The organism is Actinacidiphila sp. bgisy145 (genome assembly GCF_057708125.1).
Genome location: NZ_JBYIRL010000005.1, coordinates 1 through 230,686 on the forward strand (window position 1 = coordinate 1; position 230,686 = coordinate 230,686).

Here is a 230,686-nt window from a genome sequence, read left to right on the forward strand (position 1 = left end):
TCCCCCGGGCCTTTGGGCGCCCGCAAGGGGCGCGTGGGGGCACCGCCCAGGCGCAGCTCTGGGGGAGAACGGAGCGACCAGCCACCCACCGGCGGGTGGTCCGGCAACGACAGCAACTGCCCCACCGGGCCGGTGACGACCTGCGGTCCGCAGACGGCTGAGCGCGCAGTTCCCCGCGCCCCTTGCGGGCGCTCGGCACCGGTAGGGTGCGGGGGACGTACCGCCCTAGGAACATGGAGCGTGAAGCCATGAGCGTTGTGCACCCCGCCGGAGGCGTACCCGGGGCCGCGCGCTCGTGGCCGGACATCCTGGGCGCCCTGATCCGCCGCGACGACCTCAGCTCCGCGGAGACCGCGTGGGCGATGGACTCGATCATGAGCGGCGAGGCCACCGACGCGCAGATCGCCGGCTTCGCGGTGGCGCTGCGCAGCAAGGGCGAGACGGTCGCGGAGATCGCCGGGCTGGTCGAGGCGATGTACGCGCACGCGACGACGATCGAGGTGCCCGGCCCGACCGTGGACGTGGTCGGCACCGGCGGCGACCGGTCGAACTCCGTGAACATCTCCACGATGTCGGCGATCGTGGTGGCCGGTACCGGCGCGCGGGTGGTGAAGCACGGCAGCAGGTCCGCGTCCTCCAAGAGCGGCGCGTCCGACGTGCTGGCCGCGCTCGGCGTGAACCTCGACCTGCCCGCGCGGCGCGTCGCGGAGGTCGCCGTGGAGGTGGGCATCACCTTCTGCTTCGCGGTCCGGTTCCACCCGGCGCTGCGCCATGTGGCCGCCGCGCGCAGCGAGTTGGGGGTGGCGACGCCCTTCAACTTCCTCGGCCCGCTGACCAACCCGGCGCGGGTGCGGGCGCAGGCGACCGGCGTCGCGGACCTGCGGATGGCGCCGATCCTCGCCGGGGTGCTCGCCGAACGCGGTTCGTCGGCGCTGGTGTTCCGCGGTGACGACGGGTTGGACGAGCTGACCACTACCGCGACCTCGCAGGTGTGGGTGGTCAAGGACGGCAAGGTGGAGCACACCGGGTTCGACCCGCGGGACGTCGGCCTGGAGCTGGTGCCGGTGGAGGCGCTGCGCGGCGGCGAGGCCGGGTACAACGCGGAGGTGGCCCGGCGGCTGCTCGCCGGTGAGCGCGGGCCGGTGCGGGACGCGGTGCTGCTCAACTCCGCGGCGACGCTGACCGCGTTGGGGGCCACCGGCGGCGGCACCCTGGAGGAGCGGATCAGCGCCGGCCTGGTCCGGGCGGCGGAGTCGATCGACTCGGGCGCGGCGGAGGGCGTACTGGAGCGCTGGGTGGCGGCGACCCGGGCGTAGCGAAGAGGCGCGGGCGCACGGCGCCGTCCACTTTCCGGACGGGGTCTTGCGCCCGCGCCGCCGTATGGCACAATCTTGTCCCAGGTCACGAGTGACAGCGCAAAGGCCCCGGCTCGCTGTCCGGCAACCCTCCGTCCGAGGCGGGGTGCCCCGGGTGATGACCAGGCTGTGATGCAGCGAGGCTCACAGCAAGCCGGACTGGGGAGTTCTTTCATGAGCAAGCGAATGCGTTAGGGCCTGTCGGCCCCGGTTCTGCCACCAGCAATTCCGCCCGATCACCTCTGCACCGCGCCGTCCGCGCGGCCGTTCCCGGCCGCCGCTTCGTGGTGCTTTCGCCTGCCTTCCGCCGGGAGTTCGCCTTGACCACCGCCGCCACCTCCGCCGCCCGCACCAGCACCACCAGCACCGCCAAGAGCACGGTCGGGGCCACCGCCACCGCCACCGCCATCAGCGAAGGCGCCGACGCCGACTGCCCCACCTGTACGTCCGCCCCGCTGCCCGTACTCGGCCGGGACGTGCGGGTGCCGCTCGTCACCGGTGGGGAAGTGGGGTACGCCGCGCTCGACTACGCCGCGAGCGCCCCCGCGCTCCAGCGGGTGTGGGACGACGTCGCCGCCTACGCGCCGTACTACGGCAGCGTGCACCGCGGTGCCGGCTACCTCTCGCAACTGTCGACCGACCTGTTCGAGCAGAGCCGCGAGACCGTCGCGGAGTTCCTGGGCTGCCGCCCGGACGACGAGCTGGTCTTCACCCGCTCCACCACCGACTCGCTCAACCTGCTGGCCGCCGCCCTCCCGGCCGGGACCCGCGTCTACGTCTTCGACACCGAGCACCACGCGGCCCTGCTGCCCTGGCAGCGCGTCGAGGGCGGGCAGGTCGTGTATCTGCCCGCGCCGCGCACCCCGGAGCAGGCCGTCGCGTCCCTGGACGTGGCGCTGCACGGCGCCCCCAAGGGCCCGAAGCTGGTCTGTGTGACCGGCGCGTCCAACGTCACCGGCGAGATCTGGCCGGTGCGCGAACTGGCGGCCGCCGCACACCGGCACGGCGCCCGGATCGTGCTGGACGCCGCCCAGCTCGCCCCGCACCACCCGGTGGACATCACCGCGCTCGACGTCGACTGGGTGGCCTTCTCCGGGCACAAGCTGTACGCGCCGTTCGGCGCCGGGGTGCTCGCCGGGCGGGCCGACTGGCTGCGGGACGCCGAGCCGTACCTCGCCGGGGGCGGCGCCACCCGCAAGGTCGCCCGCTCCGGTGACGAGCTGTCCGTGGAGTGGCACTCCGGCACCGCCCGGCACGAGGCAGGCTCGCCGAACGTGATCGGCGCCTACGCCATCGCGTCGGCGTGCAAGGCGCTTACCGAGGCGGGCTTCGACACCCTTGTCACCCGTGAGCGTGAACTGCTCGCCCGGCTGCGGGACGGCCTCGCCGCCTTCCCCGAGGTGCGGGTGCTCTCGCTGTTCGGGTCCGGCTCGGCCCGGGTCGGCGTGCTCTCCTTCGTCGTGCGCGGCTGGAACTCCTCGCACTTCGCGGCGGCGCTCTCGGCGGAGTACGGGATCGGTGTACGGGACGGGCTGTTCTGCGCGCACCCGCTGGTGCGGACCCTCCTGGACACGGAGCCGGACGAGCCGGGGGAGTGCGGCGCCCCCGACGCCGAGCCCGGTGAGCGCTCCCTGAACGCCGTCCGGGTCAGCTTCGGCGCGGGCACCCCCCAGGAGCACATCGACCGCTTCCTCGGGGCCGTCGGCACCCTCGTCCGCGAGGGCGCCGCATGGAGCTACCGCACCGAGGCGGGCCGCTGCGTCCCCGTCCGCTGACGGACGGCGCGCTCCACGAAGGCGCGGGCGGCCAGGAGTACGGGCAGCCAGGAGTACGGGCGGCTAGGAGTCCAGCCCGATGGAGAACGCGGCCTCCAGGTCGTGCTGGGAGTACGTCCGGAACGCCACGTGCGTGTCGGTCACCTCGACACCCGGGATCTTGGAGATGCGCCCGGGGATGATGTCGGCGAGGTCGTCGTGGCGGGCGACCCGCACCAGGGCGACCAGGTCGTAGGTCCCGGTCACCGAGTACACCTCGCTGACGTGCTCCAGTGCGGCGATCGACTCGGCGATCTCGGGGATCTGGTCCACTGAGGTCTTGATGAGCACGATCGCGGTGATCACGGCTGGACGTCTCCTCGGGTGGGTGCGATGACGACGCTCACCTTACGCCGTGGCCGGTAGCAGACCCATGCGCACAGGAAGCCGAAGGCGAAACCGACCACGTGCGCGAGGTAGGCGACGCCGGGCCCGCCCTGCGCGGTCTGCGCGGCCAGCCACTGGAGCACGAACCAGAAGCCGAGCACCACCCACGCCGGGAAGCGCAGCGGCACGAAGAACAGGAACGGGAACAGGCTGGTCACCCGGGCCCTGGGATAGAGGTAGAGGTAGGCGCCCAGGGCCCCGGAGATCGCCCCCGACGCGCCGACCAGGCTCTGGGTGTCCCCGCTGTTGGCGAAGGCGAACCCGTAGGCGGCGAGGTAGCCCGCCGCGAGGTAGAACAGCGCGAAGCGCACCCGGCCCATGCGGCTTTCCACGTTGTCCCCGAAGACGTAGAGGAAGAGCATGTTGCCGATCAGGTGCAGCCAGCCGCCGTGCACGAACATCGAGGTCAGCACCGACAGGAACGGCACCTTCGGGAAGGCGCCCGGGGTGCGGCAGCCCGCGGGCAGGTCGAGTTGCGCGACCGGGGTGCGGCCGTGGAACAGCTCGCTGGGGATCACCCCCCAGCGGTCGAAGTACACCGCCTGCGCGCACTGGAGCGCGTGACCGCTGCCGTAGAGGCGGACGAAGCCGGAGACCGGGCCGGCCAGGAAGACCGCGGTGCACAGGGCGATGAGCGCGTAGGTCACGACCGGACGGCGGCGGACCGGGTTCTTGTCGTACACCGGGATGACCATGCACCGATCATGACGGAAGCGGACCAACCGGCAGGGAACGCCTCGCCGCAGCGCGCCGTGCCTCCAAGGCCGTAGGGTGACCGGGGCACACACGCCCGTCCTGATGGGTAGGGGTGAGCCGAGGTCCGCCCCCCGTGGACGCACCGAGACGAGAGAGGTGCCCGAGCCGATGACGGTTCCCCTGCCGACCGCGACCACCAGGTGGCGCTGCACCCTGTGCGGCAACCTGACGAGGTTCGACGTCACCCGTTCGACCCGGGTGGTCGAGTACGTCCACCTCGACCTGGGCGGCGAGCCGCGCACCGAGGAGACCGAGGTGCTCAGCGAGACCGTGGAGTCCGTGCGCTGCCGGTGGTGCAACGCGGTCGACCAGATCGAACTGGTGGACCGGCCTGGCAAGGACGTGACGGACGGTCCCGCACAGGGTTGAGTCCTGTTGCGGGGACAATGGAAGCAGCAGGCGACGGCCGGAGGGATCGAAGGAGGCCGGGAGGGCGCCGAGGAACCCGACAGGGAGTGACTGGTGGATGGTAACGGCGGCCGACCGCTGCCCGACGAGGAGCTCGCGCCGGGTCCCGGCGAGCCGACGCTCGACCGGCCGCTGCCCGAGGGCGTGCGCCACCGGGTGGTCGCCATCGCCGCCGACGCTTTCGGCGGGTTCACCTTCCCCGAACTGCCGGTGTCCCTGCGCCCGTACGCCCGTTTCACCCCCACCCGCCGCGTGAAGTACGCCGGGACCGCGCTGGCCGCCGCCCTGGAGTCCGACGCCGCGTTCCGGCAGAAGGTCGCCGGGCGGCTGCGCGAGGCGCAGCCGGAGCTGACCGGCGCGCTCGACGCCGGCACCGCGCCGCCGGCCGCCGATCCGCTGGACGTGGCCGCGGCGGCGTACCTGCTGCGCCCGGAGGGCTGGGCCAAGCTCGTGGCGACCGCGGGCGAGGAGGTCCAACGGGCCGACGCCGAGCGGGCCGACGAGGAGGCGGTGCGCGAACTCGCCCGGCTGCGCGAGGAGGTGGCCGCGCTCCAGGCGCAGGTCCGCGCGGACGCGGCCCGCGCCCGCGGCGAGCTGGACGCCGTACGCAAGGAGGGCGACGCGCTGCACCGCAAGCTGCGCGCCGCGCACAGCGACGTGAAGCGGGCGGAGTCCGCGCAGCGCAAGCTCCAGGCCGAACTGGACGAGGTCCGGGCGGCCGCCGCGCGCGAGCGCGCCGCGGCCGAGAGCGAGGCCCGCCGGCTGCGGACGAAGCTCACCGAGGCCGAGGCGGCCGTGGAGGCCGGGCGGCGCGCGGTGCGCGAGGGCCGCAGTGTGGAGGAGGTCCGGCTGCGGCTGCTGCTGGACACGGTGCTGGACGCGGCGGCCGGGCTGCGCCGCGAGTTGGCGCTGCCGCCGCGCGACACCCTCGGGGTGCGGCCGGCCGACACCGTGGACGCGGTGGCGCCCGGGGCGTTCAGCGCGCGCGACATCGCCACCAGGGCGCTGTCGGACACCGACCCGGCGCTGCTGGACCAGCTCCTCGCGCTGCCGCAGGCGCACCTGGTCGTCGACGGCTACAACGTCACCAAGACCGGTTATCCGGCGCTGCCGTTGGAGAAGCAGCGGCTGCGGCTGCTGGGGGGCCTGGCGGCGCTGGCCGCGCAGAGCGGCGCGGAGGTCACCTGCGTCTTCGACGGCGCCGACCTGGACATGCCGGTGCTGCTCGCGCCGCCGCGCGGGGTGCGGGTGCTGTTCTCCAAGGCCGGTGAGACCGCTGATGAGTTGATCCGGCGGCTGGTGCGGGCCGAGCCGCCCGGGCGGCAGATCGTGGTGGTCTCCGCGGACCGCGAGGTGGCCGACGGGGTGGCGAAAGCCGGGGCCCGCCCGGTGGCGTCGGTGCTGCTGCTCAAGCGGCTCGCCCGGGTCTGACGGCGCCAACTCACCGTCGTTTTCCGGCCGTTCGGCGGTGGCGCGGTGCGCGGGCCGGGCCGGCGGGCGGTGGCCGGTGTTCACTTGCGCACGACCGTCAACGCTGCGTTCGGTGACCCTCACCCCATGTGCAAGGTGCGTAAAGAATATGCGATGCGGTCGAGATTTTGCCTACAAGGATTTGAACCGATCACAGTCCGGTCACTAGGGTCGGGGCTCGTACCTCCGCGCAGTCGATCATCCAACCCGGGTGACGCTCGGAGGCCGCCCGCCAGTGAACCGGTAGGCGGCTGAAGGAAGAAGGAGACCGCCTTCGTGGCGTCCCACCGTCGTCCCAAGCCGGCAAGCCGCATGCGCGTCACCGTACTGACCGCCACCGCGGCGGCAGCGGTCGCGCTGTCCTCGCAGGCCGCCAACGCAGCGCCCGCCAAGGAGTCCGTCAAGGACGCCAAGTCCAAGGTCGACGCGCTGTACGACCAGGCCGAGCAGGCCACGCAGAAGTACGACGCGGCCAACGAGAAGCTGACGTCGCTGCAGAAGGACGCGTCCAACCTCCAGGACCAGGTCGCCCGCCAGCAGGAGAAGCTGAACAAGCTGCGGGACAACATCGGCGCGATCGCGGCCTCGCAGTACCGCAGCGGGGGCATCGACCCCTCGCTCCAGCTGTTCCTGTCCTCCAACCCGGACGACTACCTGGACCAGGCGAGCTCGCTCGATCAGATCACCTCGCTCCAGGCCGGCGCGCTCCAGCAGTTGGAGAGCGCGAAGCAGACACTGGACCAGGAGCGGGCCCAGGCCGCCGCGAAGCTCGCGGAGGTGCAGAGCACCCGCGCGGACCTGGCGAAGAACAAGAAGGACGCGCAGACCAAGCTCGCCAAGGCGCAGACGGTCCTCAACAGCCTGACCGCCGCCCAGCGCGCGCAGATCGCGGCCCAGGACGCGGCCGCCGCCAGCCGGGCCAGCTCCCGGGTGGACCTCGGCAACGCCAAGGCCGCCAGCGCCCTCGCGCAGGCCGCGTTCGACGCCGCCAAGACCAGGATCGGCGACCCGTACTACTACGGCGCCACCGGGCCCAGCCAGTTCGACTGCTCGGGCCTGACCTCCTGGGCCTACGCCCAGGCCGGGGCCTCCATACCCCGCACCTCCGAGGAGCAGGCGAACGCCGGCACCCGGATCTACAGCGCCTCGCAGCTCGAAGTCGGCGACCTGGTCATCTTCTACGGCGACTTCCACCACGTCGGGCTCTACGCGGGCAACGGCATGGTGCTGCACGCTCCGAAGCCGGGCGCGGTCGTGCGCTACGAGGCGATGAGCGACATGCCCTTCGAGTTCGGCGTGCGGATCTGACGCACCGCACCACCTCGCAGCAACCGAGCGGCCGCTCCGTACCCCGGAGTCGGCCGCTCGCTTCTTCGGCCCGGGAGCTCCGCGAGCCCCGCGACGCGCCCGACTCCCGTACGGCGGACGGGTGATGAACACCTTGCCGAGCGGGCGGGCGGCGGGCGCGTGACCTGCGGTTCACGCGCGCGACGCACCGGACGGCCGCCGGCGATCTTTGAACGGTGCGCCACGACGCGATTACTGTCAGCGTTCGTGGCTTCTCATCGACGCACCCCGAAACCGGGGCTTCGCACCTCCAGGGTCACCGTGCTGTCGGCGGCGGCCGCGGCAGCGCTGTCGGGCGGCGCCGCCCAGTTCGCGTCGGCCGACCCCGCCGGCGGGGCGGCCCCGGACGCCGCGACCCAACTCGACCGCCTCTACCAGCAGGCCGAGCAGGACACCCAGAAGTACGACGCCGCCCAGGAGACCGCCCAGCGGCTGCGCGGCGAGGTGGCCGACCTCCAGGACCGGGCCGCGCGCGGCCAGCAGCGGGTCAACGCGCTGCGCGACGACCTCGGCGCGGTCGCCGCCGCGCAGTACCGCGACGGCGCGGTGGACCCGACGCTGGCGCTGCTGCTGTCCGACCGGCCCGGCCAGTACCTCGACCAGGCAGCCGCGATCGACCGGCTCGGCGCCCGGCAGGCCGCTCAGCTGGCCGAACTCCAGGAGGCGCAGCGGGTGCTGCGGCAGGAGCGGGACCAGGCGGCCGGCAAGCTCGCGGAGCTGCGGAGCACCACCGAGCAGCTCCAGCGCCGCAAGGCCGGCGTCCAGCAGGCGCTGGCCACCGCCCGGACCGTGCTCCACTCGATGCCCGCGTCCGCGCAGGCCGCCTACCGCGACGGCGACGGCTCGGTGCGCGCCTCCCGGGACCAGGCGCTGCCGCCGCTGCTGGACCTGCCGGCGTCCTCCGGGCGGGCCGCGCTCGCGGTCGCCGCGGCCCGCCGGATGCTCGGCGCGCCGTACGTGTGGGGCGCCACCGGGCCCGGCTCGTTCGACTGCTCCGGGCTGATGCAGTACGCGTACGCGCAGGCGGGGGTGGCGCTGCCGCGGACCTCGCAGGAGCAGATGAACGCGGGGCAGCACGTCCCGCTCAGCCAGGCCCGGCCCGGGGACCTGGTGATCTACCGCTCCGACGCCAGCCATGTCGCGATGTACGTCGGCGGCGGGCGGGTCATCCACGCGCCGTACCCGGGTGCGCGGGTGCGCTACGACCCGGTGGGGATGATGCCGATCACCGCGGTCACCCGGCCCTGAGGGCGCGCCGGACCGGCCGGGGCGCCGGGGGACCGGCGGTCGGCGGGTAATACGATCGCGGAATGGCTGGCGGGGTGCGCGGATCGCGGGTGGTGCGGGGGATCGCGGCCGGGGTCTGCGGGGCGGTGCTGGTTGCGGGGTGCACGTCGGGTGCGGCGAAGCCGAGCGCGGGGGAGTCGGTGGCGGCGGCCGCGCGGACGCTGCTGGCGCAGCGGTCGCACGCGGTGGTCCAGCGGGACCGTGCGGAGTTCCTGGCGGGGATCGACCCGAAGGCCACCCGGTTCCGGGCACGCCAGGTGAAGGTGTTCGCCGACCTCGCCGACGTGCCGCTGGCGGCGTGGTCGTACGAGGTGGTGCGGACCGGGGCGTTCGCCCTGCCGCCGAGCGCGGACGGCAGCGCGCGGACGGCGGTGGAGGTGCGGCTGGAGTACCGGCTGCGGGGATACGACAGCCGGCCGGTGGTCTCGACGGCGTACCTGACGGTGGCGCGGCGCGCGGGGCACTGGTACCTGGCCGGGGACGACGACGGGGCGGCGAGCGGGCACCGTACGGCGGTGCAGATCTGGGACCAGGGGCCGGTGCGGGTGGTGCGCGGGGCACACAGCCTGGTGCTCGGGCTCGGCGACGTGCGGCGGCTGCGCGGGTACGCCGAGGACGCGGACCAGGCGGTGCCGGAGGTGCGGCACGCCTTCGGGTCGGGCTGGCCCGGAGACGTGGTGGTGGAGGCGCCCTCGACGCTGGACCAGATGGCGGCGCTGTTGTCGGCCGACCCGGCGGACTACCGGGACATCGCGGCGGTCACGACCGGCGAGGGCGGCGGGAACACGGCGGCGCCCGCGGACCGGGTGGTCCTCAACCCGGCGGCGTTCGGCGAACTGTCCGCGTTCGGGCGGCAGGTGGTGCTCACCCATGAGACGACGCACGTCGCCACCCGGCTGTCCACGACCGCGTCCACCCCGCTGTGGCTGTCGGAGGGCGTCGCGGACTGGGTGGCCTACCGCGACTCGGGCCGCACCGCGCGGGAGATCGCGCCGGAGCTGGCCGCCGACGTCGGGGCCGGCCGTACGCCCGCCGCGCTCCCCACCGCCGCGGACTTCCGCTCCGACGCGAAGGACCTCGCGCAGGCGTACGAGGGCGGCTGGCTGGCCTGCCGGCTGATCGCCGACCAGTGGTCGCCGCAGACGCTGACGGCGTTCTACCGCGCGGTGGCGCAAGGTGGCACGCTCGACGCGCACCTGCGGGCCGCGCTCGGCATCGGGTCGGCGCAGTTCACCGCGCGGTGGCGGTCCTACGTGGAACAGGAGCTGGGGTGACCGGGGTGAGCGGACAGGACACGGGCGGCGCGCACGGCGAACCCGCCGACGCGGGGCCCGACTTCACCGCCGAGCAGGTCGCCCGGGGGCGGGAGCTGCGGCGGCAGGTGCTGCCCTTGTCGCTGGCCTCGTCCGCGGTCGCGCTCGCGCTGATGCTGGTGCTCGGCCTGACCTCGGGCGGGGCCCGGCTGGTCGCGGCGTTCGGGGAGAGCTGGGCGGTGCGGGTGGCGGGCGCCGCGGTGACGCTGGTGGTGCTCGGGGAGGCGGCCGGGCTGCCCTTCGCCGCCCGCGGCCGGGTGGTCCGGCGCCGCTACGGCCTGGTCACGCAGGGCTGGGGCGGCTGGGCGGTGGACCGGGCCCGCGGGCTGGCGGTGTCGCTGCCGCTCGCGCTCGGCGTGCTCTTCGCGGTCTACGCGCTCGCCGGTGCGACCCGCTGGTGGTGGGCGTGGGCGGCGCTCGGCGCGGCCGCGCTGACGGTGCTGCTGTCCTTCCTCGCCCCGCTGGTCTTCGAGCCGCTCTTCAACCGCTTCACGCCCATGGCGCCCGGCGCTCTGCGCACCGACCTGCTGGCGCTGGCCGCCCGGGACGGCGTCGCCGTGAAGGACGTGCTCGTCGCCGACGCCTCCCGCCGGACGACCGCGCTCAACGCGTACGTCTCCGGGCTCGGCGGCACCCGCCGCATCGTCGTCTACGACACCCTGCTGGAGACCGCCGACCCGCGCGAGGTGGAACTCGTCGTCGCCCACGAACTCGGCCATGTCGTCCACCGCGACGTGGCCCGCGGCACCGCGCTGGGCGCGCTCGGCGCCGCGGCCGGGGTGTGCGTGCTGGCCGCCGTCGTCAGCTGGGCGCCGCTGCTGCACGCCGCCGGGGTACGGCACTTCGCCGACCCGCGCTCGGGCTGGCTGCTGGCGGCCGCGGCCGCGGTCGGCGGCACCCTCGGCGGTCCGCTCACCGCCGCCCTCAGCCGCCGGGTCGAGCGCCGCGCCGACCGGCACGCCCTGGACACCACCGCAGACCCGGCGACCTTCGTCGCCATGCAGCGCCGGCTGACCGTGGCCAACGTGGCCGACCCGGCGCCGCCCCGGCTCGCGCACGCGCTCCTCGGCAGCCACCCGACGGCCGCCGAACGCATCGCGGCCGCCCGCGCCTGGGCCGCCGCGCACCCGCCGGCACAGTGAGGCGGTACTGTCGGCAGCGATGGAAAAGACCCTCGTCGTCACCAACGACTTCCCGCCGCGGCCCGGCGGCATCCAGGCGTTCGTGCACAGCATGGCGCTGCGGATGGACCCCGAGCAGGTCGTGGTGTACGCCTCCACCTGGCGGGACGGGCGCGAGGTCGCCCGCTTCGACGCCGAGCAGCCCTTCACGGTCGTGCGGGACCGGACGAAGATGATGGTCCCGACCCCCCGGGTCACCCGGCGCGCGGTCCAGCTCCTGCGCGAACACGGCTGCTCGTCGGTGTGGTTCGGGGCGGCCGCCCCGCTCGGCCTCATGGCGCCCGCCCTGCGCAGGGCCGGCGCCCGCCGGCTCGTCGGCACCACCCACGGCCACGAAGCCGCCTGGGCGCAGCTGCCCGCCAGCCGCCGACTGCTGCGCCGGATCGGCGAGGGCACCGACACGCTGACCTACCTCGGGGAGTACTCGCGGTCCCGGATCGCGGCCGCGCTCACCCCCGAGGCGGCCGCGCGGATGGTCCAACTGCCGCCCGGCGTCGACGAGAAGGTCTTCCACCCCAGTCCCGACGGCCCGGTGCTGCGGGCCCGGCTCGGGCTCGCGGACCGGCCGGTCGTCGTCTGCGTGTCCCGGCTGGTGCCCCGCAAGGGGCAGGACACGCTGATCCTGGCGATGCCCCGCATCCTGCGGGAGGTGCCCGACGCGGTCCTCCTCCTCGTCGGCGGCGGGCCCTACCGCGGCGACCTGGAGAAGCTCGCGGCCCGGACCGGGGTCGCCGCGGCCGTCCGCTTCACCGGCAGCGTGCCCTGGGCCGAACTCCCCGCGCACTTCGGGGCCGGCGACGTCTTCGCGATGCCGTGCCGGACCCGGCGGGGCGGGCTCGACGTCGAAGGGCTCGGCATCGTCTACCTGGAGGCGTCCGCGATGGGCCTGCCGGTCGTCGCCGGCGACTCCGGGGGCGCGCCCGACGCCGTCCTCGACGGCGAGACCGGGTACGTCGTGCCCGGGGGTTCCCCCGAGCAGGCCGCCTCCCGCATCCTCGCGCTCCTGCGCGACCCCGAACTGCGCGGCGCCATGGGTGCCCGGGGCCGCGCCTGGGTCCACGACACCTGGACCTGGGACCTCCTGGCGTCCCGCCTCCAGTCCCTCCTCTAGCTCGACCGCGCATGCCGTGGCCGTGGGCGAACTCGTCCACGGTGCCCTCGCCGTCGCGCCCGCCGGGGAAAGCACCTTCCGCCGGGGCGGCGCCCGACGGCGCCGCCCCGGCGCATTCCCACCCGGCGCCCCCGGTGCGGTGGCGCCGGCGGTCACAGGGCGGTGAGGGCGCTGACGATCGCGGTGGTCAGGTGGGGGAGGTAGTCCTCGTCGATGCGGTCGGCGGTCGCGAACAGGCGTGTGAGCAAGGGTGAGATGAGCAGGTCGAGGCCGAGTTCGCGGTCGAGGTCCGCGGAGAGTTCGCCCCGGTCGACCGCGCGGGTGAGGACTTCGGCGACGGCGGTGCGGCGCGGCTGGGTGACGACGGCGTGCAGGGCGGTGGCGAGCTCGGTGGCGCGGGTGGTCTCGACCAGGAGGTCAAGGACGATCCGGCGGACGCGGGGGTCGGCGGTCTGCGCGACGATCACGTCGAGGAACGCGTGGACGTCGCCGGCCAGCGACCCGGTGTCCGGCACCCGCGGCAGGTTGTCCCGCATGACCGCCCCCACCACGTCGACCAGCATGGCCTGCTTGGACGGCCAGCGGCGGTAGACCGCCGCCTTGCCCACGCCGGCCCGGCGCGCCACGGCGTCCATCGACATCCGCGCGTAGCCCGTCTCGGCCAGCTGGTCGAACATCGCGCCGGTGATAGCGGTGGTCACCGCCTCCTGGAACACCGCCGCTCCCGCAGGTCTGCGGTCTTTCGGCCCGCCCCCGGCCGGCGGGTCCCCGGGTACGTCGCGCGTACGCGGACCGCGCTCGGGAGTCGGGGGCGAGGTGGTGCGAGGCGGGGGTGTGCGTCTGGTGGTCATGCCCCCACGGTATCGCGACGGAACGGTTGCGTTCCATCCGTCGGCGGTGTTACTTTCGTTGCGACGGAACGGACTCGTTCCAACGAAGAGCGGAAGGCATGCCATGAAGATCCACCCCCTGCGCATCGGCCGCACCAAAGTCCCGTTCGGGCAGTTCCACGGCGGCCTGGCCGGCGCCGACCTCGACGAATTCGTCACCGACAAGGACCACTTCATCTGGGTACCGATCCACGCCTACCTGCTGGAACACCCCGGCATCGGCCCGATACTCGTCGACACCGGCATCAGCCCCGAGCAGACCGAACACATCGAGTACTACCGCGGCTCGATCATGGAACACGTCATGGACGACGACGAGTACGACCTCCCCGCCGACCAGACCCTCACCGCGCAACTCGCCCGCCTCGGCCACACACCGCGGGACATCAGCGCCGTGATCATCACCCACTTCCACGAAGACCACGTCGGCGGCCTCAACCTCCTCGCCCACGCACCCGTATACCTGGGCGCGAACGAGTACGCCGCACGCGAGGAGAAGGCACTCGGCCTGATACCCCTGGCCTTTCCCCCTTCCATCAAGGCGATCACCGACTGGCGGCCCATCCAGTTCACCGGCCCCGCCCTCGGCGGCTTCGACACCTCGGCCGACCTGTTCGACGACGGCAGCGTCATCGCCCTGCCCACCCCCGGACACAGCCCCGGCAGCACCAGCGTCCTCGTCGACCACCGCTACCTGCTCACCGGCGACGCCATGTACACGATCCGCCACCTCGCCGTCGAGGACCTGCGCGCCATCCAACTCGGCAGCGAAGACCACTACGTCGACTCGATCCGCCGCATCCAGTGGCTGCGCCGCGCCATCCCGGACCTCCTCATCCTCCCCGCGCACGACGACACCCCGTACGGCCTGCGCCTGACCGCCGGCCTGGCCACCGGCGAACTGTCCGACCGCGACGCACGCTGGGCCAAGGACTGGGAGCGCGACACCTTCGACGAAGCGGTCCGGCTCAACCCCGCCCGCCGCCCCCGCTTCATCCCCGACCCCGACGGCGGCCCCGTCGGCACCGTCTCCTGACCACCCGCCCCCACGTCGCGAGACGCCCACCCCACCCACCACAGGGCACACACCACGTGCCCTCCCGGACCACGCACAGCAGTTACGAAAACAGAGAAGAGCAAACCGACATGACCACCGACACGAACACCGACGCCCCCGCGACCGACGCGCCCAAGCCGAACGCCTAGCAGGCCGAGCGGGCGGTGCAGGCGATGCTGAACGTCCCGCAGGCCCGTGAGAACCTCGTCGCCCACATCACCGTCCCCGACTACACCGCCTGGCGGGCCCGCTTCGACGCCGCCCCGCAGGACGGTGCCCCGGCGGGAATCTCCGGTACCACCCTGTTCCGCAACATCGACGACGACAGCCTGCTGGTCCTGGTCGACGCCGCCGGCGCGGAGGAGGCCCGGCAGTGGGCCCACGGCGGTTGGAAGACGACCGTCCCGGAGCAGGGACAGGTCGGCGCCCCCGCCTTCTACCTCGGCGTCGACGCCGACATCGCCCTCGCCACCGAGGGCCCGATGAACGTCCTGGTCCGCTTCCAGCTCTCCGACTACGGCACCTGGCACGGACTCTTCCAGTACATGGAGACCAGCCGCGTCTCCGGCGGCGTGACCAACTCGAGGGTCTTCCGCAACATCCACGACGGGAACGACGTGCTGGTGCTCGCCGACATCGCCGGCGCCCAGCGAGCCCGCGACTGGCTCATCGTGGACCAGCTCACCGGATACCCCGCCGCTACCGGCGTCGACAAGGGAACCTGGCGCTACATCACGGAACTGCCCGCCGGCGACGGTTCCCAGCGGTGAAAACCCCGTACCACCACGCCACCCGGCGGCCCGGCCTCCCGGCCCGGCCGCCGGGTGGCGTGGTGGCGCGTGCTGCCTAGCCGGCGTGGCCCGCAGCGTCCTCGACCCGGGTGAACTGGAGGACATGGGTGCGGGCCCACTCGGCGAAGGTGGTCAGGGGGATGCCCAGCGCCCGCGCGAACTCCGGGCGGGCCGGCTGGCCCACCTCGTCGGTCCAGATGTGTCCGGCGCCCCAGGACGGCATGCCCGCCGCGAGGGCCTCCGCCACGGTCATCGTCGGCGCGGTGACCGGCACCCCCGACACGGCGGACAGCGTGCGCGCGATCTGCGTCATGGTGAGCCGGTCGCCGGCGAGTTCCAACTCGACCTGGTGGAACCGGTCGGGGTCGGCGATGGCGTGGGCGACGGCCGCCGCGATGTCCGCGCCCGCCACGAGCGGCACCTCGGTCTCGGGCCGCAGCACCGTCAACAGGCCGCCGGCCAGGCCGCGGGGCGCCAGCTTGGGCAGGTTCTCCATGAAGAACGCCGGCTTGACCACCGTCCACCGCGCGAAGCCGGCGCCCCGCACCCGCTCCAGGATCTCCTGCTTGGTCTCGAAGTAGCCCGCCATCGCGGCCCAGCGGCCCTCCGCCCAGCCGGGCGCGCGGGTGTGCTCGCCGACCCCGCTGGTCGAGGACTGCACGAACTGCCCTACGCCCGCGGCGCGTGCCGCGTCGATGAGGTGGCCGGCCTGCGCCAGCTCCGCGGCGAAGTCGACGCTGGTCTCGGTCATCGGCGGCATCTGCACGGAGAAGACCGCCCGGACCCCGTCGACGGCGGCGTCCAGCGAGGACCGGACGGACAGGTCGGCCGTCACCAGCTCCGCCCCCAGCGCGCGGACGGCCCGGGCGGCGTCGGTGCCCGGGTCGCGGACGAGCGCGCGGACCGGCGTGCCGGCGGCCAGCAGGGCGCGGGCGGTGTGGCCGCCTTGGTGGCCGGTGGCACCGGTGACCAGTACGGGCAGGTCGTCTGCGGTCATGGTTCTTGCTCCTCACAGGGCCGGACAGCAAAACGGCGGGGCCCGCCGTTTCCGTGTCGGCTAAGATATGGCGGGCCCCGCCGTTTATCAAGTGAGGACGTCATGACCGGTCAGCGCGCGGACGCGCGGCGCAACTACCAGCGCATCCTCGCCGTCGCCGAGGCCGAGGTCGCCGCTCGGGGGGCGGACGCCTCGCTGGAGCAGATCGCACGCACCGCGGGCGTCGGCTCCGCCACCGTGCGCCGCCACTTCCCGACCCGCCAGGCGCTGCTGGCGGCCGTGTTCCGGGAACGCGTCGGCCACCTGTGCGAGCGCGCCGGCCGGCTGGCCGGAGCCGGCGACAGCCGTGCCGCGCTCCTGGAGTGGGTCCGCGCGCTGGTGGACTACGCCGTCTCCGCCCGCGGACTCGCCGACGCGCTCACCTACGAGCCGCCCACGGATGTGCCCGCCGACGCGCCCGACGGGCACTCCTGCGGCGGCGACCTCGAAGCGGCGGCCGCGCTGCTGCTAGGGCCTGCGGCCCGCGACGCGGTGGTCCGGCCGGATGTCACCCCGCACGACGTGGTCACCCTCGCGGTCGGCATCGCGCTGGCCACCGAACACCACCGCGACCCGGCCGCGCAGGCCGCGCGCCTGCTGCGCCTCGCGATCGAGGGGCTGAGCCCCGGGTCGGCGGCCGGCACCTCCTGAGGACGGCCCGGCGCGCGCCGAGGGCGATCCTCCGCAGCCCGGCAAGGGCGCCCCGGAAAGGGTCAGTGGGGCCAGACCGCGGGGTCGGGGGTGAAGCGGACGTGGAGGGCGCCGTCGCGGAGGGCGGCGCCCTGGACGGTGCAGCGGCGCAGCGCGGAGGGGAGCGGGAGAATCCGGCGGAACCCGCCGGCGTCCACGACGAGTTCGTCCCCGCGCCGGACGAGGTCGAGCCCGTCGCGCTGCGCCCCCGGCAGGGGCAGCACCCACAGGAAGTGCCCCTCGCTGCCGAGGAGGTCCCGCACCTCCCAGGGCTCGGCGGGCCGTGCGGGCCCGCCGGACAGGGGCACCGCGGAGAGCTCCGCGAGGTCGGCGGGGGAGCCCGGCACCCGCCCGAGGTGCGGCAGTTCGACCAGCGGCACCCCGTCGGCGGCACACGCCTCGCCCAGCGCCTTGAGTTCGGCCTGCTGCTGCCCGGACAGCCCCGCCAGGAACGCGTCGGCCGAGCCGGTCGGCAGCAGCCGGTTGGCGACGACCGCGGCGAGCCGGTGCCCGAACAGCGCCAGCCCGGTACGCGCGGTGCGCAGCACCTCCTGCGCGCGGGCGCCGGGTTCGACGACGACGGCGACCGCGGTGGCCGGGTCCTCGATCACCCTCTGCACGGCCGCGAGTTGGCGGTCGGCGCGGGCGGCGGCGTCGTACGCCCACTCCGCGGGCATCGGGACACCCGCGAGCTGGGCGAGCACCGGGCGCAGCGCCCGGGCGGCCTGGCGGTCGGCGGGCAGCAACCGCCACAGGTAGCGGCGCAGTTGCTCCGGCAGCGCGAGCATCCGCAGCGCGTCGCGCACCGCGGGCAGGTCCACGACGACCAGGTCCCAGGGTGCCGGTTCGACGCCATCCAAGTCCGGCTCGCCCGTGTCCGGCCCACCCGCGCCCGCGTCGTCCTCACCGGGCAGCACCCGGGCGTACCGCAGCGCCCGCAGCAGCGCGAGCGGGTCGGCGCCCGGCAGTTCGGTCAGCTCCTCCGGGTCCAGCGGCGCCGCCCCCAGCAGCGTCAGCAGCGCGCCCACCCGGCTCTGCGTGTCGAGCGCGCCCTCCCGGAAGGCGGCGGCCGGGTCGACACGGCCGACGGTCAGCCCCGGCACCGCCGCCACCGCGGCCAGCCGGTCGGCGGTGAGCAGCAGGGTGCGGCGGCCCGCGGCGGCCGCCGCGCTCGCGACGGCGGTGGCCACGGTGGTGCGGCCGGCCCCGGCGGCGCCGGTGACCAGCAGCGTGCGGACCTCGGTCACGCGCCGACCGGCTTGCCGGGCTCGGCGGCCGCGTCGCCGGACTCCACCCGCTGCTTCAGCCCGGCCAGCGCGCGGTCGATGATGACCTTCTCGGCCTTCCGCTTGATCATCCCGAGCATCGGGATCTTCACGTCGACCGTCAGCTGGTAGGTGACCTCGGTCCGGCTGCCGCCGTCCAGCGGCGCCAGCGCGTAGGAGCCGTCGAGGGTGCGCAGCATCTGGGACTTCACCAGCGACCAGCGCACCTCGTCCGCGCCGATCCACTCGTACGCCAGGGTGTGGTCGTCCTTGATCGCGCCCGCGTCGAGCACCAGCCGCACCTGGGCGGCGCGCCCGGCGTCGTCGGTGGCGAGCACCTCCGCCTGCTTGACCTCGCCGGTCCACTCCGGATAGCGGTCGAAGTCGGCGATGACTCCCATGACCGCGGCCGGCGCCGCCTCGATGGTGATGCTCGACCTCGTGTGTTCCGCCATCGCCGTGGCCCTCCGGACTACTGGTGCATCTGGTGAGAGTGCTGCTGAGCGTGCCGCTCGCGTGCGTACTGCCCGACGGGTGGAAGGCTATCGCGCCCTCCCGGGCCCCAGCTCACCACTGGAGCACCCACGGGGCGCGGGTGTGGTTGAAGTGGCCGACGTTGACGCACTCGGTGCGGCCGATCCGGGTGCGGCGCACCAGCGGCTGGTGCACGTGGCCGAACAGCGCGTACTTCGGCTGGAGCGTCCGCACCGCGTCGAGCAGCGCCTGGCTGCCGCGCTCGAACCGCCGGGCGGCGGTGTCGTAGCACAGCTCGGGGACGGCCGGCGGGATGTGCGAGCACAGCACGTCCACCGGGCCGAGCGCGGCGACCTTCGCGGCGTACGCGTCCTCGTCGACCTCGTAGGGGGTGCGCATCGGGGTGGGCAGGCCGCCGCCGACGAAGCCGAAGACGCGGCCGCCGATCTCGGTGGTGGCGCCGTCCAGCACGGTGGTGCCGGGCCGGGCGTACTGCGCCCACAGGCCGGGCACGTCCACGTTGCCGTAGGTGGCGTAGGTGGGGGTGGGGAAGGCGGCGAACAGCTCGGCGTACTGCTTGCGGACGGCCTGCTCGATCAGCGCGGGCCGGTCCAGGTCCGCCCACAGCTCGCGGTCGAGGTCGCGGGCCTCGGCGAAGCGGCGGGCGGTGCGCAGCTCCACCATGCGGTCGGCGTTGGCCGTAGCGAACAGGTCGGGGAAGATGCCGCGGGAGTGGTCGGCGTAGTCGAGGAAGAGCACCAGGTCGCCGAGGCAGACCAGCGCGTCGGCGCCGTCCCCGGCCCGCGCCAGCGCCTCGCTCGCGCCGTGTACGTCACTGACCACGTGAACCCGCATGCCGCAACCCTATGCTCGGTGTGTGACGCTGGGAACATCCGGCCGGCGTCCCCCGCGTCCCCCTACCCCGACGCTTTACCGATGGGTAACGTGTCGGCAGTCCAGACCTTCCCTCCGGGTGCGACGCGGCACCGATGAGGAGCAGCAGCCTTGCGTGAGTTCAGCCTTCCGGCCCTGTACGAATTCCCCGCGGACGGCAACCTGACCGACCTGGTCCGGCGCAACGCGACGCAGCATCCGGACACGCCCGTGATCGGCCGCAAGGACGCCGAGGGGCGCTGGCAGGACATCACCGCGGCCCGCTTCCTCACCGAGGTGCGCGAGGCGGCCAAGGGCCTGATCGCCTCGGGGGTGGAGCCCGGCGACCGCGTCGCGGTGATGTCCAGGACCCGCTACGAGTGGACGCTGCTGGACTTCGCGATCTGGACCGCGGGCGCGGTGACCGTACCGGTGTACGAGACGTCGTCCGCGTCGCAGGTGGAGTGGATTCTCGCCGACTCCGGCGCGGTCGCGGTGGTGGTGGAGACCGCGGCGCACGAGGCGGCGGTGGAGTCCGTACGGGAGGGGCTGCCGCAGCTCAAGCACGTGTGGCGGATCGACGGCGGCGGGGTGCGCACGCTGGTCGAGGCCGGCAGCGACGTCGCCGAGGCGGTGGTCGACGAGCGCTCCACGGCCGCGGGCGCCGACGCCCCGGCCACCATCGTCTACACCTCCGGCACCACCGGCCGCCCCAAGGGCTGCGTGCTCAGCCACCGCAGCTTCTTCGCGGAGTGCGGCAACGTGGTGGAACGGCTGGGCCCGCTCTTCCGCACCGGGCACTCCTCGGTGCTGCTCTTCCTGCCGCTGGCGCACGTGCTGGGCCGGCTGGTGGAGGTGTGCAGCGTGATGGCGCCGATCCGGCTCGGGCACGTCTCCGACGTCAAGCACCTCACCGACGACCTCCAGGGGTTCCGGCCGACCCTCGTCCTCGGGGTGCCGCGGGTCTTCGAGAAGGTCTACAACACCGCCCGGGCCACCGCGCAGGCGAGCGGCAAGGGCCGGATCTTCGACCGCGCGGCCGATGTCGCGGTCGCCTACAGCAAGGCGCTGGACACCCCCGGCGGGCCCTCGTTCAAGCTGCGGCTGACCCACCGCGTCTTCGACCGGCTCGTCTACGGCAAGCTGCGCGCGGTGCTCGGCGGCCGCGCGACTCACGCGATCTCCGGCGGCGCCCCGCTGGGCGAGCGGCTCGGCCACTTCTACCGCGGCCTCGGCTTCACCGTCCTGGAGGGCTACGGGCTCACCGAGTCGTGCGCGGCCACCGCGTTCAACCCGTGGGACCGTACGAAGATCGGTACGGTCGGGCAGCCGCTGCCCGGCTCCACGGTGCGGATCGCCGACGACGGCGAGGTGCTGCTCTACGGCGAGCACCTCTTCACCGGCTACTGGAACAACGACGCGGCCACCGCGGAGGCGGTCTCCGACGGCTGGTTCCACACCGGGGACCTCGGCGCCCTCGACAACGACGGGTACCTCACGATCACCGGGCGCAAGAAGGAGATCATCGTGACCGCCGGCGGCAAGAACGTCGCGCCCGCGGTCATCGAGGACCGCATCCGCGCGGACGCGCTCGTCGCCGAGTGCATGGTCGTCGGCGACCAGCGGCCCTTCGTCGCCGCGCTCATCACCCTCGACGAGGAATTCCTCCCGCGCTGGGCCGAGCAGCACGGCAAGACCGGCCGCACCCCCGCGGAACTGCTCGACGACCCCGACCTGCTCGCCGCCCTCCAGCACGCCGTCGACAGCGGCAACACCGCGGTCTCCCGCGCCGAGTCCGTCCGCAAGTTCCGCGTCCTGCCGGTCCAGTTCACCGAGCAGTCCGGCCACCTCACCCCCTCCCTCAAACTCAAGCGCAACGTGGTCGCCGCCGACTTCGCCGCGGACATCGAGTCCCTCTACGCCGCGTAGCGCGGCGCCCTCCCCCCGGCGGGTGGTCCCGGAACCGGCGGACCGGGGCACCCCGGAGGGTCCCGCACCCGGGGCAACCCGACCTCCTTCGGGTACCGTCGAAGCATGAGCGAAGCGGATGCGTGGGCGACGGCAAGCGCGGAAGACATCGCGGCGGAGAAGGCGCGCCGCAAGGCGCAGGCGGGCGAGGTGCCGGGGTCCGCCGCCGACGAGTTGCGGCGGCTGGCGGAGGCCGTGGGCGAGGTCGTCACGGAGAAACTGGCGACCCTGCGCAGCCCCGCGGTGCAGATCGCGGCCCAGGGCGTCCTGTCCCAAGTGCGTTCTGTTGTCGAACCCATCAAGGAACGCAACCCGGACGTGTTCGATCACCTGAGCACCGCCGGAGCCGAACTCCTGGCGGCCTACCGGTCCGCGGTGGCCGGCGCGGAGGCCCGCTGGACCTCAGGTGGGCCCTCCTCGCGTTCAACGGCTGAACACATCGACCTCGACTGACCCCCTCTCCGGTACGGTTCTCTTAGCGGGGATCGACCGAAAACTGAGGGACACATGGGACTCACCATCGGCGTCGACATCGGCGGCACCAAGATCGCGGCCGGAGTGGTCGACGAGGAAGGCGCGATTCTCGAGACCGTCAAGGTGCCGACTCCGTCGTCTCCCGAAGGCGTCATCGACGCGATCGTGGCGGCGGTACGCCAGGTCAGCACCGGTCACCAGATCGAGGCCGTCGGCATCGGCGCCGCCGGCTACGTCGACGACAAGCGCGCCACCGTACTGTTCGCGCCCAACATCAACTGGCGGCACGAAGCGCTCAAGGACAAGGTCGAGCAGCGCGTCGGCCTGCCCGTCGTGGTGGAGAACGACGCCAACGCGGCGGCGTGGGGCGAGTACCGCTTCGGCGCCGGACAGGGCCACTCCGATGTGATCTGCATCACGCTCGGCACCGGTCTCGGCGGCGGCATCATCATCGGCAACAAGCTGCGCCGCGGCCGCTTCGGCGTCGCCGCGGAGTTCGGCCACGTCCGGGTGGTGCCCGACGGCCTGCTCTGCGGCTGCGGCAGCCAGGGCTGCTGGGAGCAGTACGCCTCCGGCCGCGCCCTGGTCCGCTACGCCAAGCAGCGCGCCAACGCCACCCCGGAGAACGCCCAGGTGCTGCTGGCACTCGGCGACGGCACCCCGGAGGGCATCGAGGGCCGGCACATCAGCGCCGCCGCCCGGCAGGGCGACCCGGTCGCGATCGACTCCTTCCGGGAGCTGGCCCGCTGGGCCGGCGCGGGCCTGGCCGACCTCGCCTCGCTCTTCGACCCCTCGGCGTTCATCGTCGGCGGCGGCGTCTCGGACGAGGGCGAACTCGTCCTCGACCCGATCCGCAAGTCGTTCCGGCGCTGGCTGATCGGCGGCGAGTGGCGGCCGCACGCCCAGGTGCTCGCCGCCCAACTCGGCGGCAAGGCCGGCCTGGTGGGCGCCGCGGACCTGGCCCGCCAGGGCTGATCCGCCCCGCCGGAGGCAGCCCCCGCCACCGGTACGATCCCGCACGACCCGCACACCACGACGAAGGCGCAGCGCGAGTGGAAGATCTGCCGAGTTCCGCGACGGAGCCTGGGGGCTCGGCGGTCATCCGCGTCCTGAGCTACAACGTCCGCTCGCTGCGGGACGACACGGAGGCGCTGGCCCGGGTGATCCGCGCCTGCGCCCCCGACCTCCTCCTCGTCCAGGAGGCCCCGCGGTTCTTCCGGTGGCGCAAGGCCGCGGCCCGCCTCGCCGAGTCGACCGGCCTGTTCTACGTGACCGGCGGCGCCCCGGCGGCCGGGCCGATGATCCTCGCGTCCCTGCGGGCGCGGGTGATCCGCACCGAGGACATCCTGCTGCCGCGCACCCCGGGGCTGCACCAGCGCGGCTTCGCCACCGCGGTCCTGGGGTTCGGCGGGGCCCGGCTGTCCGTGCTCAGCGCGCACCTCAGCCTGCGCGCCGAGGAGCGGCTGGAGCAGGCCGCCCTGCTGCTGCGCCACCTCGACGCCCTCGGCGAGGAGCACCAGGTGGCCGGCGGCGACCTCAACGACGGCCCGGGCGGGCGCGCCTTCGACCGGGTCGCCGGGAAGCTCCAGGACGCCTGGGCCGCCGAGCCGTGGGGCGGCGAGGCCACCTCCCCGTCGAGCGGCGCGCGCCGCCGGATCGACGGGATCTTCGCCTCGACCGGCATCGAAGTCCTGGGCGCGGGCGTCCCGTTGAACGTGCCGGGCGTCAAGCGCACCGACCTCGCCTCGGCCACCGACCACCTCCCGGTGCTCGCGGCCCTGCGCGTCCCGGCGTAGGGCCGTACGGCCGCGGCGCCCGTACGGCCGGGCGGTCAGACGACCGCGCCGCCGTCCGGGCGGTCGTCGTCCTCGTCGCCGGTGCGCATCCGCGCCACGAGCGTCGCGAACCCGCCGACGAACCCGCCGACCCCGACCAGGACCACCCACCAGGCCAGGTCGAGCTGGAGCAGCACGAAGGCGAACAGCAGCAGCGGGCCGCCCACCACCGCGATCCACGCGAACTTGGTGGTCACGTCGGCCTCGGGCAGCGGCGGCGGCTCCGGCGGGACGTAGTGCGCGTCCTCGTCATCGTCGTCGTCCGCCACGTAGTCCCGCGGGCCGGAGATCACCGGATGGATCACGACGCTGCGGGTCGGCGGCGGGGGGACGGCGGGCCCGGGGTCCGCGGGCGGGGCCGGCTTCGGCTGCTCCGGCGGCACGTTCTCGGCCTCGGGCCAGGACCGGGCGCCGGGTGCGGGCTCCTCGTCGTAACCGGCCACCAGGGCCGCCCACACGGCCTCCTCGTCGAGCGGCGCCGCGCCCTCGTCCTCGCGATCGGCGTCAGCCACCTGCGGTGACCTCCTCGGCCGCGGCCGGAGCGGACAGCCGGCGGATGAACGCGTACGACTCCTCGAAGATCTGCTCGGCGTCGTGGTCGAGGGTGGCGACGTGGTAACTGCGCTCCAGGACCCGCTCGGTGACGTCGGTGGAGGAGATCTTCGCCAGCACCAGCTCGGTGTTGGACGGGTGCACCACGTGGTCCTGCCGGCTGTGCAGCAGCAGCACCGGCTGGGTGACCTGGGGCAGCGCCGAACGCACCACCGGCCAGAACTCGTTCAGGGAGCGCAGCGCGCGCAACGGCACCCGGGGGTAGCCCAGTTCGGTGGCGCCCTCGCGGGCGATGTCGCTGACGATGCCCGGCGCGGACGGCACGAGGTGCCGCAGCGCCGAGCCGATCCTGATCTGGAGCCCGTCGGCCTTCACCGACGGGTTGACCAGCACCAGGCCGCTGATCGCGGTGCCGTGCTTCTCGGCCAGCCGCAGGCTCAGGGTGCTGCCCATGGACAGGCCGCACACGAAGACCCGGGAGCACGAGGCGAGCAGCGAGCGCAGCTCGCGGTCCACCTCGGCGTACCAGTCCGGCCAGCCGGTGACCTGCATGTCCTGCCAGCGGGTGCCGTGCCCGGGCAGCAGCGGCAGCGACACGGTCAGCCCGCGCGCGGCCAGGTACTCGGCCCACGGCCGCATGGACTGCGGGGTGCCGGTGAAGCCGTGACAGATCAGGACGCCGGTCTCGCCGCCTTCGTGGCGGTACGGTTCGGCTCCGGGCATGAGCGGCATCGTGCATCTCCTGTTCAACGACGCGTACCCGGGTACACGGGAGTCGGACGTTCAGCGTACGCGGACCCGATCCCCACCGGTAAGCCCTACCGGGCCGTGCGCGGGTTAAGGTCGTCGCGACGGCTACAGGAGGCCCTGTTGTTCTACGGTGCGATGAAGATCGTTCTCGGCAAGCCGATCAAGGCGGTCTTCCGACCCTGGGTGGAAGGGCTGGAGAACATCCCGGCGGAGGGTCCGGCGATCCTCGCCAGCAACCACCTGTCCTTCTCGGACTCCTTCTTCCTGCCCTCGATGCTCGACCGGCAGGTCACGTTCATCGCGAAGGCGGAGTACTTCACCACCCCCGGCGTGAAGGGCAAGCTGACGGCCGCGTTCTTCAAGGGCGTCGGGCAGCTCCCGGTGGACCGCTCGGGCGCGCGCGGCGCCGGCGAGGCGGCGATCAACAGCGGCCTGGCGGTACTGGCGCGCGGCGAGCTGTTCGGGATCTACCCCGAGGGCACCCGCTCGCCCGACGGCCGCCTGTACCGCGGCAAGCCCGGCGGCCTGGCCCGGGTCGCCCTCGCCAGCGGCGCACCCGTCATCCCGGTGGCCATGATCGACACCGAGAAGGTCCAGCCGGTGGGGCAGGTCGTGCCGAAGCTGTCCATCCGGCCCGGCATCAGGATCGGCCGCCCGCTCGACTTCTCCCGCTACCAGGGCATGGAGCAGGACCGGTTCATCCTCCGCTCGGTCACCGACGAGGTGATGTACGAGATCATGAAGCTGTCCGGCCAGGAGTACGTCGACATCTACGCGACCGCCGCCAAGCGGCAGATCGCCGAGGCGGCGAAGGCGGCCGCCGCGAAGAGCGACGCGGCACCCACCGACGCGGAGCACACCGACACGGCACCCACCGACAGGGAGCACACCGACCCGCCCACCGCGTAGCCGCCCGGGCACCCCGCGAGACCGTGCAGACTTGGCGGACCGGGGGAAGGGAATCCGTGGCCGTGAAGATGTCGGTGGAACTGCCGCTGTGGCGTGCGCTGGCCGCCTACCGCGTACTGACCTGCGGATACGCCGTGGCGCTGTACGTCCACGCGTACCCGTCGCTGCGCCACCCGCTGCCGGGCGGCGTGTACATGGGCGCCCTGGTGGTGTGGACGTTCGCGACGCTGGGCCGGCTGCGGAACGCGGAGCGGTGCACCCCGCCGTTCCTGGTCGCCGATCTGGTCGTCGCCGTCAGCGGGGTGCTGCTCACCTCCGTGGTCGACGTCCCCGAGCGGATAGCGTCCGGCTCCTTCACGCTGCCGTCGATCTGGACGGCCGGCTCGGTGCTGGCCTGGGCGGTGAAGGGCGGCTGGCGGTGGGCCGCGCCGGCCGCTTCCGTGGTCGCGGTCGCCGACCTCGTCGAGCGCGGCACGGCCAGCCCCGAGACCTTGCACAACCTGGTCCTGGTGTGGATCGCGGCGATCGCCATCGGCTACGTCGTGGAGGTCGCCCGGGCGAGCGAGCGCACCCTCGCCCGCGCGCTCCAGATCGAGGCGGCCACCCGCGAACGCGAGCGGCTGGCCCGCGACATCCACGACAACGTCCTCCAGGTGCTGGCGATGGTGCAGCGCCGCGGCGACCAGGCGGGCGGCGAGGCCGCGGAACTCGGCCGGCTGGCCGGCGAGCAGGAGGTGGCGCTGCGCTCGCTGATCTCGGGCGCCCCGGCCCCCGAGCCGGCCCCGCCAGCCGGCGGTACGCCCGCGCCGGACGGCCCCGCCGACCTGCGCCCGCTGCTGTCCCGGTACGCCTCCGGCCGGGTCACCGTCTCCGCGCCGGGCACCCCGGTGCCGCTGGACCCGGGCGCCGCGGCCGAGTTGGCGGCGGCGGTCGGCGCGGCCCTGGACAACGTGCGCCGCCACGCGGGCGAGCAGGCGCACGCCTGGATACTGCTGGAGGACGAGCCGGACGCGGTGCTGGTGACCGTGCGGGACGACGGCCCCGGCATCCCGGAGGGGCGGCTCGCCGCGGCGGCGCGCGAGGGCCGGCTGGGCGTGGCCCAGTCCATCCGCGGCCGGCTGCGCGACCTGGGCGGCGGCGCCGAACTCGTCTCCGTACCCGGCCAGGGCACGGAGGTGGAGCTGCGCCTGCCGAAGGCACCGCGGCGGACGGCAGCCGCGCCCGGCGGCCCGGTAGCCTCGGGCGTACGCAACGAACCGGCCGGCGCCGCAGACACCGGCCGGACCGGAGGGGGAGGAAGCACACCATGACCCTCGGCACCGCCGAGCACACCGGACCGGACCGGCCCGTGACGGTGATGGTCGTCGACGACCACCCGATGTGGCGGGACGCGGTCGCCCGCGACCTCGCCGAGGCGGGCTTCGAGGTGGTCGCCACCGCGGGCGACGGGCCCGAGGCGATCCGCCGGGCCCGCGCGGCCCGCCCGCAGGTGCTGGTGCTCGACCTCAACCTGCCCGGCGCGTCCGGGGTGCAGGTGTGCAAGGAGGCCATCGCGCACGACGGAGCGCTGCGGGTGCTGGTGCTGTCGGCCAGCGGCGAGCACACCGACGTGCTGGAGGCGGTCAAGTCCGGTGCGACCGGATACCTGCTGAAGTCCGCCGGGCGGGACGAACTGGTGGACGCGGTGCGCCGCACCTCGGCCGGCGACCCGGTCTTCACCCCGGGGCTGGCCGGGCTGGTGCTGGGGGAGTACCGCCGGCTCGCCACCGAGCCGCCCCCGGCGCAGCCCGACGAGCCGGCCGCGCCGCGGCTGACCGAGCGGGAGACGGAGGTGCTGCGGCTGGTCGCCAAGGGCCTGAGCTACAAGCAGATCGCCCAGCGGCTGGTCATCTCGCACCGCACCGTGCAGAACCACGTGCAGAACACCCTCGGCAAGCTCCAACTGCACAACCGGGTCGAGCTGGTGCGCTACGCGATCGCCCGCGGTCTCGACGACGAGGACGGCGACGGCGACGGCAGCGGGGACACCGGCGGGAACCGCTGAGCCGGGGGCCGTGCGGACGCCCGGCGGACCGGCCGGAACCGGCCCGGCGCCGACGCGTGCCGCGGCGCGCCAAGAGCGCTTGCCGTAGGCCGCCCACCGGCCCTACGATCCCTCCACCCGGCATGTCCGGCCGCTTCGAACACCCCCTTTCTGGTCTTCTGTCCCCACCTTTCTGAGCATCTTGAGGAGCGCCCGGTATGACGGGTGTTGTGGGAGGGCACGCGGTGCCCGTACTCGCGGTCGCAGGCGGCACCGCTTCCGGCAAGTCCACCCTTGCCGAGGCGCTGGCGCGGCATCATCCCGAGACCGTCGGTCTCGTCCACCTCGACGACTTCTACGTGCCCGCGCACGACCCGCAGCGCGGGGTGCGGACGCTGAGCGCGACCGGCGCGGAGACGCTGGACTGGAACCATCCCGGCTCCATCGACGAGGACGCCGTCGCCGAGGCGGTCGACGCGGCGGCCGGCTGCGGCCGGTACCGGCTCGTGGTCGTGGAGGGCCTGTTCGCGCTCACCCTGCGGGCGGTCGCCGAGCGGGCCACCTGGCGGGTGTACGTGGACACCCCCGACGACATCCGGCTGGCCCGCAAGATCCTGCGCAAGATCGAGGTGTTCGGCCAGGACCCGGGCCTGTCGCTGCGCAACTACCTGCTCAGCGGGCGGGAACGGCACGCGGAGTACGTCGCCCCCGCCCGGGACCGGGCCGACCTGGTGCTCGACGGCACCACGTCCGAGGAGGGCCTGCTCGACGCCGTCGCCCACCTCGTCGGCGACCTCCTCGGCCGCGCCCCGCAGCAGGCCGGGCACCCCGAGCCGCTGGCCGTCTGACCGCGCGGGGCCGTCTGGCCGCGCGGGCCCGCCCGGCCGGATGCGGCCGGACGGCCCCGCGGCCCGGTGCCGCTACACCGGCGGGCGGACCGCCCGCGAGGTCGCGCCCACGTGGTCGAGCAGCCCGGCCACCAGCGCGGCGCCGTCCAGCGAGAGCACCGACTCCGGGTGGAACTGGACCCCGGCGAAGCCCGGCCCGCGCAGCGCGTGGATGTCGCCGCTCGCCGGGTCCCGGCTCACCTCGATGCCGTGCATGGCCAGTTCCTCGGCGGCGTCGGCGTCGCAGCGGGCCGTGAAGGTGTTGTAGAAGCCCACCGTGGTCCGGGTGCCGAAGAAGTCGACCACCTCCTGCGCGCCCTGCGCCGGGCGGTCCTTGCGGACCAGGTCCAGGCCGAGTTCGGCCGCGACCAGCTCATGGCCCAGGCACACCCCGAGCAGCCCGTGCGCGTGGTCGCGCACCAGGTCCGCGGTGAGCGCCCGCAGGAAGCCCATCTTCGGGTCGGCGGTCTCCGCCGGGTCGCCCGGGCCCGGGCCCAGCACCACCGGCCCGGCGTGCGACAGCGCCGCCTCCTGCAGCCCGGGCTCGTCGTAGCGCCGTACGGCCACCGTGCGGCCGGCGGCGCGCAGCACATGCGCGAGCATCGCGGTGAAGGTGTCCTCGGCGTCCACCACCAGCACCGGACCGGCCGCGCCGTCCCGCGCCGGGGCCGGCGTCCGCATCCGCAGCCAGAACGGGGCGAGCCGGGAGCGGCGGGCGTCCAGCGCGGCCCGCACCCGGATGTCGTCGGCCAGCCGCGGCGCGGCCGTACCCGGGTCGGAGCCCGGCGCGGGGGCGGCCGGCGGCCGCGGCGGGAGCACCCCCAGCGCGGTGAGCACCCCGGCGGCCTTCGCGTGCGTCTCGGCCACCTCCGCGTACGGGTCGGAGTGCCGCACCAGGGTCGCGCCGACCGGCACCTTCAGCTCACCGGCGGGCGAGATGTCGGCGGTGCGGATCAGGATCGGCGAGTCCAGCGTCTGGGCGCCGCCCGCGTCCCGCCCGAGCAGCGCCAGCGCGCCCGCGTAGTAGCCGCGCCCGGCGCCGTCGCGGCCGCGGGGCTCGTACCGCTCGATCACCCGGCAGGCGTTCTGCACCGGCGAGCCGGTGACGGTCGCGGCGAACATCGTCTCCCGCAGCACCTCCCGCACGTCCATGCTGGAGCGGCCGCGCAGTTCGTACTCGGTGTGCGCGAGGTGCGCCATCTCCTTCAGCCGCGGCCCGACCACGACGCCGCCCCGGTCGCCGACCGTGCACATCATCTTCAGCTCCTCGTCCACGACCATGGTCAGCTCCTCCACCTCCTTCGGGTCGTGCAGGAACTCCAGCAGCCCGTCCGCCGACGGCCCCTGCGCCGGGTAGCGGTAGGTGCCGCTGATCGGGTTCATCACCACGGTCCGGCCGGACATCCGCACATGGACCTCCGGGCTGGCGCCCACCAGCGTCCGCTCGGGGGTGTGCACGGTGTACGTCCAGTACGCGCCCCGCTCGCCGCGCAGCAGCCGGCCGAACAGCTCCAGCGCCGCCGCCGGCCCGAAGTCCGGCACGACACCGCGGAAGGTGCGCCGGATCACGAAGTTGGCGCCCTCGCCGCGGCCGATCTCCTCCTCGAGCACCTGCCGCACGATCCGCGCGTACGCCTCGTCGTCCACGTCGAACGCGCCGCCCTCGACCCGCACTTCGGACCCGCCCGGCAGCTCCCGCAGCGCGTCCCGCACCTCGGCGAGCGGGAGTTCGTACACCTCCTGCGGGCGCAGGACGGCCAGCGGGGTGCCGTCGTCATGGACGTCGAAGCCCCGCTCGCGGATCTGCCGGAAGGGCACCAGAGCCAGCGCGTCGGTGACCGGGGCGCCGGGGGAGCCGGAGGGCAGCGGGATGCCGGCGAGCGTGTCGACCTGCTCGACGGGGCCGAGCAGCACCTCGACCACGTCCTGCGGGCGGCCGGGGGTGCGGCGGTGCAGCAGGGCGAAGGGCGGGCAGGCGGGGTCGAGCAGGCGCTGGACGAGCCGGGCGGCGCTGGGGGGCGGGGCGGAGTGGGGCACGGCGGGCGTTCCTTCCTGGACGTTCCTGGATGTTCCTGGACGTTCTCGGCGGGCGACGGACGGGAAGGGCGGCCGGACCCGGAAACACCGAAGGCCGCCCTCGGGCGGCCTTCGCGACGTGTTCTGCGCGCGATGTCTAACGGGCCGCCGTGGAAGCGGTCCGCCAGCAGGAGTGCTGGGTGGTGCGGGTGATCATCGCGGTCATGGTCCCGAGCCTACCGCAACCGGGCGGCGACGATCCGCACACGGGGCGGAACGTCTCATCCACTGAGCGCAGCGGTCCGGGCCCGACCCGACCACGTAGGGTGGGGCCCGTGACCGTGAATGCCGAAACCCATGCCGGGGCCCGTACCTGGCAGTCTCTTCCCGCGGCGCAGCAGCCTGAATGGCCCGACCCCGAGGCGCTGCGCGACGTGATCGCCGAGCTCGCCTCGTATCCGCCGCTGGTCTTCGCCGGCGAGTGCGACCAGCTGCGCGCCCGCATGGCCGAAGTGGCCGAGGGCAAGGCGTTCCTCCTCCAGGGCGGCGACTGCGCCGAGGCGTTCGACGCCGTGGGCGCGGACCAGATCCGCAACAAGCTCAAGACGCTGCTCCAGATGGGAGCGGTGCTCACCTACGCCGCGTCGGTGCCGGTGGTGAAGGTCGGCCGGATCGCCGGCCAGTACAGCAAGCCGCGCTCCAAGCCGACCGAGACCCGCGACGGCGTGACGCTGCCGACCTACCGCGGCGACTCGGTGAACGGCTTCGAGTTCACCGCCGAGGCCCGCGTGCCCGACCCGCAGCGGCTGAAGCGGATGTACCACACCTCCGCCGCCACGCTGAACCTGGTGCGCGCCTTCACCACCGGCGGCTACGCCGACCTGCGCCAGGTGCACGCCTGGAACCAGGACTTCGTGAAGTCCTCGCCGTCCGGGCAGCGGTACGAAGCCCTCGCCCGCGAGATCGACCGCGCGCTGACCTTCATGGCCGCCTGCGGCACCGACCCGGCCGAGTTCCGCACCGTCGAGTTCTACGCCTCCCACGAGGCGCTGCTGCTCGACTACGAGACGGCACTGACCCGGACCGACTCGCGGACCGGCAAGCTCTACGACGTCTCCGGCCACATGCTGTGGATCGGCGAGCGCACCCGGCAACTCGACGGCGCGCACATCGAGTTCGCCGCGCAGATCGGCAACCCGATCGGGGTGAAGCTCGGCCCGTCGACCACCCCGGAGGAGGCGCTCGCCTACATCGACCGCCTCGACCCGGACCGGGTGCCCGGCCGGCTCACCTTCGTGGTGCGGATGGGCGCGGACAAGGTCCGCGACAAGCTGCCGACGCTGGTGGAGAAGGTCACCGCGTCCGGGGCGAAGGTGGTGTGGGTCAGCGACCCCATGCACGGCAACACCTTCGAGGCCGCCTCCGGCCACAAGACCCGCCGCTTCGACGACGTCGTGGACGAGGTGAAGGGCTTCTTCGAGGTCCACCACGGCCTGGGCACCCACCCCGGCGGCATCCACGTGGAGCTGACCGGCGACGACGTCACCGAGTGCGTCGGCGGCGGCGACGAGATCTTCGTCGACGACCTGCACCAGCGGTACGAGACGGCGTGCGACCCGCGGCTCAACCGCAGCCAGTCGCTCGACCTGGCGTTCCTGGTCGCCGAGATGTACCGGGGCCAGTAGCAGCGGGCGCCGGCACCCGCCCCGTCGGTGCCGGCTTCGAGAAGTATCCGCGGAGGGGCGCGTATCACACCGGTACGCGCCCCTCCCGGCTTTTCTTCCGCGCGACCGTCTGGGTAAGGTAAGGGTTACCTCAGCTTCTGGCCCTGGATCGGTGGTGACCGCGTGTACGTCTGCTCGTGCTTCGGCATCACCGAGCAGCAGGTGAAGCAGCACGCCGAAGAGGGCCGCTGTACCCCGCGCCAGATAGCCTCCGCCTGCAAGGCAGGCACGGACTGCGGGTCCTGCGTCAAGCGCATCCAGGCGGTGCTGGGCCGCGGCGACGGCTGCGTCACCCGCCACGGGCTGGCCGCCCCGGCCGCTGCGGCCGGGCCGGCCCCGGCCGATCTCGCGCAGCCGGAGATCCCGCGGCCGGACCCCGCGCCGCCCGCCCTCCGACCGCTGCGGCGCGTCGCCTGACCCGCGGCCGCGCACCTCAGGGGCGGATCAGCTCTCCGGCTGCTCGATCTGCTGCGCGATGTACAGCGGCTCGCCCAGCTTCTCGATCAGGCCGAGCTGCGTGTCCAGGTAGTCGATGTGGTGCTCCTCGTCCTTGAGGATGTCCTCGAACAGCCGGGCCGAGGTCACGTCGGACTTCGACCGCATCAGGTCGATGCCGCGCCGCAGCCGGTCGATCGCCTCGACCTCCACCAGCCGGTCGGCCTGGAACATCTCGGTGACGGTCTGCCCCACCCGCACATGGAACAGCCGCTGGTAGTTCGGCAGCCCCTCCAGCAGCAGGATGCGGTCGGTGATGATCTCCGCGTGCCGCATCTCGTCGAACGACTCGGCCCTGGTGTTCTTCGCGAGCTTCGTCCACCCGAAGTTGTCCTGCATTTTCGCGTGCAGGAAGTACTGGTTGATCGCGGTCAGCTCGGCGGTCAACTGCTCGTTGAGGAACTCGATGACCTCGGGGTCGCCCTGCATGGCAACGCCGTCCTTCCCGTTCGGGCCCGATATGTCCGCGCATCCTTGCACCGCGTGACCGTTCGATCCAGTAAGTGCACGCTTACGGTGTCGGCGCCGCCCGGCCCGCGGCCCGAGCACGGTGTCCGGTCTGTCACCATGGACGTATGAGTCGGCAAGCGCATCCGGAGGGGCGGCTCCCCCCGGGGCAGCGGCTCCAGCGGGGCTGGCCGGTCACGCACTACGGGCCCGTGCCCCGCTTCCGCCCCGAGCGCTGGGACTTCCGCGTCTTCGGCGCCACCGCGCACGGCGCGCGCCCGGTGTGGAACCACGACGAGTTCTCCGCGCTGCCGTACACCACCGTGGTCGCCGACTTCCACTGCGTCACCAAGTTCTCGATGACCGGCATGGAGTGGGGCGGGGTCTCCGCCGCCACCGTCGCCGAACTCGCGCCCCCGGCGGCCGACGTCACCCACGTCATGGTCTGGGCCGAGTACGGCTTCAGCTCCAACCTGCGGATCGAGGAGTTCCTCGACGACCTCACGATCTTCGCCACCCACCAGGGCGGCCAGCCCCTCACCGCCGAACACGGCTTCCCCGTCCGCCTCGTCGTGCCCCGCCTCTACGCCTGGAAGGGCCCCAAGTGGGTGCGCGGCATCGAGTACATGACGGCCGACCGCCGCGGTTTCTGGGAGGAACGGGGCTACCACAACCTCGCCGACCCCTGGCACGAACAGCGCTACTCCTTCCAGGAATCCCCGGGCGACGGCCCCGAACTCTGATCCCGGCTCACCCCGCCGGGCGCCCTAAAGGGGCGCGGGGAACGGCGCGACCAGCCAGAACGTACGAGTGGATCGCCACTGCCTGAAGGGGCAGACGCGGCCGTAAGGGGTCACTCCCCCCGAAGGGACTGGAGCAACTTCACGTCAGAAGCGTGCCCTTCAACTCCCCCCGGGGTCTCGATGACCAAGGGCACCCCGTCCGTCGCCGGATGGGCCAGAACCTCACGGAAGGCCTCCACCCCGATCCGCCCGGCACCAATATTCTCGTGGCGGTCGAGGTGCGCCCCGCACCCCGCCTTCGAGTCGTTCGCATGGATCAGCCGCAGCCGCCCCGCCCCCGCGGCCCCCTCGATCTCCGCGAACATCCGGTCCACCCCGCCGGGCGCCGCGATGTCGTGCCCGGCGGCGAACACATGGCAGGTGTCCAGGCACAGCCCGACCCGCGGATGCCGGTCCAGCGCGTCCAGATACGGCCCCAGGTCCTCCGCCAGCGAACACAGCGAGGACCCCTGCCCGGCGGTCGACTCCAGCAGCAGCCACGGGTCGTCGTCGTGCGTCAGCTCCTCCAGCAGCGGCCGCACCCGCTCCCGTACCTGCGCCAGCGCGGCCTCCCGGGGGCGGCCGCCGGTCGCGGAACCGGTGTGCACCACCACCCCGAGCGCCCCGATCCGCCGCCCCCGGCGCAGCGAGTGCCGCAGCGACGCCACCGAGCGGTCGACGGTCTCCGGCGTGTGCGAGCCGAAGTTGATCAGATACGGCGCGTGCACGTACGCGGGGATGTCCGCGTCGGCGCAGCGGGCGCGGAACTCCTCGTCCTGCGCCGGATCACCCGGGCCGGTCGCCCAGCCCCGGGGGTTGGCCACGAAGACCTGCACCGCCTCCGCGCCCAACTGCTCGGCGTAGCCCAGGCCCTTGGTGGCCAGGCCGCCCGCCACCGGCACGTGCGCGCCGACCGGATTGCGGCGGCGCCCGGGCGCGGTCTGCTCGTTCACTCGTCCGTCACCGGTCTTCACAGCTCGTCGTTCGGGTCGGTCAGGGCACCCAGGGTCGGTCAGCGCATCCAGAGTCGGTCAGCGCGCCCAGAGGGTGATCGTCGCGCCCTTGGGGGCCTGGCTGCCGCCGTCGGGGGACTGGCTGAACACGGTACCGCTGAAGAAGAGGTTGATCACCCGCACCTCGAAGCCGGCGGCGGTGAGGATCTTCTTCGCGTCGCCCGTCTTCTTCCCGGTCACGTCCGGCACCGGGAACTGCTGCTGGCCCTTGGAGACCGTGATCGTCACCGAGTCGCCCGCGGCGGCCTGGCCCCCGGCGCCCGGGGACTCCAGCGCGACCTTGTCCTTGTCGGCCACGTCGGAGAAGACCTTGCCCGGCGCGAGCACCACCTTCAGCCCGGCCGCCTCCAGGTCCTGCTGCGCGTCGGTGACCGACTCGCCGACCACGTCGGGGATGTCGACGGGGGCGCCGCGCGAGACGGTGATGGAGACGCGCTTGCCCGGGTCGGTCTGGGTGGTGCCCAGCGGGTCGGTGGACACGACGCGGCCGCGCGGCACGTCGTTGCTGTACGCCTGGGTGACCGTGCCCGGCACCAGGCCCGCGGCCTTGATCTCCTTGCGGGCGGTGGCCAGGTCGCGCCCGGCGACGTCGGGCACCCGGACGTGCTGGGGGCCCTTGGAGACCGTCAGGGTCACCGTGCCGTTGCCGCGGATGCGCCGGCCGGGGGAGGGGTCGGTGGCGATCACGCTGCCGCGCGGCACCGTCAGCGAGAAGCCCTGCTTCACCTTGCTGTCCAGCCCGGCCTGCTCGATCTTCTGCTCGGCCTTCGCCTGCGGCAGCGACAGCACACCGGGGACCGTCGTGAACTGGCCGTCGTTGATGTACCAGACGCCCGCGCCGACCCCGAGGACGACCAGCAGGGCGACGAGCACGGCGAGCGGGCCGCGGCGCGAGCGCGCCCACCCGGGTGCCGGGGCGGGGGGAGGGTCGTCCGGCGGCGGGGTGGGCAGCAGCAGGCGGGTGGTGCGGTCCGGGACCGCGCCGTCGGGCCGCGCCACCACGCTGGTGGGCTCCTCGGAACCGGGCGGCAGTACGGGCGGCACCTCGTCGGTGGGCACCTCGTCGGCGTGCACCTGGTCGGCGGGCTCGGGTGCCGCCGGTCCGGCCGGGCGCGCGTCCAGCTCCTCCGCGGTCAGCGCCGCCCGCGCCGTACGGGTCTCGGCGAGCAGTTCCACCGCGTCCGCCGGGCGCTGCTGCTGCGGGCGGGCGCAGGCCCGCGCCACCAGCGCGTCCAGCAGCGGCGGTACGGTCGGCACGACCGCGGAAGGCGGCGGCACGTCCTCGTTGACGTGCTGGTACATCACCTTCATCGGGGTGTCGCCGTCGTACGGCTTGCGGCCGGTCAGCATCTCGTAGAGCACCACGCCGCACGCGTACACGTCGGCCCGCTGGTCCACGGTGCCGTGGCCGATCTGCTCCGGCGCCAGGTACGACACGGTGCCCAGCACCACGCCCGTCGACGCGCTCGTCTTCGTGTCGATCGCCCGCACCAGGCCGAAGTCGGCGACCTTCACCCGGCCGTCGTCGCCGATCAGCACGTTCTCCGGCTTCATGTCCCGGTGCACCAGACCCGCGCGGTGCGCCGCGCCCAGCGCCGCGAGCACCGGTTCCATGATGTCCAGCGCCGCGTGGACCTGGAGCGCCCCGCGCTCCCTCAGCACGTCCCGCAGCGTGCAGCCCGCGACGTACTCCATCGCCAGGTACACGTACGTGCCGTCCGTGCCCTGGTCGAAGACGCCCACCACGTTCGGGTGCGCGAGCTTCGCGACCGCCTTCGCCTCGCGGATGAAGCGCTCCACGAACACCGCGTCGTCCGCGAGGCGCGGGTGCATCACCTTCAGGGCGAGTTCCCGGTCCAACCGGGTGTCCACGGCGCGGTAGACCGTCGCCATCCCGCCGACGGCGATGCGCTCCTCGACCAGATAGCGCCCGTCGAGCGTCTGCCCGACGAGCGGGTCCTCCACGCTGGTGTCCACGGCCACCGATTCTACGAGGCGGTTCGCACCCAACCGCGGGATCACGGCGCAATGTGTCCCACCCGTGCGGATTCGCTACGCGGTTGTAACCGTCTCCGTCCCCCTCCTCCCGCCCTGCGGGCCCCACGGCCCCCGCCGCGACGGTCCCGTCTCGCCCCCGGCTGCCGCCGTGTGGTGCGCTGGCCGCGCCGTTCCCCGCGCCCCTGTGGGGCGCTGGCTTCTTCCGTGGAGGGGCCGTGCGCTTCCCGCCGCGGGGGTTCTGTCTCGCCCCCGGCTGCCGCCGTGTGGTGCGCTGGCCGCGCCGTTCCCCGCGCCCCTGTGGGGCGCTGGCTTCTTTCGCGGGAGGGCCCGAGCAAAACCAGGGGCGCGGGGAACTGCGCGACCAGCCGGAGCGGGCCGTGAGGTGGACGGGGACGGGAGGGGGCAGTACGCAGGGGCGCGGGGGGAGGGCGGCGCCCTATGCGCGGGGGGCTGGGGGCGGCGCCCCCAGGGAGAGGGCGCCGTTCGAGGGGGTCGAAGCGAGGGCACCGTACCTGCGGGGGATACGCCCGGCCCGGTGGGCGAGCCGGCCGGCGGAAACGGCCTCCCGCATGGCCGCGGCCATGAGCACGGGCCGCTGCGCCCGGGTGACGGCGGACGCGAGCATGACGGCATCGCACCCGAGTTCCATGGCGAGCGCGGCGTCGGACGCGGTGCCGGCCCCGGCGTCGAGGATGACGGGCACGGACGCCCGCTCGACGATGAGCTGGAAGTTGTGCGGGTTGCGAATCCCGAGCCCGGAGCCGATCGGCGAGCCGAGCGGCATGACCGCCGCGCACCCGACATCCTCCAACTTGCGGGCGAGCACGGGGTCGTCGCTGGTGTACGGCAGCACCGTGAACCCGTCGTCCACCAACGTCTCAGCGGCGTCGAGGAGTTCGACCGGATCAGGCAGCAACGTCCGCTCGTCGGCGATCACTTCGAGCTTGACCCAGTCGGTGCCGAGCGCCTCCCGGGCGAGCCGCGCGGTGAGGACGGCCTCGCCCGCGGTGAAGCAGCCGGCCGTGTTCGGCAGGACACGAACCCCCAACCGGCTCAGCACGGACAGCACGGAACCCTTCGCGGTGGGGTCCAGCCGCCGCATCGCGACGGTCGTCAGCTCCGTACCGGAGGCGACGAGCGCCCGCTCCAGCACGTCGAGGCTCGGCGCCCCGCCGGTGCCCATGATCAGCCGGGACCCGAACACGGCGTCGCCGATCCGCAGCGGATCAGCCCCGTCAGGCGACGCGGACGGCGCGGCCTGCGCCGACGGTGTCGTGTGCAACGCTCAGCCCCCCTGGACCGCGGTGAGGATCTCCACCCGGTCGCCGTCGGCGAGCCGGGTCGCCGACCAGCGCGAGCGCGGCACCACCGCCTCGTTGAGCGCGGCGGCCACCCCGGTGGTCGCCGCGCCGTACCGGGCGACGAGCACACCGAGCGCGATCGGCTCCTCCAGAGCGCGCGGCTCCCCGTTGACGAGCACGCTGATCGTCATACCGTCTGCTCCTCACGTACGGCCGCGAACCGCCCGGCGGCGAACGGCTCGGCGTACCGCGGCAGCCGTCCGGTGTCCAGGACATGGCCGAGGACGTCCCCGGTGACGGGCGTGAGCAGCACCCCGTTGCGGTGGTGCCCGGTGGCCAGCAGCAGGCCGTCCAGGTGGGAGGGCCCGAGCAGGGGCGCGTTGTCCGGCGAGCCGGGCCGCAGCCCCGCGAGGGTCTCGGTGAGGGGGAGTTCGGTGATGCCGGGCACCAGGTCGTGCGCGTCCCGCAGCAGTTGGTAGACGCCGCCCGCGGTCACCGCGGTGTCCCAGCCGAACTCCTCGCTGGTCGCGCCGAGCACCAGTTCCCCGTTCTCCCGCGGCACCAGGTAGACATGGCTGCCGCGGACCACCGCACGGACCGTGCGGGACAGGAACGGCGCCCGCCCGGCCGGCATCCGCAGCCGCAGGATCTGCCCCTTCACCGGCCGCACCGGCGGCAGCGCGTCCGGCGGCAGCCCCGCCAGCCGGCCGCTCTCGCAGCCCGCGGCCAGCACGGTGCGCCCCGCCACCGCCCGGGTGCCGTCGGCGAGTTCGGCGCCGGTGACCCGGTCGCCCGCGCACAGCACCCGCGCCGCCTTCGCCCGTACGAACTCCACGCCCGCCGAGCACGCCGCCCGCAGCAGCGCCGCCGCCAGCCGCCGCGGATCGACCTGGTGGTCGCCGTCCACCCGCAGCCCGCCGCGCACCCCGGGGGCGAGCAGCGGCTCCAGCCGGCGGCAGTCCCGCCCGGTCAGCCACTGCGCGGCCAGCCCCAGCGAGGTCTGGAAGGCGTGCAGGTCGCGCAGGTCCGCCCGGTCGTCCGCGTCCAGCGCCACCGCGAGGGTGCCGCACGGCCGGTAGCCGGTGTCCAGACCGGTGGCGTCGGCCAACTCCGCGACCAGGTCCGGATAGCGCGCCGCCGACGCCAGGTTCAGGTCGAGCAGCGTCTGCTCGCCGTACTGCAACTCCGTGACCGCGGCGAGCATCCCCGCCGCGACATGGGCGGCGCCGCCGCCGGGGGACGGGTCGGCCACCACCGTCGACAGCCCGCGCTGGGCGGCGCGCCACGCCGTCACCAGGCCGATGATGCCGCCCCCCACGACGAGGACGTCCGCTGTTCGGGTACGCATGAGTCTCGGCTGCTCCCTTCGCCGGCATGACCCGGATCAGGTTCGTACGGTCGGCGGCCGGCCAGCCGCCCTCTCAGCCCGGTGCGTCCGGGCTCCCGCGAATTCGCTTCCGGTCAGCTTAACCGAGGGCCCGCCGGCGGGCGCCGCCGCGTCCACCGCGGTGACCGGGCCGCCCCGACCCCCGCCCCGGCGCGGCCCCGACGCGCTAACGTGTCCCGGTGAGCGAGCGTCACGCAGTGATCGTGGGGGCCGGCATGGCCGGCGTGCAGACGGCCGTCGAGCTGCGGCAGCAGGGCTGGCGCGGCCGGATCACCCTGCTGGGGGACGAGCCCCACCCGCCGTACGACCGCCCCCCGTTGTCGAAGGCGGTGCTGCTGGGCGCGGAGGGCGGCGCCCTGGCCGACGTGCGGTTCGACGTCGACTTCGCCGCCTTGGAGGTGGACCTGCGGCTGGGCGTGCACGCGCAGGCGCTGCGCGCCGCGGCACGCCAACTCGTCACCGACGCGGGCCTGGTGGCCTATGACGCGCTCGTCCTGGCCACCGGCGCCTACCCGGTGGCGCTGCCCGGCACCGCCGGCCGCCCCGGCGTCCACCCGCTGCGCACCCTGGACGACGCCGCCGCGCTGCGCCCGGTCCTGGAGCGGCGCGAGCACGTCGTGGTGGTCGGCGCCGGCTGGATCGGCGCGGAGTTCGCGACCGCGGCCCGCAAGGCCGGCTGCGAGGTGACGGTGGTCGAAGCCGCCGACCGCCCGCTGTCCGGTGTGCTGCCCGCGTCCGTCACCGCGCACATGACCGGCTGGTACGACGAGGCCGGCGTGACCCTGCTGACCGGCACCACCGTGGCCGAGGCCGCGGCGGGCGGGGTGGTGCTCGCCGACGGCAGCCGCCTGGCGGCCGGCGCCGTGGTGGTCGGGATCGGCGCCCGCCCCGCCACCGGCTGGCTGGCCGGCTCCGGGGTCACCCTGGACCCCCAGGGCGCGGTGCGCGCCGACGAGCGGCTGCGGGCCACCGCACCCGACGTGTACGCGGTCGGCGACTGCGCGTCCTTCCCCTCCGCCCGCTACCACCGGCGGCTGCTCGTCCACCACTGGGACAACGCGGTCCAGGGCCCGCGCACCGCCGCCGCGAACCTGCTCGGCGGCGAGGAGGCGTACGACCCGGTGCCGTACTTCTGGTCCGAGCAGTTCGGGCGGTTCGTGCAGTACGCCGGGTTCCACCGGGACGAGGACACGATGGTCAGCCGCGGCGACCCGTCCGGCGACTCCTGGTCGGTGCTGTGGCTGCGCCGCGGCGTGCTGGTGGCGGTGCTCGCGGTGGGGCGGCCCCGGGACATGGCGCAGGGCCGCAAGCTGATCACCCAGGGTGCCGAGCCGGACCCGGCGCTCGCCGCGGACCCGGCGGTGCCGCTCAAGGCCGCGGTGCCGCATTGACGCCTGCCGCGGGGGCGCGGGGGCGCGGGGGACACCGTGACGGCTCAGCGGTGGGGGCGATTGTCAGCCGCAGGTGGCAGGCTTGTCCCGTGACTGCTTACTCGTCGGTTGACGCGCACATTGACGCTCTCGTCCCCTCCTGGCTCACCCTGCCCGAGGTCGCGGAGCGGCTCGGCCTCGAAGTGACCCGTATCCGGCCGCTGATCAAGGAAGGGCAGCTCATCGCGGTCCGGCGCGGGGAGAACAAGGTGCTGATGGTGCCGAGCGACTTCATCGGAGACGGCAAGATCGTGAAGGGCCTGCCCGGCACCCTGACCCTCCTGAAGGACGACGGGTTCACGGACGACGAGGCCCTGGAGTGGCTCTTCACGCCCGACCCGACCCTGCCCGGCACCCCCGCCAACGCGCTGCGCGAGAATCGCGGGACCGAGGTGAAGCGCCGCGCGCAGGCGCTCGCCGTGTAGCCCGCGCCCTGCCGGGGCCGCCGGCCGCCGCCCGTACCGCACCCGCGGACGTGCGCGGCGGCGGCCCGCACCGGGGCGCACCGACCCCGGGAGCCCGCGATGCCCACCCCGACCGCGTCCGACCGCCTCGCCGCCGCCCGGCTCTACCTGTGCACCGACGCGCGCACCGGCCGCGGCGACCTCGCCGCGTTCGCGGACGCCGCACTGCGCGGCGGGGTGGACATCATCCAGCTCCGCGACAAGGGCATCGAGGCCCGCCAGGAACTGGCCGCGCTGGAGATCCTCCGCGACGCCTGCCGCCGCCACGGCAAGCTCCTCGCCGTCAACGACCGCGCCGACGTCGCCCACGCCGCCCGCGCCGACATCCTCCACCTCGGCCAGGACGACCTGCCGGTCCCCGCCGCCCGCGCGATCCTCGGCCCCGACGTCCTCATCGGCCGCTCCTGCCACACCGCCGCGGAGGTCGACGCCGCCGCCGTCCAGCCCGGCGTCGACTACTTCTGCACCGGGCCGGTCTGGCCGACCCCCACGAAGCCCGGGCGCCCCGCACCCGGGCTCGACCTCGTCCGCCACGCCGCCGCGCTCCGCCCGGCCCGGCCCTGGTTCGCGATCGGCGGGATCGACGCCACCACCCTCCCCGACGTCCTCGCCGCCGGCGCCCCCCGCATCGTCGTCGTCCGCGCGATCACCGGTTCCCCCGCCCCCCACGAAGCCGCGGCCGCCCTGAGCCGCACGATCCGCTGCACGGTGCCCGACAGGGGCGCGGGGAACTGCGCGAGCAACCAGCTTCCGGCCGGTGGTCCGGACACGACAGCAACAGCCCCTTCGGGCCGGTGACGACCTGCACCACGGAACAGGGCTGGTCGCGCAGTTCCCCGCGCCCCTGTCCGGCACCGTTCTCCGCGGCAGCGGCCCCCCGGGAGTGGCTGGACGCACTAACGTGTGGTGGCCGCCACACGTTAGCCTGCTGACATGGCCTTGGGGACTTCATCCACACGTACGGACCGCGCGACCACGATCCGTGAGCTGCTCGCGTCCGGCCACCGCTCCTACTCCTTCGAGTTCGCCGCGCCGCGTACGGAGAAGGGCGAGCGCACGCTGTGGAACGCGATCCGGCGGATCGAAGCCGTCCGTCCGACGTTCGTGTCGGTCACCTACGGCGCCGGCGGCTCCTCGCGGGAGGGCACCGTACGGGCCACCGACCGCATCGTGTCGGACACCACGCTGACCCCGTGCGCCCACCTGACCGCGGTGAACCACTCGGTCGCCGAACTGCGCAACATCATCGGCCAGTACGCCGACGCCGGCATCCGCAACATCCTCGCGGTGCGCGGCGACCCGCCCGGCGACCCGATGGGCGAGTGGGTGGCGCACCCGCAGGGCCTGACGTACGCGGCCGAGCTGGTGCAGCTGGTCAAGGAGTCCGGGGACTTCTGCGTCGGCGTCGCGGCGTTCACCGAGATGCACCCGCGCTCGACGGACCCGGTGGAGGACACCCGGCACTTCCTCGACAAGTGCCGGGCGGGCGCGGACTTCGCGATCACCCAGATGTTCTTCGACCCCGAGGCGTACCTGCGGCTGCGCGACCGGGTGGACAGCGCGGGCTGCACGGTGCCGGTGATCCCCGAGGTGATGCCCGTCACGAACGTCCGGCAGATCGAGCGCTTCTCGCAGCTCGGCAACGCGCCCTTCCCTCCTGAGCTGGCCGAACGCATCCTCGCGGTGCAGGACGACCCGGCGGAGGTGCGGAAGATCGGCATCGAGTTCACCACGCGGATGTGCCGGCGCCTCATGGACGAGGACATCCCGGGGCTCCACTTCATTACTCTTAACCACTCCACCGCATCGCTGGAGATCTACGAGAACCTCGGGCTGCACCAGCGGGCGGCGTGACCGCGGGCGACCGCCCCTAGGTGAGGAAGTGGGCACATGGGCTACTCGGTGCTCTACATCGCGTTCGGCATCGTCGCGCTGTGGCTGCTGGGCGAGGTGCTGCTCCAGTACAAGGCCCGGCTGCGGTGGCGGGTGCTGGCCTTCGCCGGCTTCCTCGGCCTGGTGGTGGGGGTCGCCGACCGCAGCATCGTGCTCATCCTGCTGGGCGCGGTCGCCTTCGGCGCCGGGCAGAGCATGGTCACGCTCTCCTACAAGCGCGGCTTCTCCGCCGGCTGGGCGATAGGCGGCCGCCCCAGCTCCAGCCGGCGCCGCAGGTCGGCGGGGGCCCGCCCGGCCGAACCGGTGCTGGCGGTCGGCCCGATCGAGCCGGACACCCCCGACGGGGCCCAACCGGACGTCTCCGCCGAGCAGTTGGCGGGGATGGGCGCCACCGCGGTGCACGACTTCCCGCCGGTGCCCGGCGACGGCCAGGACGGCTACGGCGCCGAGCAGGCCGTCTACCAGCCGGTTCCGCTGCCCGACGACAGCGGCGAGTACCCGCTCTTCGACGGCCAGTCGACGTACACCCCCGACCCGTACACCAGCGGCGGTTACGAGGGGTACGGCGCGCAGGGCTACCAGAGCTGGACCGGCTACGAGCAGCAGCCGTCCTGGGAGCAGGGCTCCCCACACGGCCCCCAGCAGGACGCGCAGCAGGGTGCCGGCCAGGACGGCGGCGGCTACCAGGAGCAGCCCGCGGCGGCCGCCGCCTCGTACGGCTACGACCCGGACGAGCAGGACGTGTTCGGCAACTCCCGCGCCACCGACGGCGACAGCTACGGCGCCGGGTACGGCAGCGGCGGGGACTGGCAGTTCGCGCAGTCCTCCCCGCAGCAGCCCGCGGCGGAGCCGTACGGCGACTACGGCTACGGCGGCCAGCAGCAGTACGGGCCGCAGGGCTACGGCCAGCAGCCCTACGACCCGCAGCCTTACGAGGCCCCGCAGCCCTACGATCCCCCCCAGCCTTACGACCAGCAGCAGGCGTACATCCCGCAGCAGCCGCAGCAGCCGCCGTACGAGCAGCCGCAGCCGCAGCAGCAGGAGTACGCCGACCCCTACGACCCGTACCGCTACTGACCGGCCGTGCGGGCGGCGGTCAGTGCCCGCCCAGCAGGGACGTCAGCCGGGCCGCGGACAGGCCCGGGCCCGAGGGGATCGTCCACGCGCTCCACGGGTGCCGCACGGCCGCCGCGGCCGGGGCGTGCGGATGGTGGCGCACCAGGGCCTCATCGGTGTAGCGGGCGCACCCTTCGTGCCAGGTGAGGATGCCGGCCATCCAGTCCCGCAGCTCCCGCACATAGCGGAGCAGCATCTCGCGCCCCGGCTCGTCGAGGTCGAACTCGGTGAAGAGCGAAGGGAGTTGGTGCTCGGTGATGTGCTGGAACTCCGCCATGCGGGCGGCCATCAGGTCCCCGACGACGTCCATCGCCTGCTGCGGGCCGCAGTCCAGGAAGTTCTGCACCACCAGTACCGCGTTGTGCAGGTCGCCCTCGAACTCGATCTCCTTGCGGTAGGAGAACACGTCGTTGAGCAGGCAGGCGAAGTCCTGGGCGGCGACCTCCATGCCGTGCACCGGCCGGGAGCGGTAGACCTCGTCCGGCAGCGTGTCGCCGTGGCCGATCCGGGTCAGGCTCATCGTCAGGTCCGAGCCGAAGGTCTTGCGGCGCATCTCGATGTAGTCCACCGGGTCCGGCACCCGGTTCAGCCGCTGGTTGGCCAGCTCCCACAGCCAGCTCGCGCACATGTCCTCGATCGAGGCGCGGAAGCGCCGCCGCTCGGCCGGGGCCATCGGGCCCGCGGTGCGCCGCCACAGGTCGGCGAGCGAGCGCTCCAGCGCGGTCAGCGGCGGCGGCACCGCGCCCGCGTCCAGCGGCATGAACAGCTTGAAGCGCTCGGTGGTGATCCGGGCCGCCGCCAGGTCGCCGGAGCGGCCGAAGACCACCGGGTAGTAGTCGTCGCCGTAGGTGCCCCAGGTCAGCCAGTCCGTGACCAGGTCCAACTGCTCGGGCGACGCGGCAGGATGGATGCCCGCCGCGCACAGCGCGAAGTCGTAGTCGGCCAGTTGCCCCGCGTTCCACAGGCCCTCCGGCAGCGGGCCGCCCGGCTCGGGATCCAGCAGGCCCATCCGGCGGCTCCAGGCCGCGTTGTGCGCCCGGGCGGCGTCCAGGTGCGGGCTGAGCGTCGTGGCGAACGGCATCGGCACCGCGGGCAGCCGCAGGCGGCCGACCGGCCGGAAGGGCGCGTGGCCGTAGGCGCGGGCGCGCTGCGGCAGCGTCCCGGCGAGCGAGGCGGCGATCTGTGCGGCCGAGGTGCCCAGGCCGGTCGGCCCGCCGAGCGCGCCCACCGCCCGCGACGCGCTGTCCGCGCCGTTCATGTAGCGGCTGGAGCGCAGATGCCACTCATGGCCGCCGGACTGCCAGTCCTGCAACCCCTTCACATAGCCGAACACCGCCAGCCGCTGCGCCGGGTCGAGCCCGAACTCCTCGAAGAGCGGCTCCACTTCGGTCAGCGCGGTGTGCTCGAACTGGTGCAGCCGCGAGGTCAGCAGGTCGTTCACCGCGTCGGCGGCCTCCTGCGGGGCGAGATCGAGGAAGCGCTCCAGCACCAGCACGGCGTTGGACAGCTCGCCCTCGTCCTCGATCTCCCGCTGGTAGGAGAACAGGTCGTTGCGCAGGTGCACCGCGTCCGCGAAGCAGTCGCGCAGCACCCGCATCGGGCGGCTGGCCGCGATCACGTCGGGCACCTCGGCGCCCGCCGCGTGCTCGATCAGGTTCGCCGACCACGGCGCCCCGCCGACCTTGCGGCGCATCTCGATGTACTCGATCGGGTTCGCCACCCGTCCGGCGCTGATGTTCGACAGCTCCCACAGCGACTCCTCCAGCAGGTGCCGGGTGCTCTCGTGGAACCGCCGCCGGTAGCCCTCCGACATCTGCGGCACCGTCCGCCGCCACAGGTCGGCCAGGCCCGCCTCCACCTGGTTCGTCGGCTCCGGGACCTCCTGCGCGAGGTCCACCGGCATGAAGGCGGGCAGCCGGTCCAGGTACGCCTTCGCACCCGCCATGTCCGGGGTGCGCTTGAAGATGTCCAGGAAGTGGTCGTCGAAGAAGAACACCCACACGTACCAGTCCGTGACGAGGTCCAACTCCGGCCCCGGCGCGTCCGGGTGGGTGTACGCGCACAGCAGGGCGTAGTCGTGCGCGTCGAAGTCCGACTCCGCCCAGACGCCCGAGCCCTCGATCATCGCCATCCGCCGGGCCCACTCCTTCGAGTGCTCCCGGGCGCTTTCGAGGTGCGGGTTCAACCGCGCCGGGTACGGCACGTAGAACGCGGGCAGTACGAAGGGCTGCGGCATCCTGGGTAAGACCTTCCGCTCAACCGATGACCGGTACAGCGCTCACGCTAGGTCGGCCCCGGTCGGCCCGGTGAGCCGCCAACGCCCTTTTCCGCCCGATGGGTTGAATTCCGCGGCCGGGCGATTAACGATCTTGCGCCCGGTTCCGCGGACGTCAGCGGCTGCCGCCCGGGCCCCCGGCGACCAGGTCGGCCACGATCGCGGCGGACATGCCCGCGTGCGGCAGCCCGCCGCCCGGGTGCGCCCAACCTCCCAGGAAGTACAGCCCCTTCACCGGCGTCCGGTTCGGCGGGCGCAGCAGGGTGCCGCCCGCGCCGGGCAGCGAGGGGACCGGCACGCTGCCGCCCGCCGCGCCCGTCGCCCGCTCCACGTCCAGCGGGGTGCGGACCTCCCGCCACAACTCCCGCTCCCGCAGGCCCGGTACGGCCCGCTCCGCGACCTGGAGCAGCCGATCGGCGAACGCGTCCGCGAACCCGCCTTCCGACCAGTCCACTCCGGCGCCCCCGCCGGAGCTGTGCCGCGGCACCGTCGCCGTCACGGTCACCGCCTCGTGCCCGTCGTCCGGGCGCAGCGCCGGGTCGTCGGGCCGCAGCACCGCGACCGTCAGCGCGTCCACCGGCGGCACCCCGGCCCGGCGCCGCCCGAACACCCACTCCAGCGCCGCTCCCCGGTCCGCGGCGTGCACGACCGTACGGTGCGCCGTACCGGCCGGACGCGAGCCCCGCAGCGCCACGTGCACCGTGCAGCGCCCCGGCTCGCCCCGCGCCCCCGTCAGCGGCGCCGCGGCCTGCGGCAGGCTCTCCTGCGGCAGGTACGGCACCGGCACCGAGGCGGCCACCACGTCCGCGTCGGCCACCTCGCCGTCCGCGAAGCGCAGCCCGCGCACCACGCCGCCGCGCACCTCCACCCCCGCCACCTCGCGGCCGAAGCGGAACTCCACCCTGCGGGCGCGGCACCGCGCGTACAGCGCGTCCGCCAGCGCGCGCAGCCCGCCGCGGACGTACCAGACGCCGAACGACTGCTCCAGGTACGGCAGCACCGCCGCCGCGGCCGGCGCCGTCCGCGGGTCCAGCCCGTACCCCAGGGCGTACCACTCCAGCAGCGCCGCCGCCCGCACATCGCCGCCCAACTCCCGCGCCGCCACGTCCGCCAGGGACGGCGACCGCCGCAACAGGCCCCTCCTGCGCCCCGGGTACGGGTCCTTCGCCAGCGGCCCCGGGTCCGCGACCGGCTCCTCCAGCAGCGGCCGCCGCACGCCCTCCCACACCTCGCGGGCCCGGACCAGCACATCGCTCCAGCGCTCACCGCTGCCCGCGCCGAACGCCGCGTCCAGCGCCTCGATCACGCCCGAGCGGGAGGCGTTCGGCAGCGCCACGTCCGTGCCGTCGGCGAACACGTGCCGCGCCGCGGGGTCGGTCTGCACCAGCTCGACGCACTTCTCCAGCGGCTCCCGGCCTGTCTTCACGAACAGGTCGCGGTACACCGCGGGCAGCACCAGCACGCCCGGGCCCGTGTCGAACGCGAAGCCCTCCCGCCGCAGCGCCCCCACCGCGCCCCCGTACGTCTCCCCGCGCTCGTACACCACGACCTCGTGCCCGCCCGCACCCAGCCGCGCCGCCACCGCCATCGCGGCCATCCCCGCGCCCACCACCGCAATCCGTCCCATCCCGCGAGCGTATCCACTCCGTGGGCCCCCTTCTCCCCCCGGGCGCCCCCGCCCCGTCGTCCCCGGGACCACCCCCCGGTGGACGGCCGCCCGCGCCGTTCCCCGCGCCCCTGGGTACCCCTCGGGCCTCCCGTCCACCTCCCCCGCCCCGCCGCTGCGGTTGCGCCCGTTCCCGGCCCCCCGCCGGTGGCCGGTTGCGCGCGCCGTTCCCCGCGCCCCTGGGTCACTGCGGCTCCTCCGTGCGGAAGCCCCGAGGTGGTCCAGGGGCGCGGGGAACTGCGCGACCAGCCACGACGGCGCTGCACGCAACCCACCCACGCACACTGCAACGGCGAGAGGCGGGAGGAGGACGGAAGGCCAGAAGCAACCCAGGGCGCGGGGAACTGCGCGACCAGCCCCCACCGGCAGGTGGTCCCGGGGCGGACGGGGCGGGGCAGGTACGTGGGGGGTACCTAGGTAGAGGGATGAGTACCTGTACGGATGGCCCGGCCGAGCGCAGCGGGAAGAGTTGGGGTCGCGGGAGGGGCGCGGCCGGGGCCGCCGACACGGGGCGGCGGAAACGGTCCCGCGCCCCCAGACCCGCAACGGGGGTTGGCCCGCGGATCACCGAGTGGTTCGGTGCGCCGCGGCGCCGCCCACCCGCCCCTGGAGCAGCTGCGAGAGCGTCGCGTGGACGTCGTCGAGACTCCGCTCGGGCTGGAACGCCTGCCAGTCCAGGGCGGCGACGAGCACCATGCCGAAGAGCGCGGACGCGGTCAGGGGCACGTCGATCTCGTCGCTGACCTCACCGCGCTGCACCGCCTCGCCGAGCACCTGCTCGACGACGGCGACCGCTTCCTGGCGCACCGTCATCAGGGTGTCCTGCCAGGTCCGGTTGGTCCGCCACAGCTCGGCGACGTAGAGCTGGGTGAAGGACGGGTAGCGGACGATGAAGGCCAGACCGGACCGGATCATCGCGTTGAGCGCGTCGACCCGGGTGCCGCCGCGCGAAGCCGTCTCACCGGCGGCGCGCCGCAGGGACACCGTGAGCAGCCCGACGCCGTGCCGCAGCAACTCCTCGAACAGCACGTTCTTGCTGGCGAAGTTGTAGTAGACGGTCCCCTTCGCGACGCCGGCCCGCTCGGCGATCTCGTCGACCGTGGTGGCGGAGAAACCCTGCTCGGCGATGAGGGTGACGGCGGCCTCGAAGAGCCTCTGCCGGGTTGCCTGGCGTCGTGCGGAGGAGGTCATGGCCCCGATTCTGCCCGCACCGCGACCGCGGTTCTTCCACCCGGCGGGGCCCACCGGACCCGGGATACGCGCGTAGCGCGGCACGTCCGTGCAGGTCAGAGCCGATTGTCAGTGGTGGCGCCGATGATGGGAACCGATCGGGAAGCAGGAGGAAGCAGCAGGCAGCTACGGAGAGAAGGAGGCTCGCCATGGCCGTACCCGCGATGCAGCCCATGCCGTCCGTACCGTCAGGCCCACTGACACCGTCCGGGCCCGCGCGGCGCGAGGGCACCGGCGCCCCCGCCCGCGCCGGAGCGCCCGCCGACATCCACCCCGTGCTGCGCCGCGCCGCCGCGTCGCCCGCCGCACTCGACCTGCTCACCCAGGCCCACCTCGGACTGGAGGAGGCCGCCCGGCTCGACGCCCCCCACGAGCGGTACGCGACGGCGCACCTGGCCGCGCTGCGCACCGCCGCCGCGGTGCTCGCCGTCCGCGGCCGCCCCGAGCTCCATCCCCGCAAGCGCGCCCGCATCCGCAGCGCGTGGGAGGTGCTGCCCGAGGTCGCGCCCGAACTGGCCGAGTGGAGCGCCCTGTTCGCGGCCGGCGCCGAGCGCAGGGCGCGCGCCGAGGCGGGCATAGCCGGCGCGGCCGGCCCGCGGGAGGCGGACGACCTGCTGCGCTCGGCCGGGATGTTCCTGCGCCTGGTGGAGCGCATGCTGCTGCTCCGGCCCGCGGCAGGCGGCACGCTCTAAGGGCAACTCACGTCGCAGGTGCCCCGGCGGGGCTCGCCGTCCGGCGGCCGATGTCGACGTACTCCCCGACCAGTGCGTCACGCCGGGAACTCCTCCAGGCAAGGCAGACCCGGGACGGGGGGATGTCGTCGACGAGGACATGGGCGATGTCGGGGCGAGCGAAGTACAGGGCGGTCGAGAGCGGTACGACGATGACACCGCGTCCCGCGGCGACATGCTCAAGCAACTCCTCGATGCTCCGCGCGGCGGGCACCGGCTGTGCCACGCGTTCGTCCGCGGGCATCGGGATGCCGCCATGCCGTTCGGGCACGTCGTCGAGGAGCAGGCGTTCGGCTGCCACCTCGGTGATGTGCACCGTCTCGCGCTGTGCGAGCCGGTGGTCGGCCGGAAGTTCGACCACCCGCGGCTCGGAGAACAGCGGCTCGACCGACAGGCCGTGAGCGCGGAAAGGGACACGCAGGTAACCGACGTCGACCTGGCCGCTCCTGACGGACTCGGCCCGCTGGAGGAAGTCCATGCGGAGCACCTCCACGGAGACGTCGGCGTGGCGGGCGGAGAACGCGCGGACGGCAGGGGCGATGGACACACCGGGAGTGAACCCGACCGTGAATCTGCGCAGGCCGGTGGCCACGTCGCGAACGCGGCGCCGGGCGGCTTCCGCCGCCGCGAGCAGACCGAGTGCTTCCTCCAGCAGCGCCTCGCCGACCGAGGTGAGCCGCGTCCCCTTGGCGTCCCGGTGGAACAGCGTGGCATCCAAGTCCTTTTCCAGCGAACGGATCTGGCGGGAGAGGACTGGTTGCGCGATGTGCAGGGCCTCCGCGGCGCGGACAAAGGACCCGTGGTCGGCGACGGCGACGAAGTAGCGCACCTTGCGCAGGTCCAGGTCCCTCACACGCACTCCCAGTCCTGCACCGATGCCTTCAGGGTATGGCAAGGGCCGCGGAAGGTCTTGGACGGGACAGGCCGACCGGCGGGACCATCAGGGGCATGAAGATCATCTGTGTCGAAGAACACACGGTCGACCGGGAGATGGCGAAGGCCGTCGCGCCCGCTCTGCTGCGGGAAGCGCCCTACATGGGCGCCCAGTGGGGCGCGGAGGCACCCTGGCCGCGGGGCAGCGGGCGTCCGACGGTCGTCTCGGTGCGGGAAGCCGAAGAGCTGGCCGTGGATCTCGGCGAGGGCCGGATCAGGGCCATGGACGAGCACGGCATCCAGATGCAGGTGATCTCCTGCACCACGCCGGCGCAACTCGCTCCCGCCGAGCAGGCCGTGGTCCTCATACGGGCTGCCAACGACCGGCTCGCCGGCGCGGTCAAGGCATACCCGGACCGGCTGAGCGGATTCGCGGTCCTGCCGTGGCAGGACCCGCGGGCGGCAACCGCCGAACTGGAAAGGTGCGTCGGCGAACTGGGCCTGAAAGGGGTACTCATCGCGGGCCGCCCGGGGGACACGTTCCTGGACGACCTGCGGTACGCGCCGGTGCTCCAGAAACTCAGTGATCTGCGGGTGCCCCTCTATGTCCACCCCTACCACCCGCTGCCGCGGGTGCAGGACGCCTACTACGGCGGTTTCTCCCCCATCGTCAGCTCGTGGCTCTCGCTCGGCGCGTGGGGGTGGCACAACGAGGCCGGCGTGCACGTCCTGCGTCTGATTCTCTCCGGAGCGTTCCAGCGGCACCCGGACCTCCAGGTCATCAGCGGGCACTGGGGGGAGATGGTTCCGTTCTCCCTGCAACGCCTCGACGATACGCTCCCGCCGAAACGGACCGGCTTGCCGGACACCATCACCGAGATCTACCGGAGACATGTCTGGGTCACCCCCAGCGGCATCTGGGGCCTGCCGCACTTCGAGTTCGTGCGCAAGGTGGTGGGCGCCGACCGGATCATCTGGTCCGTCGACTACCCGTATCTGGCGCTGGACGGAACACGCGCCTTCATCGAGAAGCTGCCGGTCGGTGAGGAGGAGAGGGAGAAGATGACCTATCTCAACGCCGAGAGGCTGTTCGGGCTCTGACGCGGTGCCCCTCGCCACCGCGCACCAGGCCGCGGCGGCGAGGGGGCGTCCGACCCGGCGGCCAGTGGGGCGTTGCAGGCGGCGCAGGTATTCCAGGGACATCGAAAGCGCCGCCGGAAGGCCCCGCACGCGACGTCGTACGCCGGTCACGCCCACCGGGGCACCTTGAGCGCCCCCGACCGCAAGCAGCTCCGTTCCGCGGAGGTGACGGTGTTCTTCAGCAGCATGGTCACCGTCATGGGGCCGACGCCACCGGGAACCGGCGTGATGTACGACGCCTTCTGCCGGACCCCGTCGAAATCGACGTCGCCGACGACGCGGCTGCTGCCGGGGACCCGGTTGATGCCGACGTCGATGACGACCGCGCCGGTCTGCACCATCTCCGCCGTGACGAGGCCGGGCACACCCGCGGCGACGACGAGGATCTCCGCCAGGAGGGTGAACTGCGCGAGGTCACGGGTCTTGGCGTGGCAGATCGACACGGTGGCGTCGCCGTGCATCATCATCAGGCCGAGAGGCTTGCCCACGATGTTGCTGGCGCCGACGACGACCACGTTCCGGCCCGCGATCCCGATGCCCTCGTGGGCGAGCAGTTCGAGCACCCCGTACGGCGTGCAGGGTGGGAAGACCGGCTCGCCCACTACAAGGCCGCCGACGTTGTAGAGATGGAAGCCGTCCACGTCCTTGGCGACCTCGATGCTCTCCAGCACCTGCCGCATCCCCACCTGCGGGGGCAGCGGAAGCTGGACGAGGACGCCGTGGACGTCATCGCGGCCGTTGAGCGCGTGGATCGTGTCCACCAGCTCCGCTGTGGTGACGGTGGCCGGCAGGTCGTACCGGAACGAGGCGATGCCCACCTGTGCACATGCCCGCTGCTTGTTGCGGACGTACACGTGCGACGCGGGGTCGTCGCCGGCCAGCAGGACCGCGAGCCCGGGCACCACGCCGGAGCGTTCCCGCAGGCGGCGCACGCGTGCGGCCAGTTCCTCTCGCACCCGACCGGCGATCGCATTGCCGTCGATGACTCGGGCGGCCACGTCATCGCCTCGACGAGCCCGCGCTGCCGGTGGACTGCGGGGAGTAGGCGAAGGGAGCCGGGGCGACGGTCGCCCGCAGCTGCACCTGCCGGTGCCGCTCCACCCGGGGCTTGCGGGAACCGCCGTCGGCCTCACCCCACAGCACGACGACCTCGGTACCCGGCTCGGCGTGCGCGGGGTCGAGCATGGCCAGGGAGAGCATGCGACGCTCGTTGGCCGAGTACCCGCAGAAGGTCGAGAGCCCGACCATCTCCCCGTTGACCAGCACCTGGTCGCGCTGTCCCAGCGTGGCGTAGTCAGCCAGCGGGAACTCGATGAACTTCGCCGGTGTCCCGTCCTCCAGCAGGGAACCCATGGCGGCCAGAACGTCGTCGCGGTTCCAGATGAGCGTGACCCGGCGGCGTGCTTCGCTCCTGGACATGCGCTCAAGCGCCTGCCTGCCGATGAAGTCGTGGTCGAATGAGACGAGCTTGCCGTAGCCGAGTTCGAACGGGGTCGTGTAGTAGTCCTCGATGAGGTCGCTGCGGAAGCTGCCGGCCAACTGCCACCGCCCCTCCCATCCGTCCGCGGGCAGCCATTCGCGGTATCCGCGCAGAGCCTGGCCGGTATAGACGGCCGGCACCGGGCCTGCGATCCACCCCGATTCCTGGATGGCGCTGTAGTACGCTTTCATGCCGCCCTGTACCAGGCCGAACTCCGCGCCGGCCCGCAGCAACGCCTCGTGGACGGCGGATTCGTCGGCATACGCGCCACTGATCTCGTACGCCTTGTGACGCCCGGCCATTCCGTGGCGGAGCACGAGTACTTCGACACCCGCGATGCGGGCCGTGAAGGTACGGAAGAGTCCCGGGTCGGGAATGGGCCCTCCGACGGCCTTCTCGAAGATCGACCTGGCGTGCGGCCCGTCGAGCTGGTACCGGAACCGGACCCGGCCCGCGGACCCGTTCTCCGCGGTGTTGCCGTCCCTGGTCAGGTCGACGTTCCAGTCGCCGGTGCCGGCCTGGTATTCGATCCAGTTCAGCAGGGGCATGCTGCTGACGAGCTCGTAGCTGTCGTCACCGTGCGGATAGAGGACGCAGTCGCCGATCAGGTAGCCCTCGGGGGTGCAGCCGACGAACTGCTTGGCCACCCCCGGGGCGAGGTTTCCGAAGCTGTTCACCCCGATCCAGTTCAACAGGCGGCGCGCGTCAGGGCCGGTCACGTACAACTCGGGCATATGATGGGTCTGGTTGAAAATCACCGCGGACTCACGCCATGCGAGCTGCTCATCACGCCAGTTCGAGAACTCGGCGGGAACGGGGAACCGGCCGGACTGTGAACGGGTGTTGAGCCCGGGGCTCTCGTTGTAGAAATATCCGACGAGGTCGGGGTGGCGGTCGATCAGTTCTTGGAGGGACTGGCCGTCAGTGCGTTCGGTCATGGGCCGGACCTTTCGTATGAGGTACGAAGGAAGGGGAATTGCCGCTCATATCGATGCTTGCACCCCGGACGCCACGTGCGAATGCCGCTTGCGGGTATCGGACGATGCGGTTTCGCATGTTGTCCGGGCGTCCGGACGAAGGACGGAGGACCGGGACCGCGGCAGCCCTCGCCGGGCCGCCCGTGCAAGCGGGGTGGGAGTCACGTCAGGACGACTGTCCTGCGGCCTTGGACCAGCACCCGGTTCTCAAGGTGGTAGCGCACCGCCCGCGCCAGTGCGAGGCATTCGGTGTCGCGGCCGAGCTCAGCGACCGCCGCCGCGCTCATCGCGTGGTCCACCCGCTGCACCTCCTGCGCGATGATCGGGCCCTCGTCGAGGTCCGAGGTGGCGTAGTGGGCGGTCGCGCCCACCAGCTTGACGCCTCGGTCGTATGCCTGCTGGTAGGGCCGGGCGCCCTTGAAGCTGGGGAGCAGCGAGTGGTGGATGTTGATCACCCGGCCCTGGAGCCGGTCGCACAGCGCCGGGGAGAGGATCTGCATGTAGCGGGCGAGAACCACCAGCTCCACCCGCTCCTCCTCGACGAGCCGCAGCAGCTTGTCCTCGGCGCCGGCCTTGGACCCGGCGTCGACCGGAAGATGCACGAAGGGGACGCCCGCCGACTCCGCGAGATCCCGGCAGTCGGGGTGGTTGGACACGACCGCGACCAGTTCGGCGCGCAGTTGGCCGGTGCGCACCCGGTGGAGAAGGTCGTTGAGGCAGTGCCCGACCCTGCTGACCATGATCAGCACTCGGGGCCGGTGCCGGGCGTCGACCAGGCGCCAGTCCATGCCGAGAGCACGAGCGACGGGCTCGAACTCCGCCCGCAGGGCTGCTACGTCGGGCACCCCCTCCACCAGGCCCGTCGCGGCGACGCGCATGGCGAAGCGGCCGGCCTCCCGGTCGCCGAACTGGTGGCTCTCGACGATGTCGAGGCCGTGACCGGTCACGAAGGCCGAGACCGCCTGAACGATCCCCGGACGGTCCGGGCAGCAGAGCGTGAGCACGATCTCGCTCATGCCGCGGCTCCGCCGCACGCGTTGAGCCAGGTCTGGAAGACGGGCACCTGGTTGAAGGTGAAGACGTGCAGTCCTTCAATGTCGCCGCCCCCCTCCGGCTCCGTGGCGAGCACCGCCCGCACCAGGGGAGCGGGGTCGTAGGCCCGCCCCGTGAGAACGTTGCCGACCAGGCCGTGCTGCTTGGCCAGGAAGCGCAGCGACTGGCCGACCCCGATACGCAGCGACAGCTCGGTGAGCTTGGCGAGCTTCAACGGTCCGGCGATACCGACACGCACCGGCAGCGTCACCCCCCGCGCCCGCGCCTGCGCCAGCCATGAGGCGAGCGCTGCGGCGTCGAAGCACATCTGACTGACCAGGTACGTGGCAGCGCCCTGCTTGCGCAGCAGCGCCTCCCACAGCCTGTCGTCGTCGATGCCCGGATGGCCCTCGGGATAGCAGCCGATGCCGATCCGCGTGAACGGGTGCTCCATCGACGTCAGGTCGTCCAGCAGTCCGGCGGCATCGGCGTACCGGCCGACGGGAACCGTGGCGTCGCCGCCGACGACGTAGAGATCGGTCACGCCCAGGTCCGCGACGCGCCGCACGAAGTCCCGCAGCGCCGGGCGGTCTGCCACCATCCGGGCCGCGAGGTGGGGGACGACCCGCCGTCCCGAGTGCGCCGCGACCGCGCAGTGCTCCAGCGTCCGAGCCAGTCCGAACTTCGGGGAGCAGGTGACCGCGACGGTGGCGTCCTGAGCCGTCGCGAGGATCTGCTCCTGGGCGCCCTTCAGCGGAATGACCTCTATCGTGGCCTCTTTCAGCAGTCGGAGAAGCCGCTCATCGGCGCCTGACGGGGTGACAACACGCTGCTCGGCGGTCATCGGCCGGTCCTCTCGCTCGGAAACGGCCCCCGGCCCGTCGAACGCCGGGCCGGGAGCGTGACACGACGGGGAACTCTAGGCACGGGCAAACGCGTCCACGAGCCACCAGGCGAAGGGTCCGGCACCGGTGCGCGAAGCCGCCGCCGGGCGGGCCGGCCGGCGCGGCGGCTTCGCCTACCGGACCCCGCCGCTTCGCTCAGTGGATGGCGCCCCGGCGCGAGCGCTCCTAGACTCGATCGCCGCAAGAGGCACCTCCGACGAGCGCTGCCCGGCCGGACCGGTCCACCGCCGGCCCGGGGAAGGGGCGATATCGGACGGACAACGGCTGACGTCCGCACGGGCTGTGAGACGCGTTCATCGAGGTCAAGCCGCAGGTCGAGCAGCGCTCCACGACCCAGGTCGCAGTGACGGAGCCGGGCGGGAACGGCAGGTCGACGCGGGACGCACGCCCGCCGCTCCGGCCAGGTTCGTGGAGGACCACGCATCGACATTCGGAGAGCCGCATGACCGCCTTCGCCGACGTCACCCACCAGCCGCGCACCGATGACTCCGTGCTGCGCTCGCTTGCCGCCTACAAGCGCTACGAGACACACGACCTCGCGGTCGCGGAGGTGGAGATCCGCCGGTTCATGGCCCCAGGCCGACTGCGTGTCCGCCCCGGCGACCACGAGGATGTCGCCGCCAGCGCCTTCTATGCCGACACCGGCTCCGTCGGGATCGGGCGGATGAGCTACGGCGCCGACGTGGTCGTCGACCGGCCGACCGACTCCCGGCACCTCGGGATCGCGATACCGCTGTCCGGGCGCATGCGCGTCTGGCGAGGAGGCGAGGCCGCCGACGCGCCGGCCGGCGAGTCAGTCGTCGTGATCGCGCCGGACGGGCGCTCCGTCACCGAGTGGAGCGCCGACTGCGACGCCCTCATGCTGCGCGTGACGACCTCCTCGCTCGCCCGCGCGGCACGAGCCCTGACGGGCGACCGGACCACCGGCCGGCCGCCGCGGTTCGTGCACCAGGTGCTGCCGCTGGAGCGGGGATACGTCGTCCACAGCGCCGCCAGACTGCTCGCCGAGACCTTCGGACGGTACGACGACGTGGCCGCCGTTCCCCACGGACTGCTGCAGCAGCTGTCCGAACACGCCCTGAGCGCTGTGCTGCTCGGGTTGGAGCACGACCTCAGCGCTCCCGCCAAGCCGTCCTACCGGGCAGCTCCCAGCAAGGCGGTGCGGTCAGCCGTGCGACTGATCGAGGACGAGGAGAGCGCGGTGTTCAACGTCGGCGAGCTGGCACGCCACCTCGGTCTTACCGTACGGGCCCTCGAACTGGGTTTTCGTCGCGCGTTCGACGAGACCCCGCACCAGTACATGCGGCGGATCAGGCTCGAACGGGCGCACCGCGAACTTCTGGCTGCCGACGCCGCCGACGGGACCACCGTCACTGCGATCGCGACCAGATGGGGTTTCTTCCACACCGGGCGGTTCGCCACCTCGTACAGGGCCGCTTACGGTGTCATGCCCTCGGACAACCTGAAGGCCTCACCGACGCAAGCCCTCCTGTGAGTGCTCCGGCCATCAGCGTCCCGCCCCTGTACGGCGCCGGCGGGCCCTCTCGGCCGGCCGAGGGCCTGCTCAGGCGCGGCGGCGGCCCTTGACCCGGCGGGGATAGGGGAAGAGGCGGGGGCGGCGTTTGGCGGCCGCGTCCTCCACCCAGCCGAAGAGCAGCAGGGCCAGCACGATCAGGGGGATGGCGACCAGCAGGGGGAGCCACTGGCTGGTGAGCAGCCAGCGCAGGTGGGCGTACGCATACGGGTCGTTCCAGAGCTGGTCGATGATCGGTTCGGTCATCACCAGGGCCACGCAGTGCCACAGGTACACCGAGACCGCACGGGAGTTGAGCAGCGTGATCACGCCGTTGAAGCGTTCCAGCGGTCTGGGCCAGTGCTCCCACGACGGGCTGAGGTGCAGCAGCAGCATCACGCAGCCGAACGACCAGACCGCCTGGGCCAGTGGCACCGCCTCCAGGTCGGGGCCGACGCGGGGGTTGTCGACCGGTGCCCGCTGGAGCAGCCAGAAGCCGGCCACCAGCACCAGCGGGGCGATCGACGGCACCACGTACTGCGGGATCTTCCGCAGCAGGCCCTCCTGGTGAGCCATGCCCAGCAGCCAGCAGGCGCCGAATGTGGTGAAGTCGGTGGCGGTCTCCATGATCCGGCCGGACTGGTCCACCAGGCCGGAGTTGAGGAACGCGGAGCCCGCGAGCGGCACCAGCAGTGTCACCCAGGGCAGCCGCCGCACAGCCTTCAGCATCAGTGGCGAGAACAGGACGTACCACAGGTACGCGCGCAGGTACCACAGCGGGACGACGACCTGCTCGGCCCAGCTGTGCGGTAGGTGGCCGGCGAAGCCGTGCACGCTGTCGGCATACGGCGGGGTGCTCAACGGCAGGACCCAGAAGGCGAGTTCGCCCCACCACCAGCGCGGGTGCCCGTCGGTGTGCGGCCCCCATCCGTCCAGGACCATGGCGGTCAGCACGACGGCGCCGAACATCCACATCGGCGGCAGCAGGCGGCGGGTGCGGCTGCGGATGACGCTCCAGGCGGGGCGCTTGAGCGAGCGGGCCATCAACGAGCCCGCCAGGGCGAACATCACGCCCATGGAGGGGAAGACCAGCGGCAGCCAGGTCCAGCCGAAGTTGTGGTACACCACGACCCGGACGAGTGCGAGGGCGCGCAGCAGGTCGAGGTAGCGGTCCCGCCCGCCGCGCGGACGGGGTGCCGGGGCGGTGTCCGCGGCCCCGGGACCGGCGGCCGGACCGGCATCGGGGCCGGCCGGCTCCGGGTCGGTCCGGAGCGGGTCGGTCCGGTGGACGAACGCCTCCGGCACGGTGATGGTCCGCAGTTGGACGGTCTCGGTGTCGTCCGTCACCAGCGTGTCGCGCTCGGCCACGCTCATGAAGCCGCGGTCGGCGGCCGGGCGGGCGTACGGGCCGCCGAAGCCTCCGTCCGCACCGCCCGCGTGCCCGCTCCGGTCCGCCGCGCCCCAGTACCCGGCGCCCTCCGGGACACCGCCGTACCCGGCGCCCTCCGGCGAACTCCCGTACTCCGCGCCCTGGGGAGCGCCCCCGTACCCGTACCCGTACCCGTACCCGGCGCCCTCCGCCGCCGCGCCCGCGTGGCGGCCGCGGCCGGCGGTGCCCCGCTGCCCGGGCTGCTCCGGCATGCCCAGCGCGTTGTCCCGTTCCACGGTGCTCATGTGCGCACCGCCTCCCCCGTGGTGACGTCCAGGCCGACCTCGCCGGTGCGGCGCAGCTTCTGCCAGCGCAGCCGGCCGCCGGTCAGGGCGGTGATCCAGGACTGCAGCAGGACCATGTACATGAGCACCCGGTAGACCACCTGCTGCACCGGCAGCGTGATCAGGTACCAGGCTTTCTCGCGGTCCAGCCGGAAGGACCACCAGGCGCAGAAGCCCTGCAGGAGCAGGACCGCGAACCAGGCACTCAGGCTCTTGTACGGGTCCACGAAGAAGCAGCCGTAGATCATGGAGATGTCGATGGCCGGCGCGAGCAGCGGCGTGACGACCATGAAGAGGGCCACGAATGGCAGCCCGACGCGCCCGAAGCGCCCGCCGGGGCCGCGTTCCAGGACGGCGTGGCGGTGCTTCCACATCGCCTGCATCGTGCCGTAGCTCCAGCGGTAGCGCTGGGACCACAGCTGGCTCATGCTGCCCGGGGCCTCGGTCCAGGCACGGGCGTTCTCGGCGTAGACGATCCTCCAGCCGGCCCGGTGGAGCGCCATCGTGACGTCGGTGTCCTCGGCGAGCGTGTCGTCGCTCATGCCGCCGGCCTGCACCAGCGCCTCGCGGCGGAAGGCGCCGACCGCACCGGGGATGGTGGGCATGCAGTTGAGGACGTCGTACATGCGGCGGTCGAGGTTGAAGCCCATCACGTACTCGATGTGCTGCCAGGCGCCGATCAGGGTGTCGCGGTTGCCGACCTTCGCGTTGCCGGCCACCGCCCCGATCCGCGGGTCGCCGAAGGGCTGCACGAGTTCGCGCACGGTCGCCGGCTCGAAGACGGTGTCGCCGTCCATCATCACGATCAGGTCGTGCGAGGCCGCGGCCACGCCGGTGTTGAGGGCGGCCGGCTTGCCGCTGTTGGGCTGCCGGATCAGCCGGACCATCGGCAGGTCCAACTCCTCCACGATCGCCGCGGTGTCGTCGGACGAGCCGTCGTCGACGACGACCACCTCGATCGGGTGGTCGCTCGCCGCCAACGAGAGCAGGGTGTTGGTGATGCACTCCTGCTCGTTGTAGGCGGGCACGATGACGCTGACCGGCTCGGTGACCGGCGGCCCGTAGCGGAAGCCGGGCTTCCTGGTGCGGCGCACGTGCAGGAGCGACAGTACGAACATCAGCGCGAACCGGGTGAAGACGAGCACGCCGACCACCGCCAACAGCGCCACCAGCCAGGGCATCACCCACACGGAGAAGGAGGTGCACCACACGAAGAACCGTCCGGCCCACAGCGTGGAGCCGTGGACCTTGGTGTTGGCCGAGCCGGTGCCCAGCGCCTCGCCGACGGTCTTGAAGGTGTAGCCCTGCGCCCTGAGCTTGTCGATGATCAGCGGCAGCGCGGCCAGCGTCTGCGAGCGGTTGCCGCCCGCGTCGTGCATGAGGATCATCTCGCCCTGGCCGGGCAGCTTCGGCATCGCGGCCTGCACGATCGCGCCGACGCCGGGGCGCTTCCAGTCGTCGGTGTCCTTGTCGATGAAGGTCACCAGGTAGCCGTCCGCGCCCACCGCCTTGGTGACCGGCCAGGACCAGTCGTCGAGGGCGTCGGCGGTGGAGGAGTACGGCGGCCTGAAGAGGCTGCTGTGGATGCCGGCCACCCCGGCGAGGGCGAGCTGCGTCTCGCCCAGCTCCCAGTGCAGCCGCATGTTGTTGTGCAGGGCGAGGTCGGGGTGCGTGTAGGTGTGCACGCCGATCTCGTGGCCCCCGGCGACGATCCGCCGGATCAGCCCGGGGTTGCGGGTCGTCATGGAGCCGGTGACGAAGAAGTCCGCCTTGACGTGCTTCTCGGCGAGCACGTCGAGGATCTTCGGCGTCCACTGCGGGGAGGGCCCGTCGTCGAAGGTCAGCACCACGGTCTTGTCCGGGACGGTGTAGCTGACGGGGTGGTCCTGCTTGGCGCCGCGGGCGTCCACGACCGGGCCGCCTTCCAGCACGCTCTTGGGCACCGTGGTCTTGTCGACGGAGACGGCCACCTTCTCGTCGTGGAAGACCTCGTTGTTCGCCATGCCGCGCAGGACCAGCAGGGCCAGCAGGGTGACCAGCAGCGTGACCGGCAGGAAGAAGCGCAGAGGTGGCGCCGCGAGTCTGCGCGGGCGCAGCACCGACCTGCTGGGGCGTTGGTGGCGCGACATGTTCGACGAGTCCTCGGGCGGTTACGGGGCGGTGGCGGTCACGGCGAGCCGAAGAGGGACGAGGAGGCGCCGCCCGCGGCGGTGGTGGCGGAGGGGGTGCCGCCGGTGCGGTCGGCCTTGCCCGGCGGGGCGGGTTGGGGGGCGTCGACGTACTGGCCGGGCGGCAGGATGTCCGCCGTCCTCGGCACGTGCAACGGCGGGGCGTCAGCCTGGGTGCCGAGCAGGCCGGAGACCATCGCCAGGGTGAGGCCGACGAAGGCGACGCCGACCCCCCAGCCCAGACCGCGCAGCCGCCGGCCGCGACGGCCCGACCGGTCGACGAACACGGGTGAGGGTTCGACGACTTCGGACAGGCTGCTGGTCACCGAACGCCTCGGACTTTCCTGATCGTGCCACCACTGCTGCGGGAGTCGAAAAGTAGCGTTCGTACCTGGCAAGCACTCGACCGGTTGGCCCCCTTGCCCCGATTTACCCGCCACCTGTGACGAAAGTGTGATGAAAATATGGTGATCGGCTTCTCGGAGCATAAGATCCTGGTCGCGCAGCCAAGCGCTCGCCTGGCCCCGCATCACCCCTGACTCGACCCCTGACGTGCCGTCGCCCCGTCCCCCGCCCGGTCGCCGGCCCTGCCAACGACCCGTCTCCACCTGCCCGATCGGACCTCCATGGCCAGAATCCGCCGCCTCGGCCGCCCGGCCGCCGCCATCCTCACCGTGGCGGTACTGCTGCTGACGGCGGCGTGCGGGGGCGGCGGCAGCGACTCCCCGAAGGCGGCGGCGAGCACCGGGACCGGGGGCCCCTACGACGTCTCCGCGCTGCGGAACGAGCTGGGCGCCCTGGGCACCGCCGCCGGCCGGACGGCCTCGGCGGGCCGACTGCTCGGCGTGGTGGACGACAAGTCGCCCTGGCAGTACGGGATCGTGCAGTCCTTCACCGCGCAGGCCGGCCGCGCCCCGGACGTGCGCGAGTACTACGCCTCCTGGGGTGACGACTTCGACGCCCAGGGCAACGCCTTCCTGTGGCAGCACGGCCGGTTGCCGATGCTCTCCCTGGTGCCGTCGGACACCTCGCTCGCCGACATCGCCGCCGGCCGCGACGACGGGTACGTGCGCCGGCTGGCCGGGCAGATCGCCTCCTACCGCGGGCCGCTGGTGCTCTCCTTCGCCGGCGAGATGAACGGCCCGTGGAACTCCTGGGGCCCCGGCCACGCGACGGCAGCCGACTTCACGGCGGCCTGGCGGCACGTCCACGACGTCTTCCGCCGGCAGAAGGTCGGCAACGTCATCTGGGTGTGGAGCCCGCACGTCGTCGACAGCGGCACGACGGCCAAGCTGGAGCCGTACTACCCGGGTGACGCCTACGTGGACTGGGTGGGGCTGATCGGCTACTACGGCCCGATCGACGGCACCGCGTTCTCCAGCCTCTTCACGCCGACCATCAAGCAGATCGCCGCCTTCGCCGATAAGCCGCTGCTCATCACCGAGACCGGCGTGGCCGAGAGCCCCCGCAAGGAGGCGCAGGTGCGCGACCTGTTCCAGGGCGCGGCCGCGGCCGGCGTGATCGGCCTGGTCTGGTACGACCAGCGCAAGGACTGGCCGGGCAGCACCCAGTTGATGGACTGGCGGATCGACACCTCGGTCGGCTCCCGGGCCGCCTTCCGCCTGGAGTCCGCGCGCTACGACTTCGGCCACCCCTTCGGCGGCGGCTGACCGGGGCGGGAGCGAGCAGCACCATCGCACGGGCTCCGGAGCCCCGGAAACGCCGAGCGCCCGGCGGGGGCCGACCAGGAGCCCGCAAGCCCGTCGAGGGCTCACCGCACGCCAAGGAAAGGGACGCACCAGGGATGACGACGCAGATGGCGCCGGAGGAGGGGAGCCCGGCGCGGCCCGACGGCAGGGCCGCCGCCCGGGCGGCGGACCGGGCCGCGGCGCGCTCCGGCCGGCGTCGCACCCGGCGGCTCGTGCTCGCCCTCGTGCTGCTCGCCGCGGTCGGCGGCGGCACGGCGGTCGCGCTGCACCGGGAGGACGCCGCCCCCACCGCGTCCCGGCACCTGGCCACCGCCTGGCAGCACCCTGCGCCGGATGCCGACGACGCGCTGGTCGGCAGTTGGGTCACTGGCAAGCTCCTGATCCGCGCCAGCACCGACGGCGGCCTGCGGGCCTACCGGCTGGCCGACGGCGCACCGGCCTGGAGCGCGGCGCTGCCGCCGAAGATCGCGCACGGCGGCACGCGGCCCTGCGCGATGTCGCCCACCCTCACCGCCGGCGGCCTGGGCACCATCGCCTTCGGCAAGGACGGCAGCACCTGCACCACGCTGGCCGGCATCGACGCCGGGACCGGCAAGGTGCTGTGGACGGTGCCGCTGACCGACGCCAAGCACCCCACGGCGGCGGCCGCCGACACCTATGTGCAGGGCGGCGTCGCCACCATCGTCAGCGAGAACTTCCTCGGCGGCCTCGACATCCGCACCGGGCGGCGGGTGTGGGGCTTCAGCCCGCGCGGCTACTACTGCAACGCCTACGTGTGGGGCGGCACCGGGGTGGTGCTGGTGGACGACTACTGCGCCGACCGCAAGGCGCCGTTCACCCTGGCCGCCTACGACGGCGCGACCGGCAAGCGGCTGTGGAGCAGGCAGCAGGACGCGCACACCGACGTGGCGCACGTCTTCAGCGCCTCCCCGCTGATAGCCGGGGAGCACACGGCGGGCGAGGACAGCGTCCGGGTGATCGAGCCGACCGGGAGCAGCCGCAAGCTCGCCGTGGGCGACACCGAACTCGACCCCGGCAACGGCACCGACGCCGACCACAGCGCCCGCGTCATCGGCAAGGTGCTGGTCACCCCGGCCCAGACGGCGGCGGGCCCCGAGATCGACGGCTTCGACGTGGCCACCGGCGCGAAGCTGTGGCACCTCCCGGCGATCGCGCTGGCCACCCCGTTGAAGGCGGACGACCCGGTCTACGCCCTCACTGGCACCCCCGCCGCCCCCCAGGTGGTCCGCGTCGCGCCGCGCACCGGCCGGGCCACGCCCGTCGCCGCCCTCCCCGCCGAGAACTCCAGCCGGCACTTCACCGCCGGGGCCCTGTACGTGACGCCCGACGGCGGCGTCCTCGAAGTCGCCGCACAGGCCACCTCTGGCGGCGTCACCTACGCGCGCTGAGCCCGCGCCCGGCCCAGGACACCCCCAGGCCGGCCACACCGTACGCATCAACGACCCGCGAAGTACGGGTCTAGAGTGGGACGTGGCCGCGCCCATGGTGGCCGCCACCCCCCAGCACCACCGCCGGCAGCATCGCCGGCACCACCGCGAGGAGAGCCGCCCGCCATGTCCCGTGCAGGGTCCAGTCCAGGAGGGCCGGAGCCGATCCGCCCCCGTGCCAGCCTTCGTACCGCTGTGGTGTGGGAGGTGCTCCAGGGCGCCCTGGAGGGGCGGGCCAAGGCCGCGGACCGCCCGGTGCTCGACGTCCTGGACATCGGCGGCGGCACCGGCAACTTCGCCGTGCCCGTCGCCCGCCTCGGCCACCGGGTCACGGTCGTCGACCCCAGCCCGGACGCGCTGTTCGCGCTGGAGCGCCGGGCCGCCGAGGCCGGGGTGACCGACCGCGTCACCGCCGTCCAGGGCGATGTGCACGGCCTGCTCGGCGTGGTCCGCCCCGGCGGGTACGACATGGTGCTGTGCCACGGCGTGCTGGAGTACGTCGACGACCCCGCGGAAGGCGTGCGCAACGTGGTGGCAGCCCTCCGCCCGGCCGGCTCGCTCAGCCTGCTCGCCGCCGGCCGCGGCGGCGCCGTCCTCGCCCGCGCGCTGGCCGGCCACTTCGCCGAGGCCCAGCAGGCGCTGCTCGACCCGGACGGACGATACGGCGCCGCGGACTCCCTGCCCCGCCGCTTCACCGCCGACGGCCTGACCCGCCTGGTCGGCGAGGCGGGCCTGCGCACGGCCTCCGTGCACGGTGTGCGGGTCTTCGCCGACCTGGTGCCCGGAGTGCTGGTCGACACCGAGCCGGGCGCCCTGGAGGCCCTGCTGCGGCTGGAGCTGGCCGCCGCCGAGGACCCCGGGTTCCACTCGGTCGCCACCCAGCTCCACGTCCTCGCCGAGCGCGACTGACCCGCCCCGGGCGGTCACCGTGCGCCCGGCGCCCGCCCCGGGCGCACCGCGGGCCCGCGGCGGAGCCCGCCACGGGCCCGGCCGGACCGGCCGCCGAGTCCGTCACAGCCCCGCCCGCGCCGTCATTCCTGACCGTATGCTGGCATGACGTGGCGTCCGACGGGGAAGAAGTGCCCCGTCGGATTGGCGCAGTGGGGTGGGTTTCACGCAGCGGATTCCCGCCTATCCTGAAAGGGTCGGACCCGGTCGCGGCCCCGCGCGACCGACGAGTAGGAGGTCTCCGTGCCGCTCTCGGAGCACGAGCAGCGCATGCTCGAGCAAATGGAGCGCGCGCTGTACGCCGAAGATCCCAAGTTCGCGTCGGCGCTCGAGGGAAACGGAGTGCGCGCGTTCACCCGTCGCAGGGTCTACCTGGCCGTGCTCGGCTTCGTGTGCGGGATCGCGCTGCTCATCGGCGGAATGGTCGCGCAGCAGGCCTGGCTGGGTGTGGTCGGGTTCCTGGTGATGCTGGCGTGCGCCGTCCTCGCGGTCACCGCCTGGCGCCGCGCCAACCGGCCCCCTGAGGCCGGGCCCGCCGCGGTCCCCGGACACTTCGGCCGCCGCTTCGGAGCCCGTCGCCAGCAGCGCCGCGGCAAGGTCATGGACCGCATCGAGGAGCGCTGGCAGCGCCGCCGCGACCAGCAGGGCCAGTAACACCGTTCGTCGTACGAAGGGCGCGCCCCCGACCGGGGCGCGCCCTTCCGCGCGGTCCGGGCCCCGTACCGCGACGGTCCCGGTACCGCAACGGCCCCGCAGCGGCGGCGGGCCCCGTACCGCGGCGGGGCCCGCCACCCGCCGTCACGGCGCCTCGCGCGCCGCCTTCCCGCGCAGCAGCCCGCCCAGGTTCCGCACCGGCGCCGCCAGCCGCTGCCCGGCCGCCCGGGCCCGCCCGGTGGACGCCGTCCAGCGGGCGGCCAGCCCCCATCCGATCCGGGCCGCCGACCGCGGCAGCACCGCCGCCCGCAGCCGCCCGCGGCGGTTCGTGCCCGCCTTGAGGCCCTGGTGGACCCGGTGGACATCGCCGGCGAGCCCGGTGGCCGGGCGGGGGTCGGCGGCGTACAGGGTCTGCTCCACGGCCGTGGCGAGCCGGGCGGCCGACGCGGCCGGCTCACCCGTCAGGCGCCCGTCCCGGACCAGCCGGGCCATCGCCCGCCGGGGTGTCTCCGAGCCGTCCGGCGGGATGCCGTAGTCCCAGCCGGTGTCGACGACTTCCCGCCACGCGGCCAGCGCCAGCCCCTCGGTCCGGTCACCGCCGCCGCCGAGCCGGCGTCTGCGCAGCCGGGAGCGCCACAGCAGCGGCGTGGTGGGCAGCAGCAGCACCAGCAGCGCGGCCAGCACGACCAGGGCCGCCCGGCCGCCGCCGAAGCCGCCCCCGGAGCCGCTGCTCGCCGGCAGCGCCTGCTGCGCGCACGTGCTGCTGTCCGACGCGGTGCCCGGCTCGCAGCTCTGCGTCGGGGTGGGCGTGTCGGTGGTGGCGGGCGCCGAGGTGTGCGGCGCGACGTCCTGGTCGCCGGAGGTCCCCGACGGCGTGGTGGTCTGGGTGTAGTCCGGCGCGCTGCCGCGGTAGGGCGTCGGCTCGAACCGGGTCCAGCCGATCCCCTCGAAGTACAGCTCCGGCCAGGCGTGGGCGTCCTTCAGACCCACCGTCATCAGGCCGTCGGCGTCGGCGGTGGGGGAGCCGGGGGTGAAGCCGATCGCGACCCGGGCCGGGATGTGCAGGGTGCGGGCCATCGCCGCCATGGTGAAGGCGAAGTGGACGCAGAAGCCCTCCTTCGTCTGGAGGAACCGGGCGATCGCGTCGACCCCGGTGCCCGCCTTGGCCTGCGTGTTGTACACGAACTGGCCGGAGGTGAAGTAGTTCTGGAGGTCGACGGCCCGCTGGTAGTCGTTGGTGGCGCCCTTCGTCTCGCGCAGCGCGGTCTGCTTGACGATCGCGGGCAGCGAGTCGGGCACCTGCTCGTACTGCTCGGCGATCCGGCCGGTGGCCTTCGGGGCCTGGGCCAGCTGCTGCGCGGTCGGGTCGACCTCCATGCTGGTGACGGTGTAGTGCTGGCCGGCCGCGGTCTGGCCGTGCGTGCCGACGAGCATCCGGCCCTCGGGCTGGTACTTCCACGCGCCGGTGGTCTGCACGCTCGTGGCGGGGAACGGCAGCGGCAGCATGTCCTGCACATAGCTGTCGTCGACCCGGACCCGGGTGGTGGCGGTGGTGTACTTCACGTCGGCCGCCATGCCCTGCGGGCGCGGCAGTTGGGCCGGCAGGGCCTCGGTCGGCAGGTTCGACGGTACCCACTGCGTGCCGTCGAACTTGTCCAGCGCCGCGATCCGCAGGTACATGCCCGAGGCGGGCTTCGCGGTGGTGGAGTAGGTGAGCACCTCGCTGTTGCTCGGCTGGTTCAGGTTGTCCTGGAGGGCGGCGACCAGGTTGACCGAGCCGCCACCGCGGCCGATGCCGCCGCCGTGGCCCGAGGTGTCCAGCAGTCCGCCGCCGAGCGAGGGCAGCGCGGCCGGCGCGACCAGCGCGATGCCCAGCGCCAGCACGCCGATCCGGCGGGCGCCGCGCACCGGGGTCGACCCGCTCTGGGCGAAGGGGCTGCTGCCGCCGAAGGAGCCGGGGGGCGGCCCGCTGCTGAACACCCGGCCCCAGCGGGACATCCGGTCCCGGCCCTCGGCGAGCAGCAGCAGGAGGTAGCCGGCCGCGGCCAGCAGGAAGTACAGCCAGGCGGCGCTGCCGCTGTCCAGGCCGGCGGCGACGGAGTACAGCGCCAGCAGCGGCAGTCCGGCCGGGGCCGCGCTGGTGTACGTCACCGCCATCGCGTCGACCACCAGCGCCACGACCGTCACCCCGCCGACCAGCAGCAGCCGGATACCGGGGCTGACCGGCGCGGGGATCGAGTAGTTCGAGACGTCGGTGATGCCCTGCTGGACCACCTGGCCGAGCTGTTGCAGCGCCTGCGGGCCCGGCAGCAGCCCGCCCAGGGCCTGCTGCGAGGAGAACATCGCCGTGAGCGCCACCAGCGACACCAGGGCCTGCACCAGCACCGTCAGCGGCCGGGCCAGCGGCACCCGGCGGCACCCGGCGCCCACCGCGGACTGGAGCAGGACCAGCAGCAGCGCCTTGCCGTACCAGGTGCTGTTGTCGGTCAGGGGCAGCAGCGCGGCTGCGGCCAGCATGGAGGCCACCACCGCGCACACCGTGAGCCGTGCGCGTCCGCTCATCCCGCCGCCCCCGCTCCCCGCGGCGCCTGCCCGGCCCGCGCCTGCCGCGTCGTCTCCTCGCGTGACCGGTAACGGTCCGCGTGCTGCCAGAGTTCCGGCAGCGAGGCGCCCGGCTGCACCTCCACCACGCTCCAGCCCGCCTCGCGCAGCATCCGCACCGCGCGCTCGGTGCTGTCCGGCTCGCCGCCGGCGCCCGGCTGCACCGCGGACAGCTCCGGGCCCGGCCGGGTCCCCAGCTCGCGGGCCAGCCAGTCGTCGCTGTCCAGCACGAACGCCACCGCGCCGCCGGCCCGTTGCCGCATCCGCGCGATCGTGGCCGCCTGCTCCTGGTAGAGGTCGCCGAAGAAGCCCACGAGCAGGCCCTCGCTGCCGGCCCGCAGCACGTCGTAGGCCGCGGCCAGCGAGTCGCCGTCGGAGTGGTCGACCACCGCGAGGGTGTCCAGCAGCAGCCCGGCCATGTCGCCGGAGTCGGCGCCGTAGCCGGACGTGCCCTCCGGGCCCGGCACGCTGCTGCCGGTGTCGGTGAGCAGCCGCACCGCGAAGCCGCGCTCCAGCATGTGGGTGGCCACCGACGCGGCGCCGGAGACCGCCCACTCGAAGGCGGAGTCGGGCCCGGCGCCGAAGTAGGCGTCCCGGCGGGTGTCGAGCAGCACCGTGCAGTGCGCCCGGTTCGGCTGCTCCTCGCGGCGCACCATCAGCTCGCCGTACTTCGCGGTCGACCGCCAGTGCACCCGGCGCAGGTCGTCGCCGTGCCGGTAGCCGCGCGGGATCACGTCGTCGTCGCCGGCCAGCGCCAGGGCCCGGGTGCGGCTCTCGCCGTAGCCGGAGGACTCGCCGGCCAGCCGCACCGGCGGCAGCGGCTCCACCCGGGGCACCACGGTCAGGGTGTCGAAGGCGCTGAAGGACCGGGTCAGTTCGACCATGCCGAACGGGTCGGTCAGCCGCAGCTGGAGCGGGCCCAGCGGGTAGCGGCCGCGCAGGTCGGAGCGGACCCGGTAGGACACCTCGCGGTGGCCGCCCGGCTCCACCCGGTCCAGCACGAACCGCGGCCGCGGCCCGAGCACGTAGGGCACCCGGTCCTGGAGCATCAGCAGCCCGGTGGGCACCCGCGAGACGTTGTCCACCCGCAGGTGCACCCGGGCCTCGGACATCGCCGGGACCCGGGACGGCGCCAGCCGGCGGCTGCCCGCGACCCGGTAGCGGGTGCGGTAGAGCACCGCCACGCACACCAGCGGCAGCACGGCCAGCAGCAGCCCGACCCGCAGCAGGTCGGACTGGCCCAGGACGTACGAGCAGGCGGCCGCGGCCACCCCGGCGGCCACGAACGACCGGCCGCGGGTGGTCAGCCCGCCCAGCGCCCGGCGGAAGCCGCCGGTGGGCCGCTCGTCGGCGGAGGTGGGGCCGACCGGCGGAACGCCCGCCGCCCGCGGCGCCGGCTGCCCGGCGTACGGCCCCGCCCCGGGCGGCTGGGCGTAGGGCCCCGGCTGCGGCTGCTGCCGGGCCTGCGGTGCGGGCGGGGCGCCGTACGGGCCCGGGTACGCGCCCGGCGGGCGCGGCGGCGCGGGCGGACGGCCGCCGGGCGGGCGGGCGCCCGGCGGGGGCGGCCCTGCGGGTGTGCCCATCACACGCCCCGCGCGTCCGGCATGCCCTGGGGCCGCCCGGCCGGCCGCTGCGGCCAGCCGGCGCCCCCGCCCGCGCCCGCGGCCGGGTCGGGCACCGGTACGCGCTGCACGATCTCCGCCACCACCTGCTCCGGCGTGCGCCGGTTCAGTTGCGCCTGCGCGGTCGGCAGCAGCCGGTGCGCGAGGACCGCGGCGGCCAGCGACTGCACATCGTCGGGCAGGACGTACTCGCGGCCGTCCAGCGCCGCGGAGGCGCGGGCGGCCCGCACCAGGTGCAGGGTGGCGCGCGGGGAGGCGCCCAGCCGCAGGTCCGGGTGGCTGCGGGTGGCGCCCACCAGGGCCACCGCGTAGCGGCGCACCGGCTCCGAGACGTGCACCTGCCGCACCGCCTCGATCAGCTTCACGATGTCCTGGGCCTCCGCGACCGGCTGGAGGTCGTCCAGCGGGGAGACCCCGCCGTGCACGTCGAGCATCTTCAACTCGGCCTCGGGACTGGGGTAGCCGATCGAGACCCGGGCGGTGAAGCGGTCCCGCTGCGCCTCCGGCAGCGGGTAGGTGCCCTCCATCTCCACCGGGTTCTGGGTGGCGATCACCATGAAGGGGCTGGGCAGTTCGTAGGTGGTGCCGTCGATGGTGACCTGGCGCTCCTCCATCGACTCCAGCAGCGCCGACTGGGTCTTCGGCGAGGCGCGGTTGATCTCGTCGCCGACCACGATCTGCGCGAAGATCGCGCCGGGCTTGAACTCGAAGTCCCGCCGCTGCTGGTCGAAGACGCTCACCCCGGTGATGTCCGAGGGCAGCAGGTCGGGCGTGAACTGGATGCGCCGCACGGAGCAGTCGATGGACCGCGCCAGTGCCTTGGACAGCATGGTCTTGCCGACGCCCGGCACGTCCTCGATGAGCAGGTGGCCCTCGGCCAGCAGGACGGTCAGTGCGATGCGTACGACCTCGGGCTTGCCCTCGATCACGTTCTCCACGCTCCGGCGCACCCGCTCCGCGGTCGTGGTCAGATCGCTCAGTTCCGCTCGAGCGTCAAAGGTCGTCACCCGGTACTCCTCGGCCTGTTCCATTGGGGCCCCAGGGCCTCGGTCGTCCCTGGACCGCGGCCCTCCCCGATTGCGCAACGCCCGCCGCGGGCGGGACGTGCCGCATCCTGCATTCTTCCCTCACGGGGAGGGCCGCGTCACTCGCCTGCCGTTACTTGTTCGTGATTTCCCGCAGCAGGCCGGTGTGGACGTCGAAGACGAAGCCGCGCACGTCGTCGGTGCGGGCGAGGAACGGGGAGGTCCTGACCCGGGCCATGGACTGCCGCACGTCCTGGTCGATGTCGGTGAACGCCTCGACCGCCCAGGTGGGGCGCTGGCCGACCTCGTGCTCCAGCTCGGTGCGGAAGTCCTCGGTGATGGTCTGCATCCCGCAGTTGGTGTGGTGGATCAGGACGACGGAGCGGGTGCCGAGGGCGCGCTGGCTGACGGCGAGGGAGCGGATGGTGTCGTCGGTGACGACCCCGCCCGCGTTGCGGATGGTGTGGCAGTCGCCCAGCTCCAGGCCGAGCGCCTGGTGCAGGTCGAGCCGGGCGTCCATGCAGGCGACGACCGCGACCTTCAGGACCGGGGCGGCACCCATGCCCGGGTCGGTGAACTCGGCGGCGTAGCGCCGGTTGGCGGCGACCAGCCGGTCGGTGACGGAGGAGTCGGCGCCGGGGGCGGTCCCGGGGGCGGGGGGATTCGCGGGGGCGCTGGCATCTGTCGACATGTCTATGACGGTATCCGAGCCGGCCGGAACCGCAGGGGGCGCACCTTCCGCACCGGTCAGGACACGAGGGCGCACGGCGGGCGCGTCCGGCGTACACGGGGGCGCGCCCCCGGCGCGGCCGCCGTTGACCGTGGGGCATGGTGGAGTAAAGTGGCGCGAAGTGGTGCCGTTGGCCGGAGGTGTCGGGAGGTGTGCGGTGTTCCTGGGATTCCTCGGGACCTACACCCCGCGGCTCGACGACAAGAACCGGCTGGTGCTGCCGTCCCGGTTCCGCGAGCAGCTCGCCGACGGCCTGGTGATGACCCGCGGGCAGGAGCGCTGCCTGTACGTGTGGCCGGTCGAGGGCTTCCGGGCCGCCACCGAGCAGTTCTCCGGGGCGCCGCTGACCTCCAAGGCCACCCGGGACTACCTGCGGGTGCTCTTCGCCGGCGCCCATGACGAAGTGCCCGACAAGCAGGGCCGGGTGACGGTGCCGCAGCCGCTGCGGGACTACGCGGGCCTGGTCCGCGAGTGCGCTGTGATCGGCGCGAACACCCGGGTGGAGATCTGGTCGGCGGACGCCTGGGAGCGGTACCTGGCCGCCCAGGAAGACACCTTTTCGGCCCTGTCCGAGGAGGTTCCGCCCGGATTACTGTGAGCGCGGCCCCCGCCCCGGCGCGGCGCGCACCACTTCGTCCCACCCCGGTGCGGACGCGCGGCCCGGCCTCCTCCCGCTCCCGGCTGCCGCTGGCACCACTTCCCCGGTGCCAGGGGACCGCCGCACCGAGCGGGCGGGGACCAGGTTCCGCGTCCACCGAGCCGTTGCCGGCCGTAGCGTGTCCGTCGTGCTTGTCTGGCAGCCGGCGCCCGTATCGTCGGATGCCCGGACCCGACCTGCGGGACCGTTCCACCGCCACGACCGCCCGACGCCGTGCCCGACCCCACCGCGCTACGCCGTCCCTACCGTTCGATAAGGGCCACATGAGCAACCCGTCCCCGCGGCACATCCCGGTGATGCTGCGGCGCTGCCTCGATCTGCTGGCCCCCGCGCTCGCCCGGCCCGGTGCCGTCGTGGTCGACGCCACGCTGGGACTCGGCGGGCACAGCGAGGCGCTGCTGACCACCTTCCCCGAGTGCCGGCTGATCGCGGTGGACCGCGACCCGGTAGCCCTGAAGCTGGCCGGGGAGCGGCTGGAGCCGTTCGGGGAGCGCGCCACCCTGGTGCACGCGGTCTACGACGAACTGCCCGAGGTGCTGCGGCGGCTGGGCGTCCCGCGGGTGCAGGGCGTGCTCTTCGACCTCGGGGTCTCCTCGATGCAGCTCGACGAGGCCGACCGCGGCTTCGCCTACGCCCAGGACGCGCCGCTGGACATGCGGATGGACCAGTCCACCGGGATCAGCGCCGCCGAGGTGCTGAACACCTATCCGCCCGGGGAGCTGGTGCGCATCCTGCGCGCCTACGGCGAGGAGAAGTTCGCCCGCAAGATCGTGGACGCGGTGGTGCGCGAGCGGGAGCGGGAGCCGTTCACCGGCAGCGCGCGGCTGGTCGAGCTGATCCGGCAGGCGCTGCCGCAGGCCGCCAAGCGGACCGGCGGCAATCCGGCCAAGCGCACCTTCCAGGCGCTGCGGATCGAGGTCAACGGCGAGCTGGCGGTGCTGGAGCGGGCGGTGCCCGCGGCGGTGGCCGCGCTCGCGGTGGGCGGCCGGATCGCGGTGCTGTCCTACCAGTCGCTGGAGGACCGGCTGGTCAAGCAGGTCCTCGCGGCCGGCGCCGCGCAGACCGCGCCGCCCGGGCTGCCGGTGGTGCCCGAGCAGTACCAGCCGCGGCTGAAACTGCTCACCCGCGGCGCCGAACTGCCCGGCGAGGACGAGATCGCCGGGAACCGGCGGGCCGCGCCCGCCCGGCTGCGCGGCGCCGAACGCATCCGGGAGGACGTGCGATGAGCGACGGCACCGGACGCGAGGGGCGCGGCGGCCGCGGCACCGTACGCGGCGCGGTGCGCGGCGGCGCGCTGGGCGCGCGGCTGGGTGCCGGGAGGTCCGCAACCGCCCGGCGTACCCCGTTCGTCGTTCTTGTCGTGACACTGCTCGCCGGGGGACTCATCTCGCTGCTGATGCTCAACGCGGCGCTGAACCGGGACTCGTTCAAGCTGGACAAGCTCCAGGACCAGACGACGCACTACACCGACCAGCAGCAGCAGCTCCAGCAGGAGGTCGACGGCTACTCCGCGCCCGAGACGCTGGAGAAGCGCGCCCGCGAGCTGGGCATGGTGCCCGGCGGCGACCCGGCCTTCCTCGACCCGAACGGCAAGGTGCAGGGCACGCCGTCGCCCGCGACCGCCCCGCCCGCGCCCCCGCCGACCACCACCCCGCCGCCGACCACCCCGCCCGCCACCCCGTCCGGCACCGCCACCCCGGCGGGCACCACCGGCATCACCAGTACGGCCGGTACGACCGGTACTTCGGGTACATCGGGTACGAGTACGGCGGGCACCCCCACGACACCGACCCCCGGCAGGTGAGCGCGTGACCCCCCGCGACGACGCAGACCGCCCGCGCGGCGCCCGCCCGCAGCCGCGCCGCACCGCCCGCCCCGCGGCGCCGCGGCCCGACGCCGACCCCGCGGACGGCGGCCGCCCCCGCGCCCCCCGCGTACCCCGGCCGGGCGGCACCGGCGGCACCGGCGGCACCGGCGGCACCGGCGGCACCGGCGGCGCGGGCGGCCCCCGCCCGGCCCGCGCGGGCCGCAACGGCCCCTGGCGGGCCGACCCCGTACGCCCCGTCGGCCGGGCCGCCGCGCTGCGCCGCAACCGGCCCGGCGGCCCCCGGGCGGTGCGCCTGGGCGCGGTCCGCCCCCGGCTGCGGCTGGTCGGCGTGGTCCTCACCCTGGTGATGTCCGTGTTCGTGGTGCGCCTGCTCCAGGTGCAGGCCGTCGACGCGTCCGCCTACGCCGCCAAGGCCGCCGTCAACCGCTGGGTCACCCACGAGGTCACCGCCGACCGCGGCACCATCACCGACCGCTCCGGCGTGGACCTGGCCACCACCGTGGACGCCTTCGACATCACCGCGGACCCGTACCTGTTCACGCCTGCGCAGGCGAAGGTGAAGGACGCGCCGCAGCAGGCCGCGCAGCTGCTCGCGCCGATCGTCGGCGGCGACGCCACGAAGATCGCCCAGCAGCTGGCCACCCCCAAGTCCCGCTACCAGATCATCGCCCAGCAGCAGTCGCCGCAGGCGTGGAACCAGATCCAGGACCTGAAGTCCACCCTCGCCGCCAAGGCCGCCGCCGGACAGGGCGCCGACGTGCTCGCCGGGATCTTCGACGTACCGCACTCCAAGCGGGTCTACCCGGCCGGCGACCTGGCCGCGGGCGTCGTCGGCTTCGTCAACAGCCAGGGGCAGGGCGCCGGCGGCCTGGAGTCGATGCTCGACAAGGAACTCGCCGGGAAGAACGGCAAGATCCGCTACGCCCAGTCCGACGGCCGCCAGGTGCCCACCGCCGGCAGCCAGGAGCAGCCCGCCGTGCCCGGCACCGACGTGCAGCTCACCCTCGACCGCGACATCCAGTGGGCCGCCCAGAGCGCCATCACCCAGCAGGTGCAGAAGTCCAAGGCCGACCGCGGCTACGTCATCGTGCAGGACCCGCAGACCGGCCAGGTGCTCGCGATGGCCGACGCCCCCGGCTTCGACCCCAACGACCTGTCGCACGCGGACTCCGCCGCCCTCGGCAACGCGGCCGTGCAGGACGCCTACGAGCCCGGCAGCGTCAGCAAGCTGATGTCGATGTCCGCGATCATCGACACCGGCACCGCCACCCCCACCACCCGCGTCACCGTGCCCGGCACCCTGCCGCGCGCCGACCGGCTCTTCCACGACGACGTCGACCACGGCACCTGGTACCTCACCCTCAACGGGGTCCTCGCCAAGTCCAGCAACATCGGCACCATCGAGGCCACCGGCCAGCTCGGCAAGACCCAGGCCCAGGCCAACCAGGTGCTCTACTCTTACCTGCGGAAGTTCGGCATCGGGCAGCCCACCGGCACCGGCTTCCCCGGCGAGACCCCCGGCATCCTCGCCAAGCCGCAGGACTGGAACGCCTCCCAGCAGTACACGATCCCCTTCGGCCAGGGCCTGTCGGTCAACGCCCTCCAGGCCACCTCGGTCTACTCCACCATCGCCAACGGCGGGGTCCGGGTCGAGCCCAGCCTGATCCGCGGCACCACCGGACCCGACGGCCGGTTCGTGCCCGCCGCCGCCCCGAAGAAGACCCGCGTGGTGTCGCAGCAGACCGCCAGGACCGTCTCCGAGATGCTGGAGTCGGTGGTCGGCAGCGAACAGGGCACCGGCATCAACGCCCGTATCGACGGCTACCGGGTGGCCGGCAAGACCGGTACGGCCAACCGGGTGGACCCGACGACCGGCCGCTACAAGGGCTACACCTCCTCGTTCTTCGGCTTCGCGCCGGCCGACAAGCCGCGCGTCACGGTCTCCTGCGTGATCCAGAACCCGACGAAGGGCAGCTACTTCGGCGGCGACATCTGCGGCCCGGTCTTCAAGCAGGTCATGCAGTTCGCCCTCAAGTCCCTGGGCGTGGCGCCCTCCGGCGCGCCCGCGCCGAAACTGCCGGTCACCTGGAACCCGTCAGAGCCGGCCACCCACGACAAGAAAGCCGGGTGATCACCATCGGCAGCCGACCCACCCCGCCCGCGCCCTCCGCGCCCGGCGCCGCCACCGGCCGCGACAGCCGCCGTTTTGGCCCGGACCCCGGCCCGCCCGGTAATCTCGCGGCCGTGCCCACAGCTGATCAACCCACCCTCAGACCGCCGGGCGCCCCGCGCCCGGCCCACGTGCGCCCCACGCCGCTGGCCGACCTCGCCCGCCGCCTGCCAGGAGCCGCGGACCCGGCGGCCGGCCCCGCGGCCGACGGCGGCCCGCAGGTCACCGGCATCACGCACGACTCCCGCGCGGTCCGCCCCGGCGACCTGTACGCGGCCCTGCCCGGCGCCCGCGCGCACGGCGCCGACTTCGCCGACCAGGCCGCCCGGGCCGGCGCGGTGGCGGTGCTGACCGACCCCGCCGGCGCCGAACGCGCCGCCGTCACCGGACTGCCCGTCCTCACCGCGCCCGACCCGCGCGCGCAGATGGGCGAGCTCGCCGCCGTCGTCTACGGCCGGCCCGGCGAGGGCATGCTGCGGATCGGCATCACCGGCACCTCCGGCAAGACCACCACCTCCTACCTCGTCGAAGGAGGGCTGCGGGCCGGCCACGCCGCCGGCCGCACCGGGCTGATCGGCACCGTCGAGACCCGGATCGGCGACGAGCGGATCAAGAGCGAGCGCACCACCCCCGAGGCCACCGACCTCCAGGCGCTCTTCGCGGTGATGCGCGAACGCGGCGTGGACGCGGCGGTCATGGAGGTCTCCAGCCACGCCCTGGTCCTCGGCCGGGTCGACGGCACCGTCTTCGACGTCGGGGTCTTCACCAACCTCAGCCCGGAGCACATGGAGTTCCACTCCGGCATGGAGGACTACTTCCAGGCCAAGGCGCGGCTGTTCACCCCGCAGCGCAGCCGGCTGGGCGTGGTCAACCTCGACGACGAGTACGGCCGCCGGCTCGTCGCCGAAGCCTCGGTGCCGCTGGTCACGTTCTCCGCGCAGGGCAGCCTCGACGCCGACTGGCGGGCGGAGGACGTACAGGCCGGCCCGATGGACAGCCGCTTCACCGCGATCGGCCCCAAGGGCGAGCGGGTGCGGGCCGTGGCGCCGCTGCCCGGCCCGTTCAACGTCGCCAACACCCTGGCCGCGCTGGCCGCGCTGGCCACCGCCGGCGTCGACCCGCAGACCGCCGCCGACGGCATCGCCGCCGTCCCCGGCGTCCCGGGCCGGCTGGAGCGGGTCGACGCCGGGCAGCCCTACCTGGCGGTCGTGGACTACGCCCACAAGACCGACGCCGTGGAGTCGGTGCTGCGCGCGCTGCGCACCACCACCGACGGCCGTATCCACGCCGTGCTCGGCTGCGGCGGCGACCGGGACGCCACCAAGCGCGGCCCGATGGGCGCGGCCCTCGCCCGGCTCGCCGACACCGCCGTCCTCACGTCGGACAACCCGCGCTCGGAGGACCCGCTCCAGATCCTCACCGCGATGCTCGCCGGCGCCGCCCAGGTGCCGGCCGCGCAGCGCGGACACGTCATCGTCGAACCCGACCGGGCCGCCGCGGTGGCCGCCGCCGTCGCGCTCGCGCGGCCCGGCGACATCGTGCTGGTGGCCGGCAAGGGCCATGAGCAGGGCCAGGACATCGCCGGAGAGGTACGCCCCTTCGACGACCGAGAGGTGCTGCGCGCCGCGATCGATAAGGACCGACAAGAACAGTGATCCCACTCACCCTCGCCGAGGTCGCACGCGCGGTCGGCGGGAGCACGCACGACATACCGGACAGTGCGGTGCGCGTCACGGGCCCGGTGGTCAAGGACTCCCGCGAGGTGGTCCCCGGCGCCCTGTTCGTCGCGTTCGCCGGGGAGCGCTCCGACGGGCACGACTTCGCCGCCAAGGCCGTCGCCGACGGCGCGGTGGCGGTCCTCGCGGCCCGCCCGGTCGGCGTGCCCGCCGTCGTGGTCGACGACGTCCAGGCCGCGCTGGGCGCCCTCGCCCGCCATGTCATCGAGCGGCTGGGCGCGACCGTGGTGGCGCTGACCGGCTCGGCCGGCAAGACCAGCACCAAGGACCTGCTCGCGCAGCTCCTCCAGCGCCTGGCGCCCACCGTGTGGACACCCGGCTCGTTCAACAACGAGATCGGGCTGCCGCTGACCGCGCTCGGCGCCGACGAGGGCACCCGCCACCTGGTGCTGGAGATGGGCGCCCGCGGCATCGGCCACATCGCCTACCTGACCGGGCTCACCCCGCCCCGGATCGGGCTGGTGCTCAACGTGGGCAGCGCGCACATCGGCGAGTTCGGCGGCCGCGAGCAGATCGCGCAGGCCAAGGGCGAACTCGTCGAGGCGCTGCCGAGCGCGGCCGAGGGCGGCGTCGCCGTGCTCAACGCGGACGACCCGCTGGTGAGTGCCATGCGCACCCGAACCACGGCGAAAGTGGTGACCTTCGGCGAAGCCCCCGAAGCGGACGTACGCGCCGAGAACGTGACGCTCAACGCCAGCGGACAGCCCCACTTCACGCTGCGCACACCCTCCGGGTGCGCCGAAGTGACCTTGCGCCTGTACGGTGAGCATCACGTGTCGAACGCGCTCGCCGCGGCCGCCGTCGCCCGTGAACTCGGCATGCCTGTCGAGGAGATCGCCACCGCGCTCTCCGCGGCCGGCTCGCTCTCGCACTGGCGGATGGAGGTCACCGAGCTTCCCGACGGCGTGACGGTCATCAACGACGCCTACAACGCGAACCCCGAATCCATGAGGGCAGCCCTGCGCACACTCGCGGCGATGGGCAGCTCCGTACGGGCCCGGGGGGGCCGTACCTGGGCGGTGCTGGGGACGATGGCCGAACTCGGCGAGCAGTCGCTCGCTGAGCACGACGCGGTGGGGCGGCTGGCCGTCCGACTCAACGTCAGCAAGCTCGTGGCCGTCGGCGGTACCGAAGCCGGTTGGCTGCAAATGGGCGCTTACAACGAGGGTTCGTGGGGTGAGGAGTCGGTGCACGTGTCCGACGCGGAGGCGGCGGTCGACCTGGTGCGCGCGCAGGTGCGGCCGGGAGATGTCGTGCTGGTGAAGGCATCGAGGTCGGTGGGGCTTGAGTCCGTCGCCCTCGCGCTGATCGAGGGCGCCGGTGGCGCGGCCCGCGAGGGTGCCACCCGATGAAGCAGATCCTCGTCTCCGGTGTTCTGGGACTGTTCCTGTCGCTGTTCGGCACCCCGCTGCTGATCCGCCTGCTGGCCCGCAAGGGCTACGGGCAGATGATCCGGGACGACGGCCCGAAGGCGCACCACAGCAAGCGCGGTACGCCCACCATGGGCGGCATCGCCTTCATCTCCGCCACGGTGCTCGCCTACGTCATCACCAAGCTCGCCACCGGTGACAAGGCCACCATGTCCGGGGTGCTGGTGCTGTTCCTGACCGTCGGCATGGGCCTGGTCGGCTTCCTCGACGACTACATCAAGATCGTCAAGCAGCGCAGCCTGGGCCTGCGGGCCAAGGCGAAGATGGCCGGGCAGCTCATCGTCGGCATCGCCTTCGCGGTGCTGGCGCTGAACTTCCACGACTCGCGCGGCCAGACCCCGGCGTCCACGAAGCTCTCCTTCACCACGGACTTCGGCTGGTCGATCGGCCCGGTGATCTTCGTGATCTGGGCGCTGTTCATGATCCTGGCGATGTCCAACGGCGTGAACCTCACCGATGGCCTCGACGGCCTGGCCACCGGCGCGTCCGTGATGGTCTTCGCCGCCTACACCGTCATCGGCGTCTGGCAGTACGGCCAGTGGTGCGGCGCCCCGGTCAGCGCCAACGGCGCCTGCTACGAGGTGCGCGACCCGCTCGACCTGGCCGTGGTGGCCGCCGCGCTGATGGGCGCCTGCTTCGGCTTCCTGTGGTGGAACACCTCGCCCGCGAAGATCTTCATGGGCGACACCGGCTCGCTCGCGCTGGGCGGCGCGCTGGCCGGCTTCGCGATCTGCTCGCGCACCGAACTGCTGCTGGCGATCCTCGGCGGCCTGTTCGTGCTGATCACCATGTCCGTGGTCATCCAGGTCGGCTCCTTCCGGCTCACCGGCAAGCGGGTCTTCCGGATGGCGCCACTCCAGCACCACTTCGAACTCAAGGGCTGGAGCGAGGTCCTGATCGTGGTCCGCTTCTGGATCATCCAGGGCATGTGCATGGCCGTCGGCCTCGGCCTGTTCTACGCGGCCTGGGTGGCGGCGTCATGACGGGCCCCCAGCCCGGCGCCGACCCGGCCGAGGGGAACGGCCCGGCCCGCTTCGGCGACCCGGCCGACTTCAAGGGCGCCGCGGTCACCGTCGCCGGGCTGGGCGTCTCCGGGGTGCCCGCCGCGAAGGCGCTGCTGCGCCTGGGCGCGCACGTCACCGTGGTCAACGGCCCGGCCGGCGACAAGCAGCGCGCCGAGGCGGCCGAACTGACCGCGCTCGGCGCGGCCGTACGCCTCGGCGACGCCGAGACTCTCCCCGGCGGCACCGAACTGGTCGTCACCACCCCCGGGTGGAAGCCGTCCAGCCCGCTCTTCGCGGCCGCCGAGGCCGCCGGGGTGCAGGTGTGGGGCGACGTCGAACTCGCCTGGCGGCTGCGCGGACCGGACGCGGCGCCCTGGCTGGCGATCACCGGCACCAACGGCAAGACCACCGCCACCCGGATGCTCGCCGCGATCCTCACCGCGGCGGGCCTGCGCACCGCGGCCGTCGGCAACATCGGGGTCTCGCTCTTCGACGTGGTGCTCGGCGAGCCCGCGGACGGGCCCTACGACGTGCTGGCCGTCGAGCTGTCCAGCTACCAGCTGCACTGGGCGCCGAGCCTGCGGCCGCACTCCGCGGCCGTGCTCAACCTCGCACCCGACCACCTGGACTGGCACGGCTCGATGGCCGCGTACGCCGCGGACAAGGGCCGGATCTTCCACGGCAACCAGGTCGCCTGCGTGTACAACACCGCGGACCCCGAGACCGAGCGGCTGGTCCGCGAGGCCGACGTCGAGGAGGGCTGCCGGGCGATCGGCTTCACCCTCGCCGCACCCGGGCTCTCGCAGTTCGGCGTGGTCGACGGCATCCTCGTGGACCGCGCGTTCGTCGAGGACCGGCAGCACCGGGCACAGGAGCTGGCCGAGGTCGCGGACGTCCAGCCGCCGGCCCCGCACAACATCGCCAACGCGCTGGCCGCCGCCGCGCTGGCCCGCGCCTTCGGCGTCCCGCCCGCCGCCGTACGCGAGGGCCTGCGGGCCTTCCGGCCGGACGCCCACCGCATCGCCGAGGTCGCCGTCCTGGACGGTGTCGCCTACGTCGACGACTCCAAGGCCACCAACACGCACGCGGCCGCCGCCTCCCTGGCGGCCTACCCGTCGGTGGTCTGGCTGGCCGGCGGGCTGGCGAAGGGCGCGGAGTTCGACGAACTGGCCGCGGCCGCCGCGGACCGGCTGCGCGCGGTGGTGCTCTTCGGCGCCGACCGGGCGGTGATCCGGGAAGCACTGGCGCGACACGCCCCGCAGGTCCCGGTGGTGGAGCTGGAACGGACCGACACTGGGGCGATGTCCGCCGCCGTCGGCACGGCCCGCGACCTCGCCCGGCCGGGCGACACGGTCCTGCTCGCCCCGGCCTGTGCGTCGATGGACATGTTCACCAACTACAACCAGCGTGGTGACCTGTTCGCCGAGGCGGTACGGGCGCTCGCCGCCGCCGACGGGCAGCAGGAGGCCGGCCCGGCCGGCCACGGCCGCTGACCCGCGGCCCCGGCTCGGGGCGGCGGCCGGCCGTACCCGCGCACTGAGGAGGGGACGCATGCCCCGTGACCGCTTCACCGCCCCGGGCGGCGCCGACGAGCGCCCCCCGGGCGCGGTCCGCCGCCAGGTCGACGGCGCGGACCGGCTGCCGCCGCCCGTCCGCGCGGCCCGGCAGCCGGGCCGGGGCGACGAAACCCCCGAGGGCGGCCGCCGCACCACCCCGGGCCGACCGCCCGCGGCCGGCGGGTCTTCCGCAGGCGGCGGCATGGGTCGGCTGTCGCCGTCCGGGCGTGGCGGGGCCGCGGCGAAGGGCGCTCCCGGTGCCCGGGGTGGCGGTGCCGCTTCCGGTGGTGGGCGTGCGGGTGCGGCCGGGGCGAAAAGCGCGGACCGGCTCCCGCCCGCCGGGGATGCTGCTTCGGGTGGTGGGCGGGCCGCGCGCTCGGCGGGGGCGGCCGCCGCCCGACCCCGGAGCGGCCATGTGCCCGCCGCCCGGGCACCCCGCCTCTCCGCCGGAGGCAGCCGCGGCAGCGCCCGCCGCGCCGCGGCCCGGCTGCCGAAGCAGCTGCGCGAGGCATGGGACCGCCCGCTCACCGCGTACTACGTGATCATGGGCGCCGCGCTGCTGATCACGGTGCTCGGCCTGGTGATGGTGTACTCCGCGTCGATGATCCAGGCGCTGCGCTACGGCCTGCCCTCGACGTACTACTTCCGCAAGCAGCTGATGGCCGTGGCGATCGGCTCGGTGCTGCTGTACGCGGCCGCGCGGATGCCGATCCGGCTGCACCGGGCACTGGCGTACCCGCTGCTGCTCGGCGCGGTCTTCCTGATGTGCCTGGTCCAGGTCCCGGGGATAGGGCAGACGGTCAACGGCAACACCAACTGGCTGTCCATCGGCGGCCCGTTCCAGCTCCAGCCCAGCGAGTTCGGGAAGCTCGCGCTGGTGCTGTGGGGCGCGGACCTGCTCGCCCGCAAGAACGAGAAGAAGCTGCTCACCCAGTGGAAGCACCTGCTGGTCCCGCTGGTGCCGGTGGCCGTCCTGCTGCTCGGCCTGATCATGCTCGGCGGCGACATGGGCACCACCATGGTGCTCACCGCGGTGCTCTTCGGCCTGCTGTGGCTGGCCGGCGCCCCGACCCGGATGTTCACCGGAGTGCTCGCCGCGGCCGGCGCGCTGGCCGCGCTCTTCGTGCTGACCAGCCCGAACCGGATGGGCCGGCTGCACTGCATCGCCGCGACCTCGCCGGGCGCAGGCGACCAGTGCTGGCAGGCCGTGCACGGCATCTACGCCCTCGCGTCCGGCGGCTGGTTCGGCACCGGCCTGGGCGCCAGCGTGGAGAAATGGGGCGAACTGCCCGAGCCGCACACCGACTTCATCTTCGCCGTGACCGGTGAGGAACTCGGTCTGGCCGGGACGCTGTCCGTCCTCGCCCTCTTCGCGGCACTAGGCTACGCGGGTATCCGCGTGGCCGGTCGTACGGAGGACCCCTTCGTCAGGTTCGCAGCGGGTGGCGTGACCACCTGGATCACGGTGCAGTCCGTGATCAACGTCGGTGCGGTGCTCGGCCTGCTGCCGATCGCCGGGGTCCCGCTGCCGCTGTTCTCCTACGGGGGGTCGGCCCTCCTGCCGACCATGTACGCGGTGGGCCTGCTGATCGCCTTCGCCAGGAGCGAGCCGGCGGCGCGGGCCGCCCTGGTCACCCGGGAACGCAGCTCCCTGACCAGGGCGATGAGACGGACGATGCGACGGCGTACCGGAAGGCGGCCGTCGGGAGAGCGGTGAATTTCGGTGCATGTCGTACTCGCCGGCGGCGGGACCGCCGGCCACATCGAGCCGGCACTCGCGCTCGCCGACGCCCTGCGCCGGCAGGACCCGGCCGTGGGCATCACCGCACTGGGCACCGAGCGCGGACTGGAGACCAGGCTCGTGCCCGAACGCGGCTACGAACTCGCCCTCATCCCCGCGGTGCCGCTGCCGCGCCGGCCCACCCCCGAACTCATCACCGTGCCCGGGCGGCTGCGCGGCACCATCAAGGCCGCCGAGCAGGTACTCGAACGCACCAAGGCGGACTGCCTCGTCGGCTTCGGCGGCTACGTCGCCCTGCCCGGCTACCTCGCCGCCAAGCGCCTGGGCGTGCCGATCGTCGTCCACGAGGCCAACGCCCGCCCGGGCCTGGCCAACAAGATCGGCTCCCGCTACGCGCACACCGTGGCCGTCGCCACCCCGGACAGCAAGCTGCGCGACGCCCACTACATCGGCATCCCGCTGCGCCGGTCCATCGCCACGCTCGACCGGGCCGCCGCCCGCCCGGAGGCCCGGCACGCCTTCGGCCTGGACCAGAACCTGCCGACGCTGCTGGTCTCCGGCGGTTCCCAGGGCGCCCGGCGGCTCAACGAGGTGGTGGCCGCCGTCGCCCCGCGGCTCCAGCAGTCCGGAGTGCAGATCCTGCACGCGGTCGGCCCGAAGAACGAACTGCCGCAGTCCGACAACATGCCCGGGATGCCGCCGTACCGGCCGGTGCCGTACCTCGATCGGATGGATCTCGCCTACGCCGCCGCGGACATGATGCTGTGCCGGGCCGGTGCGATGACCGTCGCCGAACTCTCCGCGGTCGGGCTGCCCGCGGCGTACGTGCCGCTGCCGATCGGCAACGGCGAGCAGCGGCTCAACGCGCAGCCGGTGGTCCGGGCCGGCGGCGGACTCCTCGTCGACGACGCGGAACTGACGACGGACTGGGTGCTGGGCCAGGTGCTGCCGGTGCTCACCGACCCGCACCGGCTGTACGACATGTCCCGCGCCGCCGCCGAGTTCGGCCGCCGCGACGCGGACGACCTGCTGGTGCGCATGGTGTACGAAGCGGTGGCCGCCCGGCGCTGACGCCGCTCCCGCCGCCGCGCGTTGCCGCGGCCGCGGGCCGACACGTTGCAGGATAGGGGCATTACCGCCCACATCGGAGGCCGAGATGACCCGACTCGCATCGCCCGGCGCGAGCCGTGTGGAGGGCGGGCCGCGCCCGTCCAGCCGGACGGATTCCGGGAGTTCCCGGGTGCGCCGCCGGCGCCGCGCCCTGCTGCTGGGGCTGGTCGCGCTGACCGTGGTCGGCGGGGGCGGCGGCTATCTGGTCTACGGCTCCCCGCTGCTGCGGGCCGAGCACGTCAAGGTCAGCGGTAATTCCGTATTGACCGATGATCAGATCGTCGGTGCGGCGAAAGTCCCCCTCGGCGGCGCCCTGTTCTCCGTGGACACCGGCGCCGTCAGCAGACGCCTCACCGCCGCGCTGCCGCGGATCGACCATGTGGCGGTGGAGCGCTCCTGGCCGCACACCGTGCGGTTGAGGATCACCGAACGCACCCCGTCGGCCGTCCTGAAGAACGGCACCCGGTACACCGAAGTCGACCGCGGCGGCGTCCGGTTCGCCACCGTGGCGAAGGCCCCCCGCGGCGTTCCGCTGATCCAGTTGGCCGCCCCGCGCGCGGCCAGCGTCCGCCAGTTCGGCACCAAGGGACTGCTGCGCGCGGCCATCGAGGTCTCCGCCGATCTGCCGCGTGCCCTGAACGGCCACGCCACCGCGATCCGGGTGCGCTCCTACGACGGCATCACCGTCGAACTCTCCGGCGGGCGCGAGGTGGTGTGGGGGAGCAGCACGGACGGCGCAGCCAAGGCCCGCGTGCTCACCGCACTGATGAAGGCGCAGCCCGACGCGACGCACTACGACGTCAGTGCGCCCACCGCCCCTGCCGCGTCAGGGAGTTGACGCGGCGCCGGCCAAGCGGGACAAGGCGTGCGGCCCCGGCTACGCAACGGACAGCGTGATCACATAGGGTGAAAAGAAAAACGGGAGGTTCGGCGTGTTCGTTGAACCGCCACCGCTTGTCGACTTAGTGTCTCGTCCCAAGGGAACACATGGGACCCGCTTACGGCTAACCCTAAACCTCAGCGTTAGGGTTCGTCCCGGCATCGGCGAGCGTAACCGACCGTCCCACCGATTCGTAACTCGAGGCGAGAGGCCTTCGACGTGGCAGCACCGCAGAACTATCTCGCAGTCATCAAAGTCGTCGGCATCGGCGGCGGTGGCGTCAACGCCATCAACCGGATGATCGAGGTCGGTCTCAAGGGCGTCGAGTTCATCGCGATCAACACCGATGCACAGGCCCTGCTCATGAGCGACGCCGACGTCAAGCTCGACGTCGGCCGCGAACTGACCCGGGGCCTCGGTGCGGGCGCCAACCCCGACGTCGGCCGCAAGGCGGCGGAGGACCACCGCGAGGAGATCGAAGAGGTGCTCAAGGGCGCCGACATGGTCTTCGTCACCGCGGGCGAGGGCGGCGGCACCGGCACCGGTGGCGCCCCCGTCGTGGCCAACATCGCCCGCTCGCTCGGCGCGCTGACCATCGGTGTGGTGACCCGCCCCTTCACCTTCGAGGGCCGGCGTCGCGCCAACCAGGCCGAGGACGGCATCGCCGGCCTGCGCGAGAACGTCGACACCCTGATCGTGATCCCCAACGACCGGCTGCTGTCGATCTCCGACCGCCAGGTGAGCGTCCTGGACGCCTTCCGCTCCGCGGACCAGGTGCTGCTGTCCGGTGTGCAGGGCATCACCGACCTGATCACCACCCCGGGCCTGATCAACCTCGACTTCGCCGACGTCAAGTCGGTGATGTCCGAGGCGGGTTCGGCGCTCATGGGCATCGGCTCCGCCCGCGGCGACGACCGCGCGGTCGCCGCGGCCGAGATGGCGATCTCCTCGCCGCTGCTGGAAGCCTCCATCGACGGCGCCCGCGGTGTGCTGCTGTCCATCTCCGGCGGCTCCGACCTCGGCCTGTTCGAGATCAACGAAGCGGCCCAACTGGTCAGCGAGGCCGCCCACCCCGAGGCGAACATCATCTTCGGCGCGGTCATCGACGACGCCCTCGGCGACGAGGTGCGGGTCACCGTGATCGCCGCCGGCTTCGACGGCGGCCAGCCGCCCACCAAGGGCGGCCGGGAGAAGCTGGTCGGCGGCTACACCGCCCGCGAGGACTCCGGCAGCGGCACCGGCCCCTCCGGCGCCGGCCGCGCCGCCGGCTCCGACGCCGGCCGGCCCACCTCGTCGTTCACCGGCATCGGCAGCGTGCCGGCCCCGCCGGCCGAGCGCGACCCGGAGCCGGAGAGCGAGCCGGTCGCCGAGACTGCCCCGACCCCGGTCGGCCCGCTGGTCCCGCCGGCCCGGCCGTACCAGGACCCGGCCGTCGAGGAACTCGACGTCCCCGACTTCCTGAAGTGACCGCCCGGCAGTGATAGGACACAGCACGACCGTGGGCGGCGCGCACTTCGCCTTCACCGACCGGTGGGGCGGGGTGAGCGCCGTTCCGTATGACAGCCTCAACCTCGGTGGCGCGGTGGGCGACGAGCCGGCCGCCGTCCTGGCGAACCGGGACCGCGCCGCGCGGGCGCTGGGCCGCGACCCCGCGCGCGTGGTGTGGATGCACCAGGTGCACGGCCGCGACGTCGTCGCCGTCGACCGCCCGTGGGGCGACCGGCCGGCGCCCGCCGCCGACGCCGTCGTCACCACCCGCGCCGACCTCACCCTCGCGGTGCTCACCGCCGACTGCGTGCCGGTGCTGCTCGCCGACCCCGACGCCGGGGTGGTCGCCGCCGCGCACGCCGGGCGCCCCGGCCTGCTGGCCGGCGTGGTGCCGGCGGCCGTGGACGCGATGGTCGAGCACGGCGCACGCCGGGAGCGGATCAGCGCACTGCTCGGCCCCTCGGTGTGCGGTAAGTGCTATGAAGTGCCCGCCGCGCTCCGGAGCGAGGTCGCGGCCGCCGTGCCCGAGTCGTACGCCGAAACGAGCTGGGGTACGCCCGCGCTCGACGTGGGCGCCGGAGTGACCGCCCAACTCGCGCGCTGCGGCGTACGGGTGGTCGAGGGGCCGGCCGTCTGCACGCGGGAGTCCGCGGACCACTTCTCCTACCGCCGCGACCGCACCACCGGTCGGCTGGCCGGCTACGTCTGGTGCGACGGCGGACCTGCCGGCGCTGCCGGCGCGGGCGCCCCGGCGCCGGAACGGACCGGGTGAACGCGCGTGCCCAGCAGAGTCGAACAGATCTCCGTGAACCTCGCGGCGGTGCGCGACCGGATCGCGCGCGCGTGCGACGCGGCCGGCCGCGGCCGCGACGAGGTCACCCTGATCGTGGTGACGAAGACCTATCCGGCCGAGGACGTCCGCACGTTGGCCGGGCTCGGCGTCCGGCACGTGGCCGAGAACCGCGACCAGGACGCCGCGCCCAAGGCGGCCGCCTGCGCCGAACTCCCGCTGACCTGGCACTTCGTGGGGCAGTTGCAGACCAACAAGGTGCGCTCCGTGGTCCGTTACGCTGACCATGTGCACTCGGTCGACCGCCCCCGCCTGGTCGCCGCGCTGTCCGGCGCGGCGGTGGCCGCGGGCAGACCGCTCGGCTGCCTGGTCCAGGTCGCCCTGGACGCCGAGTCCGGCGACCGCGGCGAGCGCGGCGGGGTGGCTCCCGACGCGGTGGGCCCGCTCGCCGACGCCATCGCCGCCGCCGACGGGCTGCGGCTCGACGGCGTGATGACCGTCGCCCCGCTCGCCGGCCGGTACGCCGGCCAACCGCGGGCGGCCTTCGATCGGTTGGTGGAAATCTCATCCCGCCTGCGCGAGACGCATCCGGCTGCGAACATGGTCTCGGCAGGGATGAGTCAGGATCTCGACGAAGCGGTGGCGGCCGGAGCGACACATGTACGCGTCGGTACGGCGGTACTCGGAGTCCGTCCCGGGCTCCGGTAACGTCACCAAACAAGTCGGACCACAGCATAAATATGGTGTGGCGGCCGCCGAGGCGGCGGCCGCGGACCGAACCCCCGCTGAGAGGACGCAGAGCATGGCCGGCGCGATGCGCAAGATGGCGGTCTACCTCGGCCTCGTGGAGGACGACGGGTACGACGGGCCGGGTTTTGACCCTGACGACGAGTTCGAGCCCGAGATGGCCGCGCCGCCCAGCGGTCGCGCCGACCCGGAGCCCGAGCACGTCGCCCCCCGCCGACCGCACAGCCAGCACGTGGCGCCGAGCCCGCAGCCGCAGGACGAACCCCCGCGACTGGTACATGCCCCGGCGCCGCGCGAACCGCGGATCGCCCCAGTGGCATCCATCACACCCGAACGCCAGAACCTGGAGAAGAACGCACCGGTGATCATGCCCAAGGTCGTGTCAGAGCGGGAGCCGTACCGGATCACCACGCTGCACCCCCGGACCTACAACGAAGCCCGTACCATCGGGGAACACTTCCGCGAAGGCACCCCGGTGATCATGAACTTGACGGAGATGGACGACACCGACGCGAAGCGACTTGTCGACTTTGCCGCCGGTCTGGTCTTCGGCCTGCACGGCAGCATCGAGCGGGTGACGCAGAAGGTCTTCCTGCTCTCGCCTGCTAACGTCGATGTCACGGCGGAGGACAAGGCTCGCATCGCCGAGGGTGGGTTCTTCAACCAGAGCTAGCCTGAACCTGGTCTGACCAGGCAGAACGCAACCGCACGACATGTAGGACCCGGTCGGCAGGCCGATGGATGAGCAGGGGAGAGGGAAGCGCGATGAATGTCGCACTCCAGGTGCTGTACATCGCGCTGTACTGCCTCCTGTTCGTGCTCATCTTCCGTTTGGTGATGGATTACGTCTTCCAGTTCGCCCGTTCATGGCACCCTGGGAAGGCGATGGTGGTCATCCTGGAGGCCGCCTACACTGTCACCGATCCGCCACTTAAGCTTCTGCGGCGTTTCATTCCGCCGCTACGTCTCGGGGGCGTGGCGCTCGACCTGTCCTTCTTCGTATTGATGATCATCGTATACATCCTGATCTCCGTCGTCGGGGGTCTGATGTGAACGGTGCGGGCTCCCGATATGTCGACGATCACGTTGAGGTGAAGAGATGCCGCTGACCCCCGAGGACGTTCGGAACAAGCAGTTCACGACCGTCCGCCTCCGAGAGGGCTATGACGAGGACGAGGTCGACGCCTTCCTCGACGAGGTGGAGGCGGAGCTGACCCGACTGCTCCGCGAGAACGAGGACCTGCGGGCCAAGCTGGCCGCCGCGACTCGGGCCGCCGCTGCCAACCAGCAGCAGCAGTCGCAGCAGAACATGCGCAAGCCGGAGCAGCAGGATCGTCCGGTGCCCGCCGCCATATCCGGTCCGCAGCCGGTGCAGCAGCAGATGCCGCAGCAGCAGGTGGGTCCGCCCCAGCTGCCGGGCGGCGCGCCGCAGTTGCCGGCTGGACCGAGCGGCCAGCAGCAGCACGGGCCCGGCCCGATGCAGCAGATGGGCCAGCACCCCATGCAGCAGGGCCCCGGCCCGATGGGGCAGATGGGCGGCCAGCACCCGATGCAGCAGGGGCACCCCATGCAGCAGCAGGGTCCCGGCGGCATGCAGGGCCCCGGCGGCCCGGGCATGCAGGGTCCCGGCGGTCCCGGTGGACCGGGTATGCAGGGCCCCGGCGGCCCCGGCCCGATGGGCCAGCACCCGATGCAGCAGCAGGGCCCCGGTGGCGACAGCGCCGCCCGCGTCCTCTCGCTCGCCCAGCAGACCGCGGACCAGGCCATCGCCGAGGCGCGCTCCGAGGCCAACAAGATCGTCGGTGAGGCGCGCAGCCGCGCCGAGGGCCTGGAGCGGGACGCCCGCGCCAAGGCCGACGCGCTGGAGCGGGACGCCCAGGAGAAGCACCGCGTCGCGATGGGCTCCCTGGAGTCCGCGCGGGCCACGCTCGAGCGCAAGGTCGAGGACCTGCGCGGCTTCGAGCGGGAGTACCGCACCCGGCTGAAGTCCTACCTGGAGTCGCAGCTGCGCCAGTTGGAGAACCAGGCGGACGACTCGCTCGCCCCGCCGCGGACCTCCCCGCCCGCGCCGTCGCTGCCCTCCGCGCCCTCCATGGGCGGCGGGTCGATGGGCGGCAACAGCTCCATGGGCGGAATGGCGCCCGCGGGTGCCGGTGCGTCCATGGGCCACAGCGGCTCCGGCGGACCGTCCTACGGCGGCGGCGCGCAGAACGGCGCCATGAGCAACGCGGCGATGGGCAACGGCGCCATGAGCAACGGCCACACGCCCGGCCCGACGTACGGCGGCCAGCAGCAGATGTCGCCCGCGATGACCCAGCCGATGGCACCGGTGCGGCCCCAGGGCCCGCAGCCGTTGCAGCAGGCGCCCACGCCGATGCGCGGGTTCCTCATCGACGAGGACGACAACTGAACAGTTAGGTCGGCGCGGTAGCGCCACCCGTCCAGCACGACGAAGGTCCGGGCCCCCGGGGAAACATTTCCCCAGTGGGGCCCGGACCTTTTTGCCGTTTCCTGTCCGCCCGCCTGCTTGCCGAGGGCACCGCGAGCCGCCCCTCGAGGGTGGCGGGCACCCTCAAGAGGCGGCGGGGACCTGCGCGGTCAGGCCTTGTGCAGGTGGAAGACCAAGGTGAGCGGCTCGTCGGTGAAGGCGGGGCCGAAGTCGGCGGTGGGCGCGCCCTGGGCGAAGTCCACGGCGAGCACCTCCTCCGCGATCAGCCCGGCGTGCGTGGTCAGGGCGGTGACGACATCGGCGTCCCGCGCCGACCAGCGCACCGCGATGCGGTCGGCGACGTCCAACCCGGACTGTTTGCGGGCCTCCTGGATCAACCGGATCGCGTCCCGGGCGAGCCCGGCGAGCCGCAGCTCCGGCGTGATCGCGAGGTCGAGCGCGACGGTCGCACCGGAGTCCGAGGCGACGGACCAGCCCTCGCGCGGGGTCTCCGTGACGATGACCTCCTCCGGGGACAACTCCACCGTCTCCCCGTCGACCTGCACGCTGGTGGCGCCCCGCTCCCGCAGCTCGGCCGCGAGCACCGCGGCGTCCGCGGCGGCGACCGCGGCCGCGACCGCCTGCACCCCCTTGCCGAACCGCTTGCCCAGCGCCCGGAAGTTCGCCTTGGCGGTGGTGTCCACCAGCGACCCGCCGACCTCGGCGAGCGCCGCCAGCGAGGAGACGTTCAGCTCCTCCGCGATCTGGTCCCGCAACTCGGCCGGCAGCGTGCCGAAGCCGCTCGCCGCCACCAGCGCCCGGGACAGCGGCTGCCGGGTCTTGACCCCGGACTCCGCGCGGGTGGCGCGGCCGAGTTCGACCAGCCGGCGCACCAGCCGCACCTGCTCCGACAGCTCCGGGTCGATCCGGTCGGCGTCGGCCACCGGCCACTGCGCGAGGTGCACCGAGTCCGGGGCGTCGGGCACCACCGGGACCACCAGGTCCTGCCAGACCCGCTCGGTGATGAACGGCACCAGCGGCGCCATCAGCCGGGTAAAGGTCTCCAGCACGTCGTGCAGGGTGCGCAGCGCCGCCGCGTCACCCTGCCAGAACCGCCGCCGGGAGCGCCGTACGTACCAGTTGGACAGGTCGTCGACGAACGCGGAGAGCAGCTTGCCGGCCCGCTGGGTGTCGAAGTCCTCCAGCGCCTCGGTGGTGTCGCGCACCAGCGCGTTCACCTCGCCGACCAGCCAGCGGTCCAGCAGCGGCCGGTCCGCCACCGCCGGGTCGGCCGCGGACGGCGCCCAGTGGGAGGTGCGGGCGTACAGCGCCTGGAAGGCGACGGTGTTCCAGTAGGTGAGCAGCGTCTTGCGCACCACCTCCTGGATGGTGCCGTGCCCGACCCGGCGGGCCGCCCACGGCGAGCCGCCCGCCGCCATGAACCAGCGCACCGCGTCCGCGCCGTGCTGGTCCATCAACGGGATCGGCTGGAGGATGTTCCCCAGGTGCTTGGACATCTTGCGGCCGTCCTCGGCGAGGATGTGGCCCAGGCAGACCACGTTCTCGTAACTGGACCGGTCGAAGACCAGGGTGCCGATCGCCATCAGCGTGTAGAACCAGCCGCGGGTCTGGTCGATCGCCTCGGAGATGAACTGCGCGGGGTAGGTCCGCTCGAACAGCTCCTTGTTGCGGTACGGGTAGCCCCACTGCGCGAACGGCATCGACCCCGAGTCGTACCAGGCGTCGATCACCTCCGGCACCCGGGTCGCGGTCGCCCGGCAGGTCGGGCAGGGGAAGGTGACCGCGTCGATGTACGGGCGGTGCGGGTCGAGCCCGGACTGGTCGGTGCCGGTCAGCTCGGTCAGCTCCGCCCGCGAGCCGACGCAGGTGAGGTGGCCGTCGGCGCAGCGCCAGATGGGCAGCGGAGTGCCCCAGTAGCGGCTGCGGGACAGCGCCCAGTCCACGTTGTTGTCCAGCCAGTCCCCGAAGCGGCCGTGCTTGACGGTCTCCGGGTACCAGTTGGTGCGCTCGTTCTCCCGCAGCAGCGCGTCCTTGACCGCGGTGGTGCGGATGTACCAGGACGGCTGGGCGTAGTAGAGCAGCGCGGTGTGGCAGCGCCAGCAGTGCGGGTAGCTGTGCTCGTACGGCAGGTGCCGGAAGAGGCGGCCGGCCGCGTCGAGTTCGGCGACCAGCGTCTCGTCGGCCTTCTTGAAGAACACCCCGCCGACCTTGGGCACGTCCGGCTCGAAGGTGCCGTCCGGGCGGACCGGGTTGACCACCGGCAGGTCGTACGCGCGGCAGGTCTTCAGGTCGTCCTCGCCGAACGCGGGGGACTGGTGCACCAGACCGGTGCCGTCCTCGGTGGTGACGTACTCGGCGTTGACGACGAAGTGCGCGTCGGGGATCTCGACGTAGTCGAACGGGCGCCGGTAGGTCCAGCGCTCCATCTCGCGCCCGGTGAAGGTCTGCCCGGTGGCCGTCCACCCTTCGCCCAGCGCCTTGCCGAGCAGCGGCTCGGCGACGATCAGCTGCTCGGTCCCGTCGGTGGCCACCACGTAGGTGACCTCGGGGTGGGCGGCGACCGCGGTGTTGGAGACCAGCGTCCAGGGGGTGGTCGTCCACACCAGGAGCGCGGCCTGACCGGCCAGCGGCCCCGAGGTGAGCGGGAAGCGCACGTAGACCGACGGGTCGACGACCGTCTCGTACCCTTGCGCGAGCTCGTGGTCGGACAGCCCGGTCTGGTCGCGGGGGCACCAGGGCGCGACCCGGTAGTCCTGGACGAGCAGGCCCTTGTCGAAGATCTGCTTCAGCGACCACCACACCGACTCGATGTACTGCGGGTCCATGGTGCGGTAGGCGTCGTCGAGGTCCACCCAGTAACCCATGCGCGTGGTCAGCTCGGTGAAGGCGTCGGTGTGGCGGGTCACCGAGGCACGGCACTTCGCGTTGAACTCCGCGATGCCGTACTTCTCGATGTCCTGCTTGCCGGTGAAGCCCAGCTCCTTCTCCACCGCCAGCTCGACCGGCAGGCCGTGGCAGTCCCAGCCGGCCTTGCGGGTCACGTGGTGGCCCTGCATGGTCTTGAAGCGCGGGAAGACGTCCTTGAAGACCCGGGCCTCGATGTGGTGGGCGCCGGGCATGCCGTTGGCGGTGGGCGGGCCCTCGTAGAAGATCCAGTCGGGGCGGCCCTCGGACTGCTGGACCGAACGGGCGAAGGTCTTCCGGTCGCTCCACAGCTCCAGCACCTCGCGTTCGAGGGCGGGCAGGTCGACCTGGGCGGGCACCTGGCGGTACTGCGGCTGGCTCATCAGGGGTTCTTCCTCCGGCGGACGCTTGGCGCTGGTCGCGTTCTTCCGTCGGAGGGACGAGAACCCGTGCCGGCGCTCCCGCGGTACCACCCTCCTTGGCGGTGTCCGGGCCCGTACGGGACCCACCGCCCCCTCATTGGGGTCGCGAGGCCGGTTCTACCAGCAGACGGGCGGTGCGCGCCCGTGGGCCTTCTTCCGGCGGCTCCGGGGTGATCTTCACACCGCGCACGCCCCCGGGCTTCCACCGTCCCCGGGTCGCTCATGGCTGCGTGCGGCGCTACTCGTCCCATCCACGCCTTTCGCTGCGCCCAGTGTACGGGCCCGCGCGGCGCGCCCGCGCACGGTTTTCGCCCGCGCCGAGGGGCGCGCCCGGGGGCGCGGGCACTGACCCTGATGGCGGCGTTTGTTCCAGGATGCGGCATGGTTCGCGGCTCGCGGCGGAATACCTGACCGTGAGCTGGGCACAACGGATGCAGACCGGTTCCCGCCGAAGGGGCCGGTCGGCCCGGCAGCGCGCCCCGTTGCCGCGGGTCGGTGCCCGATTTACCGTTTCCGGCACGATTCGCGAACGAGATCACTGAGGTGAAGGGGCCGCGGCCATGGTCGTCAAGAAGTCCGCCGAGACCGCGGCGGTGAAGCAGCCCGCGGCCGGGAAGACGCCCGCGAAGAAGGCCGCGGCGAAGAAGGCAGCGAAGAAGGTGGCGGCGAAGAAGACGGCGGCCGGCCGGACCGCCGCCGAGAAGGCCGCGGTCAAGAAGGCACCGGCCAAGAAGGCACCGGCCAAGAAGGCGGCCGCCGCCGGGAAGACGGCGGCGAAGAAGACAGGAGCCCGCAAGGTGGCAGCTAAGAAGACCGTGGCGAAGGCGGCCGACTCCGCGGTGCCCGCGGCGCGGATCGCGGCGGAGCCCGGCAGCCTCGCGGTGCTGCCCGGCGAGGACCCGTGGACCCCCGAGGAGATCGAGGAGGCCCGCGCGGAACTGCTCGCCGAGGTGGAGCGGCTCCGCACGGAGATCGCCTCCTCCGAGGCCGCGGTGGCCGGGCTGCTGCGGGACTCCGGCGACGGCGCGGGCGACGAGGCCGACACCGGGTCCAAGAACATCACCCGCGAGTCGGAACTCGCGCTCGCCGCGAACACCCGGGAGATGCTCACCCAGGCGGACCACGCGCTGCGCCGCCTCGACGAGGGCACCTACGGGCTCTGCGAGGTCTGCGGCAAGCCCATCGGCAAGGCCCGCATGCAGGCGTTCCCCCGCGCGACCCTCTGCCTGGACGACAAACAGCGCCAGGAGCGCCGTTAGCTTCTGCGGGCGGCGGGGCCCGACCCCCCGGGTGCCCCTGTGCTGCCGGTTCCGGGACCTCTCGGTCCGCGGTGGCTGGTCGCGCAGTTCCCCGCGCCCCTGCGGGCGCGACCAGCCCACCACCGGGAGGTGGTCCCGGAACCGGCAGCACGGGGCAGCCCGGGGGGTCGGGCCCCCTTGGTACCCTCGCACCGAGGGTCGGGCACACACAGCTAGGGACTGACGTGACGGAAGCGGAGCGCACCATCGCCACACCGGAGACACCGGACGGGGACGCGGGTGCGGAGGAAGCCGCGCCGGCGTCCCCGCGGGGGCGGCGGCGGGTGGCGGTGCTGATAGGTGTCGCCGCGCTCGCGTACCTGCTGGACCTGCTCTCGAAGCTGTGGGTCGTGCACAGCCTGGAGCACCACGCCCCGATCGACGTGTTCGGCCACTACCTGCGGCTGGACGCCATCCGCAACGCGGGCGCCGCATTCGGCATGGGCCAGGGCATGACCGTGGTGTTCACGGTGATCGCGGTGGGCGTGATCGTGGTGATCGCCCGGCTGTCGCGCCGCCTGTACAGCGTGCCGTGGGCGATCGCGCTGGGCCTGCTCCTCGGAGGGGCCTTCGGCAACCTCACCGACCGGGTCTTCCGCGCGCCCGGCGGCTTCCAGGGCCGGGTGGTGGACTTCATCGCGCCCGAGCACTTCGCGATCTTCAACCTCGCCGACTCCGCGATCACCTGCGGGGGCGTCCTGATCGTGCTGCTGTCCTTCCTCGGCATCGAGCCCGACGGCAGGCGCCAGCAGCGCGAGGACGACGGCCCCCAGGACTGACCTGCGGGCACTTCGGCCGCGCCGCGTCCGGCATACTCGACCGGGTGAGTACGCTTCCCGAGGTCCGCTCCCTGCCCGTGCCCGACGGCTTGGAGGGCGAGCGCGTCGACGCCGCCATCTCCCGTATGTTCGGCTTCTCCAGGACGAAGGCGGCCGAGCTCGCCGCGTCCGGGAAGGTGTCGATCGACGGTGCCGCGGCCGGCAAGTCCGAGCGGGTGCACGGCGGGGCGTGGCTGGAAGTGGAGATGCCGGCGCCCCCGGCCCCGGTGCAGATCGTCGCCGAGCCCGTCGAGGGCATGGAGATCGTGCACGACGACGACGACGTGGTGGTCGTCGTCAAGCCGGTCGGCGTGGCCGCGCACCCCAGCCCCGGGTGGACCGGGACCACCGTGATCGGCGGGCTGGCCGCCGCCGGGTACCGGATCTCGACGTCGGGCGCCGCCGAGCGCCAGGGCATCGTGCACCGGCTGGACGTCGGCACCTCCGGGCTGATGGTCGTGGCCAAGTCCGAGCGGGCGTACACCCGGCTGAAGCAGCAGTTCCGGGACCGGGTGGTCGACAAGCGCTACCACGCCCTGGTGCAGGGCCACCCGGACCCGATGAGCGGCACCATCGACGCGCCGATCGGCCGCCACCCCACCCACGACTACAAGTGGGCGGTCGTCGCCGACGGCAAGCCGTCCGTGACGCACTACGACCTGATCGAGGCGTTCCGCTCCGCGAGCCTGCTCGACATCAAGCTGGAGACCGGCCGCACCCACCAGATCCGAGTGCACATGTCCGCGCACCGCCACCCCTGCGCCGGCGACCTCACCTACGGCGCGGACCCGACGCTCGCCAAGCGGCTGGGGCTGACCCGGCAATGGCTGCACGCGGTACGGCTGGGCTTCGAGCACCCCGCCGACGGCGAGTGGGTCGAGTTCGAAAGCACATACCCGGCAGACCTCCAGGCCGCGCTGGACGTGGTGCGGGCCGACAGCCAGTAGCCGCGTGGCAACCTAGCGGCGTGGACCAACTCGCGCTGTTCTTCGCGATCATGCTGGCCGCGATCGTCATGGTGCCCGTCGCGGACCGGGTCGGGCTGCCCTCGCCGGTGCTGATGACCGTGGTGGGTGGCATCCTGGCGCTGATCCCGCAGGTGCCGAACATCCAGATCAACCCCGATCTGATCCTGCCGCTGGTGCTGCCGCCGCTGCTGTACGCGTCGGTGCAGCGCACGTCCTGGCGGCAGTTCGCGGCCAACCGGCGGGCGATCTTCCTGCTGGCGGTCGCGCTGGTGTTCCTCACCACCGCCGCCGTCGCGGCCGTCGCCGACGTGGTCGTGCCTGGGATCACCCTGGCCGCCGCGGCCACGCTGGGCGCCCTGGTGGCGCCGCCGGACCCGGTCGCGGCGACCGCGGTGGCCGGCAGCCTCGGCCTGCCCCGCCGGATGATCTCCATCCTGGAGGGCGAGGGGCTCTTCAACGACGTCACCGCGATCGTGCTCTACCACGTGGCCGTCGCCGCGGTGGTCTCCGGCCACTTCTCGCTGCCGCACGCCATCCTGGAGTTCGTGCTGTCCGCGGTGGTCGCGGTCGCCGTCGGGCTGGCACTCGGCTGGGGCGCCAACAAGCTGATGGGCGTGGTCGGCGACGCCACCTTGCAGATCGGCCTGTCGCTGCTGGTGCCCTTCGCCTCCTACACCATCGCCGAGGGGCTGCACGGCTCCGGGGTGCTGGCGGTGCTCACCGCGGCGCTGTTCCTCACCGAGTACGCCTTCGAGGCCGACGACGTCTCCGCGCGGCTGGCCGGCAACACGTTCTGGGAGATCGTCGACACCCTCGTGACCGGCATCGCCTTCGGGCTGATCGGCCTGGAGATGCACCACGTCTTCAGCGCCGCCGCCGGGAACTGGGGGCCGCTGCTGCGCGACGCCGGGCTGATCGTCGCGGTCGTGGTCGGCATCCGGCTGCTGTACCTGCTGCCCGCCGCGGCCATCGCGAAGCGGCTGCACACGCTGCGGGACATGGACGAGGACATCCCGCTGACCTGGCGGGAGACGGTCACCATGTGGTGGGCCGGGATGCGCGGGGTCGCCTCGGTCGCGCTCGCGCTGGCGATCCCGCTCACCACCGACCACGGCGACCCGTTCCCCGCCCGCGCCCAACTCCTGTTCATCGCCTTCTCCGTGGTGCTGGTCACTCTCGTGCTCCAGGGCCTCACCCTGCCCTGGCTGGTGCGCAGGCTCGGGGTCAGCGCGGACGTCGAGGAGGAGCACGACCAGGAACGGGCGCTGGCGCTGCGCGCGATGAAGGCCGCCCGGCGGCGGCTGAAGGAGATCGAGACCTCCGAGACGCTCGACGAGGAACTCGCGGAGATGCTGTACCACCGGGCGATGGACCTCGGCGCCCGGATCTCGCCGGACGTCATCGACGACGAGCGGCGCGAGAGCCACGCGGGGCGGGCCAAGCGGATCAAGGCGCTGCGCCGTATCCAGGACGACATGCTGTCCGCCGCCCGGCACGAGGTGCTCTCCGCCCGCAGCGAGCCCGGCTCCGACCCCGAGATCGTCGACCGGGTCCTGCGCCACCTCGACCTGCGCTCCATGCGCGGGGCGTAGAGCGCCGGGGGAGGAGCCGTACCTACTCGGCGGTGGGGTCCGGCGCGGGGTCCTGCATCTGGAGGTTGACGCGCGGCAGGGCGTAGGGGTGTTCGGCGCGCAGCCAGTCGAGCAGCTGCTCGCGGATGTGGCAGCGCAGCGCGAAGATGTCGCCGGCGTCCTTGGCGGTGACGACGGCGCGGACCTGGACGGTGCTCGGGGTGGTGTCGAGCACCACCAGGCTCCAGGCGCGGCGGTCCCACTCCGGGGCCTGCTCCAGGATCTCCAGCAGCCGCTTGCGCATGAGGTCCATGGGCGCGGAGTGGTCGAGGTGGAAGATCACCGCGCCGGTCATCCGCGGGTCGCCGCGCGACCAGTTCTCGAACGGCTTGCTGGTGAAGTACGACACCGGCATGGTGATCCGCCGCTCGTCCCAGGTGCGGACGCTGAGGAAGGTGAGCGTGATCTCCTCGACCTCGCCCCACTCGCCGTCGACCACCACGGTGTCGCCGATCCGCACCATGTCGCCGAAGGCGATCTGCAACCCGGCGAAGAGGTTGCTCAGCGTGGACTGGGCCGCGACACCGGCGACGATGCCGATGATGCCGGCCGACGCCAGCACCGAGGCGCCGACGGTCCGCATCTCGGGGAACGTGAACAGCATCGAGGCGACCGCGATCACCCCGACGATCGCGGTCAGCACCCGCTGGATGAGGGTGAGTTGGGTCCGCAGCCGGCGGATCTTCGGCACGCTGTGCGCGGTGGCGGCGTACCGGGCGTAGGAGGAGTCGATGACGGCGGCGGCGACGCGGACCACCAGCCAGGCGGACGCGGCGATCAGCACCAGGGTGAGCGCCTGCCCGATGGAGGCGGCGTGCTGGTCCTCGAAGTGCGCGGCGTGGTAGGCGCCGCGCAGCAGCGCGGTGCACAGCACCACCTGCGAGGGCAGCCGGCAGCGCCGCAGCAGGTCCCACAGCGGGGTCTCCGGGTGCCGCGCGTCGACCGAGCGCAGCGCCCGGTCGCCTATCCAGCCGAGCAGCACCGTCAGCACGACCGCGGCGCCGACCACCACGATCGGCCGCAGCATGCTCTCCATGCCCACCACCTGTTTCAGTTCCTGTCCGTCGGCGGCCCCGTAAGGCACCTGTGTACGGCGTCCGGCCCGCCGCTGGCAACTGGCACCATGGGTGGTGTACCCGACGGACCGTGAACGAAGGCCCCTTGTGACATCTCACACGATCGTGCTGCTGCACTCCACCTACGGGCTGCGGCCCGCCGTCCACACCGCCGCCGAGCGGCTGCGCGCGGCCGGGCACGAGGTGTACGTGCCGGACCTGTTCGACGGGCGGACCGCCGACAGCGTCGAGGAGGGCCGGGAGATCGCCGACGGGATCGGCAACGACGAGCTGCTGCGCCGGGCGATCACCGCCGCCGCGCCGCACTCCGAGCAGGGCCTGGTCTACGCGGGCTTCTCGGTCGGTGCCGCGCTCGCGCAGAACCTCGCGCTCGGCGACGAGAAGGCCCGCGGGCTGCTGCTCCTGCACGGTACCTCGGACATCGCCGACGGTGCGGCGACCGACATCCCCGTGCAGCTCCACGTCGCCGACCCGGACCCGTTCGAGACGGAGGACTGGCTCAACGCGTGGTACCTGCGGATGCGGCGGGCGGGTGCCGACGTCGAGGTCTTCCGCTACCGCGGCGCCGGCCACCTCTACACCGACCCCGACCTGCCGGACTACGACGAGCAGGCCGCCGAGGCCACCTGGTCCGTCGCCCTGGACTTCCTCCGCGACCTCTGACCCGCCCCGGGCCGCCCGGGTGCGCGGCCCCGCAAGCCTGCGGCCTGCGGGGCCCGCGGCCCGCTACTTCAGGTCGGCCTTGATGCCGGCCTGCACCGTGGCCACCTTCACGCCGTTGACGTCCACGTTCTTGCCGTTGACGTGCACGGTCGGGGTGCCGGAGATCGAGTTGTTGTCGAGGTACTTCTCGAACGCGGCGCTGGTGTCCAGCGCCCACTTGTCGTAGGTGCCGTTGTTCACCGCGGTGGTGAACTTGGTGTTGCCCTTCAGGGCGGGCACCTTGGCGGCGACCTTGAGCAGGTAGGCGTTGTCGTTGAACTTGTCGGTGGTCTCGTCCGGGTGGTACGTCTTCGAGTACAGCAGGGTGTGGTACTGCTCGAACGCGTCGGTCGACACGTTGAGGGCCGCGCCCAGCGCGCTCAGGGCCCGCTTGGAGCCGGTGCCGCCGAGGTTGGTGTCCAGGAACGTGCCCATGTGCAGCACGATCTTGTAGTCGCCGTCGGTGGCGCCCTTGAGTACCGCGGCGCCGGACTCCTGTTCGTAGGCGGCGCAGTACGGGCAGCGCATGTCCTCCCACTCCTCGACGGTGTTCTTGTTGTTCGCGTCGCCGAGGGTGATGGTGGTGCCGTTGGTGCCCGAGGTGTTGGCCGGCTTGACCAGGGTCTTCTTCGCCGCCGCGCTCCAGTAGCTGGGCTTGTTGGCGTTGTTGACGGCCACGGCTATGCCGCCCGCGGCGGCCAGCACCACCACGACACCGGCGGCGACCAGGACCTGGCGGCGCACCTTCGCGCGCTTCGCCTCCTTCTCGCGCTGGACGCGCAGCCGCTCGCGGGCGGCGGCCTTGCTCTGCTTGCTGTTCCTGCTGCTCATGGCTGGGTGACTCCGTGGGGATGACGCGTGACGCACGCGTGGCTGTGTGATGGGGACATACGGATCGGTCCGGCCGCCTGTTCAGGCCGTTGCGGCCGTTGCGGCCGTCCGAGCCGTTCAGGCGGCGAGCGCGAGCGGAGGTCCCCGGCGTACGACGGAGTGCAGCAGTGGCCGGGCGGCCAGCCGGCCGGCGGCCGGGGCGGCGGCGCGGACCCGGCCGGCGGTGGCGCCGGTGAGGGCGGCGACGGCGCCGGCGGCGAACAGCAGCGGGCGGAACGCGGCGACGGCCACCGCCCGTAGCACGCGGTGCACCGCGGCTTCGCCGCGCCGCAGCCACCAGGACGCGGCCAGGCCGACGCAGACGTGCACGGCCAGCAGCAGCCACGGCAGGGCCGACGTGCCGGTGTGGACGGCGGCGGCCTGCGCGGGGGAGACCTCGGGCAGCCTGGCGCCGACCTGGCCGTGGCAGACGACCGCCTCGTGCAGCGACCGCCACGAACCGGTGACCGGGCCGCCGTCGGGCCCGTAGCAGGACTGCTGGCCGGAGGTGAAGACGGTGTCCACGGCCAGTTCCAGCGGCACCATCATCCCGCTGATCGCCCAGAACCCGCGCTCGCGCCGGCCCAGCGCGTAGGCCAGCGCGAAGACGGCCGCGAAGGCGGCGAGGACGACGGTCAGCGGCAGCGGCCGGTGGGCCATCAGCACATGGGAGGTGGAGGAGAGCGTGACGCAGAGCGCGGCGAAGAGGGCGGCGCGCGCCGCCCTCAGCCGCGGACGTATCTCGCCCATGGTCTCCATGGGCACAGAGTGTGCCACGCGAACCTGTATGCGTGACTTAAAGGTCGGATAACAACACGAAGACAGTGCGGGCGCGCCGGGGGCCGGGGCTCCCGGCGCGCTCACTGCGGGTGGCGGCTAGGCGACGCCGAGCCAGACCTCGGCGCCGAAGGAGACCTTGATCTCGGAGGCGACCGTGGTGGGGTCGACGAGGAAGCCGAGTTCGTAGACGGTGGTCTTCTGCGGGCCGGCGACGCGGGCGCGGACCGGGCTGTCGCCGGGGTGCGAGGACAGGATGCGGCGCAGTTCGCTGATCGCGTCCTGGCGCAGGATCTTGTGCTCGCGGAAGGACAGCTGCACCGGCGGCTTGCCGCCGCTCTCCGCGGAGGAGACGTCCAGCTCGGCCAGCTCCGAGCCGATGATGTTCATGGTGCCGTCGCGGTCCTGGGCCCGGCCGGTGATCGAGACGACGCTGTCGGGGATGAGCGCGTGGCCGACGAGCTGGTAGGTCGCGGGGAAGAAGCAGACCTCGATACTCGCGTCACGGTCGGCGAAGGTGACCGCGGCCCACGCGTTGCCCTGCTTGGTCATCTTGCGGTCGACGCCGGTGATGAGCCCGGCGACCTTCACCGGCCGCTCCTGGCCGGAGGCCAGCAGCTCGGCGAGCGTGGTGTCGCGGTTGCGGGCGAGGATGTGCTCGGTGCCGTCCAGCGGGTGCGCCGAGACGTACAGGCCCAGCATGTCCCGCTCGATGGCGAGGAGTTGCTTGCGCGGCCACTCCGTCTCGGGGATCGCGAAGTCCAGCCCGAAGGTCTGCACGTTCTCGTCGGGGCCGCCCAGGCTCGCGAAGAGGTCGTCCTGGCCGTACGCCTCGGCCTTCTTGACCGGCACGATCGCGTCGACGGCGTCCTCGAAGACCGCGGACAGCCCCATCCGGGTGTGGCCGAGGGAGTCGAACGCGCCCGCCTTGATCAGCGACTCGATGGCCCGCTTGTTCAGGACCGGGATGCTCACCTTGTCCAGGAAGTCGGCGAACGAGGTGAACTGGCCCTTGGACTTGCGCGCCGAGATCAGCGCCTCGATCACGCCCTCGCCGACGTTCCGGACGGACTTCAGCCCGAACCGGACGTCCTCGCCGACGGCGGTGAACTCCGCGACGGACGCGTTCACGTCGGGCGCCAGCACGTTGACCCCGCTCTTGCGGGCGTCGGCGAGGTAGATCGCCGCCTTGTCCTTGTCGTCCCCGACCGAGGTGAGCAGGGCCGCCATGTACTCGGCCGGGTAGTTGGCCTTGAGGTAGGCGGTCCAGAAGGACACCAGTCCGTAGCCGGCGGTGTGCGACTTGTTGAACGCGTATCCCGAGAACGGGAGCATGACGTCCCACAGCGCCTTGATGGACTCCTCGGAGTACCCGTTGTCCCGCATGCCGCCGTGGAACTTCTCCCACTCCGCGGCCAGCACCTCGGGCTTCTTCTTGCCCATCGCGCGGCGCAGCAGGTCGGCGCCGCCGAGGGTGTAGCCCGCCAGCTGGCGGGCGATGGCCATGATCTGCTCCTGGTAGATCAGCAGGTGGAAGGTGTTGCCGAGGATCGGCTCCAGCGCGTCCTTCAGCTCCGGGTGGATCGGCTCGACCGCCTGCCGGCCGGTCTTGCGGCTGGCGTAGTTCATGTGCGCGTTGGCCGCCATCGGGCCCGGCCGGTACAGCGCCAGGGCCGCCGCGATGTCCTCGAACCGGCTCGGCTCCATCGCCTTGAGCAGGGTCCGCATGCCGCCGCCGTCGAGCTGGAAGACGCCGAAGGTGTCGCCGCGGGCGAGCAGCGCGTAGGTGTTCTTGTCGTCCAGCGGGATGTTCTCGGTGCTCAGGTCGACCCCGCGGTTCTCCCGCACGTTCTGGATCGCCTGGTCGATCACGCCCAGGTTGCGCAGGCCCAGGAAGTCCATCTTGACCAGGCCCATGGACTCGCACGACGGGTAGTCGAACCCGGTGATCTTCGTGCCGTCCTTCCGCATGTGCAGCGGAATGCGGTTGGTCAGCTTGGTCTTCGACAGGATGACCGCGGCGGCGTGCACACCGGTGTTGCGGATCAGGCCCTCGACGCCCTTGGCGCTGTCGACGACCTTCTTGACGTCCGGTTCGTTCTGGTAGAGCGTCCGGATCTCGCCGGCCTCGCCGTACCGCGGGTGCTCGGGGTTGAAGATGCCGTCGATCGGGATGCTCTTGCCCATCACGTCGGCCGGCAGCGCCTTGGTGATCCGCTCGCCGTGCGCGAAGGGGTAGCCGAGAATCCGCGACGTGTCCTTGATCGCGTTCTTCGCCTTCAGCTTGCCGAAGGTGTTGACCAGCGCGGTGTACTCGTCGCCGTACTTCTCCACCACGTAGGCGACCATCTGGTCCCGCTTGCGGTCGTCGAAGTCGAGGTCGACGTCCGGCGGGTTGATGCGCTCGGGGTTGAGGAACCGCTCGAAGAGCAGGCCGTGCTCCAGCGGGCACAGCTCGGTGATCCGGGTCGCGTAGGCGACGATCGAACCGGTCGCCGAGCCGCGGCCCGGGCCGACCGGGATCTTGTTGTCCCGCGCGTACCGGCAGATGTCCGCGACCACGAGGAAGTACGACGAGAAGCCCATCGGACCGATGACCTTCATCTCGGTCTCGAAGCGCTCCAGCACCTCCGCCGGGATCGGGTCGCCGTAGCGCATCGCCAGGCCCTTGAGGACCTCCTTGCGCAGCCAGGACTCCTGCGTCTCGCCCTCGGGGACGTCCGGGTACTGCGGCATCTCGTCCTCGAGGTCGAAGACCTCGTCGTACGACTCGATGCGCTCGGCGATCAGCAGCGTGTTGTCGCACGCCTCCGGCAGCTCCCGGAACAGCTCCCGCATCTGCGCTGCGGTCTTGAGGTAGTAGCCGGTGCCGTTGAACTTGAAGCGGTTCGGGTCGTCCTTGTTCTTGCCGACGCCGATGCACAGCAGGTTGTCGTGCGCGTCGGCGTGCTCCTCCAGGACGTAGTGCGCGTCGTTGGTGGCCAGCAGCGGGATCTCCAGCTCCTTGGCCAGCCGCAGCAGGTCGCCGCGGACGTTCCGCTCCAGGTCCAGCCCGTGGTCCATCAGCTCCAGGAAGTAGTTCTCCTTGCCGAGGATGTCCTGGTAGGAGGCGGCGACCTTCTTCGCCTCGTCGTACTGGTTCAGCCGCAGCCGGGTCTGGATGGCGCCCGAGGGGCAGCCGGTGGTGCCGATGATGCCGCCGGCGTGCTCGGAGATCAGCTCCATGTCCATGCGGGGCTTGCCGGCGGGGAACTGCCCGGTGTAGCTGGCCTCCGTCGACAGGTAGAACAGGTTCCGCAGGCCCTCGACGTTCCGCGCCCACATCGTCATGTGGGTGAAGCGGCCGCCGCCGGAGACGTCCTTGCTCCCCTCGCCGTCGTCCGACATCGCCCGCTGGCCGCCCGGGCCCCAGAACTCCTGCTTCTTGTACCGGCGGTGCGACGGCGCGACGTACGCCTCGATGCCGATGATCGGCTTCACGTCGTCGAAGCCCTTGGCGACCTGCTGGAACTCGTACGCACCGAACATGTTGCCGTGGTCGCTCATCGCGATGGCGGGCATGCCCTGCCGTGCGACCTCGGTGAACATGGGCTTCAGGCGCTGGGCGCCGTCGAGCATCGAGTACTCGGTGTGGTTGTGCAGGTGAACAAAGCTGTCGGCCACCGGGCTGGCACCTCCAGGACGGTCGAGGGGGAGGGCTCCACCCTAGTCCGCCCCGCCCACACGACGCCGAACGCGGGGGCACCCCCTTGCCGGAGGCACCCCCGCGTCCGTGAAGTGCGGGTCAGGCGCGATCAGTTGTGGCCGAACTTCTTCTGCTGCTTGCGCGCCACGCGGGTGGCCGCGGGCATCATGTGCTCCTCGGCCACGGTGCCCTTGTGCTGGGGCTCCTGGGCCTCGCCGGCCGGGTGGGACCGCTCGTCCTGGCGGTCGCGCTGCGGGCGGTTCTGGTTCCGGTTCTTCGCCACGATCGTGCCTTCCTGGTGAGGGGATGGTGGCCGATCGGCCGCAATCAGACTGACACGGTGGGGCGAAGGTCGCATTTCGGGCGTTTGGGACCGGCGTTGGCCGGGAAAAACCGCCGACCGCCACGCCGAAGATCGTGTTCGCGGTCATAACCCCCGGGCATTCGGGCAGACTCGGGGGAAACTCAGGGGGCATCCGTGCCGGGGGTCGACCGGAAGAGGTGCAACATGGACCGCTGCGTCGTCCTGGTGGACGCCGGGTACCTGCTGGGCGCAGCGGCGAGCCTGCTGGCCGGCGAACCGTCGCGTTCGCGGATCACCGTCGATCATGCCGCAGTGGTCGCCGGCCTGCGCGAACGCGCCGAAGCGGAGACCGGTCAGCCGCTACTGCGGATCTACTGGTTCGACGGGGCCCCCGACCGCGTTCCGCAACCCGAGCACCGGCGGCTGCGGGTGATGCCGCGCGTCACCGTACGGCTCGGCGCCCTCACCCGAACGGACGGCAGGTGGGCGCAGAAGGGCGTCGACGCCGCGATGCACGCCGAGCTGTCCGAACTGGCCCGCAACCGGGCCTGCTCCGACGTGGTGCTGGTCACCGGCGACGGCGACCTGCTGCCCGGCATGATGTCGGCCAAGGAGCACGGCGTGGCCGTCCACCTGTGGGCCGTGCAGGCCGCCGACGGCGACTACAACCAGTCGGAGGACCTGGTCGCCGAGGCCGACGAGCGCCGCGTGCTGGACCGGGAGTGGATCACCGCGGCGATCCGGGCGCGGGAGGTCGCGGGGGCCTGCGGGCCCACACCCGGGCCGCGCCCCGGGGTACGGCCGGAGATCGCCGCGATCCTGGCCGCGCCGCTGCCGGAGCACGCCGCCGCGCCCCGCGCGGTCCAGCCGGCCCCCGCCGAGACCCCCGCGAAGAACGGCAGCGCGCCCGCCCCGCACCCCGGCGACACGGCGACCGCCCCGGCGCCCGGCAAGGGCGTGCCCACCCCGAAGGACCTCGCCGACCTCGGCCGCGTGCACGCCCAGCCGGCGCCGCCCCCGACCCACCCCGCGCCCAGCACCCTGCGCTGGTCCTCCGACAAGGGGTGGACCGACCGGCCCGGCGCCGACCAGCCCGACACCTCCGGCCTGCCGACCCTCGCGCAGCTCACGACCGCGGAGCAGCGCTGGGCCGACCGCGAGGCCGACATCACCGCGGTCAGCGGCGACCCCTACGAGGTCGGGCAGGTCTTCGCCCGCCGCTGGATCGCCCGGGTCGGCGACCGGACCCACCTGGAGCACCTCTCCACGCACTACCCGCGCGTCCCGCACCGGATCGACGGGGAACTCCTGCGCTACGCGGCCCGCTTCGGGCTGCTGGCACACAAGGACGACCAGATCGACGAGAACGACCGCTACGCGATCCGCGCGGGCTTCTGGCGCGAGTTCGACACCGCCTCCCCGGCGGACTGAACCGCCCGTCGCGCAGACCGGCCGACGAGGGCCGCACGGGGTCGGGCGCCGCACGCCGGGGCCACGCGCCCTTGACGGGCACCGTTTTCCGCCGGGGCACCCCGTTTCGTGGTGGGGCGCGGGGACCGCGTACTCTCGGTGCTCGTGAGGACGGGCACCGAAGGACGGGCGAGACCGGCGGTAGCCGTACGCGGCCTCGTCCGGACGTACCCGGGCGGCCGGGGGCGCCGCGGCCGGGACATCCCGGCGGTGCGGGCCAACGACGGCATCGACCTGGACGTACGCACCGGCGAACTCTTCGGCATCCTCGGCCCGAACGGCGCGGGCAAGAGCACCCTGGTCCGCCAGCTCACCGGCCTGCTGCGGCCGGACGCGGGCAGCATCGACCTGCTCGGCCACGACCTGGTGCGCCACCCCGAGCGCGCCGCGCGGCTGATCGGCTACCTCGGCCAGGAGTCCACCGCCCTGGACGAGCTGACGGTCGCGCTCGCCGCGGAGACCACCGGCAGGCTGCGCGGGATGCCCGCCGCCGCGGCCCGCACCGCACGGGACGCGGTCCTGGACGAGCTGGGCCTCGGCCCGCTCGCGGCCCGCCCGATCAAGCGGCTCTCCGGCGGGCAGCGCCGCCTCGCCTGCTTCGCCGCGGCCCTCGTCGGCCCGCGGCCGGTCCTCGTCCTGGACGAGCCCACCACCGGCATGGACCCCGTCGCGCGCCGCGCGGTGTGGGCGGCGGTGGACCGGCGCCGCACCGAGCAGGGCACCACCGTCCTGCTGGTCACCCACAACGTCATCGAGGCCGAAACGGTGCTGGACCGGGTCGCGGTCCTCGACCACGGCCGGGTCATCGCCTGCGACTCGCCCGCCGGGCTGCGCGCCCTGGTCGAGGGCGAGGTGCGGCTCGACCTGGTCTGGCGGCACGACCCCCCGGCCGACCTGCCCGCGGTCGCCGCGCTGCGCCCCCTGGCGGAGGTCGCCGGCCGCCGCTGGACGCTGCGGCTGCCGCAGGAACGGGCCAGGGCCGCGGTCGCGGAGGTCACCGGCGGCCCGGCGTTCGCCGCGCTGGACGACTTCACCCTGGCCATGCCCAGCCTGGAGGACGTCTACCTGGCGCTCGGCGGCAGCAGCGAGGGACTGGTGAAGGTATGACCCTGGCGGCACCGGCCGGTCTCGAACCCGGCGAGCTGATCGGCGGCGGCGCCACACCGCTCGCCCCCCGGGCCCGGCTGTGGCCCGCGCTCGGCGCGGTCTACCGGGCCCAGCTCTCCCGCGCCCGGGTGGCGCGCATCCCGCTGCTGTTCGTCGCCACCTTCCAGTCCATCGGGATCATGGTGATGCTGCGCGGCGTGGTGCACGCCGGCGACGGCGAGGCGGCCCGCGCGGTCGTGGCCGGCTCCAGCGTGCTGGTCGTCGCGTTCGTCGCGCTGAACCTGCTCGCCCAGTACTTCGGCCAGCTGCGCGCCTCCGGCGGCCTCGACCACTACGCGACGCTGCCGGTGCCGCCGGCCGCGGTCGTCCTCGGCGCGGCGGGCGCGTACGCCTCGTTCACCGTGCCCGGCACCCTCGTCACCGCGGTCACCGGCTGCGTGCTGTTCCACCTGGGCCTGGCCAACCTGTGGGTGCTGGTGCTCGTGGTGCCGCTGGCCGGCGCCGCGATGTCCGGGCTCGGCGCGGCCTGCGGGCTGCTCGCACCCCGGCAGGAGATCGCCACGCTGCTGGGGCAGCTCGGCATGTCCGCGGCCCTGCTGCTCGGGGTGCTGCCGGCCTCGCACATGCCCGCGCCGGTCGGCTGGGCGCGCGACCTGCTGCCGTCGACGTACGGGGTGGAGGCGTTCGCCCGGACCTTCGGGCACGGCGGCACCGACTGGGCCGCGGTCGCCGGGGACCTCGCGGTGTGCGCGGGCGTCGGGGTCGCCTCGCTGGCCGTGGCGACCTGGGCGTACCGGCGGGCCGCCCGCCGCTGACCGCCGTACGGCCGGGCGCCGGCCGGCCGGTGGAGGCCCGCTTCCCGGCGGCCGTACGGCCGGTGGCGCACCCGCCGGGAACACCTGGCACGATGGCCTGGTGACCGCTCCTCTGACGCCCGAGCCTTCGAACTCCGGGTCCCCGCAGCCCGCGCCGCCCGAGGGCCCGCAGGACCCGACCGTCCCGCAGCTTCCGCCCCTTCCCGCGGGAGGCCCGGCGGGAAGCGGCGACGGCGCGACGCTCGCGCCCTACCAGCCCGGCCGGGACCGCGACAGCGTCGCCACCGCGCTGCGCAACGGGCTCGTCGTCGCGGTGCTCGTCGCGGTCTGCGGGATCATCCTCGGGCTGTTCTGGCTGTGGCTGTCGCCCCGGGTGCCGATGGTCTCCGACGGGCAGGCGGTCTACCTCAAGGACACCGAGGGCGAGGAGGCGATCGGCGGCGACGGCACGTTCGTGGTCATCGCGCTGATCCTGGGCGCGCTCACCGCCGCCGCGGTGTTCTGGCGCCACCGCAGGGGCGGCGTCGGCGTCGTCTTCGGCCTGGCGGTCGGCGGCGCGGTCGCCTCCGTCATCGGCTGGCGGCTGGGCGTGTGGCTCGGCCCGACCACGGACATCATCGCGCACGCCAAGCAGGTCGGGCCGAAGGTGGTCTTCGACGGCCCGCTGAAGCTGCGCGCCAAGGTCGCGATCGTGGTCTGGCCGGCCGCCGCGATGCTGGTGTACTCCGCGCTCACCTACACCTTCGGGGTGCGCGAGGAGCCGCGCCCGGGAACCTGGGCCAAGGAGGCCGGGGGGGCCGAGGGGGCAGAGGGGTCAGCCCCGGGCGGCCGGGCGCAGTAGCGGCGCGGTCGCCGCGCCGGTCAGCCGCACCAGCTCGGCCGGCGCCAGCTCCACCTCCAGCCCGCGCTTGCCCGCGGACACGAACACCGTCGGATGCGACAGCGCGGTGGCGTCCACCACCGTCGGCAGGGCCTTGCGCTGGCCGAGCGGGGAGATGCCGCCGCGGACGTAGCCGCTGCTGCGCTCGGCCGCGGCCGGATCGGCCATCGCCGCGCGCTTGCCGCCCGCCGCGGCTGCCAGCGCCTTCAGGTCCAGCGAGCCGGACACCGGCACCACCGCCACCGTCAGCGCGCCGTCCACCTCCGCGACGAGCGTCTTGAACACCCGGCCGGGCTCCACGCCGAGCGCGGCCGCGGCCTCCTGGCCGTAGGACAGCTCCCCGCCCGGGTCGTGCGGGTACGCGTGCACGGTGTACGGCACCGCGGCCCGGTCCAGCGCGACGGTCGCCGGGGTGCCGCCGCCGGTACGTGACTTCTTCGCCATGACCGGCAAGCCTGCCAGGTCCGGCCGCAGCGGTGCGGCCCGGCCGGTCAGTTCGCGCAGATCGCCTGCTGGGTCAGGTCCACCGCGGGCAGCGACGGCAGCTTCTCGATGACCGCGACCTCCCGGCGCAGCAGCCGCAGCTCCTCGCCGAGCCGGGTGGCGGTGTCCGGCGCCTCCAGCAGCCGCTGCTTCGCCGGCGTCTCGGCGATCATCGTGGCCGCCACCAGGTACGACAGCACCGTCGGGTTGTCGGTGAACTCCTGCCCGGACAGGCTGCGTTCGCGCGAGCCGGCCAGCCGCTTCTGGTAGGTGCGGAACGCCCGGGTCACCTCCGGCGCCAGCCCGCCCGCCCCGCTGCCGGGCTCCTCCGCCAGCTCCTCGACCTCCGCCGTCAGGTAGGCCCCGGACGCGTCCACCGACAGCAGCCGGAACCGTACGATGCCGGTCGCGTGCATCCGGAAGCCGCCGTCGCCGCTGTCCACGATGTCGGCCACGTCGGCGACGCAGCCGTACCCGTACAGCGCCGCCATCGGGTCGTCGCCCAGGCCCGCGGCCGGACCGGTGGCCCGGCCCTCCTGGCCGGTCGGCGCGATCTCCTGGCCGTTCCTGATCGCCACCACCCCGAACCGCCGCGGCGCGTCCTCCGGCAGCGCCCGCAGGTCCCGCACCAGGGCCCGGTAGCGCTCCTCGAAGACGTTCAGCGGCAGCACCAGCCCCGGGAACAGCGGCGAACTGAGCGGGAAGAGCGGAAGGCGATCGGTCACAGCGGTCAGCGTACGGGCAGTACGCCCCCGTTCGGCACCCTTCCCGGCGCCCGTGCTGTCAGCAGGGCCGCCCGCCGTGCCGCGGGCCGTGCCACACGCCGTGCCGCGCGGGCCCCGCGGGGGCCCGGAACGCCCGCGCCGCCGTCTTGCCGCCGCCTCGCCGCCGTATCACGGAGTGGAACCGCGGAACAGGTGCCCTGGGCAGGTCTCTACACTTGGCACCGTGATCTCCCGAATCGATCTGCGCGGTGCCGCCTTCCCCGAGGGCGGGATCGACCGCGACCTGCTGCCCCGGGCCGAGTTCGACGTGGAGGCCGCGCTCGACGCCGTGCGGCCCATCTGCGAGGACGTGCGCCATCGCGGCGGCGCGGCGGTGATCGAGTACGGGGAGCGCTTCGACGGGGTGCGCGTGGAGCGGCTGCGGGTGCCCGCCCAGGCCCTGGCCGACGCCCTCGACCGGCTCGACCCCGAGGTCCGCGCCGCCCTGGAGGAGTCCATCCGCCGGGCCCGGACCGTCCACCGCGACCAGCGCAGGACCGACACCACCACGCAGGTGGTGCCCGGCGGCACCGTCACCGAGCGGTGGGTGCCCGTCCAGCGCGTCGGGCTGTACGTACCGGGCGGCCTGGCCGCCTACGCGTCCTCCGTGGTGATGAACGTGGTGCCCGCCCAGGAGGCCGGCGTCGAGGGCGTCGCGGTCTCCTCCCCGCCGCAGAAGGACAACGGCGGCCTGCCCGCCGCGCCGGTGCTCGCCGCCTGCGCCCTGCTCGGCGTGGACGAGGTCTACGCCGCCGGCGGCGCCCAGGCCGTCGCCATGTTCGCCTACGGCACCGACGAGTGCCGCCCGGTCAACCTGGTCACCGGCCCCGGCAACATCTACGTCGCCGCCGCCAAGCGCCTGCTCAAGGGCCGGATCGGCATCGACGCCGAGGCCGGACCGACTGAGATCGCCATCCTCGCCGACGCCTCCGCCGACCCCGCCTTCGTGGCCGCCGACCTGATCAGCCAGGCCGAGCACGACACTCTGGCCGCCGCCGTCCTGGTCACCACCTCCGCCGAGCTCGCCGACGCCGTCGACAAGGAACTCGACGTGCAGGTCGCCGCCGCCAAGCACCGCGAGCGGATCGCCGCCGCGCTCGCCGGCCGCCAGTCCGCGACCGTCCTGGTCGACACCCTCGCCCAGGGCCTTGAGGTCGTGGACGCCTACGCCGCCGAGCACCTGGAGATCCAGACCCAGGACGCCGCCGCCGTCGCCGCCCGCGTGCGCAACGCCGGCGCGGTCTTCGTCGGCCCGCACGCCCCGGTCTCCCTCGGCGACTACTGCGCCGGCTCCAACCACGTGCTGCCCACCGGCGGCTGCGCCTGCCACTCCTCGGGCCTGTCCGTGCAGTCCTTCCTGCGCGGCATCCACGTCGTGGACTACTCCCGCGACGCGCTCGCCGACGTCGCCCACCACGTGGTGGCGCTGGCCACCGCCGAGGACCTGCCCGCGCACGGCACCGCCGTGACCGTACGGTTCGGAGCCGGATCATGACCTCACTCGACGACCTGCCGCTGCGCGACGAACTGCGCGGCCAGTCCGCGTACGGCGCCCCGCAGCTCGACGTGCCGGTGCGGCTGAACACCAACGAGAACCCGTACCCGCTGCCCGAGCCGCTGGTCGCGCGGATCGCCGAACGCGTCACCGAGGCCGCCCGCAACCTCAACCGCTACCCGGACCGGGACGCGGTCGAGCTGCGCACCGCGCTCGCCGAGTACCTCAGCCGCACCGCGGGCCACCCGGTCGCCGCCGGCCAGGTCTGGGCCGCCAACGGCTCCAACGAAGTGATCCAGCAGCTGCTCCAGGCGTTCGGCGGGCCCGGTCGCACCGCGATCGGCTTCGAGCCGTCGTACTCCATGCACGCGCTGATCTCCCGCGGCACCGGCACCGGCTGGGTGTCCGGGCCGCGGCACGCCGACTTCACCATCGACACCGAGGCGGCCTGCCGCGAGATCGCCGCGCTCCGCCCCGACGTCGTCTTCGTCTGCTCGCCGAACAACCCGACCGGCACCGCGACCGACGCCGCCACCGTGCTGGCGCTCTACGAGGCCGCACAGGCCGCGAAGCCGTCGCTGGTGGTCATCGACGAGGCGTACGGCGAGTTCTCGCACCGGCCCTCGCTGCTGCCGCTGATCGACGGCCGGCCGAACCTGGTGCTGACCCGCACCATGTCCAAGGCGTTCGGCGCGGCCGGGCTGCGGCTGGGCTACCTCGCGGCCGACCCGGCCGTGGTCGAGGCGGTCCAGCTGGTCCGGCTGCCCTACCACCTCTCGTCGGTCAACCAGGCGACCGCGCTGGCCGCGCTGGAGTACACCGACACCCTGCTCGGCTACGTCGAGCAGCTCAAGGCCGAACGCGACCGCGTCGTCGCCGAACTGCGCGCCATCGGCTTCCAGGTCACCGAGTCCGACGCGAACTTCGTGCAGTTCGGCCGCTTCGCCGACAGCCACGCCGCCTGGCAGGCGTTCCTCGACCGCGGGGTCCTGATCCGCGACAACGGCGTCCCCGGCTGGCTGCGGGCGTCCACCGGCACACCCGCCGAGAACAGCGCGTTCCTGGACGCGGCCAAGGCCGTGTACGCGACGTACGGCACCGAGCACACCGAGCACAGCACCGAGCACAGTGGCGGCGACCGCCGCACCGACAAGGAGTCCGCATGACCCGCGCGGGCCGCGTGGAGCGCACCACCAAGGAGACGTCCACCGTCGTCGAGATCGACCTCGACGGCACCGGGCAGGTCTCCGTCTCGACCGGCGTGGGTTTCTACGACCACATGCTCGACCAGCTCGGCCGGCACGGCTTGTTCGACCTCACCGTGAAGACCGAGGGCGACCTGCACATCGACACCCACCACACGATCGAGGACACCGCGCTCGCGCTCGGCGCCGCGTTCCGGCAGGCGCTCGGCGACAAGGTCGGCATCTACCGGTTCGGCAACTGCACGGTGCCGCTGGACGAGTCGCTCGCCCAGGTCACCGTCGACCTGTCCGGCCGCCCCTACCTGGTGCACACCGAGCCCGAGCACATGGCGCCGATGATCGGCTCCTACGACACCACGATGACCCGGCACATCCTGGAGTCCTTCGTCGCCCAGGCCCAGGTCGCGCTGCACGTCCACGTGCCCTACGGGCGCAACGCGCACCACATCGTGGAGTGCCAGTTCAAGGCGCTGGCCCGGGCCCTGCGCTACGCCAGCGAGCGCGATCCGCGCGCCGCGGGCATCCTGCCGTCCACGAAGGGCGCGCTGTGAACAAGAAGGGTGCGCTGTGAACAAGGGGTCGTCCCTCTTCATCCTGCTCGGGCTGTTCCTGGCCGGCGGGGTCTACTCGTTCTGGAAGCAGAAGCAGTCCAAGAGCCTGATCACGCTGCTCGCGATCGGGTCGGCGATGGCGCTCGTCACCGGCCTGCTCCGGCTGTAGAGGGGCGTGCGGACATGACGAACACCACCGGCAAGAGCGTCGTCGTCCTGGACTACGGCTTCGGCAACGTGCGGTCCGCCGAGCGGGCGCTGGCCCGGGCCGGCGCCGAGGTGGAGATCACCGCGGACTACGACCGCGCGATGGCCGCCGACGGGCTGCTCGTGCCCGGCGTCGGCGCCTTCGCCGCCTGCATGGAGGGCATCAGGAAGGTCCGCGGCGACTGGATCGTGGGCCGCCGTCTCGCGGGCGGCCGCCCGGTGCTGGGCATCTGCGTCGGCATGCAGGTGCTCTTCAGCCGCGGCATCGAGCACGGCGTGGAGAGCGACGGCCTGGACGAGTGGCCCGGCACCGTCGCCCCGCTGCGCGCGCCGGTCGTCCCGCACATGGGCTGGAACACCGTCCAGGCGCCGCAGGACTCCCAGCTGTTCGCGGGGCTGGCGGAGGACGCCCGGTTCTACTTCGTGCACTCCTACGCGGTGCGCGCGTGGGAGATGGAGCCGTCCGCCAGCGCGATCCGCGCCCCCAAGGTCACCTGGGCCACGCACGGCGAGCCGTTCGTGGCCGCGGTGGAGAACGGCGCGCTGTGGGCCACGCAGTTCCATCCGGAGAAGTCCGGGGACGCGGGCGCGCGGCTGCTGGAGAACTGGCTCGACACGCTCTGACCCGCCCCGCGGGCGCCCGCGGCCTCCGCGGCGCCCAGGGCACCGGGCCGTACGGCGCTCGCGCCGCCGCACCCGCGGGACCGTACCGCCGCCGCCGTCCCGCCCGACCGCTGCCCCTCCCGCCGTACGGCCGCCGCGCCGTAGGCCACCGTCCCGCATCCGCCCGACCCCGAGGACCGCAATCCGATGAGCACGCTCGAACTCCTCCCCGCCGTCGACGTCCGCGACGGCCAGGCCGTCCGCCTGGTGCACGGCGAGTCCGGCTCCGAGACCTCCTACGGCGACCCGCTCGCCGCGGCGCTGGCCTGGCAGCAGGCGGGCGCGGAGTGGCTGCACCTGGTCGACCTCGACGCGGCGTTCGGCACCGGTGACAACCGCGAGCTGATCGCCGGGGTGGCCCGCACCATGGACATCAAGGTCGAGCTGTCCGGCGGCATCCGCGACGACGACACCCTCGCGGCGGCCCTGGCCACCGGCTGCACCCGGGTCAACCTCGGCACCGCCGCGCTGGAGAGCCCGCAGTGGGTGGCGAAGGTGATCGCCGAGTACGGCGACCGGATCGCGGTCGGGCTGGACGTGCGCGGCACCACGCTGCGCGGCCGCGGCTGGACCCGCGACGGCGGCGACCTGTACGAGACGCTGGCCCGGCTGGACTCCGAGGGCTGCGCGCGGTACGTCGTGACCGACATCGCGAAGGACGGCACCCTCCAGGGCCCCAACCTGGAGCTGCTGGAGAACGTGTGCGCGGCCACCGACAAGCCGGTGGTCGCCTCGGGCGGCGTCTCCAGCCTCGACGACCTGCGGGCGATCGCCACTCTGGTGCCCAAGGGCGTGGAAGGCGCGATCGTCGGGAAGGCGCTGTACGCACAGGCGTTCACGTTGCAGGAAGCCCTGGAGGCTGTGTCCCGATGACCGAATCCCCGGAACCGCCCGAGTCCCCGCGCGCCCCGCGACCCTCCCGTTCCGCCGGGGAACCGGCGCCCGCAGGGAGCGCAGGGAGCGCAGGGAGCGTGGAGAGCTCCGAGAGCCCCGAGAGCGTGGAGAGCGCCGGTCAGGTGCAGCGGCTGCGCTCGGAGGACAGCTCCTGGGAGGAGGCGATCGGCTCCTCCCGCGCGGTCGCGGCGGGGGACCGGGTGCTGGTCTCCGGGGTCACCCCGTCGCCCGCGGCCGGCAGCGCACCGGGCGACGACGAGCCGTACGGCCAGGCGCTGATCGCGTTCCGCGGCGCGCTGTCGGCGCTGGAGCCGTTCGGGCTGGACGCGGCCAGCGTGGTCCGGACCCGGATGTACCTCAGCCACGCCCGGGACGCCGACGAGGTCGGCCGGGCGCACCGCGAGGTGTTCGGCGCGGCGCGGCCGGCGGCCACCATGGTCGTGGTGGCGGGCTTCGCGGACTCCCGGGTGCTGGTCGAGGTGGAGATCGAGGCGTACCGCGGTGACGTGCGGCGCGGGCCTGAAGAACCTGGTGAACGAGAAGAGGGCGCATGAGCCTGGCGGTCCGAGTCATCCCCTGCCTGGACGTGGACGCCGGGCGGGTGGTCAAGGGTGTCAACTTCCGGAACCTGCGCGACGCGGGCGACCCGGTCGAGATGGCGAAGCTGTACGACGCCGAGGGCGCGGACGAGCTGACCTTCCTCGACATCACCGCCTCCTCCGGTGACCGGGAGACCACCTACGACGTGGTGCGGCGCACCGCGGAGCAGGTGTTCATCCCGCTCACCGTCGGCGGCGGGGTGCGCAGCGCGGACGACGTGGACAAGCTGCTGCGGGCCGGCGCGGACAAGGTGGGCGTCAACACCGCGGCCATCGCCCGGCCCGAGCTGATCCGGGAGATCGCCGAGCGGTTCGGCCGCCAGGTGCTGGTGCTGTCGGTGGACGCCCGGCGCGCCCCGGACGGCTCGTTCGAGGTCACCACGCACGGCGGGCGGCGCGGCACCGGTATCGACGCGGTGGAGTGGGCCGAGCGCGCCGCGGACCTCGGGGCGGGCGAGATCCTGCTCAACTCGATGGACGCGGACGGCACCAAGGACGGCTACGACACCGAGATGATCGCGGCCGTCCGCGCCCGGGTGAGCGTGCCGGTGATCGCCTCCGGCGGGGCCGGGCAGGTCGCCGACTTCGCGCCCGCGGTCGAGGCCGGCGCGGACGCGGTGCTGGCCGCGTCCGTCTTCCACTTCGGCGACCTGCGGATCGGCGAGGTCAAGTCCGCGCTGCGGGGGGCGGGCCACCCGGTCCGCTGAGCGGGTCCGCTGTGCGGGTGCGGGTGCGGGTGCCGGTGTCCCCGCGGCCGTCGCCGTTACCGCTCTTGTCTTGCGGGCCGATGCGAAAGAAAAGTTGCGCAAATAATATTGTGCAACTTAATTTTCCTATCTACGGTGAGAGGGTGGCAGACGAACCGGCAGCACCGTCATCCGACCCGCACGGGCCCGACCCGCGCATCACCGACCTGGACGCGCTGAAGGTCTTCACGCACCCCCTGCGCATCCGGATCTACCGCGCCCTCTACACCAGCCGCGAGGCCACCGCCTCTCGGCTGGCCGACCAGGTCGACGAGGCGGTCTCCCTGGTCAGCTACCACCTGCGCAAGCTCGCCGCGCACGGCTTCATCGTCGAAGCGCCGGGCCGCGGCGGCGACGGCCGCGAGCGCTGGTGGCAGCTCTCCTCCGACCGCGGCTTCACCTTCCGCAACGCCGACTTCGACGACCGGCCCGAGGGCGCCGCCGTCGTCAGCCAGGTCACCCGGCAGCTCCTGGCCACCCGCAACGAGCGGTACGAGCAGTACCTCGACGAACAGGCGGCCTGGTCCAGGGAGTGGACCTCGGCGGCGTTCAGCAGCGAGTACATGCCGCGGCTGACCGCCGCGGAACTCCAGGAGATGGCCGACGAGATGAGCGCCCTGATGCGGCGCTGGACCGAGCGCGGCAGAGCCGCCGAGGAAGCCGGCGACATCGAGGGCCGCGAACACGTGGCGGTCCAGATGTACGGCTTCCCGTACCGCGACTAGGAGTCCGCTCCCCGCCCGCCTGACAACCGCCCCGCCCGGCCCCGCTGTTCCCCGACCACCCGGCGCGCCCTTGCCCGACCGCCCGCCGGTAGGGCCCGCATGCCCCGATCCCTGTCATTGCGTGATGTTTCGTCACTTTGCGTGTCTTACATGTAGAAGCGAATCGCCCACCAGGAAGGCCCGCCCGCCATGATCGGCACCGCGCACGCCGCTCCACCACCCGCCACCGTCTCCGCCCACCGCGACCCGAACGTGCTGCGCTGGCTCGCCGCCTACACCGCCTCCCTGCTTGGCGACAGCGTCTACTTCCTCGCCCTCGGCTTCGCCGCCGCCAAGGTCGCACCGCCCGCCGAGGTCGGCGTCGTCATGGCCGTCGGCGCGGTGCCGCGCGCCCTGCTGCTGCTCGGCGGGGGAGTGGTGGCCGACCGCTTCGGGCCGCGCCTGGTGGTGATAGGCAGCGACGCGGTGCGCTGCGTGCTGATCCTCGCCGCCGCCGCGGTGCTCGCGCTGACCGCGCCCGGGCTGTGGCTGCTGATCGCCCTCGCACTGGTCTTCGGCGTCGTGGACGCGCTGTTCCTGCCCGCGGTCGGCGCGCTGCCGCCACGGCTGGTCACCGGCGACCAGCTCGTCCGGCTCCAGGGGATGCGCGCGCTCGCCGTCCGCACGGGGAACATCGCCGGGCCGCCGCTCGGCGGACTCGCCATGGGACTCGGCGGCGCGAGCACCGCGTTCGCCGTGGCCGGCGGGCTGTTCGCGCTGTCCGTACCGCTCCTGCTCGGCACCCGCATCGGCGCGTCCGCGCACCGCGACGACCCGGCCGCTGGACTTGCCGCACGTGCCCGGCCCGATGGGCTCGCCGCACCCGGCGAACTCGCGGAACCCGCCGCACCCGCCGGACCCACCGAACTCGCCGCACCCGATGGACCCGCCGGACCCGATGGACTGGCCGCGCCCGCCGAACTCGCCGACCGTGGCACCGCCTGGGCCGAACTCCGGGACGGGCTGCGCTACGTCCGCCGGCACCGCCTGGTCGGGCCGCTCGTGCTGTCCGGCGCCGTCAGCGAGTTCGGCCTCGCCGGCCCGCTCAACATCGGCATGGTGCTGCTCGCCCGGCAGCGCGGCTGGGGCTCGGCCGGCTACGGCTGGATCATCGCCGCGTTCGGCGCCGGCGCCGCCGCCAGCGCGCTGCTGCTCACCGTGCGCGGCAGGGTGCGCCGGGCCGGTGTCGTCCAGGTCGCCACGCTCTTCGCCGGCTCGGCCGCCATCGGCCTCATCGGCGCCGCCCCGGTGCTCGGTGCCGCCGTCGTGCTCGCGCTGCTCGCCGGACTCATCTGCGGTATCTGCGGGGGGCTCGCCGTCGCCATGATCCAGACCGCCACCGACCCCGCGTACCTCGGCCGCGTCACTTCCGTCATGAGCCTCACCGGTTTCGGTATCGCGCCGCTGGTCTACCCGGCCTTCGGCGCCGCTGTCTCCCTCTGGGGCCCCACCCCCGTCTTCCTCGCCGCCGCGGCCGTCAGCATGCTCGGCGGCGTCATAGCCCTGTCCTCCCCCGCGGTCCGCACCGCGGACTGAGGGGGAGGACAGGGGAAACCCAGTGGGGGACTACACGCCCAGACGGGCTTCGTAGACCTGGGCGACCGCGTCCTTGGGGCCCTCGGTCTGGACGTCGGCGGCGGATTGGCGGCCGGAGGCGAACATCGCCAGCTCCGCGGGCTCGCCGGTGACCGTGACCACCGGGGTGCCCTTGTGGGCGACGGCGGTGCGGCCGTCGGGGCAGCGCAGCACCAGCCCGACGGGGCTGCGGCGCCCGAACAGGCGGGCGGCGCGTTCGAGCCGCGACCACAGCGCGTCGCCGAAGACGGGGTCGATGGTCCGTGGCGTCCAGTCCGGTGCGGCCCGCCGCACATCCTCGGTGTGGACGTAGAACTCCAGGGTGTTCGACGCCTCGTCAACCTGCTTGAGGGAGAAGGGGGACAGCCGCGGCGGCCCGGTCCTGATCAGCTGGATGAGCTCGGCGTAGGGCTTGGCCGCGTACTCGTTGCGCACCCGCTCCAGGCGGTCGGCGAGCTGGGGTACCACCATCCCCACGGCCGCGTCCCCACGGCGCTCGCGGACCACCACGTGGGCGGCGAGGTCCTTGGCGGTCCAACCCTCGCAGAGCGTCGGGGCGTCGGGCCCCGAACGCTCCAGCAGGTCGGCGAGGAGCAGACGTTCACGCTGCGCATGGGTCGTCATGTCCGCAAGGCTAACCGCGAAGCGGCCCGAATCATCCCTGTTCGGGCCGCGGCGCGTCCGCCACCGGTCAGAGCTTGCTGTACAGCTTCGTGCCGTTGGTGCCGTTGTTGCGGGTCAGCGAGCAGGTGACCGTCTTCTTGCCCTGCAACTCGTACGTGACGAGCTTCGGGAACAGCGCGTAGGGGTAGTACTCCCGGCCGTCCTGCGGCAGGTGCTTGCGCGCGTCGGTCTGGCACAGCGACAGCGCCTTGGTCTGGATCTCGTCGTCGCTGGAGAACGTGCCGCTCAGCGTCTCGTTCGCGACCACCTGCGCGTCGTGCGCCGAACTGCACGACCGCTTCGTCACCTCGGAGACCGACGGGGTCAGCGACGGCGCGTCGAAGCACGTGCCCGGCGACAGCGAGACGTACGGCACCAGCTTCTCGGTGGGCGACGAGGAGTCGGTGGGCAGGCCGGTGTCGTCACCGGTGGGCAGGTCCGTCGGGAGGGTGAACGACGGGTCGCCCGTGGGCAGGTCCGACGGCAGCGTGAACGAGGGGACGCCGGTGGGCAGTTTGCTGGTGCTCGCGGTACCGGTCGGCTTGTCGTCGGCCTGGTTCTTCTTGTCGTCACCCCCGCTCGACAGGGCTATGCCGCCGATGATCGCGCCGATCACCACGACCACGCCGACCGCGATCCAGGCGTTGCGCTTGTTGTTGTTCGGCGGCGGGGGCGGCTGCTGGTAGCCGAAGCCCTGCGGGTCGCCGGGGTAGCCGAAGCCGCCGCCGGGCGCCGGCGGACCGGGAGGTCCGGGCGGGCCGTACCCGCCCGGCTGGCCCTGCTGCGGGTAGCCGTACGGCTGCTGGCCGCCGGGCTGCTGCGGATAGCCGTACGACTGGCCGCCGCCCGGCTGCTGGGGGGCGCCGAAGCCGCCCTCACCCGGCGGGGGAGGGGGCGGGGGCGGCCCGAAACCCTGGGGCGGCCCGAAGCCGCCACCCTGCTCCGGGGGCGGCGGCGGACCATCTGACGGCGGCGGAGGAAAACCCATGGCAAAAGAATGCCCCATACGGGTGACACAGGGCGAGCTCCTACCGCATACCGGACAACCGCCTTGCGGCGTTTGGCGTTCCATGCGGCTTTTCTCGTTGCGGGAAATCAGCGGCAGAATAGGAACATGTCCTCCAGCTCCCTTGACCCCGCGATCGCCGCGCGCCTCAAACGCAACCCGGACGGTCTGGTTCCGGCCATCGCCCAGCAGTACGACACCGGCGAGGTGCTCATGCTCGGCTGGATGGACGACGAGGCGCTCCACCGCACCCTCACCACCGGCCGCTGCACCTACTGGAGCCGCAGCCGCCGCGAGTACTGGGTCAAGGGCGACACCTCCGGCCACGTCCAGCAGGTCAGGTCCGTCGCCCTGGACTGCGACGGGGACACCCTCCTCGTCCGCGTCGACCAGACCGGCGCCGCCTGCCACACCGGCGCCCGCACCTGCTTCGAGGAGGACGTCCTCCTCAAGGAAGAGGGGTAGCGGCTCCACCGGCGCGGACACCGCGCGTGCGGCTCCCGCCGGCGAGCGGTCCCGGAGCCGGCAGCACCCGGCGGCCGGGCGGGACAGGCGGGCGGGACAGCGCGCCGCCCGGACGGCTAGTCTCCGCTGCATGGACCTCGCTACCTTCCGCAAACTCGCCGTCGACCGCCGCGTCATCCCGGTCACCCGGCGATTGCTCGCGGACGGCGACACCCCGGTCGGCCTGTACCGAAAACTCGCGGGGGAACGCGTCGGCACCTTCCTGCTGGAGTCCGCCGAGGACAGCAAGGCATGGTCCCGCTACAGCTTCGTCGGGGTGCGCTCGGCCGCGACGCTGACCGTCCGCGACGGGCAGGCGCACTGGCTCGGCAGCCCGCCGGTCGGCGTCCCGGTGGACGGCGACCCGCTGGTCGCGCTGCGCGCCACCGTGGAGGCGCTGCACACCCCGCGCGACCTCGGCGCGGGCATGCCGCCCTTCACCGGCGGCATGGTCGGCTACCTCGGCTACGACATCGTCAGGCGGCTGGAGCGGATCGGCGACCTGGGTGGCGACGAACTCCGGCTGCCCGAGCTGACGATGCTGCTCACCTCGGACATGGCCGTGCTGGACCACTGGGACGGCAGCGTGCTGCTGATCGCCAACGCGATCAACCACAACGACCAGGACACCGGCGTGGACGAGGCGTACGCCGACGCGGTGGCCCGGCTGGACGCGATGGAGGCGGACCTCGGCCGCCCGGTCGAGCACCCGCCGGTCGCCCTGCCGTCCTCACGGCTGCCGGAGTACACCACCCGCTGGGGCGGCCAGGACTTCCGCGACGCCGTGGAGGACGTCAAGGAGCGGATCAGGGCGGGCGAGGCGTTCCAGGTGGTGCCCTCGCAGCGGTTCGAGACGCCGTGCACGGCAAGCGCGTTGGACGTCTACCGGGTGCTGCGGGCCACCAACCCGAGCCCGTACATGTACCTGCTGCGCTTCCCGGGCGAGGACGGCGGCGCGGCGGGCGGCTTCGACGTGGTCGGCTCCAGCCCCGAGGCACTGGTCAAGGTGGAGGCCGGGCACGCGATGGTGCACCCGATCGCCGGGACCCGGCCGCGCGGCGCGACCCCGCAGGCCGACGCGGCCCTCGCCGAGGAACTGCTCGCCGACCCCAAGGAGCGCGCCGAGCACCTGATGCTGGTCGACCTGGGCCGCAACGACCTCGGCCGGGTCTGCGAGCCGGGCAGCGTGGAGGTGGTCGACTTCATGTCGATCGAGCGCTACTCGCACGTGATGCACATCGTCTCGACCGTCACCGGCCGCGTCGCGCCCGGCCGCACCGCCTTCGACGTGCTCACCGCCTGCTTCCCCGCGGGCACCCTCTCCGGCGCTCCCAAGCCCCGGGCGATGCAGATCATCGAGGAACTGGAGCCCAGCAGGCGGGGGTTGTACGGGGGCTGCGTCGGCTACCTGGACTTCGCCGGCGACTCCGACACCGCGATCGCGATCCGCACGGCGCTGCTGCGCGACGGCACCGCCTACGTCCAGGCGGGCGCGGGCATCGTCGCCGACTCCGACCCCGTCGCCGAGGACACGGAGTGCCGCAACAAGGCCGCCGCGGTGCTGCGCGCCGTCGACACCGCCAACCGCCTCCACCCCTGACACCCGCCCCCGGGCGGCGGCCCAACCCGGCCGCCGCCCGCACAGTCCACTGACCGCCGCCGCCCGCCGTTCGGCGTCTGCTGTCCGGCCATGGGCTGCGCTGCTCCCGCCTGTCGCCGGCGGATCGCCACCCGCCGCCCGCGCGGTGTGCCGACCCGCCACCGGCAACGGTCTGGCGCCCGCTGCCCGCCGTCGGGTCGTGTGTCGCGCTGCGCGCTGCCCGGCGTCGGCGGATTACGGTTCCCGCTCGCAGTCTGTCTGTGCCCGCCGTCCGCGAGGTCGGGCGGGGGGCCGCCGCTTGTGCGGCTTGCTGACCTGACGCTGGCAGCGATTGCCGTCTGCTGCCCGCGTGGCGCCGGTCGTCGGCACGGGCCGCTGCCTGGCGCCCTTCTCCCGCAACTCGCCGAGAGCCGCTCGCTGCACCGGGGTCGTTGCGCGCATGCCGCCGCCCGCCGTCCGGTGGCTGCCGCTGCGCCGCGGGTTCCCCCCGCCGAGCGCTGAGTGCCGTTTGCCGCTTGCTGTACGGCGGTTGTGGCGGGCTCGCCGCTGTGCGTCGGCGGCCGTTCCTTGCCGGGCGCGTTCGCCGGTGCGTGCTGCCGCCAGCCGCGTGCCGCTTGCCATCTGCCGGTTGTCGCCCGCCGTCTGCTCCCGGGCCGCCGGCGGTCGTATGCCGCTGCACGCCGTACGTCGGCGGGCGTTCGCTGGTTGCCGCCCGCCAGGGCACCGCGGGGGGTTGTTTAGGTCATCTGCCCGATCGTCAACGGGCCCCGGCGGTGCGGATACTGGGCGCGCCTCCACCGACGATTACCCGCACGGCGGGCGCGCCGACGCGCGGCCGACGAGTCGTCAGGACCGACGAAAGGGTGACCTCCGCCATGTTCCGACGCGGGCGCATGCGCGCGCCTGTCCCGCTGTTCATCGCCGCCGTCGCGCTCTGCACGCTGGCCGCCGGCCAGGGCACCGGCGCCGCGGCCACGCCGTCCCCGGCGACCGCCGTGACAACGACCGCCGCCGCCACGAGCACCACCGGACCCGAGGTCCCCCGCGCCCTCGCCGACGACCTGCCGCAGTACACCCCGGCCGGCTGCGCCGCCGCCGACGCGGACTCCGGGCAGCCCGTCGCCACCTGCGACGCCCTGATCCGCACCGGCACCAGCCACACCGTCCGGGCGGACGCCGCCGGGCCGCCGTCCACCGCGCTGACCCCCGCCGACATCCAGCAGGCCTACCGGCTGCCCGCCGACGCGGGCCAGGGGCAGACCGTCGCGGTGGTCGACGCGGGCGGCTACGCCGCCGCCGAGTCCGACCTCGCGGCCTTCCGCGCCCAGTACGGCCTGCCCGCCTGCGGGAGCTCCGACGGCTGCTTCCGCAAGGTGGACCAGCGCGGCGGCACCGGGTACCCCGCCGACGACGCCGGATGGGCCCTGGAGACCGCGCTCGACCTGGACGCCGTGTCCTCCGCGTGCCCGCAGTGCCACATCCTGCTGGTCGAGGGCGACTCGGCGGACATCGGCGACCTCGGCGCCGCCGCGGACACCGCGGTGCGCCTGGGCGCGAAGTTCGTCTCGAACTCCTACGGCCTGTCCGGCGAGAACAGCATCGAGACCTCCTACTCCGCGTACTACGACCACCCCGGCGTCGTGGTCACCGCGTCCACCGGGGACAAGGGGAACATCGTCAACTGGCCGGCGTCCGACCCGGACGTGGTCGCCGTCGGCGGCACCACGCTGACCGCCGACGCCGGCAGCGACCGCGGCTGGCGCGAGTCCGCCTGGTCCGAGGGCGGCAGCGGCTGCTCGCTGTACGAGCCGCAGCCCGCCTACCAGAGCGGGCTGGCCACCGGCTGCGCCCGGCGGGCGACCGCCGACATCGCCGCCGACGCCGACCCGCAGACGGGCCTGGGCGTGTACGACACGCTCGGCCAGGACGGCTGGCTCCAGGTCGGCGGCACGAGCCTGTCCGCGCCGCTGATGGCCGCGATGTACGCGCTGGCCGGCACCCCCGCCGACGGCACCTACCCGGTCACGTATCCGTACACCGACCAGGGCAACCACCTGTTCGACGTCACCGCCGGCACCGACGGCAGCTGCGGCACCGTGCTGTGCACGGCCGGCGCCGGCTGGGACGGGCCGACCGGCCTCGGCACCCCTGACGGCGTGTCCGCGCTCGCCCAGCAGCCCGGCGGCACCGTCGCCGGCCACCTGACCGACGCCTCCGGCGGGGCCGGGCTGCCCGGCGCCGTGGTCACCTTCACCGCCGCGGACGGCACCCTCACCTACCGGGCCACTGCCGACTCCTCCGGTGCCTACACCCTGACCCTGCCGGCCGGCACGTACACCGCGGCCGCCACCGACTTCGGCTACGACACCGCGAGCGCGTCCGGCGTCACCGTGTCCGTCGGCGGGTCCGCCACCACCGACCTCGCCCTGACCAAGCAGCCCACCCGCACGGTCAGCGGCACGGTCACCGACGGCTCCGGCCACGGCTACCCGCTCTACGCGAAGATCACCATCGACGGCTACCCGTCCGGGGTGCTCCACACCGACCCGCAGACCGGCCGCTACTCCGTCGAGCTGCCCCGGAACGCCGCGTACACGCTGCACGTGGCGTCGGTCTACCCCGGCTACGAGCAGTCCGACGGCACCGTCACCGTCGGCACGTCGGACGTGCGCCACGACGTGCGGCTCTCCGCCGACCAGGCCGGGTGCGCGGCGCCCGGCTACGCGTACCCGGCGGCGGCCGACTTCGAGGGCTGGTCGACCGCGCCGCGGAGCGGGTGGACCGTCACCGGAGGAAGTACGGGCGACACCTGGCAGTTCGACTCCTCCATGTGGAACCTCACCGGCGGCAGCGGCAACTTCGCCACCGCCGACCCCTACGACCACGCGGGTGCCGCCGAGGACACCACCCTGACCACGCCGGCGATGGACCTGAGCGGGCAGACCGACCCCGCGCTGCACTTCGACACCGCCTACCTCGGCACGTCCGACACGGCCGCCGACGTCGGGCTGAGCACCGACGGCGGGAAGACCTGGACCTCGGTGTGGCACCAGACCACCGGTGACATGATCAGCTCGGTCAGCCTGCCGCTCACCGCCGCCTACGGCCGCGGCGACGTCGAGCTGCGCTTCCACTTCACCGGGCAGGGCACGACGCTCTGGCAGGTGGACGACGTGACGGTGGGCAGCTGCGCGACCGTGCCCGGCGGGATCGTCACCGGCACCGTCACCGACGCGAACACCGGCAAGGCGGTCGACGGCGCCGTCGTCACCGACACCGCCGACCCCGAGGTGACCGCCGCCACCGCCGCCACCCCGGACGACCCGGCGCTGTCGGACGGCTGGTACTGGCTGTTCGCCCAGGGCGCCGGCCGCCACACCTACACCGCGGCCGCCAACCGGTACACCACGGCCACCAAGGCCGTCGCCACCACCAGGGACACCGTCACCACCACGCACACGGCGCTCGCCGCGGGCCGACTGGCGGTCACCCCCGGCAAGGTCACCGCGAGCGCGGCCCTGGGCAAGCAGGACCGGCAGAAGGTCACCCTCACCAACACCGGCGGCGCGCCGATCACCGTCACCGTGGGCGAGCAGAGCGGCAGCTACACCGCCGGCACCGGCACCGGCACCGGCGCCTCGTCCGGCAGCTGGCAGCAACTGCCCGCGCTGCCGCAACCGGTGATGGACAACGCCGAGGCCTCCTACCAGGGCAGGGCGTACTCCGTCGGCGGCATCCGCCAGATCGTCGGCGGCACCGCGCTGGCCGAGGCGTACGTCTACGACCCGGTGGCCGCGGCCTGGCAGCGCATCGCCGACCTGCCCGAGCCGCTGGCCGGCGCGTCGGCGGCCTTCCTCGACGGCACCTTGTACGTGGTCGGCGGCTGGACCGGCGACGCGAACGCGGGCACCGTCCAGATCCGGTCCGCCGTCTACGCGTACCATCCCGCCGCCGACACCTGGACCACGGTCGCGAGCCTGCCCGCACCCGAGGAGACCGCGGCCACCGCGGTGCTGGACGGCGGGCTCTACGTCGTCGGCGGCTGCTTCCAGGGCTGCGGCCCGCTCCGGTCGGACGTCTACCGCTACACCCCGGCCACGGACACCTGGACGGCGGTCGCCGACTACCCGAGCACCGTGCAGCGCGAGGCGTGCGCGGGGATCACCGGGGAGGTGGTGTGCGCCGGCGGGGCGAGCCAGGACTCCGCCGGACACACCCAGGCCCTGGCGACCGCCTACGCCTACAACCCCCGTTCCGACAGCTGGACCCGGCTGCCCGACCTGCCCTACCCGGTCTGGGGCATGGCCTCCAGCGGCGCCAACGGCGAACTCCAGGTCGCCGGCGGCTACACCGCCTCGGGCTCCACCGACCGGGCGATCCAGTTCGACCCGGTGACCGACCGGTGGACCGACCTGCCGGACACCCCGCTCGCGCTGCTGCGCGGGGGAGGCAGCGGGTGCGGGATGTACCAGGTCGGCGGCGACTACGCCAACGGCCTGTCCTTCGGGGTGGGCACCACCGACGCCGACGTGCTCCCCGGCTTCGACCAGTGCGGGGGCGACGACGTCGGCTGGCTGACCGAGCAGCACACCACCCTCACCATCAAGCCCGGGCACTCCGCGGTCCTCCAGGTCACCGCGGACGCCGCGGACGTCCCCGCGGCCGGCCGCTACACCGCGGGCCTGACCCTGGTCACCGACGCGCCCTACGTCCATCCGCCGGTGCCGGTCGCCTTCACCGTCACCCCGAAGAAGGGGCACCACTGACCCGGAGGCTCCGACCCGCGGCCCCGCGCCCTTGCGAGCACGCAAGGGCGCGGGGCCCACGGGGTTCCAGGGGCGCACGACGTCGCGGGGCTCACGAGGTGCCGGGGCTCACGAGGTGCCGGGGCTCACGAGGTGCCGGGGCCGGGCGGGCCCCCGGCGTCGTACCCGGCCTGGGTGACCCGTACCGCCAGCGCCGTCCGCGAGGAGACCCCGTGCTTGCGCATCGCCGAGTTGAGCTGCGTGGCGACCGTCTTCGGCGAGCGGGACAGCGCCTTGGCGATCTCCCGGTTGGTCAGGCCGGTGGCGACCAGCCGGACGACCTCCAGCTCGCGCGGCGAGAGGCGGTCGCCGTAGCCGCGCCGGCCGGGCCGCCAGGCGCCGTCGGTCCCGGCGCCGTGCGCGTCGAGCACGTGCCGCACCCGGTCCGCGTCGTGCCGCGCCCCGAGCGCGGTGAACTCGCGCCAGGCCGTGCGCAGTTCGGTTAGCGCGGGGGCCCGGTTCCGGTCGGGCAGCAGGCACCGGGCCCGGCGCTCCCGGGCCTTCGCCGCGTCGTACGGGCGGGGCAGCGCCTGCCACGCGGTGGCGGCCGCCTCCCAGGCCGCGGCCGCCGCCGCCAGGTCGCCGCGGCCCTCGGCGAGCAGGGCGCGGCAGCAGGCGAGCGTGGCGGCGAGCACGGGCGCGTCGCGGCCCCGGGCGCCGTCCTCGAAGGCCGCGGCCAGCGACTCGGCCTCGCCGCGGCGGCCGGCCGACAGCAGCGCCGCGAGGTGCTCGGGCAGGACCTCCCCGGCCCACAGCCAGACGCCCTTGCGGACCATGCGGGCGACCGGTTCCGCGGTGAGGTCCGCCGAGGGCCGTGCCGCGACCCTGGCCAGGGCGCCGGCGGTCTCCGCGGGCAGGTCGGTGGTGCCGCGCCGGGTGCTCTCCTCGCGCACCGCCGCGAGCACGGCGCGGGCGGACTCGTCGGGGCCGCCGCGGGCGACCCGCAACTGCGTGCCGACCAGCAGGGCGTCCATGCGGATCAGCGGTTCGCCGTCCACCTCCTGCCAGGCCGCGAGCCGTTCGTCCAGGCCGTCCCAGGCGCCGGTGAGCCAGTCCAGGTGGCCGGTGGTGACCACGGCCAGGTCGCGCAGCCGCTGGTAGCCGTGCCGGCCGGCGACGTCCACCGCCGCGGCGAGGTAGCGGCGGGCGTCGGCGTACCGGCCCCACTTCATCGCCGCGTGCCCGGTGTTGAGGTGGAACCGGGCGGTCAGCATCGCGGCCCGCGGGCTCGACTCGTCCGCGCCGACCCGGCCGGCCAGCTCCCACCCGGACTCCTCGCCGAGTTCGAACAGCGCGGTCATCCGGGCCAGCCGCAGTTCGATCCCGTCCACCGGGCCGATGTCGGAGGCAGCCGCGACCGCCTCCGCCCGCTCCAGCCAGCGCAGATGTGTCGCCACCGGCCAGGAGCCGTGCAGCGGCAGCCCCAGCACGGTCATCGCCGACGCGATCGGGTAGCCGTGGTCGGCCAGGTCGGGGATGGCCTGTTCGAGGACGGCCGCCGCCTCGGTGTACTCGCCCACCGTCAGCAGCATCCGGCCCAGTTGGGCGCGGACGGCGGCCCGGTCGCGCCGGCCCAGCCGCCCGGAGTCCAGCACCGCCCGCAGGGTCCGTACGATCTCCCCGGCCCGGGGATCACCGGTGAACGCGTGCGCCGACACCTGCCCGGCCAGGGCCGCGACCTCGGTGGGCGGCAGCGTCGGCTCGGTGATCAGGGCGTGCAGCAGCGTCGCCGCCGTCAGATGGTCCCCGGAGGACAGCGCCAGCAGGGCGGTCTGGCGGGCGTAGCCGAACCACCGCCGGGTCAGCCCGGCCTCCCGGAAGTGGTGGGCCAGCCGCCCGACCGGCCGCGGCACCGTGGCCTCCAGCGCCTCGCCGGCCCGGCGGTGCGCGGCCGCGCGCTCGGGGGCCGGTGCCCGGTCGTACACCGCCCGCGCGGCGAGCACGTGCCGGAAGGCGATCCCGGTCCGGCCGGCGGCGAGGCCCCCGCCGGGCCGGGTGGCGGTCTCCCCGAGCAGCCCGCTGCCGTACGCCGCGCGCAGCGCCGCGGGCCAGCGGTCGGGCGGCAGGCCCGTGACGGCAGCCAGGGTGTGTTCGTCGACCGGGTCGGTGAGCACGGCGGCGGCCAGCAGCACCCGCCGGGCGTCGGCGGTGAGCCGGGCCACCCGCTCGGTCACCGAGTCGCGGATCGTCGGCGGTACGGCGATCTCGTCCAGGCCGCGGCGCGCCCACTCGCCGTCGCGGCAGGTGAGGTCGTCCCGGTCGCGCAGGAGGCGCACGCACTCCTCCAGCGCCAGCGGCACCCCCTCGGTCCGGTCGTGGAGGAAGGCGGCGAAGGCGGCCGAGACGCGCGCGCCGCCGAGCATCGAGGACGCGAGTCCCGCCGCGTCGGACACCGGCAGCCCGCCGAGGGTCACGCGCACCTGCCGGACGTCCGGCGCCGGGCGGGAGGTCAGCCGCAGCAGCGGCGAGCCGGCCGCCACCTCCTCGGGACGGTAGGTGAGCACCAGGGTCAGCGGCCGTGGCCGGCGGGTGGCGACGTACACCAGGAAGTCCCATGTGGTGCTGTCGGCCCAGTGCACGTCCTCCACGACCAGCACCCGCACGCCGGCCCGGTCGAGCAGTTCGGCCAGGGCCCGGACGAGTTGGTGGCGGGCGGCTCCGGCGTCGGGCGGTGTCTCGGGTGCGGGCGGCAGGGCGCCGGACCACTCGGGGAACAGCGGGCGCAGCACGCCCGCGACGGCGGTCAGCCCCAACGCGGCCACGTCGGGCGCGGCCTGCCGTACCGCGTCCACCACGGGCCCGAGGGTGAAGGCCTCCAGGAACGGCGGGCACACCGCCGGCAGCGTCCGCGCGCCGTCGGGGTCGCCGGCCGCCACCGCCTCCCGCACCAGCCGGCTCTTGCCGATGCCCGCCTCGCCCTCGACCAGGACGAGCGCGGGCGGGCCCGCCAACGCCTCCACCACCCGGGCGAGTTCGCGGTCGCGCCCCACGAACCGCGTCCCGTCGAGCGCGTGTTCGGCCACCCGGTCCCACCCTTCGTCCGGCACCCCCGTCCGACCGGCCAATTCTCATGTGCGGCCCGGGGGAACACCAGGGGGGGTCGTTCGGCGGGGGAGAACGCGCGGTTCCCCGCACCCCTTGTGGAGGAGGGTGCGGGGAACCGGGTGAGCGGTGTGCTGCCCTGGCGGGCCGCCGGTTGTCAGCCGGTGAACGCCGTCAGGCCGTTCGGGGTGCCGAGACCGGTCGGGCCGTCGTAGCCGCTGGCGCCGCCGCACAGGTAGGACGTGCTGCACGAGCCGTTGGAGCCGCTGGTCACGTCGTTGAGGGCGGACGTGTGACCGTACGGGAACGACGCCGGGGTGGAGCCGGACGACGGGGTGCCCGCGAGCGCGTAGACCGAGGCGATGATCGGCGAGGACACGCTCGTGCCGCCGAAGACCTCCCAGCCGCCGTCACCGCCGTAGGTGTCGTAGACCGCGACACCGGTGCTGGGGTCGGCCACCGCCGAGACGTCGGCCACCGTGCGCTTGGAGCAGCCGGTGTCCGTCTGCCAGCTCGGCTTCGCGTCGTAGGCCGAGCAGCCCGAACCGGAGCCGTCCCACACCGACTCGCTCCAGCCGCGGGAGGAGGAGTCGGACGTCAGCGAGGTGCCGCCGACCGCGGTGACGTACTTCGAGCCCGCCGGGTACTCCACGCCGTAGCCGGAGTCGCCCGCGCTGACCGTGATGGCCACGCCCGGGTGGTTGAAGTACGAGCTGTCGTACGAGGTGTCGGAGGAGGACTCACCGCCGCCGTAGCTGTTGGAGACGTACTTCGCGCCCAGCGACACCGCGGTGTTCACGGAGGTGCCCAGGGCGGTCATGCTCGCGCTGCTCGCCTCCACCAGGAGGATGTGGCACTGCGGGCAGACCGCGCTGACCATGTCCAGGTCGAGGGAGATCTCCTCGGCCCAGCCGGCGTCGGCGCTCGGCAGCGAGGTGGTGCTGCCGCTCTGGCCGACCTTCTTGAAGCAGCCGTTGGCGGTGGTGCACGCCGACAGGCCGTAGGTGGAGCGGTAGGTGGCGAGGTCGGACTCGGCGTTGGGGTCGTCGTAGGCGTCGACGATCGCCACGGTGGCGCCCGAACCGCCGGTGGTCGGCAGGTTGTAGGCGGAGTGCAGGTCGTCCGGGCCGAAGCCGGACGGGTCGGCGGCCGGGCTGACGGCGCCGGTGGAACGGGCCAGGGTGTTCGCCCCGCTGGTGACCTTGACGGCCTGACACGCCATCTGGCCGACGCCCGAGGGGACGGCACACGAGTGGGCGGTGCGCAGCGTGTGCGCGGTCGTGGCGGCCTCGGCCGACGAGGCGAGGGCGAGTCCGGACGCGGCCAGCCCCGCTGCTGCGGTCAGCGCGATGCCGGTACGGAGTGAGAGGGGCTTGAAGTTGCCGAAGGAGAGGCGCAACCGACTTCCTCCTGTGGTGGGGGGTGCTAGGAGTAGTGCGTGCGAAAGCTGTTGCTTCTGTTCGGTTTTGGGAACAGTGGGACGCCCGGCACGTTATTACTGACGAGTCCACGTCAACAAGGGAGCTCTGGTGATCTCCGCTTTACCTTCACCTGGCGGGTACGGGGGCTCCTCATGACCCCCGCGCCGCGCCCTGCCCGGCACCCCGCCGCCGGGCGCCGCGCGGGCAGGGGGATAGTGGAGGGGTGAACACGCCCCCGGCCGCGCCTGAGCACCCCGCGACGTCCACCGAGCAGCCCGACCCGGCCGAGCCCGGCGGACCCGGCGTCGTACGCCGCGGCGACCCCGCGCGCCGCACCGCCTACCGCGCCCTGGCCGTCGCGCTCGCCTGCGGCGTCGTCGGCGCGAGCCTGGTGCTGCTGGCCGCCGGCAAGACCTGGGCCCGCGGCACCGCCTCCTCCGCCGGCCACGCCATGCCCGTGCACGCCAGCGGCAGCCAGATGACCGCGCTCCCCGGCGCCCTCGCGCTGGTCGGGCTCGCCTCGCTGGTGGCGATCTTCGCGGTCCGCCGGATCGGCCGCTACACCGTGGCCGCGCTGCTCACCCTCAGCGGGCTCGGCGCCGCCGCCACCGCGCTCGCCCGCCGCGGCGACCACGGCGCACTCGACTCCGCCGCCGCCACCGCCACCAGCCTCACCCACGCCACCGCCGCCCACACCGCCACCACCGGCTGGCCCTACGTCTCCGTCCTCGGCGGCGTCCTCCTGCTCCTCGCCGGGCTCACCGCCCTGCGCTACGGCTCCCGCTGGCCCGCGATGTCCTCCTCCACGCGCTACGAACGCCCCTCCACCGCCGCCGCCCGCCCGGTCGACCCGGACCGCCCGGAAGACCTCTGGAAAGCCCTCGACCGCGGCGAGGACCCCACCGACTGAATTTTGCCGCCGCTTCGCCTCCGGGCGCTTTAACCCGGTGTCGACGGTCGATCATGCTCGACCCCTCGTTCCTCGGGGTCTCCGCGCTCCCCCAGAGCTTCGCCTGGGAGGGACCCCCATCTTTCGACACCGGCGCGCCCTTCGGCTCACCGGCTACCACGGGTCGGCCGGGAGAAGGTTGGTCGCCCTTGCGTGGAAGCCCCCACCGCACGTGCGCCCGGGGGCCCGGTCGGTGCCCAACTTCCCCCCGGCCCGCCCGTGGTAGCCAGCGAGCCAAAGGGGGCGCCGGTGTCGAAAGGTGGGGGTCCCTCCCAGGCGAAGCTCTGGGGGAACGCGGAGGTTCGCGAGGAACGAGCGAACCGAGCATGATCGACTGTCGACACCGGGTTAAAGCCCCCGGAGGCGAGAGGGCGGCAAAAAAGGGGCCCGTCGGGTGCCCGACACGTAAGAACGGCTCCCACGTGACGGCACCAACCCGTAAGAACGGCTCGCACGTGACGGCGCCACCCCGTAAGTGCGGCTCGCACGTACCGGCACCACCCCCTAAGAACCGCTCCCACGTACGGGTCGGCAGGCAGCAGGTGGGGTGCCCTCTGGCGGCGGGGCGGGTGAAAACGTCACCCCCCGGTGGGGGGAGGTGCGTCCCCACGCGCAACAATGGGGAAGAAGTGGGAGGCGCAGGACGCCCGACCCGACCCCGACTCAGCAGGGAGCACACATGGCGGCACAGCACGGCCACGGACACACCCCAGCCGCCTGGACCGGTGTGATCATCGCGTTCATCGGTAGCTGCCTGGCCGGCGGCTTCATGGTGGCGGCGAACACGGCCGGTTTCTGGCTGGGCATGGCGATCATCGCGGTCGGCGTCGTCGTCGGCGGCGTGATGAAGCTGATGGGCCTCGGCCAGAAGTACGAGCCGATCCAGCGCACCGGCGGCAGCATCGAGAAGCCCGGCGCCCACGCCGGCGTCTGAGCGCGCCGCGCCGGACCCGGCAGGCACGGGACCCGGTCGGCCCAACGGCCGGAACCGGGCGGAGGCCCGGGCCGCAGCCGCCAGAGCTTCGCAGGACCCCGCAGGGCGCAGTGCCCGGACCCGTTCCGCGCGCTGCGCCTTCGTGTGTCCGGGGGCAGAATCGGCGCCGTGACGCACCTGACCTCCCAGGCGCCCCGGGCGCCCCTGGCCGCGGAGCGGGACCGCGCTCCCGGCGCCCGCGGTGTGCTGCGCCGCGCCGCCGTACCGTTCGGGGTGCTCGGCGGGGTCGCGGCGGCGTTCGCGTACGTGGGCTCCGTCGACCCCAACACGCCCGGGCACTATCCGGCCTGCCCGCTGCTGTACTACACGGGCGTGTACTGCCCGGGCTGCGGCGGTCTGCGCGGCGCGTACGCGCTGGCGCACGGCCACCTGCGCACCGCGCTGGGCTGCAACGCGGTGGCCGTCGCCGGATACGCCGTCTTCGCCGTCGTCTGGGTGCTGTGGGCGGTGCGGGCGGTGCGCGGCCGGCCGTTCGACCCGGCGGTGCGGCCGGCCTGGCGGTGGGCGGTCGGCGGGCTCGTGCTGGCTTTCACCGTTGTCCGGAACCTGCCGTTCGGCGCGGCGCTCGCCCCGTGACCTGCGCGGCTGCCCCGAGCGCGTTCGTCCAGGTGGTGGGATCGCGGGCGGCGCGATTCGGGTAGCGTGCCCCCCGCCCGATACCATCGGAGCGCCGGCGGTCAACCGCCACTGGCTTGATCATTTCGCTGCTCGGACCGGCCGGAAGGGGAGTTCTCGCGTGAGTGTGCTCGACGAGATCATCGACGGAGTACGAGCCGACCTCGCCGAGCGACAGGCCCGGGTCTCTCTCGACGACCTCAAGGAGCGCGCGGCCAAGGCGCGGGACGCCCGCGACGGCGTGGCCGTCCTGCGCGGCGAGGGCGTCAAGGTGGTCTGCGAGGTGAAGCGCTCCAGCCCGTCCAAGGGCGCGCTCGCCGCGATCGCGGACCCGGCGGCCCTCGCGGCGGACTACGAGGCCGGGGGCGCCGCGGCGATCAGCGTGCTCACCGAGCAGCGCCGGTTCGGCGGGTCGCTCGCCGACCTGGAGGCGGTCCGGGCGAAGGTCGACACGGCCGTGCTGCGCAAGGACTTCATCGTCACCGCCTACCAGCTGTGGGAGGCGCGCGCCTACGGCGCCGACCTGGCGCTGCTCATCGTCGCCGCGCTCGACCAGCCCGCGCTGGTCTCCCTCGTCGAGCGGGCCGAGTCCATCGGGCTCACCCCGATCGTCGAGGTGCACGACGAGGAAGAGGTGGCGCGGGCGGTCGACGCGGGCGCGCGGATCATCGGGGTCAACGCGCGCAACCTCAAGACGCTCGAGGTCGACCGGAACACCTTCGCGCAGGTCGCGCCGGAGATCCCCGACCACATCGTGAAGGTCGCGGAGTCCGGCGTGCGCGGGCCGCACGACCTGATCGCCTACGCCCACGACGGCGCCGACGCGGTCCTGGTCGGCGAGTCGCTGGTGACCGGGCGCGACCCGCGGACGGCCGTCGCCGACCTCGTCGCCGCCGGCGCGCACCCGGCCCTGCGGCACGGCCGCGACTGACCGTACCGGGGCGGCTCCCGGGCGCGGCTCCACGCGCCGCCCGGCCCGCTAGACTTTCCCCCATGGCCATCGCGCAGCGTCTCGCACCCGGGTGCAAGCCCCGCGGCTGCCGTGCGCCCGCGCGGCGGGTGTTGGGCCGCCGGGTGCGGTACGTCATCGGGTGCGAGCCGGGCCAGGTGAACGGGAGCCGATGGCGCCGCGGCTGAGCCGCGCAGCAGCCGTCCGCCACCTCGCACCGACCACCCCCCAGGGGACACGTATGTCCGACACGCCAGACACGCACACCTTCTTCCTGCCCGACCCGCAGGGCGCCGTGCCCACCGAGGCCGGCTACTTCGGCCCGTTCGGCGGCAAGTTCATCCCGGAGGCGCTGGTCGCCGCCGTGGACGAGGTCGCCGCGGAGTACGAGAAGGCGAAGGCCGACCCGGCCTTCGCCGCCGAACTCGACGACCTGATGGCCAACTACGCCGGCCGCCCGAGCGCGCTCACCGAGGTGCCGCGGTTCGCCGCGCACGCCGGCGGCGCGCGGGTCTTCCTCAAGCGGGAGGACCTCAACCACACCGGCTCGCACAAGATCAACAACGTCCTCGGGCAGACCCTGCTCACCAAGCGCATGGGCAAGACCCGGGTCATCGCGGAGACCGGCGCGGGCCAGCACGGCGTGGCGACGGCCACCGCGTGCGCCCTGTTCGGCCTGGACTGCACCATCTACATGGGCGAGATCGACACCAAGCGCCAGGCGCTGAACGTGGCGCGGATGCGGATGCTCGGCGCCGAGGTGGTCGCGGTCACCTCCGGCAGCCGCACGCTGAAGGACGCGATCAACGAGGCGTTCCGCGACTGGGTCGCGAACGTCGACCGCACCCACTACCTCTTCGGCACGGTGGCCGGCCCGCACCCCTTCCCCGCCCTCGTGCGGGACTTCCACCGGGTGATCGGAGTGGAGGCCAGGCGCCAGCTGCTGGAGCGCGCCGGCCGGCTGCCGGACGCGGCGGTGGCCTGCGTCGGCGGCGGCTCCAACGCGATGGGCCTGTTCCACGCGTTCCTGCCGGACACCTCGGTCCGGCTGGTCGGCTGCGAGCCGGCCGGACACGGCGTGGACACCGGCGAGCACGCGGCGACCCTGACCGTCGGCGAGCCCGGCATCCTGCACGGCTCCCGGTCGTACGTCCTCCAGGACGACGAGGGGCAGATCACCGAGCCGTACTCGATCTCGGCCGGCCTGGACTACCCGGGGGTCGGCCCCGAGCACTCCTACCTCAAGGACACCGGCCGCGCCGAGTACCGCGCCGTCACCGACGACGCGGCGATGCAGGCGCTGCGGCTGCTGTCCGAGACCGAGGGCATCATCCCCGCGATCGAGAGCGCCCACGCGCTCGCCGGCGCCCTGGAGATCGGCCGCGAGCTGGGCCCCGACGGCCTGGTCCTGGTCAACCTCTCCGGCCGAGGCGACAAGGACATGGACACCGCCGCCCGCTACTTCGGGCTCTACGACGAGGGGGACGCGAAGTGAGCGGCACCATCACGCTGCTGGAACAGACCATCGCCGACGCCCGCGCCGAGCAGCGCGCCGCACTCGTCGCCTACCTGCCGGCCGGGTTCCCGACCGTCGACGGCGGCATCGAGGCGGTCAAGGCGGCATTCGAGGGCGGCGCCGACATCGTCGAGGTCGGGCTGCCGCACAGCGACCCCGTGCTGGACGGGCCGGTCATCCAGACCGCCGACGACATCGCGCTCAACAAGAACCACGTCCGTATCGCCGACGTGCTGCGCACCGTGCGCGAGGGCCACGCGGCCAGCGGCAAGCCGGTGCTGGTCATGACGTACTGGAACCCGGTCGACCGGTACGGCGTCGAGCGGTTCGCCGCCGAGCTGGCCGACGCGGGCGGGGCCGGCTGCATCCTGCCGGACCTGCCGGTGGAGGAGTCCGAGACGTGGCGGAAGGCGGCGCAGGCGCACGGGCTGGCCACCGTCTTCGTCGTCGCGCCCTCCAGCCGCGATGAGCGGCTGGCGCGGATCACCGCGGCCGGCAGCGGCTTCGTCTACGCGGCCTCCCTCATGGGGGTCACCGGCACCCGGGCGAGCGTCGGCGAGCAGGCGGCCGGGCTGGTCGCCCGCACCCGCGCGACCACCGACCTGCCCGTCTGCGTCGGGCTCGGCGTCTCCAACGCCGAGCAGGCCGCCGAGGTGGCCGGCTTCGCCGACGGCGTGATCGTCGGCTCCGCGTTCGTCAAGCGGCTCCTCGACCACCCCGACCTTGCCGACGGCCTCGCCGCCGTCCGCGCCCTCGCCGCCGACCTGGCGCAGGGCGTCCGCCGCGCCCCCTGACCCACTTACCGGGTGCGCCCCGCAGGGGCGCACCCCAGGGGCGCGGGGAACTGCGCGCGCAACCCCCCACCGGCAGGTGGTCCGGGAACCGGGCAGCAGGGGCACCCCAAGCGGACCGGCACCACGGGCTACCCGTGCATACCCAGGGGCGCGGGGAACGGCGCGACCTGCCACCCACCCACCGCAAGGTCCCGGCACAGCGTCCGGGGGCACCCGGGCGGGTCCCCTCACCCTTACGTGCAGAAAAAGTCACCCGGGCGGGCGAAAAACCCCCACGGCGCGAGCCAAGCGCAGCGCCCCCCCGGTTGGTACGACGTGAGCGAGAAGAACCGGAACGGAAAGACCAGCGCGCGTCAGGCGCTTCAGGCGCAACGCGAGCGGGACAAGGCCAGGGCCAAGCGGAAGCGCACCCTGACGGTGGCGGGAGCCGTGGTGGTCGTACTGGCCGCGGCCGCCGGGATCTCCATCGCGGTGGCCGACCACAGCGGCAGCAAGAGCAGCTCCGGCGACTCCGCGGGCACCGTGACGGCCCCGCGCGGCGCGACCGGCAAGGACAACCTGGTGATCCCGGTCGGCGCGGCCGACGCGCCGTCCACGCTGACCGTCTACGAGGACTTCCGCTGCCCGGCGTGCGACGAGTTCGAGAAGACCTTCACGCCGACCATCCACAGCCTGGAGGACAGCGGCGCGCTGCGCACCGAGTACCACCTGGTCACCCTCATCGACGGCAACCTCGGCGGCACCGGCTCGCTCAACGCGGGCAACGCGGCCGCCTGCGCCCAGGACCAGGGCAAGTTCCGCGCCTACCACGACGTGCTGTACGACAACCAGCCCGACGAGCAGGACGACAAGTTCGGCACCAAGTCGACCCTGCTCACCCTGGCGGGCAAGGTGCCGGGCCTGAAGAACGCCGCCTTCACCGCCTGTGTGGACAACGGCACCCACAACGCCTGGGTGAAGAAGTCGAACGACGCGTTCAACACCGCCGGCTACAACTCCACCCCGACGGTGCTGCTCAACGGCAAGAGCATCTACGGCACCACCGCGCTGACCCCGGCCTCGCTCAAGCAGATGGTCCAGTCCGCGAACAAGGGCAAGAAGCCGGGCACGGTCACCGCGACGCCCAGCCCGTCCTGACCCGCCCCGACCCGTCCTGACCCGGACACGGACGGCGACCGGAGGTAGGACGTTATCCAGACGTAGCCGGGTGGGTTGCCGGATCACCCGCCCGGCACGGTAGCGTCGGCAGTGCCATGGAACTCGCATACATTCCCAGCCCGTCGCGCGGAGTCATCCACCTCGGACCGATCCCGCTGCGTGGCTACGCGTTCTGCATCATCATCGGTGTCTTCGTGGCCGTCTGGCTCGGGAACAAGCGGTGGATCGCCCGCGGCGGCAAGCGGGAGACCGTCGCGGACATCGCGGTGTGGGCGGTGCCCTTCGGCCTGGTCGGCGGCCGTCTGTACCACGTGATCACCGACTACGAGCTGTACTTCACCGGCGGCAACGACTGGGTGAACGCCTTCAAGGTGTGGGACGGCGGCCTGGGCATCTGGGGCGCGATCGCGCTCGGCGCCCTGGGCGCGTGGATCGGCTGCCGCCGGCGCGGCATCGCCCTGCCCGCCTACGCCGACGCGATCGCCCCGGGCATCGCCTTCGCCCAGGCCATCGGCCGCTGGGGCAACTGGTTCAACCAGGAGCTGTACGGCAACCACACCAGCCTGCCGTGGGGCCTGAAGATCACCAGCACCGCGGGCGACCGGGTGCCGGGCATCTACCAGCCGACGTTCCTGTACGAGTGCCTGTGGTGCATCGGTGTCGGGTTCCTGGTGATCTGGGCCGACCGGCGCTTCCGACTCGGCCACGGCCGCGCCTTCGCGCTCTACGTGGCGTCGTACTGCGTGGGCCGCGGCTGGATCGAGCACATGCGCTCGGACTACGCGCACCACATCCTGGGACTGCGTCTCAACGACTGGACGGCGATGGTCGTCTTCCTCGCCGCGGTGCTCTACATGGTGCTCTCGGCGCGGATGCGGCCCGGCCGGGAGGCCGTTGTCGAGCCCGGCGCCGAGCCGGTGGCCGACCCGTCCGGTGCGGCCGGCCCCGACGAGGCCGCCGACCCGGTCCACACCGCCGAGACCGTCGACGCGCCGGACGTGCCCGGTGGCTCCGGCCAGGACGGGACGCCCGGCGCCCATGCGCCGACCGAGGCCGCCGACGCGGGTGCCGCCCCCTCGGGCGCGGCCTCCGAGCCGTCCTCCTGAACGCCGTCTGACCTCTTCCCTCCCGTTCCCTCCCGCCCCCGCCGGTCGCCCTACTGAGTAGCGAAACCGCAGGTCAGGGCAGCCTTCCCTTGCTGGCGGCGACCCGGAATGCCGCGTACGGTCGAAGCGTTGGCCAGATGTGCGCGGGTCGCTGGGGCGCCCGGGGGAGGGGTAGGACATGACGACGGCCGCTGTGGAGCCGACCGGTACGGCGACGCCGTACGAGGTGTCCGAACCCGCCGAGCACAGCCACCGCGACGTCAGCGGCGGCTGGCTGCGGCCCGCGGTGTTCGGCGCGATGGACGGCCTGGTGTCGAACTTCGCCCTGATGACGGGCGTCGCCGGCGGTGACGTCAGCTCGCGGACCGTGGTGGTGACCGGACTGGCCGGGCTGGCCGCGGGCGCGTTCTCGATGGCGGCCGGCGAGTACACCTCGGTCGCCTCGCAGCGCGACCTGGTCCGGGCCGAGCTGGCGGTCGAGCGGACCGAGCTGGACCGCCACCCCGAGGCGGAGCTGCGCGAGCTGGCCGCACGCTACGTGGCGCGCGGGGTGGAGCCGGAGCTCGCCCACGAGGTCGCCCGGCAGCTGTCCGCCGACCCGGAGCAGGCGCTGGAGATCCACGCCCGCGAGGAACTGGGCGTCGACCCCGCCGACCTGCCGTCGCCGCTGGTCGCGGCGGCCTCGTCGTTCGTGTGCTTCGCGCTGGGCGCGCTGCTGCCGGTGCTGCCGTACCTGCTGGGTGCGACCGCGCTGTGGCCGGCGGTGGTACTGGTGCTGGTCGGCCTGTTCGGCTGCGGCGCGGCGGTGGCCGGGGTGACCGCGCGGTCGTGGTGGTTCGGCGGGCTGCGGCAGCTGGCGCTGGGCGCGGCCGCGGGCGGCGTCACCTTCGGGCTGGGCGCCCTGATCGGCTCCGCGGTCGCCTGACGACCTGCGCAAACAGATACTCGCCGAGGCCGTCCGACCCCTCTTGACGGGCGGCCTTACCATCGAAGTACGGGCCGCGCAGGCGGTTCGTCGGAAACTTCTGTTTCCCCTTCGTTTCAGCGCAGGCCGCACGGGGCATCAGTCGGTAACGCAACCGGCAGAGCTTTCCCCCAAGGCTCGTCGAGCCGTGTCCGGGCACCCCCGCTCGCGGCGCCGGAATCGTCCGTACCACCCCCCGCGGCACGACGCTGGCCTGAAGTAGCTGTTCCACCCGGCCGGACCCACCTTGTACGTCCACATGATGGAATCGAGTATCCACTTCTCGAACACTCGTCCATCATGTAACCTGCACGAAATCGCAGAGGGCCAACGTCGTCCCTGTTGCGCATGCCCGATAACGGGCGATGCATATCAGCCACATGACGACGACGGGAGAGCCATGCGTTCGCGTTCCGCGTTCATGGACGGGCGCCCCGCCCCGCAGGGGATGTACGATCCCCGCCACGAGCACGACGCCTGCGGCGTCGGCTTTGTCGCCACGCTCAGTGGCGAGGCGAGCCATCAGCTCGTCCAGCAGGCCCTGACCGTCCTGCGCAACCTGGAACACCGCGGCGCCACCGGGGCCGAGCCGGACTCCGGCGACGGCGCCGGCATCCTGCTCCAGATCCCCGACGCTTTCCTGCGCTCCGTCGTCGACTTCGAGCTGCCCGCCGCCGGCCACTACGCCGCCGGCCTCGCCTTCCTGCCCACCGAGCCCGACGACCGCACCAAGGCCGTCGACGCCATCGAGCGGATCGCCGCCGAAGAGGGCCTGACCGTCCTGGGCTGGCGCGAGACGCCGACCGACCCCGACCTGCTCGGGGCCACCGCCCGCTCCACCATGCCGCACTTCGCGCAGCTCTTCGTCGCCGACCAGGCCACCGGGCGCGCCGGCATCGAGCTGGACCGCCCCGCGTTCGTGCTGCGCAAGCGCGCCGAGCGCGAGGCCGACGTGTACTTCCCGTCGCTGTCGGCCCGCACCATCGTCTACAAGGGCATGCTCACCACCGGGCAGCTGGAGCCGTTCTTCCCGGACCTGTCCGACGAGCGCTTCGCCACCGCCATCGCCCTGGTCCACTCGCGGTTCTCCACCAACACCTTCCCGAGCTGGCCGCTCGCCCACCCCTACCGGTTCGTCGCGCACAACGGCGAGATCAACACCGTCAAGGGCAACCGGAACTGGATGCGGGCCCGCGAGTCGCAGCTGGCCAGCGAGCTGCTCGCCGGCGCCGCCGCCTCCACCGACCTGGAGCGGATCTTCCCGATCTGCACCCCCGGCGCCTCCGACACCGCGTCCTTCGACGAGGTGCTGGAACTGCTGCACCTCGGCGGCCGCTCGCTGCCGCACAGCGTGCTGATGATGATCCCCGAGGCGTGGGAGAACCACACCTCGATGGACCCGGCCCGCCGCGCCTTCTACCGCTACCACTCCACGCTGATGGAGCCCTGGGACGGCCCGGCCTGCGTCACCTTCACCGACGGCACCGTCGCCGGCGCGGTCCTGGACCGCAACGGGCTGCGCCCGGGCCGCTACTGGGTGACCGACGACGGCCTGGTGGTGCTCGCCTCCGAGTCCGGCGTGCTGCACGACATCGCGCCGGAGAAGGTCGTCCGCAAGGGCCGGCTCCAGCCGGGCCGGATGTTCCTGGTCGACACCGCCTCGCACCGCATCGTCGAGGACGACGAGATCAAGGCTGAGATCGCCGCCCAGAACCCGTACGCGGACTGGCTGGACGCCGGGCTGATCGAGCTGGCCGACCTGCCCGAGCGCGAGCACATCGTGCACACCCACGCCTCGGTCACCCGCCGCCAGCAGACCTTCGGCTACACCGAGGAGGAGCTGCGGGTCCTGCTCGCGCCGATGGCGCGCACCGGCGCGGAGCCGATCGGCTCGATGGGCACCGACTCGCCGATCGCCGCCCTGTCCAACCGGCCGCGGCTGCTCTTCGACTACTTCACCCAGCTCTTCGCGCAGGTCACCAACCCGCCGCTGGACGCCATCCGCGAGGAACTGGTCACCTCGCTGATCTCCACCATCGGCCCGTCCGGGAACCTGCTGGAGCCCAGCCCGGCCTCCTGTCGCAACATCACCCTGCCCTTCCCGGTGATCGACAACGACGAGCTGGCCAAGCTCATCCACGTCAACGCCGACGGCGACCTGCCCGGCCTGAAGGCCGCCACGCTCTCCGGCCTGTACCGGGTGGCGGACGGCGGCGAGGCGCTCGCCGCGCGCCTGGCGGAGATCTGCGCCGAGGCCGACGCCGCCATAGAGGACGGCGCCCGCCTGATCGTGCTCTCCGACCGGCACTCCGACGCCGAGCACGCCCCGATCCCGTCGCTGCTGCTGACCTCCGCGGTGCACCACCACCTGATCCGCACCAAGCAGCGCACCCAGGTCGGCCTGATCGTCGAGGCCGGCGACGTCCGCGAGGTGCACCACGTCGCGCTGCTGATCGGCTACGGCGCCGCGGCCGTCAACCCGTACCTGGCGATGGAGTCCGTCGAGGACCTGGTCCGGGCCGGCACCTTCCTGCCCGGCGTCGACGCCGACACCGCGATCCGCAACCTCATCAAGGCGCTCGGCAAGGGCGTGCTGAAGGTGATGTCCAAGATGGGCATCTCCACCGTGGCCTCCTACCGCGGCGCGCAGGTCTTCGAGGCGATCGGCCTGGACGCGGAGTTCGTCGACACCTACTTCCACCTCACCGACACCAAGATCGGCGGGGCGGGCATCGACGTCATCGCGCGCGAGGTCGCCGCCCGGCACGCCAAGGCGTACCCGGTCTCCGGCATCCCCGCCGCGCACCGCCGGCTGGAGATCGGCGGCGAGTACCAGTGGCGCCGCGAGGGCGAGCCGCACCTGTTCGACCCGGACACCGTCTTCCGGCTCCAGCACGCCACCCGCAGCCGCCGCTACGACATCTTCAAGCAGTACACCTCGCGGGTGAACGAGCAGTCCGAGCGGCTGATGACGCTGCGCGGCCTGTTCGGCCTCAAGCACGACCGCCCGGCCATCCCGATCGACGAGGTCGAGCCGGTCAGCGAGATCGTCCGGAGGTTCTCCACCGGCGCCATGTCGTACGGCTCGATCTCCCGCGAGGCGCACGAGACGCTGGCCATCGCGATGAACCAGCTCGGCGGCAAGTCCAACACCGGCGAGGGCGGCGAGGACCCGGAGCGGCTGTACGACCCGGCCCGGCGCAGCGCGATCAAGCAGGTCGCCTCCGGCCGGTTCGGCGTCACCTCCGAGTACCTGGTCAACGCCGACGACATCCAGATCAAGATGGCGCAGGGCGCCAAGCCCGGCGAGGGCGGCCAGCTGCCCGGCCACAAGGTGTACCCGTGGATCGCCGGCACCCGGCACTCCACGGCGGGCGTCGGCCTGATCTCGCCGCCCCCGCACCACGACATCTACTCCATCGAGGACCTCGCCCAGCTCATCCACGACCTGAAGAACGCCAACCCCCGGGCCCGCGTGCACGTCAAGCTGGTCTCCGAGGTCGGCGTCGGCACGGTCGCCGCGGGTGTGTCCAAGGCACACGCCGACGTGGTGCTGATCTCCGGGCACGACGGCGGCACCGGCGCCTCCCCGCTCACCTCGCTGAAGCACGCGGGCGGCCCCTGGGAGCTCGGCCTGGCCGAGACCCAGCAGACGCTGCTGCTCAACGGGTTGCGGGACCGGATCGTGGTGCAGACCGACGGCCAGCTCAAGACCGGCCGGGACGTGGTGATCGCGGCGCTGCTGGGCGCCGAGGAGTTCGGCTTCGCCACCGCGCCGCTGGTCGTCTCCGGCTGCGTCATGATGCGGGTGTGCCACCTGGACACCTGCCCGGTGGGCGTCGCCACCCAGAACCCGGTGCTGCGCGACCGGTTCTCCGGCAAGCCGGAGTTCGTGGTGAACTTCTTCGAGTTCATCGCCGAGGAGGTCCGGGAGATCCTCGCCGAGCTGGGCTTCCGCACCATCGAGGAGGCTGTCGGCCACGCCGAGCTGATCGACGCCGGCCGCGCGGTGGAGCACTGGAAGGCGCAGGGCCTGGACCTGGCCCCGCTGCTGTACGTGCCGGAGCTGCCCGAGGGCGCGGCGCTGCACCGCACCACCGGCCAGGACCACGGCCTGGAGCGCGCGCTCGACAACGAGCTGATCCGGCTCGCCGCCGACGCGCTGGAGTCCGGCGCCCCGGTCCGCGCCCAGGTGCCGATCCGCAACGTCAACCGCACGGTGGGCACCATGCTCGGCCACGAGGTGACGAAGAAGTACGGCGGCGCGGGCCTGCCGCCGGACACCATCGACATCACCTTCACCGGGTCGGCCGGGCAGTCCTTCGGCGCGTTCGTGCCGCGGGGCGTCACGCTGCGGCTGGAGGGCGACGCCAACGACTACGTCGGCAAGGGCCTGTCCGGCGGCCGGGTGATCGTCCGCCCGGACCGCGGCGCGGACCACCTCGCGGAGGAGTCCACCATCGCGGGCAACACCATCGCCTACGGCGCGACCGGCGGCGAGCTGTTCCTGCGCGGGCGCACCGGTGAGCGGTTCTGCGTGCGCAACTCCGGTGCGACGGTGGTGGCCGAGGGTGTCGGCGACCACGGCTGCGAGTACATGACCGGCGGACGGGCCGTGGTGCTCGGCGCCACCGGCCGGAACTTCGCGGCCGGCATGTCCGGCGGCATCGCCTACCTGCTGGACCTGGACCCCGAGCGCGTCAACCCCGGGATGGTCGAGGTCGAGCAGCTGACCGCCGACGACATCACGTGGCTGCACGACGTGGTGCGCCGCCACTTCGAGGAGACCGGTTCCACCGTCGCCGAGCGGCTGCTCGCCGACTGGGGCGGTGCCCTCACCCGCTTCGGCAAGGTCATGCCGAGGGACTACAAGGCAGTGCTCGCCGCCAAGAACGCCGCCGAGCTGGCCGGACTCTCGGAGTCCGAGACGACCGCGAAGATGATGGAGGCGGCAAATGGCTGACCCCAAGGGCTTCCTCACCACCCCGCGTGAGAACAACCCGACCCGCTCGGTCGAGGAGCGCAAGCAGGACTGGAAAGAGGTCTACGTCCCCGGCGGGCTGCTGCCGATCGTCAGCAAGCAGGCCGGCCGCTGCATGGACTGCGGCATCCCGTTCTGCCACCAGGGCTGCCCGCTGGGCAACCTGATCCCGGAGTGGAACGACTACGCCTACCGCGAGGACTGGACCGCCGCGTCCGAGCGGCTGCACGCCACCAACAACTTCCCGGAGTTCACCGGGCGGCTGTGCCCGGCGCCGTGCGAGTCCGCGTGCGTGCTCGGCATCAACCAGCCGCCGGTGACGATCAAGAACGTCGAAGTCAGCATCATCGACAAGGCGTGGGACAACGGCGACGTGACGCCGCAGCCGCCGGAGCGGCTGTCCGGCAAGACCGTCGCGGTGATCGGCTCGGGCCCCTCGGGCCTGGCCGCCGCCCAGCAGCTCACCCGGGCCGGCCACACCGTCGCGGTCTACGAGCGGGCCGACCGGATCGGCGGGCTGCTGCGGTACGGCATCCCCGAGTTCAAGATGGAGAAGCGGCACATCAACCGCCGCATCGAGCAGATGCGCGCGGAGGGCACCAAGTTCCGCACCGGGGTGCAGATCGGCACCGACCTCGACGGCGCGAAGCTGGTCCGGCGGTACGACGCGGTGGTCATCGCGGCCGGCGCCACCCAGTGGCGTGACCTGCCGGTCGAGGGCCGCGAACTGACCGGCGTGTACCAGGCGATGGAGTACCTGCCGCTGGCGAACAAGGTGCAGGAGGGCGACTTCGTCACCCCGCCGATCAGCGCCGAGGGCAAGCACGTGGTGGTCATCGGCGGCGGCGACACCGGCGCGGACTGCGTCGGCACCGCGCACCGGCAGGGCGCGCTGTCCGTCACCCAGCTGGAGATCATGCCGCGGCCGTCCGACGAGCGGCCCGCGCACCAGCCGTGGCCGACGATGCCGATGGTCTACAAGGTCACCTCCGCGCACGAGGAGGGCGGCGAGCGGGTCTACGCGGTCAACACCGTGCGGTTCACCGGCGACGCCGACGGGCACGTGCGCGAACTGCACCTGGTCGAGGTGGTCTTCCAGGACGGCAGGTTCGTGCCGCAGGAGGGCACCGAGCGGGTCATCCCGGCCGACCTGGTCACCCTCGCGATGGGCTTCACCGGCACCGACCAGAAGAACGGGCTGATCGAGCAGATCGGGCTGGAGTTGGACGCGCGCGGCAACATCGCGCGGGACGCCTCCTACGCGACCAACGTCGACGGCGTGTTCGTCGCCGGCGACGCCGGCCGCGGCCAGTCGCTGATCGTCTGGGCGATCGCCGAGGGGCGCTCCGCGGCGAAGGCCGTCGACGCCTACCTCACCGGGGTGCCCTCGGCGCTGCCCGCGCCGATCCGCCCGACCGACCGGCCGCTCACCGTCTGACCGGTCACCGGCCGACCTGATCGGCCGCACCGCCGGGTCCCGCCCGGCACCCGAGATGTCCCGCACAACGGCGTGCGGTACGCAGCAACACCCGCAACGCTCGCCACTCCCCGACCAAGGAGGCGGGCGTTGTGGCTTTTCCGGGACCTTCGCGGACCCGGCCCTACGTCTCGCAGGCCAGCTCCGTGGCGCACAGCGCGCACCGGGCGCGCAGCCGCCCCGCGCAGGGCAGGCGGATGCGCTGGAAGCAGGTCGGGCAGGCGAAGGAGACGCGCAGGTCGGCCGGGGGACCGGTGAACGCGTAGCCGGCGCTGTCCGGGGCGGCGCCGGCCCGGCGGTGCCGCGCGTACAGGCAGCGGGCCGCCCACGGCGCGGCGGCCAGCGGCGGCCGGCGCAGGTCCTGCCGGGCCCGCTCGAGCCCCGCCCGGTAGGCGTCCGCGGCCTGCGGACTGCGCAGCCAGGGCTCGATGTCGTCGCCGAGGGCGAGCGCCCGCTTGGCCAGGACGTACCCGAACTCCTCGGGCGTGAGGTAGCCGAGCTTGTACGCGGCCATGGTGATCCGCTCCCCGCGCAGCGCGGGCTCCTCCCGGTAGGCGTCCAGCAGCAGCCAGCCCGCGCCGAGGTAGGCGGCCGCGGTGTCGGTGAGGATCTCGTTGTCGCGGGTGCCGGGGAACTCCAGCCCCAGCCGGTGCAGGTAGACGTGCGTCACCTCGTGGGCGAGCGCGGCGCCCACGTCCCGGCGGTCGGTGCGGAACCGGGCGTGCAGCTCCACGAAGTACTCCGGGCCCGCGGCCAGTTCGACGCTGCCCGCGTGCGCCATGTCGCGGAACCCCACCACCATGCGGGCGTCCGGCAGCCGCAGGTGCCGCACCATCACCCGGGCCACCCGCAGCGCGCCCAGATACGGGTCCTCGTCGTCGGGGAAGTCCACCAGCTCCCGCCGCACACTCGCCGCGAACCGGGCCACCCCGTCCGCCGACAGCCGCCGGTACAGCGCGGTCAGCGCCCGCCGCACCGTGTCCAGATGCGGGAAGCCGTGCACGATCGGCCCCCCGGCCGCCTCCGCGCCGCCCCGCGCCGACCCGTCCATGGCCACCTCCCCGCGCCCCTGCGAGCGTAACCCCTCCACCGGTACGCGCGCCGGGCCCCGCGGCACCGCGGCCTCGCACAGGTGCGCCGGCCTCGTATCCATGATCGGTGAAGGCGTTCCACCAGCGGCTTTCGTGCGGCAGCATGAAGGGCATGCCTGCTCTCAACCGCGCCGAGGCCGAGACCCGCGCCCGTGACCTGGCCGTAGCGCACTACGCGATCGACCTCGACCTCACCCAGGGAGCCGAGCGCTTCGGATCGACCACCGTCATCCGCTTCGCGGCCCTTCGCGACTGCGACACCTTCGCCGAGGTCGAACCGGCCGCCCTGCACCGTGTGCTGCTCGACGGCACCCCGGTCGACACCGCACTGCTGGACGGCAACCGGCTGCCGCTGCCCGGACTCGCGCAGGGCCCGCACGAACTGCGCGTCGAGGCCGACATGGCCTACTCGCACACCGGCGAGGGCATGCACCGCTTCACCGACCCCGCCGACGGCGAGACCTACCTCTACACGCAGATGTTCCTCGCCGACGTGCGGCGGGTCTTCGCCGCCTTCGACCAGCCCGACCTGAAGGCCCGCTTCGAGGTGGCCGTCACCGCGCCGGAGCACTGGACGGTGCTCGGCAACGGCATCGCCACCCGCACCGCGCCCGGCCGCTGGCAGATGGCCCCCACCCCGCCGCTGCCCACCTACGCCGTCGCGGTCGCCGCCGGCCCCTACCACGCGGTGCGCGCCGAGCACGCCGGGCTGCCCTTCGCGCTGCACGCCCGCCGCTCGCTCGCCGCGCACCTGGACCGCGCCGCGCCCGACCTGCTCGCCTTCACCTTCCGCTGCTTCGACCGCTACCGCGAGATGTTCGCCGAGCCGTACCCCTTCGACTCCTACGACCAGGCGTTCGTGCCCGAGTTCAACTTCGGCGCCATGGAGAACCCCGGACTGGTGGTCCTGCGCGACGAGTACGTCTACCGCTCGGACGCCACCCCCACCGAACTGCGCAACCGCGCGGTGGTCATCGCCCACGAGATGGCCCACATGTGGTTCGGGGACCTGGTCACCCTGCGCTGGTGGGACGACATCTGGCTGAACGAGTCGTTCGCGGAGTACATGGGCTACCAGGTGGTCTCCGAGGACCCGCAGTTCGCCGGCGCCTGGACCGACTACGGCGCCAACCGCAAGTACCGCGGCTCCGACAGCGACCAGCGCCCCTCCACGCACCCCGTCGCGCCGCTGCCCGAGGACGTGCCCGACACCGCGTCCGCGCTCACCAACATCGACGGCATCTCCTACGCCAAGGGCGGCTCCGCGCTGCGCCAACTGGTCACCTGGATGGGCCGGGAGGACTTCCTGGCCGGCCTGAACGCGCACTTCGCCCGCCACCGCTTCGGCAACGCCCGCCTCGCCGATCTCATCGACTCGCTGTCGGCCGCCACCGAACGCGACGTGCCCGCCTGGGCCGAGGCGTGGCTGCGCAGCACCGGCATCGACACCCTCACTCCGTCCGCGTCCCTCGCGCCCGGCGGCTGGCGGCTGGAGATCGGGCACAGCGGCCACCGCCCGCACCGCATCGACGTCGGGCTCTACGACCGCGCGCCCGGCGACACCGCGCGGCTGGTGCTGCGCGAACGCGCCACCGTGGACATCACGGCCACCGCCGCCGTCGAGCGCCGCACCTTCGACGGCGCCCGGCCCGACCTGGTGCTGCTCAACGACAACGACCTCAGCTACGTCAAGGTCCGCTTCGACGACCGCTCGTGGGAGGCGGTGCGCGACGCGCTCGGCAGCATCCCCGACCCGCTGTCGCGCTCCGTCGCCTGGAACGCGGCGCGCGACCTGGTACGGGACGCCCGGCTGGCGCCCGCGCAGTACCTGGACCTGGTGGGCCGGCACCTGCCGGGGGAGGCCGACCCGTCGATCGTGCACGGGGTGCTCACCTTCGCCCGGGTGACCGTCGCCGACCGCTACCTCGGCCCGCAGGCGCGGCCCGCGGCGCTCGCCGCACTCGCCGCCACCGCCCGCGCGCTGCTCGCCGAGGGCCGCCCCGGCAACCGGCTCACCGCCCTGCGCGCACTGGCCGCCTCCGCGGCGGGCGACGCCGGGACGGCCGAACTGCGCGGCTGGTACGACACGGGCACCGGGCCCGGCGGCGACACCCTCGACCAGGAACTGCGCTGGCTGCTGCTGGCACGGCTGGCCGTCCTCGGCGCGGCCGACAGCGCCGACATCGACGCGGAGCTGGCCCGCGACCCCGGCGCCGCCGGACACGAGGCCGCCGCCCGCTGCCGCGCGTCCCTGCCCGACCCCGGGGCCAAGGCCGCCGCCTGGCAGGCGATCTTCCACGAGTCGCGCTCCGCGCACCTGGTCGGCGCGGCCGCGGACGGCTTCTGGCACCCCGAGCAGCGGGAGGTGCTCGCCGACTACCTGCCGCGCTACTACCCCGACGCGGCAGCGGCCGCCGCCCGGCGCGGCCCCGCGATCTCCGACGCCGTCGCCCGCCGCGGCTTCCCCGGCACCGAAGTCACCGCACCCGCCCTGGCGTTGGGCCGCGCCGCCCTGGACGACCCCACCCTCACCCCGGCCCTGCGCCGCGCCCTGACCGACCAAGTCGACGACCTCGCCCGCGCCCTGCGCATCCACCAGGTCTTCCCCGCCTGAGCGGGCCCCTTTCCCGCACCGACGCCAGGGCGTCACGGGGTGCCGCGCGGGCGGTCCGTGACGCCAGCGCGGTGCGCGGGCCGCGGGGCTTTGTGGGGTGCCCTGGCGGGTGCGGGGCCCGGTCCGCTCTGGGGCCGAGCCCGTCCGCTCGTTCGGCCCCGGCCGAAGGCCGTTCGGCTCGGGGAGCGGAGGGGCGGCGCCCCTCCGTCCACACCCCGGCCCCGCCCGGCGGGAGATGTGACGTAGCGTGGATCTTCAACTGGCCTGAAATCGAGGCGAGTTGGGGAGAGTTCGGGGGACGGGCGCGGGTCGGGGTGGGGACGTACCCATTCGGGGCAGCGGTCGTTGAACACAACGCCCTTGTCGTGCGCGCCGGCGGGCGCCGGTCGGGCCGCGCCGTGCCGCCGCTGAGTGAGGAACACCCATGCCGATGCCCGGACTTGCCGGAGGACGTGGAACCGCCGAGGCGCTGCGCCCCCTGGTGGACACCGTCTGCGGCGCGCTGGCGGACGGTGCCCGCGACCGCGGCGGTCCGATGCCGGGCGGCGGACCGCAAGGCGTCGCCCGGCTCGTCGAGCAGGCCGCCCCCGACGTACTGCCGCTGGCCGGCACCGGCGAGCACGAAGCACTCGCCACCCTGGTGCACCTCATGGCGGCCGGCGCCGCCGACCCCGCCGACCCGCTGTGCGCCGCCCACCTGCACTGCCCGCCGCTGGCGGTCGCGGTGGCCGCGGACCTTGCCGCCTCCGCGCTCAACCCGTCCATGGACTCCTGGGACCAGGCCCCCGCCGCCAGCGCCCTCGAAGCACGGGTGACCGCGGCGCTGGCCGCCCTCGTCTACCCCGACCTGCCCGCGCCCGACGCGCTGGTGACCACCGGCGGCACCGAGTCCAACCAGCTCGCCCTGCTGCTCGCCCGCGAGCGCGCCGCCGGCGGCCCCCGGGTCCAGGTGGTGTGCGGCGCCAACGCCCACCACAGCGTCCAGCGCGCCGCCTGGCTGCTCGGCCTGCCGCAGCCGATCGTGCTCGACACCCCCGCCGGCGTCCTCGACCCGGCCGCCGTGGACACCGCACTCGACCAACTGCCCGGCCGCCCCCTGGTGGTGGCCACTGCCGGCACCACCGACAGCGGCGCCATCGACCCGCTGCCCGCGATCGCCCACGCCGCCGGGCAGCACGGCGCCGAACTCCACGTCGACGCCGCCTACGGCGGCCCCCTGCTGTTCAGCAGCCGCGAGGCCGCCAAGCTCGACGGGTTGCAGTCCGCCGTCTCCGTCACCCTCGACCTGCACAAACTCGGCTGGCAGCCGGTCGCCGCCGGACTGCTGGCCGTACCCGACGGCACCGCGCTGCGCCCGCTGACCCACCAGGCCGACTACCTCAACGCCGCCGACGACACCGAGGCCGGCCTGCCCGACCTGCTCGGCCGCTCGCTGCGCACCAGCCGCCGCCCCGACATCCTCAAGGTCGCCGTCACCCTGCGCGCCCTGGGCCGCGAGGGCCTCGCCGCCCTCGTCGACGCCGTCTGCGACCTCGCCCACGACCTCGCCGACCGCATCGAGCGCCACCCCGCGCTCACCCTGCACGCCCGGCCCGCGATCAGCACCGTCCTGTTCCGCCCGACCGCCGCGGACGACGAGGAGACCGCCGAGCTGCGGCGCCGCCTGCTCCACGAGGGCCGCGCCGTACTCGGCCGGGCCCGCGCCGACGGCCGGCTCTGGCTCAAGGCCACCCTGCTCAACCCGCACCTGCGCCCCGACGACCTCGACCGGCTGCTCCACCTCACCACGGAAGGCACCACGGCACGATGAACCCCACCCCGTCCGGCGCCGACGGCGCCCCCGGCACCGCCGCGCCCGCGGAGGAGCCCTTCGACCTGCTCGGCGTCGGCATCGGCCCGTTCAACCTCTCCCTGGCCGCGCTCGCCGACGGCGTCCCGGAGCTGACCGCCGCCTTCTACGACCAGCGCCCCGACTTCCGCTGGCACCCCGGGCTACTCATCGACGGCGCCACCCTCCAGGTGCCCTTCCTCGCGGACCTGGTCACCCTCGCCGACCCCACCAGCCGCTGGAGCTTCCTCAACTGGCTGCGCGGCCGCGACCGGCTCTTCCCGTTCTACTTCGCCGAGCGCTTCCATGTGCACCGCGCCGAGTACGACGCCTACTGCCGCTGGGTCGCCCAGGCACTGCCCACCACCCACTTCGGCCAGCAGGTCGACAGCGTGCGGTGGAACCCGGCCCGCGCCCTGTTCGAGGTGGACCACACCCACGTCGACGCGCACGGCGAGGCCGAGGCGCTGGCCCGCACCTACGCCCGGCACCTGGTGATCGGCGTCGGCACCCGGCCGCACGTCCCCGAGCCGCTGCGGCCGCTCGCGGACTCCCCGGCGGTGCCGGTCGTGCACTCCTCGCGCTACCTCCAGGAGCGCGAACGGCTGCTGGCCGCCGAGCACATCACCGTGGTCGGCTCCGGGCAGTCGGGCGCCGAGGTCTTCCTCGACCTGCTGCGGCAGCGCCCGCCCGGCCGGGAGCGGATTACCTGGCTGGCCCGGACCCCGGCGTTCGCGCCCATGGAGTACAGCAAGCTCGGCCTGGAGCACTTCACCCCCGACTACACCCGCTACTTCCACCAGCTCGCCGAGCCGGTCCGGGACCGGCTGGTGCCGCAGCAGTGGCAGCTGCACAAGGGCATCGACACCGAGACGATCAGCGAGATCCACGACGAGTTGTACCGCCGCTCCCTGGAGGGCGGCTGGCCCGACGCGGTGCTCGCGCCGGGCGTCAGCGTCCGCACCGCCGGCCGGCTGGGCACGCAGAGCGTCGAGTTGCACGTGGAGCACGCCGAACAGGGCACCCGCACCCGGCTGGTGACCAACGCGGTGGTGCTCGCCACCGGTTACGAGGAGCGCCCGCTGGACCGGCTGCTCGACCCGCTCGCGCCGTACGTCGGGCGGGACGCGTCGGGCCGGCCGCAGATCGACGCCCGCTACCGGATGCGGCTGGACCCCTCGGTCTCCGGCCGGATCTACGTGCAGAACGCCGAGCGCCACACGCACGGCGTGGGCGCGCCCGACCTGGGGCTCGCCGCCTGGCGGTCCGCGGTGGTGCTCAACGACCTGACCGCGCTGCTGACCGGCACGGAGCACTACCGGCTGCCGGACCGGACCGCGTTCACCACCTTCGGCCTGCCCGGCCCCGCCCCGGCCGGCGGACCGGGCGCGGGGCAGGGGACAGGGCAGGGGACGGGAGCGGGTGCGGGGGCCGCCGACACGGCCCAGGAGCTCAGCCGAACAGCGGAACTCCGTCGCGGGTGAGCTGCCACTGGTCGCCGCCGAAGCCGGCCGGGTCGATCGTGCCGTGCGCCTGCACCCACGCGATGATGGTGTTGCGGATCTCGTCGGAGGTGGACCACACCGACTGCGCGGCGGCCACGTGCGGGTAGTTGCTGCCGCCGCTGGAGCGGTAGTTGTTCACCGCGAGCACGAACTGCGCGGCCGGGTCGAGCGCCGCGCCGCCGTGCGTGAGGTTGGTGACCCGCGAGCCGGCCGGCTGCGCGATGTCGATGTCGTACGACACCCCGCTGAGCACGTCGTAGCTGAAGTCGGGGGTGTTGTTCGCGTTGGTGATCTTCGTGACGTCCACGGCGGCGTCCGGCGCGGTCTGCACGAAGTACTCCGCGGACCACTCCAGGTAGTCCTTGATCTGGGCGCCGGTCAGCAGCTTGGCGTCCAGGGTGTTCTCGTAGACGTACAGGCCCGCCACGTCGCGCAGCGAGACCTGCCCGGCGGGGATGGCCGCGGTGCGGGAGAAGGGCGACGCCTGGGAGAGCACCGGCAGGTCGGCGTAGTCGGTGCCGGCCAGCGCGGCGGTGACGGTGTCGGCCTGGACCTTGTTGATGAAGTCGATGATCGGGGTGTCCTTGTAGGTGGACTCCGCCGCGGACATCGCCTCGGTGCAGGTGCCGACGACCTGGTTGACGTAGTCGACGACCTTCTGGTGCTCGTCGCGCACCAGCTTGGCGACGGCCGGGTCCTCCTCGACGGTGTTGGCGTTGCGCACCTCGGCCTTGACGGAGGTGACCTTCCAGCGGCCGTGCTCCAGCTCCAGGTCGATGTCGAAGACGCTCAGCCGCATGCCCCACATCAGCGGCTCGGACAGCACCACGGTCCTGCCGGTCTCCTCGTTGACCACCAGGGTCTGCGGGCGCTCCACGTGGGTGTGGCCGACCAGGATCGCGTCGATACCGGGCACCTGCGCGGCGACCAGCGAGGAGGCGTTCTCCGGGTAGGGCACCGCGTCGCCGTAGGTGGTGCTGCCGTCCAGCCCGGAGTGGTCGGTGCAGAACACCACGTCGCAGCCGAGCGCGCGCAGCTTGGGGACGTACACCCGGGCCTGCTCGACCAGGCCGGGGAAGGACAGCTGGCCTTGCACGTTGGCCTTGTCCCACACCGCGATGCCCGGGTTGGTCAGGCCCAGGATGCCGACCTTGATGTTCGGGCCGCCCTTCACCCGCAGTTCCTTGACGAGGTAGGGCGGGAAGGCCGGGCGCAGCGTCTTGGCGTCCACGGCGTTCGCGGCCAGCAGCGGGAAGTCGCACTGGTCCTGGAAGGCGCGCAGCAGCGGGATGCCGTAGTTGAACTCGTGGTTGCCCAGGGCGGCGGCGTCGTAGCGCATGTGGTTCATGGCCAGCGCCATCGGGTGCTGGGGGCCCTTCTTCGCGCCGGTGATCGGCTCGACGCGGGCGAAGTAGTAGGACAGCTGGGTGCCCTGGATGATGTCGCCGGCGTCGACGAGCAGGGTGCGGTCGTGGCCCTTCTCGGCGCGGGCGTCCTCGACGAGGGTGGCGAGCTTCGCCATGCCGACGTCGTTGTGGGTCGCGTCGTCGTACTCGGCGTCGGTGAAGTAGTCCCAGTTCAGGGCGTGGCCGTGGACGTCGGTGGTGCCCAGCACCCGCAGGCTGTAAGTGGTGGGCCGGTGGCCGTGGCCGGGCGCGGGCTGCCGGTCGGCCGCCTGCGCCGGTGCCGCCGCCACCGCACCGGCCGCTCCGGTGAGCGCGACGCCCGCACCTGTCGCGGCGGATCGGTTGATGAAGTCCCTGCGGTTGAGCGGCATGTCGGGTTCTCCCTGAAGGGGTCGGGCGGTGGGCGCGGCCGGACGGCATCGCGACGCGCGTAGATTCTGGACCAGAGGAGGGGCCCGGCAACACCCCCGGGGAGTGAACGGCCCGCCGCTCGTACACGATGGGCCGGCGACGACCGCGCGCGAGGACCGCGGACCGCTCATCGGAGCGGGCGCCCGCACACACTTCGACACTTGTCAACAACCGTTAATCCGAACGTCGTTGGGCTGTTGGCGTCACCGCGCTCCCTACCAACGAGTAAGTCATACGCTCGACACATGCGCCGAGCCAAAATTGTCTGCACCCTGGGTCCTGCCACCGAGTCCTACGACCAGATCAAAGCACTGGTCGAGGCGGGGATGGACGTCGCCCGCCTGAACCTCAGCCACGGCGGCTACGCCGAACACGAGGACCGCTACCGCCGCGTACGCAAGGCCGCCGACGAGACCGGGCGCAGCGTCGGCATCCTCGCGGACCTTCAGGGCCCGAAGATCCGGCTGGGACGTTTCGCCGAGGGGCCCGTACTGCTTGAACGCGGCGACGAGTTCACCATCACCGTCGACGACATCGAGGGCGACCAGACGATCTGCGGCACCACCTACAAGGGCCTGACCGCCGACGTCGCCCGAGGTGAGCGCATCCTCGTCGACGACGGCCGGGTCACCCTGGAGGTGACCGACGTCGAGGGCCCCCGCGTGCACACCATGGTGATCGAGGGCGGCATGGTCTCCGACAACAAGGGCCTGAACCTGCCCGGCGTCGCGGTCTCCGTCCCGGCGCTGTCCGACAAGGACATCCGCGACCTGCGCTGGGCGCTGCGCACCGGCGCCGACGTCATCGCGCTGTCCTTCGTGCGCAGCGGGCGCGACATGGACGACGTGCTGCGGATCATGGCGGAGGAGGGGCGCCGGGTCCCGGTGATCGCCAAGATCGAGAAGCCGCAGGCGGTGGAGAACCTGGAGGACATCGTCGACGCCTTCGACGGCATCATGGTCGCCCGCGGCGACCTGGGCGTCGAGATGCCGCTGGAGGCCGTGCCGATCGTCCAGAAGCGCGCGGTCAAACTCGCCCGGCGCAACGCGAAACCGGTCATCGTCGCCACCCAGATGCTCGACTCGATGATCGACAACTCCCGCCCCACCCGCGCCGAGGCCAGCGACGTCGCCAACGCGGTGATCGACGGCACCGACGCGGTGATGCTCTCCGGCGAGACCAGCGTCGGCAAGCACCCGATCGAGACGGTCAAGGTGATGTCCCGGATCGTCGCCGCCGCAGAGGAGGACATCCTCGCCGCCGGGCTGCCGCCGCTCACCGACAGCAACAAGCCGCGCACCCAGGGCGGCGCCGTGGCCCGCGCCGCCGCCGAGATGGGCGACTTCCTCGGCGCGTCGTACCTGGTGGCCTTCACCCAGTCCGGCGACACGGTGCGCCGGCTGTCCCGCTACCGCTCGCCGATCCCGGTGCTCGCCTTCACCCCCGAGGAGGACACCCGCTCCCAGCTCAACCTGACCTGGGGCGTCGAGACGTTCCTCGGCCCGACGGTGCAGACCACCGACGAGATGGTGCAGCAGGTCGACGAGCAGCTGCTGCGGATCGGCCGCTGCAAGAAGGGCGACGTCGTGGTGATCACGGCCGGTTCGCCGCCCGGAATGCCCGGCACCACCAACATGGTCCGGGTCCACCACATCGGTGAGGACGACTCCCCGAAACGGTAATGCACCATTGCCGACGTTGGTGCTGACTTCCCAGCTTGGAGCGGTCGGCGCCCCTTCTCCAATAGGGGGCCCCGCCAGACGGACAGTCCGGCGGGGCCCGTCGGTTTTCGGCCAGTGGCGGAAACTCCGAACCCTCGCAATTAACACTCTGTTACCTGTCTGCAATACGCAATCGGCGGCCCGCGCTCCCTCGCCGCCGCCGTGCGCCGCCGCCCCCGTATTCCCGTTGCGTCGATCTTGTCCGAAATGACGGCGTACCGCTGCCGCCGGCCTGCCGCGCCCACTCGAAGTGCACGTTCTCATCATGCGGACCCCGCGCAAAGCACCCAAACAGCACGGCAAACCTCAACTGAAGCTCAAGAACAGACGTTTGGCATAACAAGACAGTCACACTCTTCGCCGTACTGCTCCCCGACCCCCCATCACGCGCCTAGAGTCACGGCCAGTCACCGCGCCTCCGAATTAGCGATCGGACTGAAGCGTGCGACTTCGACCGTCCACGAGGACCGGTCGAGCCAGGGGAAAGGACCGCTTGTGCGACACCGCTCTTTGCTGCTGCTCACCTCCGTATTGACCACAGGAGCCCTCACTCTGACCGCCTGCGGATCGCGCAGCGACGACAGCAAGAAGAGCGGCGGCGACGGTGGTGGCAGCGGCGTCACGCTCACCATCGGCGTCGACGCGCCGCTCACCGGCCAGAACTCCGCCACCGGCCTGGGCCTGCAGTACGGCACGCAGCTCGCGGTGGACGACGCCAACTCCAAGAAGCTCGTGCCCGGCGTGACCTTCAAGGTCAAGGCGCTGGACGACAAGGCGCTGCCCGCCACCGGCCAGCAGAACGCCACCGCCCTGGTGCAGGACAACAACGTCATCGGCGTGGTCGGCCCGCTCAACTCCGGTGTGGCCGAATCCATGCAGCAGGTCTTCGCCACCGCCAACTTGGTGGAGATCTCGCCGGCCAACACCAACCCCGACCTCACCCAGGGCAAGAACTGGGCCACCGGCAAGAAGGTCCGCCCCTTCAAGACCTACTTCCGCACCGCCACCACCGACGCCAACCAGGGCGGCTTCGCGGCGGACTACGCCTACAACACCCTGAAGAAGAAGGACGTCTTCGTCGTCGACGACAAGCAGGCCTACGGCGCCGGCCTCGCGTCGATCTTCAAGAGCAAGTTCGCCGCCCTCGGCGGCAAGATCGCCGGCACCGACCACGTCAACACCGGTGACACCGACTACTCCGCGCTGGTCACCAAGATCAAGCAGTCGCACGCCGACATGCTCTACTACGGCGGCCAGTACGACGAGTCCGAGCTGATCACCAAGCAGCTCAAGGCCGGCGGCGTGAACATCCCGCTCATGGGCGGCGACGGCATGTACTCCGACACGTACATCAAGACCGCGGGCGCGGCCGCCAACGGCGACCTCGCCACCTCCGTCGGCGTCCCCGTCGACACCCTCCCGGCCGCCCAGAACTTCATCAAGGCCTACAAGGCCGCGAAGTACCCCGGCGACTACGGCACCTACGGCGGCTACTCCTACGACGCCGCCACCGCCATCATCAACGCCGTCAAGAGCGTCATGGACGCCAACGGCGGCAAGCTGCCGGCCATGAACGACGCCCGCTCCAAGGTCGTCGACGCCGTCCAGAAGACCGACTTCCAGGGCATCGCCGGCCACGTCTCCTTCGACCAGTACGGCGACACCACCAACAAGCAGCTCACCGTCTACCAGGTCAAGAACGGCAAGTGGACCGCCGTGAAGAGCGGCGTCTACACGGGCTGACCGACCCCGCAGCACCGAGGGCCGGGGGGGGGGGGGGGGCCGGGGATGAGAGCAACAGCTCTCCCCCCCCCCCCCCCCCCCCCCCCCCCCCCACCCCCCCCCTCCCCCCCCCCCCACACCCACCCCACCATCCCCCCCCCGAACACCCCCCCCCCCCCCCCCCCCCCCCCCCCCCCCCCCCCCCCCCCCCCCCCCCCCCCCCCCCCCCCCCCCCCCGCCCCACTGCTTGCCGCCCCCGCGACCCACCCGCCCGCCGCACCACCCACCCGCGACCCGTCCCCACCCACCTGCTCCCAGCGACATGGAGGCCATGCGGTGCACACCCTGCCGCAACAGCTGGCCAACGGGCTGTTCCTCGGCTCGATGTACGGGCTCATCGCCATCGGCTACACGATGGTGTACGGCATCGTCCAGCTCATCAACTTCGCCCACGGCGAGATCTTCATGACCGGCGCGTTCGGCGCGCTCACCGTATGGAACGTCCTGCCCGACGGTATGAACATCTGGGCCGCACTGCCCCTGATGCTCATCGGCGGCGCCATCGTCTCCGTGCTCATAGCCGTCGGCGCCGAACGGTTCGCCTACCGGCCGCTGCGCGGCGCACCACGCCTCGCCCCGCTGATCACCGCGATCGGCCTCTCCCTCGCCCTCCAGCAGGCGATCTTCGTCTGGTACCCCGGCGCCGACAACGCCAAGAACTTCCCGCAGCTCGGCACCCACCCGTACCACCTCGGCTCCATCAGCGTGCAGCGCAACGACATCTTCCTCGTCGTCGCCGCCGCGATCTGCATGATCGGCCTGGCCGCCTTCGTCCGCACCAGCCGCACCGGCCGCGCCATGCAGGCCACCGCGCAGGACCCGGACACCGCCCAGCTCATGGGCATCGACACCAACCGCATCATCGTGATCGCCTTCGCCATCGGCGGCCTCTTCGCCGCCGTCGCCGGCGTCGCCTTCGGCCTGAAGTACGGCCAGATCAACTACAACATGGGCTTCCAGGCCGGCCTGAAAGCCTTCACCGCCGCCGTCCTCGGCGGCATCGGCAACATCTACGGGGCCATGCTCGGCGGACTCGTCCTCGGCATCGCCGAAGCCTGCGCCACCGCCTACATCGCCAACATCCCCGGCATGCACCAGCTCGGCGGACAGGGCTGGGCCAACGTATGGGCATTCGTCCTGCTCATCGTGGTCCTCCTGGTCCGACCACAGGGCCTGCTGGGTGAACGCGTAGCGGACAGGGCGTGACACCCATGACCGACATCCCCGCCACCGAGGCGCTCCAGCCCACCCCGCTCGGCACCACCCGCCCCGACGCCCCGCGCGCCGACTCCTACCTCAGCCTGCCGCCCGCCGCCGCCCGCATCGCGACCCTCGTCGGCGCCGTCGGCACCGTGGCCTCCACGTTCATGTCGTGGACCTACACCTCCGACTTCCCCGGCGACCTCACCGTCAACGGCTACCCCGGCGGCCTCCAGGTCCTCACCCTGATCGGCGCCGTCCTCACCGGGCTCCTCGCCCTCGGCGCCTTCGGCGTCAAGGGCCTGACCTGGCTGGTGCCCAACCGCTCCGCCAACGCCGTCCTCCTGCTGGCCGCCGGCACCTTCGCCACCACCTGGTACGCCGTCATCGCCATCGCCCAGGAACTCGGCGGCCTGGCCAACCTCAACCCCGGCGGCTTCGTCGCCGCCATCGCCTCGCTCGTCCTGCTCGTCGGCGCCCTGGCCCTGCCCATCAACCGCCAGCCGCTGGACGCCACCGACGCCGAGTACTACGAACTCGGCCGGCTGAGCGAGAACGGCGCCGCCCGCGCCACCTACCGCCGGCTGCGCCAGGCCCGGCTGCACCACACCGAACTGTCCGTCCCCGACCCGGCCCGGGCCCCCGCGTGGGTGCAGTACCTGGCCATCGTCGTGGTCGCCGCCGTCGGCGTGAAGGTCCTCACCTACGGCCTGGCCACCGGATACACCGAACTCTTCGTCGGCTACCTGATCCTGGTCGCCTTCACCCTGTGGTCGTTCAACGCCGCCGGACTCACCCGGCAGTTCTCCAAGATCACCGCCGACCACCGGCCGTTCGCCATCCTGATGGGCATCCTCGCCGCCATCGCCTACCCGTTCGTGCAGAACAACGAGCACTGGGCGAACCTCGGCGTCAACATCCTCATCTTCGGCACCGTCGCCCTCGGCCTGAACATCGTCGTCGGCCTCACCGGCCTGCTCGACCTCGGCTACGTCGCCTTCCTCGGCGTCGGCGCCTACGCCGCCGCCCTGGTCTCCGGCTCCGAGTACTCCATCTGGTCCGGCGTCCAGTTCCCGTTCTGGGCCGCCGCCCTCACCGGCATGGCCGCCTCGCTCGTCTTCGGCGTCCTCATCGGCGCCCCCACCCTGCGGCTGCGCGGCGACTACCTGGCCATCGTCACCCTCGGCTTCGGAGAGATCTTCCGCATCGCGGTCAACAACCTCGACGGCGTCTCCGGCCCCAAGGTCACCAACGGCCCGAACGGCATCTCGCAGATCCCCGACCTGTCGATCTTCGGTTACAACCTCGGCGACCCGCACACCATGGGCTCCATCACGCTGGGCCGGTTCGCCAACTACTACCTGCTGATGCTCGTCATCACGGTGATCGTGGTCCTCGTCTTCACCCGCGCCTCCGACTCCCGGATCGGCCGCTCCTGGATCGCCATCCGCGAGGACGAGACCGCCGCCACCGCCATGGGCATCAACGGCTTCCGGGTCAAGCTCATCGCGTTCGCGCTCGGCGCCTCCCTCGCCGGCCTGGCCGGCACCGTCAGCGCCCACGTCACCTACAGCGTCGTGCCCAACCCGTACCAGTTCTCCGGCGCCGCACCGCCCAACTCGGCGTTCCTGCTCGCCGCCGTCGTCCTCGGCGGCATGGGCACCGTCACCGGACCCGTCCTCGGCGCGGCCCTGCTCTACCTCATCCCCGAGAAGCTCGGCTTCCTCCAGCGCTACGAACTCCTCGCCTTCGGCGTCACCCTCGTACTCATCATGCGGTTCCGGCCCGAGGGCATCATCGCCAACCGCCGCCGCCAGCTGGAGTTCCACAAGGACGAACCCCCGGCCCCGGACGAAACCCTCGTCCCCGCACAGCCGGCCGTCGGCGGCGACGGCGCGGCCGCCGGCGCGGCAGGGGCGTGAAGGACACCATGACCACGACGACCAGCACCCCCGCCGCCCCGGCGGCCACCCCCGGCAGCACCCCGCTGCTCCAGGCCAACGGCGTCATCATGCGCTTCGGCGGCCTCACCGCCGTCCGCGACGTCAGCCTCACCGTCAACAGCGGTGAGATCGTCGGCCTGATCGGCCCCAACGGCGCCGGCAAGACCACCTTCTTCAACTGCCTCACCGGGCTGTACGTCCCCACCGAGGGCTCCGTCCGCTACCAGGGCACCGTCCTGCCGCCCAAGCCCCACCTCGTCACCAAGGCAGGCGTCGCCCGCACCTTCCAGAACATCCGGCTGTTCGCCAACATGACCGTGCTGGAGAACGTCCTCGTCGGCCGGCACACCCGCACCCGCGAGGGCCTCTTCTCCGCCCTCATCCGCGGACCGCGCTACCACAAGGCCGAGGCCCGCTCCCGGGAACGGGCCATGGAACTCCTGGAGTTCACCGGCCTCGCGGCCAAGGCCGACCACCTCGCCCGCAACCTCCCCTACGGCGAGCAGCGCAAGCTGGAGATCGCCCGCGCGCTCGCCAGCGAGCCCGGGCTGCTCCTGCTCGACGAGCCCACCGCCGGCATGAACCCGCAGGAGACCCGCGCCACCGAGGAACTGGTCTTCGCCATCCGGGACCAGGGCATCGCGGTGCTCGTCATCGAGCACGACATGCGGTTCATCTTCAACCTCTGCGACCGCGTCGCCGTCCTCGTCCAGGGCCAGAAACTGGTCGAGGGCACCGCCGACGTCGTCCAGAGCGACGAGCGCGTCGTCGCGGCCTACCTGGGCGAGCCGTTCGAGGCGGAACCGGCGGCCGAACCGGAACCGGCGGCCGACGGCGACAACGAGGCCGGCACCGGCACCGGCGCGCAGGAGCAGGAGAACGACCGATGACCGCACTGCTCGAAGTAGAGGACCTCCGGGTCGCCTACGGCAAGATCGAGGCCGTCAAGGGCATCTCGTTCACCGTCGAGGCCGGCCAGGTCGTCACCCTCATCGGCACCAACGGCGCCGGCAAGACCACCACCCTGCGCACCCTCAGCGGCCTGCTCAAGCCGATCGGCGGCCGGGTCACCTTCGACGGCAAGGTGCTCACCCGGGTACCCCCGCACAAGATCGTCTCCCTGGGCCTGGCCCACTCCCCGGAGGGCCGGCACATCTTCCCCCGGCTCAGCATCGAGCAGAACCTGCTGCTCGGCGCCTTCCTCCGCCGGGACGCCGCCGGCATCACCAAGGACGTCGAGCGCGCCTACGAGCTGTTCCCGATCCTCGGGGAACGCCGCAAGCAGGCCGCCGGCACCCTGTCCGGCGGCGAGCAGCAGATGCTCGCCATGGGACGCGCCCTGATGTCCCAGCCCAAGCTGCTGATGCTCGACGAGCCCTCCATGGGCCTCTCGCCGATCATGATGCAGAAGATCATGGCCACCATCGTCGAGCTGCGGTCCCAGGGCATGACCATCCTGCTCGTCGAGCAGAACGCCCAGGCCGCCCTCTCGCTCGCCGACCAGGCCCACGTCATGGAGATCGGCAGCATCAAGATCTCCGGCAGCGGCCAGGAACTCCTGCACGACGAGGGCGTCCGCAAGACGTACCTCGGCGAGGACTGACCGGCGCCCCGGGGCACACCGGGACCGATCGACGGGTAAGGCCCGCACTCCAGGAGCGCGGGCCTTACCCGTACCGTGCAGCCGCCCTGTACCGCGGGCGGGGACCTACTTCTCCGTCACCTCGTCGATGACCGCCTGCGCCACCGCCTGCATCGACATCCGCCGGTCCATCGACGTCTTCTGAATCCAGCGGAACGCCGCCGGCTCGGTCAGCCCGTACTTGGTCTGGAGCACGCTCTTCGCCCGGTCCACCAGCTTGCGGGTCTCCAGCCGCAGCGACAGGTCGGCGATCTCCGCCTCCAGGGCGCGCAGTTCCTGGAAGCGGCTCACCGCCATCTCGATCGCCGGCACCAGGTCGCTCTTGGTGAACGGCTTCACCAGGTACGCCATCGCGCCCGCGTCCCGGGCCCGCTCGACCAGCTCGCGCTGGGAGAAGGCGGTGAGCATCAGCACGGGGGCCAGCTTCTCCCCGGCGATCCGCTCCGCGGCGCTGATGCCGTCGAGGACCGGCATCTTGACGTCCAGGATCACCAGGTCCGGGCGGAGCTCCTCGGCGAGCTTCACCGCGGTCTCGCCGTCGCCCGCCTCGCCGACGACCGCGTAGCCCTCCTCCTCCAGCATCTCCTTCAGGTCCAGCCGGATCAGCGCCTCGTCCTCGGCGATGACGACCCGCGTGGTCGCGGGCGGCACATGCGGGGCAGCGTCATCCTGCGCGGGTGTGGGCTCGTCGGGGGCGCTCACGGTGCGGTGCTCCTCGGGTCATGGCGTCGAATCCTGCTACCTGAGCCTACCTAGCTCGGGTAGAGTTTGAACACGGAGGTGGTAGGCTGACCTCTGTTTTGAAGGCCCCGGTAGCCCAATTGGCAGCAGGCAATGGATTCAAAACCCATACAGTGTCGGTTCGAGTCCGACTCGGGGCACTTTACCTTCGAATCGAAGGCTGACGCACTCGTGGGACCTACTCCGACCGGGTGAACATCCCCGGCGGGCATTCCCTCCGTCGGATCATGTGTCGATCATGGTTCGTATGTACGATTCCGCGACGCGACGCCACGCGCTGGCGGAGATGGCCACCGGCCGCAGCCTGAACTCCGTGAGCCGCTCCACCGGCATATCGCGTGCCGCACTGCGGAGTTGGCGCGACCACGGCATCGAGCCGGTCAGCCGCGGCACCGCGTCGCTGCGCACGGACGGCCCCGCCTATCCCTACCTGCTCGGCCTCTACCTCGGCGACGGCTGCCTCAGCGGCAACGGCCGCGGCGTGTACGCGCTGCGCATCGCGTGCGGCAACGCGTGGCCGGGGCTCATCGACGCCTGCGAGGCCGCGATCCGCGCCGTCCGCCCGGAAGGCCCCGTCTTCCGGGTGCAGCAACAGGGCTGCGTCCAGGTCACGTCGCTGAGCAAGCAGTGGCCGGCCGTCTTCCCTCAGCACGGCCCGGGCCGCAAGCACGAGCGGAGCATCGCGCTCGCTCCCTGGCAGCAGGAGAGGGTGGACGCGTGTCCGTGGGAGTTCGTACGCGGCCTGATCCACTCCGACGGCTGCCGGATCACCAACTGGACCGTCCGCACGATCGGCGGCCGGCCGAAGCGCTACGAGTATCCGCGGTACTTCTTCACCAACACCTCGGCCGACATCCGGGCCCTCTTCACCGACACGCTGGACGCCGTCGGCGTCACCTGGACCGAGAGCCGCCGCCGGGGCGGGGCGGCGAACATCTCGATCGCCCGCCGGGAGGCCGTCGCGCTCATGGACCGCCACGTCGGCCCCAAGCACTGAGCGGCCGTCCCGGTGCGGGGCCGGCCGGGGGCGCTCAGGCGGTGGCGGTGGGGGCGGGCTGGGGCGGGGAGGCGGGGCGCAGCATGCAGGTGAGGCGCGCGGTGCAGACCCGCTTGCCGCTGGCGTCGTCGGTGATGACGATCTCGTAGCTGGCCGAGGACCGCCCCCGGTGCACCGGCGTCGCCGTCCCCGTCACGCTCCCACTGCGCACACTGCGGTGATGCGTCGCATTGAGGTCCACCCCGACCGCGATCTTGCTCGGCCCCCCGTGCAGCATCGCCCCGACCGACCCCAGCGTCTCCGCCAGCACCGCGGACGCCCCGCCGTGCAGCAGCCCGTACGGCTGCGTGTTGCCCTCGACGGGCATGGTGCCCACCACCTTCTCGGACGTGGCCTCGACGATCTGGATGCCCATCCGCCCGCCGAGCGGCCCGGCCGAGAAGAACGACGGCAGGTCGATGCCGAGCCCGGCGTACTGCGCCAGGGTCTCCGGGGAGAACTGGGTGGGGGTCTGCTCGCCCATGCGGGTCGGCTCCGTTCTGCCGGTGGTGGTGCGGTCGGGAGGCGCGGGACGGCCGGTGCGGCCGGCGCGCAGATCGAGGGTAAGGGCCGGTCGGACCCGCCGTCCCGCCGGGGGTCAGGGCCGGTCCGGCCGGTGCGGTTCGAGCCGGATCACCACGGACTTCGACGCCGGGGTGTTGCTGGTGTCGGCGGTGTGGTCGAGCGGGACCAGCACATTGGTCTCGGGGTAGTACGCGGCGGCGCACCCGCGGGGGGTGGGGTAGTGCACGACGCGGAAACCGTCGGCGCGGCGCTCGGTGCCGTCGGTCCACTCGCCGACGAGGTCGGCGTAGTCGCCGTCGGCGAGGCCGGCCGCGGCGGCGTCGTCGGGGTGGACGAGGACGACGCGGCGGCCGTTCCGGATGCCGCGGTAGCGGTCGTCGAGGCCGTAGATGGTGGTGTTGTACTGGTCGTGCGAGCGCAGTGTCTGGAGCAGCAGCCGCCCGGCGGGGACCTCGGGGTACTCCAGGGGCGCGGCGGTGAAGTTGGCCTTGCCGGTGGCGGTGGGGAAGGTGCGGCTGTCGCGCGGCGCGTGCGGCAGGGTGAAGCCGCCGGGGCGGCGGACGCGGGTGTTGAAGTCGTCGAAGCCGGGGACGACGCGGGAGATGCGGTCGCGGATCTGGTCGTAGTCGGCTTCGAAGTCGGCCCAGGGGATGCCGTGCCGGGGGCCGAGCACCGCGCGGGCGAGGCGGCTGACGATGGCCGGTTCGGAGAGCAGCCGGGGTGAGGCGGGGGGCAGGTTGCCGCGGGAGGCGTGCACCATGCCCATGGAGTCCTCGACGGTGACGAACTGGTCGCCGCCGGCCTGCCGGTCCTTCTCGGTGCGGCCGAGGGTGGGCAGGATCAGCGCGCGGGCGCCGGTGACGGTGTGCGAGCGGTTGAGTTTGGTGGAGACGTGGACGGTCAACCGGGCGTTGCGGACGGCCGCTTCGGTGACGTCGGTGTCGGGGGAGGCGGCGACGAAGTTGCCGCCCATGGCGAGGAAGACCTTGGCGGTGCCGTCGCGCAGGGCGCGGATGGCGCGGACGACGTCGTAGCCGTGGTGGCGGGGCGGCGCGAAGCCGAACTCCCGTTCCAGGGAGTCGAGGAAGGCGGGCGCGGGGCGTTCGAAGATGCCCATGGTGCGGTCGCCCTGGACGTTGGAGTGGCCGCGGACGGGGCAGACGCCGGCGCCGGGGCGGCCGACGTTGCCGCCGAGCAGCAGGAAGTTGACGACCTCGCGGATGGTGGGGACGGCGTGCTTGTGCTGGGTCAGGCCCATGGCCCAGCACACGACGACGCTCCTGGCGCCGCGTACGAGGGTGTGCAGTTCCTCGATCTCGGCGCGGGTCAGGCCGGTGGCGCGTTCGACCTCGGCCCAGTCGGCGGCGCGGGCGGCGGCTTCGTACTCCTGGTAGCCGTGGGTGTGGGTGGCGATGAATTCGTGGTCGAGGGCGTCGTCCTCGATCAGGAGGCGGCCCAGGGCGCGGAAGAGGGCCTGGTCGCCGCCGAGCCGGATGGGCAGGTGCAGGTCGGACAGCGCGGTGCCGCGCCCGGCCAGTCCGGTGGCGGTCTGCGGGTTCTTGAAGCGTTCGGTGCCGGCTTCGGCGAGCGGGTTGACGGTGACGATGCGGGCGCCGCCGTGCTTCGCCTTCTCCAGTGCGGAGAGCATCCGCGGGTGGTTGGTGCCGGGGTTCTGGCCGGCGACGATGATGAGTTCGGCGCGGTGGAGGTCTTCCAGGAGCACGCTGCCCTTGCCGACGCCGAGGGTCTCGGTCAGCGCGGAGCCGGAGGACTCGTGGCACATGTTGGAGCAGTCGGGGAGGTTGTTGGTGCCGTAGGCGCGGGCGAAGAGCTGGAAGAGGAAGGCGGCTTCGTTGCTGGTGCGGCCGGAGGTGTAGAAGACGGCCTCGTCGGGGCTGTCCAGGGCGGTCAGTTCGCCGGCGATGATCTCGAACGCCCGCTCCCAGGGGACCGCTTCGTAGTGGTCGGCGCCTTCGGGCAGGTACATCGGCTGGGTGATCCGGCCCTGCTGGCCGAGCCAGTAGCCGCTGCGGCGCGCCAGTTCCGAGACGGGGTGGGCGGCGAAGAAATCCGGGGTGACCCGGCGCAGCGTCGCCTCCTCCGCGACGGCCTTGGCGCCGTTCTCGCAGAACTCGAACGTGTGGCGGCGCTCGCCCTCGGGCCACGCGCAGCCCGGGCAGTCGAAGCCGTTCTTCTGGTTGACCTTCAGCAAGGTCAGTGCGGTCCGCCGCGCGCCCATCTGCGCGTCGGCGATCCTCATGCTCTTCGCGACCGCGGTCAGCCCCGCGGCAGCGTGCTTGGGCGCACCGACATCCGGCGCGTCCTGTACGGGGTCACCACCAGGGGGCTTCTTCGCCATGCCCCCATCCTCCCACCTGCTCACCTTCGAGCGCTTGCGGTCCGGCCCGCCCGTGGTAGCCGGTGAGCCGAAGGGCGCGCCGGTGTCGAAAGGGAGAACACGCGGAGTCCCCGAGGAACGAGGGGTCGAGCATGATCGACCGTCGACACCGGGTTAAAGCGCCCGGAGGCGAACCGGCGGCAAGAAAAAATGTCGGTGGGGCGTGGGAGGATCGGGATGTGGCTGAGAAAGTATCCGGATCGAAGACGACGACCGACCGACCGCGGCTGATGCTGCTCGATGGGCATTCGCTGGCGTACCGGGCGTTCTACGCGCTGCCCGTGGAGAACTTCAACACGGTCACGGGGCAGCCGACGAACGCGGTGTACGGGTTCGCGTCGATGCTGGCGAACACGCTGCGCGACGAGCAGCCCACGCATCTGGCGGTGGCGTTCGACGTGTCCCGCAAGACCTGGCGGTTCGACGAGTACCCGGAGTACAAGGCGACCCGTTCGAAGACGCCGGACGAGTTCAGCTCGCAGGTCGCGCTGATCGGGGAGCTGCTGGACGCGATGGTGGTGCCGCGCTTCGCGGTGGAGGGCTTCGAGGCCGATGACATCATCGCCACTTTGGCCACGCAGGCGGAGGCGCTGGGTTACGAGGTGCTGATCGTCACCGGTGACCGGGACGCCTTCCAGCTCGTCTCGGACCACGTCACGGTGCTGTATCCGACGAAGGGCGTCTCGGAGCTGACCCGCTACACCCCGGCGAAGGTCGAGGAGCGGTACGGCCTGACCCCCGCGCAGTACCCGGACTTCGCGGCGCTGCGCGGCGACCCGTCGGACAACCTGCCGGGCATCCCCGGTGTCGGCGAGAAGACCGCGGCCAAGTGGATCATGCAGTTCGGCTCGTTCGCGGAGCTGTGCGCGCGGGTGGACGAGGTGAAGGGCAAGGCGGGCGAGAACCTGCGGGCCCACCTGGACGCGGTGAAGCTGAACCGGCGGCTGACCGAGATGGTGCGGGACGTGGCGCTGCCGGCGAGCGCGGACGGGTTGGGCCGGGAGCCGTACGACCGCGAGTCGCTCGGCCAGGTGCTGGACGCGCTGGAGTTCCGCAACCCGAACTTCCGGGAGCGGCTGTTCGCGGCCGACCCGGGCGCGGCCGCGGAGGAGGCGGAGATCGCCGAGGGGGTGGCGGTCGAGGGTGTGGTGCTGTCGGCGGGTGAGCTGCCGGGCTGGTTGGAGGGGCACGCCGGGGGCCCGGTGGGGCTGGCGAGCGTGGACACCTGGGCGCTGGGGTCCGGTGCGGTCAGCCAACTCGCGCTGGCGGCGGGGGAGGACGCGGCGTGGTTCGACCCGGCGCAGTTGGACGGGGCGGACGAGAAGGCGTTCGCGCAGTGGCTGGCCGATCCGGCGCGCCCCAAGGTGGTGCACAACGCGAAGAACGCGATGCGGGTCTTCGCCGAGCACGGCTGGCAGCTGGCGGGTGTCGGGATGGACACGGCGCTGGCGGCGTATCTGATCAAGCCGGGCCGCCGGTCGTTCGCGCTGGACGTGCTGTCGGTGGAGTATCTGGGCCGTGAGCTGGCACCGGCTGCCTCGGACGGCGGCCAGTTGGCGTTCGGCGAGGAGGACGACGGGGAGTCGGCCGCCGCCGAGGCGCTGATGGTGCAGGCGCGGACCGTGCTGGACCTGGGCGAGGTGTTCGGGCAGCGGCTGCCGGAGGTGGGCGCCGCGGAGCTGCTGCGGGATGTGGAGCTGCCGACGTCGGCGCTGCTGGCGAAGATGGAGCGGGCCGGGATCGCCGCGGACCGGGCCCATCTGGAGGGGCTGGAGCAGCAGTTCGCCGCCGCGGTGCGGCACGCGGTCGAGGAGGCGCACGCCTCGGTGGGCCACGAGTTCAACCTCGGCTCGCCCAAGCAGCTCCAGGAGGTGCTCTTCGGCGAGCTGGGCCTGCCCAGGACGAAGAAGACGAAGACCGGTTACACCACCGACGCCGACGCGCTGGCGTGGCTGGCCGGGCAGACCGACCACGAGCTGCCGGTGATCATGCTGCGCCACCGGGAGCAGGCGAAGCTGCGGGTCACCGTCGAGGGCCTGGTCAAGACGATCGCGCCCGAGGGCCGTATCCACACCACGTTCAGCCAGATCGTCGCGGCGACCGGCCGGCTGTCCTCCACGGACCCCAATCTGCAGAACGTGCCGGTGCGTACCGACGAGGGCCGGGCGATCCGCCGGGGCTTCGTCGTCGGCGAGGGGTACGACTCGCTGCTGACGGCCGACTACAGCCAGATCGAACTGCGGGTGATGGCGCACCTGTCGGAGGACGACGGGCTGATCGCGGCGTTCACCTCCGGCGAGGACCTGCACACCACGGTCGGCTCGCAGGTCTTCTCGGTGCCGCGCGACAAGGTCGACGCCGAGATGCGCCGCAAGATCAAGGCGATGTCGTACGGGTTGGCGTACGGGCTGTCGGCGTTCGGGCTGTCCCAGCAGCTCGGGATCGAGGCGGCCGAGGCGCGGGCGCTGATGGAGACGTACTTCGAGCGGTTCGGCGGGGTGCGGGACTATCTGCGCCGCGCGGTGGAGGAGGCCCGCGGCACCGGGTACACCGAGACGCTGCTCGGCCGCCGCCGCTATCTGCCCGACCTCAACAGCGACAACCGGCAGCGCCGGGAGATGGCCGAGCGCATGGCGCTGAACGCGCCGATCCAGGGGTCGGCCGCGGACATCGTCAAGATCGCGATGCTCCGGGTCGACCAGGCCCTCACCGACCGGCAGTTGGCCTCGCGCATGCTGCTCCAGGTGCACGACGAAATCGTGGTGGAGGTCGCTCCGGGCGAACGCGAGCAGGTGGAGGCGCTGGTGCGGCACGAGATGTCCACCGCGTACCCGCTGCGTGCGCCGCTGGACGTCTCCGTGGGCTCGGGCCCGGACTGGGAGTCGGCCGCGCACTAGGGGGAAGCGGCCGGGGGCGGCCGGGGCGCCCGGGGGCGCCCGGGATGGGGGCCGCCGGAAGGGGCCTCGCGGGTCCGGGAGCACACCGCACGACAGCTCCCGGACGCTGTGGATTCACCGACGGGCCATGGTCGCGGGGCTGAAGTTGCCGTAGGGTCGTGCGAGTTGTGGAGCCGGGACAGGCTCACATATCGCTTTCGGGGAGGGACGCCGATATGGCAGCGCGGCGCTTCGGCACCAGCAAGAGGGTTCGTAGGGGAGCGGCGGGCACCGTGGTGGCCGCCGCGGCCATGGCGGCGCTGGGCGCCTCGCAGGCCCCCGGCCTGATCCAGGTCGCCCATGCCGCCGCGCAGGACCAGCAGCAGTCCCAGGCGAGCACCACTCCGGACGGCTCGATCGACGGCGACTCCCCGTACGTCACCGAACTCCCGCCGCTGAGCAGCCCGCAGGGCCCGGTCGCCTCGCCCACCGGCACCGGCACGGACACGGACGTGACGGTGTCCGGCGGCGCGAGCCTGCCGACGACGGTGCTCGCGGCCTACCAGCGCGCGCAGGCGTCGGTCGCGGAGTCCGACCCGGGCTGCCACCTGCCGTGGCAACTGCTCGCCGCGATCGGCCAGGTGGAGTCGGGGCAGGCCCGCGGCGGCGCGGTCGACGCCAACGGCACCACGTACAAGCCGATCCTCGGCCCGGTGCTCAACGGCGACGGCTTCGCGAACATCTCCGACACCGACAACGGCAAGTACGACGGGGACGCGGTGCACGACCGGGCCGTCGGGCCGATGCAGTTCATCCCGTCCACCTGGCGCACCTGGGGTGCGGACGGCAACGGCGACGGGGTGAGCGACCCGAACAACATCTACGACGCGGCGCTCGCCGCCGCGCACTACCTGTGCGCCGACGGCCGGGACCTGGCGGTGCCCGCCGACATGGACCGGGCGATCCTCGGCTACAACCACTCGCAGGACTACCTGAACCTGGTGATGGCCTGGTACGAGCACTTCCGGCAGGGCGGCACCGTCACGGTGCCGGACCGGTCGGGTTCGGCCAGCCCCGCGCTCAGCCCGTCGACGTCCCCGACGCCCTCCCCGAGCAAGACGGCCACCCCGACGCCGTCCGCCTCGGGCACCGCCTCGCCGTCGCCGTCCCCGACGAAGAGCGTCAGCGGCACCGTGGCACCCAGCTCCCCGGCGTCCTCCAGCCCGACGACCAGCCCGAGCGGCGGCGCGTCCACCACCCCGCCCACCAGTAGCGACCCGTCGACCTCGCCCACCACGCCGCCCACCAGCAGCACCCCGACGGACCCGGGCTGCACCACGGACACCCCGACGCCGACGGACTCCGCCACCGCGAGCCCGACCGACTCGCCGACCGACTCGCCCACGCCCGACCCCACGTGCGGCAGCGACGACTCCGGCAGCTCGGACGGTACCTCCCCCTCGGCGACCCCCGACCCCACCGACACGGCGGGCACGGCCACGGGCGCAGCACTCAGCTCGTAAGCCGCCGACCCGTAAGCGGCCGGCTCGTAAGGCGTCAGTGTGAGGCGCGCTGGGCTCGTACCGCGGGCGCGGCTCCTCAGCGCCGGGTGGGCGGCGCCGCCGTCGGGTCCTGCGGCCAGGAGTGGCGCGGGTAGCGCCCGCGCAACTCCGCCCGCACCGCCCGGTACCCCTCGCGCCAGAAGGACGCGAGGTCGGCCGTGACCGCGGCCGGCCGCCCGGCCGGGGACAGCAGGTGCACCAGCACCGGCACCCCGGCCACCTGCGGGGTCTGCCGCAGTCCGAACAACTCCTGGAGCTTGACCGCCAGTACGGGCTGCTCACCGCTGTAGTCGACGCGGATCTTCGACCCGGTCGGCACCGCGATCCGCTCGGGCACCAGCTCGGCGAAGCGCGCCGCCTCGCCGGTCGCCCAGGGCAGCAGCCGCTGCAACGCCGCCCCGGCGTCGGCGCGTTCGAGGTCGGCGCGGCGCCGGGCGGCGGCCAGCTCGGGGCCCAGCCACTCCGGTGCCCGCTCCAGCAGGGCCTGTTCGGCCACGTCCGGCCACGTCCCGCCCAGCACCCGGTGCGCGAACGCCATCCGCTGCCGCAGGCCCGCCGCCTCGCGCGACCAGCGCAGCAGCCCCGTGCCCTCGGCCCGCAGCCCCTCCAGGAGCGCGGCCCGCAGCAAGGACGGCTCGGGGCGGCGCAGCGGCGCGGTGCCCAACTCGATCGCGCCCAGCCGTTCCACGCGGCGCGCGACCACGTCGCCGTCGCGCCACCGCACCTCCTCGTACGACTCCAGGACGCCGCCCGCCGCCTGCCGGGCGATGCCCTCGTCGATGACGGCCGCGACCCGCACCCGCGCACCGGCCCGGCCCGCGCCCCGGTCGGCGACCGCGACGGCGACCCACTCCGCCTCGCCGATGCCGCCGCCGACCTCGGCCGCGGTACCGCCGGCCATGAGGTAGGCGCCCGGGCCGCGGCGCCGCGCGACCCGTTCGGGAAACGCCAGCGCGGCGACCAGCCCGGCCACCGCGTCGTCGGACAGCCGCCCGCCGCCCGCGGGCGGGTCGGCCGCCTGGCCGCCGCGCGGCAGTGCGGAGCGCAGGGCGGCCTCAAGGCGGCGGGCCTCGGCGCGCCAGCGCCGGGCATAGGGGTCGCCGCCGCGGCCGGCCCGGTGCCAGGCGGCGGTCAGGTCGGAGCCGTAGGAGCCGGGGAGTTCCTCGGACAGCAGGGCGGTGACCTCCGCGGCCCGCGCGGCGCCCGCCTCGGGGGCGGCGTCCAGCAGGGCGCGGCCCAGCCGGGGGTGCAGCCCGAGCAGGGCGAGCCGCCGGCCGCGGTCGGTGGCGCGGCCGGCACCGTCCACGGCGCCGAGCCCGTGCAGGGTGGCGCGGGCCGCGGCGAGCGCGCCGGGCGGGGGAGCGTCGAGCAGGGCGAGCCCCTCGGCGTCCGGCGCACCCCAGCAGGCGGCCTGGAGCGCGAACGCGGTCAGGTCGGCCAGCGCGATCTCGGGCGCGGGCAGCCGCGGCAGCCGGGCGTGCTCGGCCTCGGCCCAGCAGCGGTAGACGGTGCCGGGCGCCTCCCGCCCGGCGCGGCCGGCCCGCTGCTCGGCGGCGGCGCGGGAGACCCGCACCGTGGTCAGGGTGCCCAGGCCGCGGGCGTGGTCCATCCGCGGCTCCCGGGCCAGCCCGCAGTCGACCACGACCCGCACCCCGGGCACGGTCAGGCTCGACTCGGCCACGGAGGTGGCCAGCAGCACCCGGCGGCGCTCCCCGGGCCGCAGCGCCGCGTCCTGTACGGCGGCGGGCGCGCGGCCGTACACCTGGAGCACCTCGGTCGGCCCGTCGGTGCCGAGCATCCCGGCGACCCGGGCGATCTCGCCCGCGCCGGGCAGGAAGCACAGCACGTCGCCGTCCTGCTCGCGCAGCGCCCGCCGCACCGTGGCGGCCACGTGCTCCAGCAGCGCCGGGTCCACCCGGCCCCTGCTCGCGGCGGACGGACCACCGCTGTGCGGGGGCCGCGGCGGGCGGGGCGGCGGCGCCCACCGCACCGCGACCGGGTGCAGGACCCCCTCGGCCTCGATCACCGGGCCGTCCAGCAGTTCCGCCCACGCCGCCGTGTCGGTCGTGGCGGACGCCGCCAGCAGCCGCAGTTCCGGGCGCAGCACGGAGCGTACGTCCAGCAGGAAGGCCGTCGCGGTGTCGGCGTCGAGGTGCCGTTCGTGGCACTCGTCGAGCATCACCGTGCCGACCCCGGCCAGTTCCGGGTCGCGTTGCAGCCGCTGGAGCAGCACTCCGGTGGTGACCACTTCCACCGCGGTCGCCGCCGACACCCGCCGCTCGCCGCGCACCGTGAAGCCGACGGTGCCGCCGACCTCCTCGCCCAGCAGCCACGCCATCCGCCGGGCGGCGGCCCGCGCGGCCATCCGCCGCGGCTCGGCCACCAGCACCCGGCCGGTGGACTCCGCGGCCAGCAGCAGCGGGACGAGCGTGGTCTTGCCGGTGCCGGGCGGCGCGGCCAGCACCGCGCGGCCCCGCTCCCGCAGCGCGGCCAGCAGCGCGGGCACGACCGTCGCGACCGGCAGGGCCAGGCCCTCGGGCCGCGGCCGGATCACGGCGCGAGGCAGACGAAGACCGCGGTGCCGGGCAGCAGCCGTCCGCGCAGCGGGGACCAGCCGCCCCACTCCTGCCCGTTCCAGTCCGGCCACTCGGGTTCGACCAGGTCGACCAGGCGCAGCCCGGCGGCGGTGATCTCCCGCACCCGGTCGCCAAGGGTGCGGTGGTGCTCGACGTAGACGGCCAGCCCCCGGTCGTCCTGCTCGACGTAGGGGGTGCGGTCGAAGTAGGAGGCGACGGCGGTCAGGCCCTCGGGGCCCGGCTCGTCGGGGAAGGCCCAGCGCACCGGGTGCGTCACGGAGAACACCCAGCGGCCGCCGGGCCGCAGCACCCGGGCCACCTCGCGGTGCACGCGGGCGGTGTCGGCGATGAAGGGCAGCGCGCCGTAGGCGGAGCAGACCAGGTCGAAGGAGGCGTCGGCGAAGGGCAGCGCGCCCGCGTCGGCCTGCACCAGGGCGGGCGCTGCGGCCGGGGCCGCCGCGGCGGGGCCGTCTGCAACTGCATCCCCCGCCTCCAGGTCGATGCGGCGGGCGTGCTGGAGCTGGCGGTGGGACAGGTCGAGCGCGACCGGCCGGGCGCCGCGGGCGGCCAGCCAGCGGGAGCACTGGGCGGCGCCCGCGCCGACCTCCAGCACGTCCAGGCCCTTCAGGCCGGCGGCCGGGCCGAGCAGCGCGGCCTCGGCCTCGTCCAGGCCCTCCGGGCCCCACACGAAGCGGCCGTCGCCGAGGAAGTCGCCGTGCTCGCGCTGGTAGTCGTCGGCGTTGCGGTCCCACCAGCGGCGGTTCGCCCGGCTGCTCTCCGTGCTGCCCGCGGTGCGCCGGGTCGCTTCGGGTTCGGGTCCCTGGATCTCGGGTCCTTGGATCATCGCGGCAGTCGTCGTACTCTCTCAGAGGACCGGCAGGTGGCGGGTTTGCGTCGGTCGGGTCCGTTATGCGCCTGCTGTGCCTCTTCGCGCATTGACCGTGCCCGGCTGCCCCCGTATGCTACAAGTTGCGCTGCGAGCCTGCGCGCCTCAGACGGAGCAGGCCACGCTCGAACTGTTGCAGAACCCTCGGCCCAGCGGCCACGGGCCCTCACATGGTGGGGGCGACAGCTTGAAAAAGGTTCCCGGCGTAGCAGTACCTACGACTTACTGTCCGTACCGGAGTCCTTTCCCTAATGACGAGCAGCACCGAGGCCCCTCGTACCACCCCGCAGGTGGCGGTCAACGACATTGGCAACGAGGAAGCCTTCCTCGCCGCGATCGACGAGACGATCAAGTACTTCAACGACGGCGACATCGTCGACGGCGTCATCGTGAAGGTCGACCGGGACGAGGTCCTGCTCGACATCGGTTACAAGACCGAGGGCGTCATCCCCTCCCGCGAGCTGTCGATCAAGCACGACGTCGACCCCAACGAGGTCGTTGCCGTCGGCGACGAGATCGAGGCCCTGGTCCTCCAGAAGGAGGACAAGGAAGGCCGCCTGATCCTCTCGAAGAAGCGCGCCCAGTACGAGCGTGCCTGGGGCACCATCGAGAAGATCAAGGAAGAGGACGGCATCGTCACCGGTACCGTCATCGAGGTCGTCAAGGGCGGCCTCATCCTCGACATCGGCCTGCGCGGCTTCCTGCCCGCGTCGCTCGTCGAGATGCGCCGGGTCCGCGACCTCCAGCCGTACGTCGGCAAGGAGCTCGAGGCGAAGATCATCGAGCTGGACAAGAACCGCAACAACGTGGTCCTGTCCCGCCGCGCCTGGCTGGAGCAGACCCAGAGCGAGGTCCGCCAGACCTTCCTCACCACCCTCCAGAAGGGCCAGGTGCGCTCCGGCGTCGTCTCCTCGATCGTCAACTTCGGTGCGTTCGTGGACCTCGGCGGGGTCGACGGCCTGGTGCACGTCTCCGAGCTGTCCTGGAAGCACATCGACCACCCCTCCGAGGTCGTCGAGGTCGGCCAGGAGGTCACGGTCGAGGTCCTGGACGTCGACATGGACCGCGAGCGCGTCTCCCTGTCGCTGAAGGCGACCCAGGAAGACCCGTGGCAGCAGTTCGCCCGGACCCACCAGATCGGGCAGGTCGTGCCCGGCAAGGTCACCAAGCTCGTTCCGTTCGGTGCGTTCGTCCGCGTGGACGAGGGCATCGAGGGCCTGGTGCACATCTCCGAGCTGGCCGAGCGCCACGTGGAGATCCCCGAGCAGGTCGTCCAGGTCAACGACGAGATCTTCGTCAAGGTCATCGACATCGACCTGGAGCGCCGCCGGATCTCGCTGTCCCTCAAGCAGGCCAACGAGTCCTTCGGTGCCGACCCGGCCTCGGTCGAGTTCGACCCGACCCTGTACGGCATGGCCGCGTCCTACGACGACCAGGGCAACTACATCTACCCCGAGGGCTTCGACCCCGAGACCAACGACTGGCTCGAGGGGTACGACAAGCAGCGCGAGGAGTGGGAGGGCCAGTACGCCACGGCCCAGGCCCGCTTCGAGCAGCACCAGGCGCAGGTCATCAAGTCCCGCGAGGCCGACGAGCAGGCGGCGGCCGAGGCCGGTTCCGCCTCCCAGGCGGCGGCCTCCGGCGGTGGCGGTGGCGGTTCGTACTCCTCGGAGTCCGACGACAACAGCGGCGCCCTCGCCTCCGACGAGGCGCTCGCCGCGCTGCGCGAGAAGCTGGCGGGCGGCCAGAGCTGACGCTCCCCGCTCCAGGTTCCCCGGTGGGCCCGTTCCTCTCCTCGGAGAGGGGCGGGCCCACCGCCTTTCCGGCGGGCGGACACCCGGGGTGAACACCTGTGCACCGGCCGGAAAACGGGTTCGGGGCGCGCGGGCGGGAATGGCGGGCGGATACGGTTCGTTGTCGCTCACGAGGAGCAAGGGAGGACGATCACCGTGGCCGATCCGCAGGGGCTTTACGAGTACGTACCGGGCGGTGCCGAAGCCGTTGACGAAGCGGTCGGCGACACCGGACCCGTCCTGCTCTACTACTTCGAGGGGTACATGGACGCCGGCGAGACCGGCCAGCAGATCGCCCAGCACCTGCTGGACCGGCTCGACAACCAACTCGTCGTGCGCTTCGACGCCGACCGGCTGGTCGACTACCGGGCCCGCCGCCCCCTGATGACCTTCGAAAGCGACCACTGGTCGTCGTACGAAGCGCCCTGCATCGACCTGTACCTGGTGCGGGACACCACCGGCACGCCGTTCCTGCTGCTCACCGGCTCCGAACCGGACGTGGAGTGGGAGCGCTTCAGCGCCGCCGTGCTCCAGGTCGTCGAGCGGCTCGGGGTGCGCCTGGCCATCAACTTCCACGGCATCCCGATGGGCGTCCCGCACACCCGCCCGGTCGGCCTGACCCCGCACGGCAACCGGGTGGACCTGGTTCCCGGCCACCGCGCCTGGTTCGAGGAGGCGCAGGTCCCCGGCAGCGCCGCCAGCCTGGTCGAGCTGCGGCTCGCCGAGGCCGGACGGGACGTCCTGGGCGTCGCCGCCCACGTGCCGCACTACCTGGCGCGCTCGCCCTACCCGGACGCCGCGCTCGCCGTCCTGGAGGCCGTCACCGGCGCCACCGGCCTGGTGCTGCCCGACGTCGCGCACGCGCTGCGCCGCGAGGCCCACACCGTCCGCGTCGAGATCGACCGCCAGGTCGCCGAGGGCGACAGCGAACTCGTCTCCGTCGTGCGGGGCCTGGAGAGCCAGTACGACGCGGTGACCGGCTCGCAGAGCCGGGAGAGCCTGATCGCCGAGCCGGTCGACCTGCCCACCGCGGACGACCTGGCCGCCGAGTTCGAGCGGTTCCTCGCCGACCGCGAAGACGACGGCCGCTGACGCCCGCTGACACCCCGTCGGGGCGCCCGCACCGCCCCGCCGGACCCGCCGGGGCCTGCCGAACGGCAGGGCCTAGGTCGTGTCTGACAAGTAGCGTCGTCCCGCCCGAAGGGCGGGGGCTGACGGGGTCTGGTGCGTGCGATCGCAAGGCGGAGGGAGGAGAGCGCAGCGGGCTGCGCTGACGACCGACAACGCAGCGAGCGTGCGTGCCAGACCCCGTCAGCCAGGCGGGATTTGTCAGACACGGCCTAGGCTGCTGCCATGCTGAACGTGGGGCTGACCGGCGGCATCGGTGCCGGCAAGAGCGAAGTGACCCGGCTGCTGGGGTCGTACGGCGCGACAGTGGTGGACGCCGACCGTATCGCCCGCGAGGTGGTGGAGCCGGGCACCCCCGGACTGGCCGCCGTCGTCGCGGAGTTCGGGCCGGACGTGCTGCGCGCCGACGGCACCCTGGACCGTCCCAGGCTCGGCGCGATCGTCTTCGCCGACGCCGACCGCCTCAAGGCGCTCAACGCGATCGTGCACCCGCTGGTCGCCGAGCGCTCCGCCGCACTCCAGCAGGCCGCCGGGCCGGACGCGATCGTGGTGCACGACGTGCCCCTGCTCACCGAGAACGGCCTCGCCCCGCGCTACGACCTGATCGTCGTCGTGGACGCCGCCCCCGCCACCCAACTCGACCGGCTGGTACGGCAGCGCGGCATGGCCGAGCCGGAAGCCCGCTCCCGGATGGCCGCGCAGGCCGCACGGGAGGAGCGGCTGGCCATCGCGGACCTCGTCATCGACAACGACGGCCCGCTGGCGGACCTAGAACCGCAGGTGCGGAAGGTGTGGGAGCAGCTGCGGGCACGGGCGGCCGTGGCGGGGGAGTAGCGGCACCCCGGGGCGGGCCGAGGGCGGGGTCGCGCCGGGGCCGGCCGGACCGGGAATGCGGTTGCCGCCGGTCGTGTTGGGTATGTCTGTCCAGACGATCAGTCGTCCCCGTGCCCGAGTTCCAGGGAGGCGGCCTTGCACGAGCGGTCCCCGGAAACCTTTGTCATCGACTACCGCGCCGCGGAGCAACTGCTCTCCGCCCGCGACCCGCGCGGCGCCGTCAAACTGCTCGACCCCCTGGTCGCAGCGCACCCGGAGAACACCGCGGCCCGGCTGCTGCGGGCCCGCGCGTTCTTCGCCGCGGCCCAACTGCGCCCGGCCGAGCTGGAGTTCCAGATTGTTCTGGAACGGGAACCGGACAACGCCTTCGCACACTTCGCGCTGGCCCGTACCCTGGAGCGCGCCAACCGCTCCGCCGAAGCCCAGCGACACTTCCGGCTCGCCGCCGCGCTCGACCCGCGCCCCGACTACCTGGCAGCCGCCCGCTTCGACGCGAACTGATCCGCGAACCGACCTCGAGAAGGGGCCCGGGCATGGAAGCCGTCGTCGTCCTCGTGATCATCCTCGTCGTTGTCGGCCTGATCGGTCTGAAGAGCAGCGTCAAGGTGGTCAAGCAGTACGAACGCGGGGTGGTCTACCGCTTCGGCCGGGTCAGCGCCCTGCCGAAGCAGCCCGGCCCGCGGATGCTGGTGCCCTTCGTGGACCGTATGACGAAGGTCAACATGCAGGTCATCACGCTGCCGGTGCCCGCGCAGGACGGCATCACCCGCGACAACGTGTCGGTACGGGTCGACGCGGTGCTGTACTTCCGGGTGGTCGACCCGGTCCGGGCCACCGTGGACGTGCAGAACTACCAGTTCGCGATGCTCCAGGTCGCGCAGACCTCGCTGCGGTCCATCATCGGCAAGAGCGAGCTGGACGACCTGCTCTCCGGCCGGGAGCGCCTGCACGAGGGCCTGGAGCTGATGCTGGCCACCCCCGCCACCGGGTGGGGCGTGCACATCGACCGGGTCGAGATCAAGGACGTGGCGCTGCCGGAGTCCATGAAGCGGTCCATGGCCCGGCAGGCCGAGGCAGACCGGGAGCGGCGGGCCCGCATCATCACCGCCGACGGCGAACTCCAGGCGTCGCAGAAGCTCTCCCAGGCCGCGAAGACCATGGACGCCAACCCCTCCGCCCTGCAACTGCGGCTGCTGCAGACCGTGGTGGAGGTCGCCGCGGAGAAGAACTCCACGCTCGTCATGCCGTTCCCGGTGGAGATGCTGCGCTTCTTCGACCGGGCGGCGGCCGGCACCGGCGAGGCCGCCGGCAGCGACGGCACGAAGGCCGAGAGCGCAAAGGAGGAGCCGGAGCCCACGGCCGAGGCCGGCGGCGGGACCGGGGCGGACGTACCCGCGCCCGCGCCGGTCGAGCTGCCCCGGGCCGCCGGGCACCCCCAGATCCCCGACCCGCGCACCTCCGGGGAGTAGCGCGCCGGCGCCGACCGGCCAGAGCAGCGGCGCGGCCCGTTCCGTGGGAACACCACCGGAGACCCGTCAGAACAGCGGGGCCGGGAGCACCCCCTCCAGCGCCAGCAGCGTCCGCTTGATCTCCAGACCGCCGCCGAAGCCGCCTATCCCGCCGCCGCTCTCCACCACCCGGTGGCAGGGCACGACCACCGGCAGCGGGTTCGCGCCCATCGCCGCGCCGACCGCCCGGGCCGCGCCCGGCTCGCCGACCCGGTCGGCCAGGTGCTGATACCCCACCACCGTCCCGTACGGCACGCCTGTGGCCAGCTCGCGCAGCACCCGCCGGTTGAACCCCGCGGTCAGCGACCAGTCCAGCGGCAGGTCGAACCGCCTCAGCTCCCCCGCGAAGTACGCGTCCAGCTGCTCGCAGACCGGCGCCGTGCGCACCGGGTCCTCCACCACCGGGCACCCGAGCCGCCGCTCCAGCGCGGCCACCTGCCGCGCCACCGTCCGCGGACCGGCCCGGAACGCCACCAGCACCAGCCCCTGACCGCTGCACGCGGCCATCAGCGGCCCCACCGCCGTCTCCTTCACCACCCACGCCACCTCGTCCATGCCCACCACGGTAGACCCGGGGTCCGACAACGCCCCCCGAATGCCCCCTGCCGCCGCGAAACCGCAGGTCAGAAGCGGTCCGCGGGGTGGGCCGGGGCGAGCGCGGCGCCGATTGTCACAGGGGAGCCGTACGGTGGTGTCATGCGGCCCGTTTCAGACATCGAACGCACTGTGGCGCCTTTCGAGGTCGTCAGTCCCTACCAGCCCAGCGGCGACCAGCCGGCGGCGATCGACGACCTCGAACGCCGTATCCGCGCCGGCGAGCAGGACGTGGTGCTGCTCGGCGCGACCGGCACGGGCAAGTCGGCGACCACCGCGTGGATGATCGAGCGGCTCCAGCGCCCCACCCTGGTGATGGCGCCGAACAAGACGCTGGCCGCCCAGCTCGCCAACGAGTTCCGCGAGCTCCTGCCGAACAACGCGGTCGAGTACTTCGTCTCCTACTACGACTACTACCAGCCGGAGGCGTACGTCCCGCAGACGGACACGTACATTGAGAAGGACTCGTCGATCAACGAGGAAGTGGAGCGGCTGCGCCACTCGGCGACGAACTCGCTGCTCACCCGCCGGGACGTCGTCGTGGTCGCCTCCGTCTCGTGCATCTACGGCCTGGGCACCCCGCAGGAGTACATCGACCGCATGGTCCGGCTCAAGGTCGGCGACGTGATCGACCGCGACCAGCTGCTGCGCAAGTTCGTCGACATCCAGTACACGCGCAACGACCTGGCGTTCACCCGCGGCACCTTCCGGGTCCGCGGCGACACCGTCGAGATCTTCCCGGTCTACGAACAGCTCGCGGTCCGCATCGAGATGTTCGGCGACGAGATCGAGGCGCTGTACACCCTGCACCCGCTCACCGGCGAGGTGATCACCGAGGACGAGCAGGTGTACGTCTTCCCCGCGACGCACTACGTGGCGGGACCCGAGCGGATGGAGCGGGCCATCGCCGGGATCGAGGCGGAGCTCGCCGACCAGCTCGCGCTGCTGGAGAGGCAGGGCAAGCTCCTCGAGGCCCAGCGGCTGCGGATGCGCACCACCTACGACATCGAGATGATGCGCCAGATCGGCACCTGCTCCGGCATCGAGAACTACTCGCGGCACATCGACGGCCGCGGCCCCGGCTCCGCGCCGGACACCCTCATCGACTACTTCCCCGAGGACTTCCTGCTGGTCGTCGACGAGTCGCACAACACGGTGCCGCAGATCGGCGCGATGTACGAAGGCGACGCGTCCCGCAAGCGCACCCTCGTCGACCACGGCTTCCGGCTGCCCTCCGCGCTGGACAACCGCCCGCTGAAGTGGGAGGAGTTCCTGACCCGGGTCGGCCAGAAGGTCTACCTGTCGGCGACCCCGGGGCCGTACGAACTCTCCCGCGGCGACGGCGTGGTGGAGCAGATCATCCGGCCGACCGGGCTGATCGACCCCGAGGTCGTGGTCAAGCCCACCGAGGGCCAGATCGACGACCTGGTGCACGAGATCCGGGTGCGCGCCGAGAAGGACGAGCGCGTCCTGGTCACCACCCTCACCAAGAAGATGGCCGAGGACCTCACCGACTACCTGCTGGAGCTGGGCGTGCAGGTGCGGTACCTGCACAGCGACATCGACACCCTGCGCCGGATGGAGCTGCTCCAGGAGCTGCGGGCCGGCGAGTTCGACGTCCTGGTCGGCATCAACCTGCTGCGGGAGGGCCTGGACCTGCCCGAGGTGTCGCTGGTGGCGATCCTCGACGCGGACAAGGAGGGCTTCCTGCGCTCGGGCACCTCCCTGATCCAGACCATCGGCCGCGCCGCCCGCAACGTCTCCGGCCAGGTGCACATGTACGCCGACCGGATCACCCCGGCGATGGAGAAGGCGATCGACGAGACCAACCGCCGCCGGGAGAAGCAGATCGCGTACAACACCGAGCGCGGCATCGACCCGCAGCCGCTGCGCAAGAAGATCGCCGGCATCCTGGACGCCTACGCCCGGGAGGAGGCCGACACCCAGGAGCTGCTCGGCTCCGGGCGGCAGCGCTCGCGCGGCAAGGCGCCGGTGCCGGCACTGGGGGCGAAGTCCGGCGGGAAGCGGACGGCGGCCGCGCTGCCCGCCGAGGAGCTGGCCGACCTCATCGCCGAGCTGACCGAGCAGATGCACACCGCGGCCGGCGAGTTGAAGTTCGAGGTCGCCGCCCGCCTGCGGGACGAGCTCGGCGACCTGAAGAAGGAGCTGCGGCAGATGCGGGAGGCGGGGATCGCGTAACCGCGGCAACACCGGCCCCGGCCACCCGTGTTGTGCCGCAGCGGCGCCGGCGGGCAAACGGAATCCCACGGCGACGAACCGGGATACGGTCCGGCGGCGTCTTGTTAGGGTGCGGACACGACTTTCCGTGCCAGAGCCGCGGACCAACCGATACGAACACAACGGGCGAGAGGGGACAGCGCGTGACGGTCAACATGACCAAGGGGCAGAAGATCAGCCTGAGCAAGGCTGACGGGGGGACGCTGACCGCGGTCAGGATGGGGCTGGGCTGGCAGGCCGCGCCGCGCCGGGGCCTGTTCGGCAGCCGCACCCGTGAGATCGACCTCGACGCCTCCGCGGTCCTCTTCGCCGACAAGCAGCCGGTCGACGTGGTGTTTTTCCGCCACCTGACCAGCGACGACGGCTCGGTCCGGCACACCGGCGACAATCTCGTCGGCGGCGCGGGCCAGGGCGGCGACGACGAGTCGATCATCGTCGACCTCCAGCGGGTCCCGGTGCACGTCGACCAGATCGTCTTCACCGTGAACTCCTTCACCGGCCAGACCTTCGCCGAGGTGCAGAACGCGTTCTGCCGCCTGGTGGACGAGACCAACGGCCAGGAGCTGGCCCGCTACACCCTCACCGGCGGCGGCCCGTACACCGCGCAGATCATGGCCAAGGTGCAGCGCGGCGCGAGCGGCTGGTCGATGACCGCGATCGGCACCGCGGCGAACGGCCGGACGTTCCAGGACCTGATCCCGGCGATCCTTCCCGCCCTCTAGGCGCAACACCGCGCGCCGCGCCCCGGAGCACCGGGCCGCGGTGCGCGGACGACCGGCACGACAACGAAAAGCAGGGGGCGGCTGGCATGACGGCCGAACTGGTCCGGGGGCAGAACCACCCGCTGCCCGGCAACCGGCTGGAGATCCGGGTGTCGGCAGGGACCCCGGTGGTGGCCGCGGTCACCCTGGGGGACGAGCACGGCCGCGCCGTCGGGCCGGACGGCGCCGACCCCACCGCCGGCCGGGAGTGGCTGGCCCACCCCGGCGCGCCGCAGCTGCCCGGCGTGGAGGTGCCGCGGCAGGCCGCCGCCGAGCACCGCCTCGCCGTGGACCTGGGCGCCATGCCGCAGCAGGTGCACCGGGTGCACATCCTGCTGGCCCTGCCGGCCGGCCGGGCCGGCGCCCCGGCGAACTTCGGTGCCGCGCCCGCCCCGCACGTGGCCGTCACCACCCCCGACGGCACCGCCATCGCCGGCTGCACCCTCACCGGCCTCGGCAGCGAGACGGCCCTGCTCGCCGTGGAGCTGTACCGGCGGCAGGGCGCGTGGAAGGTCCGCGCGGTCGGCCAGGGGTACGACGGCGGGCTGCCCGCGCTGCTGCTCGACCAGGGTGTGCCCGACGCCCGTACCGTCGCGGACGAGATCCATGAGGCGGTCGACCGCGAGCAGTCCCGTTCGGTGGACGCCCCCGTACCGCCCGCCGCCCCGCCGGCCGTCCCGGCGCCCGGTGCGCCCGCGCGGTCCGGCCCGGTCGACTACCGCCACCCGCGCCGCCGTCCGGCCGCCCAAGATGCCCAGGACACCCAGGCCCCCGCGTCCCCGGCCGCCGCCCCGCCGCTCCCACCGCAGCCGCCCGCGGCCTCCGCCCCGGCCGCACAGCCCGCCCCGGCCGCCGCTCCCACCGGCCCGCCCGCCCCCGTCGCCGGGGATGCGGGCGGCTGGAGCATGGAGGAGCGGCTGCACAACCAGATCTGGGGCATGTTCGAGGACCTGGCCCGTACCGTCGCCGCCTACCGCAGCGCGGAGGACTTCGCGCAGTCCCGCTACGACCAGGAGTTGGACGCGCTCCTGGCCGATCCGCGCACCCGCGGCGGCGCGCAGGCCGAGGCCGCCCGGGACCAGGCGATGACCAAGCGGGTCGCGCTGATCGACCAGGCGCGGGCGGTCCTCGACCGCGACCTCGCCCAGCTCGCCGCCGAGGCCGAGGTGGTCGATCCGGCGCTGCCGCCCGCCTTCGCGGGCTGGGAGAACCCGGCCTGGCACGCCTACGAGGTGCCGGGGCGCCCGGCGATCGCGGTGCGGCTCGGCGGCCTGACCGTGCCCGAGGCACCCGAGCTGGACATCCCGCTGCTGGTCCGGCTGCCGCTGGAGCGCGGCCTGTGGGTCGACAGCGCCGAGGACCGCGGGAAGGCGCTGGAGGTCGCCGTGGCGATCGCCGCCCGGCTGACCGCCTGCCACCCGGCCGGCGGCTTCGCGATGCACGCGCTGGACCCGGCCGGCTCGGCCTCGGGCGCGCTCGCCCCGCTGTACGCCGGCGGCGCCCTGGCGCTGCCGCCGCCGGCCGCGGGCGCCGCGGGCGTCAGCGAGGTGCTCGGCCGCCTCACCGCGCGGGTCGACCTGCTCCACATGGCCATGCGCGGCGGCGCGGCCGACGCCCTGCCGCCCGGCTTCGACCAGGCCGAGCAGCTCCTGATCGTCAACGAGTTCCCGTACGGCTTCGACGACCGGGCGGTCAACCAGCTGCGCTACCTCGCCGACGAGGGGCCCGCCGCGGGCGTCCACCTGCTGCTGGTCGCCGACCGGGACGACGCCTCCGCGTACGGGCCGGTGCTGGACCCGCTGTGGCGCTCGATGCTGCGGCTGACCCCGCTGCCCAGCGACCACCTCGCCGACCCGTGGGTGGGCCACGCGTGGACGTACGAACCGGCGCTGGTGCCGCCGGGCAGCCAGGTGGTGGCGCAGGTGCTGCACAAGCTGGCGGCGGCGCGCCCGGCATACGGCATGTGAGGGTGCCCGGCGGGGCGGGGCGCGGCCTCGCCCCGGCGGCGGTCTTTACCGTCTCTTGGCGATTCGGGTAAGGTCACTTGACCGACCGAGACCGCCGGAGAGAGACCCCGTGGATGTTTCCCTCACCGTCTGGTCGCTCACCATCGCCGGGCTGATCGCCCTCATCGGCGCCGACTTCCTCATCGGCCGCACCCCCCATGACGTGTCCGTCCGCGAGGCCGGGGTCTGGACCGCGGTCTGGGTCGTGCTCGCCGCGCTGTTCGGCGTCGGGCTGCTGCTCCTCGGCGGCGCCGCCCCGGCCGGGGAGTTCCTGGCCGGCTACGTCACCGAGAAGGCGCTCAGCGTCGACAACCTCTTCGTCTTCGTGCTGATCATGGCGAGGTTCTCGGTGCCCTCGCCCTACCAGCAGCGGGTCCTGCTGGTCGGCGTGCTCATCGCGCTGCTGCTGCGCGCGGTGTTCATCGCGGCGGGCGCGACGATCGTGGCCGCCTTCTCCTGGGTGTTCTTCGTCTTCGGCGCCTTCCTGGTGTGGACCGCCTGGAAGCTGGTCCGGGAGGCGATCGCGGGACCGCCCGCGGGTGAGGGGGAGTTCGAGGAGAACAAGCTGCTCAGGGCGGTGCGCAGGCGCGTCCCGTCGACCAGCCGCTACCACGGCACGCTGCTGTTCGTCACCGAGAACGGGCAGCGGCTGATGACCCCGATGCTCGTGGTGATGCTCGCCATCGGCAGCACCGACGTGCTCTTCGCGCTCGACTCGATCCCGGCGATCTTCGGCCTCACCCAGGACCCGTACATCGTCTTCACCGCCAACGCCTTCGCGCTCATGGGCCTGCGCCAGCTGTACTTCCTCATCGGCGGGCTGCTGGGGCGCCTGGTGCACCTGTCGTACGGGCTGTCGGTGATCCTGGGCTTCATCGGCGTCAAGCTGCTGCTGCACGCCCTGCACGAAACCGGGGCGCACGTGCCGCAGATCTCCGTCCCCGTCTCCCTGGGGGTGATCCTGGCGGTGCTCGCGGTGACGACCGCCACGAGCCTGCTCGCCGGCCGCCGAGGGGTCCCGGCGGGGGCGCCGACCGTGGGGGAGCAGTCCCGTCAGGGTCCCGTCGACAGTGGCGCTGACCAGGGCGGACGGGAGACGGGCCGGCAGGTCCGCGAACGCGGCCCGGACCTCTGACGGGCCCGTGCCGCAGCCCCCGGGGAGCGCTACGGAAGCCGCGACACAGCCGCCCGCACCCGCCCCCCTGCGTCGGGCCGCGTCCGGCCGGGGACTAGCGTGTCAGCGTCGGTCCCGGACCCCGCGAAAGGCGCAGATGTGGCGACCACGGCAGCCGCACCCGGCTTCCAGGCACTGCCCGAGCTGACCGGGAGCCGCTTCCTGGGCACCTGGCACCTCGACGGCGTCGCGCTGGCCGCCGTCCTCCTGCTCGCCCTGGCATACGGCTACGGCGTACGGCGCAGGCTCGCGTCCGGCGGCCGCTGGCCGCTGTGGCGGGCCGCGCTGTTCTACGTCTTCGGCCTGGGCACCGTGGTCTTCGCGACCATGTCGGCGCTGGCGGTCTACAACCGGGTGCTGTTCTGGCCGGCCGCGGTGCAGAACATCCTGCTCGACCTGTTCGCGCCGCTCGGCCTCGCGCTCGGCGACCCGATCGGCCTGGCCGCCCCCGGCGGGCGGCTGCACCGCGCGTTCTCCTCCCGCCCGGTGCGCGCGCTGACCTACCCGCTGATCAGCTCGGTGCTGGTGCTCGTCTCCGAACTGACCATCTACTTCACGCCGTACTTCGCGCACTCGCTGGCGAACGACGCGGTACGGCAGCTGATGCACCTGCAACTGCTGCTCACCGGCTGCCTGTTCGTGCTGCCGATGCTCAGCCGCCAGGAGATGCTGCCGCGCTGGTGCAGCCACCCGGTGCGCGCGCTGCTGGTCTTCCTCGACGGGCTCTTCGACTCGGTGCCGGGGATCGTCGTGATGACCAGCGGCACCCTCGTGGCCGGGAACTGGTACCACGCGCACGGCCGCGACTGGGGGCCGTCGGTGCGGCGGGACCAGATGCTCGGCGGCGGCCTCATGCTGGCGCTGGCCGAACTCGTCGGGCTGCCGTTCCTGCTGCTGGTGTTCCTGGAGTGGTGGCGGGCCGAGCGGGACCGGACCGCGGCGCTCGACGCGGCCCTGGACCGCGAGGCCGCGCGGACCGCGCCCGCGCCCGTGGCGGCGCCCGAGATCCCGCAGGCGGCCCCTCCCACTGGTGCCGCTGCCTCCGCCGCTCCCGTGGCCGCGGCGGCGGCCGAGGTGCCGGCGACCACCCGCCCCTGGTGGGAGACGGACGAGGGCGAGATCGGCGCGCGGATGCGCCGGGGGCGCTGAGCGGCGCGGCCGGGGCCCGTACCTGACGGGGCCCCGGCCGCGATGAGGGTGACCGGCGCTGCCTACCAGCCGCGCTCGCGCCACTCCGCGAGGTGCGGGCGCTCGGCGCCGATGGTCGTGTCGCTGCCGTGGCCGGGGTAGACCCAGGTCTCGTCCGGGAGCGCGTCGAAGAGCTTCGCCGACACTCCGTCCAGCAGGCTGGTGAAGGCGGCCGGGTCGTCGTGCGTGTTGCCCACGCCGCCGGGGAACAGGCAGTCGCCGGTGAACACGTGCGGGTGGCCGTGCGGGTCGTCGTAGATCACCGCGATGCTGCCGGGGGTGTGGCCCACCAGGTGCCGGACGGTCAGGCGCAGCGGGCCCAGCGGGATGGTGTCGCCGTCGTCGAGCAGGGTGCCGGTGGGGACGGGGATGCCCGGGGCGTCCTCGCGCCCGGCGTACGTGGCCGCGCCGGTGGCCGTCACCACGTCCTGGAGCGCCTGCCAGTGGTCGCCGTGCTGGTGGGTGGTGACCACGGAGGTGAGACCATCGGAGCCGACGGCCTCCAGCAGGGCCCCCGCGTCGTCGGCCGCGTCGATGAGCAGCTGCTCGCCGGTGGCCCGGCTGCGCAGCAGGTACGCGTTGTTGTTCATGGGGCCGACCGCGATCTTCGTGATGATCAGGTCTTCCAGTTCGTGCACGTCGGGCTTGCCGCCGACCGTGACCTCTCCCGTATACGCCATGGGCACCAGCGTAGGGCCTGCGGCAACGGGGCCGCGGGCGCCACACGATCGGGTGAAACGGGTAGCGGAAGCCCGGAAATCGAATGCACGTGCTATAGGGTCGTAGATGTCGCCGCGGCCGGTACCGACGGCGGCGCCAGGGCCGGCAAGAGGTCCGACTGGAAGAAAAGCCGGCCGCTCCCCGTTTACGCTTTTCGGGGGGTAGCAGACTGTTCATCACCCCTCCTACGGAAAGGTGCACTGGCGTGGCCGACCGACTCACCGTCCGCGGCGCTCGCGAGCACAATCTCCGGAACGTCTCGCTGGACCTGCCCCGGGACTCGCTGATCGTCTTCACCGGCCTGTCCGGTTCCGGGAAGTCCTCGCTCGCTTTCGACACCATCTTCGCGGAGGGCCAGCGCCGGTACGTCGAGTCGCTCTCGTCCTACGCCAGGCAGTTCCTCGGGCAGATGGACAAGCCCGACGTGGACTTCATCGAGGGCCTGTCGCCGGCCGTCTCGATCGACCAGAAGTCCACCTCCCGAAACCCCCGCTCGACCGTCGGCACCATCACCGAGGTCTACGACTACCTCCGGCTGCTCTTCGCCCGGATCGGCAAGCCGCACTGCCCGCAGTGCGGCCGCCCGATCGCGCGGCAGTCCCCGCAGGCGATCGTGGACCGGGTGCTGGAGCTGGAGGAGGGCAGCCGCTTCCAGGTGCTCTCCCCGCTGGTGCGCGAGCGCAAGGGCGAGTTCGTCGAGCTCTTCTCCGACCTCCAGACCAAGGGCTACAGCCGGGCCCGGGTCGACGGCGCCACCATCCAGCTCACCGACCCGCCGAAGCTGAAGAAGCAGGAGAAGCACACCGTCGAGGTGGTCGTGGACCGCCTCACCGTCAAGGACAGCGCCAAGCGCCGCCTCACCGACTCCGTGGAGACCGCGCTGGGACTGTCCGGCGGCATGGTCGTCCTCGACTTCGTCGACCTGCCCGAGGACGACCCGCAGCGCGAGCGGATGTTCTCCGAGCACCTCTACTGCCCGTACGACGACCTGTCGTTCGAGGAGCTGGAGCCGCGCTCCTTCTCCTTCAACTCGCCCTTCGGCGCCTGCCCGGACTGCACCGGCATCGGCTCCCGGATGGAGATCGACCCCGAGCTGATCGTCCCCGACGACCAGAAGTCGCTCGACGAGGGCGCCCTGTCGCCCTGGTCCGGCGGCATGTCCAAGGGGTACTTCGACAAGCTGGTGCAGAGCCTCGCCGAGGAGCTCGGCTTCCGCACCGACATCCCGTACGCCGGGCTGCCCGCCCGCGCCAAGAAGGCGCTGCTCCACGGGCACAAGTCCGAGGTCCGGGTGGCGTACAAGACCCGCTTCGGCCGCGAGCGCTCCTACACCACGCACTTCGAGGGCGTGATCCCCTACGTTCGCCGCCGGCACAACGAGTCGGAGAGCGACTCCAGCCGCGAGCGCTTCGAGGGGTACATGCGGGCGGTGCCCTGCCCCACCTGCCAGGGCCGGCGGCTGAAGCCGATCGTGCTGGCCGTCACCGTGCAGGACAAGTCGATCGCCGACGTCGCCGCGATGTCGATCAGCGACTGCGCCGAATTCCTGGCCGGGATGAAGCTCGCCGCCCGGGACCGGAAGATCGCCGAGCGCGTCCTCAAGGAGGTCAACGAGCGGCTGCGCTTCCTGGTCGACGTCGGCCTGGACTACCTCTCGCTCAACCGCGCCGCGGGCACCCTGTCCGGCGGCGAGGCCCAGCGGATCAGGCTGGCCACCCAGATCGGCTCCGGCCTGGTCGGCGTGCTCTACGTCCTGGACGAGCCGTCCATCGGCCTGCACCAGCGCGACAACCACCGGCTGATCGAGACCCTGGTCCGGCTGCGCGACCTGGGCAACACCCTGATCGTCGTCGAGCACGACGAGGACACCATCAAGACCGCCGACTGGGTGGTGGACATCGGCCCCGGCGCCGGCGAGCACGGCGGCAAGGTCGTCCACTCCGGCTCCCTGAAGGAGCTGCTGGCCAACGACGAGTCGCTGACCGGCCAGTACCTCTCCGGCAAGCGCTCCATCCCGACCCCGGAGCTGCGCCGCCCGATCGACCGCTCCCGGCGGCTGACCGTGCACGGCGCCCGCGAGCACAACCTCCAGGACATCGACGTGTCCTTCCCGCTGGGCGTGCTCACCGCGGTCACCGGCGTCTCCGGCTCCGGCAAGTCCACCCTGGTCAACGACATCCTGTACACCCACCTCGCCCGCGAGCTGAACGGCGCGCGCAGCGTCCCCGGCCGCCACACCCGGGTGGACGGCGACGACCTGGTGGACAAGGTGGTGCACGTCGACCAGTCGCCGATCGGCCGCACCCCGCGGTCCAACCCGGCCACGTACACCGGCGTCTTCGACAACGTCCGCAAGCTCTTCGCCGAGACGATGGAGGCGAAGGTCCGCGGCTATCTGCCCGGCCGCTTCTCCTTCAACGTCAAGGGCGGCCGCTGCGAGAACTGCTCGGGCGACGGCACCATCAAGATCGAGATGAACTTCCTCCCGGACGTGTACGTACCGTGCGAGGTCTGCCACGGTGCGCGCTACAACCGGGAGACCCTCGAGGTGCACTACAAGGGCAAGTCCATCGCCGAGGTGCTGGACATGCCGATCGAGGAGGCGCTCGACTTCTTCGAGGCGGTGCCCGCCATCGCCCGCCACCTGCGCACCCTCAACGAAGTCGGCCTCGGATACGTCCGGCTCGGCCAGCCCGCGCCGACACTCTCCGGCGGCGAGGCCCAACGGGTCAAGCTCGCCTCCGAGTTGCAGCGGCGCGCCACCGGCAGCACCGTCTACGTCCTCGACGAGCCGACCACCGGCCTGCACTTCGAGGACATCAGCAAGCTGATCAAGGTGCTCTCCGGGCTGGTCGACAAGGGCAACACCGTGATCGTCATCGAGCACAACCTCGATGTGATCAAGACCGCCGACTGGGTGGTGGACATGGGCCCCGAGGGCGGCAGCGGCGGCGGGCTGGTGGTCGCCGAGGGCACCCCGGAGCAGATCGCGGGCGTCCCGGCCAGCCACACCGGCAAGTTCCTGCGGGACATCCTCAGCCCGGAAGCGGTCAGCGACGCGGCCGTGCCGGCGCCGCGCAAGCGCGCCCCGGCGAAGAAGACCGCCGCGGCGAAGACAGCGGCGGCGAAGACCACCGCCGCCAAGAAGACCGCGGCGCCCCGCAAACGGGCCGCCAAGGCGTAGGACCACCGGCGGATGGACCCGGTCGGGCGCGCACGGCATGCCGTGGCGTGGGCGCCCGGCGGCGGGCCGTAAGGTACCGACCGCAAGACCGGCCACATCCCGCACCTGGAGCACCCCATGTCCACCGAACTGCCCGCCACCCGCAGGACCGTTCTCCGCGGCGCGGCCCTGGCTGGCGCCGTCGGCGCCGCCGAGGTCGGCCTCAGCGCCTGCGGCGGCAAGAAGAGCGACTCCGCGGACGGGCCGACCAAGCAGGTGGACCTCGGCGCCGCCACCGCGGTGCCGGTCGGCGGCGCCAAGCTCTACCGCGAGGACAAGGTGCTGGTGTCGCAGCCGAGCAAGGGCACCTTCAAGGCGTTCAGCGCGGTCTGCACCCACCAGGGCTGCGTGCTCGACACGGTGGACGGCACCACCGCGTCCTGCCCCTGCCACGGCAGCGAGTTCAACGCCGAGACCGGCGCCGTGGTGCGCGGCCCGGCCGACAAGGCCCTGCCGGCCGTCGACGTCAAGGCGGCCGGCGGCCGCCTGACCGCAGGCCCCGGGGCCTGACCTCCCCACGCGTCCGGATCGTCCCGGGACCGTCAGGCCCCGACAGTAGGGTGGAAGGCATGGCAGACCCCAGCAGCTACCGACCGAAGCCGGGCGAGATCCCCGACTCCCCAGGGGTCTACAAGTTCCGGGACGAGCACCGCCGGGTGATCTACGTCGGCAAGGCGAAAAGCCTGCGCCAGCGCCTGTCGTCGTACTTCCAGGACATCACCCACCTGCACCACCGCACGGCCACCATGGTCACCACCGCTGCCTCCGTGGAGTGGACGGTGGTCTCCACCGAGGTCGAGGCGCTCCAGCTGGAGTACTCCTGGATCAAGGAGTTCGACCCGCGGTTCAACGTCAAGTACCGCGACGACAAGAGCTACCCCTCGCTCGCGGTGACGATGAACGAGGAGTTCCCGCGGGTCCAGGTGATGCGCGGGCCCAAGCGCAGGGGCGTGCGCTACTTCGGGCCGTACGCCCACGCCTGGGCGATCCGCGAGACCGTCGACCTGCTGCTGCGGGTCTTCCCGGTCCGCACCTGCTCCGCCGGGGTGTTCAAGCGCTCCGCGCAGATCGGCCGGCCCTGCCTGCTCGGCTACATCGGCAAGTGCTCCGCGCCCTGCGTCGGCCGGATCAGCCCGCAGGACCACCGCGAACTCGCCGAGGAGTTCAGCGACTTCATGGCCGGCCACACCGGCACCTACCTGCGCCGGCTGGAGCAGCGCATGAAGGACGCGGCCGCCGCCATGGAGTACGAGCAGGCGGCCCGGCTGCGCGACGACATCGAGGCGCTGCGCCGCGCCATGGAGAAGAACGCGGTGGTGCTCGCCGACGCCACCGACGCCGACCTGATCGCCGTCGCCGAGGACGAACTCGAAGCGGCCGTACAGATCTTCCACGTCCGCGGCGGCCGGGTGCGCGGGCAGCGCGGCTGGGTCACCGACAAGGTCGAGGCGGTCGACACCGCGGGCCTGGTCGAGCACGCGCTCCAGCAGCTGTACGGCGACGAGCTGGGCGACGCCGAGCAGTCCGGCGGCAGCGGCGGCGTACCCAAGGAGGTGCTGGTCCCCGCGCTGCCCGAGCCGACCGAGCCGGTGGCGCAGTGGCTGGCCGAGCGGCGCGGCTCGCACGTCAGCCTGCGGGTGCCGCAGCGCGGCGACAAGAAGGACCTGATGGCCACCGTGCAGCGCAACGCGCAGCAGGCGCTGGCCCTGCACAAGACCAAGCGCGCCTCGGACCTGACCACCCGCTCCCGCGCACTGGAGGAGATCGCCACCGCCCTTGACCTCGACACCGCGCCGCTGCGGATCGAGTGCTACGACATCAGCCACCTCCAGGGCGACGACGTGGTCGCGTCCATGGTGGTCTTCGAGGACGGCCTCGCCCGCAAGAGCGAGTACCGCCGCTTCCAGATCAAGACGTTCGCCGGGCAGGACGACGTCCGGTCCATGCACGAGGTGATCACCCGCCGGTTCCGCCGCTACCTCCAGGAGAAGCAGCGCACCAGCGAGTGGGAGGAGCATGAGGAGGACGGACCGGCCGCCGCGGCGGCCGGGGGCGGGCCGCTGGGGGACGGGCCGGCGTTCGAGGGCGCCGAGGCCGCGGACGAGGGCGGCTCGGGGCCGGTCGACGGGCCGATCGACCCGGACACCGGCCGCCCCCGCAAGTTCGCCTATCCGCCGCAGCTGGTCGTGGTCGACGGCGGCCGGCCGCAGGTCGCCGCCGCGAGCCGGGCCCTGGCCGAGCTCGGCATAGACGACGTGGCGGTCTGCGGGCTGGCCAAGCGGCTGGAGGAGGTGTGGCTGCCGGGCGAGGACGACCCGGTGATCCTGCCGCGCACCAGCGAGGGCCTGTACCTGCTCCAGCGGGTGCGCGACGAGGCGCACCGCTTCGCCATCGCCTACCAGCGCAGCAAGCGCTCCAAGTCGATGAAGGCCGGCGCCCTGGACACCGTGCCCGGGCTCGGCGCCACCCGCAGGCAGGCCCTGCTCAAGCACTTCGGCTCGCTGAAGCGGCTGCGGGCGGCGACCGTGGCGGAGATCTGCGAGGTGCCGGGGATCGGCCGCGTCACGGCCGAGACGGTCGTCGCCACGCTGGCCGCCGCCGCGCCCGGCGGGCCCGCGGTGAACACGGCGACCGGCGAGATCATCGAGGACAGCGACGTACGGCCCGCCGGGCCCGTGGAAGAACCGTCCGACCATCGGGGGAAGAGCAGATGAGCGACCAGGAAGAACCGAGGACCGGGCTGCCGGACGCGGCCGCCGCCGACGAACGGGCCGGCGGACACGCCCATGACCAGGGCGCGCCTGGCGGCCGTACCCATGACCGCACCGACCGCACCGGCGGCACCGGCGATACCGACGGCACCGATGACAACCGTACGATCGACGACGTCCGCACCACCGACGGGGACCGCACCATCGAAGCGCACCGCAGCGACCACGGCACCGACCAGCCCGGCAGCGCCCCCGGCGAGGCCGGGGCCGGCGGGGAGTCCGGCGCGGCCATCCCCGAACTCGTGATCATCTCCGGCATGTCCGGGGCCGGCCGCAGCACCGCGGCCAAGTGCCTGGAGGACCTCGGCTGGTTCGTCGTGGACAACCTGCCGCCCGCCCTCATCCCCACCATGGTCGACCTCGGCGCCCGCTCCCAGGGGAACGTGGCGCGGATCGCCGTGGTGGTCGACGTCCGCGGCCGCCAGTTCTTCGACAACCTGCGCGAGTCGCTCGCCGACCTCGCCACCAAGGGCGTCAAGCGCCGGGTGATCTTCCTGGAGGCGTCCGACGACGCGCTGGTGCGCCGCTTCGAGTCGGTGCGCCGCCCGCACCCGCTCCAGGGCGCCGGCCGGATCGTGGACGGCATCGCGGCCGAGCGCGACCTGCTGCGCGAACTGCGCGGCGACGCCGACCTGGTGATCGACACCTCCAGTCTCAACGTGCACGAACTGCGCGCCAAACTCGACGCGCAGTTCGCCGGTGAGGAGGAGCCGGAACTCCGGGCCACCGTCATGTCGTTCGGTTACAAGTACGGGCTGCCCGTCGACGCCGACCTGGTGGTGGACTGCCGCTTCCTGCCCAACCCGCACTGGGTGCCGGAGCTGCGGCCCTTCACCGGGCTCAACGACGAGGTCGCCACGTACGTGTTCAACCAGCCCGGCGCCAAGGAGTTCCTCGACCGGTACGCCGAGCTGCTGCACATCATCGCGGCGGGCTACCGGCGCGAGGGCAAGCGCTATGTGACCATCGCCGTCGGGTGTACCGGCGGCAAGCACCGCAGCGTGGCGATGTCGGAACGGCTCGCGGCGCGGCTGGCGGCGGACGGAGTGGAGACGGTGACCGTGCACAGGGACATGGGGCGCGAGTGATCATGACGGGTAGGCGGCGGCGCCGCGGCGGCAAGGACGCCGCGCCGGGCCGCCGGTCCGGGGTACCGCCGAAGGTGGTCGCCCTGGGCGGCGGCCACGGCCTGTCCGCCTCCCTGGCCGCGCTGCGCCGGATCACCGGCGACCTCACCGCGGTGGTCACGGTCGCCGACGACGGCGGTTCCAGCGGGCGGCTGCGCGCGGAGATGGGCGTGCTGCCCCCAGGCGACCTGCGCAAGGCGCTGGCCGCGCTGTGCGGCGACGACGAGTGGGGGCAGACCTGGTCGCGGGTGCTCCAGCACCGCTTCGTCAGCGGCGGGGACCTGCACGGGCACGCGGTGGGCAACCTGCTGATCGTCGCGCTGTGGGAGCAGTTGAAGGACGAGGTGGCCGCCCTGGAGTGGGTGGGACGGCTGCTGGGCGCGCACGGCCGGGTGCTGCCGATGTCGGCGGTGCCGCTGGAGCTGGAGGCGATCGTCCGCGGCCACGACCCGGCGCGGCCCGACACCGTCTCGACCGTACGCGGGCAGGCCACGGTCGCGCTGACGCCCGGCGAGGTGCAGCAGGTGCAGCTGGTGCCGGCCGACCCGCCGGCGGTGCCGGAGGCGGTGCAGGCGGTGATGGACGCCGACTGGGTGGTGCTCGGCCCGGGTTCGTGGTTCTCCTCGGTCATTCCGCACCTGCTGGTACCGGAGTTGGCCGACGCGCTGGCGCAGACCAGGGCCAGGCGGGTGCTCACGCTCAACCTCGCGCCGCAGCCGGGAGAGACCGAAGGTTTTTCTCCGCAGCGTCACTTGGAGGTTTTGGGCCGACACGCCCCTAAACTCACCATCGACGTGGTTCTCGCCGACGAAGCCGCCGTACCCGATCGGGACAGCCTGGAACAGGCCGCCCAGAAGTTGGGCGCTACGGTCGAACTGGCCCGGGTCGCCGCCCCCGACGGGCCGCGGCACGACCCCGAGTCGTTGGCGGCCGCGTATGACCGGATTTTTCGTATGCGTGGAAGGATCGGCCCATGGCGATGACGGCAGCGGTGAAGGACGAGATCTCCCGGCTCCCCGTCACCCGGACCTGCTGCCGCAAGGCGGAGGTCTCGTCGATCCTGCGCTTCGCGGGCGGCCTGCACCTGGTGAGCGGCCGGATCGTGATCGAGGCGGAGCTCGACACCGGTATCGCGGCGCGCCGGCTGCGCAAGGACATCCTGGAGATCTTCGGGCACGCCTCGGACCTGGTGGTGATGGCGCCGGGCGGGCTGCGCCGCGGCAGCCGGTACGTCGTGCGGGTGGTGGCCGGCGGCGACCAGCTGGCCCGGCAGACGGGGCTGGTCGACGGGCGCGGCCGCCCGATCCGCGGGCTGCCCCCGCAGGTGGTCTCCGGGGCGACCTGCGACGCGGAGGCGGCCTGGCGCGGCGCGTTCCTGGCGCACGGCTCGCTCACCGAGCCCGGCCGCTCGTCCTCTCTGGAGGTGACCTGCCCCGGGCCGGAGGCGGCGCTCGCACTGGTCGGCGCGGCGCGCCGGCTGCAGATCCCGGCGAAGGCCCGCGAGGTGCGCAACGTGGACCGCGTCGTCGTCCGTGACGGTGACGCGATCGGCGCGCTGTTGACGCGGCTGGGTGCCCACGACTCGGTGCTGGCGTGGGAGGAGCGCCGGATGCGGCGCGAGGTGCGCGCGACCGCGAACCGGCTCGCGAACTTCGACGACGCGAATCTGCGCAGGTCCGCGCGGGCCGCGGTCGCCGCCGGCGCCCGGGTGCAGCGCGCGCTGGAGATCCTCGGGGACGACGTGCCCGAGCACCTCGCCGCCGCGGGCCGACTGCGGATGGACCACAAGCAGGCGTCGCTGGAGGAGCTGGGGTCGCTGGCCGAGCCGCCGCTGACGAAGGACGCGGTGGCCGGGCGCATCCGGCGGCTGCTGGCGATGGCCGACAAGCGCGCGTCCGACCTGGGCATGCCCGGCACCGAGGCGAACCTCACCGAGGAAATGGTCGGCTGAGTCCCGTCCCTCCTCCCGGGCGCGGGTGCTCCGGCCGCCCGGCCCCGGCGTGTTGCCGCGGTGTGGCCGCGACGTGGCTTGCCGATGTCACCTCGTACACGTCGGGGAGGTAGGGTCGTGGGTGGTCGGGGACATCCCATATTTCGCAGCCGGAGAGGGACTCCGGCGACTGAGCGAGGAGATCGGTTCGTGACGATCCGGGTAGGCATCAACGGCTTTGGCCGCATCGGTCGTAACTTCTTCCGCGCCATCCTGGAACAGGGTGCGGACGTCGAGATCGTGGCTGTCAACGACCTGGGTGACACCGCCACCACGGCGCACCTGCTGAAGTACGACACGATCCTCGGGCGCCTGAAGGCCGAGGTCACGCACACCGCCGACACGATCACCGTGGACGGCCACACCATCAAGGTGCTCGCCGAGCGCGACCCCGCCGCCATCAAGTGGGGCGAGCTGGGCGTGGACATCGTGATCGAGTCCACCGGCATCTTCACCAAGGCCGCGGACGCGGGCAAGCACCTGGCCGGCGGCGCCAAGAAGGTCATCATCTCCGCGCCCGCCACCGACGAGGACATCACGATCGTGATGGGCGTCAACCAGGACGCGTACGACCCGGCCGCGCACCACATCATCTCCAACGCCTCCTGCACCACCAACTGCGTGGCGCCGATGGCGAAGGTGCTGCTGGAGAACTTCGGCATCGTCAAGGGCCTGATGACGACGGTGCACGCGTACACCAACGACCAGCGCATCCTGGACTTCCCGCACAAGGACCTGCGCCGCGCCCGCGCCGCCGCGGAGAACATCATCCCGACCACCACGGGTGCCGCCAAGGCCACCGCGCTGGTCATCCCGGAGCTGGCCGGCAAGCTGGACGGCATGGCCATGCGCGTGCCCGTCCCGACCGGCTCGGTCACCGACCTGGTGGTGGACCTGGAGCGCGAGGTCACCAAGGACGAGGTCAACGCCGCCTTCCAGAAGGCCGCCGAGGGCCAGCTCAAGGGCCTGCTGGAGTACACCGAGGACCCGATCGTCTCCTCGGACATCGTCAACACCCCGGCGTCGTGCACCTTCGACTCGAAGCTGACCATGGTGCAGGGCGGCAAGACCGTCAAGATCGTCGGCTGGTACGACAACGAGTGGGGCTACTCCAACCGCCTGGTGGACCTCGCGGTCTTCGTCGGCGGCCGGCTCTGAGGCACGCCGGAACCGCGGCCGCGTAGCCGTTTCCGTCAGCCACCGCACCGCGATGCGAGCGACAGGGTCCGGACGAGCGCGATGACGCGCCGTCCGGGCCCTGTTCGCGTGGCGTCAGGTGCCGGACCTACTCACAGGAGACCCGACAGATGAAGACGATCGACGACCTGATCGCCGAGGGGCAGGTCGAGGGCAAGCGGGTGTTCGTCCGCGCCGACCTCAACGTGCCGCTGGACGGCGCGACCATCACCGACGACGGCCGTATCCGGGCCGCCGTGCCGACCATCGCCAAGCTCGCCGAGTCCGGCGCCACGGTGATCGTCGCCTCGCACCTGGGCCGCCCCAAGGGCGCGCCCGACCCGAAGTTCTCGCTCGCCCCGGTCCGCGACCGGCTCGCCGAACTCCTGGGCGGCCAGGTGTTCTTCGGTACCGACACGGTCGGCGACCGGACCCGGCAGGCGCTGGCGGGCGCCGCCGCCGGCGACGTGGTGCTGCTGGAGAACCTGCGCTTCTTCCCCGGCGAGACCAGCAAGGACGACGCCGAGCGCGGCGCCTTCGCCGACCAGCTCGCCGCCCTCGCCGACACGTACGTGGGCGACGGCTTCGGCGCGGTGCACCGCAAGCACGCCTCGGTCTACGACCTGCCGGCCCGGCTGCCGCACGCGGCCGGCGGCCTGATCGCGACCGAGGTCGGGGTGCTGAAGAAGCTCACCGAGGACGTCTCCCGCCCGTACGCGGTGGTGCTCGGCGGCTCGAAGGTCTCCGACAAGCTCGGCGTCATCGACCACCTGCTGGAGAAGGCCGACCGCATCCTGGTCGGCGGCGGCATGGTCTTCACCTTCCTCAAGGCCCAGGGCCACGAGGTCGGCAAGAGCCTGCTGCAGGAGGACCAGCTGCCGGTCGTCACCGAGTACCTCCAGCGGGCGAAGGCCAAGGGCGTGGAGTTCGTGCTGCCGGTCGACGTGGTCGGCGCCACCAGCTTCCCGGACCTGGCGACGAAGGCCCCCGCGGACCCGGTCACCGCGCCGGTGGACGCCATCCCGGCCGACGTGATCGGCCTGGACATCGGCCCGGAGTCGCGCAAGCTGTTCGCCGCCAAGCTCGCCGACGCGTCGACGATCTTCTGGAACGGCCCGATGGGTGTCTTCGAGCACCCCGACTTCGCCGACGGCACCCGCGCGGTGGCGCAGGCGCTGGTCGACAGCCCCGCGTTCAGCGTGGTCGGCGGCGGCGACTCGGCCGCGGCCGTCCGCATCCTCGGCTTCGACGAGAACGCTTTCGGCCATATTTCCACCGGCGGCGGCGCCAGCCTGGAATACCTCGAAGGCAAGACCCTGCCCGGCCTTTCCGCTTTGGAGAACTGAAGACCGATGAGTGAGCAGAGCACCCGCACCCCGCTGATGGCGGGCAACTGGAAGATGAACCTCAACCACCTCGAGGCCATCGCGCACGTCCAGAAGCTCGCTTTCGGCCTCACCGACAAGGACCACGACGCGGTCGAGGTCGCCGTCCTGGTGCCCTTCACCGACCTGCGCTCCGTGCAGACCCTGGTGGACGGCGACCGGCTGCGGATCAAGTACGGCGCGCAGGACGTGTCCGCGCACGACCACGGCGCGTACACCGGTGAGATCTCCGGGCCGATGCTGTCCAAGCTGAAGTGCTCCTACGTCGCGATCGGCCACTCCGAGCGCCGCCAGTACCACGGCGAGGACGAGGAGGTCGTCAACGCCAAGGTGAAGGCCGCCTTCGCGCACGGCCTGACCCCGATCCTGTGCGTCGGCGAGGGCCTGGACGTCCGCAAGGCCGGCAACCAGGTCTCCCACACCCTCGCGCAGCTCGACGGCGCCCTGAAGGACGTCCCCGCCGACCAGGCGGCCCGGATCGTCGTCGCCTACGAGCCGGTGTGGGCGATCGGCACCGGCGAGGTGGCCACCCCCGAGGACGCCCAGGAGGTCTGCGGGGCGATCCGCGGCCGGCTCGCCGAGCTGTACGACCAAGAGCTGGCCGACGGCGTCCGCATCCAGTACGGCGGCTCGGTCAAGGCCGGCAACGTGGCCGCGATCATGGCCCAGCCGGACGTGGACGGCGCCCTGGTGGGCGGCGCCGCGCTGGACCCGGAGGAGTTCGTGCGGATCGTGCGCTTCCGCGACCAGTGACGGACCGGTGAAGTCAGGGGTCCGGTGAAGTACCCTGTCGGGGCCGGAGTGGTGTGATCGCACCGCGTCCGGCCCCGCGCCGTAATCGTGTGGTGCCGTCATGTAGCCGAGAGAGTTGGTCCAGCCGTGGTCATCGGGTTCTCCATCGCCCTCATCATCTTCAGCCTGCTGCTCCTGCTGCTCGTGCTCATGCACAAGGGGAAGGGCGGCGGCCTGTCGGACATGTTCGGCGGCGGCATGCAGTCGTCCGTCGGCGGTTCGTCGGTGGCCGAGCGCAACCTCGACCGGATCACCGTGGTGATCGGCCTGCTGTGGTTCGCGTGCATCGTCGCCCTGGGCATCGTGATGAAGACGAACAACTAGTCGCCGCCGCACGGCTCCTGCCCGTCCGACTCGCGCGGGTGGCGCATAAGGCCCGTCCGACTACCGCCGGTTCCAGGCGAATTGACGCCGCGTCGTGAAGACGACTTGTCCGCGACTTATCATGGACGCGCGTCTTGGGATACGGTGCCCTTTCCCGCCAGGTGCGGGGGCGAACCGGTCTCCGTCAAGTGGACGACCTCGCAGCACCATCACGCAGGGAGTTACGACCGTGGCAAGTGGCAACGCGATCCGTGGCAGTCGGGTCGGAGCGGGGCCGATGGGAGAGGCCGAGCGCGGCGAGTCCGCGCCGCGCCTGCGCATCTCCTTCTGGTGCTCCAACGGGCATGAGACCCAGCCGAGTTTCGCCAGCGACGCGCAGATCCCGGACACCTGGGACTGCCCGCGCTGCGGCTTCCCGGCCGGGCAGGACGAGGAGAACCCGCCGGCACCGCCGCGCACCGAGCCGTACAAGACGCACCTCGCGTACGTACGCGAGCGCCGCTCGGCCGCCGACGGCGAGGCGATCCTCGCGGAGGCGCTGGCGAAGCTCCGGGGCGAGATCTAGCCCCCGGGCCGCTCCTGTCCGTCTCGGACCCGCACGTCCCGCCCCCGGCCGCCGGGCCGGCTCAGCTTCCTGAGCCCGCCCGGCGGCCGGGGGTTTTCCGTGCGCTGTGGGTCGCTCCGAGGTGCGCGGTCAGCGCGATGGACGCGGTCGCCCGCTCGTAGGTGAGCTGCGCGACGCGGGCGTACAGGCAGTCCACGATCAGCAGCACCGAGTGGCGGGTGCCGAAGTTGCCGCGCCGGAAGCTGGTCTCGCCGGAGAACGACGTCAGGCGGACGTCGGCGGCCTGCGCGATGGGCGAGCGCGGGTCGCCGGTGACGGCCACGGTCGCCGCGCCCCGCTCCGCGGCCGTCCGCAGCGGCTCCAGGACCTCCCGGGTGGCGCCGGAGTGGGAGACGGCCACCACGGCGTCGGAGGGCGTCAGCAGGGCCGCCGAGGTCGCCGCGGCGTGCACCTCGGTCCAGGCGTGGGCGGCGCAGCCGATGCCGAAGAGCCGGGCCTGCGTCTCGTGGGCCACGATGCCGGAGCCGCCGACCCCGTAGACGTCGATCCGGCGGGCCCGTGCCAGGGCCTGTGCGGCGCGTTCCAGCGCCTCCCGGTCCAGTTGCTCGGCGGTGTGCCGCAGGGCCCGCAGATCGGCCTCGGCGACCACGCCGATGACCTGCTCCAGGTCGTCGTCCGGCCCGATCCGCGGGCCGAGCGGGGCCGTGCGCGGCTCGGCAGCCGTACGCCCCTGCTCCTGCGCCAACTCGATCAGCAACTGCTGGTAGGACTCCAGGCCCAGCGCCCGGCAGAAGCGGGTCACCGTCGCCTGCGAGGTGCCGGTGCGGCGCCCCAGCTCCGCCGCGGAGCCGTGGGTGGCCGCGGCCGGGTCGGCGAGCACCAGCTCGCCGACCTTGCGCAGCGACCCCGACATCCGGGGGAGTTCGGTGCGGATCAGTGCGGTGATCATGACGACTCGTCCCGTCGGGGTTGTGCGCCGGTGAATCCTTCAACCACGATGCGTGGTGATGACGGAAATCTACAGCCACCCGGTGAGCGGCGGCAGCGGCGCCGGGGCGGCGGGCCGGCCGCCCCTGGTCGTGGGTATCGACGCGGGCGGCACCCGCAGCCGGGCGTGCCTGGCCGAGGGCGGGCCCGGCGGCCGGGTGCTGGGCCGGGGCACCGGCGGGCCCGGCAACGCGCTGAGCGTCGGCCGCGGCGACCTGACCCGCCACCTCGCCGCGGCCGTGGGCGAGGCGCTCGCGGAGGCCGCCTCCGCCCCGCGGTGGCGCGCGGACGGTGGCGAGCTGCGCGACCGGGTCGGCGCGGCGTTCGGCGGGTTCGCGGGCGCGGCGCCGGGGGCGGGGCCGGAGCGCGGGGCGGAGCTGGCCGTGTCCTGCCTGCGCGACGCGCTGGCCGCGCACGGGATCACCGGGGTGCCGGTCGGCATCGGCGGCGACACCGAGGTGGCGCTGGCGGCGGCGCCCGGGGCGCCCGCCGACGGGCTGGTGCTCATCGCGGGCACCGGCGCGATCGCGGCGCGGCTGGCCGGGGGCCGCAGTGCGGCGGTCTCCGACGGCCACGGCTGGCTGCTCGGCGACGAGGGCAGCGGGTTCTGGCTGGGCAACCGCGCGGCCCGGGCGGCGCTGGAGGCGCTGGACGGCCGCGGCCCGTGGACGGCGCTGGTGCCGCGGGTGGTGGCGCACTTCCTGGGCGGGCCGGCCGGCGCGGGGGACACCGCAGGCGGTGAGGGGAGCCCGGGCGGCGGTGAGGGGAGTGCGGGCGGCGGTGAGGGGAGTGCGGGCGGCGGTGAGGGGAGTGCGGGCGGCGGTGAGGGGAGTGCGGGCGGCGGTGAGGAGTTGCGGCGGGCCCTGGCGGTGGGGCCGGCGAGCGACCCGGTGGCGCGCCATCTGCTGGGCGAACTCGTCGTCACGCGGGCCTACGCGCAGGCGCCGGCCCGGCTGGGCGCGCTGAGCCCGGCCGTGGTCGAGGAGGCGGCGGGCGGCGACGCGGTGGCGCGGGGCCTGCTCGACACCGCGGCCGGGCTGCTCGCGGCGACGGTGCGCTCGCTCGCTCCGCGGCCGGGCGAGCCGCTGGTGGTGACCGGCGGGCTGCTGGGGCCCGGCGGGCCGCTGCTGGCGCGGGTGACCGAGCGGCTGGCCGACCACGGCTTGCGGGTCTTCCCGGTGGCGGACGGCTCCGCCGGTGCGGCGGCGCTCGCCCGCGGCCTGCTGTGAGGGTGCCTTGACGGCCGGCGGTGGCTCAATGTTTCATCAAGTCATCACGCGGTTGGTTCGATCAACCAGAAGTTCGGGGCCTGGACCGCGGGTCGCAGTCGTCCGAGCAGCAGCACTTCCGCAGGAGGGACCCGGGCATGGCCGAGGGACAGATCAGCGCCGCGACGTTCGCCGACGAGAGCCGCGCGGCGGTGGAGCGCGCGATCGCCGCGAACGGGGAGTCCGTACCGGCCGCCGCCCGGCTGCTCGCCGACAGCGTCGCCGCCGACGGGGTGATCCACGGCTTCGGCACCGGCCACTCCCAGGCCACCGTGCTGGAACTGGTCGGCCGGGCCGGCGGCCTGATCCCCACCAACCGGATCGGCCTCGCGGACCTGGTGCTGCGCGGCGGCGAGGACCGCGCGGTCCTCGCCGACCCGCTGCTGGAGCGCTCGCCCGGCCTGGCCCGCCGGCTGTACGACCTGGCCACCCCGCGCCCGCAGGACGTCTTCGTGATCGTCTCCAACTCCGGGGTCAACAACTCGATCGTGGACATGGCGCTGCACGTCAAGGAGGCCGGCCACCGGCTGGTCGCGCTCACCTCGCTCACCCACACCCGCGCGGTGCCCGCCCTGCACGCCAGCGGCAGGCGGCTGGCCGACATCGCCGACGCCGTGCTCGACAACTGCGCCCCGGCCGGCGACGCGCTGCTGCCGCTGCCGTCCGGCGGCGCCCTGTGCGGGGTGTCCACGATCACCTCCGCGCTGCTGGTGCAGATGGTCGTCGCCGAGGCCGTCGGCCTGCTGACCGCCGAGGGCCACGACGCGCCCGTCTACGTCTCCGCGAACCTCCCCGGCGGCCACGAGCGCAACGCCGTACTGGAGGAGCGCTACGCCGGCCGCATCCACCGCGGCGGCTTCTGACCTGCGGCACCCGGGTGGGACGCGGCCGCCCGACGGCAGTTGCGCGGCATACCCGGGTGCCGGATCTCGTTCGGCGGCGGCATCAATTAGTTTGGGTGTCGCAGCGAGGACGAGGAGAAGTGGACTGATGTCCGAAACGAACACGCAGGGCACGCCCCGGCTCGACCAGCGCCCCGAGTGGCACGCGCTCGCCAAGCACAGCGAGGAGCTGTCCGGCACCCATCTGCGGGACCTGTTCGACCGCGACCCCGACCGGGGCAGCCGCTACACCCTCCAGGTCGGCGACCTCCACCTGGACTACTCCAAGCAGCTCGTCACCGACGAGACGCTCCGGCTGCTGCGGGAACTCGCCGCGGCCACCGGGGTGTTCGAGCTGCGGGACGCGATGTTCGCCGGTGAGCGGATCAACGTCACCGAAAACCGCGCGGTGCTCCACACGGCGCTGCGCGCCCCGCAGTCCGCGACGATCGCGGTCGACGGGCAGAACGTGGTGCCGGCCGTGCACGCCGTGCTCTACAAGATGACGGTCTTCTCCGACCGGGTCCGCTCCGGCGAGTGGACCGGCCACACCGGCAAGCGGATCAGGAACATCGTCAACATCGGCATCGGCGGCTCCGACCTCGGCCCCGCCATGGCCTACGAGGTGCTGCGCGCCTACACCGACCGCGACCTGACGGTCCGTTTCGTCTCCAACGTGGACGGCGCCGACCTGCACGAGGCGGTACGCGACCTGGACGCGGCCGAGACGCTGTTCATCATCGCCTCCAAGACCTTCACCACCATCGAGACCATCACCAACGCCACCTCCGCCAAGCAGTGGCTGCTCGGACAGCTCGGCGCCGGCGAGGAGGCGGTGGCCAAGCACTTCGTGGCGCTGTCCACGAACGCGGAGAAGGTCGCCGAGTTCGGCATCGACACGCAGAACATGTTCGAGTTCTGGGACTGGGTCGGCGGCCGCTACTCTTACGACTCCGCGATCGGCCTGTCGCTGATGATCGCCATCGGCGCCGAGGCGTTCCGCAGCATGCTGGCCGGCTTCCACCTCGTCGACGAGCACTTCAGGACCGCGCCCCCCGAGCACAACGTGCCGCTGCTGCTCGGCCTGCTCGGCGTCTGGTACGGCGGGTTCCACGACGCCCAATCGCACGCGGTGCTGCCCTACAGCCACTACCTGAGCCGCTTCACCGCCTACCTCCAGCAGCTCGACATGGAGTCCAACGGCAAGTCCGTGGACCGCGACGGCAAGCCGGTGGACTGGCAGACCGGCCCGGTGGTGTGGGGCACGCCCGGCACCAACGGCCAGCACGCCTACTACCAGTTGCTGCACCAAGGCACCAAGCTGGTGCCCGCCGACTTCATCGGCTTCGCCCGGCCGCTGCCCGAACTCGGCCCGCTCGCCGGGCAGCACGACCTGCTGATGGCGAACTTCTTCGCGCAGACGCAGGCGCTGGCGTTCGGCAAGACGCCCGAGGAGGTGCGCGCCGAAGGGGTGCCCGAGGAGCTGGTGCCGCACAAGACGTTCCGCGGCAACCACCCCACCAGCACCATCCTGGCCACCGAGCTGACCCCGTCGGTGCTCGGCCAGCTCATCGCGCTCTACGAGCACAAGGTGTTCGTGCAGGGCGCGGTGTGGAACATCGACTCCTTCGACCAGTGGGGCGTCGAGCTGGGCAAGGTGCTCGCCAAGCGGGTCGAGCCCGCACTCACCGACGGCGCCGACGTGCCGGGCCTGGACCCGTCCACGAAGGCGCTCGTGGCGAAGTACCGCGAGCTGCGCGGCCGCTGAGCCCACACGCGAAGGGCCCGGAACCGACGAACGGTTCCGGGCCCTTCGCGTCCTGCTCCCCGCGCCCCTACGACGAGGCCGCCGGATACAGCTCCGCGGGGATCTTCGCGGCCGCCGCGCGGTCCAGCAGCCACAGCGTGCGGGACCGGCCGTAGGCACCCGAGGCGGGCGCCTGGATCTCGCCCGGCGCGGACAGCGCGAGCGCGACCGCACCCGCCTTGTCCTCACCGGCGGCCAGCAGCCACACCTCCCGCGCCGAGCGGATCGCCGGGAAGGTCAGCGAGATCCGGGTCGGCGGCGGCTTGGGCGAGCCGTGCACCCCGATGACGGTGCGCACGGTCTCCCGGGTGCCGGGGTGCTCCGGGAAGAGCGACGCCACATGGGTGTCCGGGCCGACGCCCAGCATGAGGACGTCGAACGACGGCACCCGGGTGTGGTCCTCCGGACCGGCCGCGGCCGCCAGCTCCGTCGCGTAGGCCGCCGCGGCGGCCTCCACGTCGGACTCGTAGCCGCCGTCGGACGGCGCCATCGGGTGCACCCGCGCCGGGTCGAGCGGCACCGCGTCCAGCAGCGCCTGACGGGCCTGCGTGTAGTTGCGCTCCGGGTCCCCCTCGGGGAGGAACCGCTCGTCGCCCCACCACAGGTCCAGCCGCGCCCAGTCCACGGCGTCCCGCGCCGGGGAGTCGGCGAGGGCGGCCAGCAGCCCGTTTCCGTTGCGCCCACCGGTGAGCACCACCGAGGCGGAGCCGCGGGCGGCCTGGGCGTCCACGATCTTCGTGATCAGCCTGGCCGCGGCGGCCCGCGCCATCAGCTCCTTGTCCCGGTGGACGACCACCTGCGGCGTGCTCACTTCTGCGCCGCCGCCTTGCCCGAGCCGGACCCGGCCGCCGCCTTCTTGGCCGGGGTGGCCTTGGCCGCGCCGACCGGCTTGTCCGCGGCGGGGCCGCCGGACCGGGAGGAGCCGTTCGCCGCGACCGCGCCGTCGGAACCGTCGGAGTTCAGCAGGTGCTGCACGCCGAACTTGACGGTGGCGCGGTATATGTCGTCCGGGTCCAGCCGGCGCAGCTCCTCGGCGATCAGCTCCGCGGTCTCCCGCCGCTTGAGCGCCACATGGCGGTCGGGCTGACCCGGCACCGCCAGCTCGGCCAGCCCGCCCTCGGGACGGTCCAGGCAGATGTCGCCGTCGGAGGTGACCAGCCGCACCGCGGTCAGCCCCGGACCGTTGGTGACCTTCCGCTCCACCGGCACCCCGAGCCGGTCCGCCAGCCACAGGGCCAGCAGCTCGGCACTGGGGTTGTACGCCTCGCCCTCCACCGCGGCACTGCTGATCTTCCCGTGCTTCTGGTCGAGCGCGGCGGCCAGCATGGAACGCCACGGGGTGATCCGGGTCCACGCCAGGTCGGTGTCACCGGGCACGTACGTCTTCGCCCGCAGCGCCAGCGAACCGACCGGGTCCTCGGCCGCGGCCGAGTCGGTGATCCGGCGCGCCGCCAGCCGGCCCAGCGGGTCCTCCGCGGCGTTCTCCGGGGACTTGTCCGGCCACCAGCACACCGCCGGGGCGTCCGGCAGCAGCAGCGGCAGGACCACCGACTCGGCGTGGTTGGCCAGCTCGCCGTGCATGCGCAGCACCACGGTCTCGCCGGTGCCCGCCTCGTCGCCGACCACGACCTCCGCGTCCAGCCGGGCCAGCGCCCGGTCCCGCGGGGAGCGGCCCGGACGCTTGATGACGACCAGTATCCGGGAGGGGTGCTCCTTGGACGCCTCGTGCGCGGCCTTCAGCGCGTCATAGGCGCTGCCCTCGTCGGTGACGATGACCAGGGTCAGCACCATGCCGACCGCGGGGGTGCCGATCGCCCGCCGGGCCTCGATCAACCCGGCGTTGATCTTCGAGGACGTGGTGTCCGTCAGATCGATTCTCATGGCCTGCGCCAGCTCCTGCCGTCTTGTGCGAGCATCTCGTCCGCCTCGGTCGGGCCCCAGGTGCCGGACGCGTACTGCGCCGGCTTGCCGTGCTTGTCCCAGTGCTGCTCGATCGGGTCGAGGATGGTCCAGGACAGCTCGACTTCCTGGTGCCGCGGGAAGAGGTTCGCGTCACCGAGCAGCACGTCCAGGATGAGCCGCTCGTACGCCTCCGGGCTGGACTCGGTGAACGACTCGCCGTAGGCGAAGTCCATCGTGACGTCCCGCACCTCGGTGGAGGTGCCCGGCACCTTCGAGCCGAACCGCACGGTCACACCCTCGTCCGGCTGCACCCGGATGACCAGCGCGTTCTCGCCCAGCTCCTCGGTGGCGCCGGACTCGAACGGCAGGTACGGGGCCCGCTTGAAGACCACCGCGATCTCGGTGACCCGGCGGCCGAGCCGCTTGCCGGTGCGCAGGTAGAACGGCACACCCGCCCAGCGGCGGTTGTTGATCTCCAGCTTCACCGCGGCATAGGTGTCGGTCTTGGACTTGGGGTCGATGCCGTCCTCCTCCAGGTACCCGAGCACCTCCTCGCCGCCCTGCCAGGCGTGCGCGTACTGGCCGCGCACGGTGTACTTGCCGAGGTCGTCCGGGAGCACGACCGCGCCGAGCACCTTCAGCTTCTCCGCGGTCAGCGCCTTCGGGTGGAAGGAGCCGGGCTCCTCCATCGCGGTCAGCGCCAGCAGCTGGAGCAGGTGGTTCTGGATGACGTCCCGCGCCGCGCCGATGCCGTCGTAGTACCCCGCGCGGCCGCCGATGCCGATGTCCTCGGCCATGGTGATCTGCACGTGGTCGACGTACGACCGGTTCCAGATCGGCTCGTACATCGTGTTGGCGAAGCGCAGCGCCAGGATGTTCTGGACGGTCTCCTTGCCCAGGTAGTGGTCGATCCGGAAGACCTCGTTGGGCGGGAAGACGTCGTGCACGATCTGGTTGAGCTGCTGGGCGCTGGCCAGGTCGTGGCCGAACGGCTTCTCGATGACGGCGCGCCGCCAGGAGTCGCCGCTGCCCTGCGACAGGCCGTGCTTCTTCAGCTGCTGCACCACGTTCGGGAAGAACTTCGGCGGCACGGACAGGTAGAAGGCGAAGTTGCCGCCGGTGCCGCGCGCCTTGTCCAGGTCCTCGATGGTGGACTTGAGCTGCTCGAACGCCTTGTCGTCGTCGAAGTCGCCCTGCACGAACCGGCAGCCCTCGGCGAGCTGCTGCCAGACCTCCTCCCGGAAGGGGGTGCGCGCGTGCTCCTTGACCGCGTCGTGCACCTCCTGGGCGAAGTCCTCGTTCTCCCACTGGCGGCGGGCGAAGCCGACCAGAGCGAAGCCCGGCGGCAGCAGGCCGCGGTTGGCCAGGTCGTACACCGCCGGCATCAGCTTCTTGCGGGACAGGTCGCCGGTGACCCCGAAGATCACCAGGCCGGACGGGCCCGCGATGCGCGGCAGCCGCCGGTCCAGCGGGTCGCGCAGCGGGTTGCCGGCCGTCTGCGTCTCGTCGGTTGCCACCTCACGCCTCCGAAGGGGCGAGGCGCTCGAGTTCGGCCTTGGTGGAGTCCAGCAGTTCGTTCCAGGCCGCCTCGAACTTCTCCACGCCCTCGTCCTCCAGCACCTGCACCACGTCGTCGTACGACACGCCGACCGAGGCCAGCGCGTCGATGTCGGCCTGGGCCTGCGCGTAGTGGGCGCGCACCGTGTCGCCGGTGACCTCGCCGTGGTCGGCGGTCGCCTGGAGCGTCGCCTCCGGCATGGTGTTCACCGTGTTCGGCGCGACCAGCTCCGTGACGTACAGGGTGTCGGGGTAGGCCGGGTCCTTCACGCCGGTGGAGGCCCACAGCGGGCGCTGCTTGTTCGCACCCGCCCGCTCCAGCGCCGCCCAGCGGTCGGAGCCGAAGACCTCTTCGTACGCCTGGTAGGCCAGCCGGGCGTTGGCGACGGCCGCCTTGCCCTTGAGCGCCTTCGCCTGGTCCGAACCGATCTTCTCCAGGCGCTTGTCGATCTCGGTGTCCACCCGGGAGACGAAGAACGACGCGACCGAGTGGATCTCGGACAGGTCCAGGCCGGCCGCCTTGGCCGTCTCCAGGCCGGTCAGGTACGCGTCCATCACCGCGCGGTACCGCTCCAGCGAGAAGATCAGCGTGACGTTGACGCTGATGCCCTTGCCGATGACCTGGGCGATCGCGGGCAGGCCCGCCTTGGTCGCGGGGATCTTGATCAGCGTGTTCGGGCGGTCCACCAGCCACGCCAGCTGCTTGGCCTCGGCGACCGTGGCCTCCGTGTTGTGCGCCAGCCGCGGGTCGACCTCGATGGAGACCCGGCCGTCCTGGTGGTCGCTGGACTCGTAGACCGGGCGCAGGATGTCGGCCGCGTCGCGGACGTCCGCGGTGGTGATCATCCGCAGCGCCTCCTCGACGGTCAGCCGGCGCACGGCGAGGTCCCTGAGCTGTCCGTCGTACCCGTCGCCCTGGGAGATGGCCTTCTGGAAGATCGACGGGTTGGTGGTCACACCCACCACATGCTGCTGGTCGATGAGTTCGGCCAGGTTGCCGGACGTGATGCGCTTGCGCGACAGGTCGTCCAACCAGATCGCGACGCCTTCGTCGGAGAGGCGCTTCAGTGCGTCTGTCATGGGATCTGCATCTCCTGAAATGTTGTGTACCAGCGTCAGCGGTCTGCGGCGGCCAGAGATTCCCGGGCCGCGGCGGCGACGGCCTCGGCGGTGAAACCGAACTCGCGGAAGAGCAGCTTTCCGTCGGCCGAGGCGCCGTAGTGCTCGATGCTGACGATCCGGCCGGCGTCCCCGACGTACCGGTACCAGGTGAGGGCGATCCCGGCCTCGACCGCGACCCGCGCCTTCACCGAGGACGGCAGCACGCTCTCGCGGTACGCCTCGTCCTGCTCCTCGAACCACTCCACGCACGGCATCGAGACCACCCGGGTCGGGATGCCCGCGGCCTGGAGCTCCTCGCGCGCGCCCACCGCGAGCTGCACCTCGGAGCCGGTGCCGATCAGGATCACCTGCGCCGGGCCGCCCTCGGCCTCGAACATCACGTAACCGCCCCGGGCGGTGTCCTCGTGCACCGGGTAGGTCGGCACGCCCTGCCGGGTCAGCGCCAGGCCGTGCGGGGCGCCCTTGCCGATCTCCTTCGTCCAGCGCTGCTGGATCTCGCGCCAGGCGATCGCCGTCTCGTTGGCATCAGCGGGGCGCACCACGTTCAGCCCCGGGATGGCGCGCAGCGAGGCCAGGTGCTCGACCGGCTGGTGCGTCGGGCCGTCCTCGCCGACACCGATCGAGTCGTGCGTCCATACGTACGTCACCGGCAGGTGCATCAGCGCGGACAGCCGCACCGCGTTGCGCATGTAGTCGGAGAAGACGAGGAACGTGCCGCCGTAGACACGGGTGTTGCCGTGCAGCGTGATGCCGTTCATCTCCGCGGCCATGGAGTGCTCGCGGATACCGAAGTGCACGGTCCGGCCGTACGGGTCGGCGCCCGGCAGCGGGTTGCCGGCCGGGAGGAACGACGAGTTCTTGTCGATGGTGGTGTTGTTCGACCCCGCGAGGTCCGCGGAACCGCCCCACAGCTCGGGGATGACCTCGCCCAGCGCCTCCAGGACCTTGCCGGAGGCGGCACGCGTTGCCAGCGAGGCGCCGACCTCGAACTCCGGCAGCCGGTCCTGCCAGCCCGCCGGCAGCTCGGCCGCGGCGACGCGGTCGAACAGCTCGGCGCGCTGCGGGTTCGCGGTGCGCCAGGCGGCGAACGACTTCTCCCACTGCGCCCGCGCGTCCCGGCCGCGGTCGCCGACCGCGCGGGTGTGCGTGATCACCGCGTCGGACACCTCGAAGTGCTGCTCCGGGTCAAAGCCCAGCACCTCCTTGGTGGCGCGCACCTCGTCCTCGCCGAGGGCCGAGCCGTGCGCGGCGCCGGTGTTCTGCTTGTTCGGCGCGGGCCAGCCGATGATCGAGCGGACCGCGACGAACGACGGCCGCTCCGTCTCGGCCTTGGCCGCGACCAGCGCGGCGTGCAGCGCGTGCACGTCGAGGTCGCCGTTCTCCTTCGGGGCCACGCGCTGGACGTGCCAGCCGTACGCCTCGTACCGCTTGACGGTGTCCTCGGAGACGGCCGTCTCGGTGTCGCCCTCGATGGAGATGTGGTTGTCGTCCCACAGCAGCACCAGGTTGCCGAGCTTCTGGTGGCCGGCCATCGAGGACGCCTCGGCGGAGATGCCCTCCTGGAGGCAGCCGTCGCCGGCGATCGCCCAGACGGTGTGGTCGAAGGGGGAGGTGCCCGGCGCGGCGTCCGGGTCGAACAGCCCCCGCTCGTACCGCGCGGCCATGGCCATGCCCACCGCGTTGGCCACGCCCTGGCCGAGCGGGCCGGTGGTGGTCTCCACCCCGCGGGTGTGGCCGTACTCCGGGTGGCCGGGGGTCTTGGAGCCCCAGGTGCGCAGGGCCTCCAGGTCGGCCAGCTCCAGGCCGTAACCGGCGAGGTAGAGCTGCGTGTAGAGGGTCATGCTGGAGTGGCCCGCGGACAGCACGAAGCGGTCGCGGCCGGTCCAGTCCGCGTTCGCCGGGTCGTGCCGCATGATCTTCTGGAACAGCAGGTAGGCCGCGGGGGCCAGGCTCATCGCCGTGCCCGGATGGCCGTTCCCGACCTTCTGCACGGCATCCATGGCCAGGACGCGGGCGGTGTCCACGGCCCGCTCGTCCAGATCGGTCCACTCGAGGTCTGTGGTCGTCGGCTGCTTGCTCACCCTGGGTCAGGGCTCCTCTCCACACAAAAGTTGAAAAGCGCCGGTGACTGGTGCCTACCCGACGTTGTCGAGCCTACCGCCGCAGCCGTACGAGCCTTCGACCACGCTGCTGCTTCTGTGGACAACTCCGTTCCCGGTGGCGGCCGGGCGGGGCCGGAGCGCGCGGGACACGCCCGGCCGCGCGGGCACCCCCGGCGGAAAGCCGGGTGTTCCCTACGTCTAGAGTGGCGTGGTACGCGCAGGGACCGTGGTCCGCCGCCGCATCGCGGCCGGCAGGCAGCCGGGACCTGCTGGTCTCATCTCTCGTGGGGTGTTCGTGACAGCCGTCGATTCCCGACCCGCCGGGGTCATCGGGACGGACCCGGGACCGGCGAACTCCGGGCACCGGCCGCCGCGCGCCCGGGTCATGGCGTTCGTGGAGCTGACCAAGCCGCGCATCATCGAACTGCTGCTCATCACGACCGTTCCGGTGATGTTCCTGGCAGCCGGCGGAGTGCCCAGCCTGTGGCGGGTGGTGGCGACCGTGGTCGGCGGCTACCTGTCCGCGGGCGGCGCCAACGCGCTGAACATGTACATCGACCGCGACATCGACGCGCTGATGCACCGCACCGAACAGCGCCCGCTGGTGACGGGGATGGTCTCGCCGCGCGAGGCGCTGGTCTTCGGCGTCGCGCTGTCGGCGGTGTCCACCGCGTGGTTCGCGCTGCTGGTCAACCCGCTCTCGGCGGCGCTGTCGCTGGCCGCGATCCTGTACTACGTCTTCGTCTACACGCTGTGGCTCAAGCGCCGTACCGCGCAGAACATCGTGTGGGGGGGTGTCGCGGGCTGCCTCCAGGTGTTCATCGGATGGTCGGCCGTGCGCAACGAACTCGGCTGGGCGCCCTTCGTGCTCTTCCTGGTCCTGTTCTTCTGGACCCCGCCGCACTACTGGCCGCTGTCGATGAAGGTCAAGGACGACTACGCGCGGGTCGGCGTGCCGATGCTGCCGGTCGTCGCGGGCAACCAGGTGGTCGCCCGGCAGATCGTCCTCTACAGCTGGGTCATGGTGCTCACCTCGCTCACCCTGTGGTGGCCGCTGGGCGACACCTCCTGGTTCTACCCGGTGGTCGCGGGCCTGCTCGGCGCGTTCTGGCTGAAGGAGGCGCACGGCCTGCACGCCCGCGCCAAGGCCGGCGTCATGGGCGCGAAGCTCAAGGAGATGCGGCTCTTCCACTGGTCCATCACCTACGCCACGCTGCTCTTCGTCGCCGTCGCCATCGACCCCTTCCTCCACTAGCCCGCCTCTGGCAGATCCCCGCCCGCCGGTAGGCCCCTGGAGCTTTGGCCCGGTCCCGGCGGGGGCCTCCCCGTGCCCCGCCGCCGAGGTCCCGGTGCCGGGCGCCCGGCCCGGGGTGGGCCGAGGGACCCGAAGCGCTCCTGGGGGACGCCGCGACGGCGTTCGCGGTGCGCCACCCCGGTGAGCGGGCTCTCGGCGACCGTCCACGGATCGCGCCGGCGGGCGCTGCCGCCACCGGCGCCCCCGCGCGGCGGCATCCCAGGACGCTGACGAGGCTTCACCTGCCGGTCCCGGCAGGACTGTTGCTTTGCGCGTCGCCAGCCCCCAAGATGTGCTGGTCTCATCGGGGAGCCCTTGGGGAGGTACGTGTGAGAAGACCGCGCATGCTGCGTGGCACGTTCGCGGCAGCACTCGCTGCGGTGGCGACGCTCGTGGCCGCAGGTACGGCTTCGGCGAATGTGACAACGTTGTCCAACAATCAGACAACGTTGTCATCCGCCTCGGCGTCCACGCTGGTGTCCGATCCGGCGAGCTATGTGGACCCGCTCATCGGCACCGGACGCGGCGGTTCCACCGTCGGCGAGATCAACGACTTCCCCGGGCCGTCCACGCCGTTCGGGATGATGCAGTTCTCGCCGGACACCTCCGGCTCGTACGCCGGCTACCAGTACCACGACGACCAGATCCGCGGCTTCAGCCTGGACCACGCCTCCGTCGGCTGCCGGGCCTTCGGCGACGTGCCGATCCTGCCGATCACCGGCAGCGTCGGCAGCGCGCCGTGGAACCTCACGGAGCACTTCACGCACACCGGCGAGACGGCCGAGCCCGGCTACTACGCGGTGAACCTCGACGCGTCGGGCGTGCGCGCCGAGCTGACCGCGTCGACCCGGACCGGCCTGGCGGCCTTCACCTTCCCCGCGGGCTCCGCAGCCGCGCAGCTGCTGGTCAAGGCAGGCGGCAGCCTCAACGGCGACAAGAGCGCGGACGTGCAGGTGGTCGGCGACCGCGAGGTCACCGGTTCGGCGACCACCGGCGACTTCTGCGGCAAGGGCAACGAGTACACCGTCTACTACGCGATCACCTTCGACCAGCCCTTCACCGCGCACGGCACCTGGGACGGCAAGACGGTGACCGCGGGCGGCGACTCGGCCAGCGCCGCCGGTGCCGGTGCCTACCTGACCTTCGGCGACGGCGGCAGCCGCACGGTGCGGGCCAAGGTCTCGATGTCGTACGTGTCGGTGGCCGGCGCGGAGGCCAACATGGCCGCGGAGGTGCCCGGCTGGGACCTGGACGCGCTGCACCGGCAGACCCGAGACGCGTGGTCGCAGATGCTGGGCAAGGTGCGGGTCGCGGGCAAGGACACCGACGAGCTGAAGACCTTCTACACCGCGCTCTACCACTCGCTGATGCACCCGAACACCTTCAACGACGCCGACGGCCGCTACATCGGCTTCGACGGCAAGGTGCGCACCCTGGCCAAGGGCCACGCCCAGTACACGAACTTCTCCGACTGGGACACCTACCGCTCGCTGGCGCCCCTGCAGGCGATGCTCTTCCCGCAGCAGGCCAGTGACATGGCCCAGTCGCTGGTCAACGACGCGGAGCAGGGCGGCTGGTGGCCGCGCTGGCCGCTGGCGAACGCGTACACCGGCCAGATGACCGGCGACAACTCGGTGCCGCTGATCGCGAACCTGTACGCGTACGGGGCGCGCGACTTCGACCTGAAGACGGCGCTGAAGTACCTGGTCAAGGGCGCGACCACGGTGGACTCCACCCCGGGCGCCTACCAGGAGCGGCCCGGCGTCCAGGAGTACGTCGCGCGCGGCTACGCGCCCAACGACGACGCCGCCAAGGGCGACCACGGGCACGTCGGCGCCTCGGAGACCCTGGAGTGGGCGATCGACGACTTCTCGATCGCGCAACTCGCCAAGGCCGCCGGGCAGAACACCGTGGCGAAGACCTTCACCCGGCGCGGCCAGAACTGGCAGAACATCCTCGACCCGGCGAGCGGCTACCTCGAACCGCGCGGCGAAGACGGCCGCTTCCCGGACGAGACCGGCTTCCAGACCCCCTCGGACGGCCAGTTCGGCCAAGAGGGCTACGACGAGGGCAACGCCGCCCAGTACAACTGGCTGGTCCCGCAGGACATGGCGGGCCTGATCGCCTCGATGGGCGGCCAGAGCGCGGCCGCCGACCGCCTCGACACCTTCTTCTCCCAGCTCAACGTGGGCCCCAACGCGCCCTACATGTGGGCCGGCAACGAGATCGACTTCGGTGTGCCGTGGGTCTACAACCAGGTCGGCCAGCCGTGGAAGACGCAGAAGACGGTGCGGGAGATCGCCACCACGCTCTTCAGCCCGACGCCCGACGGCGAGCCCGGCAACGACGACCTGGGGGCGCAGTCCTCCTGGTACGTGTGGGCGGCGCTCGGCCTGTACCCCGCGACACCGGGCACGGCCGACCTCACCGTGCACAGTCCGATGTTCCAGCGCGTGGTGCTGGACCTGCCGGGCAAGGCCAAGGACCTGGACATCCGCGCGCCCCAGGCGGCGGACGACGCGCCTTACGTCCGTAACCTCACGCTCGACGGGCACTCCTGGGAGCGCACCTACCTGCCGTCGTCAGTGGTCTTCAGCGGCGGGAGGCTGGACTTCACCCTGTCCACCACCCCCGACACGCACTGGGCCGCCTCGTCGGGCGACGCCTCGCCCTCCTACCGCACCGGCGAGCGCGACTTCCTCGCCACCGCGACTCCGAACCAGTCGGTGGTGGCGGCCGGCGGGTCCGCCGCGGACCTGACCGTCCATGTGCAGAGGCTGGCCGGCCACCAGGGTTCCCTTTCGGTCGGCGCGTCTCCGCCCGAGGGTCTGCGCGTCACCCCCGCCGCCACCTCCGTCGCGCTGGACCGGAAGACCGGCACCGGCACCGTGAAACTGGCGGTCACGGCGGCCGCGGGCACCGCGGACGGCTACTACGAGGTGCCGCTGACCGTACGCGGCAAGGGCGCCGGGGCCGATCCGGTGCAGCTCAGCGCGATCGTGCTGGTGGCGGCGAAGGACAGCCTGGCCGCGGACTACGACAACACCGGCGCCACACCGGACAGCGACCACGCCGCCGGGGACCTCGACGGCAGCGGCAGCAGCTACTCCCGCGAGGCGCTGGCCGCGGCCGGTCTGGAGGGCGGCGCCCGGGTGCAGGTGGCGGGGACGTCGTTCGTGTGGCCCGACGCGCCGGTGGGGCGCCCGGACAACACGGTCGCCGACGGCCAGACCATCCGGCTCGGGGACAGCGCCAAGGACGCCACCAGCCTGCTGTTCGTGGGCTCGGCGACCAACGGGGACCAGCAGGCCACCGCCCAGGTGACGTTCACCGACGGCAGCACGGCGCAGGCCGACCTGTCCTTCGGCGACTGGGTCAAGCCCGGCGGCGGCTCGACGCCGGTGCTGGGGAACACCGTGGTGGCCACCACCGACCACCGCAACCAGTCCGGTGGCGACGGTGCGCCCGCGTACGTCTTCGCCACCACGCCGTTCGCGGTGCCGGACGGCAAGCAGGTGGCGAGCGTGACGCTGCCGGTCAACGGGAACCTGCACGTGTTCTCGGTGGGCCTGGGCTGAGTCGGCGCGCCTGACAGACCCCGGCCGGTCGATGGTTCGGCGGAACCGTCGCCCGGCCGGTCCGCCCGGCGGGGATCGGACCCCTTGGCCGATCCCCGCCGGGCCTGCTCCTTCCGGCTCCTTCCGCACCCGGGTTACCGGTAAGTAGGGTGGGGGCATGGCTGAGAGCAAGGTGGACAACGACCCCCGGGCCGAGCGGCGTGTGCGGCGGCTGACCAGGGAGATCCAGGCGTTCGGGCGGGCCCACGGCGGCACACAGGCGCAGATCGCGTACCTCGGCGAGCGCGGTGCCCGCATCGTGCTGGTGGGCGAGGACGGCGCGTGGGGCGACCTGGTCGCGCCGGAGTACGAGCTGGCGCGGCGGGCCGTGGACGCGTCGGGGGCGACCGTCCACGAGGCGTTCGACGGGGAGCTGGCCGCGAAGGTGCGGACAGGGCCGTACGAGTGGTCCCGGATGGCCGGCATCCAGCTCGGCGGGCGCGCGGGCGGCTGACGGCGCCCCTGCCCGTACGGCCCTGCGCCGGGTTGTCCCAGGGTGTTCCGCCGTCCGGCGGCGCTCCGGGCCCGTGGCCTGCCCGTCCGACGGGTCCGCTCCCTATCACCCCCCGGGTCGTTAGGCCCTGTGCGGGCCGCCCCCGGTGGCGGCGCGTGCGGGGGCCGGGGCCTGGTCGGGTCCGTGGACGTCGGACGGGACGGGGTGCGGGCGATGGCCGGCGCGGCGCAGGCACACCTGGTGGACGCGCACTGCCACGGGGTGTACCCGGGCGATCTGGGCCTCGGCTCCTTCGAGGCGCGGCTGCCGGGTGCCGCCGCCCCGGGCACCACGCTCTTCGACAGCCCCACCGGTTTCGCGCTGCGCCGCTGGTGCCCGCCCCTGCTGGGGCTGGAGGCCCACTGTCCGCCGGCCCGCTACCTCGCCCGGCGCCGCGAGCTGGGTGCTTACGAGGCGACGCGGCGGCTGCTGCGCGGCGCCGGGATCGCGGCGTACGTCCTGGACACCGGGGAGTGCGCGGAGCTGACCTCGCCGAAGGACCTCGCGGCGGCCGCGGGCGTGCCCGTACGGGAGACGGTGCGGCTCGAACCGCTCGCCCAGCAGGTCGCGGACACCTCCGGCTCGGTCGGCGCGTTCCTGGCGAACCTCGCGGAGGCGGTGCACGGCGCCGCGGTCGGCGCGGCGGGCTTCTCCTGCTGCGGGGACGGGCCCGCCGGTCCCGCCGGGCCCGACGGGGGCGGCGCGGACGCAGGGCCGCCCGGGCCGGCGGAGGTGCGGCAGGCGGCGGTGGCGTGGCTGTCCGCCCGTACGGTGGGGGCCCGGCCCGACCACCCGGTGCTGCTGCGGCACATCCGGTGGCACGCCGTGGCGACCGGGCTGCCGCTGCTGATGCGGTACGGAGCCGGCGGGCGCGGGCCGTCGGCCGCCGGGCAGTTCCTGCGGGCCACCGCGGGGCTGGGTACCGAGGTCGTCCTGCTGCCGGGCGGGCCCCATGAGGCGGCGGCCGCCGATCTCGCGGCCGAACTCCCGCACGTCTACGTGGGCATCGGCCGGGACCCGGCCGCGGTGCTCGGGCGGACCCCCTTCGGCAAGGTGCTCTACGCGAGCGGCGCGGGCGGGCTGCCGGAGCTGGCCGTGACGGCGGCGAAGGGGTTCCTGGCGGAGCTGGGGCGGGCGGTGGCGGTGCGGGTCGCCTCGGGGGAGTGGTCGGCCGCGGACGGCTGCCATGTGGCGTCCCTGGTGGCGGCGGGCAACGCGCGGCGGCTGTTCCCGTTCGGGTGAGGGGCCGCCGGGGGCGGCGCCCCGGTCAGGCCGAACTGCCGGGTGCGGTCACGCCGCGATGCCGGGCGCGGTCACGCCGAACTGCCGCCCCCGGTCACGCCGAGATGCCGGACGCCGCCGACTTCGGCGCCTGCGCGGCCGCGGGCACCGTCTCGCCGGGCTCGGCGAAGGGGCGCTCGCGGAAGGAGAGCAGCACCCGCAGGACCGCGATCCACACCAGGCACGCCCCGAACATGTGCAGGTCCACCAGGGCCGCCGGCAGGTGCGTGAAGTACTGGACGTAGCCGATGACGCCCTGCCCCATCAGCACCAGGAACAGGTCGCGGACGCGGTGCTGGGGACCGACCGGCGCGTCGACGGCGCGCAGCACGAACCACAGGGCGACGGTCAGGCCGACCACCACCCACGCGAAGTCCGCGTGCAGCTGCGCGATCGTCTTCCAGTCCACGTCGATCCGCCGCACCTTGTACGCGCCGCTGGACTCCCCGGGGTGCGGGCCGGCCCCGCTGACCAGGGTGCCGACCACGATGAGGACCGCGGAGGCGGCGGTGAGCAGCTGCCCGAGCTGCCGTACCGGCTTGCCGACCAGCGGGCGGGGCGAGGCGTCGCCCTCGCGCATGCGCAGCCAGGTGAGCGCCGCCACGGTGATCAGGGCCGCGGACAGCAGGAAGTGCAAGGAGACGACGTACGGGTTGAGCTTGGTGAGCACCGTCAGCCCGCCCCACACGGCGTTGAAGACGACCACCCAGAACTGGGCCCACGCCAGCCGGTACGGGCCGCGCCGCAGCGGTGCCTGCGCGCGGATCGCGATGATCGCCCAGCCGACGGTGGCGCACAGCACGTACGTCAGCATGCGGTTGCTGATCTCGATGGCGTGGTGGACGCCCATCTCGCGGGTGCCGAGCAGGCTGTCGCCGCTGCACGTCGGCCAGGTCGGGCAGCCCAGGCCGGAGGCCGTGACCCGGACCGCGCCACCGGTGATCACGATCACCACGGACATCACCAGCGCCGCGAGCACGGCGCGGCGCACCAGTGCGGGGCGGGGCGTCCACCGGGCGGCGATGAAGGCGAGCGGGTTTCGCACGATGTCGGGCAGCTTCGGCACGCAGCCATGGTAGGCGCACCCTTTGTGCACGGATTCACGAGGGGTGCGGGGTGGGCCGTACATCCCGGGAAAAGCCCCGCAAGCCGGGCCTTGTACCCCTAGCATCGTGGGTGGGACCGATGGGGGAGGGGGCCCGGATGGCCGGGGAGCACCGTGACACCGTCAACCGCAGGCGGCTGCTGTACGGGGGCGCGGCGGCGGCACTGGCCGGGACCGGCACGGCGGCCTGGGCGAGCGGGGCGTGGGACGCGCCCGCGGCCGGGGCGGCCTCCCGGGAGCACCCCGGGTACGCCGACGTGGTGGCCGACTTCGGCGCCAAGGGCGACGGCACCACCGACGACAGCGCCGCGTTCGAGGCGGCCTACGCGTACGCCGAGAAGCGGGCCGCCGGCGGGACCGGCCGCACCGTGATCCTGGTGCCGCCCGGCCGGTACCGGGTCACCCGGCCCGGTGCGCTGCTCGCCGCCGACTCGCCCTCCCACCGCAGGAACGGGCTGCGCTACGTGGGCGCCGGGCTGCGGATCAGCGAGATCGTCTTCGCGCCCCCGACCGTCGAAGGGCCCGACGGCGGCAGCTACCTGTGCCGCAACAACGACACCTGGCAGAACATCTCGTTCGAGGGCCTGCGCTTCACCTCCGGCACCCCGGGCGCCTCCTTCTTCTACTCCTACTCCACCGGCGGCGCGGCCAACTACCGCTTCTCGCAGTGCGAGTGGATGGGGGAGTGGGAGTACGGCGTCGCGCTCGACGGGAGCAACACCAACTCCGAGATGCGGTGGGAGGCGTGCCGGGTCGGCGGCGCCTACCGCAAGGCGTTCCTGTACGCCGGGATGTCGCTGCACTCGACCGACGTGAAGCAGCAGGACCAGTTCCTCAACTACTGGTTCACCGACATGAACGTCACCTACGAGTGGGGCAACTTCCTGGAGTTCCCCTACGGCGGCTCCGTGACCTGCCGCTCCGGCAGCTACATCGTCACCGGCCGCCGCCCCACCCCGCACCCCGACTACGGTTACGAGAGCGCCTTCTTCCGCTTTCCGCGCCCCGCCCACTTCGACGGGGTGCAGCGCTTCCACGCCGAGGACATCCGCTTCGAGCTGCGCGACGACGCGGTGGTCGTCATCGACTGCGCCTGGAACCGCGGCACCGTGCACTTCAACGACTGCGACGACACCGCGCACGCGTACCGGTCCTTCTCCGATGCCCTGCGCGCCCACCGCTACACCCTCACCGACGCCGGGCCGCTCGTCCGCTACGACTCCTGCCAGCTCGTCGGCACCCACCAGTACCGCACCACCCCGCCCGCCACCCCGCCCCCCTGCGTCCGCTACGACATGTGCCGCCTCGCCTCCCACCCCCCGGCCGCCTTCCTCACCCTCCCCGCCGCCCAGCCCCGCGACTTCGCCACCTTCGCGAACTGCCTCCCGTCACCCGCGCCCTGAGCGATCCGACCGGCGTGCCTCCCGTCCTCGTCCTGTCCGGACAGCATGACGCGGGAGCGGCCTGCGGACACGGAGCGGCGCGGGTTGGTTCGGTCCGTCAGGGGGTCGGGCGGAGGCCGTGGGTGAGGATGTCGAGGAGGCGGGCTGCTCGGGTGGGGTGGGTCGGGGGATGGGCCACGGTGAAGATGCCGATGAGGGCGGCGGCGATGTCCTCGGCGGTGACGTCGGTGCGCAGGTCGCCGGTGGCGCGGCCCGCGTCGAGGATCTCGTCGATGGCCGCGAGCAGTTCGGTGCGGGTGCGGGCGTGGGAGATCTCGCCGGACTCGATCATGGCGAGCAGCGTGTCGAGCATGCCGTTCTTGGTCGCGATCCACTCCCCGAACAGGTCCATCCAGCGGCGCAGCGCCTCGGGTGGGGTGAGGGTGGCGAGGAGTTCGCGGGCGCCGTCGGTGAGCCGGGCGACCTGGTCGCGGTAGACCGCGTCGACGAGGGACTCGCGGGTGGGGAAGTGCCGGTAGAGCGTGGCGATGCCGACCCCGGCCTCGCGGGCGATCGCGCGCATCGACGGTTCGGCGTCGGTGTCGGCGGAGGCGAAGACGCGGGTGGCCACGTCGAGGAGCTGGGCGCGGTTGCGGGCCGCGTCCGCGCGGGGCTCGCGGGTCTCTGGCGGTGTCGGCAAAACGGATCACGCTCCGGTTGTGTGCTACGGTGCGATGGAAGGTAAACGGATCGTAGTCCGTTTACCTGTGTCCCCGCGCGCCGTCACAGTCGAAGGAGACCCCTGAGCATGGAACAACCGAGCACCCCCTCACCGGCGACCGCGAGCAGGGCGGTCCGGCTGGAGTCGTTCGGCGGCCCCGAGCGGCTGACCCTCCGCGAGGTGCCCGCGCCGCAGGCGGGCCCGGGGCAGCTGCGGGTGCGCGTCACCGCGGCCGGACTGAACCCGATGGACTGGTTCATGACCTCCGACGCGGACACCGCCGCCCGGTTCGGCCTGAGCCTGCCGTGCGGGTTCGGCACCGACTACGCCGGGGTGGTGGACCAGGTCGGCGAGGGCGTACGCGGGTTCGCCGTCGGCGACCGGGTGTTCGGCGGTGCCATGTCCCGCGCGATCGCCGACCACATCGTGGTGGACGCGGCGGGGGCCATCGCGGTGGGCGGCGACGCGCACCGCACCCCCGACGGCGTCGACGACCGTACCGCCGCCACCCTCACCATCGCGGGCTGCACGGCCGCCGCGGCCCTCGCCGTCGTCGAGCCCGGCCCGGACGACACGCTGCTCGTCGGCGGCGCGGGCGGCGGGGTCGGCGTGTTCGCCGTCCAACTCGCCCGCCGCGCGGGCGCACGGGTGATCGGTACGGGGTCGGCGGCGTCGGCTGACGCCCTGCGCGGCCTCGGCGCCGAGCCGGTCGCCTACGGCGAGGGCCTGGCCGACCGGCTGCGCGCCATGGCGCCCGGCGGCATCACCGCAGCCGTCGACCTCTACGGGACCGAGGTCGTGCAGGCGGCGCGCGAACTGGGCGTTCCCGACGCGCGCATCACCACCATCGCCGCGCAGGTCGACGGCATCACCCCCGCGAACGGGGCCGACGCCGCCCCGGGCGCCCTGGAGGA

The 230,686-nt window shown here is 73.2% G+C and carries 188 protein-coding genes, 1 tRNA gene and 2 riboswitches (1 of these 191 cut by a window edge); of the genes, 129 read left to right on the plus strand and 60 right to left on the minus strand.

Features of this window, described 5'->3' with window-relative positions:
* The first annotated feature begins 248 nt into the window (after window positions 1-248).
* Window positions 249-1,316: an anthranilate phosphoribosyltransferase gene (gene trpD, locus AC3ERT_RS06240; protein WP_335974035.1), complete on the plus strand. Its 1,068-nt coding sequence runs from the start codon at window positions 249-251 to the stop codon at window positions 1,314-1,316.
* Window positions 1,317-1,399: 83 nt separating this feature from the next.
* Window positions 1,400-1,517, plus strand: a riboswitch (SAM riboswitch).
* Window positions 1,518-1,762: 245 nt separating this feature from the next.
* A complete protein-coding gene (locus AC3ERT_RS06245) occupies window positions 1,763-3,130 on the plus strand; it encodes an aminotransferase class V-fold PLP-dependent enzyme (RefSeq protein WP_335974176.1) in 1,368 nt (455 codons plus the stop codon).
* A 63-nt stretch (window positions 3,131-3,193) separates the two neighbouring features.
* On the opposite strand, the gene AC3ERT_RS06250 is transcribed toward AC3ERT_RS06245, so the two are convergent.
* A complete protein-coding gene (locus AC3ERT_RS06250; RefSeq protein WP_335974033.1) occupies window positions 3,194-3,475 on the minus strand; it encodes an Lrp/AsnC family transcriptional regulator in 282 nt (93 codons plus the stop codon).
* Entirely contained in the window at window positions 3,472-4,251 is a 780-nt protein-coding gene (locus AC3ERT_RS06255; protein ID WP_335974029.1) for a rhomboid family intramembrane serine protease, read from the minus strand. Before AC3ERT_RS06255 ends, AC3ERT_RS06250 begins: the two co-directional genes overlap by 4 nt.
* A 169-nt stretch (window positions 4,252-4,420) precedes the next feature.
* Here AC3ERT_RS06255 and AC3ERT_RS06260 point away from each other — a divergent pair, with 169 nt between their 5' ends.
* From AC3ERT_RS06260 to AC3ERT_RS06290, 7 genes are all read left to right on the plus strand, one after another.
* Entirely contained in the window at window positions 4,421-4,681 is a 261-nt protein-coding gene (locus AC3ERT_RS06260; protein WP_335974025.1) for a hypothetical protein, read from the plus strand.
* A 90-nt stretch (window positions 4,682-4,771) separates the two neighbouring features.
* Window positions 4,772-6,151: an NYN domain-containing protein gene (locus AC3ERT_RS06265; RefSeq protein WP_435133292.1), complete on the plus strand. Its 1,380-nt coding sequence runs from the start codon at window positions 4,772-4,774 to the stop codon at window positions 6,149-6,151.
* Between the two features lie 315 nt (window positions 6,152-6,466).
* Window positions 6,467-7,498, plus strand: a complete 1,032-nt coding sequence (locus AC3ERT_RS06270; RefSeq protein WP_335974022.1) for a C40 family peptidase — start codon at window positions 6,467-6,469, stop codon at window positions 7,496-7,498.
* A 246-nt stretch (window positions 7,499-7,744) separates the two neighbouring features.
* The gene (locus AC3ERT_RS06275) at window positions 7,745-8,785 is read left to right on the plus strand and encodes a C40 family peptidase (protein WP_435133266.1); all 1,041 of its coding nucleotides are present in this window, start codon (window positions 7,745-7,747) and stop codon (window positions 8,783-8,785) included.
* A 62-nt stretch (window positions 8,786-8,847) separates the two neighbouring features.
* On the plus strand, window positions 8,848-10,098 hold the full coding sequence (locus AC3ERT_RS06280; RefSeq protein WP_435173100.1) for a hypothetical protein: 1,251 nt from the start codon (window positions 8,848-8,850) through the stop codon (window positions 10,096-10,098).
* A 5-nt stretch (window positions 10,099-10,103) separates the two neighbouring features.
* Window positions 10,104-11,279 carry a M48 family metalloprotease gene (locus AC3ERT_RS06285; RefSeq protein ID WP_435133261.1) on the plus strand — a complete coding sequence of 392 codons (1,176 nt, stop codon included), beginning with the start codon at window positions 10,104-10,106 and terminating at the stop codon, window positions 11,277-11,279.
* A 19-nt stretch (window positions 11,280-11,298) separates the two neighbouring features.
* Window positions 11,299-12,429, plus strand: a complete 1,131-nt coding sequence (locus AC3ERT_RS06290; RefSeq protein ID WP_435173102.1) for a glycosyltransferase family 4 protein — start codon at window positions 11,299-11,301, stop codon at window positions 12,427-12,429.
* A 152-nt stretch (window positions 12,430-12,581) separates the two neighbouring features.
* Here AC3ERT_RS06290 and AC3ERT_RS06295 read toward each other — a convergent pair whose 3' ends face one another.
* Window positions 12,582-13,130 carry a TetR/AcrR family transcriptional regulator gene (locus tag AC3ERT_RS06295; protein ID WP_335974006.1) on the minus strand — a complete coding sequence of 183 codons (549 nt, stop codon included), beginning with the start codon at window positions 13,128-13,130 and terminating at the stop codon, window positions 12,582-12,584.
* A gap of 253 nt (window positions 13,131-13,383) precedes the next feature.
* Here AC3ERT_RS06295 and AC3ERT_RS06300 point away from each other — a divergent pair, with 253 nt between their 5' ends.
* Both AC3ERT_RS06300 and AC3ERT_RS06305 read left to right on the plus strand, forming a co-directional pair.
* Entirely contained in the window at window positions 13,384-14,355 is a 972-nt protein-coding gene (locus AC3ERT_RS06300) for an N-acyl homoserine lactonase family protein (protein ID WP_435173104.1), read from the plus strand.
* 194 nt (window positions 14,356-14,549) lie between these two features.
* The gene (locus tag AC3ERT_RS06305; protein WP_435173105.1) at window positions 14,550-15,146 is read left to right on the plus strand and encodes a hypothetical protein; all 597 of its coding nucleotides are present in this window, start codon (window positions 14,550-14,552) and stop codon (window positions 15,144-15,146) included.
* Window positions 15,147-15,222: 76 nt separating this feature from the next.
* Here AC3ERT_RS06305 and AC3ERT_RS06310 read toward each other — a convergent pair whose 3' ends face one another.
* Window positions 15,223-16,164, minus strand: a complete 942-nt coding sequence (locus tag AC3ERT_RS06310) for an NmrA family NAD(P)-binding protein (protein WP_435173106.1) — start codon at window positions 16,162-16,164, stop codon at window positions 15,223-15,225.
* 102 nt (window positions 16,165-16,266) lie between these two features.
* On the opposite strand from AC3ERT_RS06310, the gene AC3ERT_RS06315 reads away from it, so the two are divergent.
* Window positions 16,267-16,854 carry a TetR/AcrR family transcriptional regulator gene (locus tag AC3ERT_RS06315; RefSeq protein WP_435133246.1) on the plus strand — a complete coding sequence of 196 codons (588 nt, stop codon included), beginning with the start codon at window positions 16,267-16,269 and terminating at the stop codon, window positions 16,852-16,854.
* A 62-nt stretch (window positions 16,855-16,916) separates the two neighbouring features.
* Here AC3ERT_RS06315 and AC3ERT_RS06320 read toward each other — a convergent pair whose 3' ends face one another.
* The 3 genes from AC3ERT_RS06320 to AC3ERT_RS06330 all read right to left on the minus strand — a co-directional run bounded on the left by AC3ERT_RS06320 (window position 16,917) and on the right by AC3ERT_RS06330 (window position 19,487).
* Window positions 16,917-18,140: an ArsA family ATPase gene (locus AC3ERT_RS06320; RefSeq protein WP_435173108.1), complete on the minus strand. Its 1,224-nt coding sequence runs from the start codon at window positions 18,138-18,140 to the stop codon at window positions 16,917-16,919.
* Window positions 18,137-18,613, minus strand: a complete 477-nt coding sequence (locus tag AC3ERT_RS06325; protein WP_335973987.1) for an SRPBCC family protein — start codon at window positions 18,611-18,613, stop codon at window positions 18,137-18,139. Before AC3ERT_RS06325 ends, AC3ERT_RS06320 begins: the two co-directional genes overlap by 4 nt.
* 112 nt (window positions 18,614-18,725) lie before the next feature.
* Window positions 18,726-19,487 carry a metallophosphoesterase family protein gene (locus AC3ERT_RS06330; protein ID WP_435173109.1) on the minus strand — a complete coding sequence of 254 codons (762 nt, stop codon included), beginning with the start codon at window positions 19,485-19,487 and terminating at the stop codon, window positions 18,726-18,728.
* A gap of 150 nt (window positions 19,488-19,637) precedes the next feature.
* On the opposite strand from AC3ERT_RS06330, the gene AC3ERT_RS06335 reads away from it, so the two are divergent.
* The 4 genes from AC3ERT_RS06335 to AC3ERT_RS06350 all read left to right on the plus strand — a co-directional run bounded on the left by AC3ERT_RS06335 (window position 19,638) and on the right by AC3ERT_RS06350 (window position 23,743).
* Window positions 19,638-21,434 (plus strand): AMP-dependent synthetase/ligase, encoded by a 1,797-nt coding sequence (locus AC3ERT_RS06335; protein ID WP_435173110.1) that lies wholly within the window; start codon window positions 19,638-19,640, stop codon window positions 21,432-21,434.
* Between the two features lie 105 nt (window positions 21,435-21,539).
* The gene (locus AC3ERT_RS06340) at window positions 21,540-21,926 is read left to right on the plus strand and encodes a DUF5304 family protein (protein ID WP_335973978.1); all 387 of its coding nucleotides are present in this window, start codon (window positions 21,540-21,542) and stop codon (window positions 21,924-21,926) included.
* Window positions 21,927-21,980: 54 nt separating this feature from the next.
* Window positions 21,981-22,922, plus strand: a complete 942-nt coding sequence (locus AC3ERT_RS06345) for an ROK family glucokinase (RefSeq protein WP_335973975.1) — start codon at window positions 21,981-21,983, stop codon at window positions 22,920-22,922.
* Window positions 22,923-22,999: 77 nt separating this feature from the next.
* Window positions 23,000-23,743, plus strand: a complete 744-nt coding sequence (locus tag AC3ERT_RS06350) for an endonuclease/exonuclease/phosphatase family protein (RefSeq protein ID WP_335973970.1) — start codon at window positions 23,000-23,002, stop codon at window positions 23,741-23,743.
* A 35-nt stretch (window positions 23,744-23,778) separates the two neighbouring features.
* Here AC3ERT_RS06350 and AC3ERT_RS06355 read toward each other — a convergent pair whose 3' ends face one another.
* Both AC3ERT_RS06355 and AC3ERT_RS06360 read right to left on the minus strand, forming a co-directional pair.
* Entirely contained in the window at window positions 23,779-24,294 is a 516-nt protein-coding gene (locus tag AC3ERT_RS06355; protein WP_435173112.1) for a hypothetical protein, read from the minus strand.
* Window positions 24,287-25,066 carry an alpha/beta hydrolase gene (locus AC3ERT_RS06360; RefSeq protein ID WP_335973961.1) on the minus strand — a complete coding sequence of 260 codons (780 nt, stop codon included), beginning with the start codon at window positions 25,064-25,066 and terminating at the stop codon, window positions 24,287-24,289. The genes AC3ERT_RS06355 and AC3ERT_RS06360 overlap by 8 nt, the downstream gene beginning before the upstream one ends.
* 138 nt (window positions 25,067-25,204) lie before the next feature.
* Here AC3ERT_RS06360 and AC3ERT_RS06365 point away from each other — a divergent pair, with 138 nt between their 5' ends.
* The 4 genes from AC3ERT_RS06365 to AC3ERT_RS06380 all read left to right on the plus strand — a co-directional run bounded on the left by AC3ERT_RS06365 (window position 25,205) and on the right by AC3ERT_RS06380 (window position 28,864).
* Window positions 25,205-25,993, plus strand: coding sequence for a lysophospholipid acyltransferase family protein (locus AC3ERT_RS06365; protein ID WP_435173113.1), 789 nt, complete (start codon window positions 25,205-25,207; stop codon window positions 25,991-25,993).
* Between the two features lie 68 nt (window positions 25,994-26,061).
* Entirely contained in the window at window positions 26,062-27,303 is a 1,242-nt protein-coding gene (gene macS / locus AC3ERT_RS06370) for a MacS family sensor histidine kinase (protein ID WP_335974169.1), read from the plus strand.
* Window positions 27,300-28,037, plus strand: a complete 738-nt coding sequence (locus AC3ERT_RS06375) for a response regulator (RefSeq protein ID WP_435133231.1) — start codon at window positions 27,300-27,302, stop codon at window positions 28,035-28,037. Before macS ends, AC3ERT_RS06375 begins: the two co-directional genes overlap by 4 nt.
* A gap of 197 nt (window positions 28,038-28,234) precedes the next feature.
* Window positions 28,235-28,864 (plus strand): uridine kinase family protein, encoded by a 630-nt coding sequence (locus AC3ERT_RS06380; RefSeq protein ID WP_435133229.1) that lies wholly within the window; start codon window positions 28,235-28,237, stop codon window positions 28,862-28,864.
* Between the two features lie 72 nt (window positions 28,865-28,936).
* On the opposite strand, the gene AC3ERT_RS06385 is transcribed toward AC3ERT_RS06380, so the two are convergent.
* On the minus strand, window positions 28,937-30,940 hold the full coding sequence (locus AC3ERT_RS06385; protein ID WP_435173115.1) for an anthranilate synthase family protein: 2,004 nt from the start codon (window positions 30,938-30,940) through the stop codon (window positions 28,937-28,939).
* A gap of 314 nt (window positions 30,941-31,254) precedes the next feature.
* Between AC3ERT_RS06385 and AC3ERT_RS06390 the strand changes: the two genes are divergently transcribed.
* Together AC3ERT_RS06390 and AC3ERT_RS06395 are read left to right on the plus strand one after the other, a co-directional pair.
* Window positions 31,255-32,604 carry a class II 3-deoxy-7-phosphoheptulonate synthase gene (locus AC3ERT_RS06390; protein ID WP_435173116.1) on the plus strand — a complete coding sequence of 450 codons (1,350 nt, stop codon included), beginning with the start codon at window positions 31,255-31,257 and terminating at the stop codon, window positions 32,602-32,604.
* Window positions 32,605-32,766: 162 nt separating this feature from the next.
* Window positions 32,767-33,060 (plus strand): (2Fe-2S)-binding protein, encoded by a 294-nt coding sequence (locus tag AC3ERT_RS06395; RefSeq protein WP_335973943.1) that lies wholly within the window; start codon window positions 32,767-32,769, stop codon window positions 33,058-33,060.
* Window positions 33,061-33,087: 27 nt separating this feature from the next.
* On the opposite strand, the gene bfr is transcribed toward AC3ERT_RS06395, so the two are convergent.
* Entirely contained in the window at window positions 33,088-33,567 is a 480-nt protein-coding gene (gene bfr, locus AC3ERT_RS06400) for a bacterioferritin (protein WP_335973936.1), read from the minus strand.
* Between the two features lie 146 nt (window positions 33,568-33,713).
* Between bfr and AC3ERT_RS06405 the strand changes: the two genes are divergently transcribed.
* On the plus strand, window positions 33,714-34,328 hold the full coding sequence (locus tag AC3ERT_RS06405) for a sulfite oxidase-like oxidoreductase (protein WP_335973932.1): 615 nt from the start codon (window positions 33,714-33,716) through the stop codon (window positions 34,326-34,328).
* A 110-nt stretch (window positions 34,329-34,438) separates the two neighbouring features.
* Here the strand turns inward: AC3ERT_RS06405 and AC3ERT_RS06410 are convergent, their stop codons facing one another.
* The 5 genes from AC3ERT_RS06410 to thiO form a co-directional block, all read right to left on the minus strand.
* Window positions 34,439-35,320 (minus strand): deoxyribonuclease IV, encoded by an 882-nt coding sequence (locus AC3ERT_RS06410; RefSeq protein WP_435133219.1) that lies wholly within the window; start codon window positions 35,318-35,320, stop codon window positions 34,439-34,441.
* Window positions 35,321-35,398: 78 nt separating this feature from the next.
* On the minus strand, window positions 35,399-37,357 hold the full coding sequence (gene pknB, locus AC3ERT_RS06415; RefSeq protein WP_435133217.1) for a Stk1 family PASTA domain-containing Ser/Thr kinase: 1,959 nt from the start codon (window positions 37,355-37,357) through the stop codon (window positions 35,399-35,401).
* A 457-nt stretch (window positions 37,358-37,814) separates the two neighbouring features.
* Entirely contained in the window at window positions 37,815-38,660 is an 846-nt protein-coding gene (locus tag AC3ERT_RS06420) for a thiazole synthase (protein ID WP_335973924.1), read from the minus strand.
* A gap of 3 nt (window positions 38,661-38,663) precedes the next feature.
* Window positions 38,664-38,870 carry a sulfur carrier protein ThiS gene (thiS, locus tag AC3ERT_RS06425; protein WP_435173119.1) on the minus strand — a complete coding sequence of 69 codons (207 nt, stop codon included), beginning with the start codon at window positions 38,868-38,870 and terminating at the stop codon, window positions 38,664-38,666.
* Entirely contained in the window at window positions 38,867-40,027 is a 1,161-nt protein-coding gene (gene thiO / locus AC3ERT_RS06430) for a glycine oxidase ThiO (RefSeq protein WP_435133210.1), read from the minus strand. Before thiO ends, thiS begins: the two co-directional genes overlap by 4 nt.
* Window positions 40,024-40,136, minus strand: a riboswitch (TPP riboswitch). It overlaps the preceding gene by 4 nt.
* Before the next feature lie 109 nt (window positions 40,137-40,245).
* Here thiO and AC3ERT_RS06435 point away from each other — a divergent pair.
* From AC3ERT_RS06435 to AC3ERT_RS06455, 5 genes are all read left to right on the plus strand, one after another.
* The gene (locus AC3ERT_RS06435; protein WP_435173121.1) at window positions 40,246-41,457 is read left to right on the plus strand and encodes an NAD(P)/FAD-dependent oxidoreductase; all 1,212 of its coding nucleotides are present in this window, start codon (window positions 40,246-40,248) and stop codon (window positions 41,455-41,457) included.
* Window positions 41,458-41,546: 89 nt separating this feature from the next.
* A complete protein-coding gene (locus tag AC3ERT_RS06440; protein WP_335973908.1) occupies window positions 41,547-41,921 on the plus strand; it encodes an Rv2175c family DNA-binding protein in 375 nt (124 codons plus the stop codon).
* A gap of 99 nt (window positions 41,922-42,020) precedes the next feature.
* Window positions 42,021-42,758: a thiamine phosphate synthase gene (gene thiE / locus AC3ERT_RS06445; RefSeq protein ID WP_435173122.1), complete on the plus strand. Its 738-nt coding sequence runs from the start codon at window positions 42,021-42,023 to the stop codon at window positions 42,756-42,758.
* 135 nt (window positions 42,759-42,893) lie between these two features.
* Entirely contained in the window at window positions 42,894-43,814 is a 921-nt protein-coding gene (metF, locus tag AC3ERT_RS06450) for a methylenetetrahydrofolate reductase [NAD(P)H] (protein WP_435173124.1), read from the plus strand.
* A gap of 36 nt (window positions 43,815-43,850) precedes the next feature.
* On the plus strand, window positions 43,851-44,930 hold the full coding sequence (locus tag AC3ERT_RS06455) for a hypothetical protein (protein ID WP_435133199.1): 1,080 nt from the start codon (window positions 43,851-43,853) through the stop codon (window positions 44,928-44,930).
* A 19-nt stretch (window positions 44,931-44,949) separates the two neighbouring features.
* Here the strand turns inward: AC3ERT_RS06455 and AC3ERT_RS06460 are convergent, their stop codons facing one another.
* The 3 genes from AC3ERT_RS06460 to AC3ERT_RS06470 all read right to left on the minus strand — a co-directional run bounded on the left by AC3ERT_RS06460 (window position 44,950) and on the right by AC3ERT_RS06470 (window position 50,101).
* Complete coding sequence (locus tag AC3ERT_RS06460; protein ID WP_435173125.1) at window positions 44,950-47,205, minus strand: terpene synthase family protein; 2,256 nt, start codon at window positions 47,203-47,205, stop codon at window positions 44,950-44,952.
* Between the two features lie 154 nt (window positions 47,206-47,359).
* Complete coding sequence (locus tag AC3ERT_RS06465; protein ID WP_435173126.1) at window positions 47,360-48,871, minus strand: phytoene desaturase family protein; 1,512 nt, start codon at window positions 48,869-48,871, stop codon at window positions 47,360-47,362.
* A gap of 603 nt (window positions 48,872-49,474) precedes the next feature.
* A complete protein-coding gene (locus AC3ERT_RS06470; RefSeq protein ID WP_335973887.1) occupies window positions 49,475-50,101 on the minus strand; it encodes a TetR/AcrR family transcriptional regulator in 627 nt (208 codons plus the stop codon).
* A 212-nt stretch (window positions 50,102-50,313) separates the two neighbouring features.
* Between AC3ERT_RS06470 and AC3ERT_RS06475 the strand changes: the two genes are divergently transcribed.
* Window positions 50,314-50,832: an SAV_6107 family HEPN domain-containing protein gene (locus AC3ERT_RS06475; RefSeq protein WP_335974167.1), complete on the plus strand. Its 519-nt coding sequence runs from the start codon at window positions 50,314-50,316 to the stop codon at window positions 50,830-50,832.
* Window positions 50,833-50,839: 7 nt separating this feature from the next.
* On the opposite strand, the gene AC3ERT_RS06480 is transcribed toward AC3ERT_RS06475, so the two are convergent.
* Entirely contained in the window at window positions 50,840-51,724 is an 885-nt protein-coding gene (locus tag AC3ERT_RS06480) for a LysR family transcriptional regulator (RefSeq protein ID WP_435173127.1), read from the minus strand.
* A 95-nt stretch (window positions 51,725-51,819) separates the two neighbouring features.
* Here AC3ERT_RS06480 and AC3ERT_RS06485 point away from each other — a divergent pair, with 95 nt between their 5' ends.
* Entirely contained in the window at window positions 51,820-52,845 is a 1,026-nt protein-coding gene (locus AC3ERT_RS06485; RefSeq protein WP_435173129.1) for an amidohydrolase family protein, read from the plus strand.
* A 146-nt stretch (window positions 52,846-52,991) separates the two neighbouring features.
* Here AC3ERT_RS06485 and folD read toward each other — a convergent pair whose 3' ends face one another.
* The 4 genes from folD to AC3ERT_RS06505 all read right to left on the minus strand — a co-directional run bounded on the left by folD (window position 52,992) and on the right by AC3ERT_RS06505 (window position 57,217).
* Window positions 52,992-53,882 carry a bifunctional methylenetetrahydrofolate dehydrogenase/methenyltetrahydrofolate cyclohydrolase FolD gene (gene folD / locus AC3ERT_RS06490; protein WP_435173131.1) on the minus strand — a complete coding sequence of 297 codons (891 nt, stop codon included), beginning with the start codon at window positions 53,880-53,882 and terminating at the stop codon, window positions 52,992-52,994.
* A 1-nt stretch (window position 53,883) separates the two neighbouring features.
* Complete coding sequence (locus tag AC3ERT_RS06495; protein ID WP_435173133.1) at window positions 53,884-55,302, minus strand: aminomethyl transferase family protein; 1,419 nt, start codon at window positions 55,300-55,302, stop codon at window positions 53,884-53,886.
* 200 nt (window positions 55,303-55,502) lie between these two features.
* Window positions 55,503-56,357 carry a formyltetrahydrofolate deformylase gene (purU, locus tag AC3ERT_RS06500; protein WP_435133182.1) on the minus strand — a complete coding sequence of 285 codons (855 nt, stop codon included), beginning with the start codon at window positions 56,355-56,357 and terminating at the stop codon, window positions 55,503-55,505.
* A complete protein-coding gene (locus AC3ERT_RS06505; protein WP_435133179.1) occupies window positions 56,354-57,217 on the minus strand; it encodes a methylenetetrahydrofolate reductase in 864 nt (287 codons plus the stop codon). Before AC3ERT_RS06505 ends, purU begins: the two co-directional genes overlap by 4 nt.
* A gap of 503 nt (window positions 57,218-57,720) precedes the next feature.
* On the opposite strand from AC3ERT_RS06505, the gene AC3ERT_RS06510 reads away from it, so the two are divergent.
* On the plus strand, window positions 57,721-58,773 hold the full coding sequence (locus AC3ERT_RS06510; RefSeq protein ID WP_435173135.1) for an AraC family transcriptional regulator: 1,053 nt from the start codon (window positions 57,721-57,723) through the stop codon (window positions 58,771-58,773).
* Window positions 58,774-58,842: 69 nt separating this feature from the next.
* Here AC3ERT_RS06510 and AC3ERT_RS06515 read toward each other — a convergent pair whose 3' ends face one another.
* Genes AC3ERT_RS06515 through AC3ERT_RS06525 form a run of 3 tightly spaced genes read right to left on the minus strand, consistent with a single transcriptional unit; the run spans window position 58,843 to window position 62,998 of the window.
* A complete protein-coding gene (locus tag AC3ERT_RS06515) occupies window positions 58,843-60,465 on the minus strand; it encodes an acyltransferase family protein (RefSeq protein WP_435173137.1) in 1,623 nt (540 codons plus the stop codon).
* Window positions 60,462-62,633: a bifunctional polysaccharide deacetylase/glycosyltransferase family 2 protein gene (locus tag AC3ERT_RS06520; RefSeq protein WP_435173138.1), complete on the minus strand. Its 2,172-nt coding sequence runs from the start codon at window positions 62,631-62,633 to the stop codon at window positions 60,462-60,464. The genes AC3ERT_RS06515 and AC3ERT_RS06520 overlap by 4 nt, the downstream gene beginning before the upstream one ends.
* 38 nt (window positions 62,634-62,671) lie before the next feature.
* Window positions 62,672-62,998, minus strand: coding sequence for a hypothetical protein (locus AC3ERT_RS06525; RefSeq protein WP_435173140.1), 327 nt, complete (start codon window positions 62,996-62,998; stop codon window positions 62,672-62,674).
* A 300-nt stretch (window positions 62,999-63,298) separates the two neighbouring features.
* Between AC3ERT_RS06525 and AC3ERT_RS06530 the strand changes: the two genes are divergently transcribed.
* The 4 genes from AC3ERT_RS06530 to AC3ERT_RS06545 all read left to right on the plus strand — a co-directional run bounded on the left by AC3ERT_RS06530 (window position 63,299) and on the right by AC3ERT_RS06545 (window position 67,431).
* A complete protein-coding gene (locus AC3ERT_RS06530) occupies window positions 63,299-64,342 on the plus strand; it encodes a glycoside hydrolase family 26 protein (protein WP_435173142.1) in 1,044 nt (347 codons plus the stop codon).
* Between the two features lie 134 nt (window positions 64,343-64,476).
* On the plus strand, window positions 64,477-65,790 hold the full coding sequence (locus AC3ERT_RS06535) for an outer membrane protein assembly factor BamB family protein (RefSeq protein ID WP_335973859.1): 1,314 nt from the start codon (window positions 64,477-64,479) through the stop codon (window positions 65,788-65,790).
* A 165-nt stretch (window positions 65,791-65,955) separates the two neighbouring features.
* Window positions 65,956-66,738, plus strand: coding sequence for a methyltransferase (locus tag AC3ERT_RS06540; RefSeq protein ID WP_435133166.1), 783 nt, complete (start codon window positions 65,956-65,958; stop codon window positions 66,736-66,738).
* Window positions 66,739-67,020: 282 nt separating this feature from the next.
* Window positions 67,021-67,431: a DUF3040 domain-containing protein gene (locus AC3ERT_RS06545; protein WP_335973853.1), complete on the plus strand. Its 411-nt coding sequence runs from the start codon at window positions 67,021-67,023 to the stop codon at window positions 67,429-67,431.
* A gap of 144 nt (window positions 67,432-67,575) precedes the next feature.
* Here AC3ERT_RS06545 and AC3ERT_RS06550 read toward each other — a convergent pair whose 3' ends face one another.
* The 4 genes from AC3ERT_RS06550 to AC3ERT_RS06565 all read right to left on the minus strand — a co-directional run bounded on the left by AC3ERT_RS06550 (window position 67,576) and on the right by AC3ERT_RS06565 (window position 73,370).
* On the minus strand, window positions 67,576-69,993 hold the full coding sequence (locus AC3ERT_RS06550; protein WP_435173144.1) for a transglutaminase TgpA family protein: 2,418 nt from the start codon (window positions 69,991-69,993) through the stop codon (window positions 67,576-67,578).
* Window positions 69,990-71,615, minus strand: a complete 1,626-nt coding sequence (locus tag AC3ERT_RS06555) for a DUF58 domain-containing protein (protein WP_435173146.1) — start codon at window positions 71,613-71,615, stop codon at window positions 69,990-69,992. Before AC3ERT_RS06555 ends, AC3ERT_RS06550 begins: the two co-directional genes overlap by 4 nt.
* Window positions 71,615-72,661 carry an AAA family ATPase gene (locus AC3ERT_RS06560; RefSeq protein ID WP_335973847.1) on the minus strand — a complete coding sequence of 349 codons (1,047 nt, stop codon included), beginning with the start codon at window positions 72,659-72,661 and terminating at the stop codon, window positions 71,615-71,617. The genes AC3ERT_RS06555 and AC3ERT_RS06560 overlap by 1 nt, the downstream gene beginning before the upstream one ends.
* Window positions 72,662-72,812: 151 nt before the next feature.
* The gene (locus tag AC3ERT_RS06565; RefSeq protein ID WP_335973845.1) at window positions 72,813-73,370 is read right to left on the minus strand and encodes a beta-class carbonic anhydrase; all 558 of its coding nucleotides are present in this window, start codon (window positions 73,368-73,370) and stop codon (window positions 72,813-72,815) included.
* Between the two features lie 196 nt (window positions 73,371-73,566).
* On the opposite strand from AC3ERT_RS06565, the gene mraZ reads away from it, so the two are divergent.
* From mraZ to AC3ERT_RS06650, 17 genes are all read left to right on the plus strand, one after another.
* Window positions 73,567-74,007 carry a division/cell wall cluster transcriptional repressor MraZ gene (gene mraZ / locus AC3ERT_RS06570; RefSeq protein ID WP_335973841.1) on the plus strand — a complete coding sequence of 147 codons (441 nt, stop codon included), beginning with the start codon at window positions 73,567-73,569 and terminating at the stop codon, window positions 74,005-74,007.
* Between the two features lie 323 nt (window positions 74,008-74,330).
* Window positions 74,331-75,293: a 16S rRNA (cytosine(1402)-N(4))-methyltransferase RsmH gene (gene rsmH, locus AC3ERT_RS06575; protein ID WP_335973838.1), complete on the plus strand. Its 963-nt coding sequence runs from the start codon at window positions 74,331-74,333 to the stop codon at window positions 75,291-75,293.
* Window positions 75,290-75,871 (plus strand): cell division protein FtsL, encoded by a 582-nt coding sequence (ftsL, locus tag AC3ERT_RS06580; RefSeq protein ID WP_435173148.1) that lies wholly within the window; start codon window positions 75,290-75,292, stop codon window positions 75,869-75,871. The genes rsmH and ftsL overlap by 4 nt, the downstream gene beginning before the upstream one ends.
* 4 nt (window positions 75,872-75,875) lie before the next feature.
* Window positions 75,876-78,026 (plus strand): peptidoglycan D,D-transpeptidase FtsI family protein, encoded by a 2,151-nt coding sequence (locus AC3ERT_RS06585; protein WP_435173149.1) that lies wholly within the window; start codon window positions 75,876-75,878, stop codon window positions 78,024-78,026.
* 113 nt (window positions 78,027-78,139) lie between these two features.
* A complete protein-coding gene (locus AC3ERT_RS06590; protein WP_435173151.1) occupies window positions 78,140-79,720 on the plus strand; it encodes a UDP-N-acetylmuramoyl-L-alanyl-D-glutamate--2,6-diaminopimelate ligase in 1,581 nt (526 codons plus the stop codon).
* Entirely contained in the window at window positions 79,717-81,153 is a 1,437-nt protein-coding gene (locus tag AC3ERT_RS06595) for a UDP-N-acetylmuramoyl-tripeptide--D-alanyl-D-alanine ligase (protein ID WP_335973822.1), read from the plus strand. The genes AC3ERT_RS06590 and AC3ERT_RS06595 overlap by 4 nt, the downstream gene beginning before the upstream one ends.
* Window positions 81,150-82,214, plus strand: a complete 1,065-nt coding sequence (gene mraY, locus AC3ERT_RS06600; protein WP_335973818.1) for a phospho-N-acetylmuramoyl-pentapeptide-transferase — start codon at window positions 81,150-81,152, stop codon at window positions 82,212-82,214. Before AC3ERT_RS06595 ends, mraY begins: the two co-directional genes overlap by 4 nt.
* Entirely contained in the window at window positions 82,211-83,728 is a 1,518-nt protein-coding gene (gene murD / locus AC3ERT_RS06605) for a UDP-N-acetylmuramoyl-L-alanine--D-glutamate ligase (RefSeq protein WP_435173153.1), read from the plus strand. Before mraY ends, murD begins: the two co-directional genes overlap by 4 nt.
* A gap of 265 nt (window positions 83,729-83,993) precedes the next feature.
* Window positions 83,994-85,508 (plus strand): putative lipid II flippase FtsW, encoded by a 1,515-nt coding sequence (gene ftsW, locus AC3ERT_RS06610; RefSeq protein WP_435133284.1) that lies wholly within the window; start codon window positions 83,994-83,996, stop codon window positions 85,506-85,508.
* 6 nt (window positions 85,509-85,514) lie between these two features.
* Window positions 85,515-86,603: an undecaprenyldiphospho-muramoylpentapeptide beta-N-acetylglucosaminyltransferase gene (murG, locus tag AC3ERT_RS06615; protein ID WP_335973811.1), complete on the plus strand. Its 1,089-nt coding sequence runs from the start codon at window positions 85,515-85,517 to the stop codon at window positions 86,601-86,603.
* Window positions 86,604-86,688: 85 nt separating this feature from the next.
* Entirely contained in the window at window positions 86,689-87,480 is a 792-nt protein-coding gene (locus AC3ERT_RS06620; protein WP_435133144.1) for a cell division protein FtsQ/DivIB, read from the plus strand.
* A 261-nt stretch (window positions 87,481-87,741) separates the two neighbouring features.
* Entirely contained in the window at window positions 87,742-88,989 is a 1,248-nt protein-coding gene (gene ftsZ, locus AC3ERT_RS06625; protein WP_435133141.1) for a cell division protein FtsZ, read from the plus strand.
* A 10-nt stretch (window positions 88,990-88,999) separates the two neighbouring features.
* A complete protein-coding gene (gene pgeF / locus AC3ERT_RS06630) occupies window positions 89,000-89,782 on the plus strand; it encodes a peptidoglycan editing factor PgeF (RefSeq protein WP_435173155.1) in 783 nt (260 codons plus the stop codon).
* 6 nt (window positions 89,783-89,788) lie between these two features.
* On the plus strand, window positions 89,789-90,508 hold the full coding sequence (locus AC3ERT_RS06635; protein ID WP_435133136.1) for a YggS family pyridoxal phosphate-dependent enzyme: 720 nt from the start codon (window positions 89,789-89,791) through the stop codon (window positions 90,506-90,508).
* A gap of 94 nt (window positions 90,509-90,602) precedes the next feature.
* Window positions 90,603-91,220, plus strand: coding sequence for a cell division protein SepF (locus AC3ERT_RS06640; RefSeq protein ID WP_335973794.1), 618 nt, complete (start codon window positions 90,603-90,605; stop codon window positions 91,218-91,220).
* Window positions 91,221-91,312: 92 nt separating this feature from the next.
* Window positions 91,313-91,600, plus strand: a complete 288-nt coding sequence (locus AC3ERT_RS06645; RefSeq protein WP_335973791.1) for a YggT family protein — start codon at window positions 91,313-91,315, stop codon at window positions 91,598-91,600.
* A gap of 46 nt (window positions 91,601-91,646) precedes the next feature.
* Window positions 91,647-92,957, plus strand: a complete 1,311-nt coding sequence (locus AC3ERT_RS06650) for a DivIVA domain-containing protein (RefSeq protein WP_435133132.1) — start codon at window positions 91,647-91,649, stop codon at window positions 92,955-92,957.
* Window positions 92,958-93,145: 188 nt separating this feature from the next.
* Here the strand turns inward: AC3ERT_RS06650 and ileS are convergent, their stop codons facing one another.
* Window positions 93,146-96,283, minus strand: a complete 3,138-nt coding sequence (ileS, locus tag AC3ERT_RS06655; protein ID WP_435173157.1) for an isoleucine--tRNA ligase — start codon at window positions 96,281-96,283, stop codon at window positions 93,146-93,148.
* Window positions 96,284-96,882: 599 nt separating this feature from the next.
* Between ileS and AC3ERT_RS06660 the strand changes: the two genes are divergently transcribed.
* The 4 genes from AC3ERT_RS06660 to AC3ERT_RS06675 all read left to right on the plus strand — a co-directional run bounded on the left by AC3ERT_RS06660 (window position 96,883) and on the right by AC3ERT_RS06675 (window position 100,998).
* Window positions 96,883-97,581 carry a TraR/DksA family transcriptional regulator gene (locus AC3ERT_RS06660; RefSeq protein WP_435173159.1) on the plus strand — a complete coding sequence of 233 codons (699 nt, stop codon included), beginning with the start codon at window positions 96,883-96,885 and terminating at the stop codon, window positions 97,579-97,581.
* Window positions 97,582-97,805: 224 nt separating this feature from the next.
* Window positions 97,806-98,399: a signal peptidase II gene (lspA, locus tag AC3ERT_RS06665; RefSeq protein ID WP_335973780.1), complete on the plus strand. Its 594-nt coding sequence runs from the start codon at window positions 97,806-97,808 to the stop codon at window positions 98,397-98,399.
* 44 nt (window positions 98,400-98,443) lie between these two features.
* Window positions 98,444-99,385, plus strand: coding sequence for an RluA family pseudouridine synthase (locus AC3ERT_RS06670; protein ID WP_335973776.1), 942 nt, complete (start codon window positions 98,444-98,446; stop codon window positions 99,383-99,385).
* Window positions 99,386-99,405: 20 nt separating this feature from the next.
* Window positions 99,406-100,998, plus strand: coding sequence for a Na+/H+ antiporter (locus tag AC3ERT_RS06675; protein WP_335973772.1), 1,593 nt, complete (start codon window positions 99,406-99,408; stop codon window positions 100,996-100,998).
* 22 nt (window positions 100,999-101,020) lie between these two features.
* On the opposite strand, the gene AC3ERT_RS06680 is transcribed toward AC3ERT_RS06675, so the two are convergent.
* Window positions 101,021-102,073, minus strand: coding sequence for a mechanosensitive ion channel family protein (locus tag AC3ERT_RS06680; protein ID WP_435133123.1), 1,053 nt, complete (start codon window positions 102,071-102,073; stop codon window positions 101,021-101,023).
* A 127-nt stretch (window positions 102,074-102,200) separates the two neighbouring features.
* On the opposite strand from AC3ERT_RS06680, the gene AC3ERT_RS06685 reads away from it, so the two are divergent.
* On the plus strand, window positions 102,201-102,776 hold the full coding sequence (locus AC3ERT_RS06685; RefSeq protein WP_335973764.1) for a dienelactone hydrolase family protein: 576 nt from the start codon (window positions 102,201-102,203) through the stop codon (window positions 102,774-102,776).
* Between the two features lie 63 nt (window positions 102,777-102,839).
* On the opposite strand, the gene AC3ERT_RS06690 is transcribed toward AC3ERT_RS06685, so the two are convergent.
* The 4 genes from AC3ERT_RS06690 to AC3ERT_RS06705 form a co-directional block, all read right to left on the minus strand.
* A complete protein-coding gene (locus tag AC3ERT_RS06690) occupies window positions 102,840-103,646 on the minus strand; it encodes a thioredoxin domain-containing protein (RefSeq protein WP_335973761.1) in 807 nt (268 codons plus the stop codon).
* A 117-nt stretch (window positions 103,647-103,763) separates the two neighbouring features.
* Entirely contained in the window at window positions 103,764-104,444 is a 681-nt protein-coding gene (locus AC3ERT_RS06695) for a hypothetical protein (RefSeq protein WP_435133118.1), read from the minus strand.
* A gap of 117 nt (window positions 104,445-104,561) precedes the next feature.
* A complete protein-coding gene (dnaE, locus tag AC3ERT_RS06700) occupies window positions 104,562-108,125 on the minus strand; it encodes a DNA polymerase III subunit alpha (protein ID WP_335973752.1) in 3,564 nt (1,187 codons plus the stop codon).
* 131 nt (window positions 108,126-108,256) lie between these two features.
* Window positions 108,257-108,430 (minus strand): hypothetical protein, encoded by a 174-nt coding sequence (locus AC3ERT_RS06705; protein WP_335973748.1) that lies wholly within the window; start codon window positions 108,428-108,430, stop codon window positions 108,257-108,259.
* A gap of 225 nt (window positions 108,431-108,655) precedes the next feature.
* Here AC3ERT_RS06705 and AC3ERT_RS06710 point away from each other — a divergent pair, with 225 nt between their 5' ends.
* The 4 genes from AC3ERT_RS06710 to AC3ERT_RS06725 all read left to right on the plus strand — a co-directional run bounded on the left by AC3ERT_RS06710 (window position 108,656) and on the right by AC3ERT_RS06725 (window position 112,684).
* Complete coding sequence (locus AC3ERT_RS06710; RefSeq protein ID WP_435173161.1) at window positions 108,656-109,882, plus strand: NYN domain-containing protein; 1,227 nt, start codon at window positions 108,656-108,658, stop codon at window positions 109,880-109,882.
* 144 nt (window positions 109,883-110,026) lie between these two features.
* On the plus strand, window positions 110,027-111,028 hold the full coding sequence (locus AC3ERT_RS06715; protein ID WP_435173162.1) for an ABC transporter ATP-binding protein: 1,002 nt from the start codon (window positions 110,027-110,029) through the stop codon (window positions 111,026-111,028).
* A complete protein-coding gene (locus AC3ERT_RS06720) occupies window positions 111,025-111,843 on the plus strand; it encodes an ABC transporter permease (protein ID WP_335973737.1) in 819 nt (272 codons plus the stop codon). Before AC3ERT_RS06715 ends, AC3ERT_RS06720 begins: the two co-directional genes overlap by 4 nt.
* 100 nt (window positions 111,844-111,943) lie before the next feature.
* Window positions 111,944-112,684 (plus strand): ABC transporter permease, encoded by a 741-nt coding sequence (locus AC3ERT_RS06725; protein ID WP_435173163.1) that lies wholly within the window; start codon window positions 111,944-111,946, stop codon window positions 112,682-112,684.
* Here the strand turns inward: AC3ERT_RS06725 and ybaK are convergent.
* Together ybaK and AC3ERT_RS06735 are read right to left on the minus strand one after the other, a co-directional pair.
* Window positions 112,658-113,167, minus strand: a complete 510-nt coding sequence (gene ybaK / locus AC3ERT_RS06730) for a Cys-tRNA(Pro) deacylase (protein ID WP_335973729.1) — start codon at window positions 113,165-113,167, stop codon at window positions 112,658-112,660. The two genes, AC3ERT_RS06725 and ybaK, sit on opposite strands and share 27 nt — an antisense overlap.
* A 47-nt stretch (window positions 113,168-113,214) precedes the next feature.
* The gene (locus AC3ERT_RS06735; protein WP_335973727.1) at window positions 113,215-113,931 is read right to left on the minus strand and encodes an LON peptidase substrate-binding domain-containing protein; all 717 of its coding nucleotides are present in this window, start codon (window positions 113,929-113,931) and stop codon (window positions 113,215-113,217) included.
* Between the two features lie 223 nt (window positions 113,932-114,154).
* Here AC3ERT_RS06735 and hisD point away from each other — a divergent pair, with 223 nt between their 5' ends.
* The 10 genes from hisD to AC3ERT_RS06785 all read left to right on the plus strand — a co-directional run bounded on the left by hisD (window position 114,155) and on the right by AC3ERT_RS06785 (window position 122,630).
* Window positions 114,155-115,465 carry a histidinol dehydrogenase gene (gene hisD, locus AC3ERT_RS06740; protein WP_435173165.1) on the plus strand — a complete coding sequence of 437 codons (1,311 nt, stop codon included), beginning with the start codon at window positions 114,155-114,157 and terminating at the stop codon, window positions 115,463-115,465.
* Complete coding sequence (locus AC3ERT_RS06745) at window positions 115,462-116,631, plus strand: histidinol-phosphate transaminase (protein ID WP_435173167.1); 1,170 nt, start codon at window positions 115,462-115,464, stop codon at window positions 116,629-116,631. The genes hisD and AC3ERT_RS06745 overlap by 4 nt, the downstream gene beginning before the upstream one ends.
* A complete protein-coding gene (gene hisB / locus AC3ERT_RS06750; protein ID WP_435173169.1) occupies window positions 116,628-117,221 on the plus strand; it encodes an imidazoleglycerol-phosphate dehydratase HisB in 594 nt (197 codons plus the stop codon). Before AC3ERT_RS06745 ends, hisB begins: the two co-directional genes overlap by 4 nt.
* A 16-nt stretch (window positions 117,222-117,237) precedes the next feature.
* A complete protein-coding gene (locus tag AC3ERT_RS06755) occupies window positions 117,238-117,390 on the plus strand; it encodes a hypothetical protein (RefSeq protein WP_335973717.1) in 153 nt (50 codons plus the stop codon).
* 14 nt (window positions 117,391-117,404) lie between these two features.
* Window positions 117,405-118,052, plus strand: coding sequence for an imidazole glycerol phosphate synthase subunit HisH (hisH, locus tag AC3ERT_RS06760; RefSeq protein WP_435173171.1), 648 nt, complete (start codon window positions 117,405-117,407; stop codon window positions 118,050-118,052).
* 186 nt (window positions 118,053-118,238) lie between these two features.
* Window positions 118,239-118,964 carry a bifunctional 1-(5-phosphoribosyl)-5-((5-phosphoribosylamino)methylideneamino)imidazole-4-carboxamide isomerase/phosphoribosylanthranilate isomerase PriA gene (priA, locus tag AC3ERT_RS06765; RefSeq protein WP_335973713.1) on the plus strand — a complete coding sequence of 242 codons (726 nt, stop codon included), beginning with the start codon at window positions 118,239-118,241 and terminating at the stop codon, window positions 118,962-118,964.
* Between the two features lie 98 nt (window positions 118,965-119,062).
* On the plus strand, window positions 119,063-119,539 hold the full coding sequence (locus AC3ERT_RS06770) for a Rid family hydrolase (RefSeq protein WP_435173172.1): 477 nt from the start codon (window positions 119,063-119,065) through the stop codon (window positions 119,537-119,539).
* Window positions 119,536-120,291, plus strand: coding sequence for an imidazole glycerol phosphate synthase subunit HisF (gene hisF, locus AC3ERT_RS06775; protein WP_335973706.1), 756 nt, complete (start codon window positions 119,536-119,538; stop codon window positions 120,289-120,291). The genes AC3ERT_RS06770 and hisF overlap by 4 nt, the downstream gene beginning before the upstream one ends.
* A gap of 143 nt (window positions 120,292-120,434) precedes the next feature.
* Window positions 120,435-121,055 carry a helix-turn-helix domain-containing protein gene (locus AC3ERT_RS06780; protein ID WP_435173173.1) on the plus strand — a complete coding sequence of 207 codons (621 nt, stop codon included), beginning with the start codon at window positions 120,435-120,437 and terminating at the stop codon, window positions 121,053-121,055.
* Window positions 121,056-121,244: 189 nt separating this feature from the next.
* Window positions 121,245-122,630, plus strand: a complete 1,386-nt coding sequence (locus AC3ERT_RS06785) for an MFS transporter (RefSeq protein ID WP_435173174.1) — start codon at window positions 121,245-121,247, stop codon at window positions 122,628-122,630.
* Between the two features lie 30 nt (window positions 122,631-122,660).
* Here AC3ERT_RS06785 and AC3ERT_RS06790 read toward each other — a convergent pair whose 3' ends face one another.
* Both AC3ERT_RS06790 and AC3ERT_RS06795 read right to left on the minus strand, forming a co-directional pair.
* On the minus strand, window positions 122,661-123,293 hold the full coding sequence (locus tag AC3ERT_RS06790; protein ID WP_335973698.1) for a TIGR03085 family metal-binding protein: 633 nt from the start codon (window positions 123,291-123,293) through the stop codon (window positions 122,661-122,663).
* A 67-nt stretch (window positions 123,294-123,360) separates the two neighbouring features.
* Window positions 123,361-124,320: a hypothetical protein gene (locus AC3ERT_RS06795; protein ID WP_435173176.1), complete on the minus strand. Its 960-nt coding sequence runs from the start codon at window positions 124,318-124,320 to the stop codon at window positions 123,361-123,363.
* Between the two features lie 126 nt (window positions 124,321-124,446).
* Between AC3ERT_RS06795 and hisI the strand changes: the two genes are divergently transcribed.
* The 3 genes from hisI (at window position 124,447) to AC3ERT_RS06810 (ending at window position 131,208) form a co-directional block, all read left to right on the plus strand.
* Window positions 124,447-124,803 (plus strand): phosphoribosyl-AMP cyclohydrolase, encoded by a 357-nt coding sequence (gene hisI / locus AC3ERT_RS06800; protein WP_435173177.1) that lies wholly within the window; start codon window positions 124,447-124,449, stop codon window positions 124,801-124,803.
* Window positions 124,804-124,933: 130 nt separating this feature from the next.
* Window positions 124,934-126,442, plus strand: coding sequence for an anthranilate synthase component I (locus AC3ERT_RS06805; protein WP_435173179.1), 1,509 nt, complete (start codon window positions 124,934-124,936; stop codon window positions 126,440-126,442).
* 893 nt (window positions 126,443-127,335) lie between these two features.
* Window positions 127,336-131,208: a carboxypeptidase regulatory-like domain-containing protein gene (locus tag AC3ERT_RS06810; protein ID WP_435173180.1), complete on the plus strand. Its 3,873-nt coding sequence runs from the start codon at window positions 127,336-127,338 to the stop codon at window positions 131,206-131,208.
* 125 nt (window positions 131,209-131,333) lie between these two features.
* On the opposite strand, the gene AC3ERT_RS06815 is transcribed toward AC3ERT_RS06810, so the two are convergent.
* A complete protein-coding gene (locus AC3ERT_RS06815) occupies window positions 131,334-134,270 on the minus strand; it encodes a helix-turn-helix transcriptional regulator (RefSeq protein WP_435173182.1) in 2,937 nt (978 codons plus the stop codon).
* 176 nt (window positions 134,271-134,446) lie between these two features.
* Window positions 134,447-135,688, minus strand: coding sequence for a S53 family peptidase (locus AC3ERT_RS06820; RefSeq protein ID WP_435133074.1), 1,242 nt, complete (start codon window positions 135,686-135,688; stop codon window positions 134,447-134,449).
* Window positions 135,689-135,933: 245 nt separating this feature from the next.
* Here AC3ERT_RS06820 and AC3ERT_RS06825 point away from each other — a divergent pair, with 245 nt between their 5' ends.
* From AC3ERT_RS06825 to AC3ERT_RS06880, 12 genes are all read left to right on the plus strand, one after another.
* Window positions 135,934-136,620 carry a TIGR02234 family membrane protein gene (locus AC3ERT_RS06825; RefSeq protein ID WP_435173183.1) on the plus strand — a complete coding sequence of 229 codons (687 nt, stop codon included), beginning with the start codon at window positions 135,934-135,936 and terminating at the stop codon, window positions 136,618-136,620.
* 718 nt (window positions 136,621-137,338) lie between these two features.
* Window positions 137,339-137,593 carry an HGxxPAAW family protein gene (locus tag AC3ERT_RS06830; RefSeq protein WP_335973673.1) on the plus strand — a complete coding sequence of 85 codons (255 nt, stop codon included), beginning with the start codon at window positions 137,339-137,341 and terminating at the stop codon, window positions 137,591-137,593.
* Window positions 137,594-137,770: 177 nt separating this feature from the next.
* Entirely contained in the window at window positions 137,771-138,229 is a 459-nt protein-coding gene (locus tag AC3ERT_RS06835; protein ID WP_435133281.1) for a DUF2752 domain-containing protein, read from the plus strand.
* Between the two features lie 160 nt (window positions 138,230-138,389).
* Entirely contained in the window at window positions 138,390-139,199 is an 810-nt protein-coding gene (trpC, locus tag AC3ERT_RS06840; RefSeq protein ID WP_435173185.1) for an indole-3-glycerol phosphate synthase TrpC, read from the plus strand.
* A complete protein-coding gene (gene trpM, locus AC3ERT_RS06845; protein WP_435173229.1) occupies window positions 139,196-139,405 on the plus strand; it encodes a tryptophan biosynthesis modulator TrpM in 210 nt (69 codons plus the stop codon). The genes trpC and trpM overlap by 4 nt, the downstream gene beginning before the upstream one ends.
* A gap of 53 nt (window positions 139,406-139,458) precedes the next feature.
* Window positions 139,459-140,712, plus strand: a complete 1,254-nt coding sequence (trpB, locus tag AC3ERT_RS06850) for a tryptophan synthase subunit beta (RefSeq protein WP_435173186.1) — start codon at window positions 139,459-139,461, stop codon at window positions 140,710-140,712.
* Window positions 140,709-141,527, plus strand: coding sequence for a tryptophan synthase subunit alpha (trpA, locus tag AC3ERT_RS06855; protein ID WP_335973662.1), 819 nt, complete (start codon window positions 140,709-140,711; stop codon window positions 141,525-141,527). Before trpB ends, trpA begins: the two co-directional genes overlap by 4 nt.
* Window positions 141,528-141,842: 315 nt before the next feature.
* Window positions 141,843-142,664: a DsbA family protein gene (locus tag AC3ERT_RS06860; protein WP_335973657.1), complete on the plus strand. Its 822-nt coding sequence runs from the start codon at window positions 141,843-141,845 to the stop codon at window positions 142,662-142,664.
* Window positions 142,665-142,780: 116 nt separating this feature from the next.
* Complete coding sequence (gene lgt, locus AC3ERT_RS06865; RefSeq protein ID WP_435173188.1) at window positions 142,781-143,791, plus strand: prolipoprotein diacylglyceryl transferase; 1,011 nt, start codon at window positions 142,781-142,783, stop codon at window positions 143,789-143,791.
* Window positions 143,792-143,969: 178 nt separating this feature from the next.
* A complete protein-coding gene (locus tag AC3ERT_RS06870) occupies window positions 143,970-144,716 on the plus strand; it encodes a VIT1/CCC1 transporter family protein (protein WP_335973655.1) in 747 nt (248 codons plus the stop codon).
* A 439-nt stretch (window positions 144,717-145,155) separates the two neighbouring features.
* Entirely contained in the window at window positions 145,156-149,718 is a 4,563-nt protein-coding gene (gene gltB, locus AC3ERT_RS06875) for a glutamate synthase large subunit (RefSeq protein WP_435173190.1), read from the plus strand.
* Window positions 149,711-151,174 (plus strand): glutamate synthase subunit beta, encoded by a 1,464-nt coding sequence (locus AC3ERT_RS06880; RefSeq protein WP_335973647.1) that lies wholly within the window; start codon window positions 149,711-149,713, stop codon window positions 151,172-151,174. Before gltB ends, AC3ERT_RS06880 begins: the two co-directional genes overlap by 8 nt.
* A 163-nt stretch (window positions 151,175-151,337) precedes the next feature.
* Here the strand turns inward: AC3ERT_RS06880 and AC3ERT_RS06885 are convergent, their stop codons facing one another.
* Window positions 151,338-152,264 carry a hypothetical protein gene (locus AC3ERT_RS06885; protein ID WP_435173192.1) on the minus strand — a complete coding sequence of 309 codons (927 nt, stop codon included), beginning with the start codon at window positions 152,262-152,264 and terminating at the stop codon, window positions 151,338-151,340.
* A 152-nt stretch (window positions 152,265-152,416) separates the two neighbouring features.
* Between AC3ERT_RS06885 and pepN the strand changes: the two genes are divergently transcribed.
* From pepN to AC3ERT_RS06900, 3 genes are all read left to right on the plus strand, one after another.
* Window positions 152,417-154,918: an aminopeptidase N gene (gene pepN, locus AC3ERT_RS06890; protein ID WP_435173193.1), complete on the plus strand. Its 2,502-nt coding sequence runs from the start codon at window positions 152,417-152,419 to the stop codon at window positions 154,916-154,918.
* A 424-nt stretch (window positions 154,919-155,342) separates the two neighbouring features.
* Window positions 155,343-156,728 carry a pyridoxal phosphate-dependent decarboxylase family protein gene (locus AC3ERT_RS06895; RefSeq protein ID WP_435173194.1) on the plus strand — a complete coding sequence of 462 codons (1,386 nt, stop codon included), beginning with the start codon at window positions 155,343-155,345 and terminating at the stop codon, window positions 156,726-156,728.
* On the plus strand, window positions 156,725-158,230 hold the full coding sequence (locus AC3ERT_RS06900; protein WP_435173195.1) for a lysine N(6)-hydroxylase/L-ornithine N(5)-oxygenase family protein: 1,506 nt from the start codon (window positions 156,725-156,727) through the stop codon (window positions 158,228-158,230). The genes AC3ERT_RS06895 and AC3ERT_RS06900 overlap by 4 nt, the downstream gene beginning before the upstream one ends.
* Here the strand turns inward: AC3ERT_RS06900 and AC3ERT_RS06905 are convergent.
* Window positions 158,199-160,028 carry a bifunctional metallophosphatase/5'-nucleotidase gene (locus AC3ERT_RS06905; protein ID WP_435129776.1) on the minus strand — a complete coding sequence of 610 codons (1,830 nt, stop codon included), beginning with the start codon at window positions 160,026-160,028 and terminating at the stop codon, window positions 158,199-158,201. The genes AC3ERT_RS06900 and AC3ERT_RS06905 overlap by 32 nt on opposite strands.
* 285 nt (window positions 160,029-160,313) lie before the next feature.
* Between AC3ERT_RS06905 and pyk the strand changes: the two genes are divergently transcribed.
* The 6 genes from pyk to AC3ERT_RS06935 all read left to right on the plus strand — a co-directional run bounded on the left by pyk (window position 160,314) and on the right by AC3ERT_RS06935 (window position 168,317).
* Entirely contained in the window at window positions 160,314-161,750 is a 1,437-nt protein-coding gene (gene pyk / locus AC3ERT_RS06910; RefSeq protein WP_335973628.1) for a pyruvate kinase, read from the plus strand.
* 534 nt (window positions 161,751-162,284) lie between these two features.
* Window positions 162,285-163,532, plus strand: coding sequence for a branched-chain amino acid ABC transporter substrate-binding protein (locus AC3ERT_RS06915; RefSeq protein ID WP_335973622.1), 1,248 nt, complete (start codon window positions 162,285-162,287; stop codon window positions 163,530-163,532).
* A gap of 315 nt (window positions 163,533-163,847) precedes the next feature.
* Complete coding sequence (locus AC3ERT_RS06920; RefSeq protein ID WP_335973620.1) at window positions 163,848-164,777, plus strand: branched-chain amino acid ABC transporter permease; 930 nt, start codon at window positions 163,848-163,850, stop codon at window positions 164,775-164,777.
* A gap of 5 nt (window positions 164,778-164,782) precedes the next feature.
* Window positions 164,783-166,693 (plus strand): branched-chain amino acid ABC transporter permease, encoded by a 1,911-nt coding sequence (locus AC3ERT_RS06925; RefSeq protein ID WP_435173196.1) that lies wholly within the window; start codon window positions 164,783-164,785, stop codon window positions 166,691-166,693.
* Window positions 166,694-166,701: 8 nt separating this feature from the next.
* Window positions 166,702-167,604 carry an ABC transporter ATP-binding protein gene (locus tag AC3ERT_RS06930; RefSeq protein WP_435173197.1) on the plus strand — a complete coding sequence of 301 codons (903 nt, stop codon included), beginning with the start codon at window positions 166,702-166,704 and terminating at the stop codon, window positions 167,602-167,604.
* Window positions 167,601-168,317 carry an ABC transporter ATP-binding protein gene (locus AC3ERT_RS06935; RefSeq protein ID WP_335973613.1) on the plus strand — a complete coding sequence of 239 codons (717 nt, stop codon included), beginning with the start codon at window positions 167,601-167,603 and terminating at the stop codon, window positions 168,315-168,317. Before AC3ERT_RS06930 ends, AC3ERT_RS06935 begins: the two co-directional genes overlap by 4 nt.
* Window positions 168,318-168,422: 105 nt before the next feature.
* On the opposite strand, the gene AC3ERT_RS06940 is transcribed toward AC3ERT_RS06935, so the two are convergent.
* Window positions 168,423-169,058 carry an ANTAR domain-containing response regulator gene (locus AC3ERT_RS06940; protein ID WP_335973610.1) on the minus strand — a complete coding sequence of 212 codons (636 nt, stop codon included), beginning with the start codon at window positions 169,056-169,058 and terminating at the stop codon, window positions 168,423-168,425.
* Between the two features lie 104 nt (window positions 169,059-169,162).
* Here AC3ERT_RS06940 and AC3ERT_RS06945 point away from each other — a divergent pair.
* Together AC3ERT_RS06945 and AC3ERT_RS06950 are read left to right on the plus strand one after the other, a co-directional pair.
* Window positions 169,163-169,237, plus strand: a tRNA-Leu gene (locus AC3ERT_RS06945).
* 107 nt (window positions 169,238-169,344) lie between these two features.
* A complete protein-coding gene (locus AC3ERT_RS06950; protein ID WP_435173198.1) occupies window positions 169,345-170,094 on the plus strand; it encodes a transcriptional regulator in 750 nt (249 codons plus the stop codon).
* Between the two features lie 34 nt (window positions 170,095-170,128).
* Here AC3ERT_RS06950 and AC3ERT_RS06955 read toward each other — a convergent pair whose 3' ends face one another.
* Together AC3ERT_RS06955 and AC3ERT_RS06960 are read right to left on the minus strand one after the other, a co-directional pair.
* A complete protein-coding gene (locus tag AC3ERT_RS06955; RefSeq protein ID WP_335973605.1) occupies window positions 170,129-170,617 on the minus strand; it encodes a PaaI family thioesterase in 489 nt (162 codons plus the stop codon).
* Between the two features lie 114 nt (window positions 170,618-170,731).
* Window positions 170,732-173,017, minus strand: a complete 2,286-nt coding sequence (locus AC3ERT_RS06960; RefSeq protein ID WP_435173199.1) for an FdhF/YdeP family oxidoreductase — start codon at window positions 173,015-173,017, stop codon at window positions 170,732-170,734.
* A gap of 269 nt (window positions 173,018-173,286) precedes the next feature.
* On the opposite strand from AC3ERT_RS06960, the gene polA reads away from it, so the two are divergent.
* Together polA and AC3ERT_RS06970 are read left to right on the plus strand one after the other, a co-directional pair.
* The gene (gene polA / locus AC3ERT_RS06965; RefSeq protein ID WP_435129817.1) at window positions 173,287-175,953 is read left to right on the plus strand and encodes a DNA polymerase I; all 2,667 of its coding nucleotides are present in this window, start codon (window positions 173,287-173,289) and stop codon (window positions 175,951-175,953) included.
* A 215-nt stretch (window positions 175,954-176,168) separates the two neighbouring features.
* Window positions 176,169-177,455, plus strand: coding sequence for a lytic transglycosylase domain-containing protein (locus AC3ERT_RS06970; RefSeq protein WP_435129761.1), 1,287 nt, complete (start codon window positions 176,169-176,171; stop codon window positions 177,453-177,455).
* Window positions 177,456-177,531: 76 nt separating this feature from the next.
* Here the strand turns inward: AC3ERT_RS06970 and hrpB are convergent, their stop codons facing one another.
* Together hrpB and AC3ERT_RS06980 are read right to left on the minus strand one after the other, a co-directional pair.
* Window positions 177,532-180,048, minus strand: coding sequence for an ATP-dependent helicase HrpB (hrpB, locus tag AC3ERT_RS06975; protein WP_435129758.1), 2,517 nt, complete (start codon window positions 180,046-180,048; stop codon window positions 177,532-177,534).
* A complete protein-coding gene (locus AC3ERT_RS06980) occupies window positions 180,045-180,914 on the minus strand; it encodes a class I SAM-dependent methyltransferase (protein ID WP_435129755.1) in 870 nt (289 codons plus the stop codon). Before AC3ERT_RS06980 ends, hrpB begins: the two co-directional genes overlap by 4 nt.
* Window positions 180,915-181,207: 293 nt before the next feature.
* On the opposite strand from AC3ERT_RS06980, the gene rpsA reads away from it, so the two are divergent.
* The 5 genes from rpsA (at window position 181,208) to AC3ERT_RS07005 (ending at window position 186,180) form a co-directional block, all read left to right on the plus strand.
* Window positions 181,208-182,710, plus strand: a complete 1,503-nt coding sequence (gene rpsA / locus AC3ERT_RS06985; RefSeq protein WP_335973589.1) for a 30S ribosomal protein S1 — start codon at window positions 181,208-181,210, stop codon at window positions 182,708-182,710.
* 195 nt (window positions 182,711-182,905) lie between these two features.
* Window positions 182,906-183,841, plus strand: a complete 936-nt coding sequence (locus tag AC3ERT_RS06990) for a PAC2 family protein (RefSeq protein ID WP_335973584.1) — start codon at window positions 182,906-182,908, stop codon at window positions 183,839-183,841.
* Window positions 183,842-184,102: 261 nt separating this feature from the next.
* Window positions 184,103-184,711, plus strand: a complete 609-nt coding sequence (gene coaE, locus AC3ERT_RS06995) for a dephospho-CoA kinase (protein WP_435173201.1) — start codon at window positions 184,103-184,105, stop codon at window positions 184,709-184,711.
* A gap of 135 nt (window positions 184,712-184,846) precedes the next feature.
* On the plus strand, window positions 184,847-185,212 hold the full coding sequence (locus tag AC3ERT_RS07000) for a tetratricopeptide repeat protein (RefSeq protein ID WP_335973576.1): 366 nt from the start codon (window positions 184,847-184,849) through the stop codon (window positions 185,210-185,212).
* A 32-nt stretch (window positions 185,213-185,244) separates the two neighbouring features.
* Window positions 185,245-186,180, plus strand: coding sequence for a slipin family protein (locus AC3ERT_RS07005; RefSeq protein ID WP_435129748.1), 936 nt, complete (start codon window positions 185,245-185,247; stop codon window positions 186,178-186,180).
* 66 nt (window positions 186,181-186,246) lie between these two features.
* On the opposite strand, the gene AC3ERT_RS07010 is transcribed toward AC3ERT_RS07005, so the two are convergent.
* Entirely contained in the window at window positions 186,247-186,774 is a 528-nt protein-coding gene (locus AC3ERT_RS07010; protein ID WP_435173202.1) for a methylated-DNA--[protein]-cysteine S-methyltransferase, read from the minus strand.
* Window positions 186,775-186,915: 141 nt separating this feature from the next.
* Between AC3ERT_RS07010 and uvrB the strand changes: the two genes are divergently transcribed.
* From uvrB to AC3ERT_RS07035, 5 genes are all read left to right on the plus strand, one after another.
* Complete coding sequence (gene uvrB / locus AC3ERT_RS07015; RefSeq protein ID WP_335973564.1) at window positions 186,916-189,012, plus strand: excinuclease ABC subunit UvrB; 2,097 nt, start codon at window positions 186,916-186,918, stop codon at window positions 189,010-189,012.
* 182 nt (window positions 189,013-189,194) lie between these two features.
* Window positions 189,195-189,773: a TerD family protein gene (locus AC3ERT_RS07020; RefSeq protein ID WP_335973561.1), complete on the plus strand. Its 579-nt coding sequence runs from the start codon at window positions 189,195-189,197 to the stop codon at window positions 189,771-189,773.
* Window positions 189,774-189,859: 86 nt separating this feature from the next.
* A complete protein-coding gene (locus AC3ERT_RS07025) occupies window positions 189,860-191,779 on the plus strand; it encodes a TerD family protein (protein WP_435173203.1) in 1,920 nt (639 codons plus the stop codon).
* 109 nt (window positions 191,780-191,888) lie between these two features.
* Entirely contained in the window at window positions 191,889-192,953 is a 1,065-nt protein-coding gene (locus tag AC3ERT_RS07030; protein ID WP_435173204.1) for a TerC family protein, read from the plus strand.
* A gap of 138 nt (window positions 192,954-193,091) precedes the next feature.
* Window positions 193,092-194,141, plus strand: a complete 1,050-nt coding sequence (locus AC3ERT_RS07035) for a cytochrome c oxidase assembly protein (RefSeq protein ID WP_335973551.1) — start codon at window positions 193,092-193,094, stop codon at window positions 194,139-194,141.
* Window positions 194,142-194,203: 62 nt separating this feature from the next.
* Here AC3ERT_RS07035 and AC3ERT_RS07040 read toward each other — a convergent pair whose 3' ends face one another.
* Window positions 194,204-194,860, minus strand: a complete 657-nt coding sequence (locus AC3ERT_RS07040) for an MBL fold metallo-hydrolase (RefSeq protein ID WP_335973549.1) — start codon at window positions 194,858-194,860, stop codon at window positions 194,204-194,206.
* Between the two features lie 245 nt (window positions 194,861-195,105).
* Here AC3ERT_RS07040 and uvrA point away from each other — a divergent pair, with 245 nt between their 5' ends.
* The 11 genes from uvrA to AC3ERT_RS07095 all read left to right on the plus strand — a co-directional run bounded on the left by uvrA (window position 195,106) and on the right by AC3ERT_RS07095 (window position 208,253).
* Complete coding sequence (gene uvrA, locus AC3ERT_RS07045) at window positions 195,106-198,084, plus strand: excinuclease ABC subunit UvrA (protein WP_435173206.1); 2,979 nt, start codon at window positions 195,106-195,108, stop codon at window positions 198,082-198,084.
* A 117-nt stretch (window positions 198,085-198,201) separates the two neighbouring features.
* Window positions 198,202-198,633, plus strand: coding sequence for a Rieske (2Fe-2S) protein (locus AC3ERT_RS07050; RefSeq protein ID WP_335973541.1), 432 nt, complete (start codon window positions 198,202-198,204; stop codon window positions 198,631-198,633).
* A gap of 59 nt (window positions 198,634-198,692) precedes the next feature.
* Window positions 198,693-200,837: an excinuclease ABC subunit UvrC gene (gene uvrC, locus AC3ERT_RS07055; protein ID WP_435173207.1), complete on the plus strand. Its 2,145-nt coding sequence runs from the start codon at window positions 198,693-198,695 to the stop codon at window positions 200,835-200,837.
* A gap of 287 nt (window positions 200,838-201,124) precedes the next feature.
* Window positions 201,125-201,982 carry an RNase adapter RapZ gene (rapZ, locus tag AC3ERT_RS07060; protein ID WP_335974149.1) on the plus strand — a complete coding sequence of 286 codons (858 nt, stop codon included), beginning with the start codon at window positions 201,125-201,127 and terminating at the stop codon, window positions 201,980-201,982.
* 2 nt (window positions 201,983-201,984) lie between these two features.
* The gene (locus tag AC3ERT_RS07065) at window positions 201,985-203,004 is read left to right on the plus strand and encodes a gluconeogenesis factor YvcK family protein (protein ID WP_335973536.1); all 1,020 of its coding nucleotides are present in this window, start codon (window positions 201,985-201,987) and stop codon (window positions 203,002-203,004) included.
* Window positions 202,995-203,972: a DNA-binding protein WhiA gene (whiA, locus tag AC3ERT_RS07070; RefSeq protein ID WP_103884000.1), complete on the plus strand. Its 978-nt coding sequence runs from the start codon at window positions 202,995-202,997 to the stop codon at window positions 203,970-203,972. The genes AC3ERT_RS07065 and whiA overlap by 10 nt, the downstream gene beginning before the upstream one ends.
* 189 nt (window positions 203,973-204,161) lie before the next feature.
* Window positions 204,162-205,169, plus strand: a complete 1,008-nt coding sequence (gap, locus tag AC3ERT_RS07075) for a type I glyceraldehyde-3-phosphate dehydrogenase (protein ID WP_335973531.1) — start codon at window positions 204,162-204,164, stop codon at window positions 205,167-205,169.
* 149 nt (window positions 205,170-205,318) lie between these two features.
* Complete coding sequence (locus tag AC3ERT_RS07080) at window positions 205,319-206,533, plus strand: phosphoglycerate kinase (RefSeq protein ID WP_335973527.1); 1,215 nt, start codon at window positions 205,319-205,321, stop codon at window positions 206,531-206,533.
* 6 nt (window positions 206,534-206,539) lie between these two features.
* Window positions 206,540-207,325, plus strand: coding sequence for a triose-phosphate isomerase (gene tpiA, locus AC3ERT_RS07085; protein WP_335973525.1), 786 nt, complete (start codon window positions 206,540-206,542; stop codon window positions 207,323-207,325).
* Between the two features lie 126 nt (window positions 207,326-207,451).
* On the plus strand, window positions 207,452-207,688 hold the full coding sequence (gene secG, locus AC3ERT_RS07090) for a preprotein translocase subunit SecG (protein WP_335973522.1): 237 nt from the start codon (window positions 207,452-207,454) through the stop codon (window positions 207,686-207,688).
* A gap of 229 nt (window positions 207,689-207,917) precedes the next feature.
* Complete coding sequence (locus tag AC3ERT_RS07095) at window positions 207,918-208,253, plus strand: RNA polymerase-binding protein RbpA (protein WP_078862516.1); 336 nt, start codon at window positions 207,918-207,920, stop codon at window positions 208,251-208,253.
* 61 nt (window positions 208,254-208,314) lie between these two features.
* Here the strand turns inward: AC3ERT_RS07095 and AC3ERT_RS07100 are convergent, their stop codons facing one another.
* Window positions 208,315-209,202: a MurR/RpiR family transcriptional regulator gene (locus AC3ERT_RS07100; RefSeq protein WP_335973515.1), complete on the minus strand. Its 888-nt coding sequence runs from the start codon at window positions 209,200-209,202 to the stop codon at window positions 208,315-208,317.
* 58 nt (window positions 209,203-209,260) lie between these two features.
* Here AC3ERT_RS07100 and AC3ERT_RS07105 point away from each other — a divergent pair, with 58 nt between their 5' ends.
* The 3 genes from AC3ERT_RS07105 to pgi all read left to right on the plus strand — a co-directional run bounded on the left by AC3ERT_RS07105 (window position 209,261) and on the right by pgi (window position 213,157).
* Window positions 209,261-210,469 carry a BadF/BadG/BcrA/BcrD ATPase family protein gene (locus AC3ERT_RS07105; RefSeq protein WP_435173209.1) on the plus strand — a complete coding sequence of 403 codons (1,209 nt, stop codon included), beginning with the start codon at window positions 209,261-209,263 and terminating at the stop codon, window positions 210,467-210,469.
* A gap of 137 nt (window positions 210,470-210,606) precedes the next feature.
* A complete protein-coding gene (locus AC3ERT_RS07110) occupies window positions 210,607-211,371 on the plus strand; it encodes a sugar isomerase domain-containing protein (RefSeq protein WP_335973512.1) in 765 nt (254 codons plus the stop codon).
* Between the two features lie 127 nt (window positions 211,372-211,498).
* Window positions 211,499-213,157, plus strand: a complete 1,659-nt coding sequence (gene pgi, locus AC3ERT_RS07115; protein ID WP_435173211.1) for a glucose-6-phosphate isomerase — start codon at window positions 211,499-211,501, stop codon at window positions 213,155-213,157.
* Window positions 213,158-213,224: 67 nt separating this feature from the next.
* Here the strand turns inward: pgi and pgl are convergent, their stop codons facing one another.
* Genes pgl through tkt form a run of 5 tightly spaced genes read right to left on the minus strand, consistent with a single transcriptional unit; the run spans window position 213,225 to window position 219,858 of the window.
* Window positions 213,225-213,965 carry a 6-phosphogluconolactonase gene (gene pgl / locus AC3ERT_RS07120; RefSeq protein ID WP_435129814.1) on the minus strand — a complete coding sequence of 247 codons (741 nt, stop codon included), beginning with the start codon at window positions 213,963-213,965 and terminating at the stop codon, window positions 213,225-213,227.
* Window positions 213,966-214,003: 38 nt separating this feature from the next.
* A complete protein-coding gene (gene opcA / locus AC3ERT_RS07125) occupies window positions 214,004-215,077 on the minus strand; it encodes a glucose-6-phosphate dehydrogenase assembly protein OpcA (RefSeq protein WP_435129713.1) in 1,074 nt (357 codons plus the stop codon).
* A complete protein-coding gene (gene zwf, locus AC3ERT_RS07130) occupies window positions 215,074-216,615 on the minus strand; it encodes a glucose-6-phosphate dehydrogenase (protein ID WP_335973504.1) in 1,542 nt (513 codons plus the stop codon). Before zwf ends, opcA begins: the two co-directional genes overlap by 4 nt.
* Window position 216,616: 1 nt before the next feature.
* Complete coding sequence (gene tal / locus AC3ERT_RS07135; protein WP_335973501.1) at window positions 216,617-217,735, minus strand: transaldolase; 1,119 nt, start codon at window positions 217,733-217,735, stop codon at window positions 216,617-216,619.
* 35 nt (window positions 217,736-217,770) lie between these two features.
* Window positions 217,771-219,858, minus strand: coding sequence for a transketolase (gene tkt / locus AC3ERT_RS07140; RefSeq protein WP_335973498.1), 2,088 nt, complete (start codon window positions 219,856-219,858; stop codon window positions 217,771-217,773).
* Between the two features lie 316 nt (window positions 219,859-220,174).
* On the opposite strand from tkt, the gene AC3ERT_RS07145 reads away from it, so the two are divergent.
* From AC3ERT_RS07145 to AC3ERT_RS07160, 4 genes are all read left to right on the plus strand, one after another.
* On the plus strand, window positions 220,175-221,134 hold the full coding sequence (locus AC3ERT_RS07145; protein WP_335973494.1) for a heme o synthase: 960 nt from the start codon (window positions 220,175-220,177) through the stop codon (window positions 221,132-221,134).
* Between the two features lie 488 nt (window positions 221,135-221,622).
* Window positions 221,623-224,751 carry a GH92 family glycosyl hydrolase gene (locus AC3ERT_RS07150; protein ID WP_435173214.1) on the plus strand — a complete coding sequence of 1,043 codons (3,129 nt, stop codon included), beginning with the start codon at window positions 221,623-221,625 and terminating at the stop codon, window positions 224,749-224,751.
* Between the two features lie 157 nt (window positions 224,752-224,908).
* Window positions 224,909-225,244, plus strand: a complete 336-nt coding sequence (locus AC3ERT_RS07155; protein ID WP_435173215.1) for a hypothetical protein — start codon at window positions 224,909-224,911, stop codon at window positions 225,242-225,244.
* 213 nt (window positions 225,245-225,457) lie between these two features.
* A complete protein-coding gene (locus AC3ERT_RS07160; RefSeq protein ID WP_435173231.1) occupies window positions 225,458-226,525 on the plus strand; it encodes an amidohydrolase in 1,068 nt (355 codons plus the stop codon).
* 94 nt (window positions 226,526-226,619) lie between these two features.
* Here the strand turns inward: AC3ERT_RS07160 and AC3ERT_RS07165 are convergent, their stop codons facing one another.
* The gene (locus AC3ERT_RS07165) at window positions 226,620-227,693 is read right to left on the minus strand and encodes a COX15/CtaA family protein (protein WP_435129702.1); all 1,074 of its coding nucleotides are present in this window, start codon (window positions 227,691-227,693) and stop codon (window positions 226,620-226,622) included.
* A 74-nt stretch (window positions 227,694-227,767) separates the two neighbouring features.
* On the opposite strand from AC3ERT_RS07165, the gene AC3ERT_RS07170 reads away from it, so the two are divergent.
* A complete protein-coding gene (locus tag AC3ERT_RS07170; protein ID WP_435173217.1) occupies window positions 227,768-229,072 on the plus strand; it encodes a glycosyl hydrolase family 28-related protein in 1,305 nt (434 codons plus the stop codon).
* Window positions 229,073-229,169: 97 nt separating this feature from the next.
* Here the strand turns inward: AC3ERT_RS07170 and AC3ERT_RS07175 are convergent, their stop codons facing one another.
* On the minus strand, window positions 229,170-229,751 hold the full coding sequence (locus AC3ERT_RS07175; RefSeq protein WP_435129696.1) for a TetR/AcrR family transcriptional regulator: 582 nt from the start codon (window positions 229,749-229,751) through the stop codon (window positions 229,170-229,172).
* Between the two features lie 108 nt (window positions 229,752-229,859).
* On the opposite strand from AC3ERT_RS07175, the gene AC3ERT_RS07180 reads away from it, so the two are divergent.
* Window positions 229,860-230,686, plus strand: partial view of an NADP-dependent oxidoreductase gene (locus AC3ERT_RS07180; RefSeq protein ID WP_435129693.1) — the 5' portion only. Its footprint extends 154 nt past the window's final position; 827 of the gene's 981 nt are visible here — the first part of the coding sequence; it begins with the start codon at window positions 229,860-229,862; its stop codon lies off the right edge, out of view.

What these genes read in the sequence shown, in the direction of transcription:
- trpD (WP_335974035.1), top strand. Translation starts at nt 249, where the DNA reads ATGAGCGTTGTGCACCCCGCCGGAGGCGTACCCGGGGCCGCGCGCTCG.
- AC3ERT_RS06255 (WP_335974029.1), bottom strand. Translation starts at nt 4,251, where the DNA reads ATGGTCATCCCGGTGTACGACAAGAACCCGGTCCGCCGCCGTCCGGTC.
- AC3ERT_RS06260 (WP_335974025.1), top strand. Translation starts at nt 4,421, where the DNA reads ATGACGGTTCCCCTGCCGACCGCGACCACCAGGTGGCGCTGCACCCTG.
- AC3ERT_RS06280 (WP_435173100.1), top strand. Translation starts at nt 8,848, where the DNA reads ATGGCTGGCGGGGTGCGCGGATCGCGGGTGGTGCGGGGGATCGCGGCC.
- AC3ERT_RS06290 (WP_435173102.1), top strand. Translation starts at nt 11,299, where the DNA reads ATGGAAAAGACCCTCGTCGTCACCAACGACTTCCCGCCGCGGCCCGGC.
- AC3ERT_RS06300 (WP_435173104.1), top strand. Translation starts at nt 13,384, where the DNA reads ATGAAGATCCACCCCCTGCGCATCGGCCGCACCAAAGTCCCGTTCGGG.
- AC3ERT_RS06305 (WP_435173105.1), top strand. Translation starts at nt 14,550, where the DNA reads ATGCTGAACGTCCCGCAGGCCCGTGAGAACCTCGTCGCCCACATCACC.
- AC3ERT_RS06310 (WP_435173106.1), bottom strand. Translation starts at nt 16,164, where the DNA reads ATGACCGCAGACGACCTGCCCGTACTGGTCACCGGTGCCACCGGCCAC.
- AC3ERT_RS06315 (WP_435133246.1), top strand. Translation starts at nt 16,267, where the DNA reads ATGACCGGTCAGCGCGCGGACGCGCGGCGCAACTACCAGCGCATCCTC.
- AC3ERT_RS06325 (WP_335973987.1), bottom strand. Translation starts at nt 18,613, where the DNA reads ATGGCGGAACACACGAGGTCGAGCATCACCATCGAGGCGGCGCCGGCC.
- AC3ERT_RS06330 (WP_435173109.1), bottom strand. Translation starts at nt 19,487, where the DNA reads ATGCGGGTTCACGTGGTCAGTGACGTACACGGCGCGAGCGAGGCGCTG.
- AC3ERT_RS06340 (WP_335973978.1), top strand. Translation starts at nt 21,540, where the DNA reads ATGAGCGAAGCGGATGCGTGGGCGACGGCAAGCGCGGAAGACATCGCG.
- AC3ERT_RS06345 (WP_335973975.1), top strand. Translation starts at nt 21,981, where the DNA reads ATGGGACTCACCATCGGCGTCGACATCGGCGGCACCAAGATCGCGGCC.
- AC3ERT_RS06360 (WP_335973961.1), bottom strand. Translation starts at nt 25,066, where the DNA reads ATGCCGCTCATGCCCGGAGCCGAACCGTACCGCCACGAAGGCGGCGAG.
- macS (WP_335974169.1), top strand. Translation starts at nt 26,062, where the DNA reads ATGTCGGTGGAACTGCCGCTGTGGCGTGCGCTGGCCGCCTACCGCGTA.
- AC3ERT_RS06375 (WP_435133231.1), top strand. Translation starts at nt 27,300, where the DNA reads ATGACCCTCGGCACCGCCGAGCACACCGGACCGGACCGGCCCGTGACG.
- AC3ERT_RS06380 (WP_435133229.1), top strand. Translation starts at nt 28,235, where the DNA reads ATGACGGGTGTTGTGGGAGGGCACGCGGTGCCCGTACTCGCGGTCGCA.
- bfr (WP_335973936.1), bottom strand. Translation starts at nt 33,567, where the DNA reads ATGCAGGGCGACCCCGAGGTCATCGAGTTCCTCAACGAGCAGTTGACC.
- AC3ERT_RS06405 (WP_335973932.1), top strand. Translation starts at nt 33,714, where the DNA reads ATGAGTCGGCAAGCGCATCCGGAGGGGCGGCTCCCCCCGGGGCAGCGG.
- thiS (WP_435173119.1), bottom strand. Translation starts at nt 38,870, where the DNA reads ATGACGATCAGCGTGCTCGTCAACGGGGAGCCGCGCGCTCTGGAGGAG.
- thiO (WP_435133210.1), bottom strand. Translation starts at nt 40,027, where the DNA reads ATGCGTACCCGAACAGCGGACGTCCTCGTCGTGGGGGGCGGCATCATC.
- thiE (WP_435173122.1), top strand. Translation starts at nt 42,021, where the DNA reads ATGCCCACCCCGACCGCGTCCGACCGCCTCGCCGCCGCCCGGCTCTAC.
- metF (WP_435173124.1), top strand. Translation starts at nt 42,894, where the DNA reads ATGGCCTTGGGGACTTCATCCACACGTACGGACCGCGCGACCACGATC.
- AC3ERT_RS06455 (WP_435133199.1), top strand. Translation starts at nt 43,851, where the DNA reads ATGGGCTACTCGGTGCTCTACATCGCGTTCGGCATCGTCGCGCTGTGG.
- AC3ERT_RS06460 (WP_435173125.1), bottom strand. Translation starts at nt 47,205, where the DNA reads ATGCCGCAGCCCTTCGTACTGCCCGCGTTCTACGTGCCGTACCCGGCG.
- AC3ERT_RS06465 (WP_435173126.1), bottom strand. Translation starts at nt 48,871, where the DNA reads ATGGGACGGATTGCGGTGGTGGGCGCGGGGATGGCCGCGATGGCGGTG.
- AC3ERT_RS06470 (WP_335973887.1), bottom strand. Translation starts at nt 50,101, where the DNA reads ATGACCTCCTCCGCACGACGCCAGGCAACCCGGCAGAGGCTCTTCGAG.
- AC3ERT_RS06475 (WP_335974167.1), top strand. Translation starts at nt 50,314, where the DNA reads ATGCCGTCCGTACCGTCAGGCCCACTGACACCGTCCGGGCCCGCGCGG.
- AC3ERT_RS06485 (WP_435173129.1), top strand. Translation starts at nt 51,820, where the DNA reads ATGAAGATCATCTGTGTCGAAGAACACACGGTCGACCGGGAGATGGCG.
- AC3ERT_RS06495 (WP_435173133.1), bottom strand. Translation starts at nt 55,302, where the DNA reads ATGACCGAACGCACTGACGGCCAGTCCCTCCAAGAACTGATCGACCGC.
- purU (WP_435133182.1), bottom strand. Translation starts at nt 56,357, where the DNA reads ATGAGCGAGATCGTGCTCACGCTCTGCTGCCCGGACCGTCCGGGGATC.
- AC3ERT_RS06505 (WP_435133179.1), bottom strand. Translation starts at nt 57,217, where the DNA reads ATGACCGCCGAGCAGCGTGTTGTCACCCCGTCAGGCGCCGATGAGCGG.
- AC3ERT_RS06510 (WP_435173135.1), top strand. Translation starts at nt 57,721, where the DNA reads ATGACCGCCTTCGCCGACGTCACCCACCAGCCGCGCACCGATGACTCC.
- AC3ERT_RS06515 (WP_435173137.1), bottom strand. Translation starts at nt 60,465, where the DNA reads ATGAGCACCGTGGAACGGGACAACGCGCTGGGCATGCCGGAGCAGCCC.
- AC3ERT_RS06520 (WP_435173138.1), bottom strand. Translation starts at nt 62,633, where the DNA reads ATGTCGCGCCACCAACGCCCCAGCAGGTCGGTGCTGCGCCCGCGCAGA.
- AC3ERT_RS06530 (WP_435173142.1), top strand. Translation starts at nt 63,299, where the DNA reads ATGGCCAGAATCCGCCGCCTCGGCCGCCCGGCCGCCGCCATCCTCACC.
- AC3ERT_RS06535 (WP_335973859.1), top strand. Translation starts at nt 64,477, where the DNA reads ATGACGACGCAGATGGCGCCGGAGGAGGGGAGCCCGGCGCGGCCCGAC.
- AC3ERT_RS06540 (WP_435133166.1), top strand. Translation starts at nt 65,956, where the DNA reads ATGTCCCGTGCAGGGTCCAGTCCAGGAGGGCCGGAGCCGATCCGCCCC.
- AC3ERT_RS06550 (WP_435173144.1), bottom strand. Translation starts at nt 69,993, where the DNA reads ATGAGCGGACGCGCACGGCTCACGGTGTGCGCGGTGGTGGCCTCCATG.
- AC3ERT_RS06555 (WP_435173146.1), bottom strand. Translation starts at nt 71,615, where the DNA reads ATGGGCACACCCGCAGGGCCGCCCCCGCCGGGCGCCCGCCCGCCCGGC.
- AC3ERT_RS06565 (WP_335973845.1), bottom strand. Translation starts at nt 73,370, where the DNA reads ATGTCGACAGATGCCAGCGCCCCCGCGAATCCCCCCGCCCCCGGGACC.
- rsmH (WP_335973838.1), top strand. Translation starts at nt 74,331, where the DNA reads ATGAGCAACCCGTCCCCGCGGCACATCCCGGTGATGCTGCGGCGCTGC.
- ftsL (WP_435173148.1), top strand. Translation starts at nt 75,290, where the DNA reads ATGAGCGACGGCACCGGACGCGAGGGGCGCGGCGGCCGCGGCACCGTA.
- mraY (WP_335973818.1), top strand. Translation starts at nt 81,150, where the DNA reads ATGAAGCAGATCCTCGTCTCCGGTGTTCTGGGACTGTTCCTGTCGCTG.
- murD (WP_435173153.1), top strand. Translation starts at nt 82,211, where the DNA reads ATGACGGGCCCCCAGCCCGGCGCCGACCCGGCCGAGGGGAACGGCCCG.
- ftsW (WP_435133284.1), top strand. Translation starts at nt 83,994, where the DNA reads ATGGGTCGGCTGTCGCCGTCCGGGCGTGGCGGGGCCGCGGCGAAGGGC.
- AC3ERT_RS06620 (WP_435133144.1), top strand. Translation starts at nt 86,689, where the DNA reads ATGACCCGACTCGCATCGCCCGGCGCGAGCCGTGTGGAGGGCGGGCCG.
- AC3ERT_RS06640 (WP_335973794.1), top strand. Translation starts at nt 90,603, where the DNA reads ATGGCCGGCGCGATGCGCAAGATGGCGGTCTACCTCGGCCTCGTGGAG.
- AC3ERT_RS06645 (WP_335973791.1), top strand. Translation starts at nt 91,313, where the DNA reads ATGAATGTCGCACTCCAGGTGCTGTACATCGCGCTGTACTGCCTCCTG.
- AC3ERT_RS06650 (WP_435133132.1), top strand. Translation starts at nt 91,647, where the DNA reads ATGCCGCTGACCCCCGAGGACGTTCGGAACAAGCAGTTCACGACCGTC.
- ileS (WP_435173157.1), bottom strand. Translation starts at nt 96,283, where the DNA reads ATGAGCCAGCCGCAGTACCGCCAGGTGCCCGCCCAGGTCGACCTGCCC.
- AC3ERT_RS06660 (WP_435173159.1), top strand. Translation starts at nt 96,883, where the DNA reads ATGGTCGTCAAGAAGTCCGCCGAGACCGCGGCGGTGAAGCAGCCCGCG.
- AC3ERT_RS06680 (WP_435133123.1), bottom strand. Translation starts at nt 102,073, where the DNA reads ATGGAGAGCATGCTGCGGCCGATCGTGGTGGTCGGCGCCGCGGTCGTG.
- AC3ERT_RS06690 (WP_335973761.1), bottom strand. Translation starts at nt 103,646, where the DNA reads ATGAGCAGCAGGAACAGCAAGCAGAGCAAGGCCGCCGCCCGCGAGCGG.
- AC3ERT_RS06695 (WP_435133118.1), bottom strand. Translation starts at nt 104,444, where the DNA reads ATGGAGACCATGGGCGAGATACGTCCGCGGCTGAGGGCGGCGCGCGCC.
- AC3ERT_RS06710 (WP_435173161.1), top strand. Translation starts at nt 108,656, where the DNA reads ATGGACCGCTGCGTCGTCCTGGTGGACGCCGGGTACCTGCTGGGCGCA.
- AC3ERT_RS06720 (WP_335973737.1), top strand. Translation starts at nt 111,025, where the DNA reads ATGACCCTGGCGGCACCGGCCGGTCTCGAACCCGGCGAGCTGATCGGC.
- ybaK (WP_335973729.1), bottom strand. Translation starts at nt 113,167, where the DNA reads ATGGCGAAGAAGTCACGTACCGGCGGCGGCACCCCGGCGACCGTCGCG.
- AC3ERT_RS06745 (WP_435173167.1), top strand. Translation starts at nt 115,462, where the DNA reads ATGACCTCACTCGACGACCTGCCGCTGCGCGACGAACTGCGCGGCCAG.
- hisB (WP_435173169.1), top strand. Translation starts at nt 116,628, where the DNA reads ATGACCCGCGCGGGCCGCGTGGAGCGCACCACCAAGGAGACGTCCACC.
- hisH (WP_435173171.1), top strand. Translation starts at nt 117,405, where the DNA reads ATGACGAACACCACCGGCAAGAGCGTCGTCGTCCTGGACTACGGCTTC.
- priA (WP_335973713.1), top strand. Translation starts at nt 118,239, where the DNA reads ATGAGCACGCTCGAACTCCTCCCCGCCGTCGACGTCCGCGACGGCCAG.
- hisF (WP_335973706.1), top strand. Translation starts at nt 119,536, where the DNA reads ATGAGCCTGGCGGTCCGAGTCATCCCCTGCCTGGACGTGGACGCCGGG.
- AC3ERT_RS06785 (WP_435173174.1), top strand. Translation starts at nt 121,245, where the DNA reads ATGATCGGCACCGCGCACGCCGCTCCACCACCCGCCACCGTCTCCGCC.
- AC3ERT_RS06790 (WP_335973698.1), bottom strand. Translation starts at nt 123,293, where the DNA reads ATGACGACCCATGCGCAGCGTGAACGTCTGCTCCTCGCCGACCTGCTG.
- AC3ERT_RS06795 (WP_435173176.1), bottom strand. Translation starts at nt 124,320, where the DNA reads ATGGGTTTTCCTCCGCCGCCGTCAGATGGTCCGCCGCCGCCCCCGGAG.
- hisI (WP_435173177.1), top strand. Translation starts at nt 124,447, where the DNA reads ATGTCCTCCAGCTCCCTTGACCCCGCGATCGCCGCGCGCCTCAAACGC.
- AC3ERT_RS06805 (WP_435173179.1), top strand. Translation starts at nt 124,934, where the DNA reads ATGGACCTCGCTACCTTCCGCAAACTCGCCGTCGACCGCCGCGTCATC.
- AC3ERT_RS06810 (WP_435173180.1), top strand. Translation starts at nt 127,336, where the DNA reads ATGCGCGCGCCTGTCCCGCTGTTCATCGCCGCCGTCGCGCTCTGCACG.
- AC3ERT_RS06830 (WP_335973673.1), top strand. Translation starts at nt 137,339, where the DNA reads ATGGCGGCACAGCACGGCCACGGACACACCCCAGCCGCCTGGACCGGT.
- trpB (WP_435173186.1), top strand. Translation starts at nt 139,459, where the DNA reads ATGTCCGACACGCCAGACACGCACACCTTCTTCCTGCCCGACCCGCAG.
- lgt (WP_435173188.1), top strand. Translation starts at nt 142,781, where the DNA reads ATGGAACTCGCATACATTCCCAGCCCGTCGCGCGGAGTCATCCACCTC.
- AC3ERT_RS06870 (WP_335973655.1), top strand. Translation starts at nt 143,970, where the DNA reads ATGACGACGGCCGCTGTGGAGCCGACCGGTACGGCGACGCCGTACGAG.
- gltB (WP_435173190.1), top strand. Translation starts at nt 145,156, where the DNA reads ATGCGTTCGCGTTCCGCGTTCATGGACGGGCGCCCCGCCCCGCAGGGG.
- AC3ERT_RS06880 (WP_335973647.1), top strand. Translation starts at nt 149,711, where the DNA reads ATGGCTGACCCCAAGGGCTTCCTCACCACCCCGCGTGAGAACAACCCG.
- AC3ERT_RS06885 (WP_435173192.1), bottom strand. Translation starts at nt 152,264, where the DNA reads ATGGACGGGTCGGCGCGGGGCGGCGCGGAGGCGGCCGGGGGGCCGATC.
- pepN (WP_435173193.1), top strand. Translation starts at nt 152,417, where the DNA reads ATGCCTGCTCTCAACCGCGCCGAGGCCGAGACCCGCGCCCGTGACCTG.
- AC3ERT_RS06895 (WP_435173194.1), top strand. Translation starts at nt 155,343, where the DNA reads ATGCCGATGCCCGGACTTGCCGGAGGACGTGGAACCGCCGAGGCGCTG.
- AC3ERT_RS06900 (WP_435173195.1), top strand. Translation starts at nt 156,725, where the DNA reads ATGAACCCCACCCCGTCCGGCGCCGACGGCGCCCCCGGCACCGCCGCG.
- AC3ERT_RS06905 (WP_435129776.1), bottom strand. Translation starts at nt 160,028, where the DNA reads ATGCCGCTCAACCGCAGGGACTTCATCAACCGATCCGCCGCGACAGGT.
- pyk (WP_335973628.1), top strand. Translation starts at nt 160,314, where the DNA reads ATGCGCCGAGCCAAAATTGTCTGCACCCTGGGTCCTGCCACCGAGTCC.
- AC3ERT_RS06925 (WP_435173196.1), top strand. Translation starts at nt 164,783, where the DNA reads ATGACCGACATCCCCGCCACCGAGGCGCTCCAGCCCACCCCGCTCGGC.
- AC3ERT_RS06930 (WP_435173197.1), top strand. Translation starts at nt 166,702, where the DNA reads ATGACCACGACGACCAGCACCCCCGCCGCCCCGGCGGCCACCCCCGGC.
- AC3ERT_RS06935 (WP_335973613.1), top strand. Translation starts at nt 167,601, where the DNA reads ATGACCGCACTGCTCGAAGTAGAGGACCTCCGGGTCGCCTACGGCAAG.
- AC3ERT_RS06950 (WP_435173198.1), top strand. Translation starts at nt 169,345, where the DNA reads ATGTACGATTCCGCGACGCGACGCCACGCGCTGGCGGAGATGGCCACC.
- AC3ERT_RS06955 (WP_335973605.1), bottom strand. Translation starts at nt 170,617, where the DNA reads ATGGGCGAGCAGACCCCCACCCAGTTCTCCCCGGAGACCCTGGCGCAG.
- AC3ERT_RS06960 (WP_435173199.1), bottom strand. Translation starts at nt 173,017, where the DNA reads ATGGCGAAGAAGCCCCCTGGTGGTGACCCCGTACAGGACGCGCCGGAT.
- polA (WP_435129817.1), top strand. Translation starts at nt 173,287, where the DNA reads ATGCTGCTCGATGGGCATTCGCTGGCGTACCGGGCGTTCTACGCGCTG.
- AC3ERT_RS06970 (WP_435129761.1), top strand. Translation starts at nt 176,169, where the DNA reads ATGGCAGCGCGGCGCTTCGGCACCAGCAAGAGGGTTCGTAGGGGAGCG.
- AC3ERT_RS06980 (WP_435129755.1), bottom strand. Translation starts at nt 180,914, where the DNA reads ATGATCCAAGGACCCGAGATCCAGGGACCCGAACCCGAAGCGACCCGG.
- rpsA (WP_335973589.1), top strand. Translation starts at nt 181,208, where the DNA reads ATGACGAGCAGCACCGAGGCCCCTCGTACCACCCCGCAGGTGGCGGTC.
- coaE (WP_435173201.1), top strand. Translation starts at nt 184,103, where the DNA reads ATGCTGAACGTGGGGCTGACCGGCGGCATCGGTGCCGGCAAGAGCGAA.
- AC3ERT_RS07005 (WP_435129748.1), top strand. Translation starts at nt 185,245, where the DNA reads ATGGAAGCCGTCGTCGTCCTCGTGATCATCCTCGTCGTTGTCGGCCTG.
- AC3ERT_RS07010 (WP_435173202.1), bottom strand. Translation starts at nt 186,774, where the DNA reads ATGGACGAGGTGGCGTGGGTGGTGAAGGAGACGGCGGTGGGGCCGCTG.
- uvrB (WP_335973564.1), top strand. Translation starts at nt 186,916, where the DNA reads ATGCGGCCCGTTTCAGACATCGAACGCACTGTGGCGCCTTTCGAGGTC.
- AC3ERT_RS07025 (WP_435173203.1), top strand. Translation starts at nt 189,860, where the DNA reads ATGACGGCCGAACTGGTCCGGGGGCAGAACCACCCGCTGCCCGGCAAC.
- AC3ERT_RS07040 (WP_335973549.1), bottom strand. Translation starts at nt 194,860, where the DNA reads ATGGCGTATACGGGAGAGGTCACGGTCGGCGGCAAGCCCGACGTGCAC.
- AC3ERT_RS07050 (WP_335973541.1), top strand. Translation starts at nt 198,202, where the DNA reads ATGTCCACCGAACTGCCCGCCACCCGCAGGACCGTTCTCCGCGGCGCG.
- uvrC (WP_435173207.1), top strand. Translation starts at nt 198,693, where the DNA reads ATGGCAGACCCCAGCAGCTACCGACCGAAGCCGGGCGAGATCCCCGAC.
- AC3ERT_RS07065 (WP_335973536.1), top strand. Translation starts at nt 201,985, where the DNA reads ATGACGGGTAGGCGGCGGCGCCGCGGCGGCAAGGACGCCGCGCCGGGC.
- whiA (WP_103884000.1), top strand. Translation starts at nt 202,995, where the DNA reads ATGGCGATGACGGCAGCGGTGAAGGACGAGATCTCCCGGCTCCCCGTC.
- AC3ERT_RS07080 (WP_335973527.1), top strand. Translation starts at nt 205,319, where the DNA reads ATGAAGACGATCGACGACCTGATCGCCGAGGGGCAGGTCGAGGGCAAG.
- tpiA (WP_335973525.1), top strand. Translation starts at nt 206,540, where the DNA reads ATGAGTGAGCAGAGCACCCGCACCCCGCTGATGGCGGGCAACTGGAAG.
- AC3ERT_RS07100 (WP_335973515.1), bottom strand. Translation starts at nt 209,202, where the DNA reads ATGATCACCGCACTGATCCGCACCGAACTCCCCCGGATGTCGGGGTCG.
- AC3ERT_RS07105 (WP_435173209.1), top strand. Translation starts at nt 209,261, where the DNA reads ATGACGGAAATCTACAGCCACCCGGTGAGCGGCGGCAGCGGCGCCGGG.
- AC3ERT_RS07110 (WP_335973512.1), top strand. Translation starts at nt 210,607, where the DNA reads ATGGCCGAGGGACAGATCAGCGCCGCGACGTTCGCCGACGAGAGCCGC.
- pgi (WP_435173211.1), top strand. Translation starts at nt 211,499, where the DNA reads ATGTCCGAAACGAACACGCAGGGCACGCCCCGGCTCGACCAGCGCCCC.
- pgl (WP_435129814.1), bottom strand. Translation starts at nt 213,965, where the DNA reads ATGGCGCGGGCCGCCGCGGCCAGGCTGATCACGAAGATCGTGGACGCC.
- opcA (WP_435129713.1), bottom strand. Translation starts at nt 215,077, where the DNA reads ATGAGAATCGATCTGACGGACACCACGTCCTCGAAGATCAACGCCGGG.
- tal (WP_335973501.1), bottom strand. Translation starts at nt 217,735, where the DNA reads ATGACAGACGCACTGAAGCGCCTCTCCGACGAAGGCGTCGCGATCTGG.
- AC3ERT_RS07155 (WP_435173215.1), top strand. Translation starts at nt 224,909, where the DNA reads ATGGCTGAGAGCAAGGTGGACAACGACCCCCGGGCCGAGCGGCGTGTG.
- AC3ERT_RS07160 (WP_435173231.1), top strand. Translation starts at nt 225,458, where the DNA reads ATGGCCGGCGCGGCGCAGGCACACCTGGTGGACGCGCACTGCCACGGG.
- AC3ERT_RS07165 (WP_435129702.1), bottom strand. Translation starts at nt 227,693, where the DNA reads ATGTACGGCCCACCCCGCACCCCTCGTGAATCCGTGCACAAAGGGTGC.
- AC3ERT_RS07170 (WP_435173217.1), top strand. Translation starts at nt 227,768, where the DNA reads ATGGCCGGGGAGCACCGTGACACCGTCAACCGCAGGCGGCTGCTGTAC.